This is a genomic window from Desulfosporosinus burensis (assembly GCF_054657535.1).
The window spans coordinates 1-186,388 of the sequence record NZ_BAAHYN010000013.1 but is presented as its reverse complement, the minus strand read 5'-3'; the positions used below and the strand labels follow the sequence as shown (position 1 = coordinate 186,388).

The window sequence follows — 186,388 nt, the reverse complement described above, 5'->3', positions numbered from 1 at the left end:
CATTATGTTAAATTTGCAAAAAGAGTTTATGGAGTTTCATGATAACATCAAGTTGGACGATGAGAATGCGACATTAAGAGAAAAAAGGGATATTTTACTTAAAAAATTGAAGGACAACATTTCTAAGGATGCAGTATCCTATACGACGTTTAATCAGGGAAGCTATGCAATGGGGACTGGTATCCTGCCGGAAGATGAAGATTATGATATCGATGTAGGATTAAAATTTAGCATGGATAAAGACGATTATTCTGACCCGATTGAACCTAAAAAAATGGGTTAGGGATGCCCTGTATGGACATACAAAGAGTGTGGAGATTCGTCGTTCCTGTGTAACCGTTACTTATCAAATCGATGGCGAATCCGTATTCCATGTGGATTTTGCTGTTTATGCCGCTAATAACGCTGATGGGAAAATGTATATCGCCAAGGGAAAAGAGTTTTCAAGTGATGATAATAAGAAATGGGAACTGGTAGACCCACAGGGACTCATTGATACAGTAAGAGGAAAATTCAGCGGAGATGATGCAGCACAATTTCGCAGAGTAATCCGCTACATGAAGAAATGGAAAACTCACAAATTTTCATCAAGTGGCAATGAGGCACCAACGGGTATTAGCCTTACTATTCTTGCCTATAACCTTTTTTCAATCAATAAGACATATGATTGGGCCACCAAGAAAAATGTATATGATGATTTCTCAGCCTTGTATAGTTTGGTTAGCAGCATAAAAAATTCCTTTTCTTTGACTTGGAGTAGTAAGGATAATGTACGGTATCATACAGTTTCTATAATCCTTCCGGTAGAACCATACAATGAATTGTTTGAGAAGATGACCGAAAAACAGATGGAGAGTTTCTATCAAAAACTCGCTTCCATGCTAGAAAAGCTGGATGATGTTAAGACAAAAGAAAAACGTTCGGATGCTTGTTCAATTCTGGTTGATTTGTTTGGAGATGATTTCCCTGTGACCGTAGATAAGAGTATGGTCGGCACATCGGAGTCTGCATAATAACTATGGCGATAAGTAAAGCGGAATTGTCAATTATAATTCAAAATCTGAATAAAGAGCGAAATGTTGAGTTCACTATTTGCGAGGACCGCGACAAAAAGTATTTGGCTGAATACATGGCAATGGTATTGCTGAATAACAATGAAGAAGTGCAGATAGCAATTGCGTTTGCACCACATTTTCCGTTATCATTGCCTGACATTTTTGTGAAGGATAATGTGTCTTTCCGTGCCCATGTTGGCTCTGAGGGGAAACTATGCCTTTTTGATTCCAGCGCTATTCTTATCAGGCAGGAGCTGGCTGATCAATTTGTGATAGACTGCTTTGATTAAGCTGTAAAAATATTAAATATTCGTCCCAGCAGTAAAGTGTATAATGATGAGGTTTGTAGAGAATTTGATTCCTATTGGCTTTCGGTGATGAATAAAAAAGCTTACTCGTGTCTTGATCTTCAAGATATCAGATATGGTGAATACCCGATGGTTGTTGCTAACGGAGTGGGGGTTATTGCCAATACGAAAAACGAAGCAGAAGTCCTTCTTCGTAATACCTTTGGACTTTCAGTTGATAAGGATGCTTTGGAGAGGACTTGCTTAGTGGTCAGAATTAGAGACGGAAGCATTATGATGCCCTTATCCAAGCAGTTCAGATGGAATGCTATCCGGAGATATGTGCTTGATAACATTTCATCGTCTGTCAAAAGGCAATTCCGGAAATTCCTAGGTAATAAGGTTAAACATTTCGTGCGTTACTTGCTGCTTGTTTATCCGGCAAAAGAGGGAGATATTCTATTTGGCTTTCGCATCGAGTTTAATAACTCCAGATATTGCAAAATTGAAAATTCACAAACGTGTAAGGTAGAGAATGCTTTTATCGAGCGAATTGATTATCAATACTTGACTATGAGGGGCGGAGCCACACCAATATTGAAAGATAAGCGTGTCTTATTGTTAGGCTGCGGTTCTGTCGGAGGATATATCGCCAGTAATCTCTGCCAATCTGGGGTTATGAACGTAGATATTTTGGACGACGATTTTTTTCAGCCGGAAAATGTGCACAGGCACTGGCTAGGTTTTGATTCTATAAGCCCGAAAGAGTATAAATACAAAGCAAATTTGATGAGAGAAAAATTACAAGCGCAGTATCCCTATGCTGACATTGCCCCATTGAATTTTGTTGATCGAAGTGCTGAGAGTTTTATTTCAGACACAAGCAATTTGGCACATTACGACTTGATAATATCCGCTTTGGGAGAGCCAAACTATTAACCTTGAAATCAACAGGATTTTGAAAGACAATTCAATCGAAGTTCCATTTATGTGTTGCTTCAATGAACCTTATGGAATTGGAGGTCATGTTATGGCTGTATGATACTGAACGGACTCGCCTTCACGCTAAAACCTATGTCTTTTGGAGAGATACAGGCTTCAGTACTGTTTATATCGGATCATCGAATATCTCTGAGTCAGCTATGACTAGTGGGTTGGAATGGAATATTAAGCTATCCCAATATGACTCAGTGGATATTCTGGAGAAAATCCGGGCCACGTTTGAAGGGTATTGGAATAATCCTGAGTTCACGCCCTTTATTGCAGCGATTGATTCCGAGCGTTTGAGAAAGGCTTTGAAGTCTGAGAGGAGAAGCAGTCAGGATGAAGCAAATGAATTAGCGTTTCACTTTGATCTTAAGCTTTACTATTATCAGCAAGAAATTCTGGATAAATTGAAAGCAGAACGAGAAGTCCATCACTCATTTAAAAACCTAGTCGTTGCGGCCACGGGTACTGGTAAGACAGTCATCGCTGCCTTTGATTACCGGGACTTTTGCAGGAAAAACCTGAATAGCACGAACAAACTACTCTTTGTCGCCCACCGAAAGGAAATATTAAGTCAGAGCTTGTCTTGCTTTCGAGGGATACTCAAAAATCTCAACTTTGGCTCGATGATGGTCGGAGGCGTAAAGCCGGATAGTTTTGACCATTTGTTCGTCTCGATCCAATCCTTTAACTCTAAGGATTTAACAGAGATCACTTCGCCCGATTTCTACGATTATATTGTGATTGACGAATTCCATCATGCCGCTGCCCCATCCTACCAAGAACTTTTGGAGTATTATAAGCCGAAGGTGTTACTCGGGCTGACGGCAACTCCAGAGAGAGCGGATGGACGAAGCATCTATTCATATTTCGAGGGCAGAGTTGCTGCCGAAATCCGCTTATGGGAAGCAATTGAACGAAAATTGCTCAGCCCCTTTCATTATTTTGGTGTGACAGATAATGTTGACCTTCGTCAGGTTCAATGGGTTGCTGGAAATTATGATGAGAGGGAGCAAGAAAACCTCTATGTTTTCGAAAAAGCGATTGCCGAAAAACGAGTTGGGTATATCATCAACGCCATGGATCGATATTGTCTTGATCGTTCGGAGATTATCGGAATTGGCTTTTGTTTAAGTAAAAAGCATGCTGAATTTATGGCTCTGGTTTTTAACAAAGCGGGCATTCCTTCGGAATTTCTGATTGCGGAATCGGAGAACGACCTGAGGGATAGCGTGAAGAGGCGCCTGGTAACGAGGGAAATCACCTTTGTTTTTGTTGTCGATATATATAATGAAGGAATCGATATTCCTGAAGTGAATACGGTTCTTTTTCTGCGGCCGACGGAAAGCTTGACCGTCTTTTTGCAGCAGTTAGGTAGGGGGCTAAGACTCTGCGAGGGGAAAGAAGCGCTGACGGTATTGGATTTTGTGGGACAAGCTCATCAGAAGTATTCATTTGAAGACCGCTTTAAAGCGTTGTTATCTAGGACTCGAAAAACTATTGAGCATGAAATTAAGACGGGTTTTGCCAATGTGCCAAGAGGTTGCTCAATCCAATTGGAAAAACAAGCCCAGGACTACATTTTAGAGAACATCCGAAATGCGGTTAATACTAAACGCAATTTGATCGGCAAGCTTTATGATCTTGTAGAAATCAAACATGAGCTAAAGGTCAGGGAGTTTTTCGAGGGTTACCATGTAACACCACAAGATGTCCACGGCTTTACCAAGAACTGATGGATTTACTGGACTATCAGTTCTGCAATATCAATTTCGTGGATAAGCCTTTGGCCAGATTTGAGAATGAATACCCACTCGACTTATATTGTGCTTATACGTTTGATCAGATTCTTGTAGCCCTGGGAAAACATACGGAAGAAAAGAGAAGTCATTTCCGAGAAGGCGTTCTTTACTTTGCGGAGAAGAAGCTGGATGTTTTTTTTGTGACTTTGTACAAGTCGGAAAAGGATTATTCTCCTTCAACGATGTACAAGGATTATTCAATTAATGAGGAATTATTTCATTGGCAGTCTCAGAGTCGAACGACGGAGGAATCGGTAACCGGTCAGAGGTATATCAACCAATCAATAAATGGTGGGAACGTGTTGTTCTTTGTAAGGGAGTATAAGAAGGAGGGGGTTTTTGCCTCTCCATTTACTTGTATTGGATTTGCCGATTTTCAAAGCCATTATGGCTCGGCGCCCATTAGTATTGTCTGGAAGATGAAGGAGCCGTTGCCGGGGGGTGTTATGAAGAAAACGGTGAAGGTTTGATTTTTACCAGAGGAGATAAAATGGCATAATCAAAAATTGAATGGACAGAAAATACCTGGAACCCGGTTACAGGTTGTACGAAGATATCTGATGGATGTAAAAACTGCTATGCTGCTATCATGGCTCAACGTTTAAAGTTAATGGGAAATAAGAAATATGTTAATGGATTTGAGGTTACTCTTCACGAATACTGTCTGAATGATCCCTTAAAGTGGAAATGGTATAGTCTATATAGAGGAGAAGAAAAGAATGTTTGAAATCACGAAAACGTATCCAACCCTTTATTGCAAGACTTTAAGAAGTTTATGGATAGCCTGAAGCAGGAGGAACCCATATTATCTCCTAAAAACCAGTACATGTCTAAGGAACGCTTGTGGGAATTAAATCAATTCAAGAGTTTTAAAGTGGAAGACGCTACCCCTAAGCTTGATCAGGGCTCATATCCTCTGTTGCATATGTTTTATCATTTAGCTTTGGCTGCTAAATTGTCGGTAATGCTGCCGAGTAAAGGCGGGAGATTTCAATTAAAAGTAACAGAGCGCTACGAAGAGTACTTAAAACTGACGTCGGCCGAGCAGTACTTTTTTCTCCTCGAAACGCTCTGGATCGATGCAGATTGGGGAGCTCTGCAAAAAGCGACTTATGGACGTATCCCAAATGTGAGGCTCATTTCCTCTATTTGGCAAGAGTTGGCTCAGTCTAAAGCAAGGAAAGCTTTAAATGTCAAAGATTCCGAGTCTCCTTGGCGCAACTTATGGGACTGGGGATATTTTCTTTGGTACTTCACGTATTTTGGTTTTTGGCAGTTTACCCAAGATGAAGAAGCTCTGAACTTTTCTCGGCGAAAAATTGAGGCAACAACCCTAACACCAACTGAATTTGGGGTGTGCATAGCACCCATTTTGTATAAGTATCGGGACTATCTGGACTGGAATCAAGTGAACATTCAAAAGGGCGTCTTAACATCTCAAGATATCCTTGATAGCCTAGAATATTTTATTCGGAGTATGGGCAAAAAACCTCAGGGGTTTGCTGAATTGGCCAGAGCAAGGCGAGAAAGCTTAGGAGAACCGTTTTATAAGGCATTTGTCTCTTTAGTTGCGCCGGGTGAACTAATGCGTACCCTTCCCCGCGAACAGCAGGGTTTTATGGAAGGTACCTATTTATTCAAAGTCTCTTTAAGTCGGGGGATATGGCGAAAAATCAATATGGCGGCTAAACATTCTCTTCATCAATTGCATTTAGCGATCCAAGAGGCGTTTGAATTCGACAATGATCACTTGTATAGCTTTTTTATGGATAATAAGAAATGGTCCTATGATCGCTATGATTCACCGCTTGATGATGGGCCTAATGCTGAGGAAGTCACGATTGGAGAATTGGGGTTATACCCGGGAAAAACTATTCTTTACCTCTTTGATTATGGTGATGAATGGGAGTTTAAAGTGGAAGTGGAGGAAATAAACTCAGATAAGCCATTGCCTCTCACACCTCAGATTGTGGGCAAACGGGGTGAGGCACCTGATCAATACAGGTATTAGTTGGGATGTCTCTATAGAAATATTCATATATAAGTATTAGAACAAAAAAGGTGGCAATTCATCAAGGTTGAATATCTTACGATCAAGAGTATGCGAGGGAAAATTAGTACATATTTGCTGGAACAATATCGTAGGGAAAGAGATGTAAATATTACTCTGCCGTTAAATCGGAATGAACTTTCGGATTTTCTAAATGTCTCCCGTCCATCCATGTCAAGAGAAATGAGTCAAATGAAAGATGAGGGAATTATTGACTTTCGTTTGACTGCAGTTAAAATTAGGAATATAGAAGGTTTAAAGCATATGAGTGATTTATAATAAGAGGCTTGAATGTAGGATTCTTACTTATAGGCATATTGTTTAGAAAAAATGATGAAGAAAAAATGAGGTAAACATGATTAAGTTTTATAATAGAAAAACGGAAAAATATGAAATTGAACTAGTTGCAGGAGAATCTTATATTAATTGGATATACTCCTCCCCTCTGGGAATGAAAATCTTAGAGCTGTTTGTCAAGAAAAAGATTACTTCTAGAATTTGCGGGTATTATTGTGATAGCGCTATAAGCAAAATTAAAATAAAAAAATTTATAAACGAATTTAAGATTGATATGGCACGCTTTGAAATGCCTGAAAAGGGTTTTAATAACTTTAATGAATTCTTCTATCGAAAGTTAAAAAAGGAAAAAATTAACATAGAGAGTGATAAAAAGATTTTAATATCTCCGTGTGATGGGAAAATTCTGGCTTATGAGAACATTGATATAAAGATGCTTATCCAGATAAAAGGGATAACTTATTCTTTAGCAGAGCTAATAGGACATGATTCTATAGATTCAAACTATACAGAAGGCAGTTGCCTTATTGTTAGGTTGCCCCCCTCAGATTATCACAGATTTCATTTTGTGGACCATGGAACTTGTAGTCCAACAACAAAGATCAAAGGATTTTACTATTCCGTAAATCCTACTTCGTTAAATCGAATCAAGAAGATCTTCTGCGCAAATAAACGCGAATGGAGCATTCTAGACTCAGAAAATTTTGGGGAGATACTGTATGTTGAAGTAGGTGCTACTTTTGTAGGTTCCATTATACAAACATACAATAATAAAAAAGTAGAAAAAGGAGATGAAAAAGGTTATTTTAAGTTTGGTGGTTCAACCGTCATCTTGTTTCTAAAAAAAGATGTATGTAAAATTGACAAGGATATCATAGAGCAAACTGCAAAGGGAATGGAATGTAGTGTAAGTATGGGAGAAAGAATTGGTTCCAAGTAAGGAAAAGATATTACGAAGTGCATTGTCTATTGAAGTATGATTGGCAGGGCGGGGACATAACGATTACGGAACGTTCGTGCATAGCGTGAACGTCGCTTTATTAGCAACAATTACCGGTATGCGTTTGGGATATAAAGAGAAGAGACTTAAGTATTTGACCTTGGGGGCACTGCTTCAACATTCATCTCGATGCTCAAATCGTAGCCGACACCGACGTTTATGAAGCATTAACCGCAGACAGACCCTATCGCAAAGGCTTACCACCTTACCATGCTCTCGAAATGATTATTACCTGGTTGGGGAAAGACTTAGCGATTAGTTGTTTTCTCGACGTATCAGAAAGTATAAGTTTTGAGGGTACCCCTTTACTTGACGTATCAGAAAGTATAAGTTTTGAGGGTACCCCTTTACTTGCGAATTTGGTATGATGAAGTCATGGAAAATAACATTTTGAGGCGGATTTTTTTTGACGACGAGAGACACTGGGATAGATTTGTCGAAAAGTACGGAGATCGTATAAGAGCAATTGTTATTAAAGAAGTCGAGAAATTCCGGAATTGTGGCAATCCCAAAAATGGGTTTAAGCTATTAGTTTGCGAAGGCTGCCATGATCTACGGATCGTTCCGTACCGTTGTAAAGGAAGATTTTGCACAACGTGTTCAAGTGGTGAAACTGAGGAATGGAGCCGAATGATGGCAGAAGACGTTCTTCAGGTAAATCATCGACATGTCGTGTTTACGATAGATGAAGGATTAAGAGAAATATTTCAGAGGCATCGACAGTTACTTAAACCTCTTATGGATGAGGCGGTCGGGATAATTCAAGAGTGGTTTAAGAAGAAATTTAAAATAACGCCAGGAATCATAGCGGGGCTACATACGTTTGGGGCTCAGATGAACTTTAATCCTCATGTTCATATGCTAGTAAGCATGGGCGGAATGAAGAAAAATGGGGAGTGGAAGGTATACGACTATATACCTTTTCCAATGTTGCGTAAACAATGGCAGACCGTAGTTTTGAAGCTAATTCGCAGCAATTTAAACGTTGCAGAAAAGAAGAAGATCCAACATCTTTTACAGAAAGCCTATTCAGCCAATGGAGAAGGCTTTTATGTTTATGCTCCGAAGCAAAAGGGAAATGTGAAAGTTCAATTAGGATATATCGGTCGTTATATTCGTCGACCCGCAATAGCGTTACATCGGATCGAGGCATATGACGGCCAATATGTAACCTATCGATATCATGACAAAAAAGATGGACAAGAGAAACGGGAGACACTAACAGTTGAAGAGTTTATAAAACGATTAATCGTACACATTCCGGATGAGCAATTTAAAACAATCCGTTATTATGGTGTGTATTCCCGAAGAATCAAAGCACGTTGTAAAAAACTAATCTCAGTCTGGCAAAAAGAAGTAAGACGATGGATCGTAAAGGTTAAAAAGATAGTAAAACGAAGAAAATGGGAGCAACGGATAAAAGAGCAGACAGGAAAAGATCCAATGGTATGTCCGCATTGTCAGTGTTATTATGAGTACAAGGGAGAAGTCTGCCTAAAAGATGGACAATTGGCAATAAAGTATGCAAGTGATGAGGTAGCAAGAGCTTGCCTGGAAAGGATGATTTACAATATCACCGGTATCAAAACAACGAAAACCCAACAAAAAGAAGAATTCACAAAACCAGAGAAGAATGCCGATCGAGAACAGTTCTGTCAATTACATTTGTTTGCAGTGTAATGAGCAAGAGAAAATACCGTTAGAAGTCGTAAGGAATTTTGATGCTATGGATGATGGTGATCCAACCGTTCCTCCGCAGTTTAACTGTGAGAAATGTGGAGGGGATATGTACCCAGAGTATTATAGGGGACTCCACGGTTATGAATACAAAATTTCGGATATCCAAGAACAATAAAAAGGACCGAGGCCGCAGCCTCGGTTTTTCTTATCTAATCTACATTGGAGGATCGTGAGAATGAAGTATACTTGCACGTTGATTGTTGTAAGAAATATAGAAAAAGCAAAGCAGTTTTATCACGACGTTTTAGGGTTAGAGATTGTTGCTGATTTTGGGGCAAATGTTACTTTGACGGGCGGCATTGCATTGCAGACTGCTGATACTTGGAAAGGGTTTATTCATAAGCAAGATGAAGAAATTGTTTTCGGAAACAATGCATGTGAGTTATATTTTGAGGAAGATGACATGGACGGCTTTGTTACAAAATTAAACACTATGAAAAGTATCGAATATGTTCATCCACTCTTTGAACATTCATGGGGCCAGCGAGTAGTTCGTTTCTATGATGTGGATAAGCACATTATTGAAGTCGGCGAAAACATGATTATGGTTGTTAAGAGATTTATAAACACTGATGCTAGAATAGAAATAGGACAACTGAAATAGAGATTTTCCCTGGTTTATTATAAAATTAAAATAACTGAACTAGGGGGTACTGTTTAATGGGAAAACACAAAAAACAATATAGTGCTGAATTCAAGCAGGATGCTGTAGAGTATTATCATTCATCTGGCAAAAGCCTAGAACAAGTAGCAGGAGATCTTAAAGTTAGCAAGTCAGCCTTAAGTAAGTGGGTGTCAAGTGCTCAAACAAATCATGGTACTGTTAATCACAGAGGATCGGGCAATCATAGCTCAGACGCCGAAAAAGAGATTACTCGCTTAAAGAAGGAATTAAAAGATTCAAAGGATGCGCTGGACATCTTAAAAAAGGCTATAAGCATACTGAACAACTAACAGAATCAATTTATTTAGCAACAAGACTAGCATCGAAGGAGCGCAAGATTTCTGTTAACAGTGTGCTCAAATTATTGGGCGTTTCTTCATCGGGATATTATAGTTGGGTCAAACGAACTCCATCCGATCAGGAAATAAGGAAGCAAAAAATCAAAGCTGAAATTGTAGAGATTTATAATGAATCTCATCAAATATATGGAGCCCCAAAAATAACATCAATCCTTCAATCAAGGGGGCATGTAATCGCAGAGAAGACCGTCGGTAACTACATGAGAGAAGAAGGAATAAAAGCCATCTGGGTACGTCCCTACACTAGAACAACCATAGATCCCGAGTTCGATAACAAGCTTAAAAACATTCTTAATAGAGACTTTAATCCGAAGGCAGCCAACACTGTTTGGGTAACGGATATAACCTATGTTTACACCCTATCTGGATTTGCCTATCTGACGAGTGTGATGGATCTGTTTTCCAGGAAAATCATAGGCTGGCAGGTATCGGATAGTTTATCCACAGAACATGTATTAAAGGCCATTGAAAAAGCTAAAATGAATCGAAAGATTAGTCAGCCTATAGTAATCCATAGCGACAGAGGAGTTCAATTTGTATCTAAAAGCTATTTAGAGGCTACTCCAGCAGCCCATTTTATTCACAGTTACTCAAAGAAGGGAACCCCATGGGACAATGCATGTATAGAAGCCTTCCATGCTTTAATTAAGCGAGAATGGCTCAACCGTTATGTGATTAAAAACACTAAACACGCTCAGGAATTAGTCTTTGAGTATATTGAAGCTTTTTATAACACCGTTAGAATTCATGAACATTGTGGCATGATGTCACCCTATAATTTTGAAAATACTTTAGTGTGTTAAATTGATAAACTGGGATTATTTCTACTTTTAACCTGTCCGAAATCTTGACAGAAGACCAAATACTGATAACCGGTATTCCATTACACCGCCCTGGGTTTTGAAGAGCTATCCGGCAGTAGAACGGATCATGTTTTTATTAAGAAGCAGCCCGTGCCTGACAGGCTGTGCGTATTGCGATCAGGCGCTTGACATTCATCAAGGGCTGAAACGTTTCTTCGGCTTTGATGATTACCGAACCTATGCAGGGGAACCTTTACAGAAGCATGCCGTCCAAGCCGCAGTTGACAACAAATCTCTTTTGGCCATCTTTCCTACCGGTGGCGGGAAGTCCATTACCTTTCAAGTGCCGGCCTTAATGAGCGGGATCAACACCAAGGGGCTGACAGTCGTCATCTCCCCTTTGCAGTCCTTGATGAAAGACCAGGTGGATAACCTGGAAAAATTGAATATCACAGATGCTGTGACGATTAATGGTCTGCTGGACCCGATAGAAAGGGCCAAAGCTTTGGAAAGAGTAGAAAATGGTTCAGCCTCTATTCTTTATATATCGCCAGAATCGTTGCGTTCCAGGACCATTGAACGTTTGCTTTTAGGGAGAAATGTGGTCCGTTTCGTGATCGATGAAGCTCACTGTTTTTCATCATGGGGTCAAGATTTTCGGGTGGACTATTTATATATTGGGGACTTTATCAAAAGCTTTCAGGAAAAGAAAAGTCTTCCGGAAGGGATCCCTGTTTCTTGTTTTACGGCGACAGCCAAGCAGAAGGTGATAGAAGATATCCGGGCTTATTTCAAGGAAAAGTTATCCCTGGATTTGGAAGTATTTAGTTCCAATGCCTCCAGAAGCAATCTTCAGTATCAAGTGTTCGAGAAGCATGATGAGGAGGAAAAGTACAACACCCTTAGGAATATGATCGAAGAAAAGAATTGTCCGACGATCATTTATGTGTCACGTACCCGTAAAGCAGAAGTATTGGCGCAAAGATTAACCCAAGACGGTTATCAGGCCAGAGCCTACCATGGTCAGATGGACAAGCAGGAGAAAACCGAAAATCAGGATGTCTTTATGCGAGGAGAGATTCAGATCATGGTAGCCACCTCTGCTTTTGGCATGGGGGTGGATAAGAAAGATGTTGGGTTGGTAATTCATTACGACATCTCCGATTCCCTGGAAAATTACATTCAGGAAGCAGGAAGAGCAGGACGGGACGAAACTATTTCGGCCGCCTGTTTTGTGCTGTTTAATGACGATGACCTGAGTAAGCATTTTGTGATGTTGAATCAGACCAAGCTGAGTATCCAGGAAATCCAACAGATCTGGAAGGCTGTTAAAGATATCACCAAATCACGGGCCAAGGCATCCCAATCCACGTTAGAGATTGCCCGCAAGGCCGGTTGGGATGATAGTATCATGGACATTGGAACCAGAGTGACCACGGCGATTGCTGCCTTGGAAAACGCAGGTTATCTGAAAAGAGGTCAGAATAGCCCGAGACTCTACGCGAACAGTATTTTGGCCAAAAATGCAGAAGAGGCCGTTCAGAAGATTTACAGTTCCAGTCGTTTTAGTGATAAGCAAAAGGAACAGGCCACGAGGATCATTAAGAAACTGATCTCCAGTAAAAGCAAAGGACGCTCCGGTGATGAAGTCGCGGAAGCAAGGATCGATTATATCTCCGATCATTTGGGTATTGTGAAAGAGGAAGTCATCCAGATTGTCAGTCTTTTGCGGGATGAAAAGATTTTAGCAGATTCTCAAGACCTGAATGCCTTTATTAAGAAAAAGGATAGCAAGAAAAATTCTCTGAGTATCCTGAAGACCTATGGGCAAATCGAAAAATTTCTACTCACCATAATCGGTGATGAGGAAAAAATCATCCACCTCAAGGAGCTGAATGAGCAGGCTGAAGCGTCGGCCTGTGAAGATGTCTCGCCCAATAAGATCAAAACCATTCTGAATCTTTGGGCGATCAAAAACTGGATCAAACGACAGTCGACACCCCATTCTAAAAACCATCTTGCCGTTCTTGCGCTTTTTGATTCAGAAACCTTGACAGCAAAGCTGGAAAAACGGAATGATGTCGCCCAATTTATTTTGGCTGAACTTTATGATTTAAGTAAAGCAGACTCAGGTACGGAGGAAAGCAGTCCGGAGGAAGTGCCGGTTGCTTTTTCTGTTTTGGAACTGAAAGATAAATATGCCCAGAGATCCACCCTCTTTCGGACTAGCGCGACGACGGAAGAGATCGAGGATGCACTTTTCCATCTTTCCAGAATCGAAGCCTTGAAGATCGAGGGCGGCTTTATGGTGGTTTATAATGCGCTGACGATTGAACGTCTGGAGAAGGACAATAAAAAGCGTTACAAAGTAGAGGATTACCAGAGACTGGAACAGTATTACCAGAATAAAGTCCAGCAAATCCATATTGTTGGCGAATATGCCCGGAAAATGATCAGGAATTATCAAGAGGCCCTGCAATTTGTTGATGATTATTTTAAGTTGAATTACCTATCCTTTCTGCATAAATATTTTCCGGGCAGCCGTCAGGACGAAATCAAACGAAACATTACACCCTCAAAGTTCAAACAACTGTTTGGCGAATTATCACCGACCCAACTTAAAATCATCAATGATAAGGAATCAAAGACCATTGTCGTCGCCGCCGGACCAGGAAGCGGTAAGACGCGGATTCTGGTGCATAAGTTGGCGTCTCTATTGTTAATGGAAGATGTCAAGCATGAGCAATTGCTGATGGTGACATTTTCCAGATCGGATGCTACGGAATTCAAAAAGCGTTTGTTAAAGCTGATCGGCAATCCCGCCCACTTCATCGAGATCAAAACCTTTCATTCCTACTGCTTTGACTTATTGGGCAGAGTTGGATCCCTGGAAAAGTCAGGTGAGATCATTCTGGAAACGATTAAGCGGATCAAGAACGGACAAGTTGAACCGGGCAGGATTACGAAAACGGTCTTGGTCATTGATGAAGCCCAGGACATGGATGCCCATGAATTTGCCTTGGTCAAGGCTTTGATGGAACAGAACGAGGGGATGCGGATCATTGCCGTCGGGGATGATGACCAGAATATTTTTGAATTCAGGGGCGCAAGTTCCAAATATATGGAGAACCTGATTACGGAACCAGATGCCGTGCTGGTTGAACTGGTTGAAAACTACAGGAGCAAGCGCAATCTCGTCGATTTTACCAACCAGTTTTTAATGCGAATTCCGAACCGGTTAAAGCACACGCCCATTATGGCTGTACAGAGTGACAATGGCAAGATTAAACGGGTCCGCTATCGAAGCCGTCATTTGATTACTCCGTTAGTCAAGGACATCCTCGCGGAAGGGCTTACCGGAAGCACGTGTGTTTTGACTAAGAGGAATGAAGAGGCTTTACAGATTGCAGGACTGCTCATGAAGAGCGGTAGGCAGGCTAAGCTGATTCAGTCCAATGAAGGGTTTAGTCTCTATAACCTTTTGGAAATCCGGTATTTTCTGAGCCGCCTCAATTTGGCTGACGATGTCTATATCATCCATGATGATCTTTGGGAAAATGCCAAACGGAAACTGGCAGAGCGGTTTGGCAGCAGCTTGAATTTAGAGAGTTGTCTTAATCTTATCAAAGATTTTGAGGCGGCAAATCCAAAGTATAAGTATAAATCTGACCTGGAGATCTTTATCCGCGAATCCGTGCTGGAAGATTTCATTGGCGAAACTAGGGAAACGATCTTTGTGTCAACTATTCACAAGGCTAAAGGCCGAGAGTTTGACAATGTCTTTCTGATGCTGGACTTATTTGACCCTGGAACGAACGAGGCCAAACGCCAGCTTTATGTTGCCATGACCAGGGCAAAACGCAATCTTACCCTTTATGATAACGGGAACTATTTGAATTCCATTAACGCTGAGGATATGCAAGTGGTTGTTGATTCCCAAACCTATCTTCCACCCCAAGAATTGGTCATGCAATTATCTCATCGGGATGTTCAATTGGATTTTTTTCGATACTGCCGGCCTTTGATTAAGGATCTGAATAGCGGGGAGTTCCTTGGTGTTGACGGGAATGGCTGCCGTAATTCCAAGGGCCAAGCAGTTGTCAAATTTCTCCAAACAATTTTTAAAACAAATTGAGTCGATGAGGCAAAAGAATTATGTACCGAGAACAGCCAAAATAAGATTCATTGTCTACTGGCAGAAAGAAAACACAGAGCGCGAGGTTAGAATTGTTTTACCAGAGCTTTACTTTGAAAAAATATTGCCATAATCATTCTTGCTGTCATTAATTCTGGCCGTTTTATATATGGCTCACTTTTCAGTACCAAATTTTTTGACGATATATTTGCAAAAAATCCGCGATATTCGTTCCAGCGAGAGGAACTTATCATTACCGATATTTACGTAACTTCTATTGATTACTCACCCAAAGTTGTATTACCCTTGCTGAGTATTTCGGGGTGAAAGAGCCGCTTTAGCGGAAAAAGAGAGCCGCCTTCACGCTCAAACTGAGCCACCTTCACGGAACAGAGAGCCACCAAAAAAGTCGATTTTCTCTGGGGTTAAACTTGACATGGGGCCCCACGGGATGTGCTTCAGTGGGTCGAGGGGTGTGGCTAAAAGGAAGACTGTCTTTTGGGTAAGCCCCACCCCCTTGATTTAGGGTAGCACATCCCTACCCATGTCAAGTTTTAATTTCGGGTCTGTAACAACGGCTTGAAACTAGGGCGGCTCCCTTGAGCGTGAGTCTGGCTCTTTTATTCCGTGATAATGGCTCTATTTCGCCGACACAGTGGTTCTCTCGGAGCGAAATATTCACCCTTGCCATTTCGTCATGTAAATCCTAATTTCCAATAGGTGTCTATAAAACTTACGTTTTAAATATGTTATCGTGGAGTATTTTTATTGTGCTTTTGACGGGTTTTGCCAATGTGCCTAGAGGCTGCTACATCCAATTGGAAAAACAAGCCCAGGACTACATTTTAGAGAACATTCGAAATGCGATTAATACTAAGTGTAATATAATCAGCAAGCTATATGATCTTATAGAAACCAAGCAGGAGCTAAAGGTCAGGGAGTTTTTTGAGGGTTATCATGTAACACCCCCAGACGTCTATAGCAAAAAGGTAACGATTGTGGGGCTGGCGGCTCAAGCCGGTTTACTCAAGGGCTATTGATACCCAAGCGCGGAAAAGACATGAACGACTAATTAAAAATATTATTGCGATTATAACGGGCACAGGAGATTTAAAGATTATAACCAACAATTGATTGCATAGTAAGAAATGGGTATAATATAAGTAGAATGTTACTATAAGGAGTTGATACCATGCAGATTAAACCGTCCGCAAGTATCAGGCAAAATTATAATGAAATTGCGGCTTTGTGCAAATCCTCCGGTGAGCCTGTGTATCTTACGAAAAATGGCGAGGGCGATCTCGTGGTCATGGATATAGAGGCGTTTACCCGCCGCGAAAAAATGCTGAAACTACGCGAAGAACTGCTGGCTGTTGAGGAAGACCGTCTGGCCGGACGTTCCGGAGTGACCCTGGATGAACTGGACAGCTATCTGGAGAGCATTATTGATGAGGTGGAACATGGAAAAGAAGCCTCAATATAAAGTGATTGTTTCCGACCGTGCCCGTCAGATGCTGGCGGGCCATGTTCGGTTTCTGGCACAAAAAAGCCCCGTTGCTGCGCGTAATTTAAAAAACGATCTTATGAACGCTATTCGTCCCCTATCCACCATGCCGGAGCGTTTTCCATTTCTTGATGCGGAATTTATCCCGCTCAATAAGTACCACAAGCTATTCGTCGAAAAGTGGTATTTAATTCTCTATCAGATAAAGGATCAGACGGTATATGTAGACTATATCGTGGATTGCAGGCAGGATTATGGGTGGCTGGTAAAATGAGCTGAAATAATGAAAAAGCCCGCAGCATGGGTACTGATCATTTCGGTATTGGCAGTCATTTTCTCGTCTGTATGCCTGTTGACGAATCCTGCGCTGAAGCTGGAGCTTACCGATGCGACCTCTGTGCTTTCCATGGAGATGGAACAGATTAACAAGGGCACGTGTGTTGGTCGTACGACGGTGACGGACAGCGAGGACATCAAAACCGTTCTGTCCGCCCTCTCCGGGGCCAGAAAAGCTCCGACGCAATCTGTAAACGATTATCCTACACAGGAGAATTACCTTGTTGTCAGGCTGGTTCTGGAAAGGGAGGAGAAGACGCTGTGTCTGTATACGCAGGGGGACGGGTACTACGTCGAGGAGCCTTATATTGGGGTATATAAATATAAGAGCGACAGGGAAACAAATGTAGCGATGCACAAAATTTATAACGACAGACTCTCAGCGGCAACTCGTTCGCTGGAGCAGTTGACGTTGGACGAGGGTCTACAGTAGAGCGAAAAAGTCATCTGGGGTGATTGCAGCAACAGGTGATTTGTTAAAATCTTTAGGATTGGGAGTATGTACGTACTTTGAATTTCTGGAGAGCATTTTTGCGAATTTCTATTGATCCAGCAGGTATTTTATAACTCATTTTACGCTCCCCACAAACTATAAATTATCTGTAGCTCATTAATCCTATTAATACGAAGCATAGCCAATTTCGGCTTGAACTTTTTTAAGATTTCGAAGAATAGGCTGCCAGGATTTGTTGGATGAGCTCCTGCCGACTTTCAGGGGCCTCGATTTTGAAGTGTTCAAGATAATCGGATACTTGCTCAGGGGAACCACTTCGGCCGACGATGGCATAAGCCAAGTAGAATAAAGAGGTCCCCCAATTGACCTTCTCGCCCTGTTTGTTTTTGAGTCCATTGCGAGGGAAATTTAAGAGATCATCTCCGATGTCTTGAACGATTTCATCGAGTTCTCCAATGGTTTTCACTCCCAGGTAACTAAAGACTGTAGTGAGATAGCCAAAAAAACGATCCTTTAATTCCAAATCAGCGTTGACGATCTGACTGATCATCTGGTCGAGTCTGCGGATAGGCTGGGATTTCAGGACATAGGATTTTAGCGATGCCTGATTGATCAGCACCATTGTGGGAGTCTTTTCGATCTGAGCTTCAACTTCGGCTTCGTAATTAGCGAGGTTGGAACGAATTTTGATGAATTCTTCATCTGCCAACTCCAGTAATCCTGCCAGTCGCGAGAAGCTTCGCCGGATTTCGCGGGGAACGGCGTGTTTATTTTTATAACCTAAGTCATGTTCAATTTCCGCCCAGGTATGCTGCAGGATAGAGCGAACTTGAATTTCCACTTTGCAATCTTTAAAGCGCTGGTACTCAATAAGCTGGAGCCTAAAGGAGGGAAGTTTGACGACATAGTGAAGGGAGAGATAGCCGAATTTCTCAGGGTCAATCAATTCACGCTTGTCCACGGAATTTGCCCGATCTACTTCAAATTCCTCTTCCACGAAACTCGCGATAAGATCCACCTGGTCAGCGAAATAAGTGATAATCCGAATCCCGGCTAAATCGGTGATGTCTTCCAGTTTGGTGTATTTATCATCTTCCCGGTTTACCTTTCTTTTTAAGCTCTCCCGGCTCTTTACCCGGGAAGTGATCGAGTGAACGTTAATACCCTTAAGCTGAAGTATTCCTTTTAACAAGTTTTCGGTGACATTTGTAAAATCGGAATAGACGGGATAAGCTTGATCAAATTTGGCAAGGATGTCGGCTGAATTTTGATTGGCCATCTTAAATTTCCCTTCGGCTTCTTTAGTTTTTTGTTGTTATTATGTTATCACATTTATTTTGCGATATAAAAGTCTATTGATTCTTGTCGCCGCTTTTGTTTATGCTGGAGATGATGAGCCAATATCAAACCTTACCCGAAATGTCCTATCTAGGCATTCTCATATGGCTTCATTATGAACGGTTTGAATGAGGAAATGGATGTATATTTTAAAATTGACTCCTTTAAGGCAATATACCACCAACATTTGAAGTTGACCGTTATTAACAATCATATTATAATTTAGGTGAACGAATGTACACTCAGGACGGGGGTATAGAGATGCCTATCCCAAAATTAAGGCAAAACAAAGAACGTCGGCAAAGACTTTTGGAATGCGCTATTGATCTATTTGTTGAAAAGGGATATTTTAATACTTCAGTCCGCGAAATAATAGTTAAATCAGGTTTTGGAACTGGTACCTTTTATAATTACTTTATTGATAAGGAGGATATTTTAAAAGCGCTTCTGGAAGAATTCGCGGATCAAATTATTTCAGGCGTTAGCACCTATTACACAACCGAAAAAGATTTGTACAAAAGATTTGTAGAAACAAAACGTGTAACCATGGAAATCTTCGCCCAGAACGAGAAACTATCAGAAATATATAGTCGAGTAGCGGGCACAAGTGAAGCAATTGACAAATGCCTGAAGCAGTTTGAGGATAAATTAATTGAGTTTTATATTAGGAATATTGAGTATGGCATTAATAAGGGTGCTTTTAATAAGGTTTCGGTCCCTCCGGTCGCCCACGCCATACTGGCAGTAGAAAAATTCCTGTTGTACAAATGGATAGTATTAAAGGATATAACTAACGAAGAAATGGTAGAAATGGTTATATCTTTCCACGAAACCCTGGCCAAAGGTTTAGTCAACAACAAGTTGTTATTCTGAAAGGACTTTTGTTATCAGTGTTTGAACAACGGTCCTTATTGTTTAAAGAAGAAGTGAACGTCCGTACGTTCGCTATTTAACTTACATGAAAAGAGAGGTGTTATATAATGAGGTTGACTCCAGCAGGTGAACTGACAAGGCGGATTACCGCATTGCAAAAACTGTTGCAGCAAAAAGGCGTTGACGGTGCGTTAATCGTGGATAGCGCGGATATGTTTTATTTTGCGGGCACCGCTCATCGTGCCCACCTGTTTATCCCTGCGGAGGGCAAGCCTTTGTTGATGGTGAAAAGAAGCTTTACCCGTGCCCAAGGAGAATCGGCGTTGGAAGATATCGTTCCCTTGGCTAATGTGAAAGACTTGACCAAAATGCTAAATGTGTATGGATATAATAACATAACTACCTTGGGGCTTGAGCTGGACGTATTGCCTGCGGCGCTGTACCTGCTTTTTCAAAAGCTATTTGAGGGTGCTCAGATTGTAGATATCAGTGGATTAATTCGTTCTGTGCGCATGGTTAAGTCATCCTTTGAGCTGGAGGTGCTCCGGGACGCCGCCCAACTTAATTACACTCTATTTTCCCGGGTCAAGGACTATTTAAAAGAGGGTATTACTGAATTAGAACTGGCGGGTCAGCTGGAGATGGTGTATCGCCTGGCAGGACACTCGGGCACTGTAAAAATGCGGGGATTTGACCAGGAAGTTTATTATGGCCACGTATTGTCCGGCACTAATGGGGCCATACCTAGTTGTATGGAAAGTCCCACCGGTGGACTGGGAGTAAGCATTTCCTTCCCACAGGGAGCAGGCTATAAAAAAATAGCCCGGAATGAGCCAGTTATGATTGATTTTGTAGGGGTTAAAGACGGTTATTTGGCAGACCAAACCCGGATATTCTGTATCGGTCAACTGCCGGATAAACTTGTACATGCTCATGAGACAGCTTTACTCATTCAAGAGGCCGTTAAGCAGATGGCTGTACCGGGGGCGTTGTGCGAGGACATTTACTGGTATGCGATTAATATGGCTGCCGAATCCGGATACGGAGAGCATTTTATGGGCTACTCCGAGCCCGTGCCTTTTATTGGACATGGCATAGGTATAGAACTTAATGAATGGCCGGTGTTGGCCTTAGGTTTTAAAACGCCACTGGAGAAGAACATGGTCATAGCCATAGAGCCAAAATTTATTTTCCCGGAAGGTGCTGTGGGAATAGAAAACACTTTTGTTGTGGGGGAAAAAGGACTGGAAACGTTGACATTGTTTGATGAAAATATATTATATGTCAAACAATAGCCCTTATTTTTGCAGGAGTGAACGTGCGTACGTTCACAGAAACAGTGCTAGAAGTTATTTATGCTTTAGCAGGTCATGCCTTTTCGGCAGCCTGCAATGCATATGGAAAAACATCTTTAGGACTCTCGACAACCATCCAGTTTATTGAATCAGCTAAAATCGGAGACAAGATAGTCGCACGTGCGACAGAGTTAAAACGAAGCTATCGTACAGGATTCTATTGAATCGACGTCTTACTGAGCAAAATCTAATAGCAACTATGGAGGCAGTGTCTTATCGCAAAGATCATTATTTTATCGAGCTTGATGAGCAAGGTTAAATATTAAGTATATATACATATGCTCCCAGCCGAATCTATCGCTAAACGGGTAAGCTTGTAATGGCAAATGGAGGTAATCCTATGTTTAAATCAGGAGTTGGATTCCATTACAATGTTAACAATTGTGAGCGTACTTCCTGGCGTGGTCAAACTGGCCACGTTTAGCGACCCCGACGGATATAAACTGATGCTTTCGGAGAGAATCGGGTGATAAGTTAACAAGAGCAAAGGCTAAGACTCTTGTAAGTAAAGAGCAAGCCACCGTTCACATGAAACGGCGGCTTGTATTGTAAAAGACGTTAAACCCTTGCCAGTCTGGCTCCCATATCAAAGGCTTTTTGACAATCCAGCGGGAATTGCTCTGCTTTTATTTGGGATTTGTGTTTTTCATTGAACATGGATGCTTCATACTTGGAGTAGTCATCAAATTGGTAGGTATCGGCGGAAATCATAAATTCAGAGGTTCCGTTGAGTAATTGCAGGCTATTTTTAGTTTGTTCAAATAGAGCTTCATAATTTACTCGCTGGAGAAACTCCTTAGGAACATTCATGGTATATATAAAACCGGAGGACAACTTCCCAGGATAAACGGAGCGATGCCCCTCATTATAGGAAAGGTTGGAAAAAAGCAACCGTTCCAGGAAAGAACGCATTAAACCGGTAACGTTGCCAAAATAGATGGGTGATCCCAAGAAGAGAACATCGGATTCCAGAACTTTTTCAAGAACCCCACTTAAGTCATCCCGCATAGCGCAGTGTCCGACAAACTTCGAATTCTTCCTCTTACAGGCAAAGCAGCTGGTGCAGCCTTTATAATTTAAGTCATACAAATGAACAGCTTCTGTTTTGGCTTCCACGGATTTAGCTCCATCAAGGGCTTTTTGCAATAAAGTATCCGTATTCCAATTTTTGCGCGGACCGCCGTTGACAGAAAATACTTTGACCATCAGATATCGTCTCCTATAATTTACTTAATCCTTGTGTTGATCTCAGACACTTTCATTATAATGGCAAGGAATAAATATACAAGTACGCACCTTTTTGTGCCTATGTTTCCGGCAACGGCTGTTCCGCCAAGACGAAGCATGGATTTTAGCCGGGCGTAACTGTAAACTTATGGGCACACTTCGGGCAAGTAACATGAAATTGCAGGAGGGGTAGAAAGCAATAATAAACAACGGATCAATACGGAAGATATGAAAAAAGAGGAGTATTCGTGAGATTTGCCGAAATTATGCCATAGAACAGATTTCTTTTTCTTTTTAATCTGAGAAAAGAGGCGCAGTAATTTGAGCAACATGTATTTAATTTTTTTGAGCATCGGTCATTTAGTGGTTGATTTAGGGCAGGGGATCCTGCCAATTTTAACTCCCGTGTTAGCGAAAAGTTTTCAGCTCAGCTATTTTCAAGTTGGTATAATCGCCCTGGCATTTACCTTTAGTTCAGCTATTATCCAGCCGATTTTCGGAGTGCTAAGCGACCGATACAGCATGCCTTGGTTAATGCCCGTAAGTCTTTTTCTTTCAGGTTCTGGTTTGGCTCTGACAGGTATGGTCCACTCCTACGGACTATTGTTGCTTGCGGTGCTGCTAAGCGGTATCGGGGTAGCGGGCTACCACCCTGAAGGATCTAAATTAGCCCATTTTCTCAGCGAAGAAAGCAAAGCAGGGGCATCAATGGCGATTTTCTCAGTGGGAGGAAATCTCGGCTTTGGCCTTGGTCCTATGCTGGCCGTGTTTGTATTAAGTTTTGCCGGACTGAAGTCCATTCAAGGTGTTATGATTCCTGGGACTTTGGCCGCGCTGCTCTTCTTGTTTTTATTGCCCAGATTTAAGTCCATCCTGGCTGAAAAAGCTCACAAGCATAAAAAGAATATAAAACAAACTGCAAAAAGTAGGGTTAGGGTCGGGAGCTTAATAATCTTGCTACTGTATGTAACGATAAGATCATGGATACAATCCGGTCTGGTTTATTTTATTCCATTTTACTTTCCAAGTTTTAGAGGAATTACTCAACCTGAATATTTAGTGAGTACATTTTTAATTGCAGGGGCGGTAGGCACGATTTTGGGCGGTCCTTTTGCAGACCGTTATGGAGGAAAAAATGGGTTGTTAGTTTCGATGCTTGTTTGCCTCATCACAATCTTTCCCTTTTTGCATTTAAACGGCCTTTTGATTCCCATTCTGGCTTTTATTGTCGGAGCAGCACTGATCTCGACTTTTTCCACGACTGTGGTATTCGGACAAAGGCTACTGCCTCATAATATTGGACTTGCTTCAGGGATGTTGCTCGGTTTTGGAGTCGGCATGGGTTCAATTGGGGTAACCATACTTGGAGTAATCGCTGATCACTTTGGTCTACCCTTGACCATAAACATTATCAGTTTGCTGCCAATCCTGGGAATTGTGCTTGCTGTTACCCTGCCGGATATTAGAGCACGGGAATTTTCTGCCGAGCCGAATTCCGCCGCATAGTTGCAAGTCTGTCCCAGTTGTAGAAAAGGAACGTCTTCTGTCAAATTTACCTTTTCAGAGGACGGTCATTGATGGTAAGATAAGATTAGCTAAGCTAAGACACGATTTAACAGCAAGTCGTGTCTATTTTTTAATATCCAGAAAATAGCCAAAAAATATCCAAAAAATATCCAAAAAATCCGCAGACCCCAAAGGAAGCTTCTCGCACAGGAGTGAACGAATTCATGGAGAGGCGGTAAAGCCCACAAAGCTTTTGCGGGGAAGCGGAGCCACGGGTCCCCTCTCGCCGTCCTGCAAGAAGAATAATTCGTGCGAAGACAGTGTCTGCAAGAAGGGTAATCCGTGCGAAAACAGTGTTTTCGTGGGCTTCGGGGACACTCGGCCAATCCACACTGCAGGAGTATGCGTAATGAGCTGCAGTGTGGCGATAAGCTCGTCCGCTTATCGTCATGGCCAGCGGTTCACTTCAGGTTTTACCCGGAGGTTTGGCGAAGCTCCCGCGAAAGCGCGTGGGCGAGCCTCGGAATGCTGAGTGAACGGATGTGCGGGAAGCTGCCTGACCCGAACGACCCTTTTCAGGTATGCTAACACGTGCGAAGACGGTGTCTTTCAGGAAAGCCTAGTACGTGCGAAGACGGTGTCTTTGTCTGGAAAGCCTAGTACGTGCGAAGACGGTGTCTTTGTCTGGAAAGCCTAGTACGTGCGAAGACGGTGTCTTTGTCTGGAAAGCCTAGCACGTGCGAAGACAGTGTCTTCGTGTCTGGAAAGCCTACCACGTGCGAAGACAGTGTCTTCGTGTCTTAACCGGAAAAAATTTTTAGGAGAGACTGACGAAGTACATGAAAAGAATAAGTGAAATTTTTAGTGATTATGAAGCAGAGGATAACCTCAATACTGCTATTGTACAAGCAGTGGTCTTAACTAAAAGTACGAAAACTCTGGAGATGAAAATCAGCTCTGATCAATATATTGAACTAAGTGAAATTGAATCCCTAAATCAGTTTATAAGGGAACGATTAGCCTTAGACGATTCAATCATCACGGTAGTTTACAGTGAGGGAACTCAGAGAAAGCCCTTAGAAGAGGAACTCAAAACTATTTTGTCATGGTTGGCCGATAAACATCCGGTCTTAAATGGAGCGCTCAAAAATTGTGATTATGAAATAGCACAAAATCATTCGATCAAATTTACGTTTAAAACGGCAGTTTCCTACTTGTTAAAAGCCAGGGGTTACGATAAAAAAATCCAAGAGACCATCAAAAACCTCTACGACGCCACCTATCAAATCAAGTTTGTGGATAATGTCAGCAGTGAAGAATTAAAAAGGCTGCAAGAAGCTACCCAAGAAACGGAGAGTCTGCTTCTGCAAAAGGAAGTGTCTGCCACACCAAGCCATTATGCCTCTGAATTACCTAAGGAAGCTGGGCCGATAAAGCCGGAAAATAACGGCGAAAAGGACGGAAAAAAAGGCGATCCATCCTTGATCTTAGGCAGAAACGCGAGTATCAAGGACACGGTCATTAAAATAACGGACATTACGCCGGATGAAGGCAGGATAGCTATCCAGGGCGAACTATCCAATATCGAAGCCAAGGAATTAAGAAGCGGCAAAACCCTAATTTCCTTTGATTTATATGACGGCTCAAGTTCCATGACCTGTAAGGCGTTCATCAAGCCCGGTGAAGATGGTGAGATATTATCCAGGCTGAAAAAGGCTAAGGGGGTCAAGCTGGCCGGAAATGCCGGCTTTAGCCAGTTTTCCGGGGAAATTGAGCTTATTGCCAATACCATCGTAGAAACAGCAGGCAGGAAGAAGGCTCAGCGGCAGGATAGGGCAGAGGAGAAGCGGGTCGAGCTGCACATGCATACCCAGATGAGTCAGATGGATGCCATGACCAGTGCTACTGATCTGATTAAAAGAGCTATGAGCTGGGGGATGAAATCTATTGCCATTACGGATCACGGCGTGGTGCAGTCTTTTCCCGAGGCCCATAAGCTCTTAGGACGAGATAATCCGAACATGAAGGTTATCTATGGAGTCGAAGCCTATTTGGCACCGGATAAAAAAACCTCGGTTACCAACGCCAAGGGCCAGAGCATTGATACTATCTATTGCGTGTTGGACTTGGAAACCACCGGCTTCTCAGCTGTAACGGAAAAAATCACAGAAATAGGAATTATGAAACTCGAAGATGGCAAGGTCATTGACCAGTTCAGCTGCTTTGTTAATCCGGAAAAGCCCATTCCGGCAAGGGTTGTTGAGGTTACCAACATCACCGATGATATGGTAAACGATGCCGAAACCATAGAACAGGTTTTTCCTAAACTGCTGGATTTTATAGAGGGAAGCGTTTTGGTGGCTCATAATGCTGAATTTGATCTGGGTTTCTTAAAGCATAATGCCCGGGTCTTAGGCTATGACTTTGATTACACCTATTTGGATACCTTGTCCTTAGCTAAGGAGCTCTTTCCGGATTACAAAACCTATAAATTAGGAAGAATCGCCAAGAACTTAGGCTTCAAGGTGGAGGTAGCTCACAGGGCCTTAGATGATGTGGATACCACGGTTAAAGTTTTTAAGGTTATGCTTGAAAAACTAAAACAACGGGGAGCAGAAACCCTTAAGGATATCGATCTCTATGGCTCCGATGAAGACGCGAAGAGCGTGGAGTATAAGAAGCTTAAAACCTATCATGCCATCATCTTAGCCAAGGACTATGTGGGATTAAAGAATTTATATAAGCTGGTTTCCTATTCCCACTTGGATTATTTTTATAAAAAGCCACGGATCTTAAAGAGCCTTTTTAAAAAATACTCCGAAGGTTTAATCCTGGGCAGTGCCTGCAGTGAAGGTGAGCTTTACCAGGCCATCTTGCTGGGAAAATCCGCTGAGGAAATCGAAGCCATTGCCGAGGACTACGATTATTTAGAAATCCAGCCTCTCGGGAACAATGATTATTTAGTCAGAACAGAGCAGGTGCCCGACAAAGACTATTTAAAGGAAATCAACCGCAAAATTGTGGCTCTGGGTAAAAAATTAAACAAGCCTGTCGTCGCCACGGGTGATGTTCACTTCCTGGATCCGGAAGATGAGATCTACAGGCGTATACTTGAAGCCGGTCAAGGCTTTAAGGATGCCGATAATCAGGCCCCTTTATATTTAAAAACCACCGAGGAGATGCTTCAGGAATTTTCCTATTTAGGAGCGTCAAAAGCCTATGAGGTGGTGGTTACCAACACCAATCTGGTGGCCGATATGTGCCAGCCGATCAGTCCTATTTCAGCGGAGAAATGCGCGCCTCATATTGAAGGCTGCGAGCAGACGATTAAGGATATTACCTATGAGAAGGCCCATGCCCTCTATGGAGACCCTTTGCCGGAAATTGTTCAGCAAAGGCTCGATAGAGAGCTGGATTCGATCATCAAAAATAGCTTCTCTGTGATGTATATCATCGCTCAAAAGCTTGTCTGGAAATCGAATGAGGATGGCTATCTGGTCGGCTCTCGAGGATCGGTGGGTTCCTCGGTTGTTGCCTATATGACCGGTATTACGGAAGTCAATGCCCTGCAGGCCCATTACCGGTGTCCCAACTGCCAGTATTCGGACTTCTCCGATTATGGGGTTAAAATCGGCTTTGACTTGCCAGATAAGGTGTGTCCGGTTTGCGGAGAAAAGCTGGCGAAGGATGGCATCGATATCCCCTTCGAGACCTTCTTAGGTTTCAATGGCGATAAAGAGCCCGATATTGACTTAAACTTCTCAGGAGAATATCAGGCCAAGGCCCATAAATATACAGAGATTATCTTTGGCAAGGGTACAACCTTTAAGGCCGGAACCATCGGGACTATCGCCGAAAAAACAGCCTTCGGCTATGTGAAAAAGTATTATGAGGAAAAAAGCCGTACCGTAAGCAAGGCAGAAACTCTGAGAGTCTCCAAAGGCTGCACAGGTATAAAAAGAACTTCAGGGCAGCACCCGGGAGGAATTATCGTCGTGCCGAAGGGACGAGAAATCTTTGAATTTTGCCCCGTACAACATCCTGCCGATGACTCCAATTCGGACATCATAACCACCCATTTTGATTATCACTCCATTGATTCGAACCTATTAAAGCTGGATATACTGGGTCATGATGACCCGACGGTCATCCGAATGCTTCAGGATATCACCGGCGTGGACCCTCTAACGATACCGATGGATGATCAGGAGACCATGTCGATATTCTCCTCCACGGAAGCCTTAGAGGTAACCCCGGAGCAGATCAATTCCAAGGTTGGAACCTTTGGAATTCCTGAGTTTGGTACGAAGTTCGTCAGAGGAATGCTTTTAGATACAAGGCCCAAAGCCTTCGCAGATTTAATCTGTATATCCGGACTTTCCCATGGTACGGATGTGTGGCTGGGAAATGCCAAGGACTTAATTGATGCGGGAACCGTGACCTTAAGTGAAGCCGTCTGCACCCGGGATGATATTATGACTTATTTGATCAAAAAGGGCCTGCCGCCCAATACAGCTTTTAAGATCATGGAGCTGGTGCGTAAAGGAAAGGCTTTATCGAACCCTGAAAAATGGGCTGAATATGAAGCTTTGATGAGGGAGCATAAGGTACCGGAATGGTATATCGATTCCTGCCGAAAAATAAAATACATGTTCCCCAAAGCCCATGCTGCTGCCTATGTCATGATGGCCTTCCGAATAGCCTGGTTTAAGGTGCACATACCCCAGGCTTATTACGCAGCCTACTTCACCATTCGAGCAAAGGCCTTTGACGCTGAATTTATGATCTTCGGCAAAGAAAAGGTTAAGGCTAAAATGAAGGAAATTGAGGAGCTGGGTAACGCTGCCACTCCAAAGGATAAGGATATGTACGATGACTTGGAATTGGTTTTGGAAATGTATGAAAGGGGCTTTAAATTCCTGCCCATTGATTTATACAAATCCCATGCCACAAAATTCCTGCTCGAGGAGGAGGGCTTAAGACCGCCCATAAACAGCATATCCGGCATGGGAACAGTGGCAGCTGAAGGTCTATATAACGCAGCCCAAGAAAAGCCCTTCAACTCCATAGAGGATGTCAAGAAACGGGCTAAAATCGGGAATTCTACCATCGATTCACTTCGGAAATTTGGCTGCTTTAAAGGAATTCCGGAAAGTGATCAGATGAGTCTTTTTGATGTGATTTAATGAGTGATTAAAAAAGTGAAAACAACAAGCCACCGTTCACAGGCGGTGGCTTAAGACTTTATAACACGGTGCTGGATTGGGCGGAGCTTTCAACCGAGAAAGTGGTTTGGGATCTTTACTGCTGAATCGGGACCATCACCCTGGCCTTGGCGGCAAAGGCCAGAAAGGTCTGGGGAATCGAAGAAAATCCGTACGCAGTGGAAGATGACCGGGAAAATGCCAAGCGCAATAGAGTTGATAATGTGGAGTTTATCCCAGGCAAAGTGGAAGACACCTTCCGGCAAATTACTGACCGTCCAGATATCGTCGTCCTCGATCCACCGAATTACTGGCTGAGTTATCAAAATATATGGTTCTTCTAACTCTACCTAGGCATGTATTTACGAAGTATCATAGAAATAAGAACAGTACACCTTGTCCTAAAAAGCACTAAGATGGATGTTTAATAACTTCAGCAGGTCTATCGGTTATAACTTGATCATTCCAGAAAGGAGCTCGACTGGCACGACCTAGAAGCGATTAAAAGACCTGGGCTGAAGGCACCCTTAAACTTAATGCTCTGTCATGATACTAGTCGGCTTGCCTTAGAGAGGGAAAACTGGCTTCTACTGTTAAATATTTTCTTAGCATGGGTTTCGCATAATTTAGTTGTCTCTACCCCTTTTATTCGACAAATGTTAGCAGGCTTCTTTATTGACAAAAATTACTGGTGAAATATGCTAATTAATGAGACAGGCGGATACTCTTGGCAATAAAATGACTGTATTACAATAATATTCCGTTATTTCTACCGCACTAATGATGTTTACCTTAGAGTTAATCCTTCAGTTTGATTATTAATTAGTGAAAACAATTAATAATCAATTACAAATTAAGTTTTTCTCTTGAAGCTGTTGTACAGAGTGCTATTTGATTGAAGGAATAATTTATAAAATGGGAGAGGAGGTAGTTCATATGAAAAATGCAATGATTTTAAGTGATTTGAATTACACGGAACTTACTACGGAAGAATTGAATACGATTAATGGTGGTCGTAGCTTGTATATGCGTCAATGGGATCCGCCTAAATTGAATTCAAGTTTCTACAAAACTAAAGACATAGTCAGTGGTGCGTGGCAGGGTTTCTCAAAAAGCGGTGGGGTTCAGGCTCTCAAAAATGCCATAGAACTAGTTAAACCTTTCCTCTAAAAAATGTTATTAGAAGGCTCCCATTATTCAATGGGGCCTTTACCTGTTTGTTAACTTTGCAATTTTCAACATCAAATTTGACATAGAAATACTTGCAAGAAAGGATAAGAAGTTTTGGAAAATAATAACAGGGAAATAATAATTAGTGCAAAAAACCTGCTTATTAATGCTTACAAATATCCAGAGGAACAAGTAATTATTGATTATCCAGTTTTTCTGAAAGATGGGAGTACGTTTAAAGCGGATTTAGTTGTAACTAAAGAGCCATCAGTTCCTTATTTGATAGTTTTTGTGACAAGCGATACTATACCTGTTGAACAGGTTAAGACTATTTTAGCTCAGTCCAGTCTTCAGTATGGGACTGTTTACCAAATTAAAGAGGGTGCTTATCCCGAATTTTGGGGTATTGTGAAAAAGACAAACATTCTTACTGGAAAACTTGAATTTGAAAACATTCCCGATTACCCTAACCCGCACAAATTTGCAAATGTTAATTTTATTGTTGATGCTATTCAGTCAATAATGTGTTTAATGACAAACACCTTTTAATGAGACCAAAGCACTTGGGATGAGGGATAAAATCTCTAACTTTTTTGAATTTGCGTCCGGTAACCAATATTACGTTAAGTAAGTAACGGCCCCCTCATCCGGTTGGAACGAGAGGGCTTCTATAATTATGGTTTCACTTAACGTTCCGGGTATTCCCGTAGCGTCATACTACATTCATATTAGCTAAGTTAAGTGAACACCTTGTTATGTAAAGTGGCGCGCCCAGGACGTCGGCCCTTCTAGCAATGCTTTATATTGCGCTAATAACCCAAATTGTTTAGCCCATTTGGGGCCTGAGCCTGTCCAATTGCTGTTTTCCATTTCTTCTCAATGGCTAAATGACATTTCTGCCCTAAACCGGCTCGTTCATGGTGACAAAATTGATATTCGAGTGGTATTAGACCAGTTCTATATAATTAACATTAGAAAATTACATCCTCTATGTGCATATATATTAAGCGCAAATCCTCCTTCACATCCCTTAAACGCTGGAGAAAGTACTCCAAATGTCATCTCAGGAGAGAGTTCAAGCATCATGCGATTAGCATAACCGGCACGAAATCGCTCTTATAGCCTCTTCCACCGTCCACCATCCAGGACGTCGGCAATAACTCAAACATATATCACAACTACAAGACTCTGAAGGTGGATATTTTTCATGAAGGGATTTACACCTTTTTATCTTCAACCCTATTCACCCTTTACCATGCTTAAATTATTCATTATGGCACATCTAAATCATTCGCCACAATGAATAATTCACCATTATTTGGCTTTTTGAGTCATATAATTGACACTGTACTAAACCGCTGCGCGGTGGCTTTTAGAGGCCCTAATTTATTAGATTTTATGATATCATCTTTCCAGTTTAATTCTATTTGACCTGAAAGGATGATTTTTTATGTCTCAAAACTCCCAGGTTCTTTTCTCTCATCTTCAAAAGATGATCTTCGAAATGGAGCTCCGAGGCTATGCTCCAAATACCCTGAATCATTATCTCTGCCATGTAAAGCTTCTTGAAAAGCATACTGTCAAGTCTACCCTCGAAATCACCTCTGACGAGCTTAAACAATATCTTCATGACTGTATTAAATCCGGAATTGGCTACAGTAGTATCAATATCTCTTGCGACGCGTTTAAACTCTTTTTCAATAAGATTCACGGCTACAACTGGTCTAACGACGTTATTATCCGACCTAGACGGCCTAAATCCCTTCCGCATGTTCTTTCTCAAGATGAGATTTTATCCATTACTGATCAGGTGCAAAATTCTATTCCCTCAGCGATTGGGCTGAGGGAAGGGCGATGATTCTGGACGGTGAAATGGCCATCACGGACCCAGCGGGCAAGACGGATTTTCAGGCTCTGCAGAACTATATGAAAAACCCCCAGGCCGAAAATCTGACCTATATCGTCTTTGATCTCCTGGCGCTGGATGGGGAGGACCTCCGGGGACGCCGCCTGATTGACAGGAAGGAAACGCTTGCTGCTTTGCTGAAGGATGCCCCCAAAAATCTCCACTACAGCCGGCATGTGAGAGGAAACGGAAAGGAAAGTTTCATTGCGGCCTGCGCGGCAGGCTTGGAAGGGATAATAGGTAAAAAAGCCGATTCCGTCTACAGCGGAGCAAGAAACGGCGACTGGATCAAACTAAAATGCGATAAAAGGCAGGAATTTGTGATCGGTGGATATACGCTTACTGATAAAAAAACGAGCGGGGTAAGTTCCCTGCTCCTTGGCGTCTATGAAGGCGGGGAATTAGTCTATACCGGACGTGCCGGCACCGGCCTGAGCGAATCCGACATGAAAGAGCTGGAGGGAAAATTTGCGGGCATAAAGAGAATGGAACCCCCTTTCCAAATCGCGCCAAAGCCCAGGTCGAATGAAAAGATCACCTGGCTTGAACCTGAACTGGTCGCGGAAATCAAATTTGCCGAATGGACCGAAGATTATCTGTTAAGGCAGGCCAGCTTCAAAGGCCTGCGGACGGATAAAGATTCCAGTGATATAAAAAAGGAGAAAGCGGATGACGAAATACAGCCTCAATCATCCGCTAAAGAAGTGGAGAGACCCATGAAAGCAAACGCCAATAGTATCATCATCGAAGGAATAAAGATTAGCAACCCGGACAAGGTGATCTTTGCCGACCCGGAAATTACCAAAGGGGATGTGATTCGGTATTACGCAAAGGTAGCAGAGCGCATGCTGCCGTATGTGAGCCACAGGGTTCTCAGCATTGTACGCTGTCCCAAAGGCATAGCACAGACCTGCTTTTATAAGAAGCATCCCGGTCCGGGCAGCAAAGGAATCGTCACCATCCCTATTTCCAACAGTGACGGAGAAACGGAGGATTACTTCTATATTGAGAACACATCCGGGCTGATAGCCGAAGCCCAAATGGGCACGCTGGAATTTCACACCTGGGGAAGCCGTGTTGACGAGCTGGAAAAGCCTGATCTGATGGTATTTGATCTGGATCCGGATGAGGGAATGGATCTGAGCAGGGTGCGCCAGGGTGTGCGGGATATCAGAAATATTCTTGCCGAACTTTCTCTGAACTCCTATCTCAAGACCAGCGGCGGCAAAGGGTACCATGTGGTCGTCCCTTTAAAACCTGCCGTTTCCTGGGATGTGTTTCACGATTTTGCCAGGCGCGTCGCCCAAGTTATGGAGCAGAAGTGGCCTGACCGCTACACAAGCAATGTTAGAAAGGCCAAGCGCACCAACAAGATATTCATCGACTGGATTCGAAACGGCAGAGGCGCTACAAGCATTGCCCCTTATTCTATAAGAGCGAGAAAAGGGGCAGGGGTATCCATGCCTATCGCTTGGGATGAACTGGACACGGTGGCTCCTAACGGCGTCAATATGGCGGAGGCGCTCCGGAGGATCGGCGGCAATGACCCTTGGAACGATTTTTTCAGGAATCATCAGCAGCTTAAATGAACAGGCCCGTCCTGAGCAATTCAGTTCTTGGTGCAATCGATGCCGGTAGTTTGGGAGCATGAACATATAACCCGGGATAGGAGCGGCGCAGAAAGTACCAATAGGTACAATGCTGAAGAGGTTGTAAATACAATGCTGCCATGTTTGCTGGATCTGAAGTATTTAGGTTGCAATACTTTTGTTGATGCAACTACTTTTGGATCTGCCTTGGTATGATACATACTATTACCCATCTGAACGATAGGGTGTTTATCATATAAGTGATTTTTATCTCATCAAGGCATACAGAGACCAGTTGTTGGTTGGAACGTGAGAAAGGGTGAATTAATGTGATGGGAAATAAAATAATAGGTGATTATGAATACAATATCAGGCTATTGTCAGGCGATGATGAGATTGACATCCAAGCCCTGTGCGAAAGATGTGCAGACTTTTCGGAGTTAATTGAAGGTAGACCGCCTGAAAAAGACGCGGGGCACAGCATTCTATTTGATTTGCCACCTGATAAAGAGTTGAAAGACAAATATGTTTTCGGAGTTTATAAAGAAAATGACGTTTTAATTGCAGTCATTGAAATGGTTAAAGATTATAAGGTCACTGGAGAATGGATAATAGGTTTGCTGATGATTGACCCAAGTGAAAGAGGAAACGGTTTGGGAAGGAAATTACATGATCTTATAAAAGCTTGGGTTTTGGAAGAACACGGCAAGAAGTTAAGAATTGGGGTAGTAGAAGAGAATCACAGAGGATATAAGTTTTGGTGCGAAATGGGATATTTTGAAGTGGACAGAGTAAAAAGAGACTATGGAAATAAAGAACATACTGTAATTGTTATGAATTTATTGCTTAAGTAAAGGGTATTCATGGAATTAAAGGTTTTATGTTTCAGAAATATTCCATGCCATTAAGGGGTTACCAGATTCAAGCGGCATCTTTTTTGACACCTCAAGGCACGTGGAGAGTATAGTTCTGATGACGAATTGTGGTCGGAAGGACAAACAAGACAATTAAACCACAAGATGTTGTGGTTCCGAAGTGAAAAATAGGCAAAAACAGGGGCAAAAAAGCGCATTTTTTGCCCCTGTTTTTTGGCCTGATTTATAGATGACATTGAAATTTAAAGTCTTTTTGCTGATTTCTTTTCATTACAAGGATAAGGGAAGTTTGCAATTTATTAATAAAGTTCATTTAAATGCTTTATTAAACTCGTGGGAAATGGGACCCTGTTTCAGCTGGTTTTGTCAAGACATGGTTTATTATGAAGGCAGGGCATATTTTTGGCTGACCGTCTTTCTTACGATAAGCGAAGCGATTAAAGTAGCTTATGGTCTAAATGGACATTTCAATAAAAATGTACTAATCATCTAATCCCTTTCCATTGAGAATTTGCTGCATACATTTTTCAACCCTTGACTCTCGAGTTTTGGATTGTTTGGGTTCAGAAAAATAAAGAATGTATGCTCTTTGCCGTCCCGGCGTCAATGCATCAAAAACAGCTTTCAAGGCAGAGATTTTATCTAATTTATTTTCAAATTCTTCAGGAATTATGAATTCAGTATTCTTTTTAAAATTCACTTCCAAACCGGCTTTTTCAACTTCAATGGCTTCATAAATATAGGCTTTCAAGATGGCTTCCATCTCAACTATTTCTCGAACATAGGTGAACCGAATCTGGCGCCCCGCCTGTACATTCTCCGTTTGTTTGATTAGAATACCCTTGGCATCCTTTAACAAGGCACCTTTAAAAAACAAAAACGCACAGTATTCTTTAAATGCATGTATTAAAACTATGTTACTTTTCTGAAACGTGTAACAAGGAACACCCCACTTGAATTCTTCGGTCAGCTGACAGTCAAGAAGGATCATTCTCAATTTTTCCATTTCTTCCTGCCACTTTTTGGCTTTGCTTGAGACAGAGCGAGGCTGTTCTATCCCTACCAGGAATCATCGATTGGCCGTTATTCATTCCTTCTGCCGATATACCCAGAAAGAATTTTTCGGAAAACCTCCATGAAACCCAAAAGATACTAGTGATTCCAAACAAGAAAAGCCCAAAGCCCTTGGTATCCTATCTAACTGGCGATGAGATGCGGATTGTCCTATCCCAGCCGGATAGTTCCACAAAGGATGGATTCCGCGATTTGGTTCTTTTGTCTGTGCTCTATGATACAGCGGCACGAGTTGACGAACTCATCAATCTAAAAGTTAAAGATGTCCGCCTTATGGACCCTGCAGTCATCACTCTGCATGGAAAGGGAAGCAAGACTCGTCAGGTTCCAATTATGAGTAACACCAAAACACTGCTTAGTTCCTATCTGGATACTCGAAAAAGCTGCTCAGGTATGGCAGATGTTGAAAATTTCTTATTTGTTAACCAGAAGCGCCAGAAATTATCTCGTTGGGGAATATCTTATATCATCAATAAATACGTAAAAGAAGCAAAAAAAAGTAGTGACTTTATTATTCGATTCCCAGTAACACCCCATATTCGGCATAGCAAAAGCATGCATTTGCTTCAATCAGGAGTTAACTTAATATATATCCGGGATTTCCTTGGTCATAGTGATTGTTCAACAACAGAAATATATGCCCGGGCAGACAGCGAGATGAAACGCAAAGCTATTGAAAATGCATACCCGGATTTAGTGCCTGACGGACTGCCAAACTGGGAAGAAGACGGTAACTTAATGAGATGGTTAAATTCACTTTGTGAGTAAAAGATTATGGGGAGTGTTTTTACATAAATTAAGCTGATTTAGAAGATTATTGTGTTATACTCCCCATAATCTGAGGCTCTACATAATGGCGAAGCGTGTGGACCGTGGCAGGTTTGGTAATGCCGACCTTTTCTTTTAGCCACTTGAAAGACGTGTTGAACATTTCTGGTAACGATGGGTTTACCTTCAACAAAACCAGGAAAAAGAAGATCAGTGGGTCTGTAGAGGTTCCAGTAGAGCCTGAGAATTTTGAGGTTATCATGAGATAGAACCGTCAACCGATCCTTATTGCCTTTCCCATGATTAACTCGAAGCAACATGTTCTTTGAATCAATATCTGAGATGCGAAGATTAAGCGTTTCGCTAATACGTAGACCTGACGAATACGTCGTCAGGAGAATCGTTTTGTGTTTAAGATTAACAACCTGATCCATTATGGAGAGAATCTCGTCTTTGGAAAGAACAATGGGTAGTTTTTTAGGTCGTTTGGGGCGGACAATAACGTCGTCGGACCAGTTGTTTGCCAGTATGTGGATGGAACATCGGGTTGAAAAGTATTTGAGGGAACGGATGACTTTAAGTCAATATTAAGTGAAAATCTATTTGATAAAACAAAAGTAACAATATCCTTAGATGATTGGTTAAACCAAGAAATTGTATGGAGCCCACACTGGAATTCTATGAATATCAGAGAAGTTATTATTGCGTGGGCAAACAAAAATGGTGGCGCTCATGTTGATCCAGTTATTCCTGAAAAGGCTACGTTTGCTATAGCAGTATCAGGTAAAGACTATCTACTAGTTATTGCACGTTATGTGGTTGAAATATTAGGTTGCGATTTAAATAATGATCTCATTGAAAGTATCTTTAAACCTTACGGCAATTTGCTCAACTCTTAAGTTAGGACATGTATTAGGGGCCGACGTCCTGTCGGCCTCTGGCTCTGGGGGCGCGGGTCTTTACATAACAGCGATTCCCTAAATCCGAGCGAGGGTTTAAGTACAGCTAAGGCAGAACGATTCAACTCAGGGAAGGAAAATCCCTTATCCCCTGCAAATCCGCAGCAATGTACATCATTAGGCATAATTACCTTTTCCGTACAGGCTTCTGCTACCGCTTTAAATTTATCGCTGATATGAATTTTAACAGAACTACAAGTCACGTGAACAGCTACCGTTTCTGGAACCTGTCTGAACTTTAAGCGATCCATTAAGAAATCGTGGGTGAACTCGACGGAATCATGAAGCTTAATCCCAGATTTAAAGGCACGCTTCATTCGATAGAGACACGGAATGGTATCGCAGAGTATAGGATATTTCCATTTTCACTCGCTTTGATCAGCACTTTCTCTAGTTCAGCACTCTTCACATCCGAAACCAGCTGGATTATGATAAAGCAATGAAGCGAATATGTGACTCGTTAGGCTTTTCTGAAGATTATGTCGGAAGTCTCTTGAATGTTCTGAGTTCAATTGCCCAGAACGAACCCACGATTGTGAATTTTGCTAATCGTTTAACGTATCTTGAAGAGCAGATGATGTCTTCTAATAAAAACAAGCATATTAAGGCCGTGATCCATTCAACTATCCATTCTGCCAAGGGTTTAGAATGGGAACAGGTTTACCTAATTGATCTTGTCGAAGGAATCATTCCTGAATGGGAGACCATCAGGGCTGAACAAGGTGGAAAGAACAAATTATTAGAAGAGGAAAGACGTCTTTTCTATGTAGGCATGACCAAGGCCAAACGAGAGTTAACGTTATGTTCTATGAATTATGGATATTATCAACCTCCATGTTCCGAGCAGCAGAAGTGGTTATGAGTTTTATAAAAACATGGGATTTGCTGAGGACGAAATACAAAGTGATCAACAAGACGAAATAACATGGATGATCCTAAAAATTAAATTAAATGTAAAGAAGCATTAAATAAAAGGAGCCTTATTAATCTAGGCTCCGCGGGGCGCCATCCATCACATAACACGGGTTAGCGACATCGAAGTATTACATCTTGGGTAATAACTCGACGTCGCTAACCCCTAGACGTTAGGCGAAAGCTTTGCTTAATGACATTTTTTGGGGATGATATGTAGAAAGTCGGTTTTTAGTGATATACTAATATTAGAAGTGCTTTGAGAGAGGTGAAAATATATGAGCCAAGTAAAAGAAGCTGCAATTAAAATAATCAATAATTTGCCTGATCAAGCTACCTGGGATGATATAATGTACCAGCTTTATGTAAAGAAGAAAATAGAGCTATCTCTAAAAATAGCCGAAGAAGGTAAAGTGTACTCACATGAAGAAGTTAAGAAAAGGATATTAAATAAATGAGAATCGATTGGTCTGAGCCGGCCATTCTTGACTTAGAAGGCATAAAAGAATTCATACAACGTGATTCAGAATACTATGCTCTAGAATTTACAAGTAGAATTATTGAGATGATAGAGAAGCTGTCTTCGTTTTCAAACATGGGAAGAAAGGTTCCTGAAATTGATGATGAGAGTATCCGCGAGGTTGTATTTTATAACTATCGGATAATATATAAACTTTCTGATGAATCAATTTTAGTACTTGCAATAATTCATGCAGCACGAGATTTGAATAACATGAAACCTCAACCTTGGGAGAATACATAATTTCCTGAGGTTTTCTTTTGGGCCAAAGCCTCCGCCTAACATTTGTCGCCGCCTTTGCATTAAAAATCAATATGCGATTATCGCATACTATAAAATAGTGCTGTGGTGAACACCATGTACCAACGATTGCGTGATTTACGAGAAGACAGGGATTTGACTCAGTAAGAGCTTGCCACCTTTCTGAAGGTAAGCCAAACAACCTATTCCAGATATGAAAGCGGTGCCCTTGATATTCCTAGTAGGATCAGTCCTATTTCAGCGGAGAAATGCCCACCTCATATAGAAGGCTGCGAGCAGACGATTAAGGATATTACCTATGAGAAGGCCCATGCGCTCTATGGAGACCCTTTGCCGGAAATTGTTCAGCAAAGGCTCGATAGAGAGCTGGATTCGATCATCAAAAATAGCTTCTCTGTGATGTATATCATCGCTCAAAAGCTTGTCTGGAAATCGAATGAGGATGGCTATCTAGTCGGCTCGCGAGGATCGGTGGGTTCCTCGGTTGTTGCCTATATGACCGGTATTACGGAAGTCAATGCCCTGCAGGCCCATTACCGGTGTCCCACCTGCCAGTATTCGGACTTCTCCGATTATGGCGTTAAAATCGGCTTTGACTTGCCGGATAAGGTGTGTCCGGTTTGCGGAGAAAAGCTGGCCAAGGATGGCATTGATATCCCCTTCGAGACCTTCTTAGGTTTCAATGGAGATAAAGATGCACGGTGTGGGACGGGGGAAAAGGCAGCGATAATATCAAAGCCTTACCTATCGTTATTATTATTTAGGTCTGATAGAGGGCATCTGCTTTAGCGCGGGTGCTGTTTATTTTGGCTAAAAATAATTATAGAGCATAAACTAAAGTGGAATATCTTTGAACAAATTGGATAGAGGTGATATAATTATGGCAATAAATGATAATCTTAAAGAAGGTGTTGATTGTATGAATAATGCAGCAACTATTGAACCTAAAAAGTTAGGATGTATGAATAGTATCAGAAATATAGCTAAGAAAGCTATCAAAGAAAAGGGCCTAAGTGATTATGAAATAAGAAAAACCTTAGGTTCAAAGAGATATGAGAAGTAAACTTAAGGTTGTGTTGGATACTAATATTTTCATAAAAGCATGGTTTTCGTCAGAAGACAATAATGTATGCTCCAAAATAATGGATTTAATTGATGACAGGAAAATTCAACTTTTATTTGCGCAGGATACTATAGGGGAATTAGTTTACTTAGTTAAAAACTTTGCAAGACATAATATTACTGATGTAAATGATAGATTGGCGATGCTACAAGGCGTAATGGAATTGTTCTACTATTGTACCTCGGTAAACACTATGAATACCGCTTCTCCTATTATACTTGATAAATATGATGATATGTTTCTGAAATGTGCCATCGAAGGGAATGCAGATTATTTGGTTTCTGATGATTTTAAAAGTGGCATGCATGTAGTTGAGAATATTAATTTTAAGGTTGTTAGTTCAGATAAGTTTATAGAGTTATTTTAACAAAATCAAATTAAAAAGCATCTGCTGGATCAAGGCAGGTGCTTTTTAATAATCGTAGATTACAAAATGCTGACTAGAATTATGTTTCTATGCATGAGAAAATAGAGTAGGATTGAGCAAGGAAATATAAAATGTTAATAGCAAATTGAGCGAGGAGCAATGAGATGGACTTAAAGGAAAAAATATAAGCTATCGGAAGAGACTTGTTGAGTACATATGAAAATTCTAAAGGAATTCGTTAGTGATGAAGATTATCTAAAGTCTGCTTCAATTTTAGGAATTCTGCAAGAATAATAAAGTTGTTATTAATCTACTTCCGAAAACGATGCCCTTTATGACTTTAACATCTATGGAAATATTAGAAATGGTAGCAATGCATTATCTGAGTACATAAACAAATATCTACCTAGCAATAAAGCGGATGAAGAGCTATTGATAGCAATGAAAACATCCGATATAGGACTGTATGAAATAGCCGACCATGATCGAGAGAATGGAATAATCATGCTTAGAGACGTAATGAATAACTCTGAACCTATAAAGCTAATCGATATCGGTATGAGCGAAAACTTAAATCCTAATATTTTTCTTTTTACGAGATTGATCCACCTAGACGAGTTCAGTATGACGTCTGGATTAACGTTTGCATTTGCGATAGATCATAAAGATTACTTGATAAAAAAATCTCATAAAATGATGAAGAAAGTTACTGGTTTCGATGAATCTGTTGCTAGATTTATTACCTTTTTCATGCTAAATCGATCGAATGGTTTACCCGTGTTGCTTGAAAAAGTAAAATGATATGGAAACCGAAACTTAGTAAGGAGTAGAGAATGTGAGCCAAAACCAGATTAAATTATTAACTCTTACTCAACTTAAACGAAAACTCAATGAGCTTTCAAAAGACGAGGTCATTGAGCTTTTTGTAGAGATACTCAGAGGAGATAAAGAGGCACGGACTTTTGTTTCAGTAAAGTTTCAAGGTGAGAAGGCTGTCCTTGAGTTGATCAAAGAATATAAGGAGAAAATCAGGAAAGAATTTGATCCACCCAGAGGATTTCCTAAATTGAGGGTGGCAACTGTAAAAAAGGCAATTGCTGAAATCCATAAGATTGCCAAAGGAACAGAGTGGCCGCTTGAATTAATGGTTTACTTTGCGGAAATAGCTGTTCAATTCATCCATGAATATGGAGATATTTCTGAAGATATGGGAGATTGTTTTACCGACACATATGAAGAAATTATCCAGTCGCTTAATAAAGAAAAGACACCTGACTTGTATAATAAGTATAAAGGGCGCTTGAAAAAGATTGTGAAAACAAAGAACTGTGGGTGTTGGGGGATTGAAGATTCGTTAAAAGGGTCTTATTCTGTTTTGAAATGGGTAGAACAGGGTTATTCTTAGAAATAAGGGTAAGAGCTGTTTGTGAAGTAAAAGTAAAATAAGGCTATTTATAAGGGTAGGGGTGCTAATGTTAAAAGTTTCGGCTACGGAAAATCTGGCTGGAGTAACAATCTCTGGTGATCACAGTGACTTTGAAACTCTTTATGATTCACTCCATGAAATAGTAGGTGGCGAAGAAGATTATCCTTACCATGAGGCCGCGCGGTTACGTGTTCTTGGAGTTTGCTATGACCTTCGTCATGCCCTGATGGGTGACCGGGAAATCATATTTGTGGAAAACGGGATGGACACAGAAAAGATGAAGCGCATGGGAATGATCACCCATGATAAGAATGTCTATCTCTCCATAAATGTAATATGGCCGGAAATGCTTTTTGTCCTTATGGCATTAAACGATTTCTGCCGCTTTCATGCGTACAAGCTGACAAAAAAGAGATACGATACGATGTTGGATAAATCGGTAATCTGGGATCATAACATTGCGCAGATCCGCTTGCTTCAGTCTGAGGTAGCAAAATGTCTCCAGGATACCATTGAGGGAAAAACCTATAGCAGGATGATCAATATGATGATCAAGGACTATGCATGGCTAGAAAATTATATAACACAATACCTAGACGTTTTGAATGTAAGATTCTTGGATATGGACAGGGAAAAAAGGCTGAAAAACCTTTCAATAATGGCTAAACGCTTAACTGAAAAGGGTGATGAGTACAGATCTATTGAAAGAACCATACTTGAGGCGGCTAAGGAGTATAATCGTAGTCCAGAGGATATCAGTCTTAAATTGGAGTACCCTGAACAAATTGATTGGTAGCATTTATGTTAGTTTTGAATGAGTATTGGGAGCATCTGCAAAATTAAGCAGGTGCTTTTTATTCTTTATCTTTAGACAATTTCACACCATAGTTTATATTTTCCATTTAATTCATACTGGAATGCTAATATGGGAGGAATATTTAAGAAGTGCGTAGAATCTTTGAGTAAAAACCTTTGGAGTTGGTTGATCATGGTTAAGACTTGATAGAGTTAAAAAATAAGTATGTGAAATGGCGAGATAGTGGCTGTGAATATAATTTTGGAGTTTAGCGACAACTAACTTGACAAATACCGCTGACCAACAATGGTTAATGTTGCCGATGAGCGTATTAGTACCAATACCGTGGATAGCTCCGATTCGGTGAGAGGTTATTAACCAATATTGCCATCAAAACCAATAACAAGCTGCCTGCGACGATCGGAGTCAAGATGTAGATTGGCGTAGCGGCATTGAGAATGGCAAACATAGCTGTGGCTCCACCTGGGGGGTGCGTCGTTTTCGTTAACAACATAACCAAGATAGCTAATGATGTCCCAAAAGTCACCGACCACCAGTGAGTCCCCCAAATCTGATAGGTTATTACCCCGACAATTGCTGACAAGGCGTGACCCAGTATGACGTTTCGCGGTTGCGAAAGAGGAGCATCCGGAGCACCAAAAACCAGAACAGCTGAGGCCCCTAAGGGCGTAGCCAACATGGGAGCTTTATACTCAAGTGATAATATGCTGAGAATGGCAATCCCCAAGAAAGCTCCTATTAATGCAATTAGGATATCCAGCGGGACTGGCACTTCAAAAGGTATGGTTCTTTCCTGTCCTTTAAATTTAGCAAGATATTTGAGGACTGCCCTTTTTTCTTTGCTCAGATCCATTTGCTCTGTCAAATTTTCCGCTCCTGTTCTCTTGTTTCATTTTCTTCCTTTTTGAACATGACGACATCGTTTGATATTGAGTTAAGTATAAGGAACGGCCAAATCCCTGACATATAAGGTAATAATTAAAGATTTGTTGCGAATGCTGATGGATAATTAATTTATTGAGTTAATTGAGCCATATATTGAAATTATTTTGTTGACGCTTTACCAATAGCAATCGACTTCAACTACTATATGAATGGAAGCAGTTTCATTTATTTCCAAGAGAGAAAAAATTGAAAATCAGAGAATTTCAAACAGGAAATAAACAATTATATCTCTTTTGTTTAATATATCAATAGAATACAATGTAATACAATATATGTCAATGTACTATAATGTATAATAAAGATTGAATTCGGTTAGATTAGCTTTAAAAAATATGAATACGCTCTAATATATCTTGATACGTTTGGCCTTGCCTTGAAAAGTCTAGGATTAGATGTTATTATTTAATTAATTATGATCACTTAGGAGAAAATGATATGAAAAACGAATTACTTACAGTTGAAGAAGTTGCAGAATTTTTACGTACAACCCCTACCACCATCTATCGCTGGCTAAGATCCGGTAAATTACCTGGCGTCAAGCTCGGTAAAGAATGGCGCATACGGAAGGAAGTTCTTGACTCCAAGCTCGTACAATCTAGCCCTAACTTTAAAAGGCAAAGCTTAATGGATGAAATTGAATCGAAGAGTAACCATATGATGGCAATCGCATCCAATGAGGCTGCTCTGTACAACCTTGAAGCAGAATTTTTTAAAAAAGGGCTCGCTTTTAATCAAAGACTATTTAAAGGATGTTGGTGGCAAAACACTGATGATGTTCGGCAGGAACTCACGACGAGAGGTTTGCCAGTTGAGGAGTTAGAAAGAAAGAATATGTTGACTATTGTTGATTTAGCCGAGAAATATAAGTCTTTGGGTGTACAGGGTCCTATCAAAGCTTGGACTGATGCGGCAAATATCACGAATGAACTTGGCTATAAATTTTTGTGGGGTTCTGGCTCCCCAGGTCTCGGGAGTTGTGGAGATTTCTCTGATCTTATTCGTTTTGAAAGTTTATTGGATGATACTTTAGCCAAGTTAAATGTGGTGGGAATTTGCCCATATTTATATAATGACGCCAACAAAGACAACATGAAAGAATTCATAGAATTGATGAATTGTCACAGAAACGTCGTATTTTACACTGACGAATCCTTTGTGTATTTAAAAAACAGCGTTTCCGGAAAGGGCAATTAAACGTTCTGTAGAAATAACTTCGTAATAATAGAGCTGCCAATTTTTCTTAGAAACAACAAATGTATAGAGGGCCAAACTGATGATCATCAGTTTGGCCCTTTTAGTTTCCAAAAAGAAAATGTAGTCAATATTACAGTACAATGTATGTCAATGTATTATATTGTTAGTAAATATAATACATTGACATACATTGATAATCATTGTATTATAAAGCCAACTTGTATAGAGAATATTCAGTGAAAGGAAGCACGAAGGTGAAGTAAAAAATTGTAATTAGCTAAGCCTCAGTCTGGAAAAGGCCATAATACAGTGAGTCATTTCAATATCAACAATCGGTTTATAAATCAACATTCATTAGGGAAGTATGTGTTCTTTTTTGTTTTTTTCATTCGACTAATGGATATAAGGAGGAATATAGGATGGTCACTTATCATGAAGTTAAAATAGGTAACACCATTATTGGTGGCTCTCTAGGGTTAAATACTGGGTTGGTTGTAGGAAGTATTTTCTACGATAAGCACTCAATTGTTAAAGATCCTTTTACTGGAGATTTCGATGAAGAACGTGCCGCAGTATTGGTGGATCGAGTTAACAAACTTAGTAAACGGTACGGTGTACAGATGGCTTTCGACGTTATTGCTGCTTCGGCTGAAGCTATGCAACGCTATTTGGAATTTGTTAGTGCACATACAAGTTTGCCTTTGTTAATTAATGCTACTGAAGCCGAGGCGCGTGTTGCTGGTCTTGAAGCGGCTGCCAAACTCGGGATTCTGGATCGTTGCATTTATGCATCCTTGAGTGTGGACACAGAAGACAATGAATTGGAAGCACTTGGACGATATCGCCCGGCCGCCGTCATGATTCTAGCTAGTGATGTATGCGATCCTACCCCTGAAGGAAGCTGCAAAATGATCGAAACCTATTATCTTCCCATGCTAAGAGAAATAGGTGTGACAGTACCGATCGTTGATGTGGGCACTATGGATGCGCCTTCCATCGGCTTAAACATACGTCAAATTCAAGCTATTAGAGAACGTTTCGGTTATCCTGCAGGTTGCGCCTTTTCTAACTGTTTTCCACAATGGACCAGACTAAAACAGCTCGGCAAAGAATGGGTAAATTTATCATTAGGAACTTCACTCGTTGCTATCCGTGCTGCCGGTGGAGATTATCTACATTACGGCATCATCGAAAAAGCTACTATTTCAGCTCATGTTGCAGCAACTGCTGAAATGTTCTATGGTTATGCGGCTCAAGAGTTGGACGGGTGTAAATTGCCGGGAGGACATGCGCTATGGAAGATGTTCAAATTGACAGAAGAGCAGGAGTAATGTCACCACGTTTACGGCTGGAGGAAATGCTATCCAATAAAAAAGTTGGTGTGCCTTTGATAGACATAGGGACGACTTCCCTTACCGGTTTACGGAAAAGTGCACTTCCTCACTTGTTCGAAAACAACATGTTAAGCAATCCAATATTCCAAACAATCTCCTTGGAACAAGAAGATTGTAAACGTTTGGGATCTGACTTCATTCGTAGTGGGATGATATATGACCCTCATATTATTAGGGATGGATGTTTTACGGATGCTTTCGGCGTAGAATGGCTGAACAGTGATGGAAATTTTACACCGAGTAGACACCCTTTGGAATCATCATGCCTAAACGATATTGAACGGTATCTTAAGCCAGAATGGCGGCTACCTCTACAGCAAGTAAAACAGGCACTATCCAGCGACAACCTTGTTATAGCTGATGCGCCATGTCCTGGTCTTTTGGATAGTTGCTTCATTCTGCGCGGTGCCTGGCAATTCATGGATGATATTGCTGAAAAACGAAGTATCGCTTCTGCTCTACTGGAGTGGTCATTAGAGACAATTATCAGTGCTTATGAGTACATGCTGAGATCACTTGAAAGGCAACCGGACATTGTCATCTACAACGATGATCTTGGTTTTCAGAATAGTATGTTTTTTTCTCCGTCTGATTTTCGCTCTTATCTTGTTCCTAACATGCGTACCTTGCTAACACGTCTTCGCAAGCTTACTCCAGCTGCTATATGTTTTCATAGTTGTGGAGCGATCAGTCCAATCCTCCCGGATATTGCTAATTTAGATGTTGAGATGCTAAACCTGGACACTTATGCCCAAGGCATGGATATTAGGGGATTACGTCAGAAACTACCGGCAGCTGTGATTTTGCATGGTGTTAACGACTTGTGTGCTTTAGGTGAAGTTGTGGCCAAACAGGATAAGGCGGGGATTGCCTACTTCATTACTGAGTTGGCCCAAAGTGCACCTGTAATTGCTGCACCCGTGGATAGCTTATCTTGTGCTGACGAGGTAATAGCAGCTGCTCGCGGGGCCGCTTTTATAAAGAGTTTTTCAGATGAAGATTTTATGGCCATACGCCGACTTGGTCCAGTTCGCAGCATTATTGAGAAGGCGATAGAGAAAACTCTGTCGGAGGAGTTAACTTTTATATAATCCATAGTCTTTCATCACTGGAAACACCGTTGCGATGCGATTTTGCAAGAGGAAGGGAGGTTAACAAAGGGATATAGAAATTGGAATTCAAAATATCTTCATAATTAATGCGGAACTGAAAAAATATTAAGGAGTGAATGAATTGAGTACATCAAAGATGACCAGCCGAGAAAGAGTTTTTGCTGCAGTTACCATGCAGGGATTGCCAGATCAGTTGCCTGTAACCCCTTTGTTGATGACACGGGGAATTCGTGAGGGTGGAGTAAAAGTTAATGAGGTCTTACTCGATGGTGTAGCCATGGCAAAGGCCAAGATTAAAGCACATCAAAAATTTGGCGGAGATGTTTTAATCGCCGGCACCGACCTATTTACACCTGTTGAAAATCTTGGCGCCGTACTAGACTACCTTCCCTATGCTCAACCTTCACTTGTTACACACCCAGCACCGACAAAAGAGGCGTTTTACCGTCTCAAAGGTAACTATTTACGCAAGGGCTTCGATCCGGAAAAGGGCCGTTTAAGAGCGATACAAGAAGAGATTCGAACCTTTATTAAGGAAGGTTGGAAAGATACTCATGCGTTGGCTACTCCGGTCGGCGGTCCAATTACGACTGCTCAGCTGGTTACAGGTACGGATGAATTTTTCTCCTATCTTGCGGATGACCCCGATTATGCCAAAGAGATTATCGAGTTAAGTCTGGATGTCTGTAAAAACATTTGTCGTATGATGTTTGAAGCTGGTATGGATGTTTGCAATATACTTGACCCATTTTGTTCGTCTGATGTAATACCACCTGAAATTTATCGCGAATTTGGTTTGCCGTATCAAAAGAGGTTATTTGAGTACATCAATGAAATAGGGGGTATAGGGTTTACTCATACATGTACATTTACTCAACCCATCTGGAATGACATTGCCTCCAATGGAAGCATCAATTTCAACGGAGATCTGTACCCTGGTGCTGATCTTACCAAACGGGCCATCGGTGACAAAATGTCATTAATGGGTACACTTAGTCCATATTCGACCTTGACCCATGGCACCCCTGAAGATGTTGCTAGGGAGGTTAAGAAGCTTGCTGTAGAAGTAGGGTATAATGGCGGGTTTATTTGTATGCCTGGTTGTGATATTGACTGGACCGTACCAGAAGAAAATATGCGGGCCCTGATTGACACTTGTGCATCAATCAAGTACCCGATAGACATTGACGCGCTGGGTGATTTAAGCGATGTTTATTTAGCTGGGCAGCCAAAGCATCCGGGCATGCGCAAAATATCTACTGAAAACGATCAACAAGTCAGAATGGGCATCAATAAGACTCAGACTCAAAAAACCCCTGAGGCAGAGATCCTTTTCAAACTAGCAGATGCGATAACAGAATATGACGGTGACAAGGTAGTTGAGTTAACCAAGCAAGGGTTGGACTTGGGCATAACTCCACAACAAATAATATTTGATGGTTTGTCATTGGGAATGAAAATGGTTGGCGACCTTTACGAGCGAAACGAGCGTTTTATCACTGATATGCTCAAATCCGCTAAGACTATGGAAAAAGCTATGCCAATTCTTATCCCACTGTTGGAAGCATCAGGCGCAGGTGAAGGAAATAAAGAAACTGTTGTCATGGGTTTGATACGTGGCAACACCCAAGACATCGGTAAAAACCTCGTAGTTCTCATGTTGAAAGCAAATGGATTCAAAGTGATAGATCTTGGTAAGAACGTTACTCCCGAACAGTTTATTGAAGCAGCGGAAGCAAATAATGCTGTGGCTATCGGCATATCGGTTATGACTAATTCATCAGTCAATTATGCAGAAAAGGTCACTAAAATGCTAAGTGAGCAAGGTAAGAGAGAGAAGTACCTGGTAATGACGGGTGGCGCAGCAATGAATGAAAAGATAGCCGAACAAATTGGTACCACTTATGGTTCTGATGCTAACGCCGCTGTTTCACTAGTCAGGGAGCGCGTTGTAGCAACCGCATAAGTCCGTAATATGAGGCTATGGGGGTTAATTATGCCGTTTTATAACTTTACTTGTGTTTGTGGTGCAAGTCATGAAGTGCTGATTGATTCTGAAACCAAAAAAGGTCTGGAATTCCTATGTGTCCATTGTGGAGGAGTGCTCAAAGCAGCACAGGTGCACATGTTCCATATTATTAGCTCCAAACGAGTTGAGCTAAAAAATAGCCAGATAAAAGCAAAGCTTTGCGGTCATTCTCATCATTGTCGTTGTGCAGCAATAAGGCAAACGAAACCCAATCCATTTCAAAAACAGATTGATGAAGCGATAAGGGTTAATGACCAATAAAAACAGGTTCCTTTGTCCACCTTTCATATGAAAAAATCTCAGTCTCACTTAATCGACAGTTCGTTTTGGAGAAAACTCCACTTCATTATCATTAGAACGTGAAGGAAATGAAGGCCTACATCACTATGATTGTAGGTGATGTTAGGCCTTTTAAGGGACTGGAAGATAGAGGTTATCATCATTTCTCCGGGCGAATCGTTAAACCCGACCGATAAGGTAATGATTGGTTCCCTATATGTTTCAACTACCTCATTAGGTCGGGTAGCTATTTCAAATTAATAAAAAACAGTATCGCAAGGGTCTTAATGACCAAATCTTAGCATGAAGTCAGTTTTGTTAGTACTATCCGGTTTAAAGGTTAGTTATTGAAGTGTCGTTTAAGATTTAATTAGTTGTATCGGGTGGTTAACATTTGTCAATATACTAGAAGGGGAGTTAATAACTTGAAAAGTGACATCGAAATTGCACGTCGGAACTGCACCACTTGGATGTGATGTCCCTGGCGCGGGAGGAATGGGTGAATCGTCCTGTACCATCAGGATTTAAGGTTTTACGGTGGGATCTGCTGCCTGACAACTTAAAAGAACACATCAAGGTTTACGACAGTAGTGACCCTGGTGTTGAACCAGAAATGTTAAGGGAATGCTATCATCGGGTCAGGTTGACTTTGTTTTTATATCGTAGTTGCGTATTTTATCCAGAAATATGATTTTGCACTGAGGTAAGATACAAGCAATTCGCTCTCCCCCTGCTCTCTTGAAGTGTAGGGGTTTTAAAATATGCGGAAGTTTTGTCAGTTACCGCAGGTAATACTTATACAATGAAGTAACATCAACGCACGTTGAGACCGTGGTGTTGATAGAGAGGAAATAACCTGGTATCAAGGGGTTTGGGGCATCAAATATTCATACTTTCCTGGTCTTGCATTGAATATCCATCTCTTTTAACATCACTCATATTTAGTGAATCATCTTTCATTACAATATTCTTTAGCTTTTTAACTGCCCCATAAGGCTCTTTTAATGAAAGCTTATCTCCTCTCCCGGAAATAACCCATAAGGTTTTATACCCCTTAGGTTTGGTTAGAAGCTTTTCTTCACCTTTGCCATCCGTAAAATAGACTAACAAATTAACCTTATGATGATTGGCATACTCAAAAACTGGGGTAAATCTGGTGCCGCCTCTGATATTAATTCTTTCTTTGATATCCTTTACAGATTTGACGTTATACACACGTCTGATTTCACTGTCACATTCTACAATAGTAATTTCATGATTATAATTTTTAACGATAGCGAGTACTTCTTTAATGGCTTGATTAAATTCTTGATCACTAATGCTTCCACTGATGTCAAGGGCAACAACAATGTTTGCTTTATGACTCCTAAGTTGACCTCTTAAATCCAATCTATCGGGCTGTCTTCTATTTCTTCTGGTGATCGTCTTCTTGTTATTACTTTCAACAGTTCCCATCAACCTCTTAAGATATAAATTCCAAGGCAGTTCACCCTTGCTATGTTTAAGGGATGAGATCATACTTTCTAAATAATTTGGAATGCTGCCTTTTTGAGCATTATCAATAAACTTCTCAGTAAATTCTTGAAGAGTTTTTTCATCGATATCACTGGAATCTGCCCATATGTCATGGGCTTTTTCAGGATTATAATCGGTTTCTATGGTTTCGTCCTGATCACGATCAGTGGCATCATCGTTAGCAGCATCGGCTTTATCTTTGCTATCATCATGGGAGTCATCTGTATCACTTTCATCGGCTGCATCCTTATCTGCTTCCAGTAAGTCCAGGGCAGTTTGGATCTCTTCTAGATAATATTCAAAAGGTTTAAAGGGCAGGAGTTTTAAAGAATAATTTAAATTTACCCATTCTAAGGTAACAGCATAGGGGGGTAGATGATCTAAATAGGTATTGACGACGATATTCATGGCCATATTGATGGCTAATGTGCTGTAGTCAGCCTTAAATTCCTTTGCCCTTATTAAATGCATGGATACTATATGGAGTATTTCGTGTTTAATCGTACTTTCCATTTGTTTTAGATTAAGATTTAAAAAAATGATGGGGTTAAAATAGATAACATACTTAGCCCCTTTAAAATTCACAGCAGTAGGGCTGCTGATATCAAAGCGTATTTCTCTGGACATTTGCATCAAAAAATAGCCATAGAAATTATCGTTGTCTTCCATAAGGCTTAGATTAACTTGATCGACAAGGCTAAAAAACTCTTCTTTAAACTCTTTGGGTATATTAAGCTTGGAATGTTCATCTTTGCGTTTTGCTTTTAGATAATTATTGATAATGATATCTGCTTTTTCGTAAAGCCCTTGAACTTGGTTATCAAAAAAAGTTTCCATAGCTTATCACCTGATTAAACGATAAGATTCAAAATATGATTCGATAAACGCTTCATTCTCTAGGGCGTGTTTGTATACTTCAGGATAACTGTTTTTAATATCCTTCATGAGTCCTATCTTTAAATCCACAGGATATAGTTTCAAAAACTCAATCAGCCTCTCCATATAAAAACTTGAATCATGCCTATAATTTAAGATATTTGCTTCTAAGTTTTTGAGAATATTCTTGGCGGATAGATAAAGCCTGGTATGGCTTTCGTTTTTTACTCTTTCTCTGATCGATTCGTGAAGAGAATTTCCTGAAAAAACATCTTGATAAGATATGAGGGAACGATAATCGGATTCCACAAAGCTCACAAACTCTTCGGCTATTAATCGCCCGACATTTCCTTTGACAACATTTAAAAACACGGAGCGAGGTATGGAATCTTTTTTCTCCTTATAAATTTTATAACTGCTGGAAATTCGCTCATAGCTTCTGGGAGTTGCTCTTAGATCGTCTTCGTTGATCTTATGCAAATAATCGGGGAAGGTGGAGATAAACTCGATAACCTTTTGCTCAATTCCGGCCTCGATGGCCCAATCTATCCACTGATTATAATCAGGCTCCATAGATAGCCAGACAAATCTATTTTCTTGGGCGGCATCCATATCGACAACTTGGTAATCAAAATCCGAACTATATTTACTGGAAGGATTCATAGCGGCTAATATTTTTACACCTTCATGTAATTTATAGCCATTGATTTCTCGATTTAAGATTAAATTCATAAGTTCCTGCTGGACGGTATGTTCACAGCGATTGATCTCGTCTATAAATAAAAGAACGGTTTTTCCTTGAGATATTTCTTCATCAATTTCCCTGAGCTTATGATGAACGGCATATACTGTGGTTTTCTTTTCAACCTGACCTTCTTTATAATTGACTGCATAAGCTTCGATCGTTGGCAGACCGCCTATTTCACCTTCTTTAAGGAGATTCCCATTGATAACGATTAAACTCCACTTATTGTCTTGAGCAATTTCCTGGGCTAACGCTGTTTTGCCGATTCCGCTTTCACCAACGATTAAGGGGACTTCTCCAGTCCATAGTACTAAGTCAACACTTTTTAAGGTGTCTGTAAAATTCATGATGTCTCACTCCTATAGCATCTTCAGCTTTTCATCGACAGCTATTTTTTTCGCCTTTTTACTGCCATATTGATAAATAAACATGATCTTGTCGATGGGCATAAGGTCGCTGTTTTGATTGATATAACTGCAATTTAAAAAGTCTCTGACATATTTTTCTTCAACATCTTCATTGGCTAAGGATTCCTTTAACACGTGTTCTAATTCATCTTTAGAGATTTCGTTCATAAGATATTTAATCACTAAAATATTGACTTTCAAAAATTCTAAGATTTTATGTTTATCTAAATCCTTGATAAAGGTAATAGCCCTCTCATTATTCTTGATCGCTAGAAGCTCGGCATGATGTGTAGGAGAATTGATATATCTTAAGGCATCATAACTGATTTTTGCAGCCTCTTCCTGGACACTTGCGCAAGGTTCTTTAATAAATTTTATTGAATCGTAATTTTTTCCTACAGCTAATAATTGCAATTCCTCACTTGGATTCTTAACATATTTAATAGCCCAGCCGGCTTGATTGATCGCTAATTTGATTATCTGATCGCTTGGATTTTTAAGATACTCTAAATTAACCCAGCCATCATTGATCGCTTTGATCATCATATCTTCTGTAGGGTCATCTATAAATTGAATTGCTCGGCCATTATTGTCTAGAGCTAATTCTTGCATCTCTCTGGTTGGATTATCAATATATTTTAACGTAAGTCCATTTTTTTGAACAGCCAATAACTTTATCTCATCCGGGGGATTAGGGATATAGGCTATGGCATTGGGATTAGTCTTGATCATTGCAATAAGTTTTGACTTTTCCATAAGGTTACGTTCCTTCTGTGATTATTTTTAGTATTACTTCGGTTAATTGATATATTTTCTAAGTTAATTTACACAGTATGATTATACCACCGACTGGATAACAAAAGGGTCTATAAATGCAGGCCTTTACCCCATCTTAACAATTGATACAATAAGAAGCCCAGTATGACTGAACTTCCTTTTTTGAAACTTGACTCGGCAATTTCCTCAGCCCTTTACCCACTTGGCCACCACAAACCCAGGATTTCCTTCTCTTTTCTCCTCGAGAGAAAGGGCCTCAGCTGTTGTTTGAACATTCGGCGGGAAGAAAAGACATTCTCCAATTTCGGCAGGTACACCGATTTGCCAGGAACCTATTTCCGCTTTGGTATAAAGAGCAGCACGGGCGAAGACAGAAGTGGGGTTGTTACGAGCTGCCTCCGCATAGTATTCACTCCAGGCACTCATGCCGGCGATGAGTCCGATCATCAAACAGCCCCCGGGCTTTAAATGACTAAAAAGTTTTTGCAAGACGTTTTCCGGTTCAGGTACGAATTCAAAGGCGGTCATGGAAAAAATCCCATCATAGGTTTCCAGTTGATCCAGAATTGCTGTAATATCTGCATGCCACCAGTGAACAGGCTTAACTTTAGAGGTGTTTTCCTCAATGGCCGCTAGTTTCTTTTGGGCCAGAGCCATCATTTCACCGGAAATATCGACAGCAGTGACCTCATATCCCTCTTGCACAAGCCAGCTGGTATATTGTCCGGTACCACAGCCGATCTCAAGAACCTTGGGACCCGGTGCCTTAAACATGGACTGGGCCAGGTGACGTTCAACTTGATCAGAGACTGATCCAAGCTCTGTATCATACCAGGAATCATAATGTACAGCAACGTGGTCAAAAAGTGCATCGTTCATTCGCAATCACCCTCGTGTTCCTATTTCCTATTTTTATCAAGTGTAACTTTCTACTTTTTGCTTTTTAATTCCTTCTTCATCTTTCCTTAAAGTTCGATAATATAGGCAGGAATTTGCTAGAAAATGTGACAAGTGGGGGAGATGCTGAATAACTCGAATTTCCAACGATGCGGAACACTGTTTCAGAAACACCAAATTTACGCACCGAATCAGTGGGGATTATATGATATGATAGGAAATGCAGGGGAATCTATTTCCTGAGTGTAATTTTTTGTGATCAAATATAGGTTTATAGTTGATCTGAACCGACTCAACAACGGAAAGAAAGATTTTAATAGAATAAGGAGGGGACGAAATATATGAAAGAATTTTGGGGAAAACTCCAATATAATTCACCGGTAACACTGACATTTACGTTTGTTTCCTTGGTTATATTGCTGTTAGGCTATATAACAGACGGACTAACTACAAATTTGCTTTTTGGTGTATATCGATCATCTTGGACCGATCCTTTGACTTACTTCAGATTGTTTGGTCATGTGCTTGGCCATGCGGATTGGAGCCATTACACCAGCAATATGGTACTATTTCTGGTGTTGGGTCCCATACTTGAAGAAAAATATAAATCTCAATCTTTTTTAATAATGATTGCAATCACTGCATTGGTGTCTGGATTATTTCATGTCATTTTATTTTCGAGTACTGTATTACTGGGTGCGAGTGGTATTGTATTTATGATGATAGTCCTATCATCAGTTGCAGGCATGAAGGATGGGAAAATCCCACTCACCCTCGTATTGGTGATAATTATTTATCTTGGGGGCGAGATATTAAGTGTTGGATCGAAAGATGGAATAGCTCATATATCTCATATTTTAGGAGGAGTCTGCGGTGCCGCCTTTGGTCTTCTACGCTGACGTGCATAAATAAACTTTATAATTCCAGCTCATTTTGGAGAGTGATCCCATGGCGGTTGAAGACTATTTTTGAAATTAAGAATGGACGGTAAATCATGTTAAAAATTAAAGGAAAACATAATATAGCCAAGGTGTATACAGAGGTTCTAGAAGAAGGCGCTGCTTCTCAAATTGAAACCCTTTGCAATCAGGAGTTTGTAAAAGATAGCAAAATTCGGATCATGCCGGACGTTCATGCCGGGGCAGGTTGTACGATTGGGACCACCATGACCATTACGGACAAGGTGGTTCCCAATTTAGTTGGCGTTGATATCGGTTGTGGTATGGAAACTATCTTAATCAGCAATGCACATCTGGAATTGCAAAAGCTAGATAAGTTGATTTATGAAAAAATACCGTCAGGCTTTGAGGTGCGGAAGAAACCACATCATTATAACGAACAAATTGCCTTAAAACAGCTTCGCTGTTTCAAGGCAATACAACTGGACAGAGCAGAAAAAAGTATCGGGACATTAGGAGGCGGCAATCATTTTATTGAAGTTAATAAGGATGAGGAAGGCTGCTTGTACGTTGTCGTTCACTCAGGCAGCCGTCACTTAGGACTTGAGGTGGCCAAATACTACCAGGAAGCTGGGTATAAGCAGGAATTCAAAAATCAGATTCTGACAGATATTCCGTTTCCTCTTGCCTATGTAACGGGCACTCTATTTGAAGACTATATTCATGATATGAAAATAGTCCAGCGTTTTGCTGAGATAAACCGTAAAGCGATGATTACTGAGATCGTAAAAGGCATGAAGTTAGATGTAATAGAGCAATTCACCACAACTCATAATTACATTGATACCGATACGATGATTTTACGAAAAGGCGCGGTTTCTGCAAAGAAAGGAGAGAAGCTCCTAATTCCTATCAATATGAGGGATGGCAGCCTTATCTGTGTTGGGAAAGGTAATGAGGACTGGAACTGCTCAGCTCCCCATGGTGCCGGTAGACTCATGAGTAGAAGCAAGGCAAAACAAAGCTTTACTGTGTCGGAATTTAAGAAACAGATGAAAGATATTTATACGACATCTATCAATAAAGAAACCTTGGATGAGTGTCCGATGGCTTATAAGGCTATGGATGACATCGTAAATAATATTGGGCCGACGGCAGATATCGTAAAAGTAATAAAGCCGATCTATAACTTTAAGGCGGGTGGAGATTAATCTTATCAATTCAAAAAGCAGTATAATGGTTAAGGATGTATTTTATGAAGATTGGGATTTTAGTACGAGAAGAAACCCTGCAGATTTGTACGGGAAAGGGCTGCCTTAATGCTTTTTTTCAAAGAAAGGATTCCTTTGCCAGATATGATGAGGAACTGGAAATACTAACGTTTACTCACACTGGCGGTGATTTAAATCGTAAGATTAAAAACATGATTCAAGCCGGGTTAGAATCTGTAATCAAAAGCACATAGATTTTTGGGGATTTTAGAGGGTATGTCACAATATATAGCCGATATTGACACATCTATTAACATGATAATGAAAAGAGAGGTGCATTTATCCTGCCAAATTGATGGGATTAATGCATCTTTTTATTTTGATGAAAGACAGCAATAACGAAAACAGAGAATGCGATTAAATTGTTTGAAGATAAGAGAGTTCGAGTTCTATGGCATGAAGAACAAGAAAAATGGTTTTTCTCAATTATTGATGTTATTGAAGTTTTAACTGGAACCAATCGGCCTCGAAAATATTGGAATGACCTGAAATCAAAGCTTATTTTTGAAGGGAGTCAACTGTCCGAAAAAATCGGACAGTTGAAAATGAAAGGTTAATATACGAACAGGTTCACATTAAGTCAATCAGACAGACAATTTACTACTAAATTCGATGCACTGAACCGTCCTCACCATTTACAAGAATAACCTCGTCTTCTTGGAAAAATTTCGTTCCCACCTTCGTGCCTAAAACAGCGGGTATACTATATTCTCTCGCTACAATAGCGGCATGGGATAATGGTCCACCGGTATCCGCTACCACTGCTGCCACCATACCAAATAAAGGAGTCCATGTAGGATCGGTATAAGGACAAACTAGAATGCAACATTTTACCCCGCTGTTCGATAGGGAATAGGTCACTAATGAAAGCAATAGCTGCTCGTGCTATAGCGCCAGCACCCAAACCCTGGAGTGCCCGATAAACCACAAGTTCGGTCAATGAACGGGAATTACATCGATTAATGCCATTAAAATAGGATCAATCATTATATTTGTGATTGGTCTTTTTTTTTAGTTTTTACTTGACACAGGCTGAGCCATATGACAGTAAGAAAAATTCGGCCTCAGCCTTATCCAGGTCTTCCCTCGGATCGGGGATGGTGATGGAAAACGTTTTGCCGCTCCTTGCCGGCGCCATTGAGATTGGCCGTCACCTTCTCAAAACAGTTGATCAAGCAAAAAGAGGATAGAAAGCTAAAAAACAATGTACCAAAAAGATAGAACGCCCAAGTGGAGACTCTGTAGCCACTGAGGCGTTCTATCTTTGTTCTTATTAGAGGGGTATCATCCGTAATTGCTTTCTATATAGAATTTAAGCATTATGATATCTTTAATGATTACGTATCCATCATTTCTTTTTATGATGCCAGCCTTCTCCATATTTCTCAAGATATTTGAAGCGGTAACCCTGCAAGTTCCAGCATAAATCGCCATTTCCTGGTGAGTGAATTTTATGTTTAATTTTATACCATCATTGAAGGGTCTCCCGTACTCGTGAGATAAGCGATATAGGCATTTGGCGATTCGAGCAGTCGACGTCATAAACGTTAAATCCTCAATCTGGGTAATCAGAATTCTCATTTTACTGGTTAAATCTGAAATTACTTTATTGCTAATTTTTATGTCTTCATGGACAAGTTTAAGAAAAACCTCTTTTTCGACTCTGTATAAGATACTTTCTGTCACTGCAGTTGATACTAAATAATTTGGTAAACCATCGATGGCTGAAATCATGTCAATAATATTGCCTTCATCAACTACCATTATGATTTTTTCCTCGCCAGCCTCGGTAAAAACCGAGGTACGCACTCTACCTTGAGATATATAGTAAATACATTGTGAAGGCTCAATATCGGAATATATAATGGCATTCTTTTTAAAGTGTTTCCTTATACCAATTTGTTTTAGAACACTCCAATCAATATTACAAGCTAACCAAGGAGAGTTCAAAAAAAGAGGTTGACTAAAAATTTCACTTTCTAAAAGTGGGCTTTTTTTCAAGTTTGCACCTCCCTTCGTTATATTCTGAATATTAAATTAATTTATTAAAATTGTAGCATACTTTACAGAATAAAAATAGACATCACATTATAATCATACGTAATACAGTCTTAGAACTCGTTAGAAGATTGTATTGAATGGGGGTGAAATTTATGCTGAAATATATCGACTTACGGAGTGATACCATAACTCAACCAACCGATGAGATGAGACTAGCTATGTTTCAGGCTGAAGTGGGTGATGATGTATATGGTGAAGACAAAACAGTCAATAAGTTAGAATCCTTAGCCAGGCGAATGGTTAATAAAGAAGCCGCCCTTTTTGTGGCAAGTGGAACCATGGGTAATCAAGTGGCCATTATGACGCATACAAAAAGGGGAGATGAGGTTATTGCTGCGGACTGTAGCCATATCATCCAAGCAGAGGTTGGCGCTGCAGCGGCCTTATCGGGTGTTACGATCAGAACAGCCGGAACGGTCGATGGTAAACTCAAACTTTCTGAGGTTGAAAACCTGATTAGAGGAAGTAATGTTCATTTTCCGACAACAGGATTAATATGTCTAGAAAATGCCACATCTGAAGGGACAGTACATACCTTAGAAGACATGAAAAAGCTCTATGAGCTTGCTTCGAGTCATGGAATTCCAATACATCTCGATGGAGCGAGGTTGTTCAATGCTGCTGCCGCTCTGGCGGGCAAGGCCAAGGATCTAACGAGGTATTGTGATTCAGTGATGTTTTGCCTATCAAAAGGTTTATGTGCCCCAGTCGGCTCGATCTTGGCAGGGAGTAAAGAGTTCATTCACAGAGCCCGTAAATACCGCAAAATGCTAGGGGGCGGACTTCGCCAAGCAGGTTTTCTTGCAGCAGCCGGTATCGTGGCCTTAGAGAAAATGACGGAAAGGCAAGAAGTGGATCATCGGCATGCCCAGCTGTTGGCGCATGGTTTAAGCCTGATTAAGGGTGTAACCGTGGAGTTGTCTCGCGTTCAAATTAATATGGTTTTTGCGAATATTGCTCAGACCGGCAAAAGTCAGTCAAGTGTCATTGAGGCTTTATTAGCAAGGGGAATCAACGCCAATGACGGACGAGAAGGCGACTATATACGTTTTGTCACGAACTATTGGGTGACAGAAGAAGATATAAATTATGTTTTGAACACCATGAAGTTGTTACTTAGTGAGGAATGAATTTCTTAGGAGAGGCTTGTCATTTAGGGCGTTTAATCTTAGTAGAGTAAATACGAGGAGTGTTGAAATATGCAGCAGTATCCATTTACAGAGTTCAGAAAGCGCTTCCCAATCTTGAAAAATCAGATTCAGCTATCCTCCTGTTCTCAGAGCGCCTTAAGCGATCCAGTTCAAAAAGCGGTACAGGAGTATATGGCGACCTGGGAAGAACATGGGATGGAGTGGGTTGCATGGGTGGATACTGTCGAGGAAGCACGCGCTGATTTTGCGACGCTAATTAATGCGGATATCAATGAAATCGCAGTGGTATCGTCCGTATCCCACGCCGCCTCGTCAATTGCCACTAGTTTAAGCTTTGATCAACGCAACAAAGTGGTGGTTACGGAGATGGATTTTCCTTGCATTGGCCATGTCTGGTTATCACAGCAGGCGAGGGGAGCCAAACTTGAGTTTATTGCATCAGAGAACAATCAAATTCCTTTAGAAAAATATGAAAGTATGGTCGATGAAAACACGTTGCTTACCTCGATACCACAAGTGACCTATTACAACGGTTTCCAACAGGATGTGAAGCAGATTGCCGAAATCGTTCATCGCAAGGGTTCTTATCTATTTGTAGATGCATATCAGTCGGTGGGAAATGTTTTGTTGGATGTAAGGGAGATGGACATAGATTTCTTAGCCACCGGTTTACAGAAGTATCTATTGGGGATACCAGGGATCGCCTTTCTCTATATCAAACGAGAGATTGCCGATCAATTGGAGCCTCGGATCACTGGCTGGTTTGGTCAATCGAATCCATTTCTGTTTGATGTTACTCATCTAGAGTATGCAGCAGGAGCACGGAGGTTTGATTCCGGTACTGCTCCGATGATCAATGCCTATGCGGCACGGGCAGCGCTTCGTTTCATTCTTGAAGTAGGAATGGAACGCATCGCTCCTTATCTTAAGGAATTGTCTGCCTTTGCCATTCAATATGCTGAAGAGAAAGGAGTGAAGATAATAAGTCCGACAAATCATGCGCAGAAGGGATCCAACACGGCAATCTACGTCGAGAATGCAGGGGAAGTTGAACAAAAAATGAAGGAGAAAGGAGTGATTGTTTCATCAAGAAAAAACGTAATACGGATTGCGCCTCACTTTTACAACACTAAAGAAGATATAGCAACCGCAATGGACTTATTAACTAACTTGATTCGATAATCTAGATTTCATAATTCTTTCTAATTAAATAAGCTAAGCTGCAACGGTCTGTACCGTATTGTGGCTTGAGCGAAGAAAGGAATGGTCTATATTAAGATTAATAATGAGCTTGAATTTCACGGCGGTTATAAAATGTCCTTGATACCCATGGCGATTTTTATCGTTTTCTGTATTGCTTTTTTCATTGTCTTTAAGGTATTTGAAATGGATGCTTTAGCTATGGGTGGAGTAGTAGGGATCATTGCAGGAAGCTTTTTCAGTAAAAACTGGAAGAAATATTGGGACTCTGTACTCGAGGGTATATCAAATCCAATGACTGGTGTACTCATCATGATTCTATTGGTCGTAGGAATCTTTACAGGACTTATGGGCAAAAGTGGAGTTGCTGAGGGATTTGTTTGGTTAGGTAATGAAATAGGACTAAAGGGTGGAGTATTTACAGCCTTTACATTTGTTACTACCTGTATTATTGCAACTGCAACAGGTACCTCAATTGGAACTCTGTTCTCGGCTTTTCCGATTCTCTATCCTGCAGGCATCTTACTTGGAGCTGATCCAGCCTTATTAGCCGGTGCAATCTTAAGTGGTGCGATCTTTGGAGACAATCTTGCCCCTATATCTGACACTACCATCGCTTCAGCTGCAACCCAAAGATATAAGAATAAAGAGGGTAGTGCTGATATTGGTGGGGTCGTGTCTTCGAGATTTAAGTATTCATTGATAGCTGCCGTTGCCGCAACTGCGCTTTATTTAATCTTTGGTGGTGGTGGAAATGTTGGAACTGGTGCAACAGAGCTACTTCAAAAATATACTGACCCTAAGGGATTGATTATGCTGATACCCGTTGCAATACTCTTATATGTTGCTATTAAAACAAAAGATATTTTTACAGCTATAACCTGGGGTATAGTTACAGGTACAATTATTGCACTGGGGTTTGGAATACTAACGTTTAAAGATGTTTTAAGCGTAAAGGATGGAGCATTAACTGGTTTTCTGTATACTGGTTTTAAAGGTATGGTAGGGACTTCCATATTCTGTATTGCCTTATTTGGAATCGTGGGGATACTCAATGCCAGTGGTACTATGGATAGACTTGTTAATGCGATCGTTACTAGTGATTTAGCGAAAACACCTCGAGGTGCAGAAATATGTCTGGCGATCGGCATAATTCTGTCATCCTTATCAATGGGGTCTGCAACTGGTCCGGCGATCATTATGTTTGGCCCTATTGCTAATGATGTTGGCAGAGCAGTTAATCTTCACCCCTATAGAAGGGCAAATTTAATCGATGGTTTTGCTAATACAATTCCAATAATTGTTCCATTTATTAGTGCCTTTATTTTCATAGTGCTGATTGTTATACAAGGACTTCAAAAAGATTACTCCTTTATTCAAACCATTAATCCTATAACAATAGCTTTATCAACGTTTCACCCTATGACGTTATTTCTAGTGTTTTCTTTTTCTGTCATTACAGGTTGGGGTAGAGCCTTTGAAGGCGAGAACGGTGAGCCTATAGCTGAATCAAATCAAGGATCGAAAAGCTCTGCTTCAAGAATGAAAAGTGTTTGAGCTGTTGGTGGGAAATGAACGTCTTAAGATCAGGTGAGTTTATAGTTTGGTGAGAATAAAGTATTATTTTAACCATGTGCCCAAGGTGATGGCTGTAATTGGCAAGGCCTTGGGCACTACGATTTTTTAGCAGTGTGTCAAACACCCACTCATTTCAAAGGAGAAATTTATGAAGATTAAAGTTAACGGTGAAAAATGTGTAGGCTGCAGATTATGTGAAACCATCTGTGTGTACAGTCATGATGGAGCATTCGGAATTTATAATTCGAGTATTCACGTGAGTAAACTAGAACCGATCGGCGTGGATTTTCCAGTAGTATGTCAGCAATGTCTATCTCCTGTTTGTGTTAGTGTTTGCCCTATCAAGGCCATAGTCCAGAATACTCTAACAGGTGCCATGATCGTCAAGGAAAATCTTTGCGTTGGCTGTGGAAAATGTGTCACGGAATGTCCTTTTGGGGCAGCTACTCTTCATAGTAAAACAAGAAAAGCTATTATTTGCGATTTATGTGGAGGATCGCCTAACTGTATAAAAGAATGTCCAACAAAGGCAATAATACTGGAAAATGACGAGGACAGCTTTAAGGAAATTAATGCGTCAGCTCAACAACGAAGAGATGACTATGTGGAAAGAGTAACAAGAAAGATCGTTGATCGCTGGGAGGGGAGATGAATGAAAGATATTTGCGGTTATGCAGGCACAGTATTAATGGTAGACCTTACGAGTGGAGAAATAGAAAAGCTGCCCCTGGATATGGAATTAGCAAGAAACTATGTGGGTGGCAGAGGACTGAATATGAAATCATTATATGATTTGGTCGGTCCGGAAACTGATCCGCTAGGTCCAGAAAATATTGTGATCTTTGGAGTCGGACCAGTAAATGGTACGAATTGCTATTTGGGATCAAGATGGAATGTTAGTGGAAAATCTCCTCACACTGGAATACTTGGCGATTCAAACGCTGGAGGGCATTTCGGTACGGAGTTAAAATATGCTGGATATGATCAGATTATTATTAAAGGCAAAGCAGAAAGGCCAGTGTATTTGTATATTCATGATGACCAAGTTGAAATTAAAGATGCGGCTGATGTATGGGGAAAAGATACATGGGAAGCTCAAGAAATTATACGTCAAGAATTAAAGGACAAACTCATACAGATAGCAGCCTGCGGTCCGGCCGCAGAAAATGGTGTAACCTTTAGCGGCGTATTTTGTAATCTTGTTCGAGCTGCTGGTCGTACTGGTATGGGTTCTATCATGGGCTCTAAGAATTTAAAGGCTGTCGCATTACGAGGAACAGGAAGTATTAAAGTTGCTGATGCGGAGAAGTATTTTAAATGGAATAAGACGATTCTTGAAAGAATGTTAAATCATCCGGATTTTGGATCTCGGTCAATAATGGGGACACCAAGAAATGTGAATCCCCTGAATGAAGGTGGATACTTAGTAACAAAGCACTTCGAGACTGGACATTTCCCAGAAGCTCATAAAATAAGCGGCGAAGTTCTGGCTCAGGACTATAATAAGAAGAATAAATCATGTCATGCCTGTCCGTTGCATTGTTCAAGATGGTTTGTAGTACCGAAGGGTAAAGATTTTGAAGGACTAAAGGGTGAAGGGCCAGAATATGAAGCAATGGCTGGTTTTGGTTCGAGAATTCTTAATTCTAATATGGCAGCAGTCTTAAAGTGCAATGATCTGTGCAATCGATTAGGAATGGATGCAATATCAACCTCGGAAACCATTGCCTGGACGATGGAATGTCTTGAAAGAGGAATTATTTCCAAAGAAGAAGTCGGACTTGATCTGGATTGGGGTAAGATGGACGAGGTTATTAAACTTATAGAAATGATCTCCTATAGAGAAGGTTGGGGTGATGTTCTGGCAGAGGGTGTCAGGAAAGCTGCTGAAAGGATTGGCAGGGGTTCCGAGAAATATGCCATGCATGTTAAAGGGCTTGAAATGATTCAAGCAGAACCTCGTGGAATGAAGGGATATGCAGTATGTTTTGCAACAGCAACCCGAGGAGGAGACCACTTAAGAGGAGAGCCCTTCTTTGAAATGTCGAATGATGTTGAAGAAGGTGCAAGACGATATGGTATTCCTGAGACGGCCTTAAGGCTTGAAGAGAAGGGGAAAGGGCTGCTTCTTCAAGATTTCCAGGACTGGTGCGCGTTATCTGATATGATGAATGTCTGTAAGAACAACATGGTCTGTATGGAATTGTTGTCAATGGATGAAATTGCTGAATTCTTGGAATCAGTGACGGGATTTAACTATACACCCGAAGAAATAAGAGACTGCGCTAGACGACTTATGGCGATAGAGCAGGCGTTTAATAACAGACTTGGACTCACAAGGAAGGACGATATACTTCCGAAACGTTTTGTAACTGAGCCGCTGCCAGAAAGCTCTGGTCCCTCTGCAGGTTCAGTTGTACACTTAGAACCAATGCTCGATGAGTTCTATAAAGCACGTAGGTATGATCCCGAGACAGCAATGCCCACAAAGGAACTTCTTTTTGAATTGGGCCTTGAAGATGTCTATCGAGACTTGCAGAAATTTTGCTAAATACAGAAGGACAGATAGGTTTTCTCATGAAGAAAAAACCTTCCTGTCCCTTTGAATTTCGGTGGATAATTCTGTAAGAATTTCTCATACCAAACGGTGTATTCAAGATTCATTGCCTAACCTTTCGTTTATGCTTCAATAATTTGTTTGAGTTTTCCCCACACCGGTTGAAAGATCTCGCTTGGCATAGTTTTTAAAGCAGGAGAAATCCTAGGTTTGAAATCCATCAGTGCCAATATGTCCTTTTCCATATCTATACCCGGTGCAATCTCAATAAGAGTCATCTGCCCTTCTTCCAAGGTAAAAACTGCTCGTTCGGTAACATATAGAACCTGTTGCTCAATCTGCTGGGCATACTTACCACTGAAGGTAATTTGTTCGACTTGATCAAGACTTGAATATTCGGCAATCTAAAGACGCGGTGGAGTCGGCAAGGCAGACGATTGTTTCACAACATGAACTTGTTAGGCTCTACCATGAAAACTATAGGAAAAAAGTTGAGGCGCTTGTCAAAAAGCTTAAAAAGCCTAGCTATCTGAACGCAAGGTTAAAGCCTTAACCGCAAAATTGGCGAAACGTCAGAGAAAGCTAGATTATTGGACAGCGTTTTTGACGAGTAAGACCTTCCCACCGGTTACTTTTGGCACGAAAGAGATGTTTCTAAGACGGTGTAAGGGATTAATTTCGAGACAGGAATGGAACGATCGTCGTAATAACCGTTTTTACAGTCGTGGTGATAATCAAAGGGCGGTAATCCAAATTTAAGAGTCGTCTTTAAGGATGGAGTAAGTTTCTTAGAAATCTCAACACTTGAGAAAACAGTTAAGAACAGAGCCATTAAGGTTTAATGCCGATTTATTTACCGCAAAAACTCTCGAAAAAGACCGGTAAAGTCAATGGTGTTCATTACCGAAAACTGTTTATGGATTCGTTAGAACGAGGTGTTGCCTACCAAGTGGAGTTGATCAAGCGAGATGGCAAGTATTACGCACACATTACATTTGAAGAGCTTGAAGCGAAGGTCGTCGACACTGGGCACCTCAACATAATCGGAGCAGATACGAACCCTAATGGGTTTGCGCTAATAAGGATTGATAACAGCGGTAACTACAGAGGGCACACCTATTTAAAACAGCATGAATTAACCTTCTGTCGGAGTAACCGGCGAACGAATTTATGTGGTGAACTTGTGAAACAAGCGGTAGACACGGCAAAAACCAACCATTGTGGGCTCGCCGCGGAAGATTTGAAGTTTAAGGAAGAAAGCGATGTTGCGGGTAAGTTGGCTAGAGTGAGCAGTCAGTTTGTTTACGCAACGCTACTCCAAATGTTGGAACGTAGTTGTCTGCGTAACGGTGTCGAATTCGTCAAGGTTAGACCCCAATATACCAGTAAAATAGGGCTTTATAAATATTGTCACCAATACGGACTCGATGTCCATAACGGAGCAGCCTTAGTTATAGCAAGGCGAAGTTATGGGTTGAAAGAAACCGTACCTAAGCTACTACGAGACAAATTAGTACCCAAGAAAAATCTGATCGCATTCAACCAAAAGAACGAATGGAGCCAGTGGAGTGAGATTAGTAAACAAGTTAATAAACTATTCATAAAAAGGAAGGAAGTGAATACTCCTGGTTTATGGTTAGAGCGTAGGAAAGATCTTTATGTGAGGAGAGATTCAGATCATGGTAGCCTCCTCTGCTTTTGGCATGGGGGTGGATAAGAAAGATGTTGGTTTGGTAATTCATTACGACATCTCCGATTCCCTGGAGAATTACATTCAGGAAGCAGGAAGAGCAGGACGGGACGAAACTATTTCGGCCGCCTGTTTTGTGCTGTTTAATGACGATGACCTGAGCAAGCATTTTGTGATGTTGAATCAGACCAAGCGAGGATCATTAAGAAACTGATCTCCAGTAAAAGCAAAGGACGCTCCGGTGATGAAGTCGCGGAAGCAAGGATCGATTATATCTCCGATCATTTGGGCATTGTGAAAGAGGAAGTCATCCAGATTGTCAGTCTTTTGCGTGATGAAAAGATTTTAGCAGATTCCAAAGACCTGAATGCCTTTATCAAGAAAAAGGAAAGCAAGAAAAATTCCCTGAGTATCCTAAAGACGTATGGGCAAATCGAAAAATTTCTACTCACAATACTCAGCGATGAGGAAAAAATCATTCACCTCAAGGAGCTGAATGAGCAGGCTGAAGCGTCGGCCTGTGAAGATGTCTCGCCCAATAAGATCAAGACCATTCTGAATCTTTGGGCGATCAAAAACTGGATCAAACGACAGACGACACCAAAACCTTTCATTCCTACTGCTTTGACTTATTGTGAAGAGTTGGATCACTGGAAAAGTCAGGTGATATCATTCAGGAAACGATTAAGCGGATCAAGAACGGACAAGTTGAACCGGGCGAAGGTATAAAACCTTACTATGTTTTTTTAGATAAGGAACTTGATGACTTAATCAGTTCTATGCCTAGAAGTAGAAAAGAGTTGCTACAAGTAAAGGGATATACAGAGAAAAAAGTCGCCAAGTACGGGGATGAAATTATCAGGATTCTGAAAGGTTAGACTTGAAAACTACCCAGGGATACGTGAGGCCGGAGAGAAGTTTATGGGTGAAGTCTATAACGTGGAACGAGACACAGAAATATGACATATTAACGGGAGCTCAGGCCGGTTTAAATCGGACTCAGGGCTCCCACGATTTTTTGTCATTCACTTCGTTCATTTTATAGCTAACATAAGACCCAGCCCCAGCCCCATCCTAGTTGTACATGGACGAAGTGCCAATAATTCCATCTGGATTTAATCTGAGCCAAAAATCTGCTACAGAAAACTTCTTTTGGGTCCTTCAATGCCAGATATAGATCTTATTTTATAATTCTACCTACATCTCTACTGTTGTATAGCAGCCTTCTAACTTCCATTAGATCCTCTATCACAACATAATAAACAGTAAAATTATCAACATAAATCCGATAATAAGGGTACTTTCTTTTTCTAATTGATTGAAACGGCTCAAAAGATAATGGGCAATTCAACCTTTCTAGGATTGCATTTTCAATTATTTTTACCAGATTGATTGCCACCTCTGGATTATGCAGCTTAAATACAATATAGTCTACAATTTCATTAAGGTCTTGTTCATAACGGGTAAGGTATCTCAGCGAATATTTATCGCTCAGCATTAATTCTTGTCCTCACTCTTGAGAAAACTTCGTCGTGTGTATATCTTACATCAGTTGAATTCGCTTCTCTATCAGCTTCATCAAGTTTAAACTCTATATCATCTGTTAGTTCTGCATATTTTTCCAAGCTTAACACAACCATAGTCCCATAACCATTTTTAGTTAAAAATACAGGTTGACCTTCCTTAACGACCATCTCTTCAATCTCAGGGAATTTATTTCTTAAATCTGAAACAGGTCTGATTTGAATCATACTGAGCACTTCCTTGCGTTTGCTTATCATAATTATATCTCAATTTTATCATTACATCAACAATGTTCTTACATTCTCAATATATTCATCTGGATCATATTGAAGAGGAAATCAATTTCTTTAAGTAAAGAAAAAAATTATCTCAGTTATGAAGTAGTTCAATATGTAGTATTCCCAAATTTACCAATTTGGAAGGAATAGACCAAGAATCGTAGAATCATATTCAAAAATGGGTTTGAATGTTTTCGTATGAGGGTGGACACTCCGTCTAACAGAGAAATAGAAAAACTTATAAATTTAATAAAATAAAGGAGTTATAATTATGATTAACAAAATCTCAATTAAAACGAGGTCGATTATTGTGGGTATCCTAATATTGGTTGCATATGGAGTGAAATCTTTCTTGCAGGTTGGCTAATGATTAAAGGTATTAAAAAATCAAGTTTATAAAAATTGATTGGTCTTATTTTTTTAGTTTTTACTTGACACAGTCTGAGCCATATGACAGTTAGAAAAATTCATAAGACCATCTCTTTTTTGGGGATTGGGTATTCTTGTTGACAAATAGATTCCGTATATGGTATTGTTATCGAAAAACGATATCGTATTACGGAATCGAAATACGAGAATGAATCGAGGAGGTTCTATGGCAGAAAAAGTATTAAGAAAACTATTCTTAGGGTTTATAAGTATTCATATCCTTCATCATGCATCAAAGGAGCCGATTTACGGTCTATGGATGATAGAAGAACTAAGTCATCATGGGTACACGATCAGTTCTGGTACGCTTTATCCTATTCTTTATGGAATGGAGAAAGACGGGCTACTCGTTTCAATGGAAGAAAATGTGGAAGGGAAAATAAGAAAATATTATAGTACTACACCACAGGGAGCGGTCGTATTAAAAGAAGCACAAGCAAAAGCACATGAATTATTTAAAGAAATGAAAGAGTAGGTGAGAACATGAAAAAATTCGGTCCACCTATAGGAAGGGAAACACTGTTTCAATATTTGTTAAAGTACAAATTCCAGTTTATTATATCGTCGTTAGCAGGAATCTTATATAATACAGCAATTGTGTTAGGACCAATATTTTTAGGCAAGCTCATTGATGCTGCCGGTGGAGGAACAACAAAGGTTGTTTTACTTTCAGCAATATACTTTGTTGGAGTTACGTCATTTTTTCAGTTTTCAAGGTTTATTAAGCGTTGGTATATGAGGGATCAGTTTAACTATGTTGCTTGCGATTTACGGCAAACTCTTCTAGATAGAGTTCTAAAGTATAGACTACCTGAACTTGATAAGGAAACTGTTGGTGATTTAATGTCTCGAACAGTTGGAGATATTACTTTAGTGGTAGACACTGTTATGTCAACCCTCAATGAAGGCTGGGATACCTGGCTATTAATGCTTTCGTATTTTGCAGTTTTAATATACATGGACTGGAAAATTACTTTACTGGCATCCCTTTTAGTGCCTGTCACACTAGTGCTAGCCCATATGATGCGGAATGTCTTGTACAGCTGCTCTCTCGATGCGAGGAAATCAGCAGCTACAGCAACCATTGGACTTCAGCGATATCTCTCAGCAATATCGGTACTAAGGCTATTTGGTAGGGAAGAATCTGAGACAGAGACTATTGTGGAGGCCTATAATCAACAAGTTCGATTTAATATTAAGCAAATTCTATTACAACAGTCGCTTTTACCAATCTATGCTCTTCTCGCTGGCTTTGGTATTGTCATTGTTATTGGGTTGGGTGGAGAAAACGTAAGAAATGGTGTATGGACCGTTGGATCTTTCAATGCGTATATGGTTATGTTTATCGCTTTCTCAGGGAGAACTAGAGTTGCTGCAAAGGTTTTTAACCGTTGGCATGGTGCAAAAGCAGCGTGGCAACGGGTTAAAGAAAAAATGATTTATCAAGAATCAGAGAACGAGACAAATCATCTATTACTAAATTCTCTAAAAGTGAATCAATTAAAAGTATCACATCTTGATTTTTCATATGGTTCCAGACAAGTTTTAAAAGACATTTGTTTTGAAGTAAAGTCCGGAGAGATCATAGGCATTACAGGCGCTGTTGGTTCTGGAAAAACGTCTTTGATTAATGCGCTTACAGGTCAATACTCATATGATGGAGATATTATCCTAGATTCAGTTCAATTAAGAGATGTACCTGATGCGAATAAACATGAGATTATTGGTTACTCAGGACATGAGCAATTTTTGTTTTCTATGAGTATTGAAGAGAATATCCGACTTGGGATGTCTGATGAAGAAAATGAAAAAGGACTTGTAAATTGTTTAACTACTTCTGCACTTATAGAAGATATAGATCGTTTTGATAAAGGGTTAAAAACTCAAGTTGGTGAGAAAGGCTTAAAAGTATCTGGTGGACAACGTCAACGAATTTCTATGGCTAGAGCCATATATAAGACACCTTCCATTATATTATTAGATGATCTTTTTTCTGCCTTAGATATCGCTACGGAACAGCGAATCGTAAAACGTCTTAAAGAGGATTTTAAGAATCAGATTGTTGTTATTGCAACACATCGTTTAAGCGCATTTGAAAACGTTGATAAAATTTTAGTGCTGGATCAAGGAAGCGTATTAGAAACCGGCACCCATCATGAGCTCATGCATAAACGTGGGCTTTATCATGAAATCTATAGTGCACAACAATTTATGGAAGGAGGACAAGCACATGCGTAGAGAAATGCAAGATAAAAGCTTCCTCAAAAAAGCTTTAAAATCAGTATTCATACACAACCGTGTGTATTTCTTCCTTCTATTTGGAACTGTGGGCATAGGCGCAATTGCTAATATTTGGCCATCCTTGGTATTGAGACAAATTGTTGATGGGCCATTAACTTCTGGTGAGGGTGTATTGTGGAGAATGGCTTTTATCTATTTAGTTGCAGTATTAGCCATAGGGATACTGGACTTTGTTCGAGAGATCAGTGCCACGGTAATAGGGCAAAGGATGCTTTTAGACTTAAGAAAACAAATGCTCGAGCATCTCCAAAAGTTGCCGATGAAATATTACTTGAAGGTACCTGTTGGAGAAACACTCTCAAAATTTACAGCGGACTTAGAGGCCGTCAACACATTGTTTTCAGCAGGACTTGTCGGTGCCCTTGCAGATCTACTTAAAATACTGGGACTTTTTACAACCTTATTCGTACTTTCAAGGCCACTCGGATTTATTGCTATCGGAGCATTGCCAGTCATTTTTTTACTATCGAATTATTTTCGAAAAAACATTTTTGAGAAGCAGAAGATAGTGAGGAAAAAAGTTTCTGATATAAACACAAATATTCAAGAGGTTTACTCCGGGATTAAAGTCATCAAAGTATTTGGTAAAGAGTCTCTATTTTCTGAACAGTTCGAAGAGAAACTTGAAGCTCATCGTTTAGCTATGAATGGTAATAGCGTTTATGATGCATGGTTTCCTTGCATTATGCAAGTCGTTAGAGCGATTGTCATTGCCCTTGCTTTGGTCGTGGGTGCCGCCAATAATGGTACGTCACTAGCACTGGGGCTTTCAATAGGAACTTTAGCAGCTGTAGCTGATTTGTTTGTTCGTATGTTTGAACCAATTGAAGCCATTGCATCAGAAATTCAAACCATTCAACAGGCTTTTGCTGGACTGGATCGTGTCGAAGGATTTTTTGCTGAACCAGTAGAAATGAATCGAAATATAACGGATGCAAATCTATTTTCAATCAATCAGCTCCCCAATATAGATGTGGTTTTAAATCAAGTCGTGTTCGAGTACACTGATGGCATTAAGGTGATTAATCAAGCATCACTATTCGTTAAAACAGGCACTAAAGTTGCGATTGCCGGTAGAACAGGTTCTGGCAAAACAACGCTTATGTCATTGATTGCCGGGCTTTATCCTGTGAAGAGTGGAACAATTACAATAGGTGGCGTTGATCCCTTTAACCTTCCTGCGGTAGAGAGACGTAAACTCATTGGTATTGTACCGCAAAATGTTCACCTATTTAATGGTTCAATTCTAGACAACATAACGCTAAGAGACGAAAGCATAACGCTTGAGCAAGCTTGGAAAGCGCTTGAAACGGTCGGGCTAGATCAAGCAGTTAAGCAACTTGAGAATAGTCTTGATACAATTATTGGTGAAGGTGAAGCAAAACTGTCTTATGGACAAACACAACTTCTTTCATTAGCTAGAGCGATTGTAACAAATCCGCCTTTACTATTGCTGGATGAACTGACCTCTGGTCTTGATGCATTAACTGAGAAGGCTATTCTTGATGCCATTAGGGATGTGAGTGAAAATCGCACCATTATAACGATTAGTCACAGATTATCCGGAATTATTGACGCGCAGACTGTTCATATCATGGATGCAGGACGAATTATGGAAAGTGGAACACCGCAAGAACTCACGGTGAAAGAGGGATGGTATGCCATCTTTAAGCGTTTAGAAACGCTTGGATGGAAAGTGAACTAAAGTTCTATGAAAAATATGTTCCCGCGCAGGTGCGGGAGTACATCGAAAGAAAATGCAAATCTATCTATATCGCCAAACATGGCGGGGGCACTCACGCGTAAACAGCAGGCAAATAGGCGCGGATTTGGCGGCTGTGTCGTCCCGTGTGCCGCTTTGACAGGCAGGGTGGCCTTGTTACAGGACAACTGCAAGAGCCAAAGTGAGTTTATTGAAAAGGCCATTATTTTTTACAGCGGTTATGTTTCCTCAAAGGATAATACCAAGTTCCTACCGATTGTCATCACATCCAAGCGCCCGGGCAAAAGATCAGAAAAGACTTAGTAATGCAGGTAAATCTTACTCCCATTTGTGATCAAGAAAATGACAATATTTTTTTCTAAATTCACAAGAAATTTGCGGCTTATTCGAATTGATTAGGTATCATTACAGTGGCGAACCGCGGTTGTATCCGACTCTGTAAAGGATACAATGCCAAACGCGACGAGAATCGGTGGATATGATCGTTTTGATACAAACACAGAAGTGCTAAAGAAATTCGAAAACCTTGTTATCGGTAGCAGCATGTTCTTCGCCAATGGGAGCGATACAAGCCTTATTGACTCGTTGACAGGTGCTCCGATGGCAGCCAAGTACATATTCTGATCACTGATGTCGCTAGACTGCTGCTGTTTTGGCAATTCGTAGGAATTGGGCGAGAAAACTATGGCATCCTCGAAAAGTTAGATACCATGGAAGGCAGAGTAGTCGATAATGCAAACTTTTTTGCCCTTGATGATATTGACCGGATATCAGACGAACAGTTGTACGAGAGACTATTGAATGAATTCCCACACTTGTTGGGTTAAGATAGCAATGCTTGTGCTTATGTGGTAAAATTTAACTATAAAATTATTATAGAAAAATAAGAAGGTGATAGAAATGCTTGCGCAGACTAATCAAATATCTCAGTTGGAAGACATCATGGTTCAAAACAATTTTTTTGAGAAATTCGGCTTGAGTAGAATAGGAGTATTTGGATCAACTGCCAGGGGAGAGGTATCTAATGACATTGATATTCTCGTAGAAGACAATGTTGATTATCGGTTGCTTTCAGTCCTGAAAAATGAGCTACAATTGCTTACAAATAAGCGTATTGATATTGTTATTGCCAAGTATGCAAATCCAATAGTGCTTCATAGAGCAAAAAAGGAGATCATCTATGTTACCATGCATTAGGAACGACCTCATGTATCTTTTAAACCTACTGGAAAGTATTGAGAAAATCCTTCTATATTCCAAGGATTGTTCCGATGCTGAAGCATTTTATGAATATAACGATCAAATGAATTTTAACGCCACACTCAATCTATTTGCAAACATGGGTGAGAATATTGGGAAAATCAGCGATGAACTAAAGCTTGTCTATACGGATATTAGTTGGTCGGAAATCAAAGGTTTCAGGAATAGAGTTGTTCATGACTATATAAATATTGATACTTTTATGGTATTCGATATTATTAAAAATGATTTGCTTAAGCTGAACAGAAAGACCTCTCAGAGGTCTTTCTGTTGTTACTAGGATTATCATACCAGTAATTTCCTTTGTGTAACAGTTGTCCTTTGAAAAAAAACAAGCCACCGTTCACAGGCGGTGGCTTGTAATAGTTTAAGTGGCTATTAAATGGCAAATTAGAACTTAATTATTTTTGGTTCACCTGTAAAGGTAGCTATCGTAGCTGTTGCGTCCTGCAAATACAATACCTGGGTGTTGTCATCTGTTGCCGAATACCGAGACTGAAGTGAAGGATAGCTTTCAAGCATACTCTGCTTTGCTTCAACACGGTCATCCTCTACAGCAACGGCCTGAATACGAATCCATTCTTGGCCATTAAAAGCGCAAATTTCAATTTTGGGATTTGCTATCATTTGCTTTGAAACGTCCTTTACCTTACCAGTCTGAATATAAAGCTTACCATCAAAAATGTTGACAGTTCCGAAGGGACGAACTCGTGGCTGATCTCCATCAATGGTTGCTAAGTAATAAGTCTGGCACTTCTTTAAGAAATCAAAAACTTCTTGCATTAAAGAAATCTCCTTTCAATTTATACAATAAATTTATAATAAAAGTCTTGAAATAACAAGTACGATTATTTATAATACATAGTATCCAAAAAGATACTATTGGGAGGCAATTATGGAAGCGGAGAAAGATTTATTTGGGAAATGCCCTTATACAACAGCCCAGAAGGTTCTTTCGGGTAAATGGTCGATAATTATTCTTTACCATCTCGGGATAAAGACTATGCGCTTTGGAGAATTGCAGCGGCAGTTGCCCGATTTAACCCAGTCAACGCTGACTAAACAGTTACGCGCTTTGGAGGAGTATGGATTGATCGAAAGAAAGATTTATCCGCAAGTCCCACCAAAGGTCGAATACTCTTTAAGTGATATAGGGATAAAGTTTAAAAAAGTTTTGGCTGAATTGGCAATTTGGGGGAACGAATACATCGAAACTTTGAAGGATAAAGAAAGATAGATCAATGAGCTATTTAAAAACTCCGAGAATTGAAGCGACTGGTTAAAAGCCCTCCTTGCTTATAGCTTTACGCCAATATTGGTAATTATGCATCTCTTCTCTGAATTATATTTTCTATCAGCGTAAAGATACTGGATATGGAGTTGTCAAATTTGGTTTAGTCCCTAAACTCGTAATTTTAGTACCAATTTATGGTTATAATATAACTGGCTCTTATCTACAGGCAGGATAGTGAAATGCTGGAGAGCAACACGAGCGGCCGGTAGAGTTCTGCTAAGGATAGCCAGGGGATATATTTAATCACCCTGGTATCTTTATTTCTATCCTTAGGAGAACCAAAAAGCGATAAACTCAAGAGGCGAAGCCTCTTAACTGTTACACCGCTTGGGGTAAACGCTCTCGATAATACTGTGAACGCATTACTAGGGGCGGATAACCTCCGTTTGGAGTGTAAATTCGTTTCCGATTGTAATAGGTTTCTATAAATCTAAACACTATGCTTTTAATCTTTTCCATACTCATTGTTTCGGTTCTGAATTTATAGATGCTTTCTTTCTTTAATGTGGCAAAAAAGGACTCCATTCTGGCATTGTCATAACATTTACCAGTACTGCTCATACTCTGTTTCGCACCATGCTGGGCGAGTGCTTGACGGTAGATCCCGCTTGTGTATTGACTACCCCTGTCCGAATGAAAGACCATCCCATAGGCTTGATACCTCTTAACACCCGAGGTAAAGGCTTCGACACATAGCTCGGCTCTCATGTGATTTGCCATTTTAAATCCCACGATACTTCCATCGAAACAATCCAATACGGCGGCTAAATAAAGCTTTCCGTCAGCCGTTGGGATTTCTGTGACATCTCCAAGCCATTTTTGATTGGGTGATACTGCAGAAAAGTCTTGTTTGATGAGATTGGCACTGGCTTGAGCGGCTAGATCTGCTTTGGTTATTCCTCTACAGTGATGTTTCTTCTTGAGCATAAGATGGTTGATTTTACAGAGCTTAAGGATTACATAATAGCTACCGGTATAGCCTTGATAAAGTTTTAAATGGAGATAAATCCTGTATGCTCCATAGTCCGGGTTGTCCGCACGAATTTGAAGGATCTTAGCCAAAAGTTCTTCGTATTTGTAAGGCTTGGACTGCCTTTTTAACCACTTATAATATCCGGCTTCACTAACCAGTAATACTCTGCACATGGTTTTTATGCTGTGCTTGGTTTTCTCTTTAGTTTTGTGAAACCACATCCAATGAAAAAGCTCTCGTGCAGCTATTTCTTTTGGCTCTCTGCGAAAAAACCTAAGGCCCTTTTTAGAATATCATTGGCGGCTTCAAGGTCTTTAATCTTCTTTTCCATTGCTTTGGTTTCAGCTGTTTTTGGGTCAATACGTTTATGTCCGCTGCCAACAAAACTTACTTCTCCATACCGTTTTGATTGATTTTTCCATGAGTATAGCGTTGTTACTGGAATCCCCAGTTTCTCTGAGGCAGCCGTCGTCCCTAATTCGTAAGACAACTTGATGGCCTCTTGTTTGAAGTCTTTGTCGTATTCTCGCATCTGGATTTACCTTCTTTCGTTTTTCCTATTCTTACCAGAATTACGAGTTTTCTGACTTAACTAAAATGATACTACTCCAATATTTAATTGATAATAATACTAGGGAATTTATTTTTGATGATATGAACATATTTATAACCGATTTTGAAACAGCGGATATATATATTACTGATAAAGGCTTTAATTGGACATTTGTCCAAACGCATGAAGATGGGTGGCTAGGTCCTTATTTTTGCACAAGTCATAGTTGAGTCAAATCTATGAAGAAGATACATAAGAATAAAAGACATTCTCAACAAACAGTTCTAATTGTTTTAAATTTGAACAATGATAGGCAGCGGTACAGTCTTTTATGTATTGCTCCATAACACAATCACCACTGTACCATAAGTCTTCATTCATTGGATTAAGCCAATATAGAGCCCTAGCATTCTCTTTAATTTGAGACAGAACTTCGCTCCCATATTCCACTAAACCAGTCCTTTTGGTTCAATTTATCAATAATTTTTTCACAATCTTCCTTGAACTTTAAAAGAATATTAAGTGTATCGATGATCAGAGCAGTAGAAAGCTCTTCAATACCATATGATCCAGAATGCTGACTCAATCAATAACTTCACTGATACTTGGGTGCTTTTTTAGTTTTTCAAGCCTTAAACTTCTTACAAAGGTTACGACTTGTTTTCCCAAGGAAACCTTAAGAGCAGGAAAATGAAGTCTCAGAATTTCCAGCTCCCTTTGCTCATTCGGGTAATCCAAGTATAAATATAGACATCTTCTCCGCAGGGCGTTACTTAAATTCCGGGTATTGTTGCTTGTAAGTATAATGAGAAGTATTGCGGTGACGTTCTTCTACAAAAGACGATCACCGTTGATTTTTTAAAACATAAACGAGTAGAAAATAAGGGGCAGGCTCCGAAATATTATATTGAAGAAAACCACCAGCCGATCATCTCAAAAGAGATATTTGATAAGGTTCAAGATGAGAAGGAACGTAGAGCGTTGCTCAAGGGGAATCTGGTGGGTGATAGGCATAAATATTCCAGCAAGTATCCTTTCAGTGCTAAAGTGTTTTGTGGACACTGTGGGAACATTTTTAAACGAAGGCATTGGAACAGCACCAATACATCAAAGAAAATTGTGTGGCAGTGCAAAACCTACATTGTTGATGGCAAGGATGCTTGTGGTGCCAAGGCCGTCGAAGAGAATGTATTAATGGAAGCCTTTGTCCGGATGTTCAACAGAATCTACGAAGATAGGCAGAACTTTACCAAGACGATGACAGCCAATATTGAAATGATTATTTTGCAAAGGCCGAACATAAAAGAGACTGAAGCCTTGGATAATCGGATTGAGGAATTGAAAAATGAGTTGAAGAGGCTCATCCGGTTTCAGGTGAATAATAACGTCGATCCTGAGGTCTATAATGAGGAGTACAAAAGCATATCTGGAGAATTGGAGGAAGTACGGAAGAAAAGGTTGGAGCATGATAAGGTAATCGAATCAAAGGATGGGTTGAAACAAAGGTTTGATGAAATCCTAGAGGCGATAAATAGCAGGGATTCGCTGCTTGAAGATTACGATTTTCTAGTTTCTGTCATAGCCATTTATACATTACTCGCAAGAAACCTGTCCTAGATAGTGAAGGGTTTGCCTCTTTAAATGTGCACCCGGCTTTAGTTATCATATATTGTTACATCCTTAAGCACTAGCGTTTGACTCTAAGCCTTTTCCATGATAGATTAAAATTGAAAATGAAGGCTCGGAAAGTAACAAGGGATCAGACATATAGAATCTAAGGCCATAGAGAATGCCGACGTACGAGTGTTATTCACTATTATTGAAGAGAATGGAGCACAACCTTGTTTGAGGATTGTGCCCTTTTGTGTATGCGGTAGAATAGTTACAAGTCAAGAGAAGAGGAAGTGGGCACTGAAAAATGGTTGAAAAAAACACTGAGTTAACGAAGTTAATTCCAATTGCTGATGGAATAGTAAAGATGCTTGGAAAGGATTTTGAAGTTTCTATTCATGAGTTCAGTATTAGTACGCCGGAATCCACGATTATTCACACTGCTGGAAACGTAACCAATCGACAGGGAAATCCGGAAACGATGATAATTCCTAAAAGCCTGAGAACCTATCCAGATAGCGTCTTGGATTTAGTTGGGTATAAAACAATTACCAAAGACGGACGAATTTTAAAATCTAATACAATTTATATGAGAAACGATAAAAACAAGATTATAGGTTGTTTCTGTATGAAATACGATATTACTGAACAGGTGAACTATAAGAGCTATCTAGAGCAAATTACAACAGTTCAGGGCTCTTTGCAGAATGATGTCGATAGTCAGGAATTCTCAGCCCCGGATGTTATTGAAATTGTGGATACCTTAATTGATCAGGTGATTAGCTCTATGTCAATATCAGATGGTTCCATTTCTAAAGAAGATAAAATGAGAGTGGTATACGAGTTAGACTCGAAGAAGATATTCCTTGTCAAAGGTGCAGTGGACCGAGTTGCCTTAGTGTTAGGCGTTTCCAGGTACACAATATATAATTACTTAGAACAACAACGGTCAAGAGATAATAATAATTAGACTGTAAAGGTCATTGCTTACGCCTCTTTCTTTTGAGAGAGGCGTTTTTTGGTGACCGACATGGGAGTTTGTAAACACAAGAAAATGCAATTAGAGAGGAATTCGACTCAACTACTTAATTTAATAAGATAAAGTCCTCTTTTTTTATTAAAATTTTTTAATAAAAAAAGAGGACTTTTAAAATTGTTGTAGAATAAATTATTAAAGGTAATAACACGCATTGATTATTTAGATGCTTAATTTACCTTAACAACAATGAGAGGGGAATTATTTATGAATCTTGCTAAATTTCCACGTAGACGGTACACCCAGGGAGAAACCCCATTAGAGTTCTTGCCTAATTTTAGTAAAGCACTCGGTGGGCCTAATATCTATATAAAAAGAGATGACCTGTTGGGTCTTACCGCAGGTGGTAATAAGACCAGAAAACTGGAATTCCTAGTAGCAGACGCTTTAGCCCAAGGTGCGGATACATTAATTACCTGTGGTGCAGTTCAGTCCAATCATTGCCGACTGACATTGGCAGCTGCCGTGAAGGAAGGGCTGAAGTGTAGGCTCGTGTTGGAAGAGAGAGTCAAGGACAGTTACAATCCAGATGCGAGTGGTAATAACTACTTATTCAGATTACTAGGAGTAGAAACAATTAAAGTAGCCACCTTGGGGTCAGATTTGACGGGAATGATGCAGGAAGTTATGGCCGAGTTAGCTGCTGAGGGAAGAAAAGGTTATATCATTCCTGGCGGTGGTTCAAATGTAATAGGCTCGACCGGCTATGTTGCTTGTGCTCAAGAGATATTGCAACAAACCTTCGATATGGGACTAAATCTTGATTATATCGTAAGTACAAGCGGAAGTGGTGGAACCCATAGTGGATTACTAGTGGGACTTTATGGAAGTAATGCTAACATTCCAATTATCGGGGTAAGTGTTAGGGCTGCGAAAGAAGCCCAAGAGAACATGATCTTTGATCTTGCGAAGAGAACTGCAGCTCATGTAGGATTGAATGGAGAAATTCCTCGGGAAGCAGTTAATGTACTTGATGACTATGTGGGTGCTGGTTACTCTGTGCCGACATCTGAAATGGTCGAGGCGGTGCAGCTTCTAGCAAGAACGGAAGGGGTATTACTGGATCCTGTATACACCGGTAAAGCTATGTCTGGACTCATCGGGTTGATCCGAAAAGGCTATTTTAAAAAGGATGATAATGTACTATTTATCCATACTGGTGGATCCCCAGCTCTATATGCCTATATTCCAACTATTCTGGCGGATAATATTTTGCAAAATTAGAGTTAGTCAATCAACTTATAGTAGCTTTATTGGACTAACTCTTAAGTTAAAATAATTGTAATAAATGGAATTATTTATTCAATAAAAAGAAATAACAAGGAGGAGGGGAAAAAATGTCGACACCAGATAAAGATGGCTATTTCGAGTTTGATTCAAGCAAAAAGCTTGATATGTATGGTGGAATTTTAGGCGGTTTAATTCCATTATTTGTGTTGGTTGGTATCTTAGTATGGCTTTCCGTTTTTGAACGTGGTGGAACGCAAGCTTTCTGGGCTGGTGGTTGGCTGGCCATAGTGGCAGGGTTAATGCTAGCCAAAAATAAGTTTGAATATAGTCAATCAGTGCTCCGTGGATTAGGCGATAAAAATGGTATCGTTATAATAACTGCATGGTTGTTTGCAGGAGTTTTTGGTAAATTAATGGTAGCTGGTGGTTTAGTAGAAGGATTACTTTGGTTTGGGACGAAAGCCGGAGCAACAGGATCAGTTTTTACATTAATCGCATTTATTGCCGCTTGCCTATTTGCACTTGGAACAGGTTCAAGCACAGGTACAGTTCTGTCTCTTGTCCCGGTAATGTATCCAGCGGGAGTATTCCTGGGTGCTGATCCAGCTATGTTGGGCGTTGGAATTTTAGCAGGTGCTGCCTTTGGAGATAATTTGGCACCTATATCGGACACAACTATCGTATCGGCTTATACTCAAGAGGCCACCATGAAAGATGTTGTTCGTAGTCGTTTTCCTCTCGCGATGGCTGCTGCTATCATCTCGGGAATAATCCTTTTGATATTCGGTGGCGGCGGTACTGTGGCTAGCTTACCTGAAATAGCTGCAAAAGTTGACCCCCGTGGTCTTGTGATGTTGATTAGTTTGGGAATTGTTGTAGCCCTTGCTTTAAAAGGAAGACATATCATAGAATCTTTGATTTGGGGTAACGTTAGTGCGGCTTTCTTTGGTATATTGATTGGTAAAGTTCAAATTTCTACCCTATTTCATATCCCTGCTAAACGAGGAGAATCAACAGGCCTAATTGAACAGGGGATTTCCGGTGTAACAGGGGCAATAATTTTTGCGCTCCTTGTGCTTGCAATAACTCAGGTACTAATCGAAAGTGGAGTTATGAACCGGATCTTGAAATTTGCTGAGAAAACAATCGCAAAAACGGTGAGACAGGCAGAATTGTCAATAATATTTGTAACTATTTTGGCCTCTATTCCAATTGCAGCAAATGCACCGGCTGAATTGCTTGTAGGACCAACCTTTGTAAAACCTATGGGCAAAAAGTTTAACCTTGCTCCTGCAAGAAGGGCTAATTTAATGGACTGTTCAGTATGTACGATTTTCTTTATCCTGCCTTGGCATATTGCTGTCATCGTCTGGTATGGCGCCATGGCTGCAGCAGCACAAACTTATAACCTTCCATTGCCATCTATTTGGTCAGCCTTACTGAATCCATATAACTGGGCCTTGTTGGCAGTGCTAATATTCTCCGTAATGACGGGATGGAATCGTAAATTTGATCAAGTTGCTGATTCAACTAAGATGAAATCTTAATTTTGTAAGCAGTTCAACTTCTACAAAAATGGTAATTTCTCAGTACCTTTAATATAAGCGAGAAAAAACTTACAAGAAGCATGAAAAGAGCCGTCCGGTGATGAATAGGTAGGCAACTACTTAACAGAAAAGTTAGGTGGTTTGCTATCCTACGCTTAAGAGTAGTAATGAAAAGATCTTGGTTTATCGTTAATGAATAGATTTAGATTGGGGTTAGGGTCATGACGGAAAATAGTAAATGGACAGTGAATACAGGTCTAGCACAAATGTTAAAAGGTGGAGTAATTATGGATGTAACTACTCCTGAGCAGGCTAAGATAGCTGAAGAAGCAGGTGCATGCGCAGTAATGGCACTGGAGAGAGTTCCTTCAGATATTAGGGCGGCTGGAGGAGTAGCCAGAATGGCAGACCCAACAATTATAAAGGGAATTATGGAAGTAGTAAGCATTCCGGTTATGGCTAAAGCCCGCATTGGACATTTTGTAGAAGCACAAATTTTAGAAGCATTGGGTGCTGACTATATTGATGAAAGTGAAGTATTAACCCCAGCGGATGAGGAATACCACATGGATAAACATCGATTTCAAGTGCCTTTTGTTTGTGGTGCTCGTAATTTAGGTGAAGCGCTGCGTCGGATTGGAGAAGGTGCAGCAATGATCCGAACTAAAGGAGAACCAGGAACAGGTAATGTTGTAGAAGCTGTACGTCATATTCGTAAAGTGATGGGTGAAATTCGTCATATTCATAATATGTCAAGAGAGCAACTCATGACAGCAGCTAAAGAAATGGGTGCACCGTACGAACTTGTAAAGAAAGTGGCAGATTTGGGTCATTTACCCGTAGTAAACTTCGCTGCAGGAGGTATAGCTACACCAGCAGACGCGGCTTTAATGATGCAATTAGGGTGTGACGGTATTTTTGTAGGTTCTGGCATATTTAAATCTAAGGATCCAGTGGTGAGAGCAAAAGCCATAGTGGCAGCAACGACACACTATAATGATCCTAAAATACTAGCAGAAATATCTACTGACTTAGGAGATGCAATGCCTGGTATAGAAATTAGTAATATTGCAATAAATGATAGAATGCAGGATCGTGGTTGGTAAGTAAGAGAGTTTTAATGTGGTAACGCAAAAAAACTTCTCGTTCCTATGGGAATGAGGAGTTTTTCTTACTTTGGTTTTATGCACAATGATTCATGAGTAATTTCGACTCTGCTTTCTCAATGCCATGCTTGATAAAGTACTCATCGGACATATCGAACATCTAGGTTCTATATACTCGGTGAAAATGTTCATAATTGAACAGCACTTTAGCCTCTACCACAGCTGTTATTAGGAAAGAAATAATTAACAAAAAGATTATCAAGGGCATTATCGGGCTGCCTGCCAACCTATTCTTTCATGCGATACACCCCGGATACACTTCTGTTCCACCAGACAAAAATGGTGACTATGCATGGCTTATCCATTTTATTCATTCTTTGAAGCCGCAAAAGGGGAAGGGAGCAATTATTCTACCTCATGGTGTTTTATTTCGTGGTAACGCAGAGCGCCGAATGTCACTTTAGATGGGTTTAATGGGGGCGTCGGGACAGAAGTTCACAACAAATCTTATACCCCCCGGAGTTGATATCCCCCACAACCTAAGACAACCCTATCAATGATTTAGGTTATATATCAATGCTCATGGGAGAGGAGCGAATGATTCAATTGTGCTCCCAGAGTTAATTTTTAGTACAGCTCAGCTCAATACTATTTCTCTGTGCATTTTTCTCAGCAATGCCTTATCAAATTCAGGGCTTGATTCGCAGACCCTGATATTAGATGATCCTATCAGCAGCTTTGATGATATTAACACTGTAGCGTTTTCTGATTTACTACGCATCCTATGCGTTCAAAATGACTGGCAAATCATTTTTACAACCCATGATGAGAAGTTATTCCGGTTATTGCAAGTTAAGTTATCACCTAAGTATCACAACTCTTTGTTCATGCAATTTAAAGAAAAGGGACAACTGGTGGATATACATCATTCTTCATTAAAGTAGAAGAGGAAGCTGTTTCGGTGAATATTCTATCAGGTTTATTTGAATCATAGCTCAAAGATAATTAACACCAGTCCTTGCAATTTATCTATCAATGGTATAAAATCGCAATAGAACATACGTTCCAAAAAGAAGGCCCTGACTACATCTATTGTAATGCCTAAAGTGATAGAGTGGAGGTAGGAGAATGGCTGGAAAGTTTGAATGGCACAAGTTTTCAGAGGTAGACCTGGATGACTGCTTTTTTGGTTCTCTCAAGGCCGATTACGAGGAATTTCCGGACTGGTTTAAAAGAAAGAGCGATGCTGGGGAGAGTACGCTCGTTTTTCATGATGAACAATGTGTGGGTGCTTTTATTTATTTGAAACGGGAAAATGAAGCTATTACGCTTTCGGATTCAACAATTCGTCCCGCTATACCACGTGTTAAAATTGGTACATTACGTTTGGCTGAACCGCTATCGGGGTATGCGGCTTGGAGAGGGAGCCTTAGGGGTTTCTCTCTGGAAATGGCGTGAAGATAGGGCTGAGGAAATCTATGTTACAGTTTTTAAAAATCATTCCGAACTAATCAACCTTTTTGAAAGATTTGGTTTTAAATGTATAGGAACAAACCGGCGTGGTGAGTGTATATATTTAAAAAGTCGTAGTAAAATTGATTACAGCGACCCTTATAAATCTTTTCCGTTTATTCGTTCAGATTTTAGCAAGGCAGGATTAATTCCGATTTATGAGAGATACCATGATCGACTTTTTCCGTATTCTGAGCTAAAAATCAAGAAACGTGAAATTGAAGAAGAAACAGCTGGCAATGGGGTTACGAAGGTTTACATAGCTTCTCCTTTTACAGCGATGCATTATGAAATTGGTGAACCGGTTTATATTTAACGGATATATGAAGGCGATACGGGGAAAACCTATAAGTCAGCAGTTACATCTTATTGCACAATAACCAAGATGGAAGTAATCAAAAGCAATGGCAAAGCCGCTATAAGTCTTATTGACTTCATAAAAAATGCCGGGAATAAAACGGTTTTTTCTCCAGAGGAATTAACGGTTACATATGAGAACCAGAATAATATTGTAATGATGGAATTAGTATATAATGGTTATTTTGGCAAAGGACATAATGTTATTCATAAGGATTTAAATGATCAAGGCTTGTTTACTTCTCATTCTTATCAATTAGATTTCAATAAGGATCAATTCATAAAAATACTGGAGATGGGTGACATAGATGTGCAAAATGTTATTATCGGTTAATCCGGAGCATGTCGAAAACATATTCAATGGCAGTAAACAGTTTGAGTTCCGGAAAATCAAGTGTAAGTCCGATGTGGATAAGATTGTCATTTATTCCACCTCGCCGGTCATGCGTGTAGTCGGCGACGTGGAAGTACTTGGGGTAATCGAAGATACCCCTGATAAGGTTTGGGACATAACTGCCGAATTTTCAGGCATTACCAAAAGGTTTTATGATCAATATTTTGAGCATAAAGAAAAAGCTATAGCTTACAAGTTAGGTAAGGTAAATAGATACCTGGAACCCCTAAAACTTTCGGATTTTGGGATCAGCTTTGCACCGCAGTCGTTTGTATATATTTGAAGGATAGCACAAAATATTCGATAATTGTTAGAATTGCCTAATTTAGTGAAGGAGCCTAGCCCCATGAAATTCCTACACATTGCCGACCTGCACATCGGCAAGCGCGTTAACGAATTCAGCATGCTGGAAGATCAAAAATATATATTACAGGATATCTTACGTCTGGTGGATGAAGTTAAGCCTACTGGTATTCTGATAGCCGGAGATGTCTACGATAAGAGCGTGCCGGCAGGGGAAGCGGTGGAAGTCCTTGATGATTTTCTGACAGAGCTTGTAGCCCGTCAAGTGCAAATATTCATCGTCAGCGGTAACCATGATTCTCCCGAACGCAATAGCGGCCAGACTCCAGAACAACGATACGATTGCCCAGAATATTACAAAAGCCGACACGGAAACGCGCCGCTTGGAAAAAGAGTATCTGGTGATTATGAATTTATCCAAAACGGCCAATGGAGAACTTGCCGGCCAACAAAAATTGGCCTTTGAACAATTCGTCCAGGCTTCCTACTTTAACCAAATTATCGCGGAAGCCAACAAAAGGCTGGCGATCATGACCAATTCGCGCTATGAACTCCTGCGTAAGGAGAATGCCACGGACAACCGATCGCAGTCAGGTCTTGATCTGGATGTCCTGGACAATTACACCGGGAAAGTCCGCACTGTTAAATCCCTGTCAGGCGGAGAGTCATTTAAGGCATCCCTCGCTCTGGCTTTAGGACTATCCGATGTCATCCAGAGCTATGCCGGGGGCGTGGAAATCGATACTATGTTTATCGATGAGGGTTTTAGTGCTCTGGATGCGAATCACTGGAACAGGCCATCGTAACACTTCATGGATTAACGGCCGAAAACAGGCTTGTCGGTATTATTTCCCACGTCAGTGAGCTGAAAGATCGGATCGATAAAAAGATTCTAATCCAAAAAGATATTGCCGGAAGTACCATTAAATTAGTTAAGTGATATTAAATTCCGATATTTGCCTGACCACATATTCTGTGAATAAAGTAAGAGATTTGAGTTCGCAGAGTTTGGGAATTCCCAAAAACTCTTTATGTTTGATAATTTGAAAAGAATTACAGTCAACTATTGGCACATAGTACTATATATGATACTATAATATTGTGGGAGGGTGATACTTAGTGGCGGGTGTGGAAAAGATAATCGAGAAAATGAAGCGGCAACCGAATGGTATTCGAATGTCGGAAGCCGACAAAGTTCTGACCGCCTGCGGATATCGATTGGACCGTCAAAAGGGCTCCCACAGGCACTATATTAACGCGAGCGGCGATGTTATTACGATAAAAGACGAAAACCCGTTAAAGGCAGTCTATGTCAAAGATATTTTAAGCCGGATATCTTGAAGGAGGCATGCAGAATGAACGTTCAGGAATATATGAAACTTCCGTACAATTATGTGATAAAGCCGGTTACGGATGAAAGCGGTTCCTATTTTTACGCCTCGGTGCTGGAGTTTGACGGCTGCCAAAGCACCGGGGATACTTTTCAGGAAGCCTATGGCAACCTGATGGAAGCCATGGAAGGCTGGATTGAAACAAAATTGGCAAATGGTTTTCCGGTTCCTGCTCCGTTGGACAGCGATAAGTTCAGCGGTAAATTTGTGATCAGGCTGCCTAAATCCCTTCACGCCCGTCTAGCTATGGAAGCTGAAAAAGAAGGCGTATCCCTGAATCAGTATACTCTTTATAAGTTAAGCAATTAACGTGTAACCAAAAACTCTTTTAGCCCCCGGCCCTGCCTGTCCCGGATGCGAATGCCCATTCGAATCCGGGACAGGCCTTTATAGAAGGTTTATCACACTCCTGAGCCTGACCACATATTCTGTGAATAAAGCAACAGAAAGGACAGGCACTATTATGAATGATTTGATCAAGGATCGCACGCCGCCCGTCATTGCGGCTGAAATTAATACGATCAGACACCAGACCGGCAAAATCCTCCTTGCCGGGGCCGTTGAGATCGCACGCCGCCTGAAGGAGGCCAAGGACCTGCTTCCCTATGGGGAATGGGGCAAGTGGCTGGAGGAGTCGTTCAGCTATTCCCAGAAAACGGCCGAGAAACTGATGCGCATCTTCGATGCCTACGGGACCCAACAGCCCACATCCCCGACGCCGGCGCCCAGGCGCAAGGGCTACCGAATTTGAATTATACCCAGGCTTTTATCCTCTTAGGAGTCCCGGAGGAAGAACAGGCGCAGTTCAGGGCGGAGATTGATGGTGATTAAAGAAGTAAAAACAACAAGCCACCCTTCACAGGCGGTGGCTTGTAATAGTTTTGTGGCAATTAAATGGCAAATTATGATCGGGGCTATGTTGAACCAATCCGGTCGTTTATACGCGCCTACGGGCACTGACTAGGAGTACCGAAACCCAGCTGCCAATCGGGGTGAACAAAAGTATTGACAAGTAAGGTCTATAAAAATAGACTGATAGCAAATTCAGTCTATCTTTATAGACCCAGCGGGAGATGTTATGAAATGGAACAGCTTAAACTGTGTGAAAGTGAATACCGCTTGGCGACCATCGTATGGGAGAACGAACCTCTTGGCTCTGGCGAGCTTGTGACTCTTTGTGAACAACAGCTGGGCTGGAAAAAGTCCACTACCTATACCGTTTTGAAAAAGCTTTGTGAACGAGGGGTTGTAAACAATGAAAATGCCAAGGTGACTGCACTTGTTAAGCAAGAACAGGTGCAGAGGTTTGAAAGCAAGCAGTTTATTAATCGCACCTTTGGGGGCTCTTTACCACAATTTATTACAGCCTTTATGAATGATAAGAAGTTAAGTAAGCAGGAGGCTGACGACCTTAAAAAGCTGATAGACAGCTACAAGGAGGAGTAGGGATGGAACAAGTTCTAGTTGATTCATTTCTAACTGTTTTAAATATGAGTATCACTGCAAGCTATGTGATTTTATTTGTCTTGCTTGCTCGGTTACTACTAAAAAAAGCCCCCAAGATTTTTTCCTACAGCCTCTGGGCAGTGGTGTTATTCCGTCTGATTTGCCCAGTTTCCTTTTCCTCCACTCTGAGCTTTTTAGGCTTTTTAAAGACAAATAATATGGAACATATTCCTGCTGATATTGCCATGATGACACAGCTAAAAGTCAACGTTGGATTATATAATGTTAACCAAGTTATCAATAGCTCACTGCCTGCTGCAAATCCAGCTGCGAGTGCAAATCCCATACAGATCATCCTATTCATTATTTCTGTACTCTGGGTGTTAGGTATTCTTTCTCTGCTGGTTTACAGTGTGGTGTCGTATCTCTTGCTAAAAAGAAAGGTCGGAACGGCTATTCGTATAAAAGACAATATCTATGAGTGCGAAGGGATCCAGTTCCCGTTTGTACTGGGAATCATCAAGCCACGAATATATTTGCCCTTGGGTTTTAGCGAAGCCGAGAGAGGTTATATCTTAAAGCACGAGGAGATTCATATTAGACGTTTTGATTATTTAATGAAACCCTTGGCCTTTCTGGTGCTGTGCATCCACTGGTTCAACCCTCTTGTCTGGCTTAGCTTTATCTTAATGACCAAAGATATGGAGATGTCGTGTGATGAACGTGTTATAAAGGAACTTGGCACAAACCTTAAAAAGGATTATAGCAGCTCGCTGCTATCAGTTGCTGCGAAGAGGAACATAATTGGTGGAAGTCTCCTGGCCTTTGGGGAGAGCAATACTAAAAGTCGGATCAAAAATGTGCTGAACTACAAGCGACCAGTCTTTGGGGTAGTACTCTTGGCTGGGGTCGTGATTTTAGTGATCTCGGTTGGACTGATGGCTAATCCCAAAAGCGCTGATCCTGATTTATCGTATTTAAACGTACATAATACTGCTTCATTAGCCGCGGTAGAGCAGGAAGGCCTTATGATTCGAGCACATGGTCGCGGCGCTTCCATTATTTCTGGAGAGGAGTTTGGTAAATGGCTTAATGGAGTGTCTAATGACTGGAAAGAAAAAAGTGTCGCTTCTCCTTTTGAACTTACCCCAACCATAACTATCTATATCAACCACGGTGTTGGTCATCAAGTGCGTTTTTACGAATCAGAGCCCGAACTTGCCATGATTTTATATGACGGTAATTATCAATATTATTCGATTCATAAAGAGGATTATCAGGAAATATATAGCTTATGGGCTATACGCAGTTACGGGTTACCAGAAGCTGTTGTTCAGGCAATCGCAGACGGAAAAAGGACGACGAAACAAAGCGTACAAGATATTCCGGTTGGAGTCGATTACAAGGTGTTAAAGTTTGGCAAGATAGGATATTACATCTATGAAGAAAACGGAAGCTATTATTGTGAGCTGCCTTATCAGTTTATCAATGAACTTTCCGAAGAGGTTTATAAAGGTGCTCTAGAGTTTGCTGAAATACCTAACCAAGAGAAGAACTCTGAAAAATCTTCAGAAATTGGGAGTCTTGTAGAAGACCGTTTAACTGTGATTATGTCTTCCCCACTACACAAGGGATGGTTCAGAGTTTGGACCTTCTATTAAAGACTTTTGTGTGATGCCGGTATCCGGCATAAAAATTAACGGGCTTTCTGATAAAATCCTTACGCACTATAGTGACTATCAAAGACCCCATGAAGGTCTTGAAAACCCTGATCTTCGCCAATTAAAAATCGGTATTTTGTATTGATCGAAATATTTTGGAGGATCATTCGGAGGGACACTTGTAGTAGATACTAATATGAAAAGGTCTTCGCCTTCTTGAATCATAATTATGGCGGGTCTTCTCTTGGATTCCTCTGGTGTATCGTCGAACCCAACATCAAAATAAAAAACATCGCCTAAACTAAACCAATGTATTTGAAACCTCTTATTCTCCCTCGTTTACAATATACCTGTGGTCTTTATTCTTTCTATCGAACAGAAATTTCCCATCTTTAATTGTCACTGGGCGAACAGAGATTTCCTTTAGTTTTTGTGATGACAGTGATGTTTTTCTATATCCCTGGTCTTTTACAGCACCGTTCATGTTCTCGTCCTCCTCGTTTGACAACGTCTCTTCCTCTTCGTCCATATCATATCACCTTCCAAATACTGTTTCAACACTATATGGCTAGTTTTGCCAACTTAGAAGGGGATAGTCATATGGTTGTAGAATAATGTAAATTATTAGCATAAGCATCTAATTTTCGTGCATATTTTTCTCATAAACAAGACACTTCGGGTATGTCCTCACCGGAAAAAGCGGCATCCACCGCCACGGCGCGTAAATACCGGCAGTATGTGCTTGGCTTATATAGCCCGACGACAGTTATTGTTCGCGAGATAGAAAAACTGCGTATAAGAATGAGATGGATAATCGGTCCGTAAAGACAAATATAACGTTACCGGCTTGGTTAAAGGAGCTTGCTGAAAAACAAGGAGTGAACTTTTCACAGATTACCCAGGCAGCCATTAAGGAGTACCTTGGAGTGGATAGACCTTAAAATTAAATGCTTGCCCAAAAGGAAGGGGCTGTCTTACTGCGACAGCCCCTTCCTTTTGGGGAACTTGACTCGGCAATTACATCAGCCCTTTTACCCACTTGGCCACTACAAACCCAGGATTTCCTTCTCTTTTCTCCTCGAGAGAAAGGGCCTCAGCTGTTGTTTGAAGATTCGGTGGGAAGAAAAGACATTCTCCAATTTCGACAGGTACACCGATTTGCCAGGAACCTATTTCCGCTTTGGTATAAAGAGCAGCACGGGCGAAGACAGAAGTGGGGTTGTTACGAGCTGCCTCCGCATAGTATTCACTCCAGGCACTCATGCCGGCGATGAGTCCGATCATCAAACAGCCCCCGGGCTTTAAAAAATTAAAAAGTTTTTGCAAGACGTTTTCCGGTTCAGGTACGAATTCAAAGGCGGTCATGGAAAAAATCCCATCATAGGTTTCCAGTTGATCCAGAATTTATGTAATATCAGCATGCCACCAGTGAACAGGCTTAACTTTAGAGGTGTTTTCCTCAATGGCCGCTAGTTTCTTTTGGGCCAGAGCCATCATTTCACCGGAAATATCCACAGCAGTGACCTCATATCCCTCTTGCACAAGCCAGCTGGTATATTGTCCGGTACCACAGCCGATCTCAAGAACCTTGGGACCCGGTGCCTTAAACATGGACTGGGCCAGGTGACGTTCAACTTGATCAGAGACTGATCCAAGCTCTGTATCATACCAGGAATCATAATGTGCAGCAACGTGGTCAAAAAGTGCTTCCTTCATTCGCAATCACCCTCGTGTTCCTATTTCCTATTTTTTATGTGTAACTTTCTGCTTTTTGCTTTTTAATTCCTTCTTCACTTTTCCTTAAAGTTCGATAATATAGGCAAGAATTTGCTTAAAGCAGGTTATCAGGTCACCGTCGGCAACAATAACCAAGACGAAAAAGCAGTTATGCTTAAAAAGTTGGAATGAATTAAAGAAGCTTGCAGACCCAGTAATGACAGTATGGTTAGAATGTAAGGTTGAATTGAAAAAGATAACTGGGACAAGGACCACGTACGAAAAGGTCAAGGCGTACAATGCAGTGACGTCTACGCGCCCTAATTGTCTTTACGGTATTTATTAAGAATAAATTCTTTGAATTCTTCAAGGGATTTTCTCGCTTCTTCTGGCAGGTCCTCCATTGGGTCGTCTGAACGGTGGGCGGCTAAAGTACTGTAACCTTGTTGGCTTTCAAGTAAATAAGGTCTTGGGTCAGTGATCCGTCCGAGAAGAAAGTCAACAGAACAACTCAGGCTTTCTGCCAAAACTTTCAAAGTAGAGGGGTCGGGATATTTTTCGCCTGTTTCAAATTGTGATACGTCGGTTGGAGATATGTTAAGATTTTCGGCTAATTGTTTTAGTGAGATACCATTTAGTTCACGTATCATCTTTAGCCTGCTTGGAAAATTACAGTCTTCAATTACAGAATGTTCTGTCCGTCCTAATAAGAAATCAGTAGAGACTTTAAAATAATCCGCAATTCTTTGTAGAGTATCATAATCAGGTTTACGCCTATCTACTTCATACTGTGCATACGTACTTCGGGACATACAAAGTATTTTTGCTAGTTCCTCTTGTGTGAGTGCGAGCTTATTTCTTAGATATAGTAGCCTTTTTCCTAACATTACAAACATACCTCCTCTCCTATCTAGTATAGTCGCAATAAGCGACATTTAAAATAAGTGTCGCGAATCTCAACAAAAGCATTGACAGTCGCGAATTGCGACTGTATTATTAAGATAAATTTAAGTCGCGTTACGCAACGGAATAAAGGGGGGGAATTGTGGCTGAATTTGGCAAGACGAGGCTGTGGCTAATAAAATATCGGGGGGATTTAACACAGCAACAAGTTGCAAATAAAGCAGGAATAAGTAGATCATATTATGCAGAAATAGAGTCAGGCAACAAAAACCCTGGTGTTAAAACTGCTAAAAGACTTAGCAACGTTTTAATGTTTGATTGGACTATTTTTTATAAATCATGAGAATTATGTATCAAAGTGAAGGTTCTCATAGTATTAAACTAAAACCTCATCTAAATAACCGGGTATAGGATGAACTGGGGTTAATGATGAAGAACGTAAAAAAATATTGGAGGAGGGCTGTCATAAGCTCTACCCCTATTTGTTTATTCTTCTTTCAACCATAAGACATAATATAGAGTCCTCGGTATTGCCGGGGACTTGATTTTTTTGGGCGCACTAATCCCCAAATAAAAATTAGCGGAGGATAGTATGTCTGAGATCAACGAATTAATAAAGCGAATTGAAGAATTACGCCTGAACGTGATTAAGACAAAAGAGGGAAGAGCTTATACGGATCCGGTAGTTGTAGCTGCAAGTCAAGAGTTGGATGATGTTTTAGACAGGTATCAAGAGATGCTAATGAATAAAGCGGAGAAGGGTTAGGGTATCATCTTTTTTGAAAAGCATCGAACCGTGAAGTAACGGCAGGAAATATAAGTCTTGTCATTAGGATTTTCCAACACATGCTTAATAATAGCAGATGAACTACATCTGAACAGACACTGGGTAAGAGAAAATTTACAACTAGAAATAGGTTCAACAGTCTAAACTCTGTTAAAACCTATTTCTAGTTTATGAGAAACAAAAGAGGAGCTCTCTTTCCGAGAAGGAGTTCTCTACCTAGCTGAGAATCACTATGGTTCAGCACCGATCAGCATTGTTTGAAAGATGAAGGAGCCGTTGCCGGGGTTTGTGATGAAGAAGACGGTAAAGGTTTGATTTTTACCTTTACGCATAGGGAATGTTATTTTGGTGAATATTAACTGGCATGTCAAAGACAAAAAAGGTAATATTAGGGTAGTTATAACTTCGTTAAAGGTCTGGGGATTGTTCTTTGATTCTGTTGATAAGAGGAGGAAAGACATGAATTGGAACTATGAAAATGGACGTATTTATAGTACCGATGAAAAAGGTGAATTGATGTGTGAGGCTACTTTCATTCGTAAAGAAAATGGCGAGATGGATATAGATCATACCTATGTTAATCCTGTTTTGAGAGGTAAGGGTGTAGCTGCGAAGATGATGGAAGTTGTGGCTGAGTATTTTAGGAAAGAACAGTTAAAAACTACGGCCACGTGTTCATATGCTAATATTTGGTTAAAGCGGCATGAGAAACAGTATCAGGATATCCTTTCCAAGGATACGAGTGATCAAGCTGTGGCATGCAAGATTGACGGAAAATATTAACGACAAGAAACAGCTACACTAGCCCCTATTCATCAGTTAGCCCAAATGACTCTGGGAAAGAGCAAAATATCTAATGAATAGTATGGGAAGTTAAGGGCAAAAATGGAATTATTGACGAGTGTAAAATGAAAAGTTGGTGTTGGTGAGACTAAAAGAGGCTAACCTCGAAAGGAGGTGTTGCCGACTATGGTTTCCACTGCCGCGAATGCCAAGTTGCGCCACAACGAATATTATGGGCAACAAAGTACCTTGGATGAACTGTATGAAAGAAGTCTCAAACGTGCAAAGTTTAATATCCGTCAGATGGGTAGAAATTTTAAAAGACACTGAATATCCCTGTTTTCTGCACGAAGCGAACATGTGGGGTACTTGCTGAGGGATTAGAGGTAAATAATTTCCATTGCCATCGTATCATTCTGAGTAAAGTGTTTAGCCCGGCAAAACTGACGTAGCTCTAGAATGCTGCTTTATAGAGGCCCATAATATCTTCTACCCAGCCTTGTCTTGGATTATAGCTATAATGAGGATTCTGACATTGATATAGCAATTAAAGGATGTTCACCCGATAAATATTTTTCTTTGTTAGGGCAATTATTAACTACATTAAGTCGTCCCGTTGATTTGATCAACTTGGATCCTAGGCTCAATCTTACATTCCTTCTATAATGGAATAGAGAACATTTTTAAAATAATTGGGAAAAATATAGATGGCAAGTTCCCTAGCGGTAATCACTGGCATAGTGAACTTATTAAGCAAATGGCACATGCAACTAACGATCGATATCCAGTAATAAAGGTAAGCAAAGAGGATAGGTAAAAGAGCCGTTTGTAAAAAATTTAGCTCTCGGTACAGTGCCGAGAGCTTTTGTTCGGGTTTCGCCAAGAGATTGGTCCCTTTTCTATGAAAAGATGCAATTCAATTGAGCAAGTTTCACTCATTATATGGTTTCAGAAACAAATTCCATGATTCTTTCATAGGAACGTTTAGTATCCTCGTATCCTTGGTGAAGCAGTCTACGAAGTTTTTTTGGATCTTTTTCTAAGCGACCAACCTCTAATTCTATTGAAGGTCTAATAACAACGACCTTGTCTTCGCTTTCAAGCTGTTCAATATAATCCAATGTTTCATTGTAATTCTTATAACGGTTTAGCATGGTTTCAATTAAGTGGGGGTACTTTCTATAGTTCAGTTTAAGTAGAGCGTTGAATTTACCGGGACGCTTTCGATAGCCTTTGTTCCTGGTTAATACAATTATATTCTTGGTATTGCCGTCTTTAATGGATTTTTTAATCGGTATGGCATCGGAAATTCCACCATCTAATAGTTCATAACCCTTATAGTTCACGATCGGCGATAACATGGGCAGAGAAGCCGACGCCCTTAAAGCTTGGAATTGCACTCCTAAATCGTCTTTATGTAGATACAACGGTTCACCAGATTGACAATCCGTTGTTCCGACCAAAAAAATACCAGGGGATTCATAAAAGGTCTTAAAGTCAAACATAACATGTTTATTGGGAATCTCATCAAAAATGAAATCCATACCAAAGTATGATTTGCCCAAGATCAAATTTCTTATACTCATGTAACGCCTGTCCTTTATGAACCCAATAATGACCTTTTCATTTCTTCCCTGTTGTCTCGAAATATATGAAGCTGCATTGCATGCTCCGGCGGATACTCCTATCACATAATTGAAATATAAATCGTTTTCCATAAAATACTCTAAGACACCACAGGTATAGAGTCCCCTCATGCCGCCGCCTTCAAGCACGAGCCCTACATTTTTCATATGAACACCCCACTATTTTATGCCCCTCTAAGAGGCTGGAGAAACATATAACCTTACATAAATAAGGTTATATTTACTGCATCTAAAGTGACTTGTCAAAATGAAGCCGTTTTAAGTATTTTATACTCTGAGAGGGTTAATGTAAATTTCTTAGCAAGGAGCTATTAAGAGCGATAGAGTGTGATGAAAGCACACTGCAAGTAATTGGGTGACACATCTCCAGCCAATAGCTGAGATGTATTCGCGCTTTTTTGGTACTTGTTGAAAGGCCTATTATTTGCTCTGTATAACAGGAGATGACGATTATATGGCGAATTTTATACTAATATCGAGAAATATTGAAGATTCATTATGAGCAAAAGGAATGATCATCTTGCAACCAAACCTGAATCTTTCTGCACATAAGACAATTATCGTAGCTCTGCTGGGATTTGTTCTCTTAACAGGTTTTACTGCGCCAATCTTGTATAACCAATACGAAACACAGAAACAAATCCGTGCGCAGACAGAACTGTATGCTCAGCAGTTACAGGAGCAAAAGCGCCAGCAAGCCATTATAAATCAGCAAATTGAAGATGCGGCCCGTGCGATCCAGGATGAGGCTGAACGGGAAAGTTATCTTAAGGGGAATACAGCCTATGCTGATAAGGATTATTTACAGGCTATAGAATTCTATAAAAAAATAACCTCAAAAAATGAAGATTATCAGACAGCCCAGGATCAGATCAAGAAATCGACAACAGAAATGCACCCCCATTATCTGGGCAAAGCAGGGGTCTTAAGCAAACAGGGTAATAATCAGGAAGCGATAAGACTCCTGACCAGTATATCAGCCTATTACCCGGATGATGCACAAATAAAAAGCGATCTACTGAAGTATCAGCAAGCTCAGGAAGCGGAGAAAAGTTTGGTTACTTATAATGGACCGATTGAGCATATTTTTTTCCATCCGCTCTTGGCTTATCCGTATCTGACCTTTGATGGAGATGCAGATTCCAATGGATTTAATCAGTATTTTGTGACGGTAAGTGAATTTAAAAAGATTCTCAACCAAATCTATGCCAACAATTATAGTTTGATTAATGAAAATGCTTTGTATGAAGAGAAAGTAAAGGACGGGAAAACGGTCTTGGTGCCCAAAGAGCTAAAGCTTCCTCCCAACAAGAAACCGCTCATCCTGTCAGTTGATGATGTTAATTATCCGGATTACAAATCAACGAATGGGACGATCAGCAAACTCATTCTCGATTCTGATGGCAATGTGGCGACATATTCCGTATCTCCGAGCGGAGAGAACGTCATCTCCCATGATAACGAGATTATCCCGATTATCGATGCCTTTGTCGCTGAGCATCCCGACTTTTCCTTCCAGGGAGCCAAAGGAATTCTAGCCTTGACCGGTTATTACGGGATTTTAGGTTATAATACCAATAAAATGGATTCCCCTTCCTATCCGGAAGAACGGCAGACTGCCCTAACGATTATAGAACGACTTAAAGAAACCGGCTGGACGTTTGCCTCGCACGGTTACAGCCATCTGGATGCCCGGGCGGAGTCTTATGAAAGTCTAGAGAAAGACACATTACGTTGGAAAAAAGAAGTGGGATCGCTTATCGGCTCAACCAATATCTATGTTTATCCTTTTGGTAGTTCGGTGTTGCCTGGGAATCCCAAATTCCAGTTCCTGCTCGATCAAGGGTTCAATTTTCTCTATTCGGTGGGACCCACTCCCTATCTGAAAGCTACTACCGACTATGTGATGATGGACAGGAGGCATATTGACGGGATCGCACTTTATAACCAGGCAGCAATTCTGAAGAATCTTTTTGATGCCAAGTCTGTCATAGACCCAGTTCGGCCTCCGTTAAAGGCTGGGTCTTAGTACAAACTCCAACCTGTAGTGTTTTCATGGTTTATAGTTGCATAAGAATTGAACTAAGGAGGAGCGTCCATCGATCTGGCTATTAAACATAAAATGGATGCTAAGATTCGCTCTCATCATATGAGTTTTGAATTTAGGATTCCAGATGCACCTAGAGCCGATGAGATCGTCATTGCTTGCGCTGTTGCATTATCGGGACGCGCTCATCCACGCATTGGTTCCTTGCATGATGAACTGGCTACTCAGGGGGAAACGGCAGAGTGAAATTGGATTCCGCTATTCTGCGTGAAACTCTTCACCGTGTAGAATACAGGCCTTAGCTCAGAAATCTTGAGTTAAGGCCTGTTATAATTCCCATCATAAGAAAGAATCAGATTTTTTGACGCAAAATTTATTTAAAAATAATTTCATTGTCAGAGAATGGATTCTTGCGGATAGCCAAAGAATAGAGGTAAGGATATTCCTTCTTAACATGAATCATATACTCAACCCATTCTTTAATGACAAGTTGATACGCTCGTTTTATATCTAAAGAAAGATGATTCATGTCGTTTGCCGGAAGCTCGGTAAAGCTGTTTCTGTTTTCGAGTTCATCCAACACATGATAAACGGACCATAGCATATCTGTGAAATTATCATGTTCCATGAGATTCGGATTTTCAAACATCCGCAAAATATTAGGTTTTGTAGTTATAAGGAAATTTTTTAGATTCAATAAATCCCCGGCCCGGCTATCTATTGCATAATCAAAGTCACACACGAGATTAAGTATTCTTTCCTTTTCATGATGAATTAAGTCTTGTTCAAAACTAAATTCCTCTTTGAGTATCTCATAGTTCGTATTAAAACGTGAAAAGTTTTGAATTAACTGGGATCCAACATCTGAATAAAAAGCGCTGATCACAACCTGCATCTTTCTAAATTTTTCTTGTTGTTCTCGTCTGTTTAAGTACTTTTCTAAAATAAAGGAAATCAAGACAACTTCCACGGGAAGAAAAGCCATATCCTGAGCCATTAGAAAAAACGTTTCATGAGGATTACGAAAAAGTAATATCTGCAGCAAATAAACGATAGCAGAGCTAATCAATAAGGCAATACCAATTGTCTGGTTGCTTTTATAATCTTTAATATTTGCCCACCGCCTTCCGTATTTCGGATCTTCTGTTAATTATACCATTTATTACGCAAACTATGTTAATCCTATCCGGGGCTGTCCTATTTTGTTGGGCTGGCGCTTCTACTGCTCGGCACTGACCCTGGTTCCTCGGGAGACGAGGGAACAGGTACCTTGTTCCTGAACTAACTATGGAGGAAAATAAATGCAAATATGCTGTACAAAAAAACTAAAGGATGAGATGGGGATAGTGCCTGAAAGTGGAACTGAAGTTCACGATCTTTTTTGTTGGAGCGTGCATCTAATCACTGTGAATCGTAGAAAGACAGTTGTCGCAGTAAACGACAGCAATCGAAAGGTTAGAAAACATTTTGCGTAGATAATGATTTTTCAATATAGGTAAGCCTTTAATTTTCTCGGTCCTACCAGTATTTCTCTGCCTATGAACAAGGTGCCGTCAATCTTTGTTTTAACGTCCCATTTGACGAGTGTAATATTACCATCTGTAATTTCAATTCCCGTAATACAACGAGGATGGACACTACTCCCGTCATTAAAGTATGGAGGTTCACCTACTTGAGGAAACCTAGGTCTATGAGTATGACCAGCAATAAGCATATGCTTTTCCCGTGTTACCCACTCAATAAGTTGTTTTTCTACCGCATCTTTTTTATCATAATTCTTGGCTGTACTGGTAGGGTCATTGACGCCAAATGACTCAAGAGGTCGCCATAAATACCGAACTAGAAATCTACTTAACTTCCACATTTCATAATCTATGAAACTTACTTGATGCCCGTGGATCAAGAGGATTTTTTGGTTGGTCAGCTTATGCTTTAAAACTAGCCCCTCATGCACCTTTATATTCTCGAATAAAGGGATATACTTTTTCTCCTGTTCATCAAAGTACTGGTACATGTTGTTTTTCACGAATTCATGGTCTCTCTTTACCATATCATGGTTTCCAAAAATTGAATAAAGTCTACCTTCCTTGAAAAATTTTGAAAGAAGCCAAAAAGCATGACTATGCACGTATCTTACTTCGGAAAGTTTTTTATTTTTCCAAAGTTCATCGCCATCACCAATCTCTATATAAGTGTAATCTTCATTATAGTAATGGGTTAACGCAGCAAAATATAGATTTTGATTCTTTGAAAAATCATCTGCCCAGCCTCCATCACCTCGATGGACGTCACTCATTAGAATAATTCTGGAGGAGTCGTCAAAGGGGATTTCTTCTGCTGATTGAAAAACTTTAGAAATACGTTTAAGATTATTCATTTTAACCCTCCTCTAAAATTGAAAAGCGGAAGATCTATTAACTCAATATATTTGATTTATAGAAGAAGGGTGAGTTCCAAACGGGCAAATAAAAAACAACCACTTATGGTTGTTTTGACTAACAAGAGCCAGTGTTTGTCCGCTAGGGCAGGCCTCGCTCTTGTTAGTGTGTAATCGAACTTTGCTTATATATGGATTTGCATTATAATTTATATGATTATCTATGTAAAAATGTAAGCTGATAACTATGATTATTGCCCCTGTAGCTTTTGGGTACATAGTTTATAAACAAGTTGAAGGAACGACGGCTTTTTAGATTTTCTTTCCACTAATTCATTTTGCCAGATCATACTGTTAGACCAAGAAATATATAGACGGACGCCCATAAACCACTAAGCTCAACATAATTCATCAAATGCAGGAAATACTGGTATGGTAAATATATTAGGAAGGCGTTTTATTTGAGCCATAAAGATGAAGCCACAAGAGAAGCTTTAGCCAGTGAATTAGCACAACTTAAAGATAAGTATTCAAGGTTGGAACGCGCTTATAATGCAGTAAAAGACGATGCGGCTGAAAATAATGGGAAAAGTCGTTAATCGATTCCATTAAAATACTAAAAGGAGAGCAGATAGCTCTCCTTTTGGTATTTTAATTAACAAGCAAATTCAAGGAATAATGGTGAGTATTCAGTTTAGATATTCCAGAGGTTAAAGATAAAGTACAACGTTTAGAGTGTGGTTGTTAACCAATTCGTACTCTTGTGCTCTTTAACAAGGGTCTATTAAGAATTTAGTAAAAAATTACCATATGCCTTTTTTATATGCATTTGGCATGATATAATGGGACAAGGGGGTAATGTCTATGCGAAAGGTGCCCGTAGAGCTACAATCTTGGAAAGAGTTTTTTCAGACCCGATTTGAGATAGCTGCTGTTTATTTATTTGGATCACTTGGGACCGAGTTTGAACGGCCGCAGAGTGATATCGATTTGGGAGTAGTTTTTACTCGCCCAGTTACACTATCGGAAGAATTGGAGCTAGATGGAGACTTAAGTCTTCATATTGGTCATGATCGAATAGATTTGGTAAATCTGAATCGTGCTCCTATTGCTTTACAGTTTCGCGCACTCCAGGAAGGCATACTTGTCTACGAAGGAGACTATGTTAATCATAGCGATTTTATTGAATGTGTAATAAAGACCTATCCGGACTATGCTGTTAAGTATGCTATATTCGCTCGAGATTACGAGCTGGCTCTTAAGGAGGAATACAGTCATGGTGGATAAGGATATTATACAGCGAAAACTTTCTTTCATAGATTTAAAGTTGCGTAATTTAGAGACGTTAAAGCTTATGGAAAGTCATGACTTTTTAGCTAGTTTTCAGACAGTTGACGCGGCGAAGTATAATCTCCAAGTTTGTATTGAAGCCTTAATAGATGTCGCTAATCATGTAGTGGCAAGAGAGCGCTGGGGAATCCCTAGTACATCTGTAGAAGCAGTCAAGCTATTAACAAAGCATGGGGTATTGGGTAAGGATAAGGAACTCTCGCTTGTGCAAATGGTGAAGTTCCGTAATCGAATTGTGCACCTTTACCAAGAGGTTGAGGACTCTGAGATCTATCGGATTTTACAGGAAGACCTTGATGATATTAAAGATTTTATACAGGCTGTAATGAGCAAATTTTTTTAACCCAGCGCAGAGGATGTTATTAGAGGATTTTGTTGAATGTGAAGGACACCCTGGGAAGTCTTAAGATTTTCTGAGGGTTTTTTTGTTGGAAAAATTCAGATAGTTAACGATCGTTTAACTATCTTTACATCGAGTAACTGTTCAGATGTAGGAAAAGTAATAGAAAAATGTTTTTACTGTATATACTATAAAGAACTACTTATTGTCGCTTGATATTAAACAGAAAGTTAAGGGAATCATATGAATGACTTAAAGTTTAAAGCCTATGCAGTGACAAATGAAATTGATCTTAATAAGATTGCCGTAGAATGTAAGATCAGGAAAAAGTATACCTGGGAGGAGCCTCTTCTTCTTCAGGATGAGGTGCTTAGAATAATTATTGGAGAGGAACCTGAGAACGATGAAAAGATCCTAGTTTTTTCTTTTGGAAGTATTGTTTTTATTAACTCGACCAAGCAGCATACTGAAACCCTGATGCGCTATCTGAAAGCAATAAAGCCAGATATCGATATCGGACGTTATGACAGGTTTCAGGAAGATTATGTACTTCATCCGGTTGAAGGTGAAGAAATTGATTTTACGGATCGCTATGTTCAGATTCCAAATATGGAGTTGTTTTACCCAGAATTAATATCCATCGTGATTGCTAAGTCTGTAGCACTTGAAAGGATAGAAGAGCAGCTGAGCAAAATTCTTGATGATCTTGAAAGCAAAATTGATAGACTGGAGAAGGGCAAATTGAATATCGGGAATAAAGAACTTGCTAAGACAACTTCAAGAATTGTTAGGCATGAGTACAATACTATTGCGTATATCATGATTCTTGACAAACCTGACATTACCTGGACTAACAGTGATGCAGCAAATTTTTACGAAAAGATGTCAGAGTTTTTTGAGCTAAATGACCGGTACGAGGTGATAAAAAGCAAGACTGAAATCCTGAAAAGTATCATTGACGGGTTTGCTACCATAAGCCATTCCATACGCGGATTGTTTGTTGAATGGGTGATTGTTCTGCTGATTGTTATTGAAGTAGTGCTTATGGTGCTTGAATTAATCAGGTAAAGACAGGTGTAATATGGAAAGAATAATCCTTAATACCTATAAAGTTGCAACAAGACTGCCTCTCGTGCGGATAGCCTCATTTATTAATCTTAGGAAGGACGTAGGCTGGAAGGAATATCTTAAACTTAACGGGACGGAAGTTGAAAAGATCCTAAAATATGCTTCAGCAAACAAGGCAGTGTACTTATATAAATATGGATGTATTACCTTCTTAAACTTCAATCAAGACGAGATCTCTATTTTTCTAGAGTATTTGGGGACACTGTTCGTTGACTTAGATTATAAATTGCTTTCTAAATTTAATGAGACCCATGAGATGATCCTCTCGAGCGGCGTGCATGTAAACTTGTGGGAAGGCGACGAGGCAATATTTGATTATCACCAACAAGTGGATGATATAGCAGCCGCAGTTTTAGCAAAGTCTACCGAGCTTTACAAGATTGAAACCGAGCTTTCCGAGGTTTTAGATGAGGCGGGAAATTTCATAAGTCAACTTAATAAGGGATTTCTATGGGCAAATACCAAAAAGGTGTCTTCAACCCTTGCCAAAAGCATCCGGTTTAAATACAGGAGCATTGAAAGCGTAAGGCTTCTTGATAGACCCTCAGAGTTTAGCAGAACCCTTGAATTAAGACAAATATTTGACAGGATGAGTGAGTATTTTGAGCTTAATGAAAGATATGCTGTTTTATCAAATCAGTGGGAAATTTTGGACTCAATAACGGGAGAATATTTAAGCTTTGGAACTAAACAATCAGAAAGGAGACTTCTGCTATTTGAAATATTGCTTCTTGCTAGCTTTCCGCTGCTGCACATCCTGTCTTAATAATCTGGCGTAGGGATATACTCTTTTTCGAGGAAGGATTTCCTAAACTCTGGCTAAGAAACGGCTTCATAGTGGTTCATTAGATAAAAATGTGTGTCTTTAAAGGTTGAATTCCACTGTATTGTGACATTTAACGACATATAATTTAGCACCAGTTACTGTCTCTGTCACTTCTGAATGTTCCATATACCCTCCACATAGAACGTCACCTGAATCGCTAATGCAACAATTATTATCACACCCGCTATGACATGGTACTATGCCTTCACTACCATAGGATACTCCCATAACTAAATTGATTGTCTCGTCAAGTTGACTAATTTCATTAAATTCTCTTGCTAACATATTGTATCCCTCCTATTTCTTTTAATTGAACAGTTTCAGTCAGGGCAGCAGTACGTCTATGAATCGCCTTTTTTAGTCTTCTAATATAGTATAGAACTGATTTAAGCAATTAGTACCTAATATCACAAAGTTCCAATATTCTGAGTAGTCTATTAACATGATTGGCATAATTGTAATATCAGAGTTCAGAAATAACTGACCCTAACCAATTCTTCAAATTGAATGTTGAAAATTAATTACTGGAGTTTTTCCAGTTCGCTGGGGTTGTATGCAAATTCACCAAGCATAACATCTAACTTTACAACAATAAAGACACCGATTTCATCACGATCAACACGTACAACTATTCCAGTGCAGTGATTACCAGTCTCTACACGATCTCCGGCTTCGAATAAGCATTCGTTACGGAAGAAGAACTTTCTTTTGGCTTCTATCATAATTCACCCTCTCCTTTCTCCAAAACAACAACTAGTTAACATACCGCTCATGGGATAAGGAATAAGCCAATTCTCACCTTAATAGACGTGAATGTTTTCACTAGGGACAACAAACATGCTAGCGACTGGATTAGCTTTCTTCCTCATTAAAAGTCTACCATTATAGGAAACCCAAATCTAGAGAAAATCCAAATTGCCATAATAGGTTTTATTGATAGCAAGACAACCCGTCCAATTTGTTGGTAGTTTAGTAAGGTTCTTAAATTTCATATTGAAACCTGGTGTTTCTTCAAGACAATAGCAGAGTTACAGGAATATCAAAAATGCATCAAAACTTAGGCAAGTGAATGGGGTTATTACGCGCCTTAAAGCATCGAGTTCACCAATTCGCGTGTATAGTGATCCGTTGGTGCACTAATTACCTGCTCAGTCTCCCCAATTTCCACAACTTTTCCGTTATGCATAACCGCAATCCGATCACATAAATACTTCACAACCTTCAAGTCATGTGAAATGAATAGATAGGTCAACTGCAGCTCACGCTTCAAATCCAGCAACAAATTTAATATTTGTCCCTGTATGGAGACATCTAAAGCAGATACCGGTTCATCACAGACGATAAACCTGGGTCGGGAGGCTACAGCTCTTGCAATTCCCACCCGTTGCTTTTGTCCGCCGCTCAGTTGAAAGGGAAACTTATGTTTTTCTCCCTCGCCGAGGTCCACCATGTGCAAAAGTTTGTTAACTTCTCGCTCAAATTCATGAGGAGCAACAATATCATGTAACTTGAGAGGTTCAACGAGGAGCTCGAAGATGGTCATTTTAGGATCAAGGGTTTCTTGGGAGTGTTGAAAGATAACCTGAATATCCTTGCGCAGGCTTCGCAGGGAGCTTTGCGGGAACCGAGTTATATCTTGTCCTCCAAACGTTATCTTGCCTGTATCGCACTCCAGCAAGCGCAAAATCAAATTTCCAACGGTGGTTTTGCCGCTGCCACTTTCTCCAATCAAACCGAGAGTTTCCCCTTGGTAGATGCAAAAACTAACATCGTCCACTGCTTTAATCTCAGTTTTAGGGGCAAATAATCGTTGCTTAATCACAAAGTGCTTGGCAACTCCTTTAACCTCCACTAGTATCTTGTCCTTCATGCAAGTTCACTCCCAGCATTATGACATCTCACTTGACGACCACCCGTGCGATTTAGTAGTGGGGGCATTTCGCTTTGACATTGGCTGGTCTTGTTAAGACATCTGGTGTAAAAAACACAACCCCCTGTATACTCAATAGGGCTAAGCGCCCGCCCCTCTAGGGTATACAACCTTTCGTCATGGTTGTGCAGCGAGTTGACACACTTGAGCAATTCTCGAGTATAGGGATGTAAGGGGTGATCTAAAACGTCTTGGACCGTTCCTATCTCCATTACGAGTCCGCCGTACATCACGACCACCCGATCACAGATATACTTTACGACAGCGAAGTCGTGCGTAATGATGATTATAGCGGTACCGTATTTTTGGTTGGTGTCTGTGAGCAGGGCCAACACTTTTTTTTGCAAGGAAGCTTTAAAGTCAAAGAAGTTATGAAGCCATATATTAGAGCCGTTGAAAGTGTAGAGTATGCGACGTTAAGTGGCATATTTCTAAAGAGAGGTAGATCAAGTATTGTCCCAAATGTAAACCCAGGAATTGAGGGAGAGTTAAGATTTACTAAATTGTGTCCTTACTCTGTTTAAGGGTATGTCTGCCTTTGTCAATTTGCTTACGAATATTTAGGCAAATGTCAATAAAAGTACTCTTATCAAGTTCTGTAGATTTAGCAGGTAATAAATAAGTTGGTAACGCTTTATCATTCTTCAAATCAAAAATAAAGATTTTGTTTTGATCTGAAACATATCGAAACTCGATTTTGTTATTCTCAAATACCAATGAAACCGACATAGTTCTACCTTCTTTCATAATTATAATTTATTATATATCTTTTGGAGGAGATTTGAAATGTCATGATTTCCAGAAAGTGCAGCATTGTATCGAGAATTTACCCGATAGTTTTCAAAAAGAAAAACCCGGGATAAACCCGGGATAAACCCGGGGTGTAAAGTGTCAGTATTTAATCAGTGCCAAAAACAAATAATAGGGTCAAGAAAACCATTAGATAGGATGTAGAAAATGAGCGGGACAAAACCAAGGTTTGGAACTGAAAAACTAGCAAGATTAAAGAACGTCTTACTTCATGACCCTATCGAATCGCTCTCAACCATCACTCAATCAAACTACAAGTATCATTTATTTAATAATGTTCCAAAGGTGGACCAGTATTTAATGGAGCATGAACAGTATGCTCAATTGTTACAGGCACACGATGTTGAGGTGCTATTCGTTAGAAACTTTGTACACCAGACAAAGGACTTGTTAGCTAAACTCCCGAATTTGCCTTATCTTCATGACATAGCCGTCATCACGAGTAAAGGGGCTATTTTATCTGAAATGTGTCCAGGCACCAGGGCGGGGGAGGAACAGGTCGTTAAGGAAGTTCTCACAAATATCGGCATACCTATCTTGCATGAATTTGAACCGATGAACAGTTTGAAGGCTGCTTAATTTTGTCCCCTAATACTTTAATTATCGTGGATACTGAACGGCATAAACCCAGCACAATCGAACGGTTTTTGCTAAAGCCTTAGATAGTTTCGAGGAAGTAATTTATATCGAGGCGCCACAGGCACGAAGGTTTATGCATGCGGATATGATTTTTAACAGGATCAGTGAAGATTTAGCCCTGTATTTTCCTCCGGCATTTCTCAGAACTTATTTGATTCGCAGAGAGAAGCGGATTGAAATTGACCTAAAGACTTTTTTAGGTAAGAGAAATATAGAACTCTTGGAGATAAATGACGAAGAGCAGCAAAATTGGGGTTGCAGCTTTGTTCCACTGGAGCCCAAGATTCTTATCCACTACGATATCGCCCTCAACGATCAGACTAAAAAGAGGTTGCTGCAACGTGGCGTCCAAATCATTGAATTTCATCCCGATGCCCTATTAGGCGGAGGTGGGAGTCTTCGTTGCCTGACCTTAAGACTTTGGCGTGCCTAAATATAAGGATCTACTCCACTCGGCTGAACGACTCCGGTTAACAAAATTGAGGAATGAAGTTTTGAAATGAGAGGCGGCTTTCCAGATGAATGGAATGCCCTTTTTAATTTGACGTCAATATATGTAGTGTAGCGAATGACAACACTGTAGCATTTCGCTGCATTTATTTTTATTCGGTGAAGTAGTTCTTAGACCTATAATATACTAGATACAGGCTTTCTCTTGAATTAACTGCTTTTCTAAGTTGTGGCATGGTTCTTGCACTTGATGCATTTCTGCAAAACTAAAAGTGCTAAGGGAATTAATAGCCAACGAACTAGCGAATGCTCAATGAGCTAAACGGTCCTTGAATAAAATAATAATAATTGGAGGTTTTTCATGAAGATCGAACATGTAATATTAATTACACCGATTTTGCAAGAATTGTACGACCAAGATATTTCTGTCTTTGTTGCCAATCATGAAAATATTTTAGCCGCTTATAATAATCCTAGGCTTGATCTAGGAATACAAATAGGACATCCTGTTTTAAAGGGTACAGTTACAGATAAAGTTTTACAATCTTGCGAAAGAACAATTGAGCATATTTCCAAAGCAAAATCTCGATTTTCAATCCCCTATATTGCTATTAGTAGCCCGATTAAAGATGACGGTAAATTTGTTGGAGTAATTACCATCGTAATATCAACCGAAAAATACAATGCTCTATTGGAAATTGGAGAAGAAATTCTATCATCAGTCGAAGAAATCTATGCTTCTGCTGAAAACCTTTCTGCACAAAGCCAAGAGCTATCTGCGACCGCTAAAACGATGGATGATGAGACATTACACGTTCAAAGGGATATAGTTCATGTTGCTGACATAGCGATGGCCATAAAAAAAATATCACAACAAAGTAACATTTTAGGGATAAATGCTGCTATTGAATCTGCTTGTGCGGGAGAAAGTGGTCGGGGGTTTGGAGTTGTCGCTGATGAAATTAGAAAACTTGCAGACCACACAAAAAACTCAGCTATAACAATCGAACAAGATGTCCTTGAAGTGCACTCCTCTGTTAGTCGTTTGGTTGACTATGTCAGTCAACTGGCCGTCGTCAGTGAATCCCAAGCTATAGGAGTAACAGAGCTTACCCAAGCATTAAATCAAATATCACGTATGGCTGAAAGGCTCGTTAAATTGGGTAATGTCATATAATGGAAGAAGGACTGGAAACGTCAGCCAAATTCTAGGGAATAGGTTCTATGATAGAGAAAAAGCCATTTATTACAAATCCGTGGATAAAAGGGAATGGCGTCCCACCCGCCGGGAAATGTCTACTTAAACGGGTCGTAGGGATATTGGTGAGGTCAGGCTTTCTTGTATTTTTTTGAACTATTTTTTGGACCAACTGGCTATTGAATGATCTTGACAGATACCGGAAAAGCTTAGGTCTATCATAAGCGAATGTCGTCAAGCAATTGTTGATAAAGAAGCGGACAGAATGAGCATTAGATTATTCTAAAAATTTGAAATAATTCAAACAAGAAGGATTTAACAGAATAATGCCGAATTAAAGTATTTGAAAGGTCTCCCACAGAAACCGTAGCATTGTAATAAGACAGATACTCTTGCAATAACGAAAGACCTCTTAGAAAACTGGCCTTGGATGCTAGAGGGAGAAAATTGTTTTGAAAAATAATCAAGGAATTGAGTTCGAAAAACAAGCCTTTTATGCAACATTGCAGGATTCGTGGAAAAACTTTATTGAGGGGCAATCGGTAAATGATGGTAAAATACGCCAAATTATTTTAGACTCTTGGCATAATAGTGATAAAAACGGGATAAGTCCTTTTCAGAAAAAAGTTAATCGCGTTTTAACAGAACAAGAAATTATGAATCATGAGAATTTGAATAGAGACTTAATCGAGTTTAGCCTACCAGTAATGGAGAATCTATATAAGTTTGTAGCTGGTTCTGGATTTATTGTGACGCTAACTGACAATAAAGGGATTATCTTAAAAATTATTGGCGATCAAGAAGTAGCCAACTCTATGTCTAAAGGGAACTTTATTATTGGAGCAGATTGGAGCGAAGAAAGTGCTGGCACAAATGCTGTTGGTCTCGCAATAAAACTTGATCAGCCTATACAGGTCATTAGTTATGAACATTTCTGTATCTGTTCCCACCGTTCAACTTGTTCTGCTGCTCCGATTCATGACACAGAAGGAAATATCATTGGAGTCTTGGATATGACAGGAGATTTTGAAAAGGCTCATTCTCATACACTAGGTATGGTGGTTGCAGCAGCACATGGGATTGATAACCAGTTGGAATCAAAGCATGCTTGGGCAAAATATCATTTAGCTAATAACTATATGAATGGTATAGTGGAGTCAATCTCACAAGGAGTGATAGCAGTCAATGAATTCGGAGTGATTACCCATATAAATAGCTATGCTAATAAGATGCTTCAAGATAACAGGGATGAAATCATTGGAAGAGATATTAAAACATATCTCAAACCATCCTATTTTAAGGAGAATAGAAATGATCTGTTAGGCTTAACGGATCAAGAAGTAGACATTACTAGTAATGGGAAGATTAAGAAAGCAATTATTTCCACTAGAAAAATTGAAGGTCTTCCTAGTGGAACGGAAGGAACAGTTATAGTCTTTAATGAAATTAACAGAACACGAAAGTTGGTTCAAAGAATGTCAGGCTTAGAAGCTAAACTGACTTTCAAAGATATACTTGGGGAAAACGAAAAGTTTCTTACGACCGTAAAATTAGCCAAAAATGCATCTTTTAGTCTCTCAAATATCTTATTACTAGGAGAAAGCGGCACAGGAAAAGATGTTTTTGCTCAAGCCATTCATAATGCTAGTCAAAGTTCGAATGGACCTTTTGTTGCAATAAATTGCGGTGCAATACCTCGAGAATTAATTAGCAGTGAACTATTTGGCTATGTAGACGGGGCTTTTACAGGTGCAAAGCGTGGTGGTAACCCTGGCAAATTTGAAATGGCAGATGGTGGAACTCTATTCCTAGATGAGATTGGTGAAATGCCATTAGAATTACAGACCATTTTATTGAGAGTTATCGAGAACAAATCAGTTATGAGAATCGGAGGCCGAGAATCAATTCCAGTTAACGTAAGAGTGATCGCTGCAACAAATAAAGATTTGGCTAGGGAAATAGAAAAAGGAAACTTCAGAATGGATCTATATTATAGGTTAAATGTTATTTCTATTAGTCTTTTACCTTTACGTGAACACAAAGATGATATACCTCTTTTATGTCAAAATTTTATTCGAAAATTCAATTTACAATCGGAAAAGAATGCTTGTGAACTAGATGATAGCATATATGATTGTTTTGCTGAGTATGACTGGCCAGGTAATGTTAGAGAATTATATAATATTCTAGAGAGGTCCATGAACATATGCCAAGGACCAAAGTTATTAGTGACTTCTCTCCCCAATGAATTAACATATTCAAAAGTGCAAAATAGCGTTTCACATAGTTCTATAGAAGAACTAGAAAAGGAATTAATTTCTGATCTAATGATTGAATATGCTGGTAATATTACTAGAATTGCTAATAAACTATGTATTGCACGAACTACGCTTTATCGAAAATTAATAAAATATGACTTGAAACATTAATAACCTACTCTTTCTAAGAAAAATAATCTTCAATCATATTATTATGAAGTTTCGTAACTCAAAGGTCTTTCCAGAAGTGGAGGGCCTTTTTTATTTTGACGACCTAATATATGTAGTGTAGCGAATGACAACACTGTAGCAATTCGCTACATTTATTTTAATAGGAGAAGTAGTTCTTTGACCGTAAAAACAAACTGAATACAGGTCTTTTAAGCTAATTACATTGTGGCATAGTTCTTGCAATTATTGTATTTCATCTGTTAGCAGGTGCTTTCACTTTATGAAGTGATTTTAAGTTCTATTTTGAAAGGGGAAATTATCATGAAAACAGGCAAAGAGTATATCGAAAGTTTGCGGAACCGCAATATTAAGGTTTATTTAAAAGGTCAACTTTTGAAGAGTGCAGAGTTAATCGATCATCCTTTTATTCGTGGACATGTGAACTCTGCCGCGATGACCTTTGAGCTTGCCCATGACCCAGCTTGTGAGGACCTGATGACCGTTACTTCACATCTTACCGGTAAAAAAATCAATCGCTTTACGCATATTCATCAAAGCAAGGAAGACTTAATCAAAAAAGTGAAAATGTTACGAATGATCTCTCAAAAAACTGGCACATGTTACCAACGGTGTGTAGGGTTTGATGCCATAAATGCTTTATATTCTACAACATTTGAAATGGATCAGAAACTTGGCACCAGTTATCATCAGCGCATTAGAAAATATATTGAATACATGCAGGAAAGCGACATCATGGTTGCGGGCGCCATGACTGATCCCAAAGGTGACCGCAGTCTGCGACCAGGACAGCAACCGGATCCTGATATGTTTGTACATGTTGTCGAGAGAAATGACAAGGGAATTGTGATCAGAGGAGCAAAAGCGCATATGACCGGCATGGTAAACTCTCATGAGATGTTAATTATGCCTACTATGGGCATGGTGGCGGAAGATAAAGATTATGCAGTATCCTGCGCAGTACCAGTTGACGCCCCGGGGATCATACACATCTTTGGGCGGCAGACTAACGATGACCGTAAATGTGAAGGGGAAATAGATCAAGGTAATGCTCAGTACGGTGTAGTCGGCGGCGAATGTCTTACCGTGCTAGAAAACGTTTTTGTGCCCTGGGAAAAGGTCTTCATGTGTGGCGAAACTGATTTTGCCGGTATGCTGGTGGAACGGTTTGCTAGCTATCATCGGCAAAACTATGGTGGCTGTAAGGGTGGCGTTTCAGATATAGTGATCGGTGCTGCGGCAGTTATGGCTGATTACAGTGGTTATGCGAAGGCTGCACATATAAAAGATAAAATAAACGAAATGATTCACATGGCGGAAACCCTATATGCTTGTTCCATCGCTTGTTCCGCTGAGGGTAAACTAACTGCCTCTGGGTCTTATTTCGTGGATCCTCTGCTTGCAAATGTTGGCAAACATAATGTTACTCGGCTCATTTATGATATTGACCGCATTGCCCAAGATATTGGGGGGGGATTGACGGCTACACTCCCGTCAGAATCCGATCTAAGGAGTCCCGAGATTGGTAAATATGTGGAAAAATATTTTAAAGGTGTTGCATCAGTTCCGACTGAAGATCGGATGCGTATGGCCAGACTACTTGAAAATATGACGGGTGGCACGGCATTGATCGAAAGTATGCATGGCGCTGGATCGCCTCAAGCGCAAAAAGTAATGTACTCTAAGCTATCCAATCTAGAACATAAGAAGCGCTGCGCAATGGCTATTGCCGGTATTAAACCCAAAGACGGTGAAAAGGCAAAATCTGAAACAGCGGCGGTAAAAAAGGACTGAAGACTCGATTTAATGGCGTTTAGAAGTTTTGTAAAGTTGCTGCCAGAGAATCGATAGATTAAACCGTCATCCTTGCGGGACATGCAATTATTGCCGGTATCCCTTGGCAATTGAAGAAATTGCCAAGGGATAGGATGCTACAGCTCTAATTATAGCGGTCCATATGTAGGTGAGAAACAGTTAAGTAAAATTCCATCTTTTGACGTCCTAATAATATGTAGCGTAGCGAATGACAACACTGTAGCAATTCGCACCATATAATCTCATTAAGTAAGGAAGTTCTTTGACCTTAAACATAATGAATACAAGGCTTTTATTGGATTAACTGCCTTTCAAGGTTGTGGCATGGTTCTTGCGAATAATGTATTTCATCAGAGCCAAACAACAGATAGAATGAGGAGGGATTTAATAGGCCTCGGTTACAAGAAGAAAGTCAAAAACTCTTTACAGTGGATCTCTAGCTTGTTCTTACGAAGGGGCACTGACACCGTCAGGCTCCTATCTGGTGGATTTATGGCTACATTGCACTCTAATAAACCTAAATCATTCTTAAATTAGACCCATGCCGAGAAATGTTTCACAGGTGTTGTAAACTTTATGAAAATTATTGTTGGTGTTAAATATTGTGGACATTGCAATCCCATTATCGAAGGCCCACAAGTTATTGAGATCATTACGAGATTGGAACCTAATCTGGAGTTTGTATCTTGGCAGGAGCAAGAAAAGAATATCCTTCTTATATTTAGTGGCTGCACATCAGATTGTGCTACTCGGCCTGAATTCGATGGTCCTGTGATCAACGTGGCTGGTAGTTCCGTGGAACTAATTCAGTATTCGTCAACGGAACTACCGAGTCAAATTTTAAAAAGATTAAAGAAAAGGGGGTGGCAAGTTTTGACTAATAGCAATCTTAATGGCAAAAAGAAACAAGATAAACGGATGACGCTTACCGACGCTATTAGAAACTATGTTCCCGACGGAAGTATGATTACGTTTAGTGGTATGGGTGGAGCACAATGTGTTGCCCCGACTTACGAAATAATCAGGCAAGGAATTAAAGATCTCACCTATGTTGGGGATAGCCCTTGTGAAAGTGGGGATATGTTAATTGGAGCGGGTGCGATCAAGAAGGCTGAACTAGCCTGGTGTTCTTATGCGGTTGCTGGGTTAGGGTATAACTTTCGTAGAGCGATTGAAGAAAAGGTTCCCCACGAGATAGAACTGATTGAGTACTCGAATTATACGATTGGATTACGGTTTTTAGCGGGTGCTATGAATGTGCCTTATATTCCGACGAAATCTTTATTGGGATCAGACCTCTTAAAGTACAACAAAACGATAAAGGTCGTAGAAGACCCTTATAACGGGGAAAAAGTAGCTTTGATCCCTGCGGTAAGTCCTGATGTAGCCATCGTTCATGTATCCCGTACCGATAAAAGAGGAAATGCTCAAATGTTCGGTTTCTCTTCAAATGCTGAAAACATTGCTCGGGCTGCCAAACGAACTATTATCACATGTGAGGAAATTGTAAGTACTGATGAAATCAGACGCCATCCAAATTTGACAATTATTCCGGAGTACGCAGTAGATGCAGTCGTCGAAGTACCTTTTGCCTGTCATCCTTGGAATTTTCCTTATACTTATGCTTACGATATGCCATTCCATACTACACAATTAGCTGCCTTTAAAACGAGAGCAGGCTTTGAGAAATGGTTAGAAGAGTATTGTTATGCTCCCGGTAGTTGGGAGGGTTATCTTGAGAAAGTGGGATGCGCCCGTCTTGAGAAGCTACGACAACTTGAGCGTCGCTTCACTAAAGCAAATTACTAGGTAGAAAGGTGGGATAAACATGAGCAAAGAATATGCCCAAGATTATTCACTACAAGAACTCTTGGTAGCAGCTTCTGCCCGAGAGATTATGGATGGCGACGTAGTATTTGCTGGAGTAGGTGTCCCGACCTTAGGCGCCATGGTTGCAAAACTCACCCATGCCCCAAATGTCACCATGGCTATGGAGTCTGGGAGCATTGGCCCAGTGCCCTATCGTGTGATTTTAGGAATTGGCGATAATGCCTGCGTCGAGAATAGTATTTGTACCACCTCACTCTGGCGTCTCTTCTCCGATCAACAACGCGGATATTTTGATGTCGGAATGATTGGGGGAGCACAGGTCGATAAATATGGGAATCTAAACAGTACTGTCATTTTTGGAGATGGAGATTACTATACCCCTGCTTCACGGCTACCGGGTAGCGGTGGGGCAAATGATATTGCGAGTTCAGCAGGGAGAACAATCCTTACACTTCCACTGCAAAAAAGGCGTTTTTTAGAGAGGGTTGATTATATTACATCGCCAGGCTATATTGACGGCTATGATTCAAGGGAAAAACACGGATTACCAGGGGGAGGGCCTGCGGCAATAATAACCAACAAATGTATTTTTAGGTTCGATCCTGAAACTAAGGAAGCCTATCTCTACAGTGTTCATCCCGGTGTTACAGTCGAACAAGTAAAAGCGGAAGTTTCATGGAATCTTAAACTTGCAGCTGATGTAATAGTAACGGAGCCACCCACTGTTGAAGAAGTTCGAATAACAAGAATCTTAGATGCTGGACAAATTTATACTGGCAACGGCCTTAAAGGATTAACCTTTGATAAGTACGTTCAAATGTTAGAGGAATCACAAGAAATCCTTCAGAAATTGTTTTGATAGGGGCGATGAAGTGAATATTCCAACTTTCAATTTAAGGAATAAGGTGGCAATCGTAACCGGTTCCACAAAAGGGATTGGACGTGGAATAGTTGAAGGTTTGGCCAAGGCTGGCGCAGATGTAGTCATTGTAAGCCGGAACCAAAATGACTGCAATCAAGTTGCCGAAGAAATTAAGGAATTTGGTCATGATGCTTTACCTATAGCTACCGACGTCACGAACCTAAAGGCGATTGATGAGTTAGTAACAAAAGTAACAGAGTATTACGGAAAGATTGATATTCTCGTTAATAATGCAGGCTCAGCCATTACCAAGAAAGCTGAAGACCTAACTGAAGCGGATTGGGATCGAGTATTAAATGTGGATCTTAAAGGTGTCTTCTTCTGTGCACAGGCAGTTGGGCGTCAAATGATTAACCAAAAAGAGGGCAAGATCATTAATATTGCCTCGATTCTAGGCTTAGTAGGTGACCGTCAAGTTCTTCCATATTGTGTTGCCAAGGGTGGTGTCATACAAATGACCAAAGGTCTGGCACTAGAATGGGCAAAACATAACATACAGGTGAATTCGCTCTGCCCAGGTTATGTTATTACTCCGATGAACGAAGTTGACCTAAAGGAAGAAAAAATCTACAACCATATAACTAAAAAAATAGCTATGAGACGTTTCGGCGAAATTAGTGATATGGTTGGGGCCGCACTTCTTATGGCTTCGGACGCCTCTGATTACATGACAGGGCAAATGATTGTCATTGATGGCGGCTGGACCGCAGAATAAATACCTATTGCTATGGTAGAACGTATAAAAGGAAAAGCCACTAGCGTAATTTTATTATTGAAGGAGCGATTTAAATATGGGACAAGTAAGTACCGTTGGTAAAAAAGCTTGGGGTTATCGTTATGTGATTCTCGTTGCAATATGGTTATTATACGTCATTAACTACTTTGACCGTACAAGTGTTTTAATCTTCCTACCCATGATCCGAGATGATTTGGGATTAACCCCTGCACAAGCAGGTTTTGGCGCATCTATTTTTTTCTTTGCTTATGCCTTTGCTCAAATAAGTGGTGGATGGTTAGCTGACCGTATTGGGCCTAAAAAAGTTATGGGAATTGCTATTGTTGTGTTCTCAGCTGTTACCTTTTTCACAGGTATGGTTCGCAGTTATGCTCAGTTCATTTGGATACGTCTTTTCTTAGGCCTAGGGGAAGGACACCATTTCGCTCCTGCACACAAAACAATTGCAGAATGGTTCCCTAAAAAAGAAAAAGGTACCGCAACCTCATTCTTTTCTACTGCTTGGGCTTTTGGTCCAGCGATTATCCCCATCATCATCACTTCTTTAGCTGCAGCCTTCGGGAGCTGGCGCCCTGTGTTTTATGTCCTTGCAGTTCCAGGAGTTCTGGGTATGTTTATTCTTTGGTATTTCGTGAGTAATAAACCCGAAGAAATGCTAAAAAAAGGTCGTATGACCCAAGACGAATATGATTATATTAAGGCCGGATTAGTTGTTGATGAAACTGAAGAAGTTGTTGAAAAGAAAAAAGGCGGGATGTCCATCGTTATTAAAGATAAAAACTTCTGGATATACAGCCTCGTTCTTTTCTGTAACTTAGCGATCTATTGGGGAAGTACGACGTGGATTTCTTCCTTCCTGTATGATCAACATCACTTCAGTCTTAAAGCGATGGGTGCCTTGGTTTCTTTGCCGTATGTTGTCGCCATCGCAGCAATGCTCCTTGGAGGTCGTCTTACTGACAAAGTCTTTAAAAATAAGACGAAGCCTGTGCTTCTAATATCCTATCTTGTGAGTGTTCCTGTCCTTTTCTACATCGGAATGGTGCCTACAGGAAATGTCCCAGTGATTATTACAATGCTCATATTGCTTGGTTTCTTCGTTAATCTTAGCTTTGGAGCAATTTATGCCTATCCTCAAATTCGTTACCCAAAAAGTATTGTGGGTAGTGCAATTGGACTTTCGAATGGTTTTGGACAATTAGGTTCTTTTGCAGCTCCACTTGTTGCAGGATTCCTGGTTGTCAAAACTACCGCGGGATATTCATATACTGGAGCCTTTATTTTCTTCTCAGCGTTAGCAGTATGTGCATCCATCGGAACACTGTTTCTAAAGGAAGATAAATTTGTTATAAATAATCAATCTGCTAAGTCTCAAAATACGAACTTATAGGGAAATGACAATTATAGAGGGGAGTAAACTCATGGAAGAAGTTGTTATTGTTGGTGCAGCTAGAACGCCAATTGGAGATTTTTTAGGATCATTAAAAGATGTATCAGCAGTAGAACTTGGGACGATAGCGGTAAAAGGTGCGTTAGCCAAGGCTGGAGTCGATGCAAGTCTTGTTGAAGATGTTGTCGGTGGAATGGTTTACAAAGCTGGTGCTAAAGGAAACCCAGCACGGCAAATACAACTGGCGGTCGGTATCCCGCTTGAAGCTGCGGCAACGACGGTTGACCAACAATGTGGTTCAGCCATGAGAGCATTAGAGATTGCAACCCAACAAATGCTTCTCGGCAAATCGAGTGTCAGCGTTGCTGTAGGGATTGAAAGTATGTCCAGAGCGCCGCATTTACTGCTTAATTCTAGACAAGGTGTTAAATTGGGGCCTGACACTTTACAAGATCATTTAACATTTGATGCGTTGGTGGATGCATTTACGGGCTATCATATGGGGGTAACTGCTGAAAACCTTGCTGAGAAATACAATATCACGCGAGAGGAACAGGACAATTTAGCCTACCTCAGTCATACAAGAGCCGTGGCTGCCATCCAAAGTGGTCGATTCAAAGATGAGATTGCGCCAGTCGAAATTAAAACCCGTAAAGGGACAACCATCGTTGAAGTGGACGAGCACCCTCGTACAGAAATATCTGTGGCCAGTCTGTCTAAGCTTAAGCCAGCGTTTAAAAAAGATGGAACCGTCACTGCAGGTAACGCTTCCAGTTTGAATGACGGAGCAGCGGCACTAGTCTTAATGACAGCTACGAAAGCGAAAGAACTCGGGATTAAGCCGATTGCCAAAGTTCTGTCTACCGCTTCGTATGGTGTTGCCCCTGAAATTATGGGAATTGGACCTGCTTACGCTATCCCTAAGGCTCTAAAATATGCAAACCTTGAACTCAGCGATATCGACTACTTTGAGATCAATGAAGCCTTTGCTGCACAATTTTTGGCAGTTAATAAAGAGCTGGAACTTGATTTGGATAAGGTCAATGCGAACGGCTCTGGAATTGCCTTGGGTCATCCTGTTGGGTGTTCAGGCGTCCGTATCATTGTATCCTTGCTTAGCGAACTGAAACGGCGTGGAGGAAAATATGGTGTTGCCTCATTATGTGTAGGTGGCGGTCCTGCTATGGCAACCGTTATCGAAATGTTTTAGTACTTTTACACACTCTAAAGGGGCTACCCTAGCCCCTTTTTTTAATTCACTCTAATTAATAAAGGAGGATTTAGTATGAAAAAAGTAGTTGTTCTAGGTGCTGGGACTATGGGCGCGGGCATCGCACTCGTTGCGGCTCAGGCCGGTTTTCAGGTAATCCTACGTGACGTTTCGGAACATCTCGTTCAAAAGGGCCTTGAAATTATCGATAAAAACTTAAATAAAGCTGTCAAAAAAGGGAAGCTGTCTGCTGAGGATAAATCAGTGGTTCTTGGAAACCTCAAAGGGGTTTATGACGTAAATCAAATGGCCGAAGAGTTAAAAGATACCGATTTAATTATTGAAGCGATTATTGAAAACATGGCAATCAAGAAAAGCGTTTACAAAGAATTTGATGCCCAATGTCCAGATAAAACAATCTTTGCTTCTAACACTTCTGCGTTGAGCATTAGTGAATTAGCCTCGGCAACAAATCGTCCGCAAAATGTCATTGGTATGCATTTCTTTAATCCAGCCAATGTGATGCAACTTGTTGAGGTCATCGCCGGAGCAACAACGAGTGCTGAAACGGTTGAATTTGTCAATGATTTTGTGAAAGAAATAGGAAAAGTTGCCGTTCAGGTTAAAGAATCTCCAGGTTTTATTGTTAACAGAATGTTAGTTCCATTAATCAATGAGGCTGCATTTATTTATATGGAGGATATCGCATCTGCAGAAGATATTGACACTGCAATGCGTCTCGGCGCAGGCCACCCGATTGGGCCTCTTGCTTTAGGTGATATGATAGGATTAGATGTATGTCTCGCTGTTATGGATACGTTATATGCTGAATTTGGTGATCCAAAATATCGACCTTGTCCAGTTCTTAGAAAGATGGTCCGTGCTGGTTTATTAGGGCGTAAAACTGGAAAAGGGTTTTTTCAATATTAAACTTTTAGGGGGAAATAGTGATGTCTGTCGTTGAACTTAAGAAGGAAAATAGATTAGGTTTCGTGACCATTAATCGACCCAAGGTTTTGAACGCTCTCAATGCAGAAGTCCTTATCGAATTAGATAAAATAATTACCATGCTTTATAATGATAAGGAAATAGATGTCGTGATAATTACAGGCGCTGGAGAAAAGGCTTTTGTCGCCGGAGCAGACATATCAGAAATGAAAGATAAGTCCCCACAAGAAAGTTATACTTTCGCGCGTCAAGGCCAGGTTTTGTTTCAAAGAATTCAAGATCTTCCACAACCCACGATTGCAGCAATTAACGGTTTTGCCTTTGGAGGAGGGTGTGAACTTGCGATGTCCTGTGATATGCGTATCGCAACTGACAAGGCAAAGTTTAGGCAACCTGAAGTTGCTTTAGGTATTATACCAGGCTTTGGGGGAACACAACGGCTCCCTCGTCTTATTGGACGTGCAAAGGCTATGGAACTCATTATAACAGGGCGAACCATCAATGCATCTGAAGCTTTAGAGTTGGGTTTGGTTAATAAAGTAGTAACAACAGAAAGCCTTATGGCCGAGACGGTAAGCCTTGCAGACTTGATTCTTTCCAAAGGACCATATGCAATTCGACAGGCAAAGGTAGCAATCAACAAAGGTCTTGAAGTGGATATTAATACGGGTTGTGAACTCGAAGGGAATTTATTTGCCTTATGCTTTGGAGAAGAACAAAGAGAAGGAATGTCAGCTTTTTTAGAAAAAAGACAGCCTAATTATAAGAAATAGTACGAAGTTGTCATGCACAGTATTGTTCCCATACCTGCATCTTCAGCCTCATTGTCATATGCTAGGCAATTAGGAGAATGCTTATAATGTGATTTAAATTTAAGGGAGAGATGCAAGTTGAACGAATCATTACAGAATATTATTACTCGGAGAAGTATTCGCAAATACATTGATCAACCGATAAGCCAGGATCATGTGAAATGGATATTACAAGCGGCTATGAATGCTCCTTCCGCCGGTAACGAGCAGCCGTGGGAGTTTTTAGTGATTACTAACCGGGATAAACTTAAAACAGTACCTGAATTCCATCCCTATTCCAAAATGCTGACAGGTGCAGCCTTAGCAATATTAGTCGTAGCAGATCCTGCCAGGGTAAAGTACGAAAAAGAATTGGAGCAGCTTTGGATTCAGGACTGCTCAGCAGCAACCCAAAATATTCTTTTGGCTGCCCATTCACTTGGGTTAGGGGCCGTTTGGCTTGCGGTTTATCCTGACCCTTCAAGGCAGAATGGAATGCGAGAACTATTTAGTATACCAGAAGAGATGGTACCGTTTAGCATCATTTCCTTAGGCTACCCTGTGGAACCAAAACAGGCCGCGGAGCGCTACGATGAAACCCGTATTCACCGGGAAATTTGGTGAACTGGCAAACCCTGATTATTTTCATCTATTTGACATGGGAGGGACGGTCATGCGAAGTGATTTTCGCTTTTTTCATCAGTTAAGGGTTCGGTATTCGGAAGTTGATTGGCAGGGAATTGTATTTAATGCTCACTACCTAACCTTTATGGATGTAGCCGTAACTGAATATTTCCGGAATATGAGCATTGATTATAAGAGTCTGGCGCAAGAAGGTAAAATGGATATGGCCTTGGTCAAAACTACCCTAGAGTTCAAAAGCTCCGCTATGTTCGATGAAGAGTTAGAAATCGGAACGCGCATTTCCAGAATAGGGAATACAAGTTATTGTGTAGAGTTTGAGATTTATAAAACGGGTTTGGAAGATCTAATTTTTAGAGCCCAAACTATCTATGTCAACTACAATCCCGTAAAACGCAGAGCTGAACCGGTACCGGAATTCTTCCGGGCCTTGGTCCAAACCTTTGAACAATAAGTTCTGCTTGGCAGAACATGCTAATATACGCCGCAATTTATTGTAGTTCCGCGTTGGTAATTTCGCGGAACTACAAGTTCCAAAGAGTATTTAACCTCTTTGTTTTTGAATGAGCGGTCGCGGCTAAACGCGTAGGAAATGTCATTTCGCATGAAGATGTAAAAAAGAGGTTAATGAAAATGAACATTCGATGGACAGAACTAGAGGGTATATTGAGGCGCGACCTGTTGTTACAGTGAATTAACCTCAAAAATTTGAGCTCTGCAAGCAAAAACTATTCCGACCATCGGACCTATAAGAAAATTAGACCCCGCAAGCGATTGTGGGGTTTTTAGTTTTCTATGTCGAGCAAGTTTCACTCATTATATGGTTTCAGAAGGAGAGTGGTATGGAGGGGGATTATTGGCACAATAAAAATAAAAGCAAAGAGGAAACGAAATTATTAAAGAATTGGTAAATCATTTGGGTCGGTGGCGCCAAGTCCTAAGGCACGGTGAGCGGCAGTAAGTAGGTGTGGATAGGGTTGGGCTCCTACCACATGTTCGTTGCCAATAAAGAATGTCGGAGAGCAGCAGAATTGGGGTTGTAGCTTTGTTCCATTAGTATTGAAAAATGCATACGTGTGTCGCCTGGGATAAAACAATCAAAACAAAAAAATCACATATCATGTAACCTTTTACCATGTTTGTTTACTCTCTATATAGAGTAGACAACATGGTAAGGGGGAGGGCTGGTATTTAGCCGAAAAGGTCAAGCATAGATTAGGCACATATCCCCAAATGATTTAACATAAGGCATACTTTTGACTATGCTGGAAAAAGAGGTATTTATTGGATTGTGGTAGAATAGTGAATTTAAGAGCAAAAAGATTTCAAAGAGATTTTTTCAGTGAAGGATAAGGAAAAGGGAGCTGAGATGTTGTCAAAACTAAGGAACTGGATACTTCTATTTATTGCTATGTTTATGCTTCTATCATCTGTAGGTCTATCGACAAAGGCTGTTTTGGCTGCTCCAGAGGATGAAGATCAAAACCCTACTATCATAATTAAAGCAAAAGGGACCTATGGAAACTATACAAAACAAGGTGTTTGGCTCCCTCTGCAAGTTGAGGTGACGAACCAAGGAAAAGATGTTCAAGGAGATTTGAGAGTTACGCCTAATGATAATAACCCGGAACTTAACCCCATGGACTATGTCAGCAGTGCAGTGCTTCCTCAGGGATCGACGAAGAGCTTTAATTTTTATATACCTGTTCAGGGTTTGACGAGTGTGATGATTGAGTTAGTGAGTGGGAATAAAGTCCTCGCTAAGCAGACCGTCAAATTTGCCTTTCTGAGTAATAATGAACTGATCATTGGTTTGCTAGATCGTTCTGAGGAAGGATTAGCCCCTTTGAATGGGCTAAAGCAGGCGAGTTGGTTGGGACCGATTGTAACGACGGTAAAAAATGAAGATCTGCCGGAGAAGGCGGAGCTGCTTAGTTTCTTTAATGTGCTGCTTTTTAATGATGTTAATTTGAAACTAACCAAGGAACAATCCTCTGCCTTAACCCACTGGGTGAGTCGGGGGGGTACCTTAGTCGTGGGGGGAGGTTCAGGTTGGCAAAAGGTGCTCCCGAATTTGCCACCGGAACTGCAAGAAGTCACGGTTTCTGGAGTTGAAACTCTTACGCTGAGTGCTCTTCCACATAGCTTAAGTGAACCGATCAGTGAAGCTATATCAGGTCCTGTACGTATAGCTAATCTCCAAAGTTCTAAAGGTAAGCCTCTTTTTTCTGAACAAGGACGACCTTTAGCAATCAAGTATCCATTCGGGGAAGGCGAGGTTTTATACCTGGCTTTTGATCCTGCTCTAGAGCCTATGTCCAACTGGACAGGGAGCGAGGTCCTTTGGAAGGATCTCGTATTCGCTGAGAAGTCTGAGTTTGCGAATGGCTTAGTACCTGGTCAGTTGGGAGGCCCTTTTTTCAAAGGGCAATTCAATAATTCTTACGGCATGGCAAATGCTTTGGGGAATATTGAGGACATGGCTCTTCCCTCCCTGCAGACGATGGCCTGGATGATCGGCCCATATCTTTTATTAGCGGGCCTTCTCAACTATCTTGTCCTTAAGAAATTGGACAGAAGGGAATGGACTTGGCTTACCGTACCCGCCGTGTCAATTATTTTTGTGCTCTTGATTTATTTCACATCGTTCAAAACCCGCCCTGCGGAAATCATTGCTCACCAGATCAATGTCGTTGAGATGATGCCAGGAACTTCCCTGGCTAAAATTACAGCGGTTACAGGCTTATTTGCCCCAACCCATGCAACCTATCATCTGGAATTACCAGGTAAACATCTAGTCAACGCTTTGCCCAATCTCGATGGAGGAATGAGAATTGACCCTCGGACAAATCAGAGACCCAACGCCACGATCCGTGTAGAACAAACACCTGGACAAACGAATATAGATTTCCTTCAAATGCGTTCCTGGGTTATGAGAGGGTTTTCTGCGGTTGAAGATGCTTCCCTAACCGGGTCCATCAGCGGGGAAATCTCTTTCAAAGACAATAAGTGGCTGGCAACGATCACAAATGGTACTCAGTATAATTTTACGGACGGTGTAATAGTCTCTTCCCCCAATTGGTTTACGAAGATCGCTGCGCTTAACGCAGGGGAGAAAACTCAGACGGAAATTAACCTAAACACAAACAATAATCTGAACAATGGCGCTCCTATAGCCTATCAAATCTATAATCCTCAGGTGAATTGGCAAGGCCCTGGAGCCCCGCCACGACCTCAAGCCAAAGACATGATGCGGCAACAAATTTTCGAAAGTCAGCTAGGGAATGGGTGGGACCCTGGGTCAGAGGGTAAATTACTGTTTTTTGGTTGGTCAGCAGAACCTCTCCAAGGGGGACTGCGCATTGAAGATACTAAAGTAAAGAAGTACTACACTACGCTGTTTCAAGTTCCCTTGGACCTAAAGTTTGACCCTGAACGTCTTGAAGTACCAGAGGGCTTCATTTCAGGGACGTTATTAAGTTCTCAAAATGTAGGGTTTGGCCCTGGAAGTATTATGATGCAAGCTAATTCAGAAGCGGTTTACCAAATGGAACTCCCCGAGGGTAAATTTAGTGAAATGCAGTTGAACATTCATAAGAGAAATGGCGCCTCCTTTTCTGCAGCGGTAAAGGGGTACCTTTATAACTGGAAAACAGCTGCTTGGGACGATATTAATATGACCTCAGATAACACAGTGATCAAAGATCCTACAAACTATTTCAACAGTGGCCGCCTGGTTCGCTTCAAAGTATCGAATCAGCCCGAATCACAATCACAATCACAGTTCAACCAACCACAACAGTTTCAAGACCAAGAATTTTACGGAGTAAATATCTCTCTTAGTAGTAAGGGCGGTGCATTGTAAGTGATTAAGGTTGAAGGTTTGAGAAAGATCTATGGCAAGATGGAAGCCCTTAAGGGAATAAGTTTGGAAATTGAACAGGGCAGTATTTTTGGTTTTGTAGGACCGAATGGAGCCGGTAAGACAACAACTTTGAAAATTCTGGCGACCCTAATGGTTCCGACAGAGGGTAAAGCCTATATCGATGGGGTGGATGTGACTAAACATCCCAAGAAGGTGCGTAGTCTAATGGGTTATATGCCTGACTTTTTTGGAGTGTATGAGCGGATTAAAGTGACTGAGTATCTGGATTTTTATGCCTCCTGCTACGGGATCTCTAGGGGGAAACGAAGGAGTATCATCGCGGATCTTTTAGAGCTGACGGATCTCAATTTCAAAGCGGATGCTTACGTCGATTCTTTGTCCCGTGGGATGAAGCAAAGGTTGTGTTTGGCCCGGAGTTTGGTACATGACCCAAAAGTGCTTCTACTAGATGAGCCTGCCTCAGGTTTGGATCCCAGGGCCAGGGTAGAGATGCGGGAATTGCTACGGGAACTCAAGAATATGGGTAAGAGTATTATTATTTCGTCCCATATCCTGCCGGAACTGGCGGAACTGTGTACTGAAGTAGGGATTATTGAGGGTGGAGAGTTGGTTGCCGTTGGTAGTATGGATAGTATCACTGCTCAACTTCAGCAGGAACGATTGATCCAAGTTAAGGTTCAGGACAAAATCAGCGCGGCTAGGGCAATGATGGAAGAAAATCCCTGGGTAGCGGCCGTGAATGAAACAGCAGATGGAGTCTTACAGGTTCGTTTTTCTGGAAATCCAGAGGAGCAACAAAAGCTATTACGTGCTTTGGTTCTAGCTGAACTCCCCGTTCTTTCCTTTGCGGAATCCTCAAATAGTTTGGAAGATCTGTTTATGCAGATTACTAAGGGGGCAGCGCGATGATCTTAAATCCAGTGTTAGCTAAAGAATTGCGAGATAGAGTGCGTACCTGGCGTTCGCCGCTGTTAATAAGCCTCTATTTAATGACCTTAGCCGGAATTGGAGGTTTCGCCTATTATCTCCAAACCCGCTATAGTTATGGCGGCACTCAGGCTTTACGCTTGGGAATGACGATCTTTGCGATCCTTGTGATTGTACAGCTCATTCTGATTGCATTTTTAACCCCAGGGATGACAGCCTCGATTATCAGTGGGGAAAAGGAGAGACAGACTTGGCCGTTATTGCTGGTAACCCGACTTTCCCCCTTCTCCATAGTGTCTGGTAAACTTTTATCCGCAATTAGTTATATGGTGTTACTGATCTTAGTTTCCATGCCGATTTACAGCACGATTTTTCTTTTCGGGGCAGTGGCTATGCGTGACTTACTGGTAGTTGTTCTGATTTCCCTGGTTACGACAGTGACCATTGCTAGTATTGGTCTGCTTTGCTCAGCCCTATTTAAACGGACGATTACGGCAATAGTGATTAGCTATCTGCTGACCTTCTTATTGTTTGGGGGTACTTTAGTCTCTGCCGCAGTAATCCAGAGTTTGACTATGGAAAAATGGGCGAGGTTAAACCAGCCTCCTCCTACCCCTTTTATCGTAAATTTCAATCCTATAGTGGCGTTAGGTTCCGTCTTACCGACCGGGGTGGAATTAATACCTTATGTTCGACCGATGAATGTCCAATTTGCGTCAGGGATAATGTCAACGACGTTTATCGATGGTATACCGGTGCCCCAAGCAATACCAGTTAAGCCTAGGCCTGTCTGGCAAGTGAATCTAATGTTAGATGCGCTGATCATCTTGGTTTCTTTAGGGCTAACGGTTTGGCTAATTCGTCCACTGCGGGCTGGGAACAAGAAAGGGGGTTAGGCGTGGAATCGAAAACAGGGCTAACCTTAATTAAGGCCTTAAAGCCTGTTTTAAGACATATTACTCGTCAGTACTATACGAAGTGGCTCGTGAGAGGACTGACTATTGCTGCTGGGGCTGCTTTGTCGGTGTTTATTGTCGCCCGGATTTTCCCCCTCTACGCCAGTAGCTCCTGGGCGGTTGGGCTTAGCTTGTTAGTTTTAGCAGCAGTTATGCTTAGGGCGTTTATGTTGCGTCCGGGTTTGTGGGAAACTGCTCTAACCTTAGACCGGGCAGGTCTTAAAGAACGGGTGACGACGGCCTGGCAATTGCAAGATTCCTTAGACGTTTTAGCTCAGCGTCAGCGTCAAGATGCGTTAGAGCATATAAACGGGATTGCCTTTAAAAAAGCAATCCCTTGGCCGAGACTGAACCAACCATTGGGAATTCTCACAGCCCTGCTGGTGGCTGTTCTTGCTTTGTCTTTTTGGCCGAATCGGATGGATGAGATCGCTCTAGCCAACCATGAAGCGAAAGAGGAATTGATCGCCACACAAAGTATGGTTAATGAAGTTGAAAAGCTATTAAAGAATGATCCCAAACTTTCGGCTGATTTAAAGAGACAGCTTTCCGATCAATTAACCAAGTTACAACAGGAACTGAAAAAGGCGAAATCTTTAGAAGCAGGGGTCGAAGCCTTAGCTAAAACCCAAAAGGAACTGACGAAGAGGCTAAGTCAGGCTGAAGAAAAGCAACCCCTAGATAAGTTGGCCTTTAGGTTACAGCAAAGCCCTACAACTAAAGAAGCTGGAGCCGCTTTGCAAAAGCGGGATGCCCCCGATTTTCGGCATCAGGCGGCAGCGCTAGAAAAAAAGATGAAAGAAATGGACCCGGCAGAAAGAGAGAAGCTCTCGAAGTTTTTTGAGGAGATCTCTAAGTCTGTGGAAAAAGCGGGTAACCCTAATTTAGCCGCTGATTTAAACAAGCTGAGCCAGGCAATCGCTTCCTCAGGAGAAGCAGGCGCTGCGGAGATGGCTAATTTGTCAGAGCAACTAGCTGAGCCACTTGCCTCGGAGGAAGCTGCAGCCCGTTTAGCAGGGGATTTGACAAAAGGACTGAGTAGTGCAAAGGGGAAAATGTTAGTCGCAGCCAATCGTATAGGAAAGGGAACTGCTCCTGCTGGAACTGGGGCTAACAATGGGGGAAATGATGGAAGTCAAAGTGTAAACGGGAGCGATAACGGTAGTGGAGTAGGTTCTGGAGCAGGGATTGGGACTGGGACTGGGACAGGAACAGACTCGGGGACACAAAAAGGGACAGGTACAGGCTCGGGCTCGGGGACCGGAAGCGGTAGTGGAGCAAGTGGAAGTTCAGCGGGGAGCGGTGGAGGCTCAGGTGGAGGCAGTGGCAGTGGTGGCGGGAAAAGTGGCAATGATGCAGGGAGCGGATCGAGCAGCCAGACGAGCGGAATGAAGGGGAAAACTCAGGTTGGGGGTCCCAGTTCCAGCGGTTTAGGTGGGACTCAGGACGGTCGTGAAGGTCACTGGGATCAAGTGTATGTTCCGAGTGGTAGGCTTGGGGATGCGGGAGTAGAAAGCAGAGTGAGTGGTTCGGCTGGTAATAGTGCAGGAGATTCAACGCTAGTCGATTCAGCTGGCGGACTAGCTCAGGGCGGAAGCTTACTGCCCTATTCTGAAGTCCTTACACAGTACGAGGCCGAAGCACGAGAAAGTATGGACAAAGAGTATGTTCCAGATAATTTGAAGGCTTTAGTCAGGAATTACTTTTTGGATTTGTCAGGGGAGTAAGTTTGTGATTGCCAAAATGATTCACTTGATACACAAAAGCACGAGCTTAAAATAACAACTAACAAATGTATGGAGGGATAAACTTGCCGACAGATATTGGAGAAGCGCAATTGGCTGAAATTGTAGATAAAGTTCGAGGGATCGAAAGGGAAGTCGCCAAGGTAATGGTCGGCCAGCAGGCTGCCATTAGGCAGGTTATATTATGCCTAATCTCTGGAGGACACGTTTTACTGGAAGGTGTCCCTGGCTTGGGTAAGACGCTTTTAGTCAGGTCCCTAAGCCAGGTCTTAGGGTTGAAATTTGCACGGATTCAGTTCACCCCGGATTTAATGCCTGCCGATATCGTGGGCACGAACATAATGACAGATACGGGAGATGGACGTAGCTTTCAATTTCAACCGGGATCAATTTTTGCCAATTTAGTCTTAGCTGATGAGATTAACAGGGCAACTCCAAAAACCCAGAGCGCATTACTCGAGGCTATGCAGGAACGAACGGTCTCGGTCGGGGGCATTACAAGGGCTTTACCGAATCCTTTTTTTGTCTTAGCAACCCAGAACCCGTTAGAGATGGAAGGGACGTATCCCTTGCCAGAAGCTCAGCTTGACCGCTTTCTTTTTAAAGTCATGGTTGCCTTTCCCTCAGCCGAGGATTTAAAGAAAATTTTAACCCTGACGACCACGCAACAAAGCGATGAACCGGAAAACGTGGTGGACGATAAAGGACTGGCTCGGCTTATTAAGGTTGCTAAGCATATTCCAGTGGCGGATCATGTTGCAGATTATATCGTAAGACTTATACTCGCCACCCATCCTGAACAGCCGGGGACGGTTGAGAGAATTAAAAAATATGTTCGTTATGGAGCCAGTCCCCGAGGTGCCCAAGCGATCTTAACGACTGCGCGGATCAGGGCTTTGTTGGACGGAAGATTTAACGTCGCTTTTGAGGATGTTTTTGCAGTCGCTTTGCCGGCGTTAAGACACCGCATGTTCATCAACTTTGAAGGGGAAGCAGAAGGAGTTACAACCGATAAGTTAGTTCAAGAATTACTGGAGTCTGTTCCTGCGATGCGCGAGGCGCGAGGTTCGAGGCACGAGGCGTGAGAATTAAGGTGCAACTTGCATAGTATACGAGATCCTAGGCGCGATGCACAGCGCAGAGATTCAGGTAAGTACTTCGAACGTGGTAAGGGGGAAGTAGTTAGGGCTGAGGCGTGAAATACGAAGAAAAAGTATGAAATTATACCGAAGTTTGAGGATCAAAGTTCGAGGTTCGAGCATCGAGCTTCGCGCTTCGTGCCTCGCGTAAGGGGTGGGCGTTTTGACAGAATTACTCTTTGATAAGGATTTTCTTAAAAAGCTCGAGAACATGGCTTTTCTCTTGAAAAAGGCTCGGGCTGGACGGTATAGTGGACTGCATCGTTCAACCCGCAAAGGTCAGTCCGTAGAATTTGCTGATTATCGAGCGTATGTCGCTGGGGATGATTTTCGCCAAGTGGATTGGCATGCTTATGCTCGCTTGGATAGATTATTCATTAAATTGTTTATGGAAGAGAATGATTTAAGCATTCATCTCTTACTGGATACGAGCGGTTCCATGGCCTTGGAGGGAAGCTCAAAGTATCAGCTAGCCAAACAATTGGCGGGAGCTTTAGGTTATTTAGCGTTAGTTAATATGGAACAAGTGGGTGTGATCACCTTAAACTCAGGAACGAATCGCTTTCTGCCACTTCAACGAGGAAGAAACGCGATCAGCAGGCTCTGGGGATTCTTGTCTCAATTGGAAGCAGGAGGAGAAACAGACTTAAATGGTCGCTTACGCCAAAGCGGGAAATACATTAAAAGGCCGGGCCTTAGCATTGTTCTCTCGGATATGTTAAGTTCGTCTGGTTTTGAAGAGGGGCTTAAATACTTGCAACATTTAGGGCAGCAAGTTGTCGTCCTGCATATTCTGGCCCCTGAGGAAAGAAATCCTCAGTTACTGGGGAATTTTCGTTTGGTTGATTGTGAAACAGGGCTGGAAAAAGAAGTGAGTATCACGCCGATCCTCCTTAAGACCTATAAGGAACACTTGGAAGTATTTTTGCAGAGTATCAAAGAATTTTGTCTAAGCAGAGAGATAACTTACCATATTGTAGGGTCGGATGACAATTTGGAAGATATACTTTTGCGGTCGTTACGCGGGGCTGAAGTTCTTATATAGACTGGAATTTTGAGAAAAGAGTTGGTGTGATGCAGTTCCTCTCGCCTTTGGCGTTGGTCTTTTTACTGACGATTCCTGTCATTATCTTATTTTATTTATTAAAACAAAAGAAACAACAGCAAATGGTGAGTAGTACATTACTCTGGCAAAAGGCTTTAGCGGATACTATTTCGCAAACTCCTTGGCAGAAACTACGCCGCAACCTGCTTTTATTGATACAGCTTCTGCTGGCTTTGCTCTTGGTTTTGGCTTTAACTCGCCCTTTTTTAGAGCGCGATCAGCAGGCCGGTGCTAGTTTCATTCTCCTTGTGGATACCTCGACCAGTATGTTGACCCAGGAGGAGGGGGGAACCCGGATGGACTTGGCCAAAGCGGAGGCTGAAAAGCTGATTAAGGCGCAGGGTAGCGGAACCAAGTTTACGTTGATTGGTGTGGGTCCGGTTCCGGAAATACTGTCCAATCAAAGTGATCAGCACGAAGTTATGGACGCTTTACAGGGGATGCAGGCGGGTTATCAGGAAGCCAATCTCGATAATACACTGACCTTAGTTTCTGCACTTCTAGAAAAGGGAACCATGGCTCCGGTGATCTTTTATAGTGACGGAGGAGTTAGTTCGCCAGAAGGGCCTGTGGGAGTGAAAGAATTCCAATATCGACGGATTGGTACACGGGAGGATAATCTGGCGATTGGAGCTTTTTCCTGGCGTGATGGTCCAGATGGACCGGTTGCTATGTCGAGGATCGATAATTATGGTGCTGAAGAGCAGGAGGTCACAGTTAATCTGCTTTCTGAAGGCCAAATACTAGACGTCCAGGTCGTTATAGTTGAACCAGGGAAACCAGGCTATCTCTTTTGGCCTGTTCCTAAACAAGCTTCTTATTTAGAGGTTCATCTGGAAGGTAATGATGCCTTGGACATGGATAACTCCGCTTGGCTGGTCCCGCATAAGGACGACTTAAGGAAAGCGTTGCTGGTGACTGACGGGAATTTTTTTCTGGAGCTTGTCCTTAAATTGAATCCTCTTCTGGAGGTCCATAAAGTAAAGACTGAAGGGTATCCTGGTGTCAAAGATCAATACGACCTTTATGTGTTCGATGGGTTTTGGCCGGAAAAACCGCCGGACGGGCAATTGCTGGTCTTCAATCCCCCTGCTTCAAGCGGATTAATCGGAGAAAGTGTTGGGTTAGTAACTGAACCATTACAACCCGTGCCAGAGCAACCCCTCTTGGACCATGTTTCATGGTCGGATGTTCATGTGGTCACGAGTAAAGATGTTAAACTTCCCACTGAAGGGCAAGCGCTTTTGAAAAGTGGGGAGCGGACCATATTAGGTGTCGGCAAAGTCGACCAAGTACGAGTGGTAGTATTTGGCTTTGATTTGCACCAGTCGGATCTAGCTCTCAGGGCAGCGTTTCCTATTTTGATTCAGAATTTAACCCATTGGCTGCTGCCAGGGGCGAACCCTACAGAAACTCAAGTGAAGATTGGGACACCTTGGGAATTAAGAGTCAGGCCTCAGGTGGATGAGGTGAACCTCTATGATCCGGATGGACAGAAGATTTCGCTTGCGCCACCCTTCCCGATCATGAAAGCTACCGATAGGTTTAGCCCGGGATTATATACGTTGGAGCAGGTGAGTAAGGGCAAGCAAGAGCTTAGCCCAATCGCGGTCAATTATTTATCTCCTCAAGAATCCCAAGTTAAGCCAGTGATTCATCTAATGCTTGGCAAAAAAGATCTGAATGTGGAAGTCAGTACCAAGGTAATATGGGAGTTTTGGCCCTGGGTTGTTTTGACAGCCTTGCTGCTTTTAGCGGTGGAATGGTGGGTGTATTTGCGTGGGCATTAGTTTTTCTCAACCTCTCTATTTGCTCTTGTTTTGCTTAGTTGTGTATTTCGTTTATCTCTGGAAAACAAGTACTAAGGCCTTTACAACCCAGCAACAAAAGGCTTTTTTAGGGGTGCGCTTAGTTTTAGTAACCTTGCTGGTTCTTTCGCTGGCCGGGGTACAATTTAATTTCCGGCATAAGGAAAAATCGGTGGTGTATGTGGCGGACCGATCGGCTTCGATACAGGAAAAAAGCAAGGAAATCAGTGAGTGGATCAGTAAGTCCCTGGCTACCCTACCTGCAACTATGGGGGCAGGGATCGTAAGTCTCGGAAAAAAGCCAATGGTCGAGTATCCGGTAGAGCCCCATCCGGATTTTAAAGGATTGCAAGGGGTAATTGACCCTAACTATACAGATTTAGCAACGGGTTTGAGGTTAGCCCGCTCTATCATGCCTGAGGAACTTGGTAAACATATTGTCGTTTTGACGGACGGCAAACAAAATCGGGGCAATGCCCTAGAACAGGCCAAATTGTTAAATCAGCAAGGGATTCGAATTGATATTTTGCCGATCACGCCCGCTAGTGGGCCAGAGGTCTTAGTGAAGACCGTTGATCTACCTTCTCGCCTCAACGAAGGAGAGTTCTTTGACTTGAAGGCAACGCTGGAAAGTTCGATTTCGACCAGCGGCACTGTGCGAATTATGGTCGGTAACAAGGTATTACGGGAAGAGGACATTGAGATTGGCAAGGGAACGAGTCGACTAGTCTGGGGATTAAGCGCTGAAAAAGCAGGCTTGCATACCTATAAGGTCGAGGTGATCAGTGGCAAAGATACGCGTAAAGAAAACAACCTCGGACAAGCCATTACCCAAGTTGAAGGTGTACCGAGGGTCTTGATTGTGGAAGGAAAACCAGGGGATAGTAAGGTACTTGGTACGGCATTAGCCTCGGTTAATTTTCAAGTCGAAACGGTTGAACCCAGCTCTATGCCGAAAACCTTAACAGGATTGGCCCAATACTCTGCGGTTGTCCTCGTTAATGTCCCTGCGACTGACATGCAAGACTCAACAATGCAAGCATTAGAGAACTTTGTCCGCGATTTAGGACGGGGTTTAGTTATGGTCGGAGGAGAGAATAGCTACGGACCAGGAGGGTATTTTAAAACCCTTGTGGAGAAAGCACTGCCCGTTAATATGGAGATTACGGGTAAGGCGGAACTCCCTAGTGTGGGTTTGAATCTGATCATTGATAAATCGGGCAGTATGTGTCATACCCAAAATAACATAACTAAAATGGATATGGCTAAGCAGGCTGCTCTTCTGACGACCGAAATCTTAGACGAGAAGGATCAACTGGGTGTGATTACCTTTGATAGTGAGTATAAATGGGTGGTCAGAACCGCACCGTTAATTGATAAAAAATCTGTCCAAGAGCAGATTGGCTCTATTGAACCTAGTGGTGGGACGAATATGTACCCCTCTTTGGAAGAAGCGTATAAGGCTCTTAAAGAAGCCAAGGTCAAGGTTAAGCATATTATTCTTTTATCCGATGGGGTTTCCAAATATGGGGGAGATTATGAAAACCTGCTAAAACAAATGGCAGCAGATAATATAACCTTGTCTGTGGTCGCCATCGGCAGTGATTCGGATACGTCTTTACTGAGGTATTTAGCCCAGGAAGGACATGGCCGGTATTACTTTACGGATCAGATTGACAATGTTCCTAAGATTTTCGCTAAAGAAACGATGATGGTGACCCGTAGTTATTTTGTGCAAGAGCCTTTTACTCCGATAGTCACAGGGTCTACCAGCATGTTGCCTGCTCTGGAGGGACTTCCTCCGCTTTTAGGCTATGTTGCGACCACCCCGAAAGATACAGCGGAGGTTATTCTTGCCAGCCATGAAGGGGATCCAGTTTTGGCGCGTTGGCACTATGGGCTCGGGCGAACAGTGGCTTGGACGAGTGATGTTAAAGGACGTTGGGCGGAGCACTGGGTGGCTTGGTCAGCATTTCCTCAATTTTGGGGAAAGGTGATTAGTTGGACACTGCCTGAAGAGCAGGGGAACGGCCTGAATGTAATAGCAACTCGTGACGGCGGCTTAGGCAGGATTAGAGTGGATATGCCGCTGGAAGGTCGTAATAAAGCAGCCGATATTCAGGCTACAGTTATTGCCCCCAAGGGAAGTTCCTCGGATCTGATTTTGCCAGCGATCAGCCCGGGCCAGTATCAGGTGGAATTTCCGATGGAACAACCCGGAACGTATATAATTCAGGTCGTTGAAAAAGAGGGCGACAAGGTTGTACACCAGCAAACTGCTGGTCTTGTTCAGTCCTATTCCCCGGAATTTTTACTCCAAGCCGATCAACGCAAATTTATCGAACAACTTGCCACAGCTGGCGGAGGACAAGTCCTTGATTCTGCTCAGTTCGATGGGGTGGGAAAGCTGATAGTCCCGGAAGCCAAGGGAAAAATTCCCCTTTGGCCGAAGTTCTTGATGGTAGCAGTTCTGCTTTTACCCATCGATATTGCCTCCCGTCGCTTTAATTGGAACTTAAGATGGGTATCAGTACTAGGGCAACGATTGGGGTCGCTTAAGAGAGCAAATAGCGATCCAGTTGAACATGGTCAAGAGTCGTTGATCCAATCGATCAAAGAACGTAAAGCAAGTAGGGAACAGCTTTATCAATCTCAGGGTGAGACAAAGCCTAGGGAGCAGAGTCTGGAAGAAGTGAACAAGCAGAAAGGTTCTAATACTGCCAGCGTTGCTCAGGGGAGATGGGGAAGCGTGGGAGGCTCGGATGAGCGCGGGAAGATTGGTGCGAAGAGTACCTCTGCGGAGAATCCTGAGGGAGGCTTCAGTGCTAGGCTATTAGCGGCAAAGAAGCGGGTTGCTGATAAAGAAGAAAAGAGAGAATAGGGTTTGGGTCGAGTAAGTGTTAGTAATATAGCAATAGAGTGTAGAGGAGGGTGAATTGTGAAAATAGTTATGGAAATTATTCCTATAATTCTTTTAACTATTGTCAGTATTTTCTCTATTAACGTGCTCAACCCTTATTTAATAGTAAAGGGATTGATACCTAGAGAAGGCAATTTGGTTAGTATATTTGGAATTGCAGCGTATTCATTGGGGTTGCTAGGAGGTTGGATAATAGCCATAAACAACAAGAAGAGGGGTAATTCTAAAGAATGAAATGAAGTATTTTACTTAAGTTCTTATTCGAAGAGCATATCGCTTCCTAACAATTGAATGGGTATGTTACATGAAGTACCTAAAAAATGACTATCCGTATCTATTTTTCGCTTGCCACCAGAAAAAATCCGTTTGAAGGCAAGGGTTCAGTGATTATTGAATAAACACGATCAATAAGAGACTAACTTACAATTATTAGACGCATTATGACAAACCTTTTGCTTTACCTTTAGCTCTTTTTAGGTTATGCTAATGAAACACACATAAATAAATTATTGAAAATTCAGAAAACATTAAATAATGTAGAAGGAGACAAAGTATGACAGCACAGGAAAAGTGTATCATTGAAACTATTCTGACCGACGTCGGGTTGGAACCTTTATGCTCCGAGGCCAATGATCATGAACCGAATAGCAAACCAGAAAGAGCGGTTAGAACATCGCAATAGAAGCGAATACCCAATAAATGGGTATTCGCTTCTTTGATTTTCGAATCAAACATTTGCGAAGCGACAGTTTTTAGGGTTTGATATACTTTTGCAGCCAATACATAAAAAACAAGGTGTCTCGCGTGTTGACGTGGAGCACCTTGTTCGCTGGCCAATTAATAATAAACCCTAGCTTCTTTTTATAGAGGAAATAGGGAATTGAGAGAGAATTTAGAAAGGAGGCATCAATAACGTGAAATGAATCGATAGGAATGAGTCAATGAAACTTCTTAAATTACGTTTTTTTCTAGTCGTTTTAATTACTTTATTAGTTAGTCTTGTGACTATGGCATTAGCGGATATTGAGTTAGGGAAACAAAGGGTTATTCGGGTTGCCGGAGACAACAATTTCCCGCCGTTCGAGTATTTAAGCAGTACCGGTGTCTATGATGGCTTTAATATTGATATCATGAACGCTATTACTATTGAGACTGGGACAAAAATTGAATACCATCCTATGCCCTGGAGTGAGGCCTTGGTCGCTTTAAAAACGGGAGAAGTCGATGCGATTCAGGGGATGAAATACAGTGAATACCGCGAGGGCCTGTTTAGTTTTTCTCAGCCCTATTTGCTGAGTTCCGAAGGAATTTTTATCATAAAGGAGAACATTTATATATTTGAGCTAGGCGACCTAGAGGGCAGAAGAGTTGCTGTCCAAAAAGGTGATATCGCTTATGATCTCCTGAGCTCTTTGCAGCGGGCGAAGATCGTCACGACCGAAAGTCAGGAAGAAGCTATTCAGCTCCTTCTCCAAGGGCAAGTTGATGCTTTTGTCGGAAATCGCATCACAGGGCAATATTTTCTGGAGCAGGAAGATAAGCAGTCTCAGATCAAAATTGTAGGCAAACTTTTAGACCCTGCGGATTATTGTATCGCAGTCTTACCCCAAAATAAAGAATTGTTAGACCTTTTTAACGACGGAATTACTAAAATTAAGAATAATGGTACCTATGATAAGATACAAAAAAAGTGGTTCAGTCGGTATGATTTGCCGACAAAAATTGATTTAGATAAAATTATTTTCTATAGCAAAATTGGTGTTGCTGTTGCAGCCGTGGTCTTTTTAATTATTTTGTGGTGGAATAGAATACTCAAAAGAGAAGTCTCTCAACGTGTCGTTGAGATCAGTGAGATAAATGAAGAGCTTCAGGAAAAAATGATTCAACTTCAAGCTAATCTTCATTTTCAAAAACAACTTTTGGACAGTACCTATTACTTCCTAATTACCCTCGACCACTCGGCCAAGATCTCCAACATTAATCGTAAGGCGATTGACTATTTTAATCTTTGCGAAGAATTGATAGGACGATCAGTAGGATCAACTATCATTGGTCAGATTGTTCCCCTGCATGAGATTGATGAAGTATTAAGAAATGGAACAATATATCCCTATAAAGAAAAGACTTGGGAGAAGCCCAATGCTCCCGGGCAGGCAAAAAGGATCCTAGGCTACAGTCTTTACCCTATTATTCTAGCTTCTCAGGAAATAAGTGGAGTAATTATTAACTTGCAGGATATCACAGAACAGAAAGGAATGGAAAAGGCGATTGAACGCGAAGATCGTTTGCGTTCGCTAGGGCAGCTCGTTTTAGGAATTGCCCATGAAATCCGCAATCCTCTCATGTCCATTCTTACGTACACTCAGCTCCTTCCCAAGAAAATTGACAATAGACAATTCAGGGAACTTTTTGCGCAGCAGGTTCCAGAGGAAATAAACCGACTTAATGGACTGGTTAATGAATTATTGGATTTTGCTCGTCCAAAAAAGTCTGAACCAACTTCTTTTTCATTTAATCAATTGATCGATTCCGTGACACAGTTATTTAGACAAAAGCTACAGGAAAAGAAGGTTAAAGTCTCGTTGGAACTGGCCGATGCTTTAAGAGTATTCGCCGACCTACAACAGATAAAGCAGGTGTTTATTAATATTATCTTGAATGCCATTGAGGCTGTAAATGAGGGCGGAGAAATAAAAATTCGTGGGTATAATCGGGACCATCTGGTAGTTGTCGAGATCGAAGATAACGGATTTGGAATTATCGAAAGCGATATGGATAAGATTTTCGAACCGTTTTATACGAAGAAGGCCAGCGGTGTCGGTCTGGGGCTATCGATAACCTACCAATTGCTTAAAGCCAATAAGGGGTATGTGGATGTGAAAAGTAGCCCTCATCATGGCACGACAATTATCATCCAATTACCGAAAGTTAAAGAAGGGGATAAATTATGAAAAAGAACTTGGTGGTGATTGATGATGAATCGGCAATCTGCCAATCCCTAGAATTTGCTTTAGAGGATAGGTACCATATTTATACGTCTATTAATCCTAGAGAGGCATTGCCTCTTTTTGAACAGTTAGAAATTTCATTAGTGTTACTTGATCTTAAGATCGGTCTTTATGATGGCCTTGAAGTTCTGCAGGATATTAAACGAATTTCTCCTAACACGGTGATTATCGTCATGACAGCCTACGGTAGTATTCCTTCGTCTGTTGAGGCTATGCGTAAAGGGGCTTTTTATTATATTACTAAGCCATTTCAAATGGAAGAACTCGAGGTACTTCTAAAAAACGCAGAAGAATTTTATGATTTGCATTCTAAAGTTCAATGGCTCAGTGAAGAATTACAAAAAGTTTCGGAAGGCTATGGGCTTATTGGTAAAAGTCCTGCCATAAATAAGATAATAGCGCTGATTGAAAAGACAAGAGACATAAATTCCAATGTACTAATTACTGGTGAAAGCGGCACTGGTAAGGAGATCGTTGCCAGAGCCATACATTTCCAAGGAAATCGCTGCACAAAGCGTTTTCAAACCGTAAACTGTGCTGCTATTCCCGAAAAATTGCTAGAGTCAGAACTGTTTGGGTATGAAAAGGGGGCCTTTACTGGAGCAACACAAAGGAAACCCGGACAGTTTGTTTTAGCGGACCGAGGAACCATTTTTCTTGATGAAATTGGAGAAATGGATTTTGCTTTACAGAGTAAACTTCTGAGAGTGGTTCAAGAACGAAAAGTGACTCCACTCGGGAGCACTGAGGAAAAAGGAATCGATGTCCGGATCATCGCCGCAACTAACTGTGAACTTCTCAAAGAAGTAAAGGCTAACCGTTTTCGTGAGGATCTCTTTTATCGGTTAAATGTTATCCCCATCCACGTTCCATCCCTGCGTGAAAGGAAAGAGGACATTCCCTTATTGACTCACTTTTTCATTCAAAAGCTCAGTGAACGAATGGGTAAACCCATCGAAGGAATCTCCCGGGAAGCCCAGCAGATCCTGGAAAACTACAGTTTTCCGGGGAACGTCAGAGAGTTACAGAACATTGTAGAACGGGCAATCGCGCTAACAAACTCTTCGCATATTCAGAAACGGGATTTGCCGGATGAAGTTCAAGGGATACAAACAATCAGTATAAGTGACAAGCTAATACCCGTTTATATTGGGGAGTCTTTGGAACAGGTCGAGAGAAAGCTGATCCTATACAACCTAACTTTTTGTGGGGGGAACCGCCGTAGGACTGCGCAAATGATTGGCATCGGGGAACGTACTATTCGAGAGAAGTTAAAAAGGTATGAAAAAGAGTAGAGATGTGTGAAAAACTTAATATAGGCGGCATAAATGGCAGGGCGGCAATTTTTGCCGCCTTTTATTTAATTCTATTAGGAACATATCTATTGGCTTATATCAATGTCTATCGTGCCCAATTGGGCAGGTGAAAGCTGGTGTGCGTTCATTACGACTATCTTATATAGCTTAAGATTTAAAATTATAAAAAAAAGAGTTGGCATAGAGTTTGCATTGATTATGAAGAAAGTAAAAAGAAAACCGGGAGGTATAAGAATGAAGAAGTTTAATAAACTAAGTGCTCTGCTTTCAGGCCTGCTCGTCATGACACTGTTGTTAGCCGGGTGTGGGGGACAAAAAGTTGTCAGCTCAGACAAAGAAGTCGATGCCGTGTTACAAAAGATCAAGGACACTAAGACCTTGACAGTAGGCACAGATGCAACATTCCCACCGTTTGAATTTAAAAATGAAAAGGGCGAATTTGACGGTTTCGATGTTGACTTAATGCGTGCTGTGGCTTCAGTGCTCGGTGCGGAGAAAGTTACATTTGTTGATACAGAGTTCAAAGGACTGATCCCTGGAATTCAAGGTAATAAGTTTGATCTTATTGTATCAGCTATGTATATTACTGACGAAAGAAAGAAGACCATCGATTTTTCTGATACGTATTATCCTGGTGGACTTTCAGTGATGATTAAGAAGGATAACAACAGTGTCAAGGGCATTGAAGACTTGAAAGGTAAGAAAGTAGCCGTGCAAATTGGCACGAAATCTGATAAGTATCTTCAAGAGAAATATCCGGACATCAAGTTAGTGCAAGTTGAGAAAAACGTTGAAATGTTTATGTCCCTGGAGAGCGGACGAGCTGATGCAGTCGTTACTGGTATGCCGGCTGCTAAGGTCTATGCCAAACAAAACACTTCCGTAACCGTATTAAATGACCCCATAACCCAGGAAGACTATGGTTATGGAATCCGTAAGGAAAATCCTCAATTTACAGCTGAGGTTAATAAGGCCTTAAAAACCCTTAAAGACAATGGTAAGTACCAAACCATTGCTGATAAATGGTTTGGTAAATAGGTTGTAACTCGAAATAGTAATAGGTAAGGACGGGGAGCCTATTGGGCTCCTCTTTTTACACAATTCAGAAGTTATAACTTTGGTGACATAAAGTGCAACTTGGTTCTGCCAGTGCCAAAGGCTTGGCACAAGCCAAGTTATCATACAAGGAGGTAAGTAATGCAGCTAGACTTTTTGGTCTTATTTGAAGGCAATAATCTGGTATACCTCTTGCGTGGGTTGTGGACGACAGTTAGCATGACCTTTTTAGCTTTACTTTTAAGCTCCACGATCGGGCTGGTAGTAGGGTTAGGTGGAATGTCGAAGAATAAAGTGGCATCTGGCTTAAGTTCTGCTTATTTGGCTTGGTTCAGAGGTACTCCGCTCTTAGTTCAACTTATGATTTTATATTACGGCCTAGCCATAGGGATGAGGATCGATTTAAGTGCAGGGGTGGCGGGGGTCCTGGGGCTTGGCATGTACAGTGGAGCCTATGTCTCTGAAATCGTCCGCGGTGCCATCCAATCTATTGATCGCGGTCAAATAGAAGCAGGGCGGTCACTAGGGATGAACCATTGGCAGACTATGCGTAAAGTGATTCTTCCCCAGGCAGTCCGCAGGATGCTACCGCCTCTTGGTAACGAATTTATTGCCTTAACCAAGAATTCATCCCTCTTGTCTGTAATCACTGTGTCGGAGTTAATGAGGGAGGCAAATTTAATCGTCTCGACCAATTTTAGGTATTTTGAAATATATCTTGGGGTTGCTGTTATGTACTTCATTGTCAATACCGCCATCTCTCGGACAATTCAATTCTTGGAGAGAAGAATGAATGTAGAGGAGAGACAGACATGATTAAAATTGACAGGGTAAATAAATATTTCGGGGATAATCATGTTCTAAAAGATGTTAGCCTCAATGTTCAGCAGGGTGAAGTGGTTGTCATTATTGGACCAAGTGGGTCAGGGAAGAGTACGTTACTTCGATGCATCAATTATTTAGAACAAATCCAAGATGGCCAAATTGAAATTGAAGGTCGACCTATAGGGTTGATCTCTAAAAATGGAAAGTTGATCGAAATGCCTCAAAGTGAGATCAACGAAATGCGAGCCCAAGTCGGGATGGTCTTCCAGGGTTTCAACCTCTTTCCACATTGTAACGTGGAGGAAAACATTTTAATGGCTCCTATGACCCTGAACAGAGTAAATAAACAGGAAGCTACCGAACTCGCTCATGAGCTGTTGCGGAAAGTGGGATTGTTAGATAAAGTTAAGGCTTATCCGGACAACTTGTCTGGTGGGCAAAAACAGCGTGTGGCCATCGCTAGGGCCTTAGCAATGAAACCTAAAGTGATGCTCTTTGACGAGCCGACTTCCGCGCTTGATCCGGAATTAGTCGGGGAGGTTTTAGCAGTTATGAAAAATTTAGCCGAAGAGGGAATGACCATGGTTGTTGTAACCCACGAAATGAGTTTCGCCAGGGAAGTGGCTAACCGTGTCTTGGTAATGGATGATGGCAGGTTGATCGAAGAAGGGCCGCCAGAAAAAATTTTTTCGCATCCTGACAATCCTAGAACACGCACGTTCTTGAGTAAAGTGTTACATTGTGAATAAGACCGATACAAACTCTTTCAGAAAAACGTTATGCTCCATCATATTTCTCCATTCCTCCGGAAAATTGTTGGATTACCTTACCAGAAGCCTGCGCGAGATTTTTTGAGTCTATCAAGAATGAATGCGATCAACAAGGTGTTAGCTTCTATTTCAAACAATGGGAGAGTCCTAGTCGGTTCACGCCGAATGAAGGGCTCTTTTTTGTTGTTTATTTCTAATAGCACAGAAAGGATTAATGGTGCTGTTGCTTTGGAATAATTGACCATCATATTTCAAAGAATAACTATGAATTCGCGTTTATTAGGAATAACCCAAGAATTGAGGGAGGGTTAAGATTGTCAGAATCCGAGAGTTATTATCAGTTGGCCCGTCGCAGAGGAGTAACGCGCAGGGACTTTCTCAAATTCTGCGCCTTAACGGGTGCTATGCTGGGACTTGATGCCACCGAGTTCCCTAAGATTGTCCAGGCCCTTGAAACCAAACCGCGTTTACCTGTGATTTACCTTAATTTACAGGAATGCACGTGTTGTACGGAATCGTTGTTGCGCTCTGCACATCCTCTTATTTCAGATCTGATTTTTAATATGATTTCGTTGGACTACATGGAACCGTTACAAGCAGCCGCAGGAAAACAAGCTGAAGAGGTCCGCTTAAAGACGATGAAGGATTATCCTGGAGCGTACTTATTAATAGTAGAGGGAAGCGCAACCCTAGGTGATGGTGGAGTTTATTGTACTATTGGCGGTATGTCATCGACAGAGCTTTTAAAAGAGGTCGCGAATGGTGCCGCTGCCGTCATTGCCTATGGATCGTGTGCCACAAATGCCTGCGTTCAAGGTGCTTATCCCAATCCCACGCAAGCTGTTCCGATTCGGAACGTTGTCAAAAACAAGCCAGTTATTGATGTGCCGGGGTGTCCTCCTATTGCTGAAGTGATTACGGGGACGATCGTACACTATCTTACCTATGGGAAAATACCGGAGCTGACGAACCTAGGGAGGCCGAAGGCATTCTATCAACATCGTGTTCATGATAATTGTGTACGACGAGCGTTCTTCGATGCTGGTCAGTTTGTGGAGTCCTTCGATGACGCCGGAGCAAAACAAGGATGGTGTCTGTATAAGGTTGGGTGTAAAGGTCCAACGACCTATAACGCCTGCGCAATTACAGAATGGAATGACGGGGTGAGTTACCCCATTAAATCAGGTCATCCTTGCATTGGCTGTTCGGAGAATAATTATTTCGATAATACTCCCTTCTATACACACTTGGCAAAGATCCCCAACAACGCTATCGGAAAAGATGCGGATACCATAGGGGCAGGGCTTCTTGGACTAACAGGAATCGCAGTTGCAGCCCACGCGGGAATGACTGCCGTTGTGAAAAACCGTGAAAAGAACGGAAAGGAATCGAAACATGACCAGAATCGTAATTGACCCCATTACCCGAATCGAAGGACATTTGCGTATTGAGGCAGTGGTCGAGGGAAATCGCATAATTGATGCGATTAGTGCTGGGACTGTATTTAGAGGAATTGAAAAAATAGTTGAAAACAGGGATCCTCGAGATGTATGGGCGTTTGTACAAAGGATCTGTGGTGTATGTACTCATATTCATGCTTTAGCATCGATTCGAGCAGTTGAAGATGCGCTGGATATTCGTATCCCTAAAAATGCTAATCATATTCGCAATATCATGACCGCAACCCAATTTGTCCAAGATCACGTGATTCATTTTTATCATTTGCATGGTTTTGACTGGATCGATGTTCTAAGTGCCCTTAAGGCTGACCCGGTTCAAACAAGTGCGCTGGCCCGATCCATCTCTAATTGGCCTAACTCCTCGGATGGATATTTCCGAGATGTGCAAACTAAAGTAAAAACCTTAGTAGAAAGCGGTCAACTTGGGATTTTTGCTAATGCCTATTGGGGACATCCTGCCTATCGCTTACCTCCGGAGGCTAATTTGATGGGGGTTGCTCACTATATAGAAGCATTAACCTGGCAGAAAGAAGTGGCCAAGATTCATACTATCTTCGGTGGGAAAAATCCACATCCCAACTATTTAGTAGGGGGGATGGCCAGTACCTTGAATATGGATGACAATAGTGTGATCAATATGGAACGCTTGAATTTGGTGAAGACCAAGATCGATGAGGCTCAAGTCTTTGTGGATCAGGTGCTCATTCCGGATATTTTTGCCATTGCTAGTTTTTACAAGAAAGATCTTTATGGTGGGGGAGGCGGAAATTACCTTGCCTATGGAGGAATACCAACCAGTGATATACGTGAACCGGATAGCTTCTTATTTCCCAGTGGAGTTGTATTAAACCGAGACCTCAGCAAGGTGTACGACATCGATCTCAAAGACCCCAAGCAAATCCAAGAATTTGTCTCTCATTCTTGGTATCGTTATGACGATCCTAAAGCGGGTTTACATCCCTGGCAGGGAAAGACGGAAGCTTCTTATGATGGACCGAGGCCACCTTATAATAATGTAGATGAGAAAAAAGGGTACAGTTGGATAAAGGAACCACGTTGGCAAGGGCATGCGATGGAAGTTGGTCCTTTAGCACGATTCGTAATTGCCTATGCTAGAGGAAACAAAGAGATTAAAGGGCTAGTAGATGAGGCCCTTCATCGTTTGGATCTTCCGGTGACAGCTCTTTTCTCAACCTTGGGGCGAACCCTAACCAGGGCTTTAGAATCGAAGTACTTAGTAAATCAATTAGCGGGATTTTATTCGAATTTAGTGGCTAACATTAAAGCAGGGGACAGTCAGACGTTTAACGGAGAAAAATGGGAGCCGGAGAAATGGCCTGCTCAAGCGCAGGGCGTTGGATTTGCTGAGGCACCAAGGGGTGCTTTAGGACATTGGGTTAAGATTAACAATGGCAAGGTCAGTGCTTATCAAGCCGTGGTTCCAACGACTTGGAATGCATCCCCAAGAGATGAATCCGGTCAGAAAGGACCTTACGAATCCTCTTTATTGGACACCCCCATAGTGAACGAAGACCAGCCTTTGGAACTGCTACGCACCATCCATTCCTTTGATCCCTGTTTAGCGTGTGCTACACATCTATTGACACCTAAAGGAGAGGAATATCTAAAGGTCAGGGTACTTTAAGAGAGGAGGAGTTTGAAGATGGGTATTCTTAGACGTCAAGTATATGTCTGGCAATTTCCAATACGTTTTTTTCATTGGGTTAACGCTGTGGCTATCACAGTCTTATTTCTAACTGGAATGTATATCGGACACCCTATTTTTGTGTCACCAGGCGAGGCAGTTCAGAACTTTTTTATGGGAAATGTACGTTACTGGCATGGCATATTCGCCTATGTGTTCACAGCTAATATGTTATTTCGGCTGTATTGGTATTGGGCAGGAAATGAGTACTCTAAATTCCGATTTTGGAAGAAAGATTTCTGGCAAGATGTTGTGGTGACGTTTAAGTATTATACATTTATGACATCAGAACATACGGTAAAAGTGGGTCATAATGCCCTTGCTCAACTTATGTATCTCGTATTCATTTGGATTTCCAGTCTTTTTATGATTCTCACGGGTTTTGCTATGAGCGGAGGTAGTAACCCTAATGGAATCGTGCAAGCCCTGTTTGGCTGGGTTGTTGTAAATTTTAGGGGCGAGTATCAGGTTCGAAATCTTCACCACCTTGTCGCCTGGGGATACGCTGTTTTCTTATTGAGCCACCTTTATATGGTCATCCGCCAAGATCTATTAGATGATGACGGCACGATATCTGCAATGGTTAACGGCTATAAATTCATGATATTTCGCACTGATGATCTGGAAGAAGAGACGCAAGAGCGCAGGCTACTAGAAAAGTAGATTAGATCCTTACTAACAGACAAGTAAACACTGCTTGGGTCCTACAGATGCAGGACCCAAGCAGTGCCCCATAATTCTCGGTACAATGTAACGGAACATAAAAACACCGTCCGTTGGTAGTCCGGATGCTCTCGGGATGTCCCTTGTTCACTTATTAATCGAGAGGGGTTTGAGACAAAGGATCTAGCTAAAGTTCCACAGATACTTTTTCAAATCCACGCACCCGCTTTCCTTTAAGTAGATACCTTCGTTGGATAGGAGTTGTTTTTGATCTGCCCATCCGGGAGTTAAACGACCTTGGCAGTTCACAACCCGATGACAGGGGATGTTGAGAAAATCGGGGGCATGATGCAGTGCTTGTCCAACCATTCTTGAACGTTGTGGGTAACCTGATAAAAAGGCTATCATTCCGTATGTGGCGACACTACCGAGGGGGATATCCATGACGATCTCATAAACTTTATTCGAGAATTCTTTTCCGTTCAAATCTATTCACCTAGCCGATCTTCTTTTAACACCAGTATTGACTGTCCGCATTTTTTCATTATAGTAACAAAAAAATAATTACCAAGCAAGGGAATTAGGAAAGGGCTGCATTCGAGGATTCTGTTGAATGTGACAGGTAAATAATCTTTAAATAATTGGCCAGTCTATTCTCATACATAAAGTGAGAATAGACTGGCTATTTTGCTTGTAAAAAATGCTTGTATAGGTTATAATGAGCACAAGTAATCATAAATGAGCAAAAACAATCATAGAAATGAGCAAAAACGAGTCATTGAAACATGCATAGACCAGGATTAAGCCGATGAGGAAGGTAATGAATATGTTTGCTGAAGAGCGCAAAGCGGAGATTTTGCAACTTATGGAATCCGGTAAACCTGTCAAAGTGGGAGATTTGAGTCAGAGATTTGAAGTTTCCGAATCAACGATACGTCGGGATTTGCAGGAACTGGAGAATGCTGGAATGATCCAAAGGACTCATGGAGGGGCAATTTCGATTCAATCAAGTTTTGAGTTGAGTTATCAGGAAAAAGAGATCCGTTTTTATGAGGAAAAACAAAAAATTGCCAAAGCGGCGGCGGATCTCGTAAAGGACGGAGAAACGGTCTTTTTGGACGCAGGAACAACCACGCTGCAAATGGCCTACGCCTTGCGGGGAAAAACGTTTACAGTCGCGACCAATAGTATGGAGATTGCTCAAGTTTTTGCGGAGGATCTTCAGATCGAAGTGATGGTCTTAGGTGGTAGTTTAAGAAAAAATACTCGTGCCTTGGTCGGCTTCTTAGCTAATGAGATGCTAACTCGGCTTCATTTTGACAAGGTCTTTCTGGCAGCGAACGCTGTTGACCCCGATTTTGGGGTATCGACTCCCAATCTGATCGAAGCTGAAACCAAAAGACAAATGGTGAAAGCCGGTAAAGAAGTAATCTTACTGATGGATCATTCTAAACTATGGGAAAAAGCGATGTGTAAAATTTGCAGCCTCAGTGAGATCAATTTACTACTCACGGATGATGGAATCGAGGAAGAGGATGTAAAAAGGTTAAGACAGTATGTTCAAGTTAAGATTTCAGTTCAGGGTTGAAGCGAACTAGAAGTGGACAGGAGATATGAGGAAGAACTCAATTAGGGGCGAAGGGATGTACCATGAATAAGCTAGAAAAGACGAGAATTGTTACTATAACCCTCAATCCGGCGATAGACCAAACCCTATACTTCTCCCAATTCCAGGTCGGGCAAGTTAATAGGGTTGGAAGAAAATGTTTAGATCCTGCAGGAAAGGGCATTAATGTTGCCAAGGTTATTCAAAGTTTAGGCCACGATGTAGCAGTGAGCGGTTTTTTAGGACGGGAGAATGCCAATTTTTTCGAACAGTATTTTCTAGCGGCAGGAATTTCCGACCATTTTATTAAAGTTGATGGGGCTACGAGAGTCAATACTAAAATTATTGATGAGGGCACTGGGCAGGTTAGCGAACTTAATTTTCCGGGTATTCAATATAATACTTCGAATTTTCAGGAACTGAAAAACGTCATTATGCAGTTGACCGAAGAAGCTAAACTTTTTGTTCTCTCAGGGAGCTTGCCAGAAAATGCACCTCTGGATCTCTACGGGGAGTTGACTGAAATCCTGAAGAGTTATGATTGTAAGGTCTTTCTGGATACCAGTGGAGGTGCCTTGGCAGAGGGACTTAAAGCGAAACCCTATGCCATCAAACCAAATCTGACTGAATTAGAGCAATTAATGGGTCAATCCCTAGAACAGGAAAGAGATGTTTTATACGCAGTTGAGACGTTAATATCTGGAGGGATCACTAAAGTCGTGATTTCACTGGGAGGAAATGGGGCGTTAATCGCAGATGGAAGGCAACGTCTATTAGTTCGACCACCCGATGTCAGGGTTAGCAGTACTGTGGGGGCTGGAGATGCTCTGGTTGCCGGAATGGTCTATGGAGAAGCTCAAGGAATGTCCTTGGAGGAACAGGCCCGTTGGGCCACAGCGGTTGCTGCTGCCTCCGTTGCTCAACAAGGAACCCAAGCCGGCCAACTTTATGAAGTGGAAAAACTTATACCCAACGTAATCATTAAAGAATGGAAGGTGTAACGCATGAAAATTACGGAGCTATTGGCGGATGATTCGATTTTATTAGGCCTTAAGGCTGAGACCAAGGAAGATGTTTGGAAAACTCTGGCTCACAGCTTTCAGGAAATCGGGGCGGTTCATGATGTAGCGCAGTATTTAGCAGACGTAGCCGTAAGGGAAGCGAAGGGCACGACGGGAGTTGGGTTTGGAGTAGCCATTCCCCATGCCAAATCTGAAGGGGTTACCAGACCGGCCTTGGCCATGGCCCGACTGGAAAAGGAAATCGATGTTCAGTCGATGGATGGTTCCCCAGCAGATCTTTTCTTCCTGATCGCGGCACCCACCCAAGGGGAGGATATTCACCTGCGGGCTCTTTCGAAATTAGCGAGGTTGCTGATGCATGGTTCTTTTCTGGAGTCTCTCAGAACGGCTAAAACCCAAGCAGAAGTCAAGGCGGCGATAGAAGCGCACGAGAGTTAAACGTTAAGAAGGAGGGGGAAAGCTTATGAAATTCGTAGCCATCACATCTTGCCCTACAGGGATAGCCCATACCTATATGGCGGCAGAGGCCCTGCAAGTGGCCGCTAAGAAAATGGGACATGAGATTAAAGTCGAGACACAAGGGTCTGTCGGTGCCGAAAACGTTCTTACTCATGAGGATCTGGCGCAGGTAAAAGCTGTCATTATAGCTGCGGACACGTCCATCGACAAGAGTAGATTTGCTGGAATGACTATTATTGAAGTTTCAACGAAAGAGGCAATTAAAGACGCCAAAGGCTTGCTTACCGCGGCGACAAACGCAAAAGGAGGCGCAATCAATCAGGTGGATCAAATTACTCAGAACGGTTCGAGTAGACCTGAGGGAAAGGAATCCAAAACAGGTGTTTATAAACATTTGATGACGGGCGTGTCCTTTATGATTCCGTTCGTGGTGGCAGGGGGCTTGCTGATTGCTTTAGGTTTTGCCGTGGGTGGAATTTATGTTTACAATGTTCCGGGAAGTTTCGGGGAAACGTTATTTTCGGCTGGTAAAGCCGCCTTTACGTTGATGGTTCCAATCTTAGGAGCCTATATTGCGTTTTCGATCGCAGATAGGCCGGGTATTGTTCCAGGTATGATTGGTGGTTTAATGGCCGCTAATAATGGCTCAGGCTTCTTAGGAGCTATGGTTGCCGGTTTTGCGGCAGGGTATATCGTGTTGGCGATTAAAAAGTATATTAAACTTCCGAAATCCCTGCTAGGATTAATGCCAATTCTGATTATCCCAGTGCTTTCAACGGCCATTATGGGCCTGCTGATGGTTTATGTAATTGGTAAACCTATGACTTCATTTAACACGACTTTAGCAGCCTGGTTAACCTCCTTAAACGGTACAAACGCTGCGTTACTGGGCATAATATTGGGTGCGATGATGGCCTTTGACATGGGTGGTCCGGTTAATAAAGCCGCCTATACGTTTGGAGCCGCAACGGTAGCCACTGGTAACCCATCAGCGATCATGGCTGCAGTGATGATCTCAGGTATGGTACCTCCCCTGGCCATAGCCCTTTCAACGGTTCTAACGAAGAATAAATATACCCTAGAAGAGAGAGAAGCCGGAAAGGCTAATTGGGCACTAGGTTTATCCTTTATCACGGAAGGTGCCATTCCGTTTGCGGCAGCCGATCCCTTGAGAGTTTTGCCATCCATCATGATTGGCTCAGCAGTTGCTGGGGGAATATCTATGGCGTTTGGGAGTACCATCATCGTGCCCCATGGGGGAATATGGGTCTTAGCGATTCCTCATGTTGTAGCCAATTTGGTTCCCTATGTTCTAGCGCTGCTCGTAGGAACCCTTGTATCAGCTTTCATCCTTTCAGCGGTTAAAAGACCCGTTACAAAATAGATTCCTTGGGAGGTATTGGAAATGATTACCAAAGAAATTACCATTAGGAACAGCTCAGGGCTCCATGCCCGACCTGCTTCTATGTGGGTCCAGATGGCTAGTCGTTATCAAAGCAGTATCAAAATCAAATCCAACAATTCTGAGGTGGATGGTAAAAGTATTCTAGGAATTTTGTCGCTAGGGTTAGCTTCAGGTAGTCAGTTTGAGTTGATCGTAGACGGTGAAGATGAACAGGAAGCTGCCGAGAGCTTAGAAACTCTCGTAAAAAACTTGGAAAACCAGGGTGAGTAAAATGGATATGGATAAAAACAGTTGGCTTGGTTTAGGGGTATCTGCGGGACGAGCCGCGGGCAAAGTTTGGCTTCTTCGGACCTTTGCGTCAGAGTTGGAGTTTGAACAGGAGGGTGAGATCGATGCAGAACAAGAATTGGCACGATCGCAAAAAGCTGTTGAACTCACCAACCACAGACTTACCCAATACGAGCAACAAGTTCGGACTGAAAAAGGGGAAGAGTTTGCGCAGATCTTTACGGCCCATAAACTATTGCTTACCGATCCTGCCTTTATAGGCGAGGCCCAAAAGAGAATTAAATCTCGAAATTTACTGGCCGAGCAAGCTTTGAAAGAAGTAGCAGCAGAAGCGGTTCAGATGCTCCAGAATATCCCTGATCCGTACTTTCAAGAACGCGCTGTCGATGTGCAAGATGTGCTGGAACAACTGCTCCAGAATTTGCTCGGCGCCCAGGGGTCTGGTGCTGCCTCCTTTCCGGAAACAGGGGATTGGATCGTTGTGGCAGAAGAACTGACACCGGCCCAAACCATTGCGTTGCCTAAGGAGCGGGTACTGGGTTTTATCGTACGCAAAGGAGGCAAAACATCTCATGCAGCCATTCTGGCCCGGACTTACGGGATCCCGGCGGTTAGTGGGGTTGACGCTTCATGGGAGGAATTGACGGACTTAACATGGGCTGAACTAGACGGTGATGAAGGTTCTGTCAAGCGATCTCCAGAGGGCATTACCTTTACTAAAGAAAATGATTCGGGCGAAGAGGAACAAGAGAGTCTGACTGGGATATTCGGAAATATGGTTCTGGCCGCCAATGTCGGAAGTCCGGAAGATTTGCCGTTGGTGCAGAAATTTAAAGCGCAGGGAGTAGGGCTTTACAGGACTGAATTCTTGTTTATGGGGGATCAACTACCTTCAGAGGAAGAGCAGGTAGAGGCTTACAGCAAAGTGATTGCCGCCTGTGCACCTCATTTGACCGTTATCCGAACGTTGGATATTGGCGGGGATAAAAAAGCACCTGCTTTAGAGCTGCCGAAAGAACAAAACCCCTTCTTAGGTGTACGGGCTTTGCGCCTGTGTTTGCGCAGACCGGAGGTATTTAAGGTTCAGCTTCGGGCGATCTGGCGTGCTTCGGCAGCAGGTCCGTCAGCTGTGATGTTTCCTATGATTGCTACACTTGAGGAATTGCTCCAAGCTAAGGAACTGCTCCAGATAGCTCGGGACGAAGTGGTAGGAGAAGGATGGGCTATTGGCAAACTGGACGTAGGCATGATGATCGAAATTCCTGCAGCCGCTTGGAATTCTCAACGTTTAGCCACAGAGGTTGATTTCTTTAGTATCGGTACGAATGATCTGACCCAGTATATGTTGGCGGTAGATCGAGAAAACAATGAGCTGGCAGACTTATATCAACCGCATCACCCAGCGGTATTAGGCATGATTGCCCGAGTGAGCCAAGCCGCAGAAAAGGCTGGCATTTGGGTGGGCATTTGTGGTGAGGCCGGAGGAGACAGTTTATTGGCACCTTTCTTCGCCGCATTGGGGATCAAGGAACTAAGCATGGCCCCGGGGTCATTGCCTAAAGTCCGTCAGACTCTGACCAAGTTGACCTTTGAGGGTGTGGACAAGCAGATGTTCGTGGACTCAGTTCTGGATTGTGCCACTGCAGCAGAGGTTATGGAGCAATTAAATAGATTTAGTGCATGATTGGATATCGGTCTAAATAATTCTTAGGGTAGGCGGTACTATTTAACAAGGGTTGAATTCTTGAGATTCAACCCTTGTATTAATTCTTGTGAGAAAGAAGGTGAAAAATTGCTTACGGTACGCCAGTTAGTTGAGGAATTCAAGTTTGAGGTTCAAGCGGGACATGAAGGATTAGACAAAGAAATCTCGGAATACAGCTTAAAACGTCCGAGTGCCGAATTGGCGGGATATTTAGTGCATTTGACTCCCCAGCGCCTGCAAGTGTATGGGAGGACTGAGTTAGGACTCATCCAGCAATATGAAGAGACAGAACGGCGCGAGCATCTAGCCCAAGTGATGGTGGCAGGAGTCCCCTGCGTGATTATCACCCGAGGTTTGGCAATCCCTCGAGAGTTTATTGAATTAGCAGAGGAACGCAAAATACCTCTCTTAACAACTCACCGATCAACGACTCAACTTTTTTATCTATTAATCCGTTACCTCACGAATCAGTTAGCTCCCCGTACCCTAGTGCATGGAGTGTTAGTTGACGTATATGGCGTCGGGGTTTTGATTACCGGTGAGAGTGGGATCGGCAAAAGTGAGGCAGCTTTAGAATTAATCAAAAGTGGTCATTTATTGGTGGCTGATGATGCTGTGGAAGTTCGTCGGGTCGATGAAGAAAGTTTGCGAGGCACTGCCCCTATTCGGATTAAACACTTGCTTGAAGTGCGCGGTTTAGGAATTCTTGATGTGACGACCCTATTTGGAGCGGGTGCAGTACGAGACGAAAAAGATATCCAGTTTATTGTACACCTAGAAGAATGGCAGCAAGAAAAGTTATACGACCGGTTAGGAATTGATCCACCTCAAACACGGCAGATCTTAGGGATCTCAATTCCGGAGATCACCGTTCCAGTTCGTCCGGGGCGTAATCTAGCCACCATCATTGAAGTCGCAGTGATGCAAAGGCAAATACCCTCGTCAGGACACCCATTCCGTTCTTTTTAGTCCGTTTGCAAACGCCTCCCGATGTTTATTAAATCCAAATTTTAACTTAATAGGAAATAAGGGCAGATCAATGTTTTGTTGGCATAGTAATTGCATCTTATGCATAGGGACAAAGATGGGGAGCTAAAGGAGGTTGAAATTGACAAAATGACAAAAGTAATACGTCTTGAAGAAGCTATCAGTAAGATTGAGAATGGAATGACCATAATGGTCGGAGGGTTTATTGGATGTGGAGCTCCAAGCCAACTGCTGGAAGAGGTCTGTCGGATGGAACTCAAAGAGCTGACCCTCATCGCCAATGATACGGGTATCCTCGGGGATGCGATGTCTCAACTCATCGTGGAACGATGCGTTAGTAAGCTCATTGCAACCCATATCGGCACGAACAAAGAAACCGGAAGGCAAATGTCAGCCAATGAGCTTGAAGTCAAGCTGGTACCCCAAGGAACGTTAGTCGAGCAGATTCGGGCAGCCGGCGCGGGTTTAGGAGGAATTTTGACCCCAACTGGGATTGGAACGATTGTGGAGGAAGGGAAACAGAAGCTTGTAGTCAATGGTACAGAATATCTTCTCGAACTCCCTGTTCGCGCTAATGTAGCCTTACTAAATGCCTATAAAGCGGATAAGGCTGGAAATCTTGTCTATCGTCGTGCTGCTCGCAATTTTAATCCAATCATGGCAATGGCCGCAGACCTTGTCATTGCTCAAGTGGACCATATCGTGGAAGTTGAGGAAATCGACCCAGATGAAGTCATGACCCCGGGTATATTTGTGGATTATTTAGTTCAGAAACAGCCGCGGGAGGTGACTAACGTTGGATAAGGAAGCAAGAATGGATTGGCTTGTTAAACGAGTGGCTCAAGAATTCAAAACTGGAGATGTCGTTAATTTAGGGATCGGAATCCCTACTAAAGTTGCTAACGCCCTACCCGAAGGAATAAAGATCATCCTTCAATCTGAAAACGGCTATTTGGGTGTTGGTCCTGCACCTGAAGCTGGAAAAGAAGATCCGGATATGGTTAATGCTGGAGGTCAATATGCTACCATCTTACCGGGCGGTTGCAGTTTTGATAGTGCCATGTCCTTCGCCATCATTAGAGGAGGTCATGTGGATGCTACAGTGTTAGGAGCTCTTCAAGTGGATGAAGAAGGAAATTTGGCAAGCTGGATGATTCCAGGCAAGATGGTTCCTGGAATGGGTGGAGCAATGGACCTGGTAGTCGGTGCACGACGCGTGATTGTTGCAATGGAGCATGTTGCCAAAAATGGTGGCCTGAAAGTTCTGAAGAAGTGCACTTTACCGTTGACAGCAGCAAAGCAGGTCAATCTGATTGTCACGGATATGGGGGTTATCGAAGTAACCTCCAAGGGTTTGGTGCTTAAAGAAATTGCACCGGGTTTAACCTTCGAGGAAGTGCAAGCATGTACAGAGCCTATACTAATCATACCGGAAAAGTATTAGTTTGAGCGAACTCGCTTCGCTCGATAATTCAGTGGGGGTCTCTACCCTCCCCCACTGAATTAGAAGGTATAATAATGAATTGTGCAGAATTCAGCTCCCGACGGTCATGGACGACCTAGTGTCGCTGTAGCCAAGGATGGCGAGAAGCGACCACTTATAGAAGTAGGAGACTTGTTTAAAGAGTTAAGGCAGAAAGGAGTGTTTCAATAAATACTATGAAGCAAGGAATTCAGGCCGACCAGGTTTTCAAGTGTGCTGTAGTTCAGTCAAATCCCATTATTGGAAATAAAGCATACAATTTAGCCAGAGTATTGAAAACGATGGAAGCCGCGGCGGCAAATGGAACTAAACTTATTGCCTTTACTGAAGCTGAATTGACAGGATATTCTTTTAACGACTATCACGAAGCTAAAATCTACGCTGAGGAAGTCCCCGGACCAAGCACCAGAACAATAGTTAATAAAGCCCGCAAGTACGATATCTACGTGGTAGTCGGTTTATTGGAACATTTACAGGATAAATTATTTAATACAACCGTCCTAATCGGACCTGAGGGGATCATTGGCAAGTACCGTAAGACTCACCGGATCTACCTCGGAGCTGATCGATTCTCAGAGAAAGGGGATATACCTTATACTGTTTATTCCACCCCTATTGGAAATATTGGATTAATTATCTGTTACGACCTCCTGTTTCCCGAAGCCAGTCGGGTTTTGGCCTTGCAAGGCGCAGATATTATTGTTAATTCTACCAATTTACCCTCAGGCTCAGAAAGCTTTATCGATACTTTGCTTCCTGCCCGCGCCCTAGAGAACAGGGTATTCATGATCGCCTCCAGCAGGGTCGGTATGGAAAGAGGGATGCCATTTATCGGGGCCAGTTCCATCGTGGATCCTTACGGCAGGTTTCTGGCCCAAGCCGGTTCGGATCAGGAGGAAATAATTTATGCTGACATCAAAGTGGGAAGAGCCCGCAGTAAGCAAACCATCATCAAATCTGGAGAGTATGAGTTTAATATATTCAAAGACCGTCGGCCTGAGTTCTATGGTGAACTATGTTTGAAACGAGAAAACAGAAAAATTTGATCTGTGGTATGTTATCCTGAAAAAACTCCGCATTACATTAAAGTGATGCGGAGTTTTTGGTTTAAGTGTTTTTTTGAGTGGAGATGAATTCTATTCCCTTATATTAACCGAAAAATCAATAACCCGGCGCTAAAGACAATTCCTGCCCAAATTAGGGCCATCACGCAGTATCCCATAATATCGCGGACATTGAGCTTGGCAATAGCAAGAAGTGGCAAAGCCCAAAACGGCTGGATCATGTTGGTCCATTGGTCGCCATAAGCTATACTCATTGCGACAGTAGCTGGATCAACACCTAGTTTTAGCGCAGCAGGAATGTTGATTGGCCCTTGAACAATCCACTGGCCCCCACCGGACGGGACAAATAGATTAATGATTCCGCCGGCCAAGAACGTAAATAATGGGAAGGTAATCTCGTTGGAAAAAGAAACAAAGCCGTTGGCGATTAAGGCTGCTAAGCCGGAAGTAACCATGATGCCTTGAATTCCTCCATATAGAGGGAACTGCAAAGCGATGCCGCCTGCACCTTTGATCGCTTCATTGACGGCACGGACATAGTTAATAGGTCTAAGATGGAGTATTACGCCAAGGATTAAGAAAATAAAAATTACGATATTTAGATTGAGATCAAAGCCTTTCATGGCAAAATGACGGACTAGATAAATCACACCGCCAAGGGCAAAGAGCATATTGATAATAATCGAATTTTCCAACCGGCTAGCAAACGTAGGGCCAGTCGATGCCAGATGAGGTGATGCGGTTGCTGCCGATTGGGCTTTGGCCTCCTCGGCAGCCACGAGATCGTGATCAAGCGAAATAACGTCGTCCTGTTTTTTAGATTTGGCTATTAAGTAGAAAAGTACGGGCATAGTTAGAATAAGAAACCAAGTGATGACTAAATTTTCAGCCGAGAAAACTGTACGGGACATGGGTATTATCCCAGTCAGTTTTTCAACCAAGTGTCCTTTAGTGGCCACAGCCAAAGGTATTGAACCGGAAATCCCTCCGTGCCAAACTACAAAGCCTGCATACCCTCCGGCCACAAGCAATGGGTAATCGCTACCCTTAACCTTTTTGCCAAGTTCTCTTGCCAGTAAAGCAGCGACGACCAAGCCAAAACCCCAACTCACAAAGTTGGCCATCCCGGCAATGAGAACGACTAAAAACGCTGCACCTGCTCCAGTCTTGGGAATGGAGGCTACGGACGATAGAATCTTCTTAATCGGAGGACTGGAAGCTAACGAATGTCCAGTAACCAGAATCAGGATCATCTGCATGGCAAATGTGAGAATACCCCAAATCCCATCACCCCACATTCCGATCAAGTCCAACGGACCTTTACCGGTTAGGAGCAAAGCAAGAATATAGGCTATAAACGTAAGGACAATGGCAAACAGATAAGCATCCGGTAAGTACTTCTGAACAAGATTAACAAAAAACTTAGACATTTTATTTAACATTGAACAACCTCCTTTAGCATTATCATTATGTTGTATTGACTTCTAATATAATTTAATCGTTTAATCATCACCTCCGTAAGAAAACTCTTTGAAGCTAAAAATTCTTAAAGGTTTTCGGATCCTAAAGAAGAGTCATTATCTTAAGAATTTTCAGAGTATTAGTATCATATATGCAAGATTTATTCCATTAATCCTTTCTGATATTCATGAGACAATAATTAGTCATTTTCTCTCTCCGTGGGTAATTAAGAGATGAGAAACAGTTGGACAAAATAATATAAGTGTGAAAAATTATGCAGCTCTGCTGCGCAATTCTCTGCACTTATAACCAATAAAAAGTATAATTTCATGATACAATCACAACCACCCGCTCAGCGGGTGGTTTGCTCTAGCCCTATAAGGGCTGGGTACAGGCTGAGCCTAAAGGCTCGCTGAAAGTTTCGCCAACCGCACCCTGTCCCGAACTACCCCTAAAGGGGTTGCGGGGCTATTTTTTCTTGTTCTTTTCTACTGGCTCACCCGTAAACGGGTCAACAAACTCTTTGATAGTTAGCTGATCTGCCGCGATATCCTCTTGTAATTGTTTACGGATATATTGTTCTATTGCCTTTTTGTTCCTCCCTACTGTATCTACATAATAGCCTCTGCACCAGAAATGCCTATTCCCATACTTGTACTTTAAGTTCGCATGCCTATCGAAGATCATCAACGAACTTTTTCCTTTGAGGTATCCCATAAAACTTGATACACTTAGTTTCGGAGGAATAGACACTAACATATGAATGTGGTCTGGACATGCGTTTGCTTCTATGATTTCTACTTTCTTGTAATCACACAATGTCCTTATTATCTTTCCTATATCCCCTTTGATTTTTCCATAGATTATTTGCCTACGATATTTTGGGGCAAACACTATGTGATATTTACAGTTCCACTGCGTATGTGCTAAACTTTCTGTATCCATTGGGATCTACCTCCTTTGTCTTAGTGCGGCTGACGAAACCGGCACTATTTTAACAAAGGTAGGTAGTTTTTTCTACTCATAGCTAAAGCTTTTTGGAACCACCTGCATAGCAGGTGGTTTTCGTTTAGACAAGAAAGGCACGCAGTATTTCTACTGCGTGCGCCTTTTCTGTACTTATTTCCGCTGTCCGTGCAAAATGGGCACGCGTTTCCGATTCACGCTAATCCATGTTCCTGGATCTTATAAAGTAAACCGCGCCGGGAAATTTGTAATAGCCTGGCTGCATGAACCCGGTTTTCATGGGTTAGTTTGAGTGCTTCGGCAATATGCCTTTTTTCTGTATCTGCTAATGCCTCTCGCAGGGGAGTAAATGTTGTACATTCTGTCGCATGCAAAGTGACGGGTTTTCCGAATTCTTCCTTGCTGATTTCTAAGGGAAGGTGCTCCGGTAAAATGATTTTGGAGTTACTCATGATCAGAGCATGTTCAATCGCATTTTCCAGTTCGCGCACATTGCCTGGCCAGGAATAACGGCTTAGAACGGTATAAACTTCCGGAATAAAAACGACACCTTGCCTTCCTATATCGGAAGCATAACGGGAAAGCAGATAATCTGCTAGGAGGGCTATATCGTCGTCCCTCTCACGTAAGGGGGGGAGATTAATAGAGACTACATTCAAGCGATAGTATAAATCTGAGCGAAAGCGTTTTTCTTCGACTTCTTTTGGCAAATCCCGGTTAGTGGCGGCAATGATGCGAACATCTGTTTTGAAGGTTTTGATTCCACCGACCCGTTCAAATTCCCGTTCCTGTAAAACTCTTAGGAGTTTGACCTCGAGGGCAGGGCCAAGTTCAGCTATCTCATCGAGAAAAAGGGTGCCTCCTTCAGCCAATTCAAACTTACCAGGGCGCTGGGATATGGCGCCGGTAAAAGCCCCTCGTTCATGACCAAACAATTCACTTTCCAGCAGACCTTCCGGAATCGCCCCGCAGTTGACCTGGAGAAAGGGTTTTTGCCAGCGATCGCTGTTATAATGTATTGTTCGTGCCACCATACCTTTACCTGTACCACTTTCTCCGGTAAGTAAAACAGTGGCTTTGGAGGCAGCAACCCTACCGATGCTTTTATATACATCTTGGATCTTGGGGCTTCTGCCGATAAGCTGACCCGGTCCGGATGTTACCCGGCTCAATGTACGCACCTGTTCGGTTAAGTATTCGAGATCTTGGGTTAGTTTTCTTATATGGGTGCTTCCTTCACCTACTTTACTCTCAACCCAAATATGTCCATGATGGATTTCTATGATCTTGGAACTTACCGCCAATCCTAGACCCGTTCCTCGATCCTTGGTTGTGAAAAAAGGATCGAAAATCCGGGGTAGGTTTTCCGACAAGATACCAGTTCCGTTATCTTCGATGTTTATTTTCACACCCTCCGCAGCGGAAACAGAAGATACGATAACTTTCCCAGTTTGATTTGGCAAGGCCTGAACAGCGTTCAATAGCAAGTTAACCAACACCTGTTTGATATGTTCACTATCCACATAAACCCAACTTACTGAGGGATCTAGTTCTTGCTGTAATAATACGGAGTTTCTTTTCATAATCGGCGCTAGTAACGTAAGGGTTTCCTGTAACAGTTCATTAGGGTTTACCATGATCACATTGTTTTTTGAGGGCTTAGCAAAGTACAAAAGGTCCTCCACGATGGAATTAAGGCGATTTATCTCTTTGATAATCACATCTCCGAAAACCCGGGAAGAATTATCGGGGGGTAATTCATCTAAAACTATTTGAACGCTCCCTGAGATAGCTGCAAGTGGATTTCGGATTTCATGTGCTACACCGGCTGCCAATTCCCCGACTGCAGCCAAATGGGAAATTTTACTGACCCTTTCTTCAAGTTTTTGGCGCTCTGTCAGATCTTTAAATACGACCACTGCCCCCAGAATATCCTTTCCATTCTTCAATGGGGACGTGCTTACACTGATGAGGACGGTAGCGTCATCAGGACGCGAGAGCTCTACTTGGTAGCCAATGAAAATTTTGCCTTTATTTATAGTTTCAAGCAATGGGTCACTAAATGAAAGGTTATTCCCAAAGAAACTTATTAATTTCTCGGCTAGGGAATCCTTGGATAATCCGGTGATAGTGCAGGCAGCATCATTAAGGGCAGTAATCCTGCCTTCAACATCTACGGTAATAATACCGTCAGCCATGCTTTGCATGATGATTTCGGTATGGGAACGGGTATTCATTATACTTTGAGCCATTTTGTTAATAGCTAGGGTAATTTCGCCAAATTCAGCTGCAGTTTCCGGCAAGCGATAGGTTAAGTCATCACGGAGTCTCCTAAGACCAGTGATAATACGTTGAATGGAATTGGAGATCTGGTTGGCGAGAGGTAAAGCGGTACCTAAACCTACGGTTAAAGCAAAGCCTAAAGCTAGATACATTACAGTTGTCATGGCCATTATTTGTTTCCAGATACTCACTGTCAGTTCATTAGCCCAAGTGTAACCAATGACTTGCCTGTTACGGATCAAGGGAACGATCAGCGTCAAGTATGTAGAAGACAAAGAAACCGTAAATAGTATCGTGAATTTGCTTTAGAACTCATCCTTGACAGCTCTTAAAAATGGCAAGGGTTTGTGGGTGCGATTTTGCACCACAAAGTTGAAACAAGGGGACAGGTTCAGTGTTTTGGATTTGGAAGCCAAAACAACTAACCTGTTCCCTTGTTTTCTTTTCCTTCCCCTTGTTTTCCCTTGAGCCATTAGTCAATTACGTTTGTTTTGTGGTATATTATTTATCAACGATAATTAAGAACTATATGGGAGGGTACTTTATGGATAACCAAAAAACATTAGAGAATTTAATGGAAGCTTTTGCTGGAGAATCTCAGGCTAATCGAAAATATATTGCTTACTCTAAAAAAGCTGAAGCAGATGGTAAAAAGAATGCTGCGAAGCTTTTCAAAGCAGCTTCAGATGCCGAAACCATTCATGCCCAAAAGCATTTCGAGGTTGCCGGTAAGATTAAATCAACAGTAGAAAATTTAAACGATGCAGTTAATGGAGAGAATCATGAATACCAAAGCATGTATCCAGAATTTTTAAAAGTGGCACAAGAAGAAGGAAATCAAGCTGCAGTGCGAACGTTTACATATGCTCTAAAGGCCGAAGAGGTTCATGCAAGACTATATAAAGAAGCACTAGATAATCTGGAGCAGGAGGAAGAAGTATTCTACTATCTTTGTCCTATTTGCGGAAACATTGAGAAGGTAGTGCCCGAAAGATGTTTTTCTTGCGGTACTTTGGGAACCAAATTCATTAAGTATTAGAAATTGGCTTCAATGGATGAACTGCCACATGATTGCTTTATACAAGTTAAGATGTAATCCCTAGTCTCAAATCCTCACCTTTAACTAGGGGGGATTCTTTTATTTACTTAGGTCGAAAACGAACTATAAGGACAAGCGGCTAAATTGGTGTTCCAAATATGGATAGCTGCTACATATTTGAACACTTCTTACGAAGACAGGATAATAAGGCACTTTAAGCGTTAACTAACAAAGGTTGTTCCATCGCAGAACAACCTTTGTTAGTTTAGGTTTAGACAAAGACCGGGGCCTACAATAGTTAAACAATTCAGAATATTGGCATAAACATTGCATGTATAAGAGTAGAAGGAACTAGTCATAAAGAAATGGAGGTGAAAGTAGCTAAAGACGTTACGTTTGAATCCTTAAGTTTAGCCAAAATAAATGTTGAGGAGATGAAACAATGGCAAAGATGCATCCCTAAGTAGGAGAAAGGAGAGATTAGTATGACAACAGCATTATTAGTTGTGATAGGTGTTATGTGGTTGCCTGTTGCATTACTCTTTTTGGGTTATGGTGAGCCAAAAGGAACTGGTGCGGCTACTAGTTTTGTAGGAATTATAGTTGTCATTGGAGCTATAATTCAGTCATCGTACTTTAAAGATCCATTGACAGGCGGATTGCTTCTTGCTCACGCGGTATTTTATTTATCTGTTTCTTATGCGCTTTTGACGGGTTTAGAAGACATGAGATCTATAGGTAATGTTGCCTTAACTGTCGCAATAATTTCTAGCATTTATGCAATAATATTTTTTAGTGGATCAAGTCTAGTAGCAAAAAGTAACTATTTAGGTTTAGCGTGCGTAGGTTATGTGGTTCTGACGTTAGAAGTCTGGTTAAATGCCTATGGTAAATTCCCTGCCAAAGGTCTGGCTTGGTCTTTAATTGCTTGGACAGTGGTTGGACTTTGGATTCCTGCTTATAATTTAATGGTTTTTGGAAAGCTTCCATTTTAAATTTGTTAAAAATAATTATGAAAAGCGACGTAAGAAGTGTTCCATTATGGATAATTGTTCCATAATGGAACACTTCTTACAAAGACTGGATAATAAGGAAATTTAAGAGCGCGTTAGGAAGGGGTGTTCCATTGTGGAACATCCTTTTTTTTAGGGTTAGACAAAGATCAGGGCCAGCAGTAGTTTAACAATTCTGAATATTGGCATAAACATTGCATGTATAAATAGTAGACGGGACGGGTTACAAACCAAATGGAGGTGAAAGTAACTAAAGACGTTACGTATGAATCCTAAAATTTAGTCAAAATAAATGTTGAGGAGATGAAACAATGGCAAGGTATGACAAAATGGCTTATGGCAGTGCAGCCGAAATGATCTTCGGTTCAGCTAAAAATCCAATAACCTATGGCTAGGGTTTTTCGGTTGGCTCAGGTAACAGGGACAGCCCTGATGACCACCACAATGACCGCTTTTGAGAAAATATCGAACCAATTGACTCATGCGGTATCGATATACCGTTTGTTTGTGGCGGTGGAGCGGTATCTAACGAGTAAGTCACTGCTTACAAGTTAGGGGTCTATGGCAAAGATGCTCAGCAAGCTCCTAAAATGATATCTGACGTATCAAATGGCTTTAGTTGGCAGGAACTGAGAGAGAAATATAACTAAGAGTATGGTAGCAGGGTGAGAGTTGAAAAAGTCATGTGGTGGTTCCAGCCCTAATACCTTGACCTGGCTACTTCAAATAAAAGCTAACCCGGTAACGGGGTTGATTTTTGCCTATATATTTAGCCACAGAAAAAACAGTTTACACTAAAGGTCCTTTAGTTTAATTTTGCTTTTTAAATTATTAAATGAAGGAGTTGTTTAAACAATGTCCCAAGAAATTTTGGATCGGCTAAAACAAGGGGTTATCGATTACGACGAGGATGCAGTCAGTAATGCGGCCAATGAAGCTTTGGCCCAAAACGTCAATCCGCATTCAGCGGTCTTTGACGGACTGGTACTTGGCATGGTTGAAGTCGGTCGTCTGTACGAGGAACAAGAGTATTTCGTACCGGAAATGTTAATGTGCGCTGACGCTATGTACGTTGGACTGAACATTCTTAAACCCCATATGTCTAAAAAAGAAGGTGCCTCAAAAGGGGTTGTCGTAATGGGCGTTGTCCAGGGCGATGTGCATGACATAGGCAAGAACATCGTTCGCATGATGTTTGATGCCTCCGGCTTCGAAGTTCATGACCTTGGAAGGGACGTACCTCTTGACAAGTTTGTCGAGGAGCAACTGAAAACGGATTCAGATATGGTTTGTCTCTCGGCAATGATGACCACGACGATGGTGGGGATGAAAGAAATTATTGAAAAGATCAAGGAAAAGAATCCCAAGTGTAAGATTATGATTGGCGGGGCGCCGGTAACCAGTGATATAGCTTCGCGTTGGGGTGCTGACGGCTATGCCCGGGATGCCAACAATGCGCTCAAAGATGCCATTAATATGATTGCCTCGTTGAAAAGTATTTCTTAGTAAAGTTAATCGATGAGTATTCTTAGTTATGGTAAGGCCGTAAAATAGGCTATTTAAGTAGAAACTTGGGTGATGACAGCCAGTCTCCATAGTCTGAAAGAGGTATTTTCAGTGCGGGGTCATTGAGATAGGGTTCTTTTCGCATATATTGTTGCACACTCAAAATGACTTTGAAAGCGGATGTGTTCAGTGAAGTCGTTAAGAGCCTTATGATCATGAAAAAGGTTTCTCTTCATAATAGTAAAGAATTATCGATTACTATTATTTACCATAGTTTCTGAAAATTTGCCTAATTTCTAACAAAAGTATTTTTTATATGATAAAATATACTTAGCATCTCTAATTTTCTTAGGCAGTGGAGTTGAATCTTAAGGTAAGTGCGGTGTGCTAACATGAGACATAAAGCAGAGAGAATAAAATCAGCCTGGTCAAAATTCATTGAAAATTCTGAAATTGAGCCTTATATTATTAGAGAAGCCGTTGCGAATTCTTGGCAGCGCTGTTGGGACCGACGGCTTAATCCTTATGCACAAATTGATCAGTTACTTAATCAGCAAGAGATATTGGCTAAACCACAGCAAGAACTGATTTCACTCACTACGCCTTTTGTGAATAATTTGTATAATTTCGTTAAAGGTTCGGGCTTTTTGGTTATTTTAGCTGACAACCGCGGAGTGTTACTAGAGGTCTTGGGTGATCCGGTAGTGAAGCAAAAGGTAAAACACCTGGGATTTGCAAAAGGAGTAGATTGGAGTGAAATCTCAATAGGTACTAACGCAATTAGTTTGGCTCTCATTGAAAAGAAACCTTTACAAGTTTTCGCAACTGAGCACTATTGCCGAGTCTTTCATGATTTGACCGGAGCGGCAGCACCTGTTTTAGGACCAAATAAAGAATTACTGGGAGTGCTTGTATTATTCGGCATTTACCTAGATTACCATCCCCATAGTCTAGGTATAGTAGTAGCAGCAGCTCGAGCTATTGAAAATCAAATATTATATAATACTGAAGTTAGCAAGCTAGCTTTTGCTTATAGTCATGTCAAAACAATCATGGAAACTATGTCTGAGGGCTTAATTTATATTAACGGAGAAGGTTTAATTGTTAACTTGAATCCCGTTGGAGGTAAAATCCTTGGTCTCAACCCAGAAAATTGCCTCGGTCGTCCAGCTGAGGAAATTTTTGGTAAAGATTTTATTCTTTTGGATGTATTAAAGACTGGTCGGACCATCGCCGAACGAGAGGTTGCTTGGGAAAACGGTCGTGTGCACCGAAGGTTTACATTAAACTGCAAACCCTTTATCGTTACTGACGGTTCAGTTAATGGTGTTATAGCTACTCTTCGTGAAATTAATACGGTTCATAGATTGGCTAATAGCATAGCTGGGGCTCAAGCAAGCTTAACATTTGATGATATCATAGGTTCAGATGACAAACTACTTGTAACAATTAATAGAGCTCAAAAAGTAGCCCGTAGCGGGAGTACAGTCTTACTTGAAGGAGAAAGTGGAACAGGTAAAGAACTTTTTGCTCAAGCTATACATAATTATAGTGCCCGCAAAAATAGTCCATTTGTGGTTGTTAACTGCGCTGCTATACCCAGAGGATTGGTCGAAAGTGAGCTTTTTGGATATGAAGATGGGGCATTTACTGGCGCACGTCGAGGTGGGCGTCCAGGTAAGTTTGAGTTGGCTAGTGGTGGAACCATTTTCCTGGATGAAATTGGTGACATGCCTCTTGAAATTCAGGCTAGCCTATTAAGGGTTTTGCAAGAAAGACAAATCAGCAGAATTGGAAGTGAACGAGCTATCCCGGTCAATACTAGAGTCATTGCAGCTACCCATAGAAACCTAGCCCAAGAGGTAGAAAAAGGAAACTTTAGGTTGGATCTCTTTTATAGACTAAACGTAATTTCCCTAACAATACCAAGTTTACGGCAACGCAGCTGTGATATCAGTATTTTGGCAAAGTATTTAATACAAAAAATAGGTAAAAAACTCGAGCTAGATGGTACGGAAATTTCCCGAGAATTTTATGAGGCGTTACAAAGCTATTCTTGGCCTGGTAATGTAAGAGAACTTGAAAATGTGATCGAACAGTCCCTTTTTCTTGCTGATGGTGGTCTCTTGCTGCCCCAGCATCTACCAGCCCGAATAACCGGACAACAAGTAACAACTCTTAATCCTGCTAATGGGCTGCTTTTACGTCAATACGAAGCCGACATGATTCGCAAAACCTTAACCATGTGCAATGATAATGTTAGCCAAGCTTCTAAGATCTTGGGTATTGGGCGTAACACTTTGTACCGTAAATTACGCCAGAATGCCAGCATTAATTGAATGCACTCAACTTCACACTAATGCACCTCGATAAAAAATAGTATGGAAATTCTATTAGTTCAAAATACATTGGGGTTGATGATTAATAGACAGGGGGCGTGCATGTGAAACCTAATCAAGAGTTTTCAAATATATTTGTTCGTTATGACTTAAATGCTTTACATAAGGATTCAAGATCAAAGGAAAGTAAAACTAAGTTACCACGTAGCAGCTTACAAGCAGTTATGTACACGGTAATAGCTGGTGAAAACGAAACTATTTCAGAAGTTGTCAAAGAAGCGCTAAAGCAGCACACACCACTTGAAGTAATTAGGGAGGGATTGATCAGGGGTATGGAAGAGGTTGGCCATCTCTGGGGAGAACGGATTTACTATCTTCCCCAAACATTAGCCGCTTCTGATACCATGCAAATTGGTATAGAAATTTGCGAAGCGATGATGGGTCATTCTTATAAGAAAAAGGCGGTGGTTGTTACCCATACAGCAGATGGAGATTTGCATGATTTAGGTCAGAAAATTGTTAATGCCTTGCTTCGGGCTAATGGCTTTGAAGTAATAGATCTTGGCAAAGATGTACCAGTTGAAGAGGTTTTGGTAGCTGTGGAAAAATATCATCCGGTCATGTTAACGGGAACGGCTGGGTTAACTTTAACCATGAGCGCGTTTGAACGAATTTCGCAGGAGTTAAGCCATCGGGGTTTAGAATTGCCTTTTGTCTGTGGTGGTGGTGGTGGAGTCACAGCAGACTTTGTAACGAGTTTTCAATTCGGGATTTACGGAGCGGATGCAGCCCAGGCCCCACAAATGGCAGAAGACGCTCTTGCGGGTAAGAGTTGGTTGGAGTTAAGGAGAAAGTATAATGGGTAATTTAGCCCATAGGCCGTGAAGCGGTTATGGATCAGGGATGAAAAAGCCTTCGATATTATTCCAATTCGTATCAGCTCCTATAAAATAATCAGAATATCCATACTATAACCTTAGGCAGACGCTTGTGCAAACCATAGAAAAATTGGAACAGGAGCGAGGTGAGTATGACGAAAACGACGATTAAAGCGGTTCTGATAGACCTATCAAATGAGCAAAAGGCGCTATTAGACCATATGATGCTCGTTTTCTGTACGGCCATTCGCTACTCGTTTAAGCGACAACTCGAAGGACAACGGATCGGAGACTTGGAAAAGGTAGTGGCGCATAAGTACCACTTGAATATTCGGCAAGCTAAAGACGCAGTGGAGTCGACAAGACAGACGATTGCTTCACTAACCTATTCATAAAACGAAAGGAAGTGAATACACCTGGTTTATGGTTAGTGCGTAGGAAAGAACTACTGGGGATTGCTTAACGATGAACTTTGAATTAACCACTGCACAAGTACCCTCAGTTGAAAGGCTTGTGCGGAGTTGTTTTTAGGGGCGACTAACCGTCGCACGTCTGTTGTACTTAGTTGGTGAACTCAATTAAGGCGTTATGGGCGTTTAATACGAGAGTATTGACTTTAGTAGCAGAATCCTGTGATGCTACCACTTTGTTTAGTCGGCGAAGTGAAAATGCTGGATGTATAGGTTTGTCCAGTATTTAGAAACCAGGAAATAACTGTTGACGAAGGTTAAGGTCTTCGCAGGTGCCTGTGGTTTCACAAGTGTAATACAAGTTCAGTCTGGGGGACAAACCACCGTTAAGGTTAGGATTATTTCTGCCTGTACGATGTTGAGGAGTATGAACAAGGATATCGCTGAACTGGACTGGAAAAAGGGCATATTTGATAAGATTACTGAATCGGTAATTTACCGATCGGCAGGGGAACATATAAAACATACTGATTGCCCTGTCCCATGTGCTATCATCAAGGCTATCCAAGTGGAGATTGGCGCCGCAGTTCCCAAAGACGTTAAAATCCGAATCCAGAAGTTTGATAATAAACTAGATTAAAAACTTATTGAACTGGCCTATTCTATCCGTTTAGCCTTAAGAGGGAAGGTGTCTGTTCATGAGCTACGGAAGTAAAATCAGGGAATTCCGTAAGGAGCGAGGTTTAACGCTAACTGAACTTGCAAAAAAGGCTAGCATTTCTCCTTCGTTTTTGAGCAGTATCGAACGTGGTGTAAAAAAGGCATCCATTAACGTTCTAAATAGGTTAAGCGTGGCTGTTAACGTACCAGTTTCCTACTTGGTAGAGGAAAATTTGCCTAGATCCCAAGACGAGGGCAACCGTATTCACCAGATACGTATCGCCCGCGGCCTGACTATCGAAGAATTGGCAGAAATCAGCGATTTGCCAATTAATGCCATAACTGAATGCGAGGAAGGCAACAGGAGATTGAGCTTATCAGATATAGAAAAGCTCTGCGACGCTCTTAATGTTAATATTAGTTACTTACTTAGTAAAGGAAAAAAAGTATATAAGCTTAGTGATCGTCTTCGCTCTATTCGCGAAGCTCAGGGATTGACAGTTACCGCCTTAGCAGATAAAGCCGGAGTTTCACCAGGCTTGATAAGTCAAATTGAAAACGACCTTACGACACCTTCCTTTGAAACTCTGGAAGCAATAGCAGGAGCTATAGGGATTGCTCTTTCTTACATATGGATAGAGAAGGAAGATCTGGAGGAACTTCTTTCCTCTTTGAGTCCCGGTGTTCTGGACTTGCTCAGTGATTCTACCGTTCAGGCAGTGCTGCGAATAATCAGCGATTTTGACAGCGGTGAGGTAAAATATCTCTTTAACTACATAGAGTTTTTCAAGCGCCACCGTAACCTATTATGATGATATCCCGGTGGGTACACTATTATATTCATGTCTATTGCGTATGAAACGGCCATAGCTATATCGCATGAGAAAGGAGAATTTCCTTGACTCAAAAACCGGAAGAAAATGAAATCCTTTCCTGTCTACATCAAGCTGTAATCAGTTTTGATATTCAGGAAGTGGAGAAAACCTGTCATTATGCAATAGAAGGGCAGTACGACGTCTATCGCTGTATTTTCGAAGGGCTAGTGGCAGGGATGGAAGAAGTAGGTCGTCTTTACGAGGAAGGGGAATACTTCGTACCGGAAATGCTTCTGTGTGCAGACACCTTGTACGCTGGCTTGGAATTGTTGCGACCTCATCTAAAGGTGCAACAACTGGAAGTCCTACATAAAGAGAAGGGACAAGTTATTATTGGTGTAGTGTCTGGAGACATTCACGACATTGGTAAAAATATTGTACGTATGATGTTTGACATTTCGGGCTTTACTGTCTGGGATTTGGGCCGAGATGTCCCGTTAGAACATTTCATCGAGGAACAAGAAAAGCGTAATGCGGATATCATTTGTCTTTCATCCATGATGTCTACGACGGCATTCGAAATTAAACATGCAATCCGCAAACTGAAAGAACGCTTTCCCAATATTAAGATTTTGGTCGGAGGTGCTCCTCTTAATGAGACATTAGCATCTCGATGGGGAGCGGACAGTTTTGGCAGGGATGCATCTCATGCAGTTCAAGAGGCTATTAATATAATTCGTTGCTTAAATCAAAAAAAGTAAGGGTAACTTCGCCACTGAAACAAGGAGTCTTCTTAATGCAGTTACCGGGCTGAATTAATAAGAATAAATCTCCAACGAAAAGAGGGAAAGTGAGAGTCCTGATATTACAGAGGAATTTAAAATTCTGTGTTTAAAGGGGAGTTCCGACTATGATTACGGTCTATACTGGTGATGGCAAAGGTAAAACTACCTCTGCGCTAGGAGAGGCTTTGTTATCTTTAGCACCTGATAAGAAGATCCTGATGATTCAATTCCTTAAAGGTAGCACCTATAGTGGCGAACTAACAGGTCTATATCGTTTGGGAATTCCACTAATCCAATTTGGAGTTGGGTGCCGTTGGGCTGGTATGATACGTAGTGGTTTGAAACACTGTACGAATTGTGGCGAATGTTTTCAGGTCAACCGAGACCCAGAAGTTGCTATTGAACTGGTTCAAGAAGCCTTGAACTATATCTCTCAAGTCCTTCAAGAAAAGAAATATCAGGTTATTATTCTAGACGAGATAAGCCACGCTCTTAATCATGGTTTTTTAGATTTGCAAATACTTCTTGGATTAATTAAAAATAGTTATCCTCATTGGATTTTAACCGGACGTCGAATGCCACAGGAAATTCACGAGTGTGCCGATTCTTGGTGGGAGTTAAAAACACATAAACATCCCTATCAACAAGGGGTACCAAGCCGTAGAGGGATTGAATATTAATAGAAGGGCATCTGGCGAGTGAAGGGCATCAGGTTGAAATCATCGAAAAATTCTTGGGATATGAGATTTTAGAGTGAGTACGGGTGTTCCAATATGGATAATTGCTACATATTAGAACACTTCTTACGAAGATGGGATAATAAGGCACTTTCAGCGTTAACTTACAAAGGTTGTTCCATTGCGGAACAACCCTTGTTTTTTAGGATTAGACGAAGCTAGGAGTTACCAATAGTTTAATAATTCAGAATATTGGCATAAACATTGCATGTATAAAGAGTCGAAGGGACCGAGTCATAAACCAAATGGAGGTGAAGCAGCTAAAGACGTTACGTTACGTTTGAATCCTAAAGTTTAGTCGAAATTAAATGTTGAGGAGATGAAACAATGGCAAGGTATGACAAAATGGCTTATGGCAGTGCAGCCGAAATGATTTTCGGTTCAGCCAAAAATCCAATAACCTATGGCCGGGGTTTTTCGGTTGGCGCAGGTTATGTTTATCCCGAGTTAGTACCCCATCCACGTCCAGGTAGTGAAAAGTCACAAAAGTCACTGGTTAAGGAATATGAGAAAATGGTGATCGATGTTCTTGACCGTTGTGTCGCCATAGGAATTCCCGGTATCCAAATTGAGCTTGAACATGTGTATCAGATGACTAGGAACCCGACGTGGGGAGGGGAAATTGCCGCCCAAACAAAGCGTCTAATGGAGGATTATCACCGTAAATATGGCCTAAAAAGCGCCATTCGGGCGACTATTGCTGATTATCGCAAGCCTGATGAAGAAAAAATATGGGATAGCGAGGCTTTGAGGGTAATGTTACAAAGCTTTGAAGCTAGTGCAGCTGGTGGAGCCGATAATTTATCCTTAGAAAGTGTGGGTGGCAAAGAAGTTACCGATTACACAATCGTTCGTCAAGATATTCGTGGTGTTTTGTTTGGCATCGGGGTCTTAGGCAGCTTGGATATGGAACATGTATGGTCAAAAATTGTAGGGATTGCTAAAAAACATGGAGCAACTCCTGGTGGAGATACAAACTGTGCGCAGGCTAATGTGGCTATGTTCATGGCTGGTGGATATCAAGATCGATCCGTACCGCATACGTTTGCCGCGTTGACACGGTCAATTGCCGCAGCACGCTCACTAGTTGCCTACGAGCAGGGTGCAAAAGGCCCGAGCAAAGACTGTGGTTATGAGGATCCCATTATTAAAGCCATTAGTGGTGTGCCAATTGCTATGGAAGGAAAAGCTTCTGCCTGCGCGCATAGTGACTTAGTGGGTAACTTAGCAGCAGCCTGCTGTGACCTGTGGAGTAACGAAGCGGTTGAATACCACGATATGTTTGGCGGGACAACAGTCGCTGTCTTTACTGAAATCCTTGGCTATGATGTAGCCATGATGAACTCGGCGATTGATTTGGGCAAGGCCAAAGATTTACAAGATATCTTGGTCGCCTCCGATAAATACCGTGGTATGCACGGGTTTATTCTGGCTCCGGATAACGCTTATAAAATTGGTCAGGCCATCGTCGCTAATTCGCAATCCTATTATGCACGTGCAAGGGCTGCAGCTATTAAGGCGGGTGAATTAATGCAGCAAGACAGCAAGCTGATCATGTCTTCCTTCGAGCGGGAAGCGCTTGATTCCTCAATGCGGACACTAGAAAGTTTGCCAGATAAAGAGGCTGATTTCATTTCCGAGTGTGTGGAAATATACAAAAAACAAGTTAAGGGTTTCGAACCCAAGAATTACGGCCTATAAGGTTCGAGATAAGGAGGGAAGAATAAGATGACATTAGCAAGCTATGCCAACATATTAACACGTTATGATTTGATCGGAGCCAGTGAGGTCAAGGAAATTAAAGCAACTTCAAAAGATACAGTGATACAGGAAATAATGCAGTGTGTTATTGAAGGGGATACCGATGCGATTGGTGGTTTAGTTGAAAAGGCTTTGATTAAGATGGATCCTTTGAAGGTAATTGATGAAGGCTTGATCAAAGGAATGGGAGAGGTTAGCCGTCTGTGGGCCGATGGGACGTACTATCTGCCTCAGGTCATTATAGCTTCTGATGCAATGTTGGAGGGAATTGACCTTTGCGAAGCAAAATTAGGCAAGAAAATGGAGAAAAAGGGCGTCGTTGTAACCCATACAGCCGAGGGAGATATCCATGATTTGGGGCAAAAGATTGTCAATGCTCTCTTTAGAGCCAATGGTTATGAGGTTATAGACCTTGGCAAGGATGTGCCGGTGGATGACGTAGTGGCAGCGGTCAAGAAATATAAGCCGTTGATGGTAACAGGGACAGCCCTAATGACCACCACAATGACCGCTTTTGAGAAAATATCGAACCAATTGACTCATGCGGGTATCGATATACCGTTTGTTTGTGGCGGTGGAGCGGTATCTAACGAGTACGTGACTGCTTACAAGTTAGGAGTCTATGGCAAAGATGCTCAGCAAGCTCCAAAAATGATATCTGATGTATCAAATGGCTTTAGTTGGCAGGAACTGAGAGAGAAATATAACTAAGAGTATGGTAGCAGGGTGAGGGTTGAAAAAGTCATGTGGTTCCAGCCCTCACACCTTAACCAAATTGTGGAGGTTAAGCTGTGAAAGTTGAACTTATCGGCGGTTTCCTTGGGGCCGGTAAAACAACATTGATCAAAGGCTTGATTGATGGCTGGTCTGGTAAGGAAAAATTGGCGGTGTTAGTTAATGAATTTGGTGAAGTCGGGATTGATGGAAACCTTTTAGCTGGGCGGGGAACGGAAGTAGTGGAATTGTCCAGCGGTTGTATTTGTTGTACTCTTAATGCCGATCTTAAAGCACAGGTTACTAACCTTGTCAGGACTTATCAGCCGGAGCGCCTGTTGATTGAGCCAACTGGGATAGCCACCACTAAAAGTATATTAAATATTTTGAGGAGTTTAAGTCTTGAAAAGTTTATTACAACCATCCGGGTTACCTTGCTTTTAGATTGCCTCTCTTTTGACTCAAAATTGAAAATGTTATCATTCATCGATAGTCAGATTGCTTTAGCTGATCTAGTTGTTTTAAGTAAAAGTGACTTGGTTTTGCCACGGGTTATCAGCGAAATAAGCAGTAGAGTGGTAAGGATTAATCCACAAGTGCAGCTTATTCAAGCTAGGTACGGTCGAGAAGCTATCGATGCTCTAGTGAATGATGACCGGGAAGGCAGTATTAAAACTATGTCGGACGATAACACAGACGATGCAGCCCTTTTTGATGACTATCAATCCATAGGAATGGCTTGGCAAGGCATTGTGTCAAAGGAAAAATTGCTGAAGTTGTTTGGCAATTTCAAAGAGAGTAGCTTCGGCCAAATTGTCCGTGCTAAAGGTTTCTTTTTAACAGAGGAGGACAGGTGGCTAGTTCTAGATTTTGTCCAGGGACACATTAATCAAGAGTGGTCAGAGGGGAAAAATTATAGTGAAAATAAATTGACAGTTATCGGTATGGAATTAAATCAAGATCTCATGAACACAGCTATAGTTGCATGTCAGGTAAGAGAGGGTGATTGAATAACTGATGAAAAACCTTGGAGTAGCCCTTGACTTGGGAACGAGTGGCCTTCGCGGTCAGGCAATTGATCTTGACACAGGGCAGATTATTAAAACAGTAATTACTGCCCGACATCCTTTGCCTGGAGCCAACGTCATGGACCACCTGACTTACGCGATTGAGGTCGGACTTGACTCCGCTCATCATATCCTGATTGATGCCGTAAACCAGGTTTTGACTGTCTTGGGTGACATCAGTCCCAATGTGGTACGTCTAGCCGTCTGTGGTAATCCGATCCAGCTTTCCCTGTTCGAAGGGATTGAGGTAAGGGATTTGGCCTATGCTGGTAAAAGGAAAAAACAGGCAATGGGGATTATTGAACCCAACCGGGACGGTAAATTGCTATCGGCGAGAGATATCGAGGGGCTTAACCTTCCAGCAACAGCGGAAGTAGTGATTCCCCCGGCGGTTGAACATGAAATTGGTGCCGATGCCTTAGCTATGATGCTTAAATCGGGGATGTTGGAGCGGGAGGAAATTGCCTTAGTAACCGATTATGGTACCAATGCCGAGATGGCCTTGAGAGTGCGTGGTCAAATCATTACTGGTTCCTGTGCAGCTGGGCCTGCATTGGAAGGACAACATATCGGGTCTGGAATGCTTGCAGGGCCGGGTGCTATCTCTGACCTTAACCCAAAAGGCGAACATTATGCTGTATCCGTTTTAAACTCTGCTATGCTAACTGAAACAGTCGTTGAAACTGATCTTTTAACAGGAATAACTCAAAGGTTGACCAAGGGAAGCATCAAAGGGATTACAGGTACTGGTGTTATTTCCCTTATCGATCTGGCTCTGAACAATGGTTATGTTCAGTTACCGGGAATTAAAACAAAGGATCACCTTATACATCTGACTGACAATGTTAATTTTAGTGAACAGGACCTAGGCGAGGCTGGCAAAGCTATTGGTGCCATCAGAGCAGGTTACATTGCCTTGTGCAAGGCTGCTGGTATCGAGGTGGATCAGATAGAGGTAGCCTATATGGCAGGCGCATCAGGAACCTATGTTGATGCACTTAAAGCTCAACGTATTGGCTTGGTCCCACCCACCGTGAAAAAAATCTACCAGATTGGGAATACTTCTTTAGCTTTAGCCCGGGATTTGGTCTTTAAGCCACAAGAACTCGAGGAGTTGAAAAAATTAGCAGTGAACTTACGCGCAACCCACTGCATGTTTGGTGATTACGAACCTTTCTCTCAGGCTTATTTATTGGAACTCTCCTACTGGGATGAAGGGATGCCGCGAGATTTATATCTGCGTTTTTGCCGAAATTACGGCTTGTCTCCTCTACCGAAGTTTACTAAGGAGGCCGAGGTGTTGAAATGGCACGAACGGGACATTCCTGATTTGGGAGCGGAGGGGCTTATGGTGATCGAAAAGGTTGGTTTAGAGCGGCGCCATGCGTTCCCAGGATGTACTGGTTGTGGAACTTGCACAAGTCAGTGCTTAGAAGAAGCATTATCGCTGGAGTCAGATAAAGGAAAGAACGTCCTTGTCTTAAGACTAGATCTGTGCAATGGTACTGCTTGTCTGAAGTGTGTAAGAGCTTGTCCTGAAAAAGTATATAACTTTGCTGCTATAGGTTTAAACAAGATCTAATCATCCCACTTTAGAATACGCAAAAAGCTTATTTAATTGATAAAAATTTCATTAAAAGAATGGAGGAACAAGAATGAAGACAATGACCAGTCGTGAAAGGGTTATGGCAGCCCTAAACATTCAACCTGTAGACCGCTTGCCAGTGATCAGCGTTTGCCAACACGCAACTTATGACCAAATGGAACAGCTCAATAGTTCTTGGCCTGAGGCCTTTCATGATGCCAGTCTGATGGCTAAATTAGCTAGTGGTGCCCACTCAATGCTGGGTTTTGATGCTGTAAGAGTGCCGTTTTGTCAGACTCATGAAGCTGAAGCTTTTGGCGCTGTCTTGAAATATGGTGGTAAAGCAGGGTTACCAAGCGTAGATATACATCCCTATCATATAGGGGACATAGTTGATTTTCCTAATGATTTTCTAAGCCGGGGACGTATACCAGCGTTGCTGGAAGCTATTCGGATTTTAAAACGTGATTATGGTGACAAGGTTATTATCATGGGAGGGATTATCGGTCCATTTAGTATTGCCAGTTTGTTTTTTGACGTCACGCTTTTTCTAAAGGCAACTTTCAAAAAACCAAATGACCTAATTCCCTATATTGAGTTAGGTGAGCGTGCAGGGACAATGCTTGCTAAGGCAATGATAGAAGCCGGAGCAGATGTTATTTGTGTGGAGGACATGATGGCTTCAATGGATATGATTAGTCCAAAGATCTATCGAAACTTGGCGTGGGAATACGAAAAGAGACAGGCTGAAGCGTTGAGTGTACCTGTGATAATCCATATCTGTGGTAAGGTGGATCCGATAATAGTGGATATCGCCAAAACAGGTTGCGGTGCTATCAGTGTTGAGTCCAATGTTAATGTTCCTGAAGCGTTGGATAAGTTCAAGTTAGAGGGGATTAAAACTCCAATAGTAGGGGGTGTTGATCCTGTTAAAACCCTGTTTACCGGTCAACCAGAAGATATTAAACGAGAGGTCAGAGATGCAATTTCTATAGGATTTTCTATGATTTCACCTGGATGTGCCGTACCGCCAGCCACTGTAACAGCAAATTTGATAGCTATGGTGGACACCGTTAACGAGTAGCAAGTTTAGATTCGGACTTCAAACTGGCGAATATAAATGCAAGCCGCTTCAAATAAAAGCTGACCCGGTAACGGGGTTAATTTTTGCCTATATATTTAGCCACAGAAAAAACAGTTTACACTAAAGGTCCTTTAGATTAATTTGTTTTTTAAATAATTAAATAAAGGAGTTGTTTAAACAATGTCCCAAGAAATTTTGGATCGGCTAAAACAAGGGGTTATCGATTACGACGAGGATGCAGTCAGTAATGCTGCCAATGAAGCTTTGGCCCAAAACGTCAATCCGCATTCAGCGGTCTTTGACGGACTGGTACTTGGCATGGTTGAAGTTGGTCGTCTGTACGAGGAACAGGAGTATTTCGTACCGGAAATGTTAATGTGCGCTGATGCTATGTACGTTGGACTGAACATTCTTAAACCCCATATGTCTAAAAAAGAAGGCGCCTCAAAAGGGGTTGTCGTAATGGGCGTTGTCCAGGGCGATGTGCATGACATAGGCAAGAATATCGTTCGCATGATGTTTGATGCTTCCGGATTCGAAGTTCATGACCTTGGAAGGGACGTACCTCTCGACAAGTTTGTCGAGGAGCAACTGAAAACGGATTCAGATATGGTTTGTCTCTCGGCCATGATGACCACGACGATGGTGGGGATGAAAGAAATTATTGAAAAGATCAAGGAAAAGAATCCCAAGTGTAAGATTATGATTGGCGGGGCGCCGGTAACCAGTGATATAGCTTCGCGTTGGGGCGCTGACGGTTATGCCCGGGATGCCAACAATGCGCTCAAAGATGCCATTAATATGATTGCCTCGTTGAAAAGTATTTCTTAGCAAAGTTTCTCGATGAGTATTTTTGAAGACATTCAAGACTGAGAGGTTCAAATAGTAACCTAAAAGTTTATGGAGAGGAGGACAAACATTGGAATTCAACGTAATATTTCAACCATCAGGCCGGCGCGGCAAAGTTGAAGCTGGAAAAACTATCCTTACGGCGTCCCACGAACTTGGAGTCGATATAGAATCAGTTTGTGGTTCTTCAAAAGTTTGCGGTAAATGCAAAGTTAAAATTGAGGAAGGCTATTTCGAAAAATTTGGCATTGAGTCTCGCGTCAGCCATCTCAGCCCACTGACCCAACAAGAGCAAAAGTACATGAAATCTAAAGAGATCGAGGAAAATTACCGCTTTGCCTGTGCTACGGAAGTTCATGGTGATATCTTGGTTTTTGTCCCTGAAGAAAGCCGAGGAGCTCAGCAAATCGTGCTAGAGACGGGCAAAGAGCGGGTGTTCACCATAGACCCTGCCGTTCGCAAATACTATGTCGAGTTAGAACCCGCCACCTTAGAAGATCACAGAGGAGATTTTGAACGCCTGCGTGAAGCTCTCTGTGCTAAATATTCAAAGCTACGCGAGAATCTGGCGATGGATTATTTTGTTTTGAGGAAATTACCTCTGGTTTTGCGTAAAGGCGAATGGAAGGTCACCGTTACGATCTGGCAAGGTCGAGAGATCATTGATATCGAACCAGGTTTTAACGAAAAGATCGTCGGAGTCGGCATAGACATCGGAACGACAACCGTAGCAGCCTATTTATGCGACTTGCACACAGGCAAAGTACTGAGCAAGAGGTCTATGATGAACCCTCAGGTGCGTTACGGAGAAGACGTACTCTCCCGTATCAGCTATTCAATGATGGAAGATAATGGCCTGGAAAAAATGCACAACACGATGGTCGAAAGCATTAACACTCTGATCCGGAAAATGACAGAAGAAGTAGGACTGTTACCGATTGATGTACAGGAAATTGTACTGGTGTTCAATACTGTAATGCATCATATAGCCCTGAACATCGATCCCAAATTTATGGGCCGTTCCCCATTTGCCCCCGCCATCAAGCAGTCCATGGATATTAAAGCACGTGATTTAAAAATCGAGATCAATCCCTGCGGGAATATTCACGTACTTCCGATTGAAGCAGGCTTTGTGGGAGCCGACAATATGGCGGTTCTGATTGCCGAAGAACCCTATAAACATGACGAGATGCGCCTAGTCATTGACATCGGAACCAACGGTGAAATTGACGTTGGCAACAAACACAATATGCTCTCAACCTCCTGTGCCACAGGGCCAGCTCTAGAGGGCGCACAGATCAAGTTTGGTATGCGGGCGGCACCAGGAGCCATCGAAAATCTTCGTATCAATCCAGAGACGCTCGAACCTCGCTACAAAGTCATCGGGAACGAAGTGTGGTATCCAGAGGACAAAAAACTCGGAGCGAAAGGAGTCTGTGGTTCTGGAATCATTGACGCCATAGCAGAGCTGTTCAAATCGGGCATCATCGGCCCCAGCGGCCGTTTTAACAAAGGCCTTGAAGAGTTCCCTCGTGTTCGTAAAGGTTCGGACGGCAGGATGGAATATGTTATTTGTTGGTCTGATGAAACATCCATAGGCCAAGACATTTCTATCACCATCGGTGATGTACGCGCCGTTCAACTGGCTAAATCTGCTCTCTATGTGGGAGCAAAATACCTGATGGAGAAGTTGGGCGTTGAACATATCGATAGCGTCACCTTGGCTGGAGCGTTTGGTTCCTTTATCGATGTCGAGAGTGCGATGGTCATTGGTATGTTTCCGAACTGTAATCTTGAGAAAGTTAAAGCAGTGGGGAACGCAGCGGGCGATGGAGCGCAGATTGCCCTTCTGAACAAAGAAAAACGTGTGGAAGCTGATCGAGTGGCAAAAGAAGTCTTCTTTGTGGAGACAGCCATTGAATCAGATTTCCAACAACGTTTTTCAGACGCTATGGCTTTCCCTCATAGCCACGATGCTTTCCCAAGCATTCAGCATATCCTTGACCGGATTCCTAAGCGAGGTAAAAGGCAGACCGCTCGCTAACTCGAAATAGGCTAAGTATAAAGAATCAATATACACTGACTGTCCTAATCCAATATCCAAGGTTATCGTAAGGCCGAAAAATAGGCCATTGAAGTAGAAACTTGGGTGATTATTGATACGAATATAAGAGGTAAGGGAGAGATGGAATAATGTCGACACTAACACCGCGGGAAAGAGTGCTCAATCTCTTTGCCGGTAAAGAAGTGGATCGTCCTGCCTGTTACAGTGGAATGGGTAACGTAACGACTGTCGCCTTGGAGGAAATAGGCTGTAAGTTCCAGGATCTGCACGGAGACGCCCAAAAAATGGCTAAAGCAGGAGCCAGTTCCTACCACCTGTTTGGCTACGAGAGCGCCGTGATTCCATTTGACCTCTGCGTGGAAGCAGAGGCCTTAGGATGTGCCATGAATCCCTATGACAATGTCGAACAACTTCTCTACCCTACAATTAAAGAGAAGACCATTCACACTGAGGAAGAAATAACAACGTTCTCCATACCGGATGATTTTTTAGAGCGTGGTCGGATCAATGTGATTTGCGAAGCCATCCGCTTACTAAAAAAGGATATTGGCCAGGACGTGGCCATTGGCACTTATCTATTGGGACCCTTTACCCTAGCAGGGCAACTCATGGACCTCAACGACCTTTTCAAGCTTTCTTTTAAAAAACCCGATAAAATAAATCAAATGTTGGACCGTTTAGCAGATGTTCAGATCGCGATCGGGAGAAAATTCTACGAGGCTGGAGCGGACTATATTACCGTACGGGAAATGGGGGCAACTACGGATATCCTGAGCCCCAAGGCCTTTAATAAAGTTATAGCCCCACATCTGAAAAAGATTTTTGAAGGCCTACCAGGAAACAATGTTCTGCACATTTGTGGAGGGACCAATAGCGTTATCGGGAACATGAATAATTGCGGAGCCGCTGCAATGAGCCTTGAATTCAAGAACGATATGGCAAAAACAAGGGCGGAAATCGGTCCTGATTCCTTGATCTTTGGCCAAGTGGATGCCTATAACGTCCTTGTCACCGGAACCCCCGAGGATGTAGTTAAAGGAGTGCTTGCTAGTTTAGACGCAGGAGTTGATGCAGTCTGGCCGGGTTGTGACATATGGCCCACCGCGCCCTTAGAAAATCTAAAAGCTATGGTAGAAACCGTCAGAGAACACGGTGCTAGTCGCTGGGTACGTAGAAGATCTTAAAAGTTCTTAAAAGTTCTTAAGTTATTAAGATTGTTAGATATAGAGTATTAAGTAGGATTAAGCGCCTAAGACAAGTTATGGCTAGTTTTATTAAATAAATGTTGGAGGGTTATAAAGTATGTTCACTTTAAAAGGGAAACAAAAAGTTTGTCAAATCGGACCTTTCAAAGTGGGAGGTCAGTTTGGAGAGAACCCGCCACTACTTATTTCTTCTATGTTCCACAACGGAGACCGAATCCTGGAAAGCCGCAAAGATCATAAATTTGATCATGCCAAAGCGGTGGAATTCTTAAAACAGCAAGAGGCACTCTCAGAACAGACGGGAATACCGGCGCTCGTGGCCATGGTTGCTAGTTCGACAGAAGAAATGAAGTACTACATTGACTTTTTCACGGAACATAGTGACCTTCCCTTCGGAATTGACATGTGGGTACAAAAACCTCGCCTCGAAGCTATGGAATACGCAGCCTCCAAAGGACTGCTAGACCGTGTTCTCTACAACAGTATTACACCTTGGGATAAGGATATACCTGATCAGGTGAAAGCCCTACGCGAAATGGGAGTCAAACACGTCGTGGTCCAAGCATTTGACGAGAACGACCAAAAGTCTTCCGGTCGCCTAACTTCCTTTGAAAAATTGATGGAAGAAGTGGGTCAAGGGGGGTTCCAATCAATCCTTGTTGATACCGCTGTCATGAACCTTCCTGCAACAACTTTTTCCTGTCTGGGTAATAAACTGATTAAGGAAAAGCATGGCTGGCCTGCGGGAGTGGCTTCTTCGAATGGTACGTTTATGTGGAAGGAAGCTAGAGAAATATGGGGCCAAAACGGTTTTGCCGGAATGGATGCCGCTGGTCAAGCAATCTCTGCACTGCTCTGGAGTGACTTCATCTTTTATGGTCCTATATCCATCGCTTCTAGGATTTTCCCGGCAGTCGTTTCAGCTTCTCTTTTTCAAGCGACCCTAGCTTTTGAGGAAACAAAACGCTTGCCGGAAAATAAAAATCACCCTATTTACAAATTTTTCGGGGCATTCGCCGGTAAATTAAGTGATGGGGAACAGGTTGAATTGGAACATGGCGGAATTGCTCAGTAGTTGAAAAGATACGGGATTATTTGGTGAGAGTGAGGTGTTGGCGTGTGTGCCAACTGGAGCATCTAGCCCAGGATAAACTGGATCCAGCCAGTCTATTGAAAAAGATCAAGGATTGGGGATGCGAGATCGTAGGCATAGGCGATGTCAGTAATGGTTTGCCGCCTGACTTAAAAGGTCTATCCACGGCGATCTCCCTCGCTCTAATTCATCCTGAACAGCAGGTTGAAGACCAAATCTATGAATACCGTTTTTGGGAAATAGAGCGAAAGTTTGAGTATATCCAGAAAAAGATCTCCAAACAGCTCAGGGATGATGGTTGGCGCTTTCTGGAGATCCCAACAGACACCAGCAAACAACGGGACCGATTGATCTCCAAGATCCACCCCCTTTTTCCTCATAAGACGGCTGCAACCTGTGCTGGGCTAGGTTGGATAGGTAAGAGCGGATTGTTGATTAATCCCTATCACGGGCCTCGGCTCAGTTGGGCAACAGTCTTAACCAATGCTCCTTACTGGGCTACTGGAAAACCATACATCCATGGACAGTGCGGACACTGCAACGCCTGTGTTCGAGCATGTCCGGCTGGTGCAATTTCCGGGAACGAGTGGAGTAGAGGCACTAATTACGAAACGATGATAGACATCGTGTCCTGTGCGCAACAGCTCGAGAATAACCGAATCACTATCGGCGAACTAGCCTGCGGTAACTGTATTAAGATCTGCTGGCGTGGTCACGATATTTGAACAACGATGGGCCCGTGCGACAACATAGGCCCATCGGCATTTCGACCAATACTCGTACTAAGCAACTACCTAATTTGACGGTCTAAGCTGAGTTGTCCGATTCGAAAGCAACATCTCGATTTACTTAAGCAAGTACAAATTGATCGTTCCATCTTTGAAATCTTGGCTGAACAACTAGGGGTAACGTCAAAGGGGAAAAGTGAGTTTTTTATGTAGGGATGACCAGGGCCAAACGACAGTTAACCTTATGTTCCCTCACATACTTTTTCAAAAATGGAAAAGTAAAAGCAGAAGGGACTTTTGAAAACGAGCTAATGATAGGCGAATGGAAGTTCTATCGGGAAACGGGTCAGTTGTGGCAAGTGGGAAATTTTGAGAATGGCAAGAAAAATGGAATTTGGATAAGGTATGATAAGAATAACCAACTGGAATATAAAAAGAATTTGCAAATAATAAAGTTTTGTCCAATTAAATCTATATCCGTAGTCCTAAAATATACAGTTAGTACTTCAAAAAAAAGCAGTATATGATAAACTGATTGGAGAAATCTTTCTTAACAAAGGAAGAGAAATTTTCGAGGAGGAGGTAAGATTATGATTGCTGAAGTAAACCAAGAGGAGTGCATCGGATGTGAATCATGCCCTGAATTCTGCCCTGAGGTGTTTAGGATGGAGGTTGACGGGTTAGCATTTGCTTATACGAACCCGGTTCCCAGTGAGTTTGAGGCAGCTGCTCAAGAAGCCGCCGATGGCTGCCCAGCACATTGCATTATCATTACATAAGCTGTGTTGCATTATCGCCTGAAATCTCGGGCGATTTTTTTATGTCGCTAACATAGGTGGTTGCACCAATGAGTTGCCTCAGAATAATCCAAGGGCTGTAGAAGGGACCCTCGATATATCCCTTTTGGTTCCTATATAATCTACGTTTTAGCCGGAATGACCTTAATGCTGGTAGCCTCAATAAGTCCGGCCTTAAAATCCTCAAAGATTGATATAGTCTCGTCCATTAAGTTGGAATAAAGCGATGAAGCGGATGGGAATTATCTCTATGCTGGCCCACTAGTCTTTAGTTTTTTTCTAGATATATTAGAATTCATATTGAAATACTTTTTGTTCTGTCGTAGAAAT

The 186,388-nt window shown here is 41.6% G+C and carries 191 protein-coding genes and 11 pseudogenes; 168 read left to right on the top strand and 34 right to left on the bottom strand.

Translation table 11 applies throughout. From position 1 onward, the window contains the following. From ACYQ3Q_RS21930 to ACYQ3Q_RS21840, 19 genes and pseudogenes are all read left to right on the top strand, one after another. Positions 1-283, top strand: a 283-nt coding sequence (locus ACYQ3Q_RS21930; RefSeq protein ID WP_459930609.1) for an SMODS domain-containing nucleotidyltransferase, incomplete at its 5' end; no start/stop codon positions are given. 28 nt (positions 284-311) lie between these two features. Further along, positions 312-1,013 carry a hypothetical protein gene (locus ACYQ3Q_RS21925; protein WP_459930608.1) on the top strand — a complete coding sequence of 234 codons (702 nt, stop codon included), beginning with the start codon at positions 312-314 and terminating at the stop codon, positions 1,011-1,013. Between the two features lie 5 nt (positions 1,014-1,018). Then, complete coding sequence (locus tag ACYQ3Q_RS21920) at positions 1,019-1,345, top strand: hypothetical protein (protein ID WP_459930607.1); 327 nt, start codon at positions 1,019-1,021, stop codon at positions 1,343-1,345. A gap of 87 nt (positions 1,346-1,432) precedes the next feature. Further along, a complete protein-coding gene (locus ACYQ3Q_RS21915) occupies positions 1,433-2,281 on the top strand; it encodes a ThiF family adenylyltransferase (RefSeq protein WP_459930606.1) in 849 nt (282 codons plus the stop codon). 98 nt (positions 2,282-2,379) lie between these two features. Beyond that, a pseudogene (locus ACYQ3Q_RS21910) lies at positions 2,380-4,601 on the top strand (DUF3427 domain-containing protein); the annotation flags it as partial. Between the two features lie 35 nt (positions 4,602-4,636). Then, positions 4,637-4,858 (top strand): DUF5131 family protein, encoded by a 222-nt coding sequence (locus ACYQ3Q_RS21905; RefSeq protein WP_459930615.1) that lies wholly within the window; start codon positions 4,637-4,639, stop codon positions 4,856-4,858. A 99-nt stretch (positions 4,859-4,957) separates the two neighbouring features. Beyond that, on the top strand, positions 4,958-6,142 hold the full coding sequence (locus ACYQ3Q_RS21900) for a plasmid pRiA4b ORF-3 family protein (protein ID WP_459930605.1): 1,185 nt from the start codon (positions 4,958-4,960) through the stop codon (positions 6,140-6,142). A 90-nt stretch (positions 6,143-6,232) separates the two neighbouring features. Further along, positions 6,233-6,460: a helix-turn-helix domain-containing protein gene (locus tag ACYQ3Q_RS21895; protein ID WP_459930604.1), complete on the top strand. Its 228-nt coding sequence runs from the start codon at positions 6,233-6,235 to the stop codon at positions 6,458-6,460. A gap of 76 nt (positions 6,461-6,536) precedes the next feature. Further along, entirely contained in the window at positions 6,537-7,418 is an 882-nt protein-coding gene (locus ACYQ3Q_RS21890; protein WP_459930603.1) for a phosphatidylserine decarboxylase, read from the top strand. Between the two features lie 435 nt (positions 7,419-7,853). Next, positions 7,854-9,158, top strand: coding sequence for an IS91 family transposase (locus ACYQ3Q_RS21885; RefSeq protein ID WP_459927896.1), 1,305 nt, complete (start codon positions 7,854-7,856; stop codon positions 9,156-9,158). Next, positions 9,148-9,333, top strand: coding sequence for a hypothetical protein (locus ACYQ3Q_RS21880; protein WP_459927895.1), 186 nt, complete (start codon positions 9,148-9,150; stop codon positions 9,331-9,333). The genes ACYQ3Q_RS21885 and ACYQ3Q_RS21880 overlap by 11 nt, the downstream gene beginning before the upstream one ends. Positions 9,334-9,393: 60 nt before the next feature. After that, complete coding sequence (locus ACYQ3Q_RS21875; RefSeq protein ID WP_459930602.1) at positions 9,394-9,822, top strand: VOC family protein; 429 nt, start codon at positions 9,394-9,396, stop codon at positions 9,820-9,822. 56 nt (positions 9,823-9,878) lie between these two features. Beyond that, the gene (locus ACYQ3Q_RS21870; protein WP_459927971.1) at positions 9,879-10,172 is read left to right on the top strand and encodes a transposase; all 294 of its coding nucleotides are present in this window, start codon (positions 9,879-9,881) and stop codon (positions 10,170-10,172) included. After that, a complete protein-coding gene (locus tag ACYQ3Q_RS21865; RefSeq protein ID WP_459928312.1) occupies positions 10,109-11,044 on the top strand; it encodes an IS3 family transposase in 936 nt (311 codons plus the stop codon). Before ACYQ3Q_RS21870 ends, ACYQ3Q_RS21865 begins: the two co-directional genes overlap by 64 nt. Before the next feature lie 127 nt (positions 11,045-11,171). After that, the gene (locus tag ACYQ3Q_RS21860) at positions 11,172-15,179 is read left to right on the top strand and encodes a RecQ family ATP-dependent DNA helicase (RefSeq protein ID WP_459930601.1); all 4,008 of its coding nucleotides are present in this window, start codon (positions 11,172-11,174) and stop codon (positions 15,177-15,179) included. 779 nt (positions 15,180-15,958) lie between these two features. After that, positions 15,959-16,216 (top strand): annotated as a pseudogene (locus ACYQ3Q_RS21855) (hypothetical protein); the annotation flags it as partial. A 155-nt stretch (positions 16,217-16,371) separates the two neighbouring features. Continuing rightward, on the top strand, positions 16,372-16,662 hold the full coding sequence (locus tag ACYQ3Q_RS21850) for a type II toxin-antitoxin system Phd/YefM family antitoxin (RefSeq protein ID WP_045577231.1): 291 nt from the start codon (positions 16,372-16,374) through the stop codon (positions 16,660-16,662). Beyond that, positions 16,640-16,957 (top strand): type II toxin-antitoxin system RelE/ParE family toxin, encoded by a 318-nt coding sequence (locus ACYQ3Q_RS21845; protein ID WP_045577230.1) that lies wholly within the window; start codon positions 16,640-16,642, stop codon positions 16,955-16,957. The genes ACYQ3Q_RS21850 and ACYQ3Q_RS21845 overlap by 23 nt, the downstream gene beginning before the upstream one ends. 9 nt (positions 16,958-16,966) lie before the next feature. Beyond that, positions 16,967-17,452 (top strand): DUF5301 domain-containing protein, encoded by a 486-nt coding sequence (locus ACYQ3Q_RS21840; RefSeq protein WP_459930600.1) that lies wholly within the window; start codon positions 16,967-16,969, stop codon positions 17,450-17,452. Between the two features lie 223 nt (positions 17,453-17,675). On the opposite strand, the gene ACYQ3Q_RS21835 is transcribed toward ACYQ3Q_RS21840, so the two are convergent. Further along, on the bottom strand, positions 17,676-18,752 hold the full coding sequence (locus tag ACYQ3Q_RS21835) for a GTP pyrophosphokinase (RefSeq protein WP_459930599.1): 1,077 nt from the start codon (positions 18,750-18,752) through the stop codon (positions 17,676-17,678). 320 nt (positions 18,753-19,072) lie between these two features. On the opposite strand from ACYQ3Q_RS21835, the gene ACYQ3Q_RS21830 reads away from it, so the two are divergent. From ACYQ3Q_RS21830 to ACYQ3Q_RS21820, 3 genes are all read left to right on the top strand, one after another. Next, positions 19,073-19,684, top strand: a complete 612-nt coding sequence (locus ACYQ3Q_RS21830; protein WP_459930598.1) for a TetR/AcrR family transcriptional regulator — start codon at positions 19,073-19,075, stop codon at positions 19,682-19,684. A gap of 107 nt (positions 19,685-19,791) precedes the next feature. Next, positions 19,792-20,979, top strand: coding sequence for a M24 family metallopeptidase (locus ACYQ3Q_RS21825; RefSeq protein WP_045577050.1), 1,188 nt, complete (start codon positions 19,792-19,794; stop codon positions 20,977-20,979). 23 nt (positions 20,980-21,002) lie between these two features. Next, positions 21,003-21,203 carry a hotdog domain-containing protein gene (locus ACYQ3Q_RS21820; RefSeq protein WP_459930597.1) on the top strand — a complete coding sequence of 67 codons (201 nt, stop codon included), beginning with the start codon at positions 21,003-21,005 and terminating at the stop codon, positions 21,201-21,203. A 394-nt stretch (positions 21,204-21,597) separates the two neighbouring features. On the opposite strand, the gene ACYQ3Q_RS21815 is transcribed toward ACYQ3Q_RS21820, so the two are convergent. Then, the gene (locus tag ACYQ3Q_RS21815; RefSeq protein ID WP_459930596.1) at positions 21,598-22,245 is read right to left on the bottom strand and encodes a flavodoxin family protein; all 648 of its coding nucleotides are present in this window, start codon (positions 22,243-22,245) and stop codon (positions 21,598-21,600) included. Positions 22,246-22,596: 351 nt separating this feature from the next. Here ACYQ3Q_RS21815 and ACYQ3Q_RS21810 point away from each other — a divergent pair, with 351 nt between their 5' ends. Next, a complete protein-coding gene (locus ACYQ3Q_RS21810) occupies positions 22,597-23,772 on the top strand; it encodes an MFS transporter (protein ID WP_242860411.1) in 1,176 nt (391 codons plus the stop codon). A 130-nt stretch (positions 23,773-23,902) separates the two neighbouring features. Here ACYQ3Q_RS21810 and ACYQ3Q_RS21805 read toward each other — a convergent pair whose 3' ends face one another. Then, the gene (locus ACYQ3Q_RS21805; RefSeq protein ID WP_459930595.1) at positions 23,903-24,223 is read right to left on the bottom strand and encodes a hypothetical protein; all 321 of its coding nucleotides are present in this window, start codon (positions 24,221-24,223) and stop codon (positions 23,903-23,905) included. 388 nt (positions 24,224-24,611) lie between these two features. Here ACYQ3Q_RS21805 and polC point away from each other — a divergent pair, with 388 nt between their 5' ends. The 7 genes and pseudogenes from polC to ACYQ3Q_RS21770 all read left to right on the top strand — a co-directional run bounded on the left by polC (position 24,612) and on the right by ACYQ3Q_RS21770 (position 34,495). Beyond that, positions 24,612-28,958 (top strand): DNA polymerase III subunit alpha, encoded by a 4,347-nt coding sequence (polC, locus tag ACYQ3Q_RS21800; protein ID WP_459930594.1) that lies wholly within the window; start codon positions 24,612-24,614, stop codon positions 28,956-28,958. Between the two features lie 53 nt (positions 28,959-29,011). Then, positions 29,012-29,281 (top strand): annotated as a pseudogene (locus tag ACYQ3Q_RS21795) (methyltransferase domain-containing protein); the annotation flags it as partial. Positions 29,282-29,912: 631 nt separating this feature from the next. Beyond that, positions 29,913-30,146 carry a bacteriocin gene (locus ACYQ3Q_RS21790; RefSeq protein ID WP_459930593.1) on the top strand — a complete coding sequence of 78 codons (234 nt, stop codon included), beginning with the start codon at positions 29,913-29,915 and terminating at the stop codon, positions 30,144-30,146. A gap of 114 nt (positions 30,147-30,260) precedes the next feature. Next, positions 30,261-30,695 carry a type I restriction enzyme HsdR N-terminal domain-containing protein gene (locus ACYQ3Q_RS21785; RefSeq protein ID WP_459930592.1) on the top strand — a complete coding sequence of 145 codons (435 nt, stop codon included), beginning with the start codon at positions 30,261-30,263 and terminating at the stop codon, positions 30,693-30,695. 901 nt (positions 30,696-31,596) lie between these two features. Next, positions 31,597-32,004, top strand: a complete 408-nt coding sequence (locus ACYQ3Q_RS21780; RefSeq protein ID WP_459930591.1) for a phage integrase N-terminal SAM-like domain-containing protein — start codon at positions 31,597-31,599, stop codon at positions 32,002-32,004. Next, positions 31,971-33,641: pseudogene (gene ligD / locus ACYQ3Q_RS21775) on the top strand (DNA ligase D); the annotation flags it as partial. The gene ACYQ3Q_RS21780 and the pseudogene ligD, both read left to right, overlap by 34 nt. 332 nt (positions 33,642-33,973) lie before the next feature. Then, entirely contained in the window at positions 33,974-34,495 is a 522-nt protein-coding gene (locus ACYQ3Q_RS21770; RefSeq protein ID WP_459930614.1) for a GNAT family N-acetyltransferase, read from the top strand. Positions 34,496-34,997: 502 nt separating this feature from the next. Here ACYQ3Q_RS21770 and ACYQ3Q_RS21765 read toward each other — a convergent pair. After that, positions 34,998-35,522, bottom strand: coding sequence for a YdeI/OmpD-associated family protein (locus ACYQ3Q_RS21765; protein WP_459930590.1), 525 nt, complete (start codon positions 35,520-35,522; stop codon positions 34,998-35,000). 149 nt (positions 35,523-35,671) lie between these two features. Here ACYQ3Q_RS21765 and ACYQ3Q_RS21760 point away from each other — a divergent pair, with 149 nt between their 5' ends. Further along, positions 35,672-36,358, top strand: coding sequence for a tyrosine-type recombinase/integrase (locus tag ACYQ3Q_RS21760; protein WP_459930589.1), 687 nt, complete (start codon positions 35,672-35,674; stop codon positions 36,356-36,358). A 38-nt stretch (positions 36,359-36,396) separates the two neighbouring features. Here the strand turns inward: ACYQ3Q_RS21760 and ACYQ3Q_RS21755 are convergent, their stop codons facing one another. Beyond that, a complete protein-coding gene (locus ACYQ3Q_RS21755; protein ID WP_459930588.1) occupies positions 36,397-36,792 on the bottom strand; it encodes a tyrosine-type recombinase/integrase in 396 nt (131 codons plus the stop codon). A 1-nt stretch (position 36,793) separates the two neighbouring features. Here ACYQ3Q_RS21755 and ACYQ3Q_RS21750 point away from each other — a divergent pair, with 1 nt between their 5' ends. Both ACYQ3Q_RS21750 and ACYQ3Q_RS21745 read left to right on the top strand, forming a co-directional pair. Then, on the top strand, positions 36,794-36,949 hold the full coding sequence (locus tag ACYQ3Q_RS21750; protein ID WP_459930587.1) for a hypothetical protein: 156 nt from the start codon (positions 36,794-36,796) through the stop codon (positions 36,947-36,949). A gap of 89 nt (positions 36,950-37,038) precedes the next feature. After that, entirely contained in the window at positions 37,039-37,257 is a 219-nt protein-coding gene (locus tag ACYQ3Q_RS21745) for a hypothetical protein (protein WP_459930586.1), read from the top strand. Between the two features lie 59 nt (positions 37,258-37,316). On the opposite strand, the pseudogene ACYQ3Q_RS21740 reads toward ACYQ3Q_RS21745, so the two are convergent. Further along, positions 37,317-37,735 (bottom strand): annotated as a pseudogene (locus ACYQ3Q_RS21740) (4Fe-4S ferredoxin); the annotation flags it as partial. A gap of 21 nt (positions 37,736-37,756) precedes the next feature. Here ACYQ3Q_RS21740 and ACYQ3Q_RS21735 point away from each other — a divergent pair. From ACYQ3Q_RS21735 to ACYQ3Q_RS21695, 9 genes and pseudogenes are all read left to right on the top strand, one after another. After that, a complete protein-coding gene (locus ACYQ3Q_RS21735) occupies positions 37,757-38,179 on the top strand; it encodes a 3'-5' exonuclease (protein WP_459930585.1) in 423 nt (140 codons plus the stop codon). Positions 38,180-38,507: 328 nt separating this feature from the next. Further along, on the top strand, positions 38,508-38,687 hold the full coding sequence (locus tag ACYQ3Q_RS21730; RefSeq protein WP_459930584.1) for a hypothetical protein: 180 nt from the start codon (positions 38,508-38,510) through the stop codon (positions 38,685-38,687). After that, positions 38,684-38,992 (top strand): type II toxin-antitoxin system RelE/ParE family toxin, encoded by a 309-nt coding sequence (locus tag ACYQ3Q_RS21725; protein WP_459930583.1) that lies wholly within the window; start codon positions 38,684-38,686, stop codon positions 38,990-38,992. The genes ACYQ3Q_RS21730 and ACYQ3Q_RS21725 overlap by 4 nt, the downstream gene beginning before the upstream one ends. 228 nt (positions 38,993-39,220) lie before the next feature. Beyond that, a pseudogene (locus ACYQ3Q_RS21720) lies at positions 39,221-39,706 on the top strand (DNA polymerase III subunit alpha); the annotation flags it as partial. A gap of 184 nt (positions 39,707-39,890) precedes the next feature. After that, positions 39,891-40,073: a hypothetical protein gene (locus tag ACYQ3Q_RS21715; protein ID WP_459930582.1), complete on the top strand. Its 183-nt coding sequence runs from the start codon at positions 39,891-39,893 to the stop codon at positions 40,071-40,073. Then, positions 40,063-40,500, top strand: coding sequence for a putative toxin-antitoxin system toxin component, PIN family (locus ACYQ3Q_RS21710; protein WP_459930581.1), 438 nt, complete (start codon positions 40,063-40,065; stop codon positions 40,498-40,500). The genes ACYQ3Q_RS21715 and ACYQ3Q_RS21710 overlap by 11 nt, the downstream gene beginning before the upstream one ends. Positions 40,501-40,824: 324 nt before the next feature. Further along, positions 40,825-41,301: pseudogene (locus ACYQ3Q_RS21705) on the top strand (DUF7986 domain-containing protein); the annotation flags it as partial. A 34-nt stretch (positions 41,302-41,335) separates the two neighbouring features. Next, positions 41,336-41,905: a DUF6155 family protein gene (locus ACYQ3Q_RS21700; RefSeq protein WP_459930579.1), complete on the top strand. Its 570-nt coding sequence runs from the start codon at positions 41,336-41,338 to the stop codon at positions 41,903-41,905. A gap of 67 nt (positions 41,906-41,972) precedes the next feature. Continuing rightward, positions 41,973-42,722, top strand: coding sequence for a DUF6904 family protein (locus tag ACYQ3Q_RS21695; protein ID WP_459930578.1), 750 nt, complete (start codon positions 41,973-41,975; stop codon positions 42,720-42,722). 331 nt (positions 42,723-43,053) lie between these two features. Here ACYQ3Q_RS21695 and ACYQ3Q_RS21690 read toward each other — a convergent pair whose 3' ends face one another. After that, positions 43,054-43,608 carry an HPP family protein gene (locus tag ACYQ3Q_RS21690; RefSeq protein WP_459930577.1) on the bottom strand — a complete coding sequence of 185 codons (555 nt, stop codon included), beginning with the start codon at positions 43,606-43,608 and terminating at the stop codon, positions 43,054-43,056. A 515-nt stretch (positions 43,609-44,123) separates the two neighbouring features. Between ACYQ3Q_RS21690 and ACYQ3Q_RS21685 the strand changes: the two genes are divergently transcribed. From ACYQ3Q_RS21685 to ACYQ3Q_RS21665, 5 genes are all read left to right on the top strand, one after another. Beyond that, positions 44,124-44,882 (top strand): MEDS domain-containing protein, encoded by a 759-nt coding sequence (locus ACYQ3Q_RS21685; protein WP_459930576.1) that lies wholly within the window; start codon positions 44,124-44,126, stop codon positions 44,880-44,882. A 419-nt stretch (positions 44,883-45,301) separates the two neighbouring features. Continuing rightward, a complete protein-coding gene (locus ACYQ3Q_RS21680) occupies positions 45,302-46,213 on the top strand; it encodes a tetrahydromethanopterin S-methyltransferase subunit H family protein (protein WP_459930575.1) in 912 nt (303 codons plus the stop codon). Further along, positions 46,177-47,367, top strand: a complete 1,191-nt coding sequence (locus ACYQ3Q_RS21675) for a uroporphyrinogen decarboxylase family protein (RefSeq protein WP_459930574.1) — start codon at positions 46,177-46,179, stop codon at positions 47,365-47,367. The genes ACYQ3Q_RS21680 and ACYQ3Q_RS21675 overlap by 37 nt, the downstream gene beginning before the upstream one ends. Positions 47,368-47,509: 142 nt before the next feature. Continuing rightward, positions 47,510-49,354: an MtaA/CmuA family methyltransferase gene (locus ACYQ3Q_RS21670; RefSeq protein WP_459930573.1), complete on the top strand. Its 1,845-nt coding sequence runs from the start codon at positions 47,510-47,512 to the stop codon at positions 49,352-49,354. A 30-nt stretch (positions 49,355-49,384) separates the two neighbouring features. Continuing rightward, entirely contained in the window at positions 49,385-49,678 is a 294-nt protein-coding gene (locus ACYQ3Q_RS21665) for a zinc ribbon domain-containing protein (protein WP_459930572.1), read from the top strand. An 897-nt stretch (positions 49,679-50,575) separates the two neighbouring features. Here ACYQ3Q_RS21665 and ACYQ3Q_RS21660 read toward each other — a convergent pair. The 4 genes from ACYQ3Q_RS21660 to ACYQ3Q_RS21645 form a co-directional block, all read right to left on the bottom strand. Then, complete coding sequence (locus ACYQ3Q_RS21660) at positions 50,576-52,048, bottom strand: vWA domain-containing protein (protein ID WP_459930571.1); 1,473 nt, start codon at positions 52,046-52,048, stop codon at positions 50,576-50,578. Positions 52,049-52,054: 6 nt separating this feature from the next. Next, entirely contained in the window at positions 52,055-53,179 is a 1,125-nt protein-coding gene (locus ACYQ3Q_RS21655; protein ID WP_459930570.1) for an ATP-binding protein, read from the bottom strand. Between the two features lie 12 nt (positions 53,180-53,191). Next, the gene (locus ACYQ3Q_RS21650; RefSeq protein WP_459930569.1) at positions 53,192-53,995 is read right to left on the bottom strand and encodes a hypothetical protein; all 804 of its coding nucleotides are present in this window, start codon (positions 53,993-53,995) and stop codon (positions 53,192-53,194) included. 207 nt (positions 53,996-54,202) lie between these two features. Further along, positions 54,203-54,895 carry a class I SAM-dependent methyltransferase gene (locus ACYQ3Q_RS21645; RefSeq protein ID WP_459930568.1) on the bottom strand — a complete coding sequence of 231 codons (693 nt, stop codon included), beginning with the start codon at positions 54,893-54,895 and terminating at the stop codon, positions 54,203-54,205. A 359-nt stretch (positions 54,896-55,254) separates the two neighbouring features. Between ACYQ3Q_RS21645 and ACYQ3Q_RS21640 the strand changes: the two genes are divergently transcribed. From ACYQ3Q_RS21640 to ACYQ3Q_RS21620, 5 genes are all read left to right on the top strand, one after another. Continuing rightward, positions 55,255-55,812 (top strand): rhomboid family intramembrane serine protease, encoded by a 558-nt coding sequence (locus tag ACYQ3Q_RS21640; RefSeq protein ID WP_459930567.1) that lies wholly within the window; start codon positions 55,255-55,257, stop codon positions 55,810-55,812. 95 nt (positions 55,813-55,907) lie between these two features. After that, complete coding sequence (locus ACYQ3Q_RS21635) at positions 55,908-57,023, top strand: RtcB family protein (RefSeq protein ID WP_459930566.1); 1,116 nt, start codon at positions 55,908-55,910, stop codon at positions 57,021-57,023. 44 nt (positions 57,024-57,067) lie between these two features. Next, positions 57,068-57,277, top strand: a complete 210-nt coding sequence (locus ACYQ3Q_RS21630; RefSeq protein ID WP_459930565.1) for a CGGC domain-containing protein — start codon at positions 57,068-57,070, stop codon at positions 57,275-57,277. 22 nt (positions 57,278-57,299) lie between these two features. Further along, the gene (locus tag ACYQ3Q_RS21625; RefSeq protein WP_459930613.1) at positions 57,300-57,422 is read left to right on the top strand and encodes a hypothetical protein; all 123 of its coding nucleotides are present in this window, start codon (positions 57,300-57,302) and stop codon (positions 57,420-57,422) included. A 23-nt stretch (positions 57,423-57,445) separates the two neighbouring features. Next, positions 57,446-57,640, top strand: a complete 195-nt coding sequence (locus ACYQ3Q_RS21620) for a BRO-N domain-containing protein (RefSeq protein ID WP_459930564.1) — start codon at positions 57,446-57,448, stop codon at positions 57,638-57,640. A gap of 46 nt (positions 57,641-57,686) precedes the next feature. Here the strand turns inward: ACYQ3Q_RS21620 and ACYQ3Q_RS21615 are convergent, their stop codons facing one another. Both ACYQ3Q_RS21615 and ACYQ3Q_RS21610 read right to left on the bottom strand, forming a co-directional pair. Next, positions 57,687-57,944 (bottom strand): PEP-utilizing enzyme, encoded by a 258-nt coding sequence (locus tag ACYQ3Q_RS21615; RefSeq protein WP_459930563.1) that lies wholly within the window; start codon positions 57,942-57,944, stop codon positions 57,687-57,689. 423 nt (positions 57,945-58,367) lie between these two features. Further along, positions 58,368-59,084, bottom strand: a complete 717-nt coding sequence (locus tag ACYQ3Q_RS21610; RefSeq protein WP_459930562.1) for a Crp/Fnr family transcriptional regulator — start codon at positions 59,082-59,084, stop codon at positions 58,368-58,370. A gap of 152 nt (positions 59,085-59,236) precedes the next feature. Here ACYQ3Q_RS21610 and ACYQ3Q_RS21605 point away from each other — a divergent pair, with 152 nt between their 5' ends. The 5 genes from ACYQ3Q_RS21605 to ACYQ3Q_RS21585 all read left to right on the top strand — a co-directional run bounded on the left by ACYQ3Q_RS21605 (position 59,237) and on the right by ACYQ3Q_RS21585 (position 65,624). Next, positions 59,237-60,274, top strand: coding sequence for a threonine aldolase family protein (locus ACYQ3Q_RS21605; RefSeq protein WP_459930561.1), 1,038 nt, complete (start codon positions 59,237-59,239; stop codon positions 60,272-60,274). 69 nt (positions 60,275-60,343) lie between these two features. Next, on the top strand, positions 60,344-61,477 hold the full coding sequence (locus ACYQ3Q_RS21600) for an aminotransferase class V-fold PLP-dependent enzyme (RefSeq protein WP_459930560.1): 1,134 nt from the start codon (positions 60,344-60,346) through the stop codon (positions 61,475-61,477). An 81-nt stretch (positions 61,478-61,558) separates the two neighbouring features. Then, positions 61,559-63,052 (top strand): Na+/H+ antiporter NhaC family protein, encoded by a 1,494-nt coding sequence (locus ACYQ3Q_RS21595; protein ID WP_459930559.1) that lies wholly within the window; start codon positions 61,559-61,561, stop codon positions 63,050-63,052. 169 nt (positions 63,053-63,221) lie between these two features. Beyond that, the gene (locus tag ACYQ3Q_RS21590) at positions 63,222-63,725 is read left to right on the top strand and encodes a 4Fe-4S dicluster domain-containing protein (RefSeq protein WP_459930558.1); all 504 of its coding nucleotides are present in this window, start codon (positions 63,222-63,224) and stop codon (positions 63,723-63,725) included. Then, the gene (locus ACYQ3Q_RS21585) at positions 63,726-65,624 is read left to right on the top strand and encodes an aldehyde ferredoxin oxidoreductase family protein (protein ID WP_459930557.1); all 1,899 of its coding nucleotides are present in this window, start codon (positions 63,726-63,728) and stop codon (positions 65,622-65,624) included. 128 nt (positions 65,625-65,752) lie between these two features. On the opposite strand, the gene ACYQ3Q_RS21580 is transcribed toward ACYQ3Q_RS21585, so the two are convergent. Next, the gene (locus tag ACYQ3Q_RS21580) at positions 65,753-65,908 is read right to left on the bottom strand and encodes a hypothetical protein (protein WP_459930556.1); all 156 of its coding nucleotides are present in this window, start codon (positions 65,906-65,908) and stop codon (positions 65,753-65,755) included. A gap of 563 nt (positions 65,909-66,471) precedes the next feature. Here ACYQ3Q_RS21580 and ACYQ3Q_RS21575 point away from each other — a divergent pair. From ACYQ3Q_RS21575 to ACYQ3Q_RS21560, 4 genes are all read left to right on the top strand, one after another. Further along, positions 66,472-67,347 (top strand): IS200/IS605 family accessory protein TnpB-related protein, encoded by an 876-nt coding sequence (locus ACYQ3Q_RS21575; RefSeq protein ID WP_459930555.1) that lies wholly within the window; start codon positions 66,472-66,474, stop codon positions 67,345-67,347. Next, complete coding sequence (locus tag ACYQ3Q_RS21570; RefSeq protein ID WP_459930554.1) at positions 67,310-67,534, top strand: helicase-related protein; 225 nt, start codon at positions 67,310-67,312, stop codon at positions 67,532-67,534. The genes ACYQ3Q_RS21575 and ACYQ3Q_RS21570 overlap by 38 nt, the downstream gene beginning before the upstream one ends. Positions 67,535-67,614: 80 nt before the next feature. Continuing rightward, positions 67,615-68,049, top strand: coding sequence for a hypothetical protein (locus tag ACYQ3Q_RS21565; protein WP_459930553.1), 435 nt, complete (start codon positions 67,615-67,617; stop codon positions 68,047-68,049). 50 nt (positions 68,050-68,099) lie between these two features. After that, positions 68,100-68,198, top strand: coding sequence for an HRDC domain-containing protein (locus ACYQ3Q_RS21560; RefSeq protein WP_459930552.1), 99 nt, complete (start codon positions 68,100-68,102; stop codon positions 68,196-68,198). Positions 68,199-68,500: 302 nt separating this feature from the next. Here the strand turns inward: ACYQ3Q_RS21560 and ACYQ3Q_RS21555 are convergent, their stop codons facing one another. Together ACYQ3Q_RS21555 and ACYQ3Q_RS21550 are read right to left on the bottom strand one after the other, a co-directional pair. After that, positions 68,501-68,818: a type II toxin-antitoxin system RelE/ParE family toxin gene (locus ACYQ3Q_RS21555; RefSeq protein ID WP_459930551.1), complete on the bottom strand. Its 318-nt coding sequence runs from the start codon at positions 68,816-68,818 to the stop codon at positions 68,501-68,503. Continuing rightward, positions 68,805-69,071 (bottom strand): type II toxin-antitoxin system Phd/YefM family antitoxin, encoded by a 267-nt coding sequence (locus ACYQ3Q_RS21550; RefSeq protein ID WP_459930550.1) that lies wholly within the window; start codon positions 69,069-69,071, stop codon positions 68,805-68,807. The genes ACYQ3Q_RS21555 and ACYQ3Q_RS21550 overlap by 14 nt, the downstream gene beginning before the upstream one ends. A 646-nt stretch (positions 69,072-69,717) precedes the next feature. Here ACYQ3Q_RS21550 and ACYQ3Q_RS21545 point away from each other — a divergent pair. From ACYQ3Q_RS21545 to ACYQ3Q_RS21510, 8 genes are all read left to right on the top strand, one after another. Further along, on the top strand, positions 69,718-70,026 hold the full coding sequence (locus ACYQ3Q_RS21545) for a PadR family transcriptional regulator (RefSeq protein WP_459930549.1): 309 nt from the start codon (positions 69,718-69,720) through the stop codon (positions 70,024-70,026). Between the two features lie 8 nt (positions 70,027-70,034). Then, positions 70,035-71,789, top strand: coding sequence for an ABC transporter ATP-binding protein (locus tag ACYQ3Q_RS21540; RefSeq protein ID WP_459930548.1), 1,755 nt, complete (start codon positions 70,035-70,037; stop codon positions 71,787-71,789). Then, positions 71,782-73,557 carry an ABC transporter ATP-binding protein gene (locus ACYQ3Q_RS21535; protein ID WP_459930547.1) on the top strand — a complete coding sequence of 592 codons (1,776 nt, stop codon included), beginning with the start codon at positions 71,782-71,784 and terminating at the stop codon, positions 73,555-73,557. The genes ACYQ3Q_RS21540 and ACYQ3Q_RS21535 overlap by 8 nt, the downstream gene beginning before the upstream one ends. 78 nt (positions 73,558-73,635) lie before the next feature. Beyond that, positions 73,636-73,878: a hypothetical protein gene (locus ACYQ3Q_RS21530; RefSeq protein ID WP_459930546.1), complete on the top strand. Its 243-nt coding sequence runs from the start codon at positions 73,636-73,638 to the stop codon at positions 73,876-73,878. Between the two features lie 147 nt (positions 73,879-74,025). After that, entirely contained in the window at positions 74,026-74,199 is a 174-nt protein-coding gene (locus ACYQ3Q_RS21525) for a cell wall-binding repeat-containing protein (RefSeq protein ID WP_459930545.1), read from the top strand. Further along, the gene (locus tag ACYQ3Q_RS21520) at positions 74,193-74,402 is read left to right on the top strand and encodes a VWA domain-containing protein (RefSeq protein ID WP_459930612.1); all 210 of its coding nucleotides are present in this window, start codon (positions 74,193-74,195) and stop codon (positions 74,400-74,402) included. Before ACYQ3Q_RS21525 ends, ACYQ3Q_RS21520 begins: the two co-directional genes overlap by 7 nt. Positions 74,403-74,475: 73 nt before the next feature. Further along, positions 74,476-74,772 carry a nucleotidyltransferase family protein gene (locus ACYQ3Q_RS21515; protein WP_459930544.1) on the top strand — a complete coding sequence of 99 codons (297 nt, stop codon included), beginning with the start codon at positions 74,476-74,478 and terminating at the stop codon, positions 74,770-74,772. Beyond that, positions 74,756-75,115: a HepT-like ribonuclease domain-containing protein gene (locus ACYQ3Q_RS21510; protein ID WP_459930543.1), complete on the top strand. Its 360-nt coding sequence runs from the start codon at positions 74,756-74,758 to the stop codon at positions 75,113-75,115. Before ACYQ3Q_RS21515 ends, ACYQ3Q_RS21510 begins: the two co-directional genes overlap by 17 nt. 110 nt (positions 75,116-75,225) lie before the next feature. On the opposite strand, the gene ACYQ3Q_RS21505 is transcribed toward ACYQ3Q_RS21510, so the two are convergent. Further along, entirely contained in the window at positions 75,226-75,618 is a 393-nt protein-coding gene (locus tag ACYQ3Q_RS21505) for a pyridoxamine 5'-phosphate oxidase family protein (RefSeq protein ID WP_459930542.1), read from the bottom strand. A 112-nt stretch (positions 75,619-75,730) separates the two neighbouring features. On the opposite strand from ACYQ3Q_RS21505, the gene ACYQ3Q_RS21500 reads away from it, so the two are divergent. Continuing rightward, entirely contained in the window at positions 75,731-76,072 is a 342-nt protein-coding gene (locus tag ACYQ3Q_RS21500; protein ID WP_459930541.1) for a winged helix-turn-helix transcriptional regulator, read from the top strand. 375 nt (positions 76,073-76,447) lie between these two features. Here ACYQ3Q_RS21500 and ACYQ3Q_RS21495 read toward each other — a convergent pair whose 3' ends face one another. Both ACYQ3Q_RS21495 and ACYQ3Q_RS21490 read right to left on the bottom strand, forming a co-directional pair. Beyond that, positions 76,448-77,323, bottom strand: coding sequence for an IS3 family transposase (locus ACYQ3Q_RS21495; protein ID WP_459927236.1), 876 nt, complete (start codon positions 77,321-77,323; stop codon positions 76,448-76,450). A gap of 23 nt (positions 77,324-77,346) precedes the next feature. Then, on the bottom strand, positions 77,347-77,634 hold the full coding sequence (locus tag ACYQ3Q_RS21490; RefSeq protein WP_459927235.1) for a transposase: 288 nt from the start codon (positions 77,632-77,634) through the stop codon (positions 77,347-77,349). 65 nt (positions 77,635-77,699) lie between these two features. On the opposite strand from ACYQ3Q_RS21490, the gene ACYQ3Q_RS21485 reads away from it, so the two are divergent. The 19 genes and pseudogenes from ACYQ3Q_RS21485 (at position 77,700) to ACYQ3Q_RS21395 (ending at position 91,249) form a co-directional block, all read left to right on the top strand. Then, on the top strand, positions 77,700-77,885 hold the full coding sequence (locus tag ACYQ3Q_RS21485; RefSeq protein WP_459930540.1) for a DUF4275 family protein: 186 nt from the start codon (positions 77,700-77,702) through the stop codon (positions 77,883-77,885). A gap of 547 nt (positions 77,886-78,432) precedes the next feature. Then, positions 78,433-78,573 (top strand): annotated as a pseudogene (locus ACYQ3Q_RS21480) (hypothetical protein); the annotation flags it as partial. An 81-nt stretch (positions 78,574-78,654) separates the two neighbouring features. Then, complete coding sequence (locus ACYQ3Q_RS21475) at positions 78,655-79,272, top strand: recombinase zinc ribbon domain-containing protein (protein WP_459930539.1); 618 nt, start codon at positions 78,655-78,657, stop codon at positions 79,270-79,272. A 301-nt stretch (positions 79,273-79,573) separates the two neighbouring features. Further along, positions 79,574-80,236, top strand: coding sequence for a helix-turn-helix transcriptional regulator (locus ACYQ3Q_RS21470; RefSeq protein ID WP_459930538.1), 663 nt, complete (start codon positions 79,574-79,576; stop codon positions 80,234-80,236). A 273-nt stretch (positions 80,237-80,509) separates the two neighbouring features. Continuing rightward, positions 80,510-81,526: a D-cysteate sulfo-lyase gene (gene cuyA, locus ACYQ3Q_RS21465; protein ID WP_459930537.1), complete on the top strand. Its 1,017-nt coding sequence runs from the start codon at positions 80,510-80,512 to the stop codon at positions 81,524-81,526. Between the two features lie 113 nt (positions 81,527-81,639). After that, positions 81,640-83,079, top strand: a complete 1,440-nt coding sequence (locus tag ACYQ3Q_RS21460; protein WP_459930536.1) for a Na+/H+ antiporter NhaC family protein — start codon at positions 81,640-81,642, stop codon at positions 83,077-83,079. 221 nt (positions 83,080-83,300) lie between these two features. Then, positions 83,301-84,185: a pyridoxal 5'-phosphate synthase lyase subunit PdxS gene (pdxS, locus tag ACYQ3Q_RS21455; protein ID WP_459930535.1), complete on the top strand. Its 885-nt coding sequence runs from the start codon at positions 83,301-83,303 to the stop codon at positions 84,183-84,185. A 194-nt stretch (positions 84,186-84,379) separates the two neighbouring features. After that, the gene (locus ACYQ3Q_RS21450) at positions 84,380-84,649 is read left to right on the top strand and encodes an N-6 DNA methylase (RefSeq protein ID WP_459930534.1); all 270 of its coding nucleotides are present in this window, start codon (positions 84,380-84,382) and stop codon (positions 84,647-84,649) included. Positions 84,650-85,313: 664 nt separating this feature from the next. Continuing rightward, the gene (locus ACYQ3Q_RS21445; protein WP_459930533.1) at positions 85,314-85,643 is read left to right on the top strand and encodes a hypothetical protein; all 330 of its coding nucleotides are present in this window, start codon (positions 85,314-85,316) and stop codon (positions 85,641-85,643) included. Continuing rightward, positions 85,594-86,013, top strand: coding sequence for a hypothetical protein (locus tag ACYQ3Q_RS21440; RefSeq protein WP_459930532.1), 420 nt, complete (start codon positions 85,594-85,596; stop codon positions 86,011-86,013). The genes ACYQ3Q_RS21445 and ACYQ3Q_RS21440 overlap by 50 nt, the downstream gene beginning before the upstream one ends. 69 nt (positions 86,014-86,082) lie before the next feature. Then, positions 86,083-86,388, top strand: coding sequence for a hypothetical protein (locus tag ACYQ3Q_RS21435; RefSeq protein WP_459930531.1), 306 nt, complete (start codon positions 86,083-86,085; stop codon positions 86,386-86,388). Then, on the top strand, positions 86,363-86,731 hold the full coding sequence (locus tag ACYQ3Q_RS21430) for an ASCH domain-containing protein (protein WP_459930530.1): 369 nt from the start codon (positions 86,363-86,365) through the stop codon (positions 86,729-86,731). The genes ACYQ3Q_RS21435 and ACYQ3Q_RS21430 overlap by 26 nt, the downstream gene beginning before the upstream one ends. A 63-nt stretch (positions 86,732-86,794) precedes the next feature. After that, positions 86,795-87,217 carry a metallophosphoesterase family protein gene (locus ACYQ3Q_RS21425; RefSeq protein ID WP_459930529.1) on the top strand — a complete coding sequence of 141 codons (423 nt, stop codon included), beginning with the start codon at positions 86,795-86,797 and terminating at the stop codon, positions 87,215-87,217. Continuing rightward, complete coding sequence (locus ACYQ3Q_RS21420; protein WP_459930528.1) at positions 87,159-87,557, top strand: SbcC/MukB-like Walker B domain-containing protein; 399 nt, start codon at positions 87,159-87,161, stop codon at positions 87,555-87,557. The genes ACYQ3Q_RS21425 and ACYQ3Q_RS21420 overlap by 59 nt, the downstream gene beginning before the upstream one ends. Positions 87,558-87,870: 313 nt before the next feature. Further along, entirely contained in the window at positions 87,871-88,092 is a 222-nt protein-coding gene (locus ACYQ3Q_RS21415; protein ID WP_459930527.1) for a type II toxin-antitoxin system HicA family toxin, read from the top strand. Between the two features lie 14 nt (positions 88,093-88,106). Continuing rightward, positions 88,107-88,451: a type II toxin-antitoxin system HicB family antitoxin gene (locus ACYQ3Q_RS21410; protein WP_459930526.1), complete on the top strand. Its 345-nt coding sequence runs from the start codon at positions 88,107-88,109 to the stop codon at positions 88,449-88,451. A 154-nt stretch (positions 88,452-88,605) separates the two neighbouring features. Continuing rightward, a pseudogene (locus ACYQ3Q_RS21405) lies at positions 88,606-88,964 on the top strand (DUF3102 domain-containing protein); the annotation flags it as partial. Between the two features lie 261 nt (positions 88,965-89,225). Continuing rightward, positions 89,226-89,588, top strand: coding sequence for a BlaI/MecI/CopY family transcriptional regulator (locus ACYQ3Q_RS21400; RefSeq protein WP_459930525.1), 363 nt, complete (start codon positions 89,226-89,228; stop codon positions 89,586-89,588). 2 nt (positions 89,589-89,590) lie between these two features. Then, entirely contained in the window at positions 89,591-91,249 is a 1,659-nt protein-coding gene (locus ACYQ3Q_RS21395; protein ID WP_459930524.1) for a DUF5301 domain-containing protein, read from the top strand. Positions 91,250-91,574: 325 nt separating this feature from the next. On the opposite strand, the gene ACYQ3Q_RS21390 is transcribed toward ACYQ3Q_RS21395, so the two are convergent. Beyond that, complete coding sequence (locus tag ACYQ3Q_RS21390) at positions 91,575-91,778, bottom strand: hypothetical protein (RefSeq protein ID WP_459930523.1); 204 nt, start codon at positions 91,776-91,778, stop codon at positions 91,575-91,577. A 277-nt stretch (positions 91,779-92,055) separates the two neighbouring features. Here ACYQ3Q_RS21390 and ACYQ3Q_RS21385 point away from each other — a divergent pair, with 277 nt between their 5' ends. Continuing rightward, positions 92,056-92,190, top strand: a complete 135-nt coding sequence (locus ACYQ3Q_RS21385; protein ID WP_459930522.1) for a hypothetical protein — start codon at positions 92,056-92,058, stop codon at positions 92,188-92,190. A 76-nt stretch (positions 92,191-92,266) separates the two neighbouring features. Here the strand turns inward: ACYQ3Q_RS21385 and ACYQ3Q_RS21380 are convergent. Further along, positions 92,267-92,965, bottom strand: a pseudogene (locus ACYQ3Q_RS21380) (class I SAM-dependent methyltransferase). Positions 92,966-93,285: 320 nt separating this feature from the next. Continuing rightward, on the bottom strand, positions 93,286-93,852 hold the full coding sequence (locus tag ACYQ3Q_RS21375) for a helix-turn-helix domain-containing protein (protein ID WP_459930521.1): 567 nt from the start codon (positions 93,850-93,852) through the stop codon (positions 93,286-93,288). Positions 93,853-94,010: 158 nt separating this feature from the next. On the opposite strand from ACYQ3Q_RS21375, the gene ACYQ3Q_RS21370 reads away from it, so the two are divergent. The 5 genes from ACYQ3Q_RS21370 (at position 94,011) to ACYQ3Q_RS21350 (ending at position 96,255) form a co-directional block, all read left to right on the top strand. Next, positions 94,011-94,211 carry a helix-turn-helix domain-containing protein gene (locus ACYQ3Q_RS21370; protein ID WP_459930520.1) on the top strand — a complete coding sequence of 67 codons (201 nt, stop codon included), beginning with the start codon at positions 94,011-94,013 and terminating at the stop codon, positions 94,209-94,211. 249 nt (positions 94,212-94,460) lie between these two features. Continuing rightward, a complete protein-coding gene (locus ACYQ3Q_RS21365) occupies positions 94,461-94,634 on the top strand; it encodes a Spo0E family sporulation regulatory protein-aspartic acid phosphatase (protein WP_459930519.1) in 174 nt (57 codons plus the stop codon). A 480-nt stretch (positions 94,635-95,114) separates the two neighbouring features. After that, positions 95,115-95,438 (top strand): GNAT family N-acetyltransferase, encoded by a 324-nt coding sequence (locus tag ACYQ3Q_RS21360; RefSeq protein WP_459930518.1) that lies wholly within the window; start codon positions 95,115-95,117, stop codon positions 95,436-95,438. Positions 95,439-95,624: 186 nt separating this feature from the next. After that, the gene (locus ACYQ3Q_RS21355) at positions 95,625-95,768 is read left to right on the top strand and encodes a hypothetical protein (RefSeq protein WP_459930517.1); all 144 of its coding nucleotides are present in this window, start codon (positions 95,625-95,627) and stop codon (positions 95,766-95,768) included. 304 nt (positions 95,769-96,072) lie between these two features. Continuing rightward, a complete protein-coding gene (locus tag ACYQ3Q_RS21350; protein ID WP_459930611.1) occupies positions 96,073-96,255 on the top strand; it encodes a ribonuclease toxin HepT-like protein in 183 nt (60 codons plus the stop codon). 121 nt (positions 96,256-96,376) lie between these two features. Here the strand turns inward: ACYQ3Q_RS21350 and ACYQ3Q_RS21345 are convergent, their stop codons facing one another. Continuing rightward, a complete protein-coding gene (locus ACYQ3Q_RS21345) occupies positions 96,377-97,231 on the bottom strand; it encodes a patatin-like phospholipase family protein (RefSeq protein ID WP_459930516.1) in 855 nt (284 codons plus the stop codon). Between the two features lie 364 nt (positions 97,232-97,595). Between ACYQ3Q_RS21345 and ACYQ3Q_RS21340 the strand changes: the two genes are divergently transcribed. Both ACYQ3Q_RS21340 and ACYQ3Q_RS21335 read left to right on the top strand, forming a co-directional pair. Next, complete coding sequence (locus tag ACYQ3Q_RS21340) at positions 97,596-99,113, top strand: polysaccharide deacetylase family protein (protein WP_459930515.1); 1,518 nt, start codon at positions 97,596-97,598, stop codon at positions 99,111-99,113. A 69-nt stretch (positions 99,114-99,182) separates the two neighbouring features. Continuing rightward, complete coding sequence (locus ACYQ3Q_RS21335) at positions 99,183-99,377, top strand: amino acid synthesis family protein (protein ID WP_459930610.1); 195 nt, start codon at positions 99,183-99,185, stop codon at positions 99,375-99,377. A gap of 127 nt (positions 99,378-99,504) precedes the next feature. Here the strand turns inward: ACYQ3Q_RS21335 and ACYQ3Q_RS21330 are convergent, their stop codons facing one another. After that, positions 99,505-100,128: a hypothetical protein gene (locus tag ACYQ3Q_RS21330; protein WP_459930514.1), complete on the bottom strand. Its 624-nt coding sequence runs from the start codon at positions 100,126-100,128 to the stop codon at positions 99,505-99,507. Between the two features lie 304 nt (positions 100,129-100,432). Here ACYQ3Q_RS21330 and ACYQ3Q_RS21325 point away from each other — a divergent pair, with 304 nt between their 5' ends. Continuing rightward, positions 100,433-100,606: a DUF6933 domain-containing protein gene (locus tag ACYQ3Q_RS21325; RefSeq protein ID WP_459930513.1), complete on the top strand. Its 174-nt coding sequence runs from the start codon at positions 100,433-100,435 to the stop codon at positions 100,604-100,606. 11 nt (positions 100,607-100,617) lie between these two features. Here ACYQ3Q_RS21325 and ACYQ3Q_RS21320 read toward each other — a convergent pair whose 3' ends face one another. After that, positions 100,618-101,508 carry a metallophosphoesterase gene (locus ACYQ3Q_RS21320; RefSeq protein ID WP_459930512.1) on the bottom strand — a complete coding sequence of 297 codons (891 nt, stop codon included), beginning with the start codon at positions 101,506-101,508 and terminating at the stop codon, positions 100,618-100,620. A gap of 461 nt (positions 101,509-101,969) precedes the next feature. On the opposite strand from ACYQ3Q_RS21320, the gene ACYQ3Q_RS21315 reads away from it, so the two are divergent. The 5 genes from ACYQ3Q_RS21315 to ACYQ3Q_RS21295 all read left to right on the top strand — a co-directional run bounded on the left by ACYQ3Q_RS21315 (position 101,970) and on the right by ACYQ3Q_RS21295 (position 105,092). Beyond that, entirely contained in the window at positions 101,970-102,107 is a 138-nt protein-coding gene (locus tag ACYQ3Q_RS21315) for a hypothetical protein (protein ID WP_459930511.1), read from the top strand. Between the two features lie 265 nt (positions 102,108-102,372). Then, positions 102,373-102,795, top strand: coding sequence for a type VII toxin-antitoxin system MntA family adenylyltransferase antitoxin (gene mntA / locus ACYQ3Q_RS21310; protein WP_459930510.1), 423 nt, complete (start codon positions 102,373-102,375; stop codon positions 102,793-102,795). Then, a complete protein-coding gene (gene hepT, locus ACYQ3Q_RS21305) occupies positions 102,785-103,201 on the top strand; it encodes a type VII toxin-antitoxin system HepT family RNase toxin (RefSeq protein ID WP_459930509.1) in 417 nt (138 codons plus the stop codon). Before mntA ends, hepT begins: the two co-directional genes overlap by 11 nt. 240 nt (positions 103,202-103,441) lie before the next feature. After that, entirely contained in the window at positions 103,442-104,266 is an 825-nt protein-coding gene (locus ACYQ3Q_RS21300; RefSeq protein WP_459930508.1) for an RMD1 family protein, read from the top strand. A 13-nt stretch (positions 104,267-104,279) separates the two neighbouring features. Next, the gene (locus ACYQ3Q_RS21295; RefSeq protein WP_459930507.1) at positions 104,280-105,092 is read left to right on the top strand and encodes an RMD1 family protein; all 813 of its coding nucleotides are present in this window, start codon (positions 104,280-104,282) and stop codon (positions 105,090-105,092) included. A 99-nt stretch (positions 105,093-105,191) separates the two neighbouring features. Here the strand turns inward: ACYQ3Q_RS21295 and ACYQ3Q_RS21290 are convergent, their stop codons facing one another. The 5 genes from ACYQ3Q_RS21290 to ACYQ3Q_RS21270 all read right to left on the bottom strand — a co-directional run bounded on the left by ACYQ3Q_RS21290 (position 105,192) and on the right by ACYQ3Q_RS21270 (position 107,811). Further along, on the bottom strand, positions 105,192-105,437 hold the full coding sequence (locus tag ACYQ3Q_RS21290; protein ID WP_459930506.1) for a hypothetical protein: 246 nt from the start codon (positions 105,435-105,437) through the stop codon (positions 105,192-105,194). 236 nt (positions 105,438-105,673) lie between these two features. Beyond that, positions 105,674-105,874: a hypothetical protein gene (locus ACYQ3Q_RS21285; RefSeq protein ID WP_459930505.1), complete on the bottom strand. Its 201-nt coding sequence runs from the start codon at positions 105,872-105,874 to the stop codon at positions 105,674-105,676. Between the two features lie 365 nt (positions 105,875-106,239). Further along, positions 106,240-107,022, bottom strand: coding sequence for an ATP-binding cassette domain-containing protein (locus ACYQ3Q_RS21280; RefSeq protein WP_459930504.1), 783 nt, complete (start codon positions 107,020-107,022; stop codon positions 106,240-106,242). After that, positions 107,019-107,429: an oligopeptide/dipeptide ABC transporter ATP-binding protein gene (locus tag ACYQ3Q_RS21275; RefSeq protein WP_459930503.1), complete on the bottom strand. Its 411-nt coding sequence runs from the start codon at positions 107,427-107,429 to the stop codon at positions 107,019-107,021. The genes ACYQ3Q_RS21280 and ACYQ3Q_RS21275 overlap by 4 nt, the downstream gene beginning before the upstream one ends. A gap of 151 nt (positions 107,430-107,580) precedes the next feature. Beyond that, the gene (locus ACYQ3Q_RS21270; protein ID WP_459930502.1) at positions 107,581-107,811 is read right to left on the bottom strand and encodes a hypothetical protein; all 231 of its coding nucleotides are present in this window, start codon (positions 107,809-107,811) and stop codon (positions 107,581-107,583) included. A 228-nt stretch (positions 107,812-108,039) separates the two neighbouring features. On the opposite strand from ACYQ3Q_RS21270, the pseudogene ACYQ3Q_RS21265 reads away from it, so the two are divergent. From ACYQ3Q_RS21265 to cybH, 31 genes and pseudogenes are all read left to right on the top strand, one after another. After that, positions 108,040-108,964 (top strand): annotated as a pseudogene (locus tag ACYQ3Q_RS21265) (arginine deiminase family protein). A 378-nt stretch (positions 108,965-109,342) separates the two neighbouring features. Further along, positions 109,343-110,158: a methyl-accepting chemotaxis protein gene (locus ACYQ3Q_RS21260; RefSeq protein ID WP_459930501.1), complete on the top strand. Its 816-nt coding sequence runs from the start codon at positions 109,343-109,345 to the stop codon at positions 110,156-110,158. 473 nt (positions 110,159-110,631) lie between these two features. Then, positions 110,632-112,608, top strand: a complete 1,977-nt coding sequence (locus tag ACYQ3Q_RS21255) for a sigma-54-dependent Fis family transcriptional regulator (protein ID WP_459930500.1) — start codon at positions 110,632-110,634, stop codon at positions 112,606-112,608. 321 nt (positions 112,609-112,929) lie between these two features. After that, positions 112,930-114,420, top strand: a complete 1,491-nt coding sequence (locus ACYQ3Q_RS21250; protein WP_459930499.1) for a 4-hydroxyphenylacetate 3-hydroxylase family protein — start codon at positions 112,930-112,932, stop codon at positions 114,418-114,420. A 597-nt stretch (positions 114,421-115,017) separates the two neighbouring features. Continuing rightward, entirely contained in the window at positions 115,018-116,250 is a 1,233-nt protein-coding gene (locus ACYQ3Q_RS21245; RefSeq protein WP_459930498.1) for a CoA transferase subunit A, read from the top strand. 19 nt (positions 116,251-116,269) lie between these two features. Then, entirely contained in the window at positions 116,270-117,130 is an 861-nt protein-coding gene (locus ACYQ3Q_RS21240) for a CoA-transferase subunit beta (RefSeq protein ID WP_459930497.1), read from the top strand. A gap of 13 nt (positions 117,131-117,143) precedes the next feature. Further along, positions 117,144-117,908: an SDR family NAD(P)-dependent oxidoreductase gene (locus ACYQ3Q_RS21235; RefSeq protein ID WP_459930496.1), complete on the top strand. Its 765-nt coding sequence runs from the start codon at positions 117,144-117,146 to the stop codon at positions 117,906-117,908. Positions 117,909-117,984: 76 nt separating this feature from the next. Beyond that, complete coding sequence (locus ACYQ3Q_RS21230) at positions 117,985-119,319, top strand: MFS transporter (RefSeq protein ID WP_459930495.1); 1,335 nt, start codon at positions 117,985-117,987, stop codon at positions 119,317-119,319. Positions 119,320-119,350: 31 nt separating this feature from the next. Further along, on the top strand, positions 119,351-120,529 hold the full coding sequence (locus ACYQ3Q_RS21225) for a thiolase family protein (protein ID WP_459930494.1): 1,179 nt from the start codon (positions 119,351-119,353) through the stop codon (positions 120,527-120,529). Between the two features lie 75 nt (positions 120,530-120,604). Further along, positions 120,605-121,459: a 3-hydroxyacyl-CoA dehydrogenase family protein gene (locus ACYQ3Q_RS21220; protein ID WP_459930493.1), complete on the top strand. Its 855-nt coding sequence runs from the start codon at positions 120,605-120,607 to the stop codon at positions 121,457-121,459. A gap of 20 nt (positions 121,460-121,479) precedes the next feature. After that, a complete protein-coding gene (locus ACYQ3Q_RS21215; protein WP_459930492.1) occupies positions 121,480-122,250 on the top strand; it encodes an enoyl-CoA hydratase-related protein in 771 nt (256 codons plus the stop codon). Positions 122,251-122,367: 117 nt separating this feature from the next. Beyond that, a complete protein-coding gene (locus tag ACYQ3Q_RS21210) occupies positions 122,368-122,892 on the top strand; it encodes a nitroreductase family protein (protein WP_459930491.1) in 525 nt (174 codons plus the stop codon). A 49-nt stretch (positions 122,893-122,941) separates the two neighbouring features. Beyond that, the gene (locus tag ACYQ3Q_RS21205; protein WP_459930490.1) at positions 122,942-123,364 is read left to right on the top strand and encodes an acyl-CoA thioesterase; all 423 of its coding nucleotides are present in this window, start codon (positions 122,942-122,944) and stop codon (positions 123,362-123,364) included. Positions 123,365-124,252: 888 nt separating this feature from the next. After that, positions 124,253-126,775 (top strand): hypothetical protein, encoded by a 2,523-nt coding sequence (locus ACYQ3Q_RS21200; protein ID WP_459930489.1) that lies wholly within the window; start codon positions 124,253-124,255, stop codon positions 126,773-126,775. Next, positions 126,776-127,705, top strand: a complete 930-nt coding sequence (locus ACYQ3Q_RS21195; RefSeq protein WP_459930488.1) for an ABC transporter ATP-binding protein — start codon at positions 126,776-126,778, stop codon at positions 127,703-127,705. After that, a complete protein-coding gene (locus ACYQ3Q_RS21190; protein WP_459930487.1) occupies positions 127,702-128,619 on the top strand; it encodes an ABC transporter permease in 918 nt (305 codons plus the stop codon). Before ACYQ3Q_RS21195 ends, ACYQ3Q_RS21190 begins: the two co-directional genes overlap by 4 nt. Positions 128,620-128,621: 2 nt before the next feature. Next, positions 128,622-130,406 (top strand): hypothetical protein, encoded by a 1,785-nt coding sequence (locus ACYQ3Q_RS21185; protein WP_459930486.1) that lies wholly within the window; start codon positions 128,622-128,624, stop codon positions 130,404-130,406. A gap of 83 nt (positions 130,407-130,489) precedes the next feature. After that, on the top strand, positions 130,490-131,509 hold the full coding sequence (locus tag ACYQ3Q_RS21180) for an AAA family ATPase (protein ID WP_459930485.1): 1,020 nt from the start codon (positions 130,490-130,492) through the stop codon (positions 131,507-131,509). Between the two features lie 217 nt (positions 131,510-131,726). Beyond that, a complete protein-coding gene (locus ACYQ3Q_RS21175; RefSeq protein WP_459930484.1) occupies positions 131,727-132,608 on the top strand; it encodes a DUF58 domain-containing protein in 882 nt (293 codons plus the stop codon). A gap of 29 nt (positions 132,609-132,637) precedes the next feature. Then, positions 132,638-134,458, top strand: a complete 1,821-nt coding sequence (locus ACYQ3Q_RS21170; RefSeq protein WP_459930483.1) for a BatA domain-containing protein — start codon at positions 132,638-132,640, stop codon at positions 134,456-134,458. Next, a complete protein-coding gene (locus ACYQ3Q_RS21165; protein WP_459930482.1) occupies positions 134,448-137,357 on the top strand; it encodes a VWA domain-containing protein in 2,910 nt (969 codons plus the stop codon). The genes ACYQ3Q_RS21170 and ACYQ3Q_RS21165 overlap by 11 nt, the downstream gene beginning before the upstream one ends. A 57-nt stretch (positions 137,358-137,414) precedes the next feature. Beyond that, positions 137,415-137,630, top strand: a complete 216-nt coding sequence (locus ACYQ3Q_RS21160; protein WP_459930481.1) for a hypothetical protein — start codon at positions 137,415-137,417, stop codon at positions 137,628-137,630. A gap of 319 nt (positions 137,631-137,949) precedes the next feature. Continuing rightward, positions 137,950-138,078, top strand: coding sequence for a hypothetical protein (locus ACYQ3Q_RS21155; protein WP_459930480.1), 129 nt, complete (start codon positions 137,950-137,952; stop codon positions 138,076-138,078). A 259-nt stretch (positions 138,079-138,337) separates the two neighbouring features. Beyond that, positions 138,338-140,347, top strand: a complete 2,010-nt coding sequence (locus ACYQ3Q_RS21150) for a transporter substrate-binding domain-containing protein (RefSeq protein ID WP_459930479.1) — start codon at positions 138,338-138,340, stop codon at positions 140,345-140,347. Then, positions 140,344-141,699: a sigma-54-dependent transcriptional regulator gene (locus ACYQ3Q_RS21145; RefSeq protein WP_459930478.1), complete on the top strand. Its 1,356-nt coding sequence runs from the start codon at positions 140,344-140,346 to the stop codon at positions 141,697-141,699. The genes ACYQ3Q_RS21150 and ACYQ3Q_RS21145 overlap by 4 nt, the downstream gene beginning before the upstream one ends. Before the next feature lie 255 nt (positions 141,700-141,954). Beyond that, positions 141,955-142,758 (top strand): transporter substrate-binding domain-containing protein, encoded by an 804-nt coding sequence (locus ACYQ3Q_RS21140; protein WP_459930477.1) that lies wholly within the window; start codon positions 141,955-141,957, stop codon positions 142,756-142,758. A gap of 159 nt (positions 142,759-142,917) precedes the next feature. Further along, positions 142,918-143,592: an amino acid ABC transporter permease gene (locus ACYQ3Q_RS21135; RefSeq protein WP_459930476.1), complete on the top strand. Its 675-nt coding sequence runs from the start codon at positions 142,918-142,920 to the stop codon at positions 143,590-143,592. Further along, positions 143,589-144,350, top strand: a complete 762-nt coding sequence (locus ACYQ3Q_RS21130; RefSeq protein ID WP_459930475.1) for an amino acid ABC transporter ATP-binding protein — start codon at positions 143,589-143,591, stop codon at positions 144,348-144,350. Before ACYQ3Q_RS21135 ends, ACYQ3Q_RS21130 begins: the two co-directional genes overlap by 4 nt. A gap of 335 nt (positions 144,351-144,685) precedes the next feature. Then, a complete protein-coding gene (locus ACYQ3Q_RS21125; protein ID WP_459930474.1) occupies positions 144,686-145,786 on the top strand; it encodes a hydrogenase small subunit in 1,101 nt (366 codons plus the stop codon). Further along, entirely contained in the window at positions 145,767-147,476 is a 1,710-nt protein-coding gene (locus ACYQ3Q_RS21120) for a nickel-dependent hydrogenase large subunit (protein WP_459930473.1), read from the top strand. Before ACYQ3Q_RS21125 ends, ACYQ3Q_RS21120 begins: the two co-directional genes overlap by 20 nt. Before the next feature lie 18 nt (positions 147,477-147,494). Continuing rightward, on the top strand, positions 147,495-148,199 hold the full coding sequence (gene cybH / locus ACYQ3Q_RS21115) for a Ni/Fe-hydrogenase, b-type cytochrome subunit (RefSeq protein ID WP_459930472.1): 705 nt from the start codon (positions 147,495-147,497) through the stop codon (positions 148,197-148,199). A gap of 183 nt (positions 148,200-148,382) precedes the next feature. On the opposite strand, the gene ACYQ3Q_RS21110 is transcribed toward cybH, so the two are convergent. After that, a complete protein-coding gene (locus ACYQ3Q_RS21110) occupies positions 148,383-148,685 on the bottom strand; it encodes an MGMT family protein (protein ID WP_459930471.1) in 303 nt (100 codons plus the stop codon). 334 nt (positions 148,686-149,019) lie between these two features. Here ACYQ3Q_RS21110 and ACYQ3Q_RS21105 point away from each other — a divergent pair, with 334 nt between their 5' ends. The 11 genes from ACYQ3Q_RS21105 (at position 149,020) to ACYQ3Q_RS21055 (ending at position 158,200) form a co-directional block, all read left to right on the top strand. Then, positions 149,020-149,787: a DeoR/GlpR family DNA-binding transcription regulator gene (locus tag ACYQ3Q_RS21105; RefSeq protein ID WP_459930470.1), complete on the top strand. Its 768-nt coding sequence runs from the start codon at positions 149,020-149,022 to the stop codon at positions 149,785-149,787. Between the two features lie 62 nt (positions 149,788-149,849). After that, entirely contained in the window at positions 149,850-150,806 is a 957-nt protein-coding gene (gene pfkB, locus ACYQ3Q_RS21100; protein WP_459930469.1) for a 1-phosphofructokinase, read from the top strand. Positions 150,807-150,809: 3 nt separating this feature from the next. Next, positions 150,810-151,265, top strand: a complete 456-nt coding sequence (locus ACYQ3Q_RS21095; RefSeq protein WP_459930468.1) for a PTS sugar transporter subunit IIA — start codon at positions 150,810-150,812, stop codon at positions 151,263-151,265. Positions 151,266-151,290: 25 nt separating this feature from the next. Next, entirely contained in the window at positions 151,291-152,670 is a 1,380-nt protein-coding gene (locus tag ACYQ3Q_RS21090; RefSeq protein ID WP_459930467.1) for a PTS fructose transporter subunit IIC, read from the top strand. A 21-nt stretch (positions 152,671-152,691) separates the two neighbouring features. Next, positions 152,692-152,961 carry an HPr family phosphocarrier protein gene (locus ACYQ3Q_RS21085; protein WP_459930466.1) on the top strand — a complete coding sequence of 90 codons (270 nt, stop codon included), beginning with the start codon at positions 152,692-152,694 and terminating at the stop codon, positions 152,959-152,961. Between the two features lies 1 nt (position 152,962). Then, positions 152,963-154,663 (top strand): phosphoenolpyruvate--protein phosphotransferase, encoded by a 1,701-nt coding sequence (gene ptsP / locus ACYQ3Q_RS21080; RefSeq protein WP_459930465.1) that lies wholly within the window; start codon positions 152,963-152,965, stop codon positions 154,661-154,663. Between the two features lie 108 nt (positions 154,664-154,771). Beyond that, positions 154,772-155,653 (top strand): HPr(Ser) kinase/phosphatase, encoded by an 882-nt coding sequence (gene hprK / locus ACYQ3Q_RS21075; protein WP_459930464.1) that lies wholly within the window; start codon positions 154,772-154,774, stop codon positions 155,651-155,653. Positions 155,654-155,800: 147 nt separating this feature from the next. Beyond that, complete coding sequence (locus tag ACYQ3Q_RS21070) at positions 155,801-156,475, top strand: CoA transferase subunit A (protein WP_459930463.1); 675 nt, start codon at positions 155,801-155,803, stop codon at positions 156,473-156,475. Beyond that, a complete protein-coding gene (locus ACYQ3Q_RS21065) occupies positions 156,468-157,115 on the top strand; it encodes a 3-oxoacid CoA-transferase subunit B (protein ID WP_459930462.1) in 648 nt (215 codons plus the stop codon). Before ACYQ3Q_RS21070 ends, ACYQ3Q_RS21065 begins: the two co-directional genes overlap by 8 nt. An 81-nt stretch (positions 157,116-157,196) precedes the next feature. Next, positions 157,197-157,325, top strand: coding sequence for a hypothetical protein (locus ACYQ3Q_RS21060; RefSeq protein ID WP_459930461.1), 129 nt, complete (start codon positions 157,197-157,199; stop codon positions 157,323-157,325). A 5-nt stretch (positions 157,326-157,330) separates the two neighbouring features. Next, a complete protein-coding gene (locus ACYQ3Q_RS21055) occupies positions 157,331-158,200 on the top strand; it encodes a carbon-nitrogen hydrolase family protein (protein WP_459930460.1) in 870 nt (289 codons plus the stop codon). Positions 158,201-158,298: 98 nt separating this feature from the next. On the opposite strand, the gene ACYQ3Q_RS21050 is transcribed toward ACYQ3Q_RS21055, so the two are convergent. From ACYQ3Q_RS21050 to ACYQ3Q_RS21040, 3 genes are all read right to left on the bottom strand, one after another. After that, positions 158,299-159,660 (bottom strand): short-chain fatty acid transporter, encoded by a 1,362-nt coding sequence (locus ACYQ3Q_RS21050; protein WP_459930459.1) that lies wholly within the window; start codon positions 159,658-159,660, stop codon positions 158,299-158,301. Between the two features lie 487 nt (positions 159,661-160,147). Next, complete coding sequence (gene tnpA / locus ACYQ3Q_RS21045) at positions 160,148-160,624, bottom strand: IS200/IS605 family transposase (protein ID WP_459927517.1); 477 nt, start codon at positions 160,622-160,624, stop codon at positions 160,148-160,150. A gap of 215 nt (positions 160,625-160,839) precedes the next feature. Continuing rightward, entirely contained in the window at positions 160,840-163,203 is a 2,364-nt protein-coding gene (locus ACYQ3Q_RS21040; RefSeq protein ID WP_459930458.1) for a sigma 54-interacting transcriptional regulator, read from the bottom strand. A 269-nt stretch (positions 163,204-163,472) separates the two neighbouring features. On the opposite strand from ACYQ3Q_RS21040, the gene ACYQ3Q_RS21035 reads away from it, so the two are divergent. From ACYQ3Q_RS21035 to ACYQ3Q_RS20925, 23 genes are all read left to right on the top strand, one after another. After that, the gene (locus ACYQ3Q_RS21035) at positions 163,473-163,967 is read left to right on the top strand and encodes a rubrerythrin family protein (protein WP_459930457.1); all 495 of its coding nucleotides are present in this window, start codon (positions 163,473-163,475) and stop codon (positions 163,965-163,967) included. 485 nt (positions 163,968-164,452) lie between these two features. After that, positions 164,453-164,962 (top strand): AmiS/UreI family transporter, encoded by a 510-nt coding sequence (locus ACYQ3Q_RS21030; RefSeq protein ID WP_459930456.1) that lies wholly within the window; start codon positions 164,453-164,455, stop codon positions 164,960-164,962. Positions 164,963-165,367: 405 nt separating this feature from the next. Continuing rightward, on the top strand, positions 165,368-165,535 hold the full coding sequence (locus ACYQ3Q_RS21025) for a hypothetical protein (RefSeq protein WP_459930455.1): 168 nt from the start codon (positions 165,368-165,370) through the stop codon (positions 165,533-165,535). 300 nt (positions 165,536-165,835) lie between these two features. After that, on the top strand, positions 165,836-166,486 hold the full coding sequence (locus tag ACYQ3Q_RS21020) for a cobalamin B12-binding domain-containing protein (RefSeq protein WP_034141794.1): 651 nt from the start codon (positions 165,836-165,838) through the stop codon (positions 166,484-166,486). A 392-nt stretch (positions 166,487-166,878) separates the two neighbouring features. Next, positions 166,879-168,825 (top strand): sigma-54-dependent Fis family transcriptional regulator, encoded by a 1,947-nt coding sequence (locus ACYQ3Q_RS21015; RefSeq protein ID WP_459930454.1) that lies wholly within the window; start codon positions 166,879-166,881, stop codon positions 168,823-168,825. Positions 168,826-168,929: 104 nt separating this feature from the next. After that, positions 168,930-169,691 carry a B12-binding domain-containing protein gene (locus ACYQ3Q_RS21010; protein ID WP_034141803.1) on the top strand — a complete coding sequence of 254 codons (762 nt, stop codon included), beginning with the start codon at positions 168,930-168,932 and terminating at the stop codon, positions 169,689-169,691. Between the two features lie 164 nt (positions 169,692-169,855). Then, positions 169,856-170,098, top strand: coding sequence for a hypothetical protein (locus tag ACYQ3Q_RS21005; RefSeq protein ID WP_459930453.1), 243 nt, complete (start codon positions 169,856-169,858; stop codon positions 170,096-170,098). Between the two features lie 322 nt (positions 170,099-170,420). Beyond that, positions 170,421-170,753 carry a DUF6951 family protein gene (locus ACYQ3Q_RS21000; RefSeq protein ID WP_459930452.1) on the top strand — a complete coding sequence of 111 codons (333 nt, stop codon included), beginning with the start codon at positions 170,421-170,423 and terminating at the stop codon, positions 170,751-170,753. 58 nt (positions 170,754-170,811) lie between these two features. After that, positions 170,812-171,585, top strand: coding sequence for a helix-turn-helix domain-containing protein (locus ACYQ3Q_RS20995; protein ID WP_459930451.1), 774 nt, complete (start codon positions 170,812-170,814; stop codon positions 171,583-171,585). 86 nt (positions 171,586-171,671) lie between these two features. Continuing rightward, positions 171,672-172,349: a corrinoid protein gene (locus tag ACYQ3Q_RS20990; RefSeq protein ID WP_459930450.1), complete on the top strand. Its 678-nt coding sequence runs from the start codon at positions 171,672-171,674 to the stop codon at positions 172,347-172,349. Between the two features lie 149 nt (positions 172,350-172,498). Beyond that, positions 172,499-173,053 (top strand): cob(I)yrinic acid a,c-diamide adenosyltransferase, encoded by a 555-nt coding sequence (locus ACYQ3Q_RS20985; protein ID WP_459930449.1) that lies wholly within the window; start codon positions 172,499-172,501, stop codon positions 173,051-173,053. 384 nt (positions 173,054-173,437) lie between these two features. After that, positions 173,438-174,811, top strand: coding sequence for a methyltransferase MtaB domain-containing protein (locus ACYQ3Q_RS20980; protein WP_459930448.1), 1,374 nt, complete (start codon positions 173,438-173,440; stop codon positions 174,809-174,811). 27 nt (positions 174,812-174,838) lie between these two features. Then, positions 174,839-175,582, top strand: coding sequence for a cobalamin B12-binding domain-containing protein (locus ACYQ3Q_RS20975; RefSeq protein WP_459930447.1), 744 nt, complete (start codon positions 174,839-174,841; stop codon positions 175,580-175,582). Between the two features lie 80 nt (positions 175,583-175,662). Next, complete coding sequence (locus ACYQ3Q_RS20970) at positions 175,663-176,595, top strand: CobW family GTP-binding protein (protein WP_459930446.1); 933 nt, start codon at positions 175,663-175,665, stop codon at positions 176,593-176,595. A 7-nt stretch (positions 176,596-176,602) separates the two neighbouring features. Continuing rightward, complete coding sequence (locus tag ACYQ3Q_RS20965) at positions 176,603-178,234, top strand: methylamine methyltransferase corrinoid protein reductive activase (RefSeq protein WP_459930445.1); 1,632 nt, start codon at positions 176,603-176,605, stop codon at positions 178,232-178,234. Positions 178,235-178,307: 73 nt separating this feature from the next. Then, a complete protein-coding gene (locus tag ACYQ3Q_RS20960) occupies positions 178,308-179,321 on the top strand; it encodes an MtaA/CmuA family methyltransferase (protein ID WP_459930444.1) in 1,014 nt (337 codons plus the stop codon). Positions 179,322-179,501: 180 nt separating this feature from the next. Beyond that, complete coding sequence (locus ACYQ3Q_RS20955) at positions 179,502-180,152, top strand: cobalamin B12-binding domain-containing protein (RefSeq protein ID WP_034141794.1); 651 nt, start codon at positions 179,502-179,504, stop codon at positions 180,150-180,152. 88 nt (positions 180,153-180,240) lie between these two features. After that, positions 180,241-182,214, top strand: a complete 1,974-nt coding sequence (locus tag ACYQ3Q_RS20950) for an ASKHA domain-containing protein (RefSeq protein ID WP_459930443.1) — start codon at positions 180,241-180,243, stop codon at positions 182,212-182,214. Positions 182,215-182,363: 149 nt separating this feature from the next. Next, a complete protein-coding gene (locus ACYQ3Q_RS20945; protein WP_459930442.1) occupies positions 182,364-183,419 on the top strand; it encodes an MtaA/CmuA family methyltransferase in 1,056 nt (351 codons plus the stop codon). A gap of 118 nt (positions 183,420-183,537) precedes the next feature. Next, positions 183,538-184,515 carry a tetrahydromethanopterin S-methyltransferase subunit H family protein gene (locus ACYQ3Q_RS20940; protein WP_459930441.1) on the top strand — a complete coding sequence of 326 codons (978 nt, stop codon included), beginning with the start codon at positions 183,538-183,540 and terminating at the stop codon, positions 184,513-184,515. Positions 184,516-184,559: 44 nt separating this feature from the next. Beyond that, positions 184,560-185,258 carry a 4Fe-4S dicluster domain-containing protein gene (locus tag ACYQ3Q_RS20935; protein ID WP_459930440.1) on the top strand — a complete coding sequence of 233 codons (699 nt, stop codon included), beginning with the start codon at positions 184,560-184,562 and terminating at the stop codon, positions 185,256-185,258. A gap of 218 nt (positions 185,259-185,476) precedes the next feature. After that, positions 185,477-185,788 carry a toxin-antitoxin system YwqK family antitoxin gene (locus ACYQ3Q_RS20930; RefSeq protein WP_459930439.1) on the top strand — a complete coding sequence of 104 codons (312 nt, stop codon included), beginning with the start codon at positions 185,477-185,479 and terminating at the stop codon, positions 185,786-185,788. A gap of 63 nt (positions 185,789-185,851) precedes the next feature. Then, positions 185,852-186,040: a ferredoxin gene (locus tag ACYQ3Q_RS20925; protein ID WP_459930438.1), complete on the top strand. Its 189-nt coding sequence runs from the start codon at positions 185,852-185,854 to the stop codon at positions 186,038-186,040. Positions 186,041-186,388 lie beyond the last annotated feature (348 nt).

What these genes read in the sequence shown, in the direction of transcription:
- ACYQ3Q_RS21150 (WP_459930479.1), top strand. Translation starts at nt 138,338, where the DNA reads ATGAAACTTCTTAAATTACGTTTTTTTCTAGTCGTTTTAATTACTTTA.
- ACYQ3Q_RS21410 (WP_459930526.1), top strand. Translation starts at nt 88,107, where the DNA reads ATGAACGTTCAGGAATATATGAAACTTCCGTACAATTATGTGATAAAG.
- ACYQ3Q_RS21250 (WP_459930499.1), top strand. Translation starts at nt 112,930, where the DNA reads ATGAAAACAGGCAAAGAGTATATCGAAAGTTTGCGGAACCGCAATATT.
- ACYQ3Q_RS21375 (WP_459930521.1), bottom strand. Translation starts at nt 93,852, where the DNA reads ATGTTAGGAAAAAGGCTACTATATCTAAGAAATAAGCTCGCACTCACA.
- ACYQ3Q_RS21875 (WP_459930602.1), top strand. Translation starts at nt 9,394, where the DNA reads ATGAAGTATACTTGCACGTTGATTGTTGTAAGAAATATAGAAAAAGCA.
- ACYQ3Q_RS21560 (WP_459930552.1), top strand. Translation starts at nt 68,100, where the DNA reads ATGCCTAGAAGTAGAAAAGAGTTGCTACAAGTAAAGGGATATACAGAG.
- ACYQ3Q_RS21420 (WP_459930528.1), top strand. Translation starts at nt 87,159, where the DNA reads ATGAATTTATCCAAAACGGCCAATGGAGAACTTGCCGGCCAACAAAAA.
- ACYQ3Q_RS21765 (WP_459930590.1), bottom strand. Translation starts at nt 35,522, where the DNA reads ATGGAAAAATTGAGAATGATCCTTCTTGACTGTCAGCTGACCGAAGAA.
- ACYQ3Q_RS21285 (WP_459930505.1), bottom strand. Translation starts at nt 105,874, where the DNA reads ATGATAGAAGCCAAAAGAAAGTTCTTCTTCCGTAACGAATGCTTATTC.
- cuyA (WP_459930537.1), top strand. Translation starts at nt 80,510, where the DNA reads ATGAATCTTGCTAAATTTCCACGTAGACGGTACACCCAGGGAGAAACC.
- ACYQ3Q_RS20995 (WP_459930451.1), top strand. Translation starts at nt 170,812, where the DNA reads ATGAGCTACGGAAGTAAAATCAGGGAATTCCGTAAGGAGCGAGGTTTA.
- ACYQ3Q_RS21340 (WP_459930515.1), top strand. Translation starts at nt 97,596, where the DNA reads ATGATCATCTTGCAACCAAACCTGAATCTTTCTGCACATAAGACAATT.
- ACYQ3Q_RS21215 (WP_459930492.1), top strand. Translation starts at nt 121,480, where the DNA reads ATGTCTGTCGTTGAACTTAAGAAGGAAAATAGATTAGGTTTCGTGACC.
- ACYQ3Q_RS21190 (WP_459930487.1), top strand. Translation starts at nt 127,702, where the DNA reads ATGATCTTAAATCCAGTGTTAGCTAAAGAATTGCGAGATAGAGTGCGT.
- ACYQ3Q_RS21885 (WP_459927896.1), top strand. Translation starts at nt 7,854, where the DNA reads ATGGAAAATAACATTTTGAGGCGGATTTTTTTTGACGACGAGAGACAC.
- ACYQ3Q_RS21510 (WP_459930543.1), top strand. Translation starts at nt 74,756, where the DNA reads ATGTTACCATGCATTAGGAACGACCTCATGTATCTTTTAAACCTACTG.
- ACYQ3Q_RS21805 (WP_459930595.1), bottom strand. Translation starts at nt 24,223, where the DNA reads ATGACGATAAGCGGACGAGCTTATCGCCACACTGCAGCTCATTACGCA.
- ACYQ3Q_RS21840 (WP_459930600.1), top strand. Translation starts at nt 16,967, where the DNA reads ATGAAAAAGCCCGCAGCATGGGTACTGATCATTTCGGTATTGGCAGTC.
- ACYQ3Q_RS21645 (WP_459930568.1), bottom strand. Translation starts at nt 54,895, where the DNA reads ATGAACGATGCACTTTTTGACCACGTTGCTGTACATTATGATTCCTGG.
- ACYQ3Q_RS21900 (WP_459930605.1), top strand. Translation starts at nt 4,958, where the DNA reads ATGTCTAAGGAACGCTTGTGGGAATTAAATCAATTCAAGAGTTTTAAA.
- ACYQ3Q_RS21695 (WP_459930578.1), top strand. Translation starts at nt 41,973, where the DNA reads ATGTTAAAAGTTTCGGCTACGGAAAATCTGGCTGGAGTAACAATCTCT.
- ACYQ3Q_RS21360 (WP_459930518.1), top strand. Translation starts at nt 95,115, where the DNA reads ATGAATTGGAACTATGAAAATGGACGTATTTATAGTACCGATGAAAAA.
- ACYQ3Q_RS21730 (WP_459930584.1), top strand. Translation starts at nt 38,508, where the DNA reads ATGAGCCAAGTAAAAGAAGCTGCAATTAAAATAATCAATAATTTGCCT.
- ACYQ3Q_RS21120 (WP_459930473.1), top strand. Translation starts at nt 145,767, where the DNA reads ATGACCAGAATCGTAATTGACCCCATTACCCGAATCGAAGGACATTTG.
- ACYQ3Q_RS21140 (WP_459930477.1), top strand. Translation starts at nt 141,955, where the DNA reads ATGAAGAAGTTTAATAAACTAAGTGCTCTGCTTTCAGGCCTGCTCGTC.
- pfkB (WP_459930469.1), top strand. Translation starts at nt 149,850, where the DNA reads ATGAATAAGCTAGAAAAGACGAGAATTGTTACTATAACCCTCAATCCG.
- ACYQ3Q_RS21850 (WP_045577231.1), top strand. Translation starts at nt 16,372, where the DNA reads ATGCAGATTAAACCGTCCGCAAGTATCAGGCAAAATTATAATGAAATT.
- hepT (WP_459930509.1), top strand. Translation starts at nt 102,785, where the DNA reads ATGGTGGATAAGGATATTATACAGCGAAAACTTTCTTTCATAGATTTA.
- ACYQ3Q_RS21525 (WP_459930545.1), top strand. Translation starts at nt 74,026, where the DNA reads ATGCCAAACGCGACGAGAATCGGTGGATATGATCGTTTTGATACAAAC.
- ACYQ3Q_RS21735 (WP_459930585.1), top strand. Translation starts at nt 37,757, where the DNA reads ATGAAGCGAATATGTGACTCGTTAGGCTTTTCTGAAGATTATGTCGGA.
- ACYQ3Q_RS21755 (WP_459930588.1), bottom strand. Translation starts at nt 36,792, where the DNA reads ATGGATCAGGTTGTTAATCTTAAACACAAAACGATTCTCCTGACGACG.
- ACYQ3Q_RS21625 (WP_459930613.1), top strand. Translation starts at nt 57,300, where the DNA reads ATGTCACAATATATAGCCGATATTGACACATCTATTAACATGATAATG.
- ACYQ3Q_RS21225 (WP_459930494.1), top strand. Translation starts at nt 119,351, where the DNA reads ATGGAAGAAGTTGTTATTGTTGGTGCAGCTAGAACGCCAATTGGAGAT.
- ACYQ3Q_RS21540 (WP_459930548.1), top strand. Translation starts at nt 70,035, where the DNA reads ATGAAAAAATTCGGTCCACCTATAGGAAGGGAAACACTGTTTCAATAT.
- ACYQ3Q_RS21205 (WP_459930490.1), top strand. Translation starts at nt 122,942, where the DNA reads ATGCGAAGTGATTTTCGCTTTTTTCATCAGTTAAGGGTTCGGTATTCG.
- ACYQ3Q_RS21650 (WP_459930569.1), bottom strand. Translation starts at nt 53,995, where the DNA reads ATGGAAAAGTCAAAACTTATTGCAATGATCAAGACTAATCCCAATGCC.
- ACYQ3Q_RS21585 (WP_459930557.1), top strand. Translation starts at nt 63,726, where the DNA reads ATGAAAGATATTTGCGGTTATGCAGGCACAGTATTAATGGTAGACCTT.
- ACYQ3Q_RS21395 (WP_459930524.1), top strand. Translation starts at nt 89,591, where the DNA reads ATGGAACAAGTTCTAGTTGATTCATTTCTAACTGTTTTAAATATGAGT.
- ACYQ3Q_RS21895 (WP_459930604.1), top strand. Translation starts at nt 6,233, where the DNA reads ATGCGAGGGAAAATTAGTACATATTTGCTGGAACAATATCGTAGGGAA.
- ACYQ3Q_RS21815 (WP_459930596.1), bottom strand. Translation starts at nt 22,245, where the DNA reads ATGGTCAAAGTATTTTCTGTCAACGGCGGTCCGCGCAAAAATTGGAAT.
- ACYQ3Q_RS21580 (WP_459930556.1), bottom strand. Translation starts at nt 65,908, where the DNA reads ATGACTCTTATTGAGATTGCACCGGGTATAGATATGGAAAAGGACATA.
- ACYQ3Q_RS20945 (WP_459930442.1), top strand. Translation starts at nt 182,364, where the DNA reads ATGTCGACACTAACACCGCGGGAAAGAGTGCTCAATCTCTTTGCCGGT.
- ACYQ3Q_RS21300 (WP_459930508.1), top strand. Translation starts at nt 103,442, where the DNA reads ATGAATGACTTAAAGTTTAAAGCCTATGCAGTGACAAATGAAATTGAT.
- ACYQ3Q_RS21810 (WP_242860411.1), top strand. Translation starts at nt 22,597, where the DNA reads ATGTATTTAATTTTTTTGAGCATCGGTCATTTAGTGGTTGATTTAGGG.
- ACYQ3Q_RS21870 (WP_459927971.1), top strand. Translation starts at nt 9,879, where the DNA reads ATGGGAAAACACAAAAAACAATATAGTGCTGAATTCAAGCAGGATGCT.
- ACYQ3Q_RS21555 (WP_459930551.1), bottom strand. Translation starts at nt 68,818, where the DNA reads ATGCTGAGCGATAAATATTCGCTGAGATACCTTACCCGTTATGAACAA.
- ACYQ3Q_RS21725 (WP_459930583.1), top strand. Translation starts at nt 38,684, where the DNA reads ATGAGAATCGATTGGTCTGAGCCGGCCATTCTTGACTTAGAAGGCATA.
- ACYQ3Q_RS21145 (WP_459930478.1), top strand. Translation starts at nt 140,344, where the DNA reads ATGAAAAAGAACTTGGTGGTGATTGATGATGAATCGGCAATCTGCCAA.
- ACYQ3Q_RS21825 (WP_045577050.1), top strand. Translation starts at nt 19,792, where the DNA reads ATGAGGTTGACTCCAGCAGGTGAACTGACAAGGCGGATTACCGCATTG.
- ACYQ3Q_RS21485 (WP_459930540.1), top strand. Translation starts at nt 77,700, where the DNA reads ATGATACTACTCCAATATTTAATTGATAATAATACTAGGGAATTTATT.
- ACYQ3Q_RS21915 (WP_459930606.1), top strand. Translation starts at nt 1,433, where the DNA reads ATGAATAAAAAAGCTTACTCGTGTCTTGATCTTCAAGATATCAGATAT.
- ACYQ3Q_RS21070 (WP_459930463.1), top strand. Translation starts at nt 155,801, where the DNA reads ATGACAAAAGTAATACGTCTTGAAGAAGCTATCAGTAAGATTGAGAAT.
- ACYQ3Q_RS21090 (WP_459930467.1), top strand. Translation starts at nt 151,291, where the DNA reads ATGAAATTCGTAGCCATCACATCTTGCCCTACAGGGATAGCCCATACC.
- ACYQ3Q_RS21330 (WP_459930514.1), bottom strand. Translation starts at nt 100,128, where the DNA reads ATGGCTCAGGATATGGCTTTTCTTCCCGTGGAAGTTGTCTTGATTTCC.
- ACYQ3Q_RS21595 (WP_459930559.1), top strand. Translation starts at nt 61,559, where the DNA reads ATGGTCTATATTAAGATTAATAATGAGCTTGAATTTCACGGCGGTTAT.
- ACYQ3Q_RS21230 (WP_459930495.1), top strand. Translation starts at nt 117,985, where the DNA reads ATGGGACAAGTAAGTACCGTTGGTAAAAAAGCTTGGGGTTATCGTTAT.
- ACYQ3Q_RS21550 (WP_459930550.1), bottom strand. Translation starts at nt 69,071, where the DNA reads ATGATTCAAATCAGACCTGTTTCAGATTTAAGAAATAAATTCCCTGAG.
- ACYQ3Q_RS21260 (WP_459930501.1), top strand. Translation starts at nt 109,343, where the DNA reads ATGAAGATCGAACATGTAATATTAATTACACCGATTTTGCAAGAATTG.
- ACYQ3Q_RS21655 (WP_459930570.1), bottom strand. Translation starts at nt 53,179, where the DNA reads ATGAATTTTACAGACACCTTAAAAAGTGTTGACTTAGTACTATGGACT.
- ACYQ3Q_RS21055 (WP_459930460.1), top strand. Translation starts at nt 157,331, where the DNA reads ATGAAGCAAGGAATTCAGGCCGACCAGGTTTTCAAGTGTGCTGTAGTT.
- ACYQ3Q_RS21715 (WP_459930582.1), top strand. Translation starts at nt 39,891, where the DNA reads ATGGCAATAAATGATAATCTTAAAGAAGGTGTTGATTGTATGAATAAT.
- ACYQ3Q_RS21295 (WP_459930507.1), top strand. Translation starts at nt 104,280, where the DNA reads ATGGAAAGAATAATCCTTAATACCTATAAAGTTGCAACAAGACTGCCT.
- ACYQ3Q_RS21385 (WP_459930522.1), top strand. Translation starts at nt 92,056, where the DNA reads ATGGATAATCGGTCCGTAAAGACAAATATAACGTTACCGGCTTGGTTA.
- ACYQ3Q_RS21400 (WP_459930525.1), top strand. Translation starts at nt 89,226, where the DNA reads ATGGAACAGCTTAAACTGTGTGAAAGTGAATACCGCTTGGCGACCATC.
- ACYQ3Q_RS21835 (WP_459930599.1), bottom strand. Translation starts at nt 18,752, where the DNA reads ATGGCCAATCAAAATTCAGCCGACATCCTTGCCAAATTTGATCAAGCT.
- ACYQ3Q_RS21320 (WP_459930512.1), bottom strand. Translation starts at nt 101,508, where the DNA reads ATGAATAATCTTAAACGTATTTCTAAAGTTTTTCAATCAGCAGAAGAA.
- ACYQ3Q_RS21030 (WP_459930456.1), top strand. Translation starts at nt 164,453, where the DNA reads ATGACAACAGCATTATTAGTTGTGATAGGTGTTATGTGGTTGCCTGTT.
- ACYQ3Q_RS21710 (WP_459930581.1), top strand. Translation starts at nt 40,063, where the DNA reads ATGAGAAGTAAACTTAAGGTTGTGTTGGATACTAATATTTTCATAAAA.
- ACYQ3Q_RS21490 (WP_459927235.1), bottom strand. Translation starts at nt 77,634, where the DNA reads ATGCGAGAATACGACAAAGACTTCAAACAAGAGGCCATCAAGTTGTCT.
- ACYQ3Q_RS21345 (WP_459930516.1), bottom strand. Translation starts at nt 97,231, where the DNA reads ATGAAAAATGTAGGGCTCGTGCTTGAAGGCGGCGGCATGAGGGGACTC.
- ACYQ3Q_RS21445 (WP_459930533.1), top strand. Translation starts at nt 85,314, where the DNA reads ATGGCTGGAAAGTTTGAATGGCACAAGTTTTCAGAGGTAGACCTGGAT.
- ACYQ3Q_RS21605 (WP_459930561.1), top strand. Translation starts at nt 59,237, where the DNA reads ATGCTGAAATATATCGACTTACGGAGTGATACCATAACTCAACCAACC.
- tnpA (WP_459927517.1), bottom strand. Translation starts at nt 160,624, where the DNA reads ATGGATACAGAAAGTTTAGCACATACGCAGTGGAACTGTAAATATCAC.
- ACYQ3Q_RS21860 (WP_459930601.1), top strand. Translation starts at nt 11,172, where the DNA reads ATGTTTTTATTAAGAAGCAGCCCGTGCCTGACAGGCTGTGCGTATTGC.
- ACYQ3Q_RS21665 (WP_459930572.1), top strand. Translation starts at nt 49,385, where the DNA reads ATGCCGTTTTATAACTTTACTTGTGTTTGTGGTGCAAGTCATGAAGTG.
- ACYQ3Q_RS21495 (WP_459927236.1), bottom strand. Translation starts at nt 77,323, where the DNA reads ATGTGGTTTCACAAAACTAAAGAGAAAACCAAGCACAGCATAAAAACC.
- ACYQ3Q_RS21780 (WP_459930591.1), top strand. Translation starts at nt 31,597, where the DNA reads ATGTCTCAAAACTCCCAGGTTCTTTTCTCTCATCTTCAAAAGATGATC.
- ACYQ3Q_RS20925 (WP_459930438.1), top strand. Translation starts at nt 185,852, where the DNA reads ATGATTGCTGAAGTAAACCAAGAGGAGTGCATCGGATGTGAATCATGC.
- ACYQ3Q_RS21355 (WP_459930517.1), top strand. Translation starts at nt 95,625, where the DNA reads ATGGTTTCCACTGCCGCGAATGCCAAGTTGCGCCACAACGAATATTAT.
- ACYQ3Q_RS21245 (WP_459930498.1), top strand. Translation starts at nt 115,018, where the DNA reads ATGAAAATTATTGTTGGTGTTAAATATTGTGGACATTGCAATCCCATT.
- pdxS (WP_459930535.1), top strand. Translation starts at nt 83,301, where the DNA reads ATGACGGAAAATAGTAAATGGACAGTGAATACAGGTCTAGCACAAATG.
- ACYQ3Q_RS21035 (WP_459930457.1), top strand. Translation starts at nt 163,473, where the DNA reads ATGGATAACCAAAAAACATTAGAGAATTTAATGGAAGCTTTTGCTGGA.
- ACYQ3Q_RS21845 (WP_045577230.1), top strand. Translation starts at nt 16,640, where the DNA reads ATGGAAAAGAAGCCTCAATATAAAGTGATTGTTTCCGACCGTGCCCGT.
- ACYQ3Q_RS21590 (WP_459930558.1), top strand. Translation starts at nt 63,222, where the DNA reads ATGAAGATTAAAGTTAACGGTGAAAAATGTGTAGGCTGCAGATTATGT.
- ACYQ3Q_RS21020 (WP_034141794.1), top strand. Translation starts at nt 165,836, where the DNA reads ATGTCCCAAGAAATTTTGGATCGGCTAAAACAAGGGGTTATCGATTAC.
- ACYQ3Q_RS21745 (WP_459930586.1), top strand. Translation starts at nt 37,039, where the DNA reads ATGAATATCAGAGAAGTTATTATTGCGTGGGCAAACAAAAATGGTGGC.
- mntA (WP_459930510.1), top strand. Translation starts at nt 102,373, where the DNA reads ATGCGAAAGGTGCCCGTAGAGCTACAATCTTGGAAAGAGTTTTTTCAG.
- ACYQ3Q_RS21500 (WP_459930541.1), top strand. Translation starts at nt 75,731, where the DNA reads ATGGAAGCGGAGAAAGATTTATTTGGGAAATGCCCTTATACAACAGCC.
- ACYQ3Q_RS21680 (WP_459930575.1), top strand. Translation starts at nt 45,302, where the DNA reads ATGGTCACTTATCATGAAGTTAAAATAGGTAACACCATTATTGGTGGC.
- ACYQ3Q_RS21220 (WP_459930493.1), top strand. Translation starts at nt 120,605, where the DNA reads ATGAAAAAAGTAGTTGTTCTAGGTGCTGGGACTATGGGCGCGGGCATC.
- ACYQ3Q_RS21240 (WP_459930497.1), top strand. Translation starts at nt 116,270, where the DNA reads ATGAGCAAAGAATATGCCCAAGATTATTCACTACAAGAACTCTTGGTA.
- ACYQ3Q_RS21270 (WP_459930502.1), bottom strand. Translation starts at nt 107,811, where the DNA reads ATGTCGGTTTCATTGGTATTTGAGAATAACAAAATCGAGTTTCGATAT.
- ACYQ3Q_RS20975 (WP_459930447.1), top strand. Translation starts at nt 174,839, where the DNA reads ATGACATTAGCAAGCTATGCCAACATATTAACACGTTATGATTTGATC.
- ACYQ3Q_RS21290 (WP_459930506.1), bottom strand. Translation starts at nt 105,437, where the DNA reads ATGTTAGCAAGAGAATTTAATGAAATTAGTCAACTTGACGAGACAATC.
- ACYQ3Q_RS21530 (WP_459930546.1), top strand. Translation starts at nt 73,636, where the DNA reads ATGGCGGGGGCACTCACGCGTAAACAGCAGGCAAATAGGCGCGGATTT.
- ACYQ3Q_RS20960 (WP_459930444.1), top strand. Translation starts at nt 178,308, where the DNA reads ATGAAGACAATGACCAGTCGTGAAAGGGTTATGGCAGCCCTAAACATT.
- ACYQ3Q_RS21675 (WP_459930574.1), top strand. Translation starts at nt 46,177, where the DNA reads ATGGAAGATGTTCAAATTGACAGAAGAGCAGGAGTAATGTCACCACGT.
- ACYQ3Q_RS21390 (WP_459930523.1), bottom strand. Translation starts at nt 91,778, where the DNA reads ATGGACGAAGAGGAAGAGACGTTGTCAAACGAGGAGGACGAGAACATG.
- ACYQ3Q_RS21635 (WP_459930566.1), top strand. Translation starts at nt 55,908, where the DNA reads ATGTTAAAAATTAAAGGAAAACATAATATAGCCAAGGTGTATACAGAG.
- ACYQ3Q_RS21155 (WP_459930480.1), top strand. Translation starts at nt 137,950, where the DNA reads ATGACAGCACAGGAAAAGTGTATCATTGAAACTATTCTGACCGACGTC.
- polC (WP_459930594.1), top strand. Translation starts at nt 24,612, where the DNA reads ATGAAAAGAATAAGTGAAATTTTTAGTGATTATGAAGCAGAGGATAAC.
- ACYQ3Q_RS21920 (WP_459930607.1), top strand. Translation starts at nt 1,019, where the DNA reads ATGGCGATAAGTAAAGCGGAATTGTCAATTATAATTCAAAATCTGAAT.
- ACYQ3Q_RS21545 (WP_459930549.1), top strand. Translation starts at nt 69,718, where the DNA reads ATGGCAGAAAAAGTATTAAGAAAACTATTCTTAGGGTTTATAAGTATT.
- ACYQ3Q_RS21095 (WP_459930468.1), top strand. Translation starts at nt 150,810, where the DNA reads ATGAAAATTACGGAGCTATTGGCGGATGATTCGATTTTATTAGGCCTT.
- ACYQ3Q_RS21640 (WP_459930567.1), top strand. Translation starts at nt 55,255, where the DNA reads ATGAAAGAATTTTGGGGAAAACTCCAATATAATTCACCGGTAACACTG.
- ACYQ3Q_RS21830 (WP_459930598.1), top strand. Translation starts at nt 19,073, where the DNA reads ATGCCTATCCCAAAATTAAGGCAAAACAAAGAACGTCGGCAAAGACTT.
- ACYQ3Q_RS21130 (WP_459930475.1), top strand. Translation starts at nt 143,589, where the DNA reads ATGATTAAAATTGACAGGGTAAATAAATATTTCGGGGATAATCATGTT.
- ACYQ3Q_RS21005 (WP_459930453.1), top strand. Translation starts at nt 169,856, where the DNA reads ATGACGAAAACGACGATTAAAGCGGTTCTGATAGACCTATCAAATGAG.
- ACYQ3Q_RS21890 (WP_459930603.1), top strand. Translation starts at nt 6,537, where the DNA reads ATGATTAAGTTTTATAATAGAAAAACGGAAAAATATGAAATTGAACTA.
- ACYQ3Q_RS21570 (WP_459930554.1), top strand. Translation starts at nt 67,310, where the DNA reads ATGGTAGCCTCCTCTGCTTTTGGCATGGGGGTGGATAAGAAAGATGTT.
- ACYQ3Q_RS21365 (WP_459930519.1), top strand. Translation starts at nt 94,461, where the DNA reads ATGTCTGAGATCAACGAATTAATAAAGCGAATTGAAGAATTACGCCTG.
- ACYQ3Q_RS21770 (WP_459930614.1), top strand. Translation starts at nt 33,974, where the DNA reads ATGGGAAATAAAATAATAGGTGATTATGAATACAATATCAGGCTATTG.
- ACYQ3Q_RS21575 (WP_459930555.1), top strand. Translation starts at nt 66,472, where the DNA reads ATGCCGATTTATTTACCGCAAAAACTCTCGAAAAAGACCGGTAAAGTC.
- ACYQ3Q_RS21170 (WP_459930483.1), top strand. Translation starts at nt 132,638, where the DNA reads ATGCAGTTCCTCTCGCCTTTGGCGTTGGTCTTTTTACTGACGATTCCT.
- ACYQ3Q_RS21105 (WP_459930470.1), top strand. Translation starts at nt 149,020, where the DNA reads ATGAATATGTTTGCTGAAGAGCGCAAAGCGGAGATTTTGCAACTTATG.
- ACYQ3Q_RS21440 (WP_459930532.1), top strand. Translation starts at nt 85,594, where the DNA reads ATGCGGCTTGGAGAGGGAGCCTTAGGGGTTTCTCTCTGGAAATGGCGT.
- ACYQ3Q_RS21515 (WP_459930544.1), top strand. Translation starts at nt 74,476, where the DNA reads ATGCTTGCGCAGACTAATCAAATATCTCAGTTGGAAGACATCATGGTT.
- ACYQ3Q_RS21425 (WP_459930529.1), top strand. Translation starts at nt 86,795, where the DNA reads ATGAAATTCCTACACATTGCCGACCTGCACATCGGCAAGCGCGTTAAC.
- ACYQ3Q_RS21470 (WP_459930538.1), top strand. Translation starts at nt 79,574, where the DNA reads ATGGTTGAAAAAAACACTGAGTTAACGAAGTTAATTCCAATTGCTGAT.
- ptsP (WP_459930465.1), top strand. Translation starts at nt 152,963, where the DNA reads ATGGATATGGATAAAAACAGTTGGCTTGGTTTAGGGGTATCTGCGGGA.
- ACYQ3Q_RS21025 (WP_459930455.1), top strand. Translation starts at nt 165,368, where the DNA reads ATGGCTAGGGTTTTTCGGTTGGCTCAGGTAACAGGGACAGCCCTGATG.
- ACYQ3Q_RS21015 (WP_459930454.1), top strand. Translation starts at nt 166,879, where the DNA reads ATGAGACATAAAGCAGAGAGAATAAAATCAGCCTGGTCAAAATTCATT.
- ACYQ3Q_RS20930 (WP_459930439.1), top strand. Translation starts at nt 185,477, where the DNA reads ATGACCAGGGCCAAACGACAGTTAACCTTATGTTCCCTCACATACTTT.
- ACYQ3Q_RS21325 (WP_459930513.1), top strand. Translation starts at nt 100,433, where the DNA reads ATGCAAATATGCTGTACAAAAAAACTAAAGGATGAGATGGGGATAGTG.
- ACYQ3Q_RS20985 (WP_459930449.1), top strand. Translation starts at nt 172,499, where the DNA reads ATGATTACGGTCTATACTGGTGATGGCAAAGGTAAAACTACCTCTGCG.
- ACYQ3Q_RS21660 (WP_459930571.1), bottom strand. Translation starts at nt 52,048, where the DNA reads ATGGAAACTTTTTTTGATAACCAAGTTCAAGGGCTTTACGAAAAAGCA.
- ACYQ3Q_RS20980 (WP_459930448.1), top strand. Translation starts at nt 173,438, where the DNA reads ATGGCAAGGTATGACAAAATGGCTTATGGCAGTGCAGCCGAAATGATT.
- ACYQ3Q_RS21600 (WP_459930560.1), top strand. Translation starts at nt 60,344, where the DNA reads ATGCAGCAGTATCCATTTACAGAGTTCAGAAAGCGCTTCCCAATCTTG.
- cybH (WP_459930472.1), top strand. Translation starts at nt 147,495, where the DNA reads ATGGGTATTCTTAGACGTCAAGTATATGTCTGGCAATTTCCAATACGT.
- ACYQ3Q_RS20965 (WP_459930445.1), top strand. Translation starts at nt 176,603, where the DNA reads ATGAAAAACCTTGGAGTAGCCCTTGACTTGGGAACGAGTGGCCTTCGC.
- ACYQ3Q_RS21630 (WP_459930565.1), top strand. Translation starts at nt 57,068, where the DNA reads ATGAAGATTGGGATTTTAGTACGAGAAGAAACCCTGCAGATTTGTACG.
- ACYQ3Q_RS21085 (WP_459930466.1), top strand. Translation starts at nt 152,692, where the DNA reads ATGATTACCAAAGAAATTACCATTAGGAACAGCTCAGGGCTCCATGCC.
- ACYQ3Q_RS21135 (WP_459930476.1), top strand. Translation starts at nt 142,918, where the DNA reads ATGCAGCTAGACTTTTTGGTCTTATTTGAAGGCAATAATCTGGTATAC.
- ACYQ3Q_RS21790 (WP_459930593.1), top strand. Translation starts at nt 29,913, where the DNA reads ATGAAAAATGCAATGATTTTAAGTGATTTGAATTACACGGAACTTACT.
- ACYQ3Q_RS20940 (WP_459930441.1), top strand. Translation starts at nt 183,538, where the DNA reads ATGTTCACTTTAAAAGGGAAACAAAAAGTTTGTCAAATCGGACCTTTC.
- ACYQ3Q_RS21435 (WP_459930531.1), top strand. Translation starts at nt 86,083, where the DNA reads ATGGAAGTAATCAAAAGCAATGGCAAAGCCGCTATAAGTCTTATTGAC.
- ACYQ3Q_RS21050 (WP_459930459.1), bottom strand. Translation starts at nt 159,660, where the DNA reads ATGTTAAATAAAATGTCTAAGTTTTTTGTTAATCTTGTTCAGAAGTAC.
- ACYQ3Q_RS21460 (WP_459930536.1), top strand. Translation starts at nt 81,640, where the DNA reads ATGTCGACACCAGATAAAGATGGCTATTTCGAGTTTGATTCAAGCAAA.
- ACYQ3Q_RS21685 (WP_459930576.1), top strand. Translation starts at nt 44,124, where the DNA reads ATGAAAAACGAATTACTTACAGTTGAAGAAGTTGCAGAATTTTTACGT.
- ACYQ3Q_RS21535 (WP_459930547.1), top strand. Translation starts at nt 71,782, where the DNA reads ATGCGTAGAGAAATGCAAGATAAAAGCTTCCTCAAAAAAGCTTTAAAA.
- ACYQ3Q_RS20955 (WP_034141794.1), top strand. Translation starts at nt 179,502, where the DNA reads ATGTCCCAAGAAATTTTGGATCGGCTAAAACAAGGGGTTATCGATTAC.
- ACYQ3Q_RS21430 (WP_459930530.1), top strand. Translation starts at nt 86,363, where the DNA reads ATGTGCAAAATGTTATTATCGGTTAATCCGGAGCATGTCGAAAACATA.
- ACYQ3Q_RS21750 (WP_459930587.1), top strand. Translation starts at nt 36,794, where the DNA reads ATGGAGAGAATCTCGTCTTTGGAAAGAACAATGGGTAGTTTTTTAGGT.
- ACYQ3Q_RS21280 (WP_459930504.1), bottom strand. Translation starts at nt 107,022, where the DNA reads ATGAAGGACAAGATACTAGTGGAGGTTAAAGGAGTTGCCAAGCACTTT.
- ACYQ3Q_RS21505 (WP_459930542.1), bottom strand. Translation starts at nt 75,618, where the DNA reads ATGCAAGAAGTTTTTGATTTCTTAAAGAAGTGCCAGACTTATTACTTA.